This window comes from Nitrospira sp. KM1, from assembly GCF_011405515.1.
GTDB lineage: Bacteria > Nitrospirota > Nitrospiria > Nitrospirales > Nitrospiraceae > Nitrospira_C.
Map to the genome: position 1 here is coordinate 1,382,719 of NZ_AP022671.1, position 230,686 is coordinate 1,613,404.

Annotated in this window: 215 protein-coding genes and 4 pseudogenes (1 of these 219 cut by a window edge); 34 read left to right on the forward strand and 185 right to left on the reverse strand. The window is 56.6% G+C overall.

Annotated features, from left to right (window positions below; all coding sequences use genetic code 11):
• Positions 1 to 83: 83 nt before the first annotated feature.
• From W02_RS06275 to W02_RS06345, 15 genes are all read right to left on the reverse strand, one after another.
• Complete coding sequence (locus tag W02_RS06275; protein WP_173045840.1) at positions 84 to 410, reverse strand: DUF971 domain-containing protein; 327 nt, start codon at positions 408 to 410, stop codon at positions 84 to 86.
• Positions 411 to 473: 63 nt separating this feature from the next.
• Complete coding sequence (gene recO / locus W02_RS06280; protein WP_173045842.1) at positions 474 to 1,226, reverse strand: DNA repair protein RecO; 753 nt, start codon at positions 1,224 to 1,226, stop codon at positions 474 to 476.
• A gap of 49 nt (positions 1,227 to 1,275) precedes the next feature.
• Positions 1,276 to 2,742, reverse strand: coding sequence for a magnesium transporter (mgtE, locus tag W02_RS06285; RefSeq protein WP_232068664.1), 1,467 nt, complete (start codon positions 2,740 to 2,742; stop codon positions 1,276 to 1,278).
• The gene (gene era / locus W02_RS06290; protein ID WP_173045845.1) at positions 2,742 to 3,626 is read right to left on the reverse strand and encodes a GTPase Era; all 885 of its coding nucleotides are present in this window, start codon (positions 3,624 to 3,626) and stop codon (positions 2,742 to 2,744) included. The genes mgtE and era overlap by 1 nt, the downstream gene beginning before the upstream one ends.
• Positions 3,627 to 3,630: 4 nt before the next feature.
• The gene (locus W02_RS06295) at positions 3,631 to 3,981 is read right to left on the reverse strand and encodes a septum formation initiator family protein (protein ID WP_173045847.1); all 351 of its coding nucleotides are present in this window, start codon (positions 3,979 to 3,981) and stop codon (positions 3,631 to 3,633) included.
• Positions 3,982 to 4,045: 64 nt separating this feature from the next.
• Positions 4,046 to 5,332: a phosphopyruvate hydratase gene (gene eno / locus W02_RS06300; protein ID WP_173045849.1), complete on the reverse strand. Its 1,287-nt coding sequence runs from the start codon at positions 5,330 to 5,332 to the stop codon at positions 4,046 to 4,048.
• Positions 5,333 to 5,371: 39 nt separating this feature from the next.
• Entirely contained in the window at positions 5,372 to 6,802 is a 1,431-nt protein-coding gene (gatB, locus tag W02_RS06305; RefSeq protein ID WP_173045851.1) for an Asp-tRNA(Asn)/Glu-tRNA(Gln) amidotransferase subunit GatB, read from the reverse strand.
• A gap of 8 nt (positions 6,803 to 6,810) precedes the next feature.
• The gene (locus W02_RS06310; protein WP_173045853.1) at positions 6,811 to 7,122 is read right to left on the reverse strand and encodes a YtxH domain-containing protein; all 312 of its coding nucleotides are present in this window, start codon (positions 7,120 to 7,122) and stop codon (positions 6,811 to 6,813) included.
• Positions 7,112 to 7,516 carry a DUF948 domain-containing protein gene (locus W02_RS06315; protein WP_173045855.1) on the reverse strand — a complete coding sequence of 135 codons (405 nt, stop codon included), beginning with the start codon at positions 7,514 to 7,516 and terminating at the stop codon, positions 7,112 to 7,114. Before W02_RS06315 ends, W02_RS06310 begins: the two co-directional genes overlap by 11 nt.
• A 32-nt stretch (positions 7,517 to 7,548) precedes the next feature.
• Positions 7,549 to 9,015 carry an Asp-tRNA(Asn)/Glu-tRNA(Gln) amidotransferase subunit GatA gene (gene gatA / locus W02_RS06320; RefSeq protein WP_173045857.1) on the reverse strand — a complete coding sequence of 489 codons (1,467 nt, stop codon included), beginning with the start codon at positions 9,013 to 9,015 and terminating at the stop codon, positions 7,549 to 7,551.
• Positions 9,015 to 9,380 carry an aspartate 1-decarboxylase gene (gene panD, locus W02_RS06325; protein ID WP_173045859.1) on the reverse strand — a complete coding sequence of 122 codons (366 nt, stop codon included), beginning with the start codon at positions 9,378 to 9,380 and terminating at the stop codon, positions 9,015 to 9,017. Before panD ends, gatA begins: the two co-directional genes overlap by 1 nt.
• A gap of 38 nt (positions 9,381 to 9,418) precedes the next feature.
• Positions 9,419 to 9,706, reverse strand: coding sequence for an Asp-tRNA(Asn)/Glu-tRNA(Gln) amidotransferase subunit GatC (gatC, locus tag W02_RS06330; RefSeq protein WP_173045861.1), 288 nt, complete (start codon positions 9,704 to 9,706; stop codon positions 9,419 to 9,421).
• 55 nt (positions 9,707 to 9,761) lie between these two features.
• Positions 9,762 to 11,591: a glutamine--fructose-6-phosphate transaminase (isomerizing) gene (glmS, locus tag W02_RS06335; protein WP_173045863.1), complete on the reverse strand. Its 1,830-nt coding sequence runs from the start codon at positions 11,589 to 11,591 to the stop codon at positions 9,762 to 9,764.
• A 7-nt stretch (positions 11,592 to 11,598) separates the two neighbouring features.
• Entirely contained in the window at positions 11,599 to 13,161 is a 1,563-nt protein-coding gene (gene glmU, locus W02_RS06340; RefSeq protein WP_173045865.1) for a bifunctional UDP-N-acetylglucosamine diphosphorylase/glucosamine-1-phosphate N-acetyltransferase GlmU, read from the reverse strand.
• Positions 13,158 to 13,829: a DUF502 domain-containing protein gene (locus tag W02_RS06345; protein WP_173045867.1), complete on the reverse strand. Its 672-nt coding sequence runs from the start codon at positions 13,827 to 13,829 to the stop codon at positions 13,158 to 13,160. The genes glmU and W02_RS06345 overlap by 4 nt, the downstream gene beginning before the upstream one ends.
• A 132-nt stretch (positions 13,830 to 13,961) precedes the next feature.
• Between W02_RS06345 and tmk the strand changes: the two genes are divergently transcribed.
• From tmk to W02_RS06380, 7 genes are all read left to right on the forward strand, one after another.
• A complete protein-coding gene (gene tmk, locus W02_RS06350; protein WP_173045869.1) occupies positions 13,962 to 14,630 on the forward strand; it encodes a dTMP kinase in 669 nt (222 codons plus the stop codon).
• A gap of 1 nt (position 14,631) precedes the next feature.
• Positions 14,632 to 15,660 (forward strand): DNA polymerase III subunit delta', encoded by a 1,029-nt coding sequence (gene holB / locus W02_RS06355; RefSeq protein ID WP_173045871.1) that lies wholly within the window; start codon positions 14,632 to 14,634, stop codon positions 15,658 to 15,660.
• Between the two features lie 39 nt (positions 15,661 to 15,699).
• On the forward strand, positions 15,700 to 17,763 hold the full coding sequence (metG, locus tag W02_RS06360) for a methionine--tRNA ligase (protein ID WP_173045873.1): 2,064 nt from the start codon (positions 15,700 to 15,702) through the stop codon (positions 17,761 to 17,763).
• The gene (locus tag W02_RS06365; protein WP_173045875.1) at positions 17,760 to 18,617 is read left to right on the forward strand and encodes a hypothetical protein; all 858 of its coding nucleotides are present in this window, start codon (positions 17,760 to 17,762) and stop codon (positions 18,615 to 18,617) included. Before metG ends, W02_RS06365 begins: the two co-directional genes overlap by 4 nt.
• A gap of 334 nt (positions 18,618 to 18,951) precedes the next feature.
• Positions 18,952 to 19,200: a hypothetical protein gene (locus W02_RS06370; protein WP_173045877.1), complete on the forward strand. Its 249-nt coding sequence runs from the start codon at positions 18,952 to 18,954 to the stop codon at positions 19,198 to 19,200.
• 76 nt (positions 19,201 to 19,276) lie between these two features.
• Positions 19,277 to 20,221, forward strand: a complete 945-nt coding sequence (locus W02_RS06375) for a cation diffusion facilitator family transporter (RefSeq protein ID WP_173045879.1) — start codon at positions 19,277 to 19,279, stop codon at positions 20,219 to 20,221.
• Between the two features lie 474 nt (positions 20,222 to 20,695).
• The gene (locus W02_RS06380; protein ID WP_173045881.1) at positions 20,696 to 21,664 is read left to right on the forward strand and encodes a GTP-binding protein; all 969 of its coding nucleotides are present in this window, start codon (positions 20,696 to 20,698) and stop codon (positions 21,662 to 21,664) included.
• Here the strand turns inward: W02_RS06380 and W02_RS06385 are convergent.
• From W02_RS06385 to W02_RS06400, 4 genes are all read right to left on the reverse strand, one after another.
• Positions 21,610 to 22,188, reverse strand: coding sequence for a phosphatase PAP2 family protein (locus tag W02_RS06385; protein ID WP_173045883.1), 579 nt, complete (start codon positions 22,186 to 22,188; stop codon positions 21,610 to 21,612). The genes W02_RS06380 and W02_RS06385 overlap by 55 nt on opposite strands.
• Positions 22,189 to 22,364: 176 nt before the next feature.
• Positions 22,365 to 22,805, reverse strand: a complete 441-nt coding sequence (locus W02_RS06390) for an energy transducer TonB (protein ID WP_197742161.1) — start codon at positions 22,803 to 22,805, stop codon at positions 22,365 to 22,367.
• A 259-nt stretch (positions 22,806 to 23,064) separates the two neighbouring features.
• Positions 23,065 to 25,479: a TonB-dependent receptor gene (locus W02_RS06395; RefSeq protein WP_173045886.1), complete on the reverse strand. Its 2,415-nt coding sequence runs from the start codon at positions 25,477 to 25,479 to the stop codon at positions 23,065 to 23,067.
• A gap of 97 nt (positions 25,480 to 25,576) precedes the next feature.
• Positions 25,577 to 25,903 (reverse strand): hypothetical protein, encoded by a 327-nt coding sequence (locus W02_RS06400; RefSeq protein ID WP_173045888.1) that lies wholly within the window; start codon positions 25,901 to 25,903, stop codon positions 25,577 to 25,579.
• Between the two features lie 148 nt (positions 25,904 to 26,051).
• Between W02_RS06400 and W02_RS06405 the strand changes: the two genes are divergently transcribed.
• Both W02_RS06405 and W02_RS06410 read left to right on the forward strand, forming a co-directional pair.
• Positions 26,052 to 27,110 (forward strand): 3-deoxy-7-phosphoheptulonate synthase, encoded by a 1,059-nt coding sequence (locus tag W02_RS06405; protein WP_173051387.1) that lies wholly within the window; start codon positions 26,052 to 26,054, stop codon positions 27,108 to 27,110.
• Between the two features lie 32 nt (positions 27,111 to 27,142).
• Entirely contained in the window at positions 27,143 to 27,922 is a 780-nt protein-coding gene (locus W02_RS06410) for a TatD family hydrolase (protein ID WP_173045890.1), read from the forward strand.
• Here the strand turns inward: W02_RS06410 and W02_RS06415 are convergent.
• Positions 27,909 to 28,433 (reverse strand): NYN domain-containing protein, encoded by a 525-nt coding sequence (locus W02_RS06415; RefSeq protein ID WP_173045892.1) that lies wholly within the window; start codon positions 28,431 to 28,433, stop codon positions 27,909 to 27,911. The genes W02_RS06410 and W02_RS06415 overlap by 14 nt on opposite strands.
• Positions 28,434 to 28,565: 132 nt before the next feature.
• Here W02_RS06415 and W02_RS06420 point away from each other — a divergent pair, with 132 nt between their 5' ends.
• The 3 genes from W02_RS06420 to W02_RS06430 all read left to right on the forward strand — a co-directional run bounded on the left by W02_RS06420 (position 28,566) and on the right by W02_RS06430 (position 30,990).
• Entirely contained in the window at positions 28,566 to 29,816 is a 1,251-nt protein-coding gene (locus W02_RS06420) for an N-acetylmuramoyl-L-alanine amidase (protein ID WP_173045894.1), read from the forward strand.
• A gap of 28 nt (positions 29,817 to 29,844) precedes the next feature.
• On the forward strand, positions 29,845 to 30,591 hold the full coding sequence (gene truA, locus W02_RS06425) for a tRNA pseudouridine(38-40) synthase TruA (protein ID WP_173045896.1): 747 nt from the start codon (positions 29,845 to 29,847) through the stop codon (positions 30,589 to 30,591).
• An 84-nt stretch (positions 30,592 to 30,675) separates the two neighbouring features.
• Positions 30,676 to 30,990 (forward strand): PsiF family protein, encoded by a 315-nt coding sequence (locus W02_RS06430; RefSeq protein WP_173045898.1) that lies wholly within the window; start codon positions 30,676 to 30,678, stop codon positions 30,988 to 30,990.
• Positions 30,991 to 31,093: 103 nt separating this feature from the next.
• On the opposite strand, the gene cysE is transcribed toward W02_RS06430, so the two are convergent.
• From cysE to W02_RS22045, 29 genes and pseudogenes are all read right to left on the reverse strand, one after another.
• Positions 31,094 to 31,744 (reverse strand): serine O-acetyltransferase, encoded by a 651-nt coding sequence (cysE, locus tag W02_RS06435; RefSeq protein WP_173045900.1) that lies wholly within the window; start codon positions 31,742 to 31,744, stop codon positions 31,094 to 31,096.
• Positions 31,745 to 31,755: 11 nt separating this feature from the next.
• Positions 31,756 to 32,250 carry a 2-C-methyl-D-erythritol 2,4-cyclodiphosphate synthase gene (gene ispF, locus W02_RS06440; RefSeq protein WP_173045902.1) on the reverse strand — a complete coding sequence of 165 codons (495 nt, stop codon included), beginning with the start codon at positions 32,248 to 32,250 and terminating at the stop codon, positions 31,756 to 31,758.
• 13 nt (positions 32,251 to 32,263) lie between these two features.
• Positions 32,264 to 32,992 (reverse strand): 2-C-methyl-D-erythritol 4-phosphate cytidylyltransferase, encoded by a 729-nt coding sequence (gene ispD, locus W02_RS06445; RefSeq protein WP_197742162.1) that lies wholly within the window; start codon positions 32,990 to 32,992, stop codon positions 32,264 to 32,266.
• Between the two features lie 119 nt (positions 32,993 to 33,111).
• Entirely contained in the window at positions 33,112 to 34,134 is a 1,023-nt protein-coding gene (locus W02_RS06450) for a PIN/TRAM domain-containing protein (protein WP_173045904.1), read from the reverse strand.
• A 52-nt stretch (positions 34,135 to 34,186) separates the two neighbouring features.
• The gene (locus W02_RS06455) at positions 34,187 to 35,704 is read right to left on the reverse strand and encodes a DegQ family serine endoprotease (protein WP_232068716.1); all 1,518 of its coding nucleotides are present in this window, start codon (positions 35,702 to 35,704) and stop codon (positions 34,187 to 34,189) included.
• Between the two features lie 8 nt (positions 35,705 to 35,712).
• Positions 35,713 to 36,636, reverse strand: a complete 924-nt coding sequence (locus W02_RS06460; RefSeq protein ID WP_173045908.1) for a class I fructose-bisphosphate aldolase — start codon at positions 36,634 to 36,636, stop codon at positions 35,713 to 35,715.
• A 29-nt stretch (positions 36,637 to 36,665) separates the two neighbouring features.
• Positions 36,666 to 37,676 carry a class 1 fructose-bisphosphatase gene (gene fbp / locus W02_RS06465; RefSeq protein WP_173045910.1) on the reverse strand — a complete coding sequence of 337 codons (1,011 nt, stop codon included), beginning with the start codon at positions 37,674 to 37,676 and terminating at the stop codon, positions 36,666 to 36,668.
• Positions 37,677 to 37,818: 142 nt separating this feature from the next.
• On the reverse strand, positions 37,819 to 38,634 hold the full coding sequence (locus tag W02_RS06470; RefSeq protein WP_173045912.1) for a DUF3108 domain-containing protein: 816 nt from the start codon (positions 38,632 to 38,634) through the stop codon (positions 37,819 to 37,821).
• A gap of 4 nt (positions 38,635 to 38,638) precedes the next feature.
• Complete coding sequence (locus W02_RS06475) at positions 38,639 to 40,039, reverse strand: phosphomannomutase/phosphoglucomutase (protein WP_173045913.1); 1,401 nt, start codon at positions 40,037 to 40,039, stop codon at positions 38,639 to 38,641.
• A gap of 11 nt (positions 40,040 to 40,050) precedes the next feature.
• Positions 40,051 to 41,505, reverse strand: a complete 1,455-nt coding sequence (locus W02_RS06480) for a mannose-1-phosphate guanylyltransferase/mannose-6-phosphate isomerase (protein WP_173045915.1) — start codon at positions 41,503 to 41,505, stop codon at positions 40,051 to 40,053.
• A 2-nt stretch (positions 41,506 to 41,507) separates the two neighbouring features.
• On the reverse strand, positions 41,508 to 42,071 hold the full coding sequence (locus W02_RS06485) for an HAD family hydrolase (protein WP_232068665.1): 564 nt from the start codon (positions 42,069 to 42,071) through the stop codon (positions 41,508 to 41,510).
• Between the two features lie 78 nt (positions 42,072 to 42,149).
• On the reverse strand, positions 42,150 to 43,001 hold the full coding sequence (rfbD, locus tag W02_RS06490; RefSeq protein WP_173045918.1) for a dTDP-4-dehydrorhamnose reductase: 852 nt from the start codon (positions 42,999 to 43,001) through the stop codon (positions 42,150 to 42,152).
• Positions 42,989 to 44,017, reverse strand: coding sequence for a dTDP-glucose 4,6-dehydratase (gene rfbB, locus W02_RS06495; protein ID WP_173045920.1), 1,029 nt, complete (start codon positions 44,015 to 44,017; stop codon positions 42,989 to 42,991). The genes rfbD and rfbB overlap by 13 nt, the downstream gene beginning before the upstream one ends.
• A 3-nt stretch (positions 44,018 to 44,020) precedes the next feature.
• Positions 44,021 to 44,752: a sugar phosphate nucleotidyltransferase gene (locus W02_RS06500; protein WP_173045922.1), complete on the reverse strand. Its 732-nt coding sequence runs from the start codon at positions 44,750 to 44,752 to the stop codon at positions 44,021 to 44,023.
• Between the two features lie 147 nt (positions 44,753 to 44,899).
• Positions 44,900 to 46,795 carry a nucleoside-diphosphate sugar epimerase/dehydratase gene (locus tag W02_RS06505; protein ID WP_173045924.1) on the reverse strand — a complete coding sequence of 632 codons (1,896 nt, stop codon included), beginning with the start codon at positions 46,793 to 46,795 and terminating at the stop codon, positions 44,900 to 44,902.
• A gap of 3 nt (positions 46,796 to 46,798) precedes the next feature.
• Positions 46,799 to 47,998 carry an O-antigen ligase gene (locus W02_RS06510; RefSeq protein ID WP_173045926.1) on the reverse strand — a complete coding sequence of 400 codons (1,200 nt, stop codon included), beginning with the start codon at positions 47,996 to 47,998 and terminating at the stop codon, positions 46,799 to 46,801.
• An 87-nt stretch (positions 47,999 to 48,085) separates the two neighbouring features.
• Positions 48,086 to 49,132 (reverse strand): glycosyltransferase family 4 protein, encoded by a 1,047-nt coding sequence (locus tag W02_RS06515; RefSeq protein WP_173045928.1) that lies wholly within the window; start codon positions 49,130 to 49,132, stop codon positions 48,086 to 48,088.
• Positions 49,132 to 50,118, reverse strand: coding sequence for an NAD-dependent epimerase/dehydratase family protein (locus W02_RS06520; RefSeq protein ID WP_173045930.1), 987 nt, complete (start codon positions 50,116 to 50,118; stop codon positions 49,132 to 49,134). The genes W02_RS06515 and W02_RS06520 overlap by 1 nt, the downstream gene beginning before the upstream one ends.
• Positions 50,115 to 51,281, reverse strand: coding sequence for a glycosyltransferase family 4 protein (locus W02_RS06525; RefSeq protein ID WP_173045932.1), 1,167 nt, complete (start codon positions 51,279 to 51,281; stop codon positions 50,115 to 50,117). The genes W02_RS06520 and W02_RS06525 overlap by 4 nt, the downstream gene beginning before the upstream one ends.
• Positions 51,244 to 53,250: an asparagine synthase (glutamine-hydrolyzing) gene (gene asnB / locus W02_RS06530; RefSeq protein WP_173045934.1), complete on the reverse strand. Its 2,007-nt coding sequence runs from the start codon at positions 53,248 to 53,250 to the stop codon at positions 51,244 to 51,246. Before asnB (W02_RS06530) ends, W02_RS06525 begins: the two co-directional genes overlap by 38 nt.
• 42 nt (positions 53,251 to 53,292) lie before the next feature.
• Entirely contained in the window at positions 53,293 to 54,438 is a 1,146-nt protein-coding gene (locus W02_RS06535) for a glycosyltransferase (RefSeq protein WP_173045936.1), read from the reverse strand.
• Entirely contained in the window at positions 54,435 to 56,399 is a 1,965-nt protein-coding gene (locus W02_RS06540) for a hypothetical protein (protein ID WP_173045938.1), read from the reverse strand. The genes W02_RS06535 and W02_RS06540 overlap by 4 nt, the downstream gene beginning before the upstream one ends.
• Positions 56,396 to 57,121, reverse strand: coding sequence for a class I SAM-dependent methyltransferase (locus tag W02_RS06545; protein WP_173045940.1), 726 nt, complete (start codon positions 57,119 to 57,121; stop codon positions 56,396 to 56,398). Before W02_RS06545 ends, W02_RS06540 begins: the two co-directional genes overlap by 4 nt.
• Positions 57,121 to 58,548, reverse strand: a complete 1,428-nt coding sequence (locus W02_RS06550; protein ID WP_173045942.1) for a glycosyltransferase — start codon at positions 58,546 to 58,548, stop codon at positions 57,121 to 57,123. The genes W02_RS06545 and W02_RS06550 overlap by 1 nt, the downstream gene beginning before the upstream one ends.
• Positions 58,545 to 59,702 (reverse strand): glycosyltransferase, encoded by a 1,158-nt coding sequence (locus W02_RS06555; protein ID WP_173045944.1) that lies wholly within the window; start codon positions 59,700 to 59,702, stop codon positions 58,545 to 58,547. Before W02_RS06555 ends, W02_RS06550 begins: the two co-directional genes overlap by 4 nt.
• Positions 59,703 to 59,808: 106 nt before the next feature.
• Positions 59,809 to 61,104, reverse strand: coding sequence for a glycosyltransferase (locus tag W02_RS06560; protein WP_173045946.1), 1,296 nt, complete (start codon positions 61,102 to 61,104; stop codon positions 59,809 to 59,811).
• Positions 61,089 to 62,408 (reverse strand): oligosaccharide flippase family protein, encoded by a 1,320-nt coding sequence (locus tag W02_RS06565; protein WP_173045948.1) that lies wholly within the window; start codon positions 62,406 to 62,408, stop codon positions 61,089 to 61,091. The genes W02_RS06560 and W02_RS06565 overlap by 16 nt, the downstream gene beginning before the upstream one ends.
• A gap of 1 nt (position 62,409) precedes the next feature.
• Entirely contained in the window at positions 62,410 to 62,973 is a 564-nt protein-coding gene (locus W02_RS06570; RefSeq protein ID WP_173045950.1) for a class I SAM-dependent methyltransferase, read from the reverse strand.
• Positions 62,974 to 63,174: 201 nt separating this feature from the next.
• Positions 63,175 to 63,282 (reverse strand): annotated as a pseudogene (locus W02_RS22045) (Trm112 family protein); the annotation flags it as partial.
• Positions 63,283 to 63,473: 191 nt separating this feature from the next.
• Between W02_RS22045 and W02_RS06575 the strand changes: the two are divergent.
• Complete coding sequence (locus W02_RS06575; RefSeq protein WP_173045953.1) at positions 63,474 to 65,450, forward strand: glycosyltransferase; 1,977 nt, start codon at positions 63,474 to 63,476, stop codon at positions 65,448 to 65,450.
• Between the two features lie 189 nt (positions 65,451 to 65,639).
• On the opposite strand, the pseudogene W02_RS21505 reads toward W02_RS06575, so the two are convergent.
• From W02_RS21505 to bamA, 45 genes and pseudogenes are all read right to left on the reverse strand, one after another.
• Positions 65,640 to 66,095, reverse strand: a pseudogene (locus W02_RS21505) (class I SAM-dependent methyltransferase); the annotation flags it as partial.
• 42 nt (positions 66,096 to 66,137) lie between these two features.
• Positions 66,138 to 68,162 (reverse strand): SPASM domain-containing protein, encoded by a 2,025-nt coding sequence (locus W02_RS06580; protein WP_173045955.1) that lies wholly within the window; start codon positions 68,160 to 68,162, stop codon positions 66,138 to 66,140.
• A 48-nt stretch (positions 68,163 to 68,210) separates the two neighbouring features.
• Positions 68,211 to 69,548, reverse strand: coding sequence for a class I SAM-dependent methyltransferase (locus W02_RS06585; protein ID WP_173045957.1), 1,338 nt, complete (start codon positions 69,546 to 69,548; stop codon positions 68,211 to 68,213).
• Positions 69,549 to 69,637: 89 nt separating this feature from the next.
• Complete coding sequence (locus W02_RS06590) at positions 69,638 to 70,867, reverse strand: glycosyltransferase (protein ID WP_173045959.1); 1,230 nt, start codon at positions 70,865 to 70,867, stop codon at positions 69,638 to 69,640.
• A 69-nt stretch (positions 70,868 to 70,936) separates the two neighbouring features.
• Positions 70,937 to 72,058: a DegT/DnrJ/EryC1/StrS aminotransferase family protein gene (locus W02_RS06595; RefSeq protein WP_173045961.1), complete on the reverse strand. Its 1,122-nt coding sequence runs from the start codon at positions 72,056 to 72,058 to the stop codon at positions 70,937 to 70,939.
• A 1-nt stretch (position 72,059) separates the two neighbouring features.
• On the reverse strand, positions 72,060 to 73,094 hold the full coding sequence (locus W02_RS06600) for a dTDP-glucose 4,6-dehydratase (RefSeq protein ID WP_173045963.1): 1,035 nt from the start codon (positions 73,092 to 73,094) through the stop codon (positions 72,060 to 72,062).
• Positions 73,091 to 73,807, reverse strand: a complete 717-nt coding sequence (locus W02_RS06605; RefSeq protein WP_173045965.1) for a WbqC family protein — start codon at positions 73,805 to 73,807, stop codon at positions 73,091 to 73,093. The genes W02_RS06600 and W02_RS06605 overlap by 4 nt, the downstream gene beginning before the upstream one ends.
• 50 nt (positions 73,808 to 73,857) lie before the next feature.
• Entirely contained in the window at positions 73,858 to 75,714 is a 1,857-nt protein-coding gene (asnB, locus tag W02_RS06610; protein WP_173045967.1) for an asparagine synthase (glutamine-hydrolyzing), read from the reverse strand.
• A 1-nt stretch (position 75,715) separates the two neighbouring features.
• Positions 75,716 to 77,209 carry a hypothetical protein gene (locus W02_RS06615; RefSeq protein WP_173045969.1) on the reverse strand — a complete coding sequence of 498 codons (1,494 nt, stop codon included), beginning with the start codon at positions 77,207 to 77,209 and terminating at the stop codon, positions 75,716 to 75,718.
• An 87-nt stretch (positions 77,210 to 77,296) separates the two neighbouring features.
• Positions 77,297 to 77,701 (reverse strand): thiol-disulfide oxidoreductase DCC family protein, encoded by a 405-nt coding sequence (locus W02_RS06620; protein ID WP_173045971.1) that lies wholly within the window; start codon positions 77,699 to 77,701, stop codon positions 77,297 to 77,299.
• On the reverse strand, positions 77,694 to 78,284 hold the full coding sequence (locus W02_RS06625) for a GNAT family N-acetyltransferase (protein WP_255458569.1): 591 nt from the start codon (positions 78,282 to 78,284) through the stop codon (positions 77,694 to 77,696). Before W02_RS06625 ends, W02_RS06620 begins: the two co-directional genes overlap by 8 nt.
• On the reverse strand, positions 78,250 to 79,359 hold the full coding sequence (locus W02_RS06630) for a radical SAM/SPASM domain-containing protein (protein ID WP_173045975.1): 1,110 nt from the start codon (positions 79,357 to 79,359) through the stop codon (positions 78,250 to 78,252). The genes W02_RS06625 and W02_RS06630 overlap by 35 nt, the downstream gene beginning before the upstream one ends.
• A gap of 125 nt (positions 79,360 to 79,484) precedes the next feature.
• Complete coding sequence (locus W02_RS06635) at positions 79,485 to 80,867, reverse strand: ABC transporter ATP-binding protein (RefSeq protein ID WP_173045983.1); 1,383 nt, start codon at positions 80,865 to 80,867, stop codon at positions 79,485 to 79,487.
• A gap of 34 nt (positions 80,868 to 80,901) precedes the next feature.
• Entirely contained in the window at positions 80,902 to 81,753 is an 852-nt protein-coding gene (locus W02_RS06640; RefSeq protein ID WP_173045985.1) for an ABC transporter permease, read from the reverse strand.
• 1 nt (position 81,754) lies between these two features.
• Positions 81,755 to 82,759: a bifunctional 2-polyprenyl-6-hydroxyphenol methylase/3-demethylubiquinol 3-O-methyltransferase UbiG gene (locus W02_RS06645; RefSeq protein ID WP_173045987.1), complete on the reverse strand. Its 1,005-nt coding sequence runs from the start codon at positions 82,757 to 82,759 to the stop codon at positions 81,755 to 81,757.
• On the reverse strand, positions 82,756 to 84,546 hold the full coding sequence (locus tag W02_RS06650) for a carbamoyltransferase (RefSeq protein ID WP_173045989.1): 1,791 nt from the start codon (positions 84,544 to 84,546) through the stop codon (positions 82,756 to 82,758). Before W02_RS06650 ends, W02_RS06645 begins: the two co-directional genes overlap by 4 nt.
• A 12-nt stretch (positions 84,547 to 84,558) precedes the next feature.
• Positions 84,559 to 84,711, reverse strand: coding sequence for a DUF5989 family protein (locus tag W02_RS06655; protein WP_173045991.1), 153 nt, complete (start codon positions 84,709 to 84,711; stop codon positions 84,559 to 84,561).
• A 21-nt stretch (positions 84,712 to 84,732) separates the two neighbouring features.
• Positions 84,733 to 85,122 carry an SxtJ family membrane protein gene (locus W02_RS06660; protein WP_173045993.1) on the reverse strand — a complete coding sequence of 130 codons (390 nt, stop codon included), beginning with the start codon at positions 85,120 to 85,122 and terminating at the stop codon, positions 84,733 to 84,735.
• Between the two features lie 25 nt (positions 85,123 to 85,147).
• Positions 85,148 to 86,635 (reverse strand): SGNH/GDSL hydrolase family protein, encoded by a 1,488-nt coding sequence (locus W02_RS06665; protein WP_173045995.1) that lies wholly within the window; start codon positions 86,633 to 86,635, stop codon positions 85,148 to 85,150.
• Positions 86,636 to 86,737: 102 nt separating this feature from the next.
• Complete coding sequence (locus W02_RS06670; RefSeq protein ID WP_173045997.1) at positions 86,738 to 87,892, reverse strand: DegT/DnrJ/EryC1/StrS aminotransferase family protein; 1,155 nt, start codon at positions 87,890 to 87,892, stop codon at positions 86,738 to 86,740.
• A gap of 49 nt (positions 87,893 to 87,941) precedes the next feature.
• On the reverse strand, positions 87,942 to 88,451 hold the full coding sequence (locus W02_RS06675; protein ID WP_173045999.1) for a UpxY family transcription antiterminator: 510 nt from the start codon (positions 88,449 to 88,451) through the stop codon (positions 87,942 to 87,944).
• A 49-nt stretch (positions 88,452 to 88,500) separates the two neighbouring features.
• Positions 88,501 to 89,118 carry a winged helix-turn-helix transcriptional regulator gene (locus W02_RS06680; RefSeq protein WP_173046001.1) on the reverse strand — a complete coding sequence of 206 codons (618 nt, stop codon included), beginning with the start codon at positions 89,116 to 89,118 and terminating at the stop codon, positions 88,501 to 88,503.
• A 329-nt stretch (positions 89,119 to 89,447) separates the two neighbouring features.
• On the reverse strand, positions 89,448 to 90,500 hold the full coding sequence (locus W02_RS06685) for a bifunctional 2-polyprenyl-6-hydroxyphenol methylase/3-demethylubiquinol 3-O-methyltransferase UbiG (protein ID WP_173046003.1): 1,053 nt from the start codon (positions 90,498 to 90,500) through the stop codon (positions 89,448 to 89,450).
• Between the two features lie 43 nt (positions 90,501 to 90,543).
• The gene (gene rfaQ / locus W02_RS06690) at positions 90,544 to 91,530 is read right to left on the reverse strand and encodes a putative lipopolysaccharide heptosyltransferase III (protein ID WP_173046005.1); all 987 of its coding nucleotides are present in this window, start codon (positions 91,528 to 91,530) and stop codon (positions 90,544 to 90,546) included.
• A 38-nt stretch (positions 91,531 to 91,568) separates the two neighbouring features.
• Positions 91,569 to 92,672: a glycosyltransferase family 1 protein gene (locus tag W02_RS06695; protein WP_173046007.1), complete on the reverse strand. Its 1,104-nt coding sequence runs from the start codon at positions 92,670 to 92,672 to the stop codon at positions 91,569 to 91,571.
• 13 nt (positions 92,673 to 92,685) lie between these two features.
• On the reverse strand, positions 92,686 to 93,810 hold the full coding sequence (locus tag W02_RS06700) for a glycosyltransferase family 4 protein (RefSeq protein WP_173046009.1): 1,125 nt from the start codon (positions 93,808 to 93,810) through the stop codon (positions 92,686 to 92,688).
• Positions 93,810 to 94,586 carry a glycosyltransferase family 2 protein gene (locus W02_RS06705; protein WP_173046011.1) on the reverse strand — a complete coding sequence of 259 codons (777 nt, stop codon included), beginning with the start codon at positions 94,584 to 94,586 and terminating at the stop codon, positions 93,810 to 93,812. The genes W02_RS06700 and W02_RS06705 overlap by 1 nt, the downstream gene beginning before the upstream one ends.
• 13 nt (positions 94,587 to 94,599) lie before the next feature.
• Positions 94,600 to 95,610 (reverse strand): glycosyltransferase family 2 protein, encoded by a 1,011-nt coding sequence (locus tag W02_RS06710; protein ID WP_173046013.1) that lies wholly within the window; start codon positions 95,608 to 95,610, stop codon positions 94,600 to 94,602.
• A 25-nt stretch (positions 95,611 to 95,635) separates the two neighbouring features.
• A complete protein-coding gene (locus W02_RS06715; protein ID WP_173046015.1) occupies positions 95,636 to 96,481 on the reverse strand; it encodes a glycosyltransferase in 846 nt (281 codons plus the stop codon).
• Positions 96,478 to 97,233 (reverse strand): glycosyltransferase family 2 protein, encoded by a 756-nt coding sequence (locus W02_RS06720; protein ID WP_173046017.1) that lies wholly within the window; start codon positions 97,231 to 97,233, stop codon positions 96,478 to 96,480. The genes W02_RS06715 and W02_RS06720 overlap by 4 nt, the downstream gene beginning before the upstream one ends.
• A complete protein-coding gene (locus W02_RS06725) occupies positions 97,226 to 98,320 on the reverse strand; it encodes a glycosyltransferase family 9 protein (protein ID WP_173046025.1) in 1,095 nt (364 codons plus the stop codon). The genes W02_RS06720 and W02_RS06725 overlap by 8 nt, the downstream gene beginning before the upstream one ends.
• A complete protein-coding gene (waaF, locus tag W02_RS06730; protein WP_173046027.1) occupies positions 98,242 to 99,276 on the reverse strand; it encodes a lipopolysaccharide heptosyltransferase II in 1,035 nt (344 codons plus the stop codon). The genes W02_RS06725 and waaF (W02_RS06730) overlap by 79 nt, the downstream gene beginning before the upstream one ends.
• Positions 99,277 to 99,280: 4 nt before the next feature.
• A complete protein-coding gene (gene waaF, locus W02_RS06735) occupies positions 99,281 to 101,020 on the reverse strand; it encodes a lipopolysaccharide heptosyltransferase II (protein WP_173046029.1) in 1,740 nt (579 codons plus the stop codon).
• Entirely contained in the window at positions 101,013 to 102,095 is a 1,083-nt protein-coding gene (gene lpxK, locus W02_RS06740; RefSeq protein ID WP_173046031.1) for a tetraacyldisaccharide 4'-kinase, read from the reverse strand. The genes waaF (W02_RS06735) and lpxK overlap by 8 nt, the downstream gene beginning before the upstream one ends.
• Positions 102,096 to 102,101: 6 nt before the next feature.
• Complete coding sequence (locus tag W02_RS06745) at positions 102,102 to 103,439, reverse strand: 3-deoxy-D-manno-octulosonic acid transferase (protein WP_173046033.1); 1,338 nt, start codon at positions 103,437 to 103,439, stop codon at positions 102,102 to 102,104.
• Positions 103,440 to 103,483: 44 nt separating this feature from the next.
• The gene (locus W02_RS06750; protein ID WP_232068666.1) at positions 103,484 to 104,116 is read right to left on the reverse strand and encodes a lysophospholipid acyltransferase family protein; all 633 of its coding nucleotides are present in this window, start codon (positions 104,114 to 104,116) and stop codon (positions 103,484 to 103,486) included.
• The gene (msbA, locus tag W02_RS06755) at positions 104,109 to 105,854 is read right to left on the reverse strand and encodes a lipid A export permease/ATP-binding protein MsbA (RefSeq protein ID WP_173046037.1); all 1,746 of its coding nucleotides are present in this window, start codon (positions 105,852 to 105,854) and stop codon (positions 104,109 to 104,111) included. The genes W02_RS06750 and msbA overlap by 8 nt, the downstream gene beginning before the upstream one ends.
• Positions 105,842 to 106,972 (reverse strand): lipid-A-disaccharide synthase, encoded by a 1,131-nt coding sequence (lpxB, locus tag W02_RS06760; protein WP_173046039.1) that lies wholly within the window; start codon positions 106,970 to 106,972, stop codon positions 105,842 to 105,844. The genes msbA and lpxB overlap by 13 nt, the downstream gene beginning before the upstream one ends.
• A 31-nt stretch (positions 106,973 to 107,003) precedes the next feature.
• The gene (locus tag W02_RS06765; RefSeq protein WP_232068717.1) at positions 107,004 to 107,987 is read right to left on the reverse strand and encodes a Gfo/Idh/MocA family protein; all 984 of its coding nucleotides are present in this window, start codon (positions 107,985 to 107,987) and stop codon (positions 107,004 to 107,006) included.
• 5 nt (positions 107,988 to 107,992) lie between these two features.
• Entirely contained in the window at positions 107,993 to 108,856 is an 864-nt protein-coding gene (locus tag W02_RS06770; RefSeq protein WP_197742163.1) for an LpxI family protein, read from the reverse strand.
• 3 nt (positions 108,857 to 108,859) lie between these two features.
• Positions 108,860 to 109,666 (reverse strand): acyl-ACP--UDP-N-acetylglucosamine O-acyltransferase, encoded by an 807-nt coding sequence (gene lpxA / locus W02_RS06775; RefSeq protein WP_173046044.1) that lies wholly within the window; start codon positions 109,664 to 109,666, stop codon positions 108,860 to 108,862.
• Positions 109,667 to 109,751: 85 nt separating this feature from the next.
• Positions 109,752 to 110,195 carry a 3-hydroxyacyl-ACP dehydratase FabZ gene (gene fabZ / locus W02_RS06780; RefSeq protein WP_173046046.1) on the reverse strand — a complete coding sequence of 148 codons (444 nt, stop codon included), beginning with the start codon at positions 110,193 to 110,195 and terminating at the stop codon, positions 109,752 to 109,754.
• Positions 110,196 to 110,355: 160 nt separating this feature from the next.
• Complete coding sequence (locus W02_RS06785; RefSeq protein ID WP_173046048.1) at positions 110,356 to 110,889, reverse strand: OmpH family outer membrane protein; 534 nt, start codon at positions 110,887 to 110,889, stop codon at positions 110,356 to 110,358.
• A gap of 46 nt (positions 110,890 to 110,935) precedes the next feature.
• The gene (locus W02_RS06790; RefSeq protein ID WP_173046050.1) at positions 110,936 to 111,379 is read right to left on the reverse strand and encodes an OmpH family outer membrane protein; all 444 of its coding nucleotides are present in this window, start codon (positions 111,377 to 111,379) and stop codon (positions 110,936 to 110,938) included.
• A 129-nt stretch (positions 111,380 to 111,508) separates the two neighbouring features.
• Positions 111,509 to 113,821, reverse strand: a complete 2,313-nt coding sequence (gene bamA / locus W02_RS06795) for an outer membrane protein assembly factor BamA (protein ID WP_232068667.1) — start codon at positions 113,819 to 113,821, stop codon at positions 111,509 to 111,511.
• 330 nt (positions 113,822 to 114,151) lie between these two features.
• Here bamA and galU point away from each other — a divergent pair, with 330 nt between their 5' ends.
• The 6 genes from galU (at position 114,152) to W02_RS06825 (ending at position 121,171) form a co-directional block, all read left to right on the forward strand.
• Positions 114,152 to 115,063 (forward strand): UTP--glucose-1-phosphate uridylyltransferase GalU, encoded by a 912-nt coding sequence (galU, locus tag W02_RS06800; protein ID WP_173046052.1) that lies wholly within the window; start codon positions 114,152 to 114,154, stop codon positions 115,061 to 115,063.
• A gap of 62 nt (positions 115,064 to 115,125) precedes the next feature.
• The gene (lon, locus tag W02_RS06805; protein ID WP_173046054.1) at positions 115,126 to 117,633 is read left to right on the forward strand and encodes an endopeptidase La; all 2,508 of its coding nucleotides are present in this window, start codon (positions 115,126 to 115,128) and stop codon (positions 117,631 to 117,633) included.
• Between the two features lies 1 nt (position 117,634).
• Complete coding sequence (gene thiL / locus W02_RS06810; protein WP_173046056.1) at positions 117,635 to 118,687, forward strand: thiamine-phosphate kinase; 1,053 nt, start codon at positions 117,635 to 117,637, stop codon at positions 118,685 to 118,687.
• An 18-nt stretch (positions 118,688 to 118,705) separates the two neighbouring features.
• Entirely contained in the window at positions 118,706 to 119,185 is a 480-nt protein-coding gene (locus tag W02_RS06815; RefSeq protein WP_173046058.1) for a DUF2062 domain-containing protein, read from the forward strand.
• Positions 119,186 to 119,199: 14 nt separating this feature from the next.
• Positions 119,200 to 120,627: an HD domain-containing protein gene (locus W02_RS06820; protein WP_173046061.1), complete on the forward strand. Its 1,428-nt coding sequence runs from the start codon at positions 119,200 to 119,202 to the stop codon at positions 120,625 to 120,627.
• Positions 120,628 to 120,808: 181 nt separating this feature from the next.
• Positions 120,809 to 121,171 (forward strand): hypothetical protein, encoded by a 363-nt coding sequence (locus tag W02_RS06825; RefSeq protein WP_173046063.1) that lies wholly within the window; start codon positions 120,809 to 120,811, stop codon positions 121,169 to 121,171.
• A 213-nt stretch (positions 121,172 to 121,384) separates the two neighbouring features.
• Here W02_RS06825 and W02_RS06830 read toward each other — a convergent pair whose 3' ends face one another.
• Positions 121,385 to 121,825 carry a helix-turn-helix domain-containing protein gene (locus W02_RS06830; RefSeq protein ID WP_255458570.1) on the reverse strand — a complete coding sequence of 147 codons (441 nt, stop codon included), beginning with the start codon at positions 121,823 to 121,825 and terminating at the stop codon, positions 121,385 to 121,387.
• Positions 121,826 to 122,324: 499 nt separating this feature from the next.
• Between W02_RS06830 and W02_RS06835 the strand changes: the two genes are divergently transcribed.
• Positions 122,325 to 122,615: a hypothetical protein gene (locus W02_RS06835; protein ID WP_173046067.1), complete on the forward strand. Its 291-nt coding sequence runs from the start codon at positions 122,325 to 122,327 to the stop codon at positions 122,613 to 122,615.
• Positions 122,616 to 122,636: 21 nt separating this feature from the next.
• Here W02_RS06835 and W02_RS06840 read toward each other — a convergent pair whose 3' ends face one another.
• On the reverse strand, positions 122,637 to 123,221 hold the full coding sequence (locus W02_RS06840; protein WP_173046069.1) for an outer membrane beta-barrel protein: 585 nt from the start codon (positions 123,219 to 123,221) through the stop codon (positions 122,637 to 122,639).
• On the opposite strand from W02_RS06840, the gene W02_RS06845 reads away from it, so the two are divergent.
• A complete protein-coding gene (locus W02_RS06845) occupies positions 123,213 to 123,503 on the forward strand; it encodes a hypothetical protein (protein ID WP_173046071.1) in 291 nt (96 codons plus the stop codon). The genes W02_RS06840 and W02_RS06845 overlap by 9 nt on opposite strands.
• Positions 123,504 to 123,811: 308 nt before the next feature.
• On the opposite strand, the pseudogene W02_RS06850 reads toward W02_RS06845, so the two are convergent.
• The 13 genes and pseudogenes from W02_RS06850 to thiS all read right to left on the reverse strand — a co-directional run bounded on the left by W02_RS06850 (position 123,812) and on the right by thiS (position 136,591).
• A pseudogene (locus W02_RS06850) lies at positions 123,812 to 125,333 on the reverse strand (N-6 DNA methylase).
• Positions 125,334 to 125,415: 82 nt separating this feature from the next.
• The gene (locus W02_RS06855) at positions 125,416 to 125,628 is read right to left on the reverse strand and encodes a DUF2283 domain-containing protein (protein ID WP_173046073.1); all 213 of its coding nucleotides are present in this window, start codon (positions 125,626 to 125,628) and stop codon (positions 125,416 to 125,418) included.
• 350 nt (positions 125,629 to 125,978) lie between these two features.
• Positions 125,979 to 126,401 (reverse strand): DUF5615 family PIN-like protein, encoded by a 423-nt coding sequence (locus tag W02_RS06860; protein WP_197742166.1) that lies wholly within the window; start codon positions 126,399 to 126,401, stop codon positions 125,979 to 125,981.
• Positions 126,398 to 126,649, reverse strand: a complete 252-nt coding sequence (locus W02_RS06865; protein ID WP_173046075.1) for a DUF433 domain-containing protein — start codon at positions 126,647 to 126,649, stop codon at positions 126,398 to 126,400. The genes W02_RS06860 and W02_RS06865 overlap by 4 nt, the downstream gene beginning before the upstream one ends.
• Positions 126,650 to 127,475: 826 nt before the next feature.
• Positions 127,476 to 128,486 carry a M23 family metallopeptidase gene (locus tag W02_RS06870; RefSeq protein WP_232068668.1) on the reverse strand — a complete coding sequence of 337 codons (1,011 nt, stop codon included), beginning with the start codon at positions 128,484 to 128,486 and terminating at the stop codon, positions 127,476 to 127,478.
• On the reverse strand, positions 128,483 to 129,859 hold the full coding sequence (gene pafA, locus W02_RS06875; protein ID WP_173046077.1) for a Pup--protein ligase: 1,377 nt from the start codon (positions 129,857 to 129,859) through the stop codon (positions 128,483 to 128,485). Before pafA ends, W02_RS06870 begins: the two co-directional genes overlap by 4 nt.
• Positions 129,860 to 129,987: 128 nt before the next feature.
• A complete protein-coding gene (prcA, locus tag W02_RS06880; protein WP_173046079.1) occupies positions 129,988 to 130,671 on the reverse strand; it encodes a proteasome subunit alpha in 684 nt (227 codons plus the stop codon).
• A 13-nt stretch (positions 130,672 to 130,684) separates the two neighbouring features.
• On the reverse strand, positions 130,685 to 131,500 hold the full coding sequence (gene prcB, locus W02_RS06885; RefSeq protein WP_173046081.1) for a proteasome subunit beta: 816 nt from the start codon (positions 131,498 to 131,500) through the stop codon (positions 130,685 to 130,687).
• A complete protein-coding gene (dop, locus tag W02_RS06890; protein WP_173046083.1) occupies positions 131,500 to 132,999 on the reverse strand; it encodes a depupylase/deamidase Dop in 1,500 nt (499 codons plus the stop codon). The genes prcB and dop overlap by 1 nt, the downstream gene beginning before the upstream one ends.
• 10 nt (positions 133,000 to 133,009) lie before the next feature.
• On the reverse strand, positions 133,010 to 134,779 hold the full coding sequence (gene arc / locus W02_RS06895; RefSeq protein ID WP_173046085.1) for a proteasome ATPase: 1,770 nt from the start codon (positions 134,777 to 134,779) through the stop codon (positions 133,010 to 133,012).
• A gap of 104 nt (positions 134,780 to 134,883) precedes the next feature.
• Positions 134,884 to 135,537: a thiamine phosphate synthase gene (gene thiE, locus W02_RS06900; protein ID WP_173046087.1), complete on the reverse strand. Its 654-nt coding sequence runs from the start codon at positions 135,535 to 135,537 to the stop codon at positions 134,884 to 134,886.
• A 30-nt stretch (positions 135,538 to 135,567) separates the two neighbouring features.
• On the reverse strand, positions 135,568 to 136,341 hold the full coding sequence (locus W02_RS06905; protein WP_173046089.1) for a thiazole synthase: 774 nt from the start codon (positions 136,339 to 136,341) through the stop codon (positions 135,568 to 135,570).
• On the reverse strand, positions 136,334 to 136,591 hold the full coding sequence (gene thiS, locus W02_RS06910) for a sulfur carrier protein ThiS (protein WP_232068669.1): 258 nt from the start codon (positions 136,589 to 136,591) through the stop codon (positions 136,334 to 136,336). The genes W02_RS06905 and thiS overlap by 8 nt, the downstream gene beginning before the upstream one ends.
• An 86-nt stretch (positions 136,592 to 136,677) precedes the next feature.
• Here thiS and W02_RS06915 point away from each other — a divergent pair, with 86 nt between their 5' ends.
• Positions 136,678 to 137,172, forward strand: coding sequence for a histidinol-phosphatase (locus W02_RS06915; RefSeq protein WP_173046091.1), 495 nt, complete (start codon positions 136,678 to 136,680; stop codon positions 137,170 to 137,172).
• Here the strand turns inward: W02_RS06915 and W02_RS06920 are convergent.
• The 11 genes and pseudogenes from W02_RS06920 to ffh form a co-directional block, all read right to left on the reverse strand.
• A complete protein-coding gene (locus W02_RS06920; RefSeq protein ID WP_173046093.1) occupies positions 137,150 to 138,514 on the reverse strand; it encodes a S41 family peptidase in 1,365 nt (454 codons plus the stop codon). The genes W02_RS06915 and W02_RS06920 overlap by 23 nt on opposite strands.
• A 31-nt stretch (positions 138,515 to 138,545) precedes the next feature.
• Positions 138,546 to 139,730: a murein hydrolase activator EnvC gene (locus tag W02_RS06925; protein ID WP_232068718.1), complete on the reverse strand. Its 1,185-nt coding sequence runs from the start codon at positions 139,728 to 139,730 to the stop codon at positions 138,546 to 138,548.
• Positions 139,730 to 140,629 carry a permease-like cell division protein FtsX gene (ftsX, locus tag W02_RS06930; RefSeq protein WP_173046097.1) on the reverse strand — a complete coding sequence of 300 codons (900 nt, stop codon included), beginning with the start codon at positions 140,627 to 140,629 and terminating at the stop codon, positions 139,730 to 139,732. Before ftsX ends, W02_RS06925 begins: the two co-directional genes overlap by 1 nt.
• Complete coding sequence (ftsE, locus tag W02_RS06935; protein ID WP_173046099.1) at positions 140,626 to 141,294, reverse strand: cell division ATP-binding protein FtsE; 669 nt, start codon at positions 141,292 to 141,294, stop codon at positions 140,626 to 140,628. The genes ftsX and ftsE overlap by 4 nt, the downstream gene beginning before the upstream one ends.
• 7 nt (positions 141,295 to 141,301) lie before the next feature.
• Entirely contained in the window at positions 141,302 to 141,694 is a 393-nt protein-coding gene (locus tag W02_RS06940; protein ID WP_232068670.1) for a YraN family protein, read from the reverse strand.
• Complete coding sequence (locus W02_RS06945) at positions 141,691 to 142,362, reverse strand: ribonuclease HII (RefSeq protein WP_173046101.1); 672 nt, start codon at positions 142,360 to 142,362, stop codon at positions 141,691 to 141,693. The genes W02_RS06940 and W02_RS06945 overlap by 4 nt, the downstream gene beginning before the upstream one ends.
• 159 nt (positions 142,363 to 142,521) lie before the next feature.
• Positions 142,522 to 142,854, reverse strand: a pseudogene (gene rplS / locus W02_RS06950) (50S ribosomal protein L19); the annotation flags it as partial.
• Positions 142,855 to 142,856: 2 nt separating this feature from the next.
• Positions 142,857 to 143,639: a tRNA (guanosine(37)-N1)-methyltransferase TrmD gene (trmD, locus tag W02_RS06955; RefSeq protein WP_173046105.1), complete on the reverse strand. Its 783-nt coding sequence runs from the start codon at positions 143,637 to 143,639 to the stop codon at positions 142,857 to 142,859.
• Complete coding sequence (rimM, locus tag W02_RS06960) at positions 143,629 to 144,165, reverse strand: ribosome maturation factor RimM (RefSeq protein ID WP_173046108.1); 537 nt, start codon at positions 144,163 to 144,165, stop codon at positions 143,629 to 143,631. The genes trmD and rimM overlap by 11 nt, the downstream gene beginning before the upstream one ends.
• Positions 144,166 to 144,168: 3 nt before the next feature.
• Complete coding sequence (gene rpsP, locus W02_RS06965) at positions 144,169 to 144,453, reverse strand: 30S ribosomal protein S16 (protein ID WP_173046110.1); 285 nt, start codon at positions 144,451 to 144,453, stop codon at positions 144,169 to 144,171.
• A gap of 40 nt (positions 144,454 to 144,493) precedes the next feature.
• On the reverse strand, positions 144,494 to 145,840 hold the full coding sequence (ffh, locus tag W02_RS06970) for a signal recognition particle protein (RefSeq protein WP_173046111.1): 1,347 nt from the start codon (positions 145,838 to 145,840) through the stop codon (positions 144,494 to 144,496).
• 245 nt (positions 145,841 to 146,085) lie between these two features.
• Between ffh and W02_RS06975 the strand changes: the two genes are divergently transcribed.
• Positions 146,086 to 146,346, forward strand: a complete 261-nt coding sequence (locus tag W02_RS06975) for a DUF4321 domain-containing protein (protein WP_173046114.1) — start codon at positions 146,086 to 146,088, stop codon at positions 146,344 to 146,346.
• On the opposite strand, the gene uvrB is transcribed toward W02_RS06975, so the two are convergent.
• The 6 genes from uvrB to W02_RS07005 form a co-directional block, all read right to left on the reverse strand.
• Complete coding sequence (gene uvrB, locus W02_RS06980; RefSeq protein WP_173046116.1) at positions 146,343 to 148,346, reverse strand: excinuclease ABC subunit UvrB; 2,004 nt, start codon at positions 148,344 to 148,346, stop codon at positions 146,343 to 146,345. The genes W02_RS06975 and uvrB overlap by 4 nt on opposite strands.
• Before the next feature lie 125 nt (positions 148,347 to 148,471).
• On the reverse strand, positions 148,472 to 149,767 hold the full coding sequence (locus tag W02_RS06985) for a DEAD/DEAH box helicase (protein WP_173046118.1): 1,296 nt from the start codon (positions 149,765 to 149,767) through the stop codon (positions 148,472 to 148,474).
• Between the two features lie 149 nt (positions 149,768 to 149,916).
• A complete protein-coding gene (locus W02_RS06990) occupies positions 149,917 to 150,216 on the reverse strand; it encodes an RNA-binding protein (protein ID WP_173046119.1) in 300 nt (99 codons plus the stop codon).
• A 264-nt stretch (positions 150,217 to 150,480) separates the two neighbouring features.
• Complete coding sequence (locus W02_RS06995; protein ID WP_173046120.1) at positions 150,481 to 151,272, reverse strand: hypothetical protein; 792 nt, start codon at positions 151,270 to 151,272, stop codon at positions 150,481 to 150,483.
• Positions 151,272 to 151,517: a hypothetical protein gene (locus tag W02_RS07000; protein WP_173046122.1), complete on the reverse strand. Its 246-nt coding sequence runs from the start codon at positions 151,515 to 151,517 to the stop codon at positions 151,272 to 151,274. Before W02_RS07000 ends, W02_RS06995 begins: the two co-directional genes overlap by 1 nt.
• A 13-nt stretch (positions 151,518 to 151,530) precedes the next feature.
• Positions 151,531 to 153,591, reverse strand: a complete 2,061-nt coding sequence (locus W02_RS07005) for a thioredoxin domain-containing protein (RefSeq protein ID WP_197742167.1) — start codon at positions 153,589 to 153,591, stop codon at positions 151,531 to 151,533.
• A 110-nt stretch (positions 153,592 to 153,701) separates the two neighbouring features.
• Between W02_RS07005 and W02_RS07010 the strand changes: the two genes are divergently transcribed.
• The gene (locus W02_RS07010) at positions 153,702 to 155,213 is read left to right on the forward strand and encodes a M28 family peptidase (protein WP_173046124.1); all 1,512 of its coding nucleotides are present in this window, start codon (positions 153,702 to 153,704) and stop codon (positions 155,211 to 155,213) included.
• A gap of 76 nt (positions 155,214 to 155,289) precedes the next feature.
• Here the strand turns inward: W02_RS07010 and W02_RS07015 are convergent, their stop codons facing one another.
• Positions 155,290 to 155,601, reverse strand: coding sequence for a hypothetical protein (locus W02_RS07015; protein ID WP_173046126.1), 312 nt, complete (start codon positions 155,599 to 155,601; stop codon positions 155,290 to 155,292).
• Between the two features lie 148 nt (positions 155,602 to 155,749).
• On the opposite strand from W02_RS07015, the gene W02_RS07020 reads away from it, so the two are divergent.
• From W02_RS07020 to W02_RS07030, 3 genes are read left to right on the forward strand one after another with little or no spacing between them, the layout of a single operon-like run.
• Positions 155,750 to 157,312 carry a TolC family protein gene (locus tag W02_RS07020; RefSeq protein ID WP_173046128.1) on the forward strand — a complete coding sequence of 521 codons (1,563 nt, stop codon included), beginning with the start codon at positions 155,750 to 155,752 and terminating at the stop codon, positions 157,310 to 157,312.
• Positions 157,313 to 157,318: 6 nt separating this feature from the next.
• Entirely contained in the window at positions 157,319 to 158,035 is a 717-nt protein-coding gene (locus tag W02_RS07025; protein WP_173046130.1) for a hypothetical protein, read from the forward strand.
• Between the two features lie 20 nt (positions 158,036 to 158,055).
• The gene (locus tag W02_RS07030; RefSeq protein ID WP_173046132.1) at positions 158,056 to 158,394 is read left to right on the forward strand and encodes a DUF3147 domain-containing protein; all 339 of its coding nucleotides are present in this window, start codon (positions 158,056 to 158,058) and stop codon (positions 158,392 to 158,394) included.
• 341 nt (positions 158,395 to 158,735) lie between these two features.
• On the opposite strand, the gene W02_RS07035 is transcribed toward W02_RS07030, so the two are convergent.
• On the reverse strand, positions 158,736 to 159,311 hold the full coding sequence (locus W02_RS07035) for a hypothetical protein (protein ID WP_173046134.1): 576 nt from the start codon (positions 159,309 to 159,311) through the stop codon (positions 158,736 to 158,738).
• A gap of 201 nt (positions 159,312 to 159,512) precedes the next feature.
• Here W02_RS07035 and uvrA point away from each other — a divergent pair, with 201 nt between their 5' ends.
• Entirely contained in the window at positions 159,513 to 162,311 is a 2,799-nt protein-coding gene (gene uvrA / locus W02_RS07040) for an excinuclease ABC subunit UvrA (protein ID WP_173046136.1), read from the forward strand.
• Here uvrA and W02_RS07045 read toward each other — a convergent pair.
• The 7 genes from W02_RS07045 to W02_RS07075 all read right to left on the reverse strand — a co-directional run bounded on the left by W02_RS07045 (position 162,308) and on the right by W02_RS07075 (position 169,000).
• Entirely contained in the window at positions 162,308 to 163,687 is a 1,380-nt protein-coding gene (locus tag W02_RS07045; RefSeq protein WP_173046138.1) for a DUF3422 family protein, read from the reverse strand. The genes uvrA and W02_RS07045 overlap by 4 nt on opposite strands.
• Positions 163,688 to 163,715: 28 nt before the next feature.
• Positions 163,716 to 164,969 carry a CsgG/HfaB family protein gene (locus tag W02_RS07050; protein WP_173046141.1) on the reverse strand — a complete coding sequence of 418 codons (1,254 nt, stop codon included), beginning with the start codon at positions 164,967 to 164,969 and terminating at the stop codon, positions 163,716 to 163,718.
• 59 nt (positions 164,970 to 165,028) lie between these two features.
• Complete coding sequence (locus W02_RS07055) at positions 165,029 to 165,589, reverse strand: YqgE/AlgH family protein (RefSeq protein WP_173046143.1); 561 nt, start codon at positions 165,587 to 165,589, stop codon at positions 165,029 to 165,031.
• Between the two features lie 71 nt (positions 165,590 to 165,660).
• On the reverse strand, positions 165,661 to 166,443 hold the full coding sequence (locus W02_RS07060) for a nitrilase-related carbon-nitrogen hydrolase (protein ID WP_232068719.1): 783 nt from the start codon (positions 166,441 to 166,443) through the stop codon (positions 165,661 to 165,663).
• Positions 166,444 to 166,550: 107 nt separating this feature from the next.
• The gene (gene smbP / locus W02_RS07065) at positions 166,551 to 166,880 is read right to left on the reverse strand and encodes a small metal-binding protein SmbP (protein ID WP_173046147.1); all 330 of its coding nucleotides are present in this window, start codon (positions 166,878 to 166,880) and stop codon (positions 166,551 to 166,553) included.
• A gap of 99 nt (positions 166,881 to 166,979) precedes the next feature.
• Positions 166,980 to 167,858: a sulfurtransferase gene (locus tag W02_RS07070; RefSeq protein ID WP_173046149.1), complete on the reverse strand. Its 879-nt coding sequence runs from the start codon at positions 167,856 to 167,858 to the stop codon at positions 166,980 to 166,982.
• Positions 167,859 to 168,055: 197 nt separating this feature from the next.
• Positions 168,056 to 169,000 carry a histone deacetylase gene (locus W02_RS07075; protein WP_173046151.1) on the reverse strand — a complete coding sequence of 315 codons (945 nt, stop codon included), beginning with the start codon at positions 168,998 to 169,000 and terminating at the stop codon, positions 168,056 to 168,058.
• Between the two features lie 124 nt (positions 169,001 to 169,124).
• Here W02_RS07075 and W02_RS07080 point away from each other — a divergent pair, with 124 nt between their 5' ends.
• Positions 169,125 to 169,442: a tetratricopeptide repeat protein gene (locus tag W02_RS07080; RefSeq protein ID WP_173046153.1), complete on the forward strand. Its 318-nt coding sequence runs from the start codon at positions 169,125 to 169,127 to the stop codon at positions 169,440 to 169,442.
• 144 nt (positions 169,443 to 169,586) lie between these two features.
• Here the strand turns inward: W02_RS07080 and W02_RS07085 are convergent, their stop codons facing one another.
• On the reverse strand, positions 169,587 to 169,916 hold the full coding sequence (locus tag W02_RS07085; protein WP_173046155.1) for a hypothetical protein: 330 nt from the start codon (positions 169,914 to 169,916) through the stop codon (positions 169,587 to 169,589).
• Positions 169,917 to 170,080: 164 nt separating this feature from the next.
• Here W02_RS07085 and W02_RS07090 point away from each other — a divergent pair, with 164 nt between their 5' ends.
• Both W02_RS07090 and W02_RS22050 read left to right on the forward strand, forming a co-directional pair.
• On the forward strand, positions 170,081 to 171,880 hold the full coding sequence (locus W02_RS07090) for a M3 family oligoendopeptidase (RefSeq protein ID WP_173046157.1): 1,800 nt from the start codon (positions 170,081 to 170,083) through the stop codon (positions 171,878 to 171,880).
• Between the two features lie 122 nt (positions 171,881 to 172,002).
• On the forward strand, positions 172,003 to 172,209 hold the full coding sequence (locus W02_RS22050; protein WP_173046165.1) for a bacterioferritin-associated ferredoxin: 207 nt from the start codon (positions 172,003 to 172,005) through the stop codon (positions 172,207 to 172,209).
• A 99-nt stretch (positions 172,210 to 172,308) separates the two neighbouring features.
• On the opposite strand, the gene W02_RS07100 is transcribed toward W02_RS22050, so the two are convergent.
• Positions 172,309 to 172,920 (reverse strand): flavodoxin family protein, encoded by a 612-nt coding sequence (locus tag W02_RS07100; protein WP_173046167.1) that lies wholly within the window; start codon positions 172,918 to 172,920, stop codon positions 172,309 to 172,311.
• Between the two features lie 335 nt (positions 172,921 to 173,255).
• On the opposite strand from W02_RS07100, the gene W02_RS07105 reads away from it, so the two are divergent.
• Positions 173,256 to 173,717, forward strand: coding sequence for a DUF192 domain-containing protein (locus W02_RS07105; RefSeq protein WP_173046169.1), 462 nt, complete (start codon positions 173,256 to 173,258; stop codon positions 173,715 to 173,717).
• Between the two features lie 12 nt (positions 173,718 to 173,729).
• Here W02_RS07105 and W02_RS07110 read toward each other — a convergent pair whose 3' ends face one another.
• The 6 genes from W02_RS07110 to W02_RS07135 all read right to left on the reverse strand — a co-directional run bounded on the left by W02_RS07110 (position 173,730) and on the right by W02_RS07135 (position 181,903).
• Complete coding sequence (locus W02_RS07110; RefSeq protein ID WP_173046172.1) at positions 173,730 to 175,910, reverse strand: bifunctional (p)ppGpp synthetase/guanosine-3',5'-bis(diphosphate) 3'-pyrophosphohydrolase; 2,181 nt, start codon at positions 175,908 to 175,910, stop codon at positions 173,730 to 173,732.
• Positions 175,900 to 177,615: a single-stranded-DNA-specific exonuclease RecJ gene (gene recJ / locus W02_RS07115; RefSeq protein WP_232068671.1), complete on the reverse strand. Its 1,716-nt coding sequence runs from the start codon at positions 177,613 to 177,615 to the stop codon at positions 175,900 to 175,902. Before recJ ends, W02_RS07110 begins: the two co-directional genes overlap by 11 nt.
• 166 nt (positions 177,616 to 177,781) lie before the next feature.
• Entirely contained in the window at positions 177,782 to 177,979 is a 198-nt protein-coding gene (locus tag W02_RS07120; RefSeq protein WP_173046174.1) for a ubiquitin-like protein Pup, read from the reverse strand.
• Positions 177,980 to 178,105: 126 nt separating this feature from the next.
• Positions 178,106 to 180,160, reverse strand: a complete 2,055-nt coding sequence (locus W02_RS07125) for a sodium-translocating pyrophosphatase (protein WP_173046176.1) — start codon at positions 180,158 to 180,160, stop codon at positions 178,106 to 178,108.
• Between the two features lie 392 nt (positions 180,161 to 180,552).
• Positions 180,553 to 181,455 carry a hypothetical protein gene (locus W02_RS07130; RefSeq protein WP_173046178.1) on the reverse strand — a complete coding sequence of 301 codons (903 nt, stop codon included), beginning with the start codon at positions 181,453 to 181,455 and terminating at the stop codon, positions 180,553 to 180,555.
• 31 nt (positions 181,456 to 181,486) lie between these two features.
• The gene (locus W02_RS07135; RefSeq protein WP_173046179.1) at positions 181,487 to 181,903 is read right to left on the reverse strand and encodes a hypothetical protein; all 417 of its coding nucleotides are present in this window, start codon (positions 181,901 to 181,903) and stop codon (positions 181,487 to 181,489) included.
• Between the two features lie 102 nt (positions 181,904 to 182,005).
• On the opposite strand from W02_RS07135, the gene W02_RS07140 reads away from it, so the two are divergent.
• Complete coding sequence (locus W02_RS07140) at positions 182,006 to 182,260, forward strand: hypothetical protein (protein WP_173046181.1); 255 nt, start codon at positions 182,006 to 182,008, stop codon at positions 182,258 to 182,260.
• 4 nt (positions 182,261 to 182,264) lie between these two features.
• On the opposite strand, the gene W02_RS07145 is transcribed toward W02_RS07140, so the two are convergent.
• The 14 genes from W02_RS07145 to W02_RS07210 all read right to left on the reverse strand — a co-directional run bounded on the left by W02_RS07145 (position 182,265) and on the right by W02_RS07210 (position 197,281).
• A complete protein-coding gene (locus W02_RS07145; protein WP_173046183.1) occupies positions 182,265 to 183,614 on the reverse strand; it encodes an FAD-dependent oxidoreductase in 1,350 nt (449 codons plus the stop codon).
• 95 nt (positions 183,615 to 183,709) lie between these two features.
• Positions 183,710 to 184,918, reverse strand: coding sequence for a multiheme c-type cytochrome (locus tag W02_RS07150; RefSeq protein ID WP_173046186.1), 1,209 nt, complete (start codon positions 184,916 to 184,918; stop codon positions 183,710 to 183,712).
• A gap of 58 nt (positions 184,919 to 184,976) precedes the next feature.
• Positions 184,977 to 186,275: a multiheme c-type cytochrome gene (locus W02_RS07155; protein WP_173046188.1), complete on the reverse strand. Its 1,299-nt coding sequence runs from the start codon at positions 186,273 to 186,275 to the stop codon at positions 184,977 to 184,979.
• Positions 186,276 to 186,287: 12 nt separating this feature from the next.
• Positions 186,288 to 186,752 (reverse strand): PDZ domain-containing protein, encoded by a 465-nt coding sequence (locus W02_RS07160; protein ID WP_173046190.1) that lies wholly within the window; start codon positions 186,750 to 186,752, stop codon positions 186,288 to 186,290.
• A gap of 54 nt (positions 186,753 to 186,806) precedes the next feature.
• Positions 186,807 to 187,640: an ethylbenzene dehydrogenase-related protein gene (locus W02_RS07165; protein ID WP_173046192.1), complete on the reverse strand. Its 834-nt coding sequence runs from the start codon at positions 187,638 to 187,640 to the stop codon at positions 186,807 to 186,809.
• 85 nt (positions 187,641 to 187,725) lie between these two features.
• A complete protein-coding gene (locus W02_RS07170; protein ID WP_173046194.1) occupies positions 187,726 to 189,006 on the reverse strand; it encodes a hypothetical protein in 1,281 nt (426 codons plus the stop codon).
• On the reverse strand, positions 189,003 to 189,275 hold the full coding sequence (locus W02_RS21755; protein WP_173046196.1) for a twin-arginine translocase TatA/TatE family subunit: 273 nt from the start codon (positions 189,273 to 189,275) through the stop codon (positions 189,003 to 189,005). The genes W02_RS07170 and W02_RS21755 overlap by 4 nt, the downstream gene beginning before the upstream one ends.
• Positions 189,276 to 189,299: 24 nt before the next feature.
• A complete protein-coding gene (locus W02_RS07180) occupies positions 189,300 to 190,106 on the reverse strand; it encodes a lipopolysaccharide assembly protein LapB (protein WP_173046198.1) in 807 nt (268 codons plus the stop codon).
• A gap of 32 nt (positions 190,107 to 190,138) precedes the next feature.
• Positions 190,139 to 191,260, reverse strand: coding sequence for a hypothetical protein (locus W02_RS07185; RefSeq protein ID WP_173046200.1), 1,122 nt, complete (start codon positions 191,258 to 191,260; stop codon positions 190,139 to 190,141).
• Positions 191,261 to 191,325: 65 nt separating this feature from the next.
• A complete protein-coding gene (locus W02_RS07190) occupies positions 191,326 to 193,107 on the reverse strand; it encodes a radical SAM protein (protein WP_173046202.1) in 1,782 nt (593 codons plus the stop codon).
• A gap of 223 nt (positions 193,108 to 193,330) precedes the next feature.
• Positions 193,331 to 194,284, reverse strand: coding sequence for an ethylbenzene dehydrogenase-related protein (locus tag W02_RS07195; RefSeq protein ID WP_173046204.1), 954 nt, complete (start codon positions 194,282 to 194,284; stop codon positions 193,331 to 193,333).
• Positions 194,285 to 194,383: 99 nt separating this feature from the next.
• Positions 194,384 to 195,349, reverse strand: a complete 966-nt coding sequence (locus W02_RS07200; protein WP_173046206.1) for a molecular chaperone — start codon at positions 195,347 to 195,349, stop codon at positions 194,384 to 194,386.
• A gap of 230 nt (positions 195,350 to 195,579) precedes the next feature.
• Positions 195,580 to 196,230, reverse strand: coding sequence for a 4Fe-4S dicluster domain-containing protein (locus tag W02_RS22055; protein WP_370467965.1), 651 nt, complete (start codon positions 196,228 to 196,230; stop codon positions 195,580 to 195,582).
• 52 nt (positions 196,231 to 196,282) lie between these two features.
• Positions 196,283 to 197,281, reverse strand: a complete 999-nt coding sequence (locus W02_RS07210; RefSeq protein ID WP_173046210.1) for a hypothetical protein — start codon at positions 197,279 to 197,281, stop codon at positions 196,283 to 196,285.
• 217 nt (positions 197,282 to 197,498) lie between these two features.
• On the opposite strand from W02_RS07210, the gene W02_RS07215 reads away from it, so the two are divergent.
• A complete protein-coding gene (locus tag W02_RS07215; protein WP_173046212.1) occupies positions 197,499 to 198,596 on the forward strand; it encodes a WD40 repeat domain-containing protein in 1,098 nt (365 codons plus the stop codon).
• Here the strand turns inward: W02_RS07215 and W02_RS07220 are convergent, their stop codons facing one another.
• From W02_RS07220 to W02_RS07350, 28 genes are all read right to left on the reverse strand, one after another.
• On the reverse strand, positions 198,597 to 200,039 hold the full coding sequence (locus W02_RS07220) for a sigma-54 dependent transcriptional regulator (RefSeq protein WP_173046214.1): 1,443 nt from the start codon (positions 200,037 to 200,039) through the stop codon (positions 198,597 to 198,599).
• Entirely contained in the window at positions 200,036 to 203,215 is a 3,180-nt protein-coding gene (locus tag W02_RS07225; RefSeq protein ID WP_173046216.1) for a PAS domain S-box protein, read from the reverse strand. Before W02_RS07225 ends, W02_RS07220 begins: the two co-directional genes overlap by 4 nt.
• A 63-nt stretch (positions 203,216 to 203,278) precedes the next feature.
• Complete coding sequence (gene secF / locus W02_RS07230; protein WP_173046218.1) at positions 203,279 to 204,196, reverse strand: protein translocase subunit SecF; 918 nt, start codon at positions 204,194 to 204,196, stop codon at positions 203,279 to 203,281.
• A 72-nt stretch (positions 204,197 to 204,268) separates the two neighbouring features.
• Complete coding sequence (gene secD / locus W02_RS07235; protein ID WP_173046220.1) at positions 204,269 to 205,912, reverse strand: protein translocase subunit SecD; 1,644 nt, start codon at positions 205,910 to 205,912, stop codon at positions 204,269 to 204,271.
• A gap of 30 nt (positions 205,913 to 205,942) precedes the next feature.
• Positions 205,943 to 206,275: a preprotein translocase subunit YajC gene (gene yajC / locus W02_RS07240; RefSeq protein ID WP_197742168.1), complete on the reverse strand. Its 333-nt coding sequence runs from the start codon at positions 206,273 to 206,275 to the stop codon at positions 205,943 to 205,945.
• Positions 206,276 to 206,290: 15 nt separating this feature from the next.
• Complete coding sequence (gene tgt, locus W02_RS07245; RefSeq protein ID WP_173046222.1) at positions 206,291 to 207,469, reverse strand: tRNA guanosine(34) transglycosylase Tgt; 1,179 nt, start codon at positions 207,467 to 207,469, stop codon at positions 206,291 to 206,293.
• Positions 207,470 to 207,489: 20 nt separating this feature from the next.
• Entirely contained in the window at positions 207,490 to 209,241 is a 1,752-nt protein-coding gene (gene argS, locus W02_RS07250) for an arginine--tRNA ligase (protein ID WP_173046224.1), read from the reverse strand.
• A 99-nt stretch (positions 209,242 to 209,340) separates the two neighbouring features.
• On the reverse strand, positions 209,341 to 210,324 hold the full coding sequence (locus W02_RS07255; RefSeq protein ID WP_173046226.1) for a glycosyltransferase family 9 protein: 984 nt from the start codon (positions 210,322 to 210,324) through the stop codon (positions 209,341 to 209,343).
• Between the two features lie 7 nt (positions 210,325 to 210,331).
• On the reverse strand, positions 210,332 to 210,964 hold the full coding sequence (locus W02_RS07260; RefSeq protein WP_370467966.1) for a molybdenum cofactor guanylyltransferase: 633 nt from the start codon (positions 210,962 to 210,964) through the stop codon (positions 210,332 to 210,334).
• A gap of 76 nt (positions 210,965 to 211,040) precedes the next feature.
• Positions 211,041 to 212,813: a c-type cytochrome gene (locus tag W02_RS07265; RefSeq protein WP_232068673.1), complete on the reverse strand. Its 1,773-nt coding sequence runs from the start codon at positions 212,811 to 212,813 to the stop codon at positions 211,041 to 211,043.
• 48 nt (positions 212,814 to 212,861) lie between these two features.
• Positions 212,862 to 213,899: a cytochrome c gene (locus tag W02_RS07270; RefSeq protein ID WP_173046232.1), complete on the reverse strand. Its 1,038-nt coding sequence runs from the start codon at positions 213,897 to 213,899 to the stop codon at positions 212,862 to 212,864.
• 38 nt (positions 213,900 to 213,937) lie between these two features.
• Entirely contained in the window at positions 213,938 to 215,248 is a 1,311-nt protein-coding gene (locus W02_RS07275) for a c-type cytochrome (RefSeq protein ID WP_173046234.1), read from the reverse strand.
• Positions 215,249 to 215,325: 77 nt separating this feature from the next.
• Positions 215,326 to 217,239, reverse strand: a complete 1,914-nt coding sequence (locus W02_RS07280; RefSeq protein WP_173046236.1) for a cytochrome ubiquinol oxidase subunit I — start codon at positions 217,237 to 217,239, stop codon at positions 215,326 to 215,328.
• 66 nt (positions 217,240 to 217,305) lie between these two features.
• Positions 217,306 to 217,428 carry a hypothetical protein gene (locus W02_RS21760; protein WP_255458572.1) on the reverse strand — a complete coding sequence of 41 codons (123 nt, stop codon included), beginning with the start codon at positions 217,426 to 217,428 and terminating at the stop codon, positions 217,306 to 217,308.
• A gap of 417 nt (positions 217,429 to 217,845) precedes the next feature.
• On the reverse strand, positions 217,846 to 218,742 hold the full coding sequence (locus W02_RS07285) for an SUMF1/EgtB/PvdO family nonheme iron enzyme (protein WP_173046238.1): 897 nt from the start codon (positions 218,740 to 218,742) through the stop codon (positions 217,846 to 217,848).
• A 17-nt stretch (positions 218,743 to 218,759) separates the two neighbouring features.
• On the reverse strand, positions 218,760 to 219,656 hold the full coding sequence (locus W02_RS07290) for an SUMF1/EgtB/PvdO family nonheme iron enzyme (protein WP_173046248.1): 897 nt from the start codon (positions 219,654 to 219,656) through the stop codon (positions 218,760 to 218,762).
• Positions 219,657 to 219,707: 51 nt separating this feature from the next.
• Entirely contained in the window at positions 219,708 to 220,061 is a 354-nt protein-coding gene (locus W02_RS07295; protein WP_173046250.1) for a hypothetical protein, read from the reverse strand.
• 39 nt (positions 220,062 to 220,100) lie between these two features.
• A complete protein-coding gene (locus tag W02_RS07300; RefSeq protein ID WP_173046252.1) occupies positions 220,101 to 220,757 on the reverse strand; it encodes a DUF3047 domain-containing protein in 657 nt (218 codons plus the stop codon).
• Positions 220,758 to 220,782: 25 nt separating this feature from the next.
• A complete protein-coding gene (locus W02_RS07305; RefSeq protein ID WP_232068674.1) occupies positions 220,783 to 222,555 on the reverse strand; it encodes a cytochrome ubiquinol oxidase subunit I in 1,773 nt (590 codons plus the stop codon).
• Positions 222,556 to 222,658: 103 nt separating this feature from the next.
• Positions 222,659 to 223,711, reverse strand: coding sequence for a hypothetical protein (locus W02_RS07310; RefSeq protein WP_173046256.1), 1,053 nt, complete (start codon positions 223,709 to 223,711; stop codon positions 222,659 to 222,661).
• A gap of 17 nt (positions 223,712 to 223,728) precedes the next feature.
• The gene (locus W02_RS07315) at positions 223,729 to 224,193 is read right to left on the reverse strand and encodes a PCP reductase family protein (RefSeq protein WP_173046258.1); all 465 of its coding nucleotides are present in this window, start codon (positions 224,191 to 224,193) and stop codon (positions 223,729 to 223,731) included.
• Between the two features lie 71 nt (positions 224,194 to 224,264).
• Positions 224,265 to 224,978 (reverse strand): DUF420 domain-containing protein, encoded by a 714-nt coding sequence (locus W02_RS07320; protein WP_173046260.1) that lies wholly within the window; start codon positions 224,976 to 224,978, stop codon positions 224,265 to 224,267.
• 6 nt (positions 224,979 to 224,984) lie between these two features.
• Entirely contained in the window at positions 224,985 to 225,971 is a 987-nt protein-coding gene (locus W02_RS07325; RefSeq protein ID WP_173046262.1) for a methyltransferase, read from the reverse strand.
• 154 nt (positions 225,972 to 226,125) lie between these two features.
• Positions 226,126 to 226,920: a hypothetical protein gene (locus W02_RS07330; RefSeq protein WP_173046264.1), complete on the reverse strand. Its 795-nt coding sequence runs from the start codon at positions 226,918 to 226,920 to the stop codon at positions 226,126 to 226,128.
• A 207-nt stretch (positions 226,921 to 227,127) separates the two neighbouring features.
• On the reverse strand, positions 227,128 to 228,498 hold the full coding sequence (locus tag W02_RS07335; protein WP_173046266.1) for a HEAT repeat domain-containing protein: 1,371 nt from the start codon (positions 228,496 to 228,498) through the stop codon (positions 227,128 to 227,130).
• Between the two features lie 13 nt (positions 228,499 to 228,511).
• Entirely contained in the window at positions 228,512 to 229,162 is a 651-nt protein-coding gene (locus tag W02_RS07340) for a hypothetical protein (RefSeq protein ID WP_173046268.1), read from the reverse strand.
• Positions 229,163 to 229,225: 63 nt separating this feature from the next.
• The gene (locus tag W02_RS07345; RefSeq protein ID WP_173046270.1) at positions 229,226 to 230,143 is read right to left on the reverse strand and encodes a carboxypeptidase-like regulatory domain-containing protein; all 918 of its coding nucleotides are present in this window, start codon (positions 230,141 to 230,143) and stop codon (positions 229,226 to 229,228) included.
• Between the two features lie 21 nt (positions 230,144 to 230,164).
• Positions 230,165 to 230,686, reverse strand: partial view of a carboxypeptidase-like regulatory domain-containing protein gene (locus W02_RS07350; RefSeq protein ID WP_173046272.1) — the 3' portion only. The gene runs 393 nt beyond the window's last position; 522 of the gene's 915 nt are visible here — the last part of the coding sequence; its start codon lies off the right edge, out of view; the stop codon is at positions 230,165 to 230,167.

Consider the following 230,686-nt stretch of genomic DNA (forward strand, 5'->3'; position numbering starts at 1 on the left):
TTGCTCACTGAGAGGGGGCATACTTGAGCAACCGGCAAGAAGAGGGCCCATGAGCAACCAAACACCCAAAACAATTCCCGGCTTCACAAGAGTCTCCGGCTTTTCACTTCAGCAGGCTTCACCGGCTGACAGACATTGCATTGGCAGAGACGTCGCAGGAGTTGATAGGAATAGATTCCAGTATCGTGCCCATCGCTCCACTTAAATTGGAGCGCATATCGCCCGACCGGTTCTATATCCTGCAACATAATCAGTAGCGGCACATCGTCGGCATTGATCCTTCGTGCACCAGTCCATTCGTCGACACAGGCTGCGCAAGGACACTGCTGCCGCAAATATCGGACCGGGTAGACGGCACGATGGCCATCGCTCCACTCTATGCCCAACACGCCCTTCTCCACCCAAGACATGTCCCTCGGTTCCAAGACTGCTTCGGATTTGTCCAAGTCTGCCCTCGCTCGTATGATCAATCGTCATGAGAACGGTGAGAGAAAGTTTACAGGAGGAAGCCGCTTGCCGGCCACTATCGTCACATACCCTTCGATCGCCTCTTCGACTTCATATCTCACTTGACCCGCAGCCTTGAGTCTCGTGATCATTCCCGGGGCAAGCTGCAATGCTTGCTGAAGAAACGCCACACTCCCACGGGAGAGTGATACACATCGAGCATGCTGCCCCGCCGCACAGGTCGCACAGACCAGGCCGCCCGAGACGGGAGAGAATTGAATTTCTTGGCTGACTCGGGTCTTTCCACAGACGGCGCAGTGATCCGTTTGTGGACGGAAGCCCGTCAGACCTAACAATCGAATTTGGAATAACAACGCCGTCAGTGACGGATCGGTGCTCTCAACAAGTGAATACAGCCCCCGCTCCAGCGTTTCATACAGTTGGAGATCCGCGTCGCCGTCCGGCGTCACTGCGCCAACGACGTTCGCCATTCGTGAGGCCGCCGCCATGAGATCCAGGTCTTCGCGGAACCGCATGAAAGGCTCCACCAGATCAACCTGCGTGATCCGATAGAGCGAATCTCCTGATTTTTCGAAAAGATTCAATTCACAAATGACCAGGGGTTCGAGCGCAGCGCCCAACCGGCTTTTCAACCGCCGGGCTCCCCTCGCCACCCCGCGAATTTTTCCTATCTCCCTCGTATAACACGTGACAATGCGGTCGGCTTCTCCCCACTTTCGACTTTTGAGGGTAATGGCCCGCGTCTTGATCAATGGCATAGTCGCAACATCGAGGCAGGAAGCAATATACCACGCGCCAGTTAATTGATTATCGGAGGTACTGCATGAACAGTGTCGATAGGCTGAGATAGATGGTGATGCCCGTGATGTCGTTGGCCGTCGTCACAAACGGTCCGGCCGCAACGGCAGGATCGACTCCCATGCGTTTGAGGAAAATGGGCATAAACGTGGCCATACTCGTCGAAACCAGAAATGCGGTAATGAGTGACACTCCCACGACCACCCCGAGAAATCCCTGATGCCAGATCCACCCCACTAACGATAAAATCATGCCGCACGCAATCCCCATCAACAGACCGATTTTCACCTCACGAAGGAACACGGCCCGGACGTCGTTCACCTCGACTAATCCGGTCGCTAACCCTCGAATGATGAGGGTAGAAGACTGCAGACCTACATTTCCACCCATGGCGGCGATGACAGGAATAAAGCTCACGATCGCCACCACTTCTTGAATGGTATAGCGAAACTCCCACAGGATGGCCCCGGACAGAAGACTTCCAACGAGATTGGTAAACAGCCAGGGCAGTCGAACCTTGGCTGCCGCAAGGCTGGAGGACCTCGACGCGGCCTCCTGTTCCACCGCTCCGGCCATCTTCATCATGTCTTCCGTGGCTTCCTCGCGGATGACGTCAACCACGTCATCGACCGTAATGATCCCCACCAGCACCCCTTCCTTATCGACCACCGGGATAGCCAGCAGATTATAGCTCGCCACCTGTCTGGCCACTTCCTCTTGATCCATGTCCACCGACACGCTGATCACGTCCCGTGTGGCAATATTTTTCAGCGGTGTGGCGGGCGGCACGGTCAGAAGTTGCCGCAATGACAAGACTCCGACAAGATGCTCGTCCCGATCGGTGACGTAGATGTAGAACACCATTTCGGCATCCGTGGCCTCTTGAAGGCGTCGGATCGCATCTTGAGCCGTTGCATCCTCCGACAACGAGAAAAACTCCGTTGTCATGATGGCCCCTGCCGTATCCTTTGGATACTTCAGGATGTCGGCAATCTCGGTCGAATCCTCGGTCCGCATGAGCGACAGGATTTCTTTTGCCCGCTCTTCCGGCAATACGCCAAGGATGTACGCGACGTCGTCGGGACCCAGATCTTTGATGAGCCATGCGATATCCGACTGCAGAAGGTCTGCCAGCACCTGGGTGATGCTATCGATGTCGAGTTCGCTCAAAACCTGCCCGCGTTTCGAATCGCCCCGGACCAGCTCAAATACCTCTCGTTTTTCCTTTGGGGACGACAGGTGGTTGATCACTCTGGCGACATCAGCGGGATGCATCCGCCCCAACATCTTGGCCAGGTTGGTAATGGCGCCCCGGCGCAGGAGTCGCTGGACCGAAAGGAGGACGATGTCCGATTTCGTCTGCCCTTTGTCGGCCTGCTCCCGAATCGTCTCACGCAGGAGATCTTTATCTCCGGCACGCGGACGCGGCTCGGCGGCGCGGACCTCTTGCGGCTTTTCAGTGGGCTGCATCACCATCAATATCCCAATTCGATCAAGGCGTGCTCGTCCTCACGCCACGCCTCCCGGACTTTGACCCAGAGCTGGAGAAACACTTTCATTCCGAAGACCCGTTCCATATCGAGGCGAGCTTCCATACCAACGGATTTCAATCGTTCTCCATGCTTACCAATGACGATCGCTTTATGCGACTCCCGTTCGACAAGGATCGATGCACTGATCCGCGCCAGCGACCCCTCTTCCACAAACTGGTCGATCTCTACGGCGATAGAGTAAGGAATTTCCTCATGCGTCTGACGCAGAAGTTTTTCTCGAACCATTTCTGCGGCCAGCGTGCGCATCGACTGATCGGTAATCGTCTCCTCATCATACACCGCATCGCCTTCCGGCAGATGCGACATGGTCACCGTGACCAATCGCGCAATATTATCTCCGGTCTCCGCCGACACCGGAACGACTTCAGTCCATGCATACAGTTTGGCGTAGGTTTCAATCACCGGCAATAGCTTCATCTTGTTCACAAGATCGATCTTGTTCAAGACCAGGATGACCGGGCGAGCATGTTTCTGAATGGCCGCCTTCACATGGTCGAGCACCATGAGATCACCGGGCCCCGGCAAATGTGCGGCTTCCATCAACACAAACAAGAGATCCGCTCCTTCGAGAGTTTCCACGGTCGTCCGGACCATGCGTCGATTGAGCAGGTGTTCCGGCTTATGGATTCCGGGAGTATCCAGTACCGCAATTTGGGCGTCGGGCCCATGGATGACCCCCAGGATCCTGGTCCGAGTCGTCTGAGGCTTTTCAGAAACAATGGCAATCTTTTCCCGAAGGAGCCGATTGAGTAACGTGGACTTTCCCACGTTCGATCGTCCGATCAATGCGACAGTGCCGAATTTCATTGGCTCACGGTCTTGTCCGGTCCGGCCGATCGTCCGGAACCAATTGGTAGACCGTCTCCCCCTTGCGAACGTAACCGAGCTGTTCCCGGGCCAACTGCTCGATCCTTAGCGGATCGCGCTCGAGACGCTCGATATCCGCTTTCAACAAACGCGTGGACCGTTCCAGGTCCAGGATCTCCGATTCCAACTGGCTCGCGTGCTCGCGCATTGAGACAAACCGCGGCACGCCCATTTCCCCGAAGCACAATGCAAGGAGCAGAAGAAGACACACTCCGGCGCCGGCATAGTGTGACCATGTCACAAGACGCCGCTGCCAGTGCAGCCATTCCTTCCCACGATTTTGTTTGATAATCATCTGCCGCCCGCCGTCATGCCATCAGGTCCCGACATAGTGGTATTGCGCCGCGCGCGCCGTTCAGTTACGAACGAGACGGCACGGCGTCACGTCCCCGATATAAGGCCGCCGATCCCAGTTCTTCCTCGATCCTCAGCAGCTGGTTATATTTGGCGACCCGGTCCGTCCGCGAAAGCGATCCCGTTTTGATCAAGCCGCTGTTGGTCGCCACAGCGACATCGGCGATGGTCGTATCTTCGGTCTCCCCTGATCGATGTGAAATGATCGCCGTATAACCCGACCGCTTCGCCAGTTCGATGGCATCCAAGGTCTCGGTCAACGTCCCGATTTGGTTCAGCTTGATGAGAATCGAATTGCCCAGGCCTTCGCGAATCCCCTTGGAGAAAATCTCCACGTTGGTGACAAAAATATCGTCGCCCACGAGCTGAACGCGATCACCCAGCTGTTCGGTGAGCATTTTCCACCCCTTCCAATCGAGTTCGCTGAGACCATCCTCGATCGAGAGTATTGGATAGCGGTCCAGTAACTTGCTGTAATACCCGATCATGTCCTCCGACGATCGCTCGGGCTTTTCTTCCGCTTCCAGCATATATCGGCCCTTTTGATAGAGTTCGCTGGCGGCGCAGTCCAAGGCGAGAGCGATATCGCGACCGGGGCGATACCCGGCTTGCTCGATCGCTTGCACGATCAGGCCCAGCGCCTCTTCGTTGGATTGAAGGTCCGGCGCGAATCCGCCTTCATCGCCCACGGCGGTATTCAAACCCTTCTTTTTCAACTGAGCTTTCAGCGAGTGGAACACCTCTGTCGCCATCCGCAGCGCGTCGCTGAAGCGATCGGCCCCAACCGGCATGATCATGAATTCTTGGAGATCGAGTCTATTGTCGGCATGCGCTCCCCCGTTGATGATATTCATCAACGGCACAGGCAACACCCGTGCATTGGTTCCCCCCAGATAACGATAGAGCGGCTGGCCCGTTTCATCCGCCGAAGCTTTCGCCACCGCCAGCGAGACGCCGAGAATCGCATTTGCGCCCAGCTTCCCTTTTGTCTTGGTGCCGTCGAGGTCGATCATCATTCGATCGATACCGGCTTGATCGAAGGCCTCTTTTCCCATGAGCGCGGGCGCGATGATCTTCCCGATATTGGCCACGGCCTTGCCCACTCCTTTTCCCATCCATCGCTTCTTATCCCCGTCTCGAAGCTCAATCGCTTCTTTCTCGCCGGTGGACGCGCCTGAAGGGACCGCGGCTCTCCCCTTCGCACCGCTTTCAAGTTCCACTTCCACTTCGACGGTCGGATTTCCACGCGAATCGACGATTTGCCTTCCCTTGATTGCCCGGATTGCACTCATGCTCGGATCTCCCCTTTTAGTCTCCTAAGAAGCGATCGATTACACGCTCAGTTTTCTTTTTAACAACTCGTTCACTTTGCCTGGGTTGGCCTTTCCGGCGCTGGCTTTCATGACCTGCCCGACCAGAAACCCCAATACCTGCTGTTTGCCCTCTTTGAACTGAGAGGCTTGCGCCGGGTGGCGCTCGAGGACATCCTCAACGATCTTTTCCAGCGTCTCCTCATCGGAGACCTGGGTCAGACCCCGCTCTTCAACGATCTGTTCGGCGCTCTTCCCGCTCGTGAACAGATCCGGAAATATTTCACGCGCGGCTTTCAAGCTCACCGTTCCGCTCTCGACCATATTCAAGAGGCTCACCAAACGCTCGGGAGAGACCGGCGAGGTCTCAAACGATCCGCCTGATTGGCGCACCTCTCGAGTCAGTTCACCCATGACCCAGTTGCTGACCGTTTTGGGATGATCGAACAGTCTCACCGTCCGTTCGAAATAGTCCGCAATGCCTTTGGATGCCGTCAACATGGCCGCGTCCGATTCGGGAAGACCGTACTCGCTGACAAATCGGTTCGTTCGATTTCCCGGCAGTTCCGGGACCGTCGCCCTGTAGCTCTCGATCCACTCTTTCTCGAGATCAAGCGGGAGGAGGTCCGGATCGGGGAAGTACCGATAATCGTGCGCTTCCTCTTTGCTCCGCATCACCGCCGTCTCCCCGCGGTCCAGATTCCACAACCGGGTTTCCTGCTGGATTTTCCCGCCTTCGTTCAAGACCTTGGTCTGACGCTTCACCTCATACTCGATCGCGTCCTTCACAAATCGGAAAGAATTGATGTTCTTCAGTTCGACCTTGGTTCCGAATTCCTGCCGGCCCTGAGGCCTGAGCGATAAGTTGGGTTCGCATCGAAAACTGCCCTCTTCCATATTGCCGTCGCAGACCTCCAGATACATGAGGATGTCTCGAAGTCCCTTGAGGTAGGACACCGCCTCGTCGGCGGATCGCAGATCCGGTTCGGTCACGATTTCCAACAACGGCGTTCCGGCGCGGTTCAGATCGACCCTGCTGCCTGTCGTTCCTGTGTCATGAACATTCTTTCCGGCATCTTCTTCAAGATGTGCACGCCTGATTCGGACACGTTTCTTGCCGGTCCCGGATACCACTTCAATCCATCCATGTTCACAAATAGGAGACTCGTATTGGGAAATTTGATAGCCCTTGGGGAGATCCGGATAGAAGTAATTTTTTCGCGCGAACCGGTTGCGGGATCCGATCGTGCAGTTCAGGGCGAGACCGGCCCGCACGGCCATCTCAACCGCCGCCCGATTGACGACCGGAAGCGCACCCGGCAAACCGAGACAGACGGGGCAGGTCTGGCTGTTCGGAGGCCGCCCGAACGTCGTGGCACATCCGCAGAACATTTTCGATCGAGTGCGGAGCTGGGCGTGAACTTCAACCCCTATCACAACCTCGTACGTCATGGGATGGGTCATCCATCGTTCCGCATGCGGTCCCGTTCATGCTGCATCGCTTCTCGTCCCGCTTCAAATGCTTCTCGCAAGACTGATTTTTTCGCCTGGACGAATTCTTTGCCCTCATCGATAATTTCCTCGAGCGCTTCCCCGGCGCGTCCGGCCAGATCATGCAGGTCTCCTTCCGCCCTGCGCGCATAGCCGCGCAACTGCTCACGCGACTCACGCCCCGACTGCGGAGCCAAGAGCAATGCAGCGACGGCACCCAGCGCCGCCCCGGTCAAAAACGACAACACTACACCCGTTGACGACCCGCGATCATCCCCCATTGTGTGGTCCTCCTTGTTGATACCGTTCTCGAACAAACTGCGCCGCAGCCCTAAGGCCGGCCACCATGCTCACGACATTTCCCAGCAGCGTGCCGCTGGATCCTCGGACCACGTCATGCACCTGCTGGACGGACTCTCCGACCTCACCAACGGCATGTAGAAGCACCGAGGCGTGTTCGACACCATCACGCGCCTGGCCGGTCAACGCACTCACGTTTTGACTTACGGCACGAAGTTCGCTTATGAGCAGAGGCACTTCGACACCGAGTCGCTTCACCAACTGCTCCGACTCCGCGGCGGTCTTCCGGAGTTGCACCAAGACGGGAATCAGACAACCAACCAACACCGCAAAGGCCAGAGCAGCCAGAAGAGCGGCGATTTCCAGAAAGGTCATGAGGGTTCCCGACTGTCAACCGGATAGACCGGTCAACGGATGACGGCTCTCTTCAGATGCCACTGCGTGGATTGCTCATAGGCATGAGCGGCCCGAAACATGGTTTCCTCTTCGAACGCCCGGCCGATCAACTGCAAACCAATCGGCAGTCCCGTCCTGCTGAACCCGCAGGGCAAGGCGATAGCCGGAAGACCGGCAAGGTTCACCGATATCGTAAAGATGTCCGACAAATACATCTGAAGCGGATCTTCGCTTTTCTCACCCAGCTTGAACGCAGGAGTGGGCGTCACGGGCGTGGCGATAAGATCCACCTCTTGAAATGCGTCCGCGAAATCCTGACAGATCAAGGTCCTGACGGCCTGCGCCTTTCCATAGTAGGCATCGTAATATCCGGAACTCAGTGCATACGTGCCCAGCATGATCCGGCGCTTGACCTCCGGTCCGAAGCCTTCCTGTCTGGTCTTCATGTACAGGTCCAACAGGTCCTTGGTTTCCTTCGCCCGCAGGCCGAACTTGACACCGTCGAATCTGGCGAGATTTGAACTGGCTTCCGCCGTCGCCACCACGTAATACACGGCGACCGCTGCATCGGTTCGCGGCAGCCGGATTTCTTTTATTTCACCGCCCAGTGATTTGAGTTCTTCAATGGCGGTCCGAACAGCAGTTTCCACCTCTGGATCCAAGCCTTCGGAGAAAAATTCTACCGGCACACCCACTTTGAGCTTCTTCAGATCCTTCCGTTTCAAGGCTTTCATATAGTCTGGAACCGGGATGTCTGCGGACGTGGAGTCCATGGGATCATGGCCGGCGATCGCGCCAAGGAGATATGCGGCATCGGATACGTCTTTGGTAATGGGACCGATCTGATCCAGTGAAGAGGCAAATGCGATCAATCCGTAACGGGACACGCGACCATACGTCGGTTTCACTCCGACGACACCGCAGAAGGCGGCAGGCTGTCGGATTGAGCCTCCCGTGTCCGATCCCAAGGCTGCCACGCATTCATCGGCCGCCACCGCAGCAGCCGAACCGCCACTCGAACCACCCGGCACGCACTGCACATTCCATGGATTGCGACTCGGCCCGAATGCGGAATTTTCCGTCGACGATCCCATCGCGAACTCATCCAGGTTCGTTTTACCGAGAAGAAGGTAATCCTGCCCGCGCAGTTTCTTGACCACCGTCGCATCGTATGGCGGAAGGAAATCCCGCAACATACGGGAGGAGCACGTTGTCGGCACTCCCTCGGTGCACATATTGTCTTTAATGGCAATCGGCATCCCTGTCATCGGCTTCGTCCGGCGCCACCCCTTGAGCTTGGCATCCAAGTCCGCCGCATGGCTCGCAATGGAATCCTTCGTCTGCATCACGTACGCCTTTACCTTGGATTCGACTTGGCTGATGCGGAGCATGTAGCTGCGGACGATTTCCGACGCGGTGACTTCACCGGCAGTAAATTTCTTCTGCAACTCGCACAGGGTCAGCTTATGGATGGCCATCAACGCTTTTCCGTCGACTCGACGATGCGGTTTTTCTCGTTCACTCGAACGATCTTTGGGGCATGTCGCTTGATCTCTTCATCGCTATAATACTCGTAACAGAAGATGATGATCTGATCGCCCACTGCAGCCTTGCGAGCCGTCGGACCGTTCAGGACAATATCCCCACTGCCCCTCCGGCCTTCAATCGCATAGGTCATGAAACGCTCCCCGTTGTTCAAGTTGGAGCAAATAATGGCCTCATAAGGCAGAATCGCCGCGGCCTCCATCAGATCCTGATCGATCGTGAGACTACCTTCGTATTCGAGATATGCCCCGGTGACGGTCGCGCGGTGAATTTTGGAGCGCAGCATTTGTCGAAACATTCCCAGTCAGACCTTTCCTTAATAATCGGGGCGTACCGTTATTCAATGATCTTAGGCACACTGAAACCATTGGCCTCACGTCGCGGCGCATTAGCCAGCGCCTGCTCCACCGACAAGGACGGGCGGACTTCGTCCTCTCTGAAGACGTTCACACGCGCTGGAACCGAGGAGGTCTGTTCAACGTTACCGGTATCGTACTGATTGAGTGTTTGGACATGCGAGAGGATCTGACTCAACTGCTTGGCAAACACCTCCTTTTCAGCGTCGGTGACTTCCAAACGGGCGAGTTTCGCCACCTTCTCAACGTCCTGCTTCGTAATATTCATCTATTAGCCATCTCCGCGAGGACATCGCGTCCTGCGCTCGTCCTGCTCGGTTTTATCACTCTACGGTGACGCTCTTGGCCAGGTTTCTAGGCTGATCGACATCCGCGCCTCGCAAAACCGCGATGTGATAGGCCAATAATTGCAATGGGATAGTGAAAAGAATCGGTGAAATCAGCGGATGCGTTTCGGGAATCGTAAAGACCGCATCGGCTATTTTACCCAATTCTCGCTCCCCTTCCGCCACAAGTGCAATGACCGGCGCATGCCGGGCTTTAACTTCCATCAGGTTGCTGACCGTCTTCTCATACAAGCGATCGCGCGGAGCGAGGACGACCACCGGCATGTCCTTGTCGATCAAGGCAATCGGTCCATGCTTCATCTCCCCCGCTGCATACCCCTCGGCATGGATATACGAAACTTCCTTCAATTTGAGCGATCCTTCCAGCGCGATGGGATAATTGATGCCACGGCCCAAAAAGAGAAAATTTCTCTTCTTATAATAACGCTTGGCAATCGCCACGATCTCGGCCTCCCGCCGCAACACGCTTTCGACGAGAACCGGCAGCCGCACCAACCGGTCGAGCCAGGCCTTCCCATCAGCCGCCTTCATGACGTTGCGGACCCGCGCGAGATGCAGCGCCAAGAGATACAACGCTGTCAATTGAGCCGTAAACGCCTTTGTCGAAGCTACGCCGATTTCCGGCCCGCAATGGGTATAGAGCACCCCGTCCGACTCCCGGGCCAACGTGCTTCCAACCACGTTGACGATTGAGACGACCCGGGCGCCTTTCTGCTTGGCCTCGCGTGCCGCGGCCAAGGTGTCCGCCGTCTCACCCGATTGCGAAATGGTAATAAAGAGATCGTTCTTCCCGACCAGGGGGTCCCGATAGCGAAACTCGCTGCCGATATCGACTTGCACCGGCGTGCGGACCATTTCTTCGAACAGGTATTTACCGACTTGGCCGGCATGCCAGGACGTGCCGCAGGCGACGATCCAGATCCGCTCGACAGACGCAAAGTCCTTAGGGGTGAGACCGATGTCGGGAAGATCCGCTTCCCCGCTCTCATACGAATATCGCCCCCGCATGGTGTCCAGAATGGTTTGAGGCTGCTCATGGATTTCCTTGAGCATGAAATGTGGAAAGCCGCTCTTCTCCGCATCCGCGGCGTCCCACGTGATTTTGGACGGCTTTCTCAGCATGACGTGCCCGTCCGCGTCGGTCATGGACACGTCGGAAGCGGTGACGATAGCCACGTCTCCCTCTTCCAGATAGGTCACATCACGCGTATGGGCCAACATGGCCATGACATCGGAGGCGATGAATGACGCCTGTTTTGTCCGCCCGACCACCAGCGGACATCCCAGACGCGCGGCCACAAGCGTGCCGGGTTCGCGCTCAGAGATGACCGCCAGCGCATAGCTGCCCCTGACTTCCTTGGTCGCCGCGCGGACGGCATCGGCCAGCCCCAACCCGTTCTGCATGTGCTTATCGATGAGGTGCGCCACCACTTCGGTGTCCGTATCGGACTGAAATTTGTAGCCTTCCCGCTCCAATTGCTGCTTCAGGGGCTGGTAATTTTCGATGATGCCGTTATGCACGAGGACGCAGCTCTTCGATCGATGAGGATGGGCATTCTGTTCGGACGGCTTCCCGTGCGTGGCCCATCTCGTGTGACCGATGCCCACCAGGCCGTCGATTTCCTTCTCCTTCAAAGATTTTTGGAGATTGGCGAGCTTGCCGACGCTGCGCCGGACTTCGATCTTCTCTCCTTGGAGAATGGCAACCCCTGCCGAGTCGTACCCACGATATTCAAGCTTGGAAAGCCCGCCAATGAGAATGGGCACCGCTGCCTGATTGCCTACGTAGCCGACAATTCCACACATACGCGATCTACCTCCGCCGCTTGGCCCGGCTTGTGGGCACCTGAGGCTTCGATGTTTTAGCCGGTGATTTCGAGCCGGCGTTATGTGGCGACGTCAACATGGCGCGGCGACGCGCCGCCCATCCTTCGCGATTGACTTGCGGCACACGGGCAATCACCAGCGCGCCGGCCGGCACATCTTCGGTCACTGTCGTCCCAGCCGCAATGATGGCGCCCGCCCCGACCTTCACAGGCGCGATCAATTGAGTGTCGCTTCCTACAGCCACATTGTCTTCGATGACCGTTTGATGCTTTCTCACGCCGTCATAATTGACCGTGATCGTTCCGGCCCCGATGTTCACGCCCTTCCCGATCCGGGCGTCTCCCAGGTATGTCAGGTGATTCGCTTTCGATCCTTCGCCCAATTCCGCCTGTTTCATCTCCACGAAATTTCCCACCTTGGCCTTCTTCCGAACGACCGCGCCGGGACGAAGATGCGCAAACGGCCCGAGCACCGCATGGTCATCGATTCGCGCTTCGCGGAAGACGCAGTGTCCGAGAATCTCCACACCGTTGCCAACAGTGCAGTCCGTCACCCGCGTGAAGGAATGGACGATGCAATCCTCTCCGATGACCGTGTCACCCGCGAGCATCACGTTCGGGTGAAGTATGGTGTCCCTGCCGATCATGGCGCCGGCGTCGATCCACACCGAGGACGGATCGATCATCGTCACGCCTTGATCCAGCCAATGCTCCCGGATCTGCCGACGAATCACCTGTTCCGCTTCCGCCAGTTGCCGTCTGGTGTTCACACCCAAACCTTCGTCGGGATTGTCGAGGACGACGGCGGACACGCGTCGTCCCTGTGACACGGCTACCTGAATGATGTCGGTGAGATAATATTCGCCTTGCGCATTGCTCGGGTCCAGTTTCTCCAAAGCCGAGAACAGAAAGTCGCCGTCGACGACGTAGGTTCCGACATTGATTTCCCCGACTTTCTTTTCCTCCGGGCTGGCATCCCGATCTTCGACGATCCGTGAGACGGACCCCCCGGGCGACTGTCTCAGGACACGCCCGTATCCGGTGGCATCGCTCAGCACCGAGGTGAGAATCGTGACGGTTGCACGTTCTTCCCGGTGCACTCGCAGCAGTTCACGAACGGTGAATTCTCGCAGCAACGGGGTATCACCGTTCAAAATGAGATACAAGGAAGGAGCGGGCCCCTTTGCTGAAAAGACTGAGCGCGCTTGCATCACCGCATGCCCGGTTCCGAGTTGCTCGCGCTGTTCAACGATCGATGTCGGGGCCGTGCCCTGAAGGCCGGACGTTGCCGCTTCGATGACCTGCCGCACCTGATCCGCTTGATGACCGACAACGACACCAATCCGATGACCGGCCAGCCGCAATCCCAAATCGATCGAGTAGAGAACCATGGAACGGCCGGCGACCGGATGCAACACCTTCGACTGCTTCGAGCGCATGCGCTTGCCCATACCGGCAGCCATAATCACCACGGCAAGGCCTGGAACTGTTGTCGGGGAAGCACCAACAGAAACCGGCTGAGTCGTTGCGTCAACGGAGGAACGGTTCATCCGATCGGCACTCCTGCTTCCGGCTGTTTGACCGTACTCCATTTGGGTTCTGCGGGAATCGCGGAGGCGAGCGAAGGCATGGGAGAATACAATCCCCCGGATATGATCAGCTTCATCGCCTCTTCGACGGTGATGTCGACCGAAGTCACCTCACGCTCGGGGACAAGAAGAAAGTATCCCGACGTTGGATTCGGCGAGGTCGGCACATAGACATGGACCAGGGGTTCATGAGCAAGTTCCTGTCCCTCACCGCCCTTCGACATTCCTGTCACGAAGGCAAGACAGTAATGGCCGTTCTTGGGAAATTGAATCAACACCACGCGATGATAGGAACCGCGCTCGGAAAATGAGAGAATATCCATCATGGACTTGAGCGTCGAGTAAATCCCGCGCACCAAAGGCACCCGATTGAGCCAACTTTCCCATATCCTGACGATCTGTTTGCCCATAAAATTCGCTGCAAACAATCCCGTCATAAACACCAGCAACACAAGCGCCACAATGCCCAGCCCCGGCACATAGAGGGTCGGCACCATCTCAGCGAGCAGATTTCCCAAAATGCCTTCGACGGTGAGGAAGAGCGTCTTCAAAATGAGCACGGTCCCCCAAATAGGGGTAATGACGAGCAAACCTGTCAAAAAGTACCGTTTCAGGGAGGCTTTCAGCATAAGAATTGTGCAGACGAAACCGGATTTACATCATACAGAGATATACGAAGGTGCTGCAAGCCTTTTATTGCTATTTTCAACGACTTGGAATACTATCGCGCCCGTTTTTCCCATCCTATAAAGGCTCGTACCATGGCTCGACGGATCCGCAAACCAAACGGGTTCTTCATTACGCTCGAAGGTCCGGAGGGCAGTGGAAAAAGTACCCAAGCCGACTTCCTCGCAGTGGCGCTCAAGAAAGCCGGGTTTCAGGTCATCCAAACCAGAGAGCCCGGCGGCACCAAAGTGGCCGAAGCCGTTCGCCATATCCTACTCAACCCGTCCAAAGGCGAATCGATCACTGCAGAAACAGAAGCGCTCCTCATTTTGGCCGCCCGGAGCCAGCATGTGGCACATCTGATCCAGCCAGCGCTCGATCGCGGCGCGATCGTGCTATGCGACCGTTACTTCGATTCAACGTTGGCCTATCAAGGCTTCGGACGCGGGCTGGACCTCAACTGGCTGACGGCAGCCAACAACGGAGCCACGGGGGGATTGATTCCCGACCTGACATTGTTGCTCGATCTACCTGTATCCGTCGGTTTGGCCAGGCGTCGCCACGCCCGTGGAACAACGAACCGTCTCGACCGTGAAACGGAGCGGTTTCATCGTTCGGTGCGCCGAGGATTTTTGTCGCTGGCCAAACAGGATCCTCGGCGAATACGTATCATACGAGCCAGGCGATCGATCCCAGCCGTTCGAGCGGAGATTGAGACGATTGTGCTAAATTGGATAACCACTCGACGGGGTCACAGGAGTTAACGTGCCGTTGCAAGACGTCATCGGACATGCCGCCGTCATTGCCTCGATCCAACGTGCGGAGGCAAGCAATCGTCTGGCTCATGCCTATCTCTTTCATGGCGAAGCCTCGATCGGGAAACGGTTGACCGCCGTCCGCTTGACTCAAGCGTTTCATTGCGAGCAGCGGCAGGACGGGGCAGTGATCGACGCCTGCGGTGTGTGTCGATCCTGCCGACACGTGGAAGCATCGACGCATCCGGATTTCCTCGTAATCGAGCCGGACAGCGAGCAGGCAGTGCCCCAAATCAAAATCGAACAGATCCGCGAGATCGAACAACAGATCATGTACCGACCGTTGATCGCGGAGCGGAAAATCTGCCTCATCGACCAGGCAGACCGCATGACGATCGGTGCGGCCAATGCGCTCTTGAAGACCCTTGAAGAGCCGCCGGATCACAGCCTGTTCTTTCTCATATCGAGCCGCCCGGCTGCGCTCCCTGTCACTATCCGTTCCCGATGCCAGGCTTTGCGGTTTACCACGCCGCCTCGGACTCAGGTCGAGGCGGCCTTGATTCTCAAACGGGAAATACCGCCGTCAGACACGCGGCTTCTGGCCATTATCAGCGAAGGTCGTCTGGGAGACGCCCTGGTTGCTGATCCGGCTGAGATTCGTGCGCGTCAGCGTGAGGTGATGGAGTTGATCCGCCCTCAGACGCTTGGATCGGTGACCGCCATTCTAGCTCAGGCGGAGTCCTCGGCCAAAAGTGATCGTGTGCCGGAACTCTTATCATGGCTCACGAGGTGGATCAGGGACGTCATCATCCTCCAAGTCGGTGGTGATCGGGACCACATTCTATTCGCCGAGGATCTCGAGACATTGGAGATGTATTCCAAGCATGCCGACACCGATGCGTTGCTCGACATCCTCTGCGATATCGAGCAGACGGACAGACAAGCGACCAGACATCTGAATCTTCAAATGGCGTTGGAACAGGTGCTGCTGCGTCTCCGCGATGCGTGCACTGCTCAGCCAGTATCCCAGCGCTCCTAGAATTGACGCTTTGCAACCTGATATCTTTTCTCGATCAGCATGACCAATTCTCAGCCGTTCTACATCACGACCCCGATCTATTATGTGAACGATGTTCCCCACATCGGGCATGCCTATACGACCATCGCCGCAGATGTTCTGGCGCGTTATTGGCGATTGCGCGGGCGCGACGTATTTTTTCTGACCGGCCTTGACGAGCATGGCCAAAAGGTCCAGCAGGCTGCGGCCAAAGCCGGGGTGGCACCTCAGACCTACTGCGACAATCTGGCGCCGAAATTTACGGAGTTGTGGAAACGTCTGGATATCCGTCCGGATGCTTTCATCAGAACCACCGATCGCGAGCACGGACGCATCGTCCAACGGTACCTACAGGAACTCTTTGACACGGGTTTGATCTATAAAGATTCCTACACCGGATGGTACTGCACGTTCGATGAGCGATTCTGGACGGAGAAAGATGTCACGGACGGACTGTGTCCTGACTGCAAACGGCCGGTCGAACAACTCAGCGAATCCAATTATTTCTTTCGAATGGGCCAATATCAAGATCGATTGATCGACCATATCAAGATCCACCCCCGCTTTATCCGCCCGGAATCACGCCGGAATGAAGTACTGGGATTTCTCCAATCGCAAAAGCTCGGAGACCTTTCAATTTCGCGTCCGAAAGCGCGCCTCTCGTGGGGGATCGAACTGCCGTTCGACAAGGACTACGTCACCTATGTCTGGTTCGACGCGCTCGTCAATTACATCTCGGCTCTCGAATACAAACCGCCTTCACCATCAGTGGACACATTCTGGCCGGCCAATGTCCATTTGGTTGGCAAAGACATTCTCACGACTCATGCCGTCTACTGGTCCACGATGCTGATGGCGCTTCATCGGCCACTGCCGGAAACCATTTTTGCTCACGGATGGTGGACGGTGAACGGGGAAAAGATGTCGAAGAGCCGCGGGAATGTCGTCGATCCCAATAAAATGCTGGAAGTCTATGGAGTCGATGCTTTCCGGTATTTCCTGCTGCGAGAAGTTCCATTCGGCCAAGACGGAGACTTTTCGGAACAGGCAATGGCAAGGCGAATCAACAGCGACCTGGCAAATGGGATCGGCAATCTCTTGAGCCGAACATTGACGATGATCGAGCGGAGTTGCTCGGGAACGATTCCGGATATGCCGAGAGATTACCTCGACGGCGAAGATGCGCGGAGGAAATTCCCGCTACTCGTCCAGGCAAAGGAATCGCTCAAAACGCTGGGCAATCACCTGGACGAAATGTTCGATGGGTTCGAGTTCAGTAGTTTTCTTCTCCTTGTCACGAGCCGAGTTTCAGACGTCGATACGTTCATCGACAAATACGAACCGTGGAAGCTGGCGAAGGACCCGAGCAGACGAGAGGAACTCGATACCGTCCTGTATAGTGCCGCGGAGTGCTTGCGCATTTTAAGCCTTTATATTCTTCCAGTGATGCCTGCCACGGCGCACGGTATTGCAGAACAGTTGGGTCTTCATATCAATTGGGACTCTCCATTCTTGAAAGAGTCCGTCAAATGGGGTGAGTTGAAAAGTGGGACGAAGATTCGAAAAGGAAATGCCTTATTTCCCAGGGTTCTTGTGACTGAGTCGGGAGAGTATGATCTTGCAAGTGGAAAAGCCGAACTGTCGAAACTTCAAGGAGCCAAACCCGTGAGCGATTCTCCAATTCCGTCTCGACCAACCGTCGCCCCCTCGGCTGCCGCATCTCCGGCCTCTGCGCCACCTACAGGACCGCCTGCTGCGCCCCTCCAAATCACGATCGACGAGTTCATGAAGGTCCAACTCAAGACGGCTAGGGTACTATCGGCTGAGCGAGTGCCCAAATCGGAAAAGCTTTTGAAACTCCAGGTATCACTGGGTTCCGAGCAGCGGCAAATCGTTGCAGGCATTGGGAAGAAGTACGAACCCGAAAGCCTGATCGGCAAGACGATCGTTATTGTTGCGAACCTCAAACCGGCAAAACTCATGGGTCTTGAATCCCAAGGCATGGTCCTCGCCGCAGGCGACAGTGATGTACGAGGGCTGGTCACGTTTGTGGAAGAAGTCGATCCCGGGACCAAAGTCAAATGATGCGGGCGGTTGTCGTCACACCGTTGCTGCTGTTGTTCTTGTTTCTCCCCTTCCCCTGCCCTGCCCTGACGCCGGAAGAGGAACCTCCTCCCGATCCACACTTGAATGATCCGAAGCCGACAACCATTGTCGTCCGCGTCGTCGCTCACGGGTCGATGGTCTTGGGGCGTGAAGTCGGCGGCGCCCGGATTACGGTGACGGATATTGCGACCCACGAAGTGTTGGCGACCGGGATTCAGCAGGGTGAAGCCGGCGATCAGAATCTCATCATGCGGACCCCGCATTTGATGGAAGAGCCGCTGTATAGCGCGCGCCCCGCGGCTGCATTCACCGCGACTTTGGAGCTGCGTCGTCCCACCGCAGTTGAAATCGCAGCCGAAGGCCCGCTCGCCTATCCCGCTTCCGCCCGGCGGGCGAGCAAAACAGTGCTTCTCATTCCGGGAGAGGATCTGACGAATGACGGAATCGTCCTGCATCTGAATGGCTACCTCGTGCAGATCGAGCATCCAAAGCCGGGGGAGGCATTAATCGCCAAGGACGATGTCAAATTGAGGGCCTCTATCCGCACCCTCTCCGGAGCTCCCGTCCGCCCGCATGGAGATTGGGACTCGAGGAAGATCCGCATCTATGGTGAAGTCTTGGTCGGGGACCGGATCGTGGAGCGACTTCAGATGTTTTACGCGGGGGAGGGCGGAAATTTCGAAGCACCGTTTTTTGTTCCAGGGTCCAAGGAGGTTCCGGACGGACTGACGCTCCGTGTCGTCGCGGCCGATCTCTCCACCGGTAATTCCGGTGTGGGGACTGCCAAATATTCTGTCCTGAGTGAAAGGCTCAAGTCTTCTTCCCGACAATAGGCATCAGCTCCAACGCGGGTTTCTCCCACACCTCTGGCATCGCGCCACCACTAACAAATATCTGATTTGTTTGACATTCCTTCCTCTTCCCGGGAACCTGACGTGGAGCTTTTCCGCATCGGTCATCCGTTCCTCGTCTGTATGAAACTGTCAATCGTCATACCAGCATTCAATGAAATACCCCGGCGGTCCTTCGCAGTCTGAAAGGGATCCGCGTCATCTCCCACCATATCAATGCAGGCAAAGGAGAAGCGCTTTCGACCGGTATCTGAGCTGCCACAGGAGACATTGTGATCTTCCAAGACGCCGATCTTGAATATGCACCGGACCCCTGGTGTCCTCCTCACCCGACCAGGTTATCGAACGATTGAGAAAAGAAGGCATTACCCATATCGTCCTCAATACAAGGGAGTTTAAGCGCCTTCGCGATACGTATCATGTACTGGAGTTTGATGGAGCAGACGGCCCGGTGCTCGATCAACGGCTCAAGCGCCTGCCACATTCAATGACGTTGTTGTTTGCCAAGAACCATGTGTACGTGTTTGAAATCCCACCTTTGCCACAGCCTGCCAAACATTCATGATACTGCCCCACCTGCTTCTCAGAGAGAGACATTCCAAGCACTTGCTGCGAATGGATGCTCGTGCGACACTAAGAACGTGAGTTCACCAACAGCCTATCAGCATCTCCGGTCCCGCCTGCATCTCGCTTTGGGATTGAACGCTGTCATCATCTCTGCTGAGTTTGCCGGCGGATGGATGCTCAATAGCATCGGTCTGATGAGCGATGCCGGTCACAATCTGATCGATCAGGGATCGTTGTTTCTCGCACTCTACGCGCACCTCCTCACAGCAAGGCCGGCTACGGAGACCCGCACATTCGGATACCACCGCGCCGGCATCATTGCAGCGTTTGCAAACTCCTCGGTCCTCTTGTTCACGGCGCTTGGCATTGCGGTGGTGGGCATTCAACGGCTCATGCACCCGGTGCCGGTAGACGGCGGATGGGTCATGGCCATTGCCGGCGTGAGCTTTATTGCCAATTTGGGTATCGCGTCTCTTCTCCAACACGGGGCGAAAGACGATCTCAACATTCGAAGTGCGTTCTGGCACATGATCGGCGATGCCTGGGTATCGCTCGGCGTGATCGTCAGCGGAGCCGGCATTATGATGACCGGCCTCGTCGAACTCGATCCCTTGGTCAGTCTTCTCGTCGTAGGAGCCATTTTTTTCGGGGCCTGGCCGATCTTTAGGGAGTCTCTCGACGTGTTGCTCGAGTCGGCCCCTTCTGCCGTAAAAGCGTCGCAAGTCGCCGCCGCCATCGAGTCGATCCCAGGGGTGGACAATGTGCACGATCTGCACATCTGGGCGATCGAACCACGGCTCATCATGCTAACCTGTCACGTGTTGGTTCGTGGGGACGACGAAGCCTTGACCAACTCACTGTTGGCGGCCATTCGATCGCGCATTACCGGAGATTTTGGCATCAAGCATATGACGATCCAGCTGGAAACCCATTGCACCCATCCGGATGTGAGGCATTGCAACCTGAACGTCCTCACTGAGCACCATCATGATCATGAGTCTCTTCACGTTCATCACTAGCAGGCTGTTGACAAAGTCGCTCATATCACCCACCCGCCCGGACGCGCCGAGACGCGTCTTCACCAAGCTTTGTTCTCGCGGGATACTGCCGCCTCACTATCTCGGCGGCGTTCACAGGCGTGCCGTGCCTTATTCGGCACGGCGTGAACCTCAGAGGCTCAACGTACCGCTCGGGAACACGACTGTTCCCACAGTCGGTGGGTGGGCGGGTGAGAACGGATACGCTTCGCCTCCAAGACACTGGGCGCTCACCGACTCGCGCCCGTCCGCAAACGTGGCGCTCATTATTCTTCGCGCCGCGGACTCGCTGCGGCCTTGGGGGAACCGACGCGTCTTGGTGCGTCGGGGCGGGTGGGTGAGAAAAGACGCCTTTCTGAACAGCCTGCGGGACATGCTGATGGCAGCGGTGTCTCGGACACGACGTCATCGCCGAAGTCATTACAGGGTTTGTCACCACACTGCTAGATGGCATCCGTGACGCAACCCCCTGTCCCTTTCTACATGCTGTGCGGATCACTCGGTGCCGGCAAGACCACATTATTGATGCGGCTGCTCGAATTTTGGAAAGGCCGGGGCCGGCGTGTCGGCGTGTTGATGAACGAGGCCGGCGAGGTCAGCATCGACGGACCGCGTGCGGGAGCCATCGCGGACCAGGTCATGAACCTGGCAGGAGGTTGTGTCTGCTGTGATACGAAAGAGGACCTGTCATGGGGGATTGCGCAACTTGTTCGCGATGCCGGCTCCGATCTCCTGATATTGGAATGTTCTGGGTTGGCCGATCCGGCTGAGGTCATCGACGCAGTTACCGATCTCTATACCGCAAGACTGGCCGCACTGGAGCGGGTGATCGCACTCCTCCATCCCATCGCCCGGGAGCAGAGTCATTCCGCCCAATACGTCACCACGCAGGCAATCCGTTGCGCGGACGAGTTGATCCTGAACAAACGCGACTTATACGTGCCGGGGTATTGGGAGAAATTTAAGACGTCGATCCTGGAGCAGAATCCCCATGCCCGGGTCTGGGAAACCACCCACGCAAGAATTGACGCCGACGCCCTGCTGGAGCCGCAAACGACCCGCCCTGCGCCCTCGACGAACGTCGTGTTTGGTGCGGCGCCGGCAGGCGGCCGCCTGCGCGCGGATTACCATCCGATCGCCGTGACGATCCGACTCACCGGACCGCTGAACCGCCTGCGGCTTCTTGCGTGGGCCAACACCTTGCCGCCGGGACTTGAACGGGCAAAGGGATTTTTCAGGTTCGTCGACGAACCGGGGCTGCAGGAGTTTCAGTACGCACTGCCCGGTCCAGCGACCATTGCTCCGGTCATGCTACTCGATGAGCCTGATCATGCCATTGTACTGATCGGAAGAGGGTACGACGCCGATCGTTACGGAGCCGAACTCTTGGCCTGCGTGGAAGGCGCAACGCCGGGAACCGGCTGACGGAATCTGGGCCACTGCAATAACAGCCAGGCGGCGGTGCCGCCAAACAGCGCCCCGAGGAACCAGCCTCCCAAAATATCCGTCACATAATGCGCGCCGATGAATACTCTGGCCAAACCGATTGCCACGACCAGCGGCCAAGCGATCCATCCCGAACCGGGGTAGAGGACCTGGAGAAACGCAGCCGCCGCGGCCGTGTTGACCGCATGGTTGGACGGGAACCCAAAGGTCTTGCCGCATGCCTCGATCTGATGAAAATCGGCGATGGACATGCACGGACGCGGGCGGGCGACAAGATGTTTGACCTGTGCGCCGATAAAATCGACGAGACCGATCAACCCGCCCAGCACCGGCCCGGCGATGAACGCTTCGCGGGGCGCCAGCCATAACCAGTAGAGTCCGAGCAGAATGCCGGGTGCCCAGAGCAGATCGGGAGACGACAGCGTGAGCGCCAGCCAATCCAGCACGCCCGACCGCCCGGCGAGGCCGTTGACGGCGCGGAAAAGTGATTCATCCCAACTCACGCGCACATCTTAGCATGAGGCAAGACCACAGTGATGCTGGAAGCGCTCTTGCTCCGAGGAGGTTCAAACGGTTCGCCGGCAAAACCGCAGCGAGCGAGAGCCCGAGGCGTACGGTTCCGGGTACGTCGAGGGCTTGAGCGACGTGAGAACGAAGCCAGCGAGACGTTTCAACCTCCTTACCGGGTGTGGAAATGGATACGCACCGTCAGTTCCCCATCGACCGGATCGTCTCCTTTCATTTGCGGATCGAACGTCCATCGCTTGAGAGCAGCCACGCCCGACACGGTGAGTTCACGGTGCTTGCAGGGCTCAAGAACGACCACCGTCACCTTGGCATCTTTGGTGACCAGCACACGTGCTTTCATCCAATCGTCGAGCGCCGTCCCTTCGAGCGACGGGGGAACCGCGGGCCAGGGAGTATTTTTGGCAACAGGCCCGAGCTGTTGATTCTTGTTCAGCGGAACCCCGTGGACATGAACTTCCGGAAGTTCCAACACATCCTCTTGGTGATCGGACTCGTGCGTCGCGTCGTCACCGACCACCGCGAATGCGGGGGCCGGGACGAGCAGCACCGTTAGGCCAATGTATATGACCAGCCGGCGGCGAAAGCGACTCACACGTTCTCCTTTCTGTCAGGCATCGGATGTTCAAGCTGACCGGCATTTGCACCACCCTCCCCAGCGCGCCGGGACGCGCTCCGCTCCGGGCGGCCGCAGGGAGCGAGACCCCGAGGAGGTACATACCAAGCTTCGCTTGAACCGCTCGCTTCGATCACATGCGAGCGGATAGGTACTTGGCCTCCGGTTTCCCTAAACTCCTGACCGTTGATGGACCGAGCGACCGAGAACGAAGTTGATGGCCTGTTTCAGCATCCAATCAAAAGAACCATTGGGCCCGGAAGAAATACGACCTCGGCATACCGGCATGGGCGATGCCCAGACCGATGCTGCCTTCTCCCCGATTATAGAAATACTTCTGATCGAACATGTTGATGAGATCGAATCCCAACAGCATCTTCTGCCCATACCACGGTAACGGAATCGTGTGGGTAATCGAGGCATTGTATACGGTATAGGAATCCTCATGGGAGGAATTCGTCTTCGCGCCTTCTTCCGCCGTGCGCAGACCCGATCCATACAGCATCTGTCCGCTGATGTTGGTCCGGTCCCACAGACGATAGGAGAGAACCGCCGAACTCGTCATGAACTGGGAGTGATCACAGAAGACTCCACCCTTGGAATTGATATCGTCGATCTCGGCCTGTTCGAGCAGATACTGCCCGGATTGCAACCCGTACCCCTTGCATTGGCCCCACGCGACATTTCCACGACCGTATAGATTGTCGGTCAATTGCACTTTCAGCGCTCCATCGATGCCGCGCTGCCAGCCTCGCTCAAAGGCGAAGAAATTGAGCATCGGAGTCGAGCCGAATTGTCCGGCATCCGACAGATAGTGGGCCAGCTTGTAATAGCCGGTCAGCTCGAGCGTCGCATGCTTTCCGATGGCATGGTAGCTGCCGACTTCGAAGTAATGCGAGCGCTCGGCCCTTGGCCTGAAGCCGGTTGGATTTTCAGGTTGCGCCGTGGTGTCCTGTACGTTCAAGCCGAGAAAGGCGATCTGCTCGACGTTGGGAGGAGTAAACAGTCTGCCATAGTAGGCATGAAAGGCATTCGATTGATTGAGTTTGTAGGTTGCTCCTATACGCGGACTGACCTGACCTTCGTTGTAAAAACCTTGAATGGCATCGCCGCGTACGCCCACGTTGAAGGTCCAGTGCTCGTTCAAGCTCCACTGATCCTGAAGCCAAAATTCCTGCCGCGTCTGGATGTTCTGATTGGAGGCTTCCCTAGTGACGACCGGGCCGGCCGGTGCGCCCCCTCCGGTATCGAAGGCAAACACCTGGGCTGTATTGTTCGCTCTGCTGTAGTCAATCTGCATCCCCGATTTCACCACATGCTGATGATTGGGAATCCACGTATGATCGAGACGTATCCCTCCGGTATAGGCGCTCCGTTTCTGATTGGCCGTTTGCGCCCCGCCCACGTCATCCGAATAGGCCAGCGCGTTTAACGCATCCGTGTGAAAGTCGGCAAGGCCGCGCCGAAAATACGCTCCCACGCTAAAAAAACTGGATGCGTTGAGATCGTGTCGCCAGACCAATTGAGTATACTGATTGTTTTCCTTTTGATACTGATCGACCGATTGGGAAGCACTGGGCGCAAAGCCGGCCGGGAGGAGCGCGAGCACATCGGGATTCGCCTCGAGGTTCGGGATGGTTGGAATCTGATATTTCGCAACCGAGTTCAGAAAGATCCAGCTGAAGTTGTTGTGATTGTCATACTGGTAATCACCTCGTAAATAGGTGTTGTTCTTCTCGCTTTGATTGTGCTCGTTCGTCTGGCCCAACGTCGGCGGCTCGATTCCACGGCTCGTGGTCACGTAACTGTTGAGAATATAGAATCTGACCTTCTCACCCACCGTCCCGCCGTATTCAAAGGAGGGATTCACGGTCTGATTGGAGCCGCCGAACATCTGAACCGAGCCAAATCCCGGTTTCGTGCCGCTCTTGCTGGTGATGTCCACGACCAATGCCGTCTTATTGCCGTACTGCGCCTCCATCCCGCCGAGAATAATGTCCGCGCGTTCCCATGCCCGAGGGGGCACGATATCGGCAAACGAACCAGACACCGAATCCGGAATCGGAATCCCATCGATCCGATATTGCTGATTGGCATGATCCTGACGGATGTGGGTCTGCTTGAGTGCTCCGTAGGCTACGCTGGGAACCGTAAGCAGGACCTCATAGGCATCGTTGTTGTTCCCCCTCGGTAACGCCTCGATGTCTTTTCTCGTGACCTGATAAGTTTCGCTCGAGGCCTTGTATTGAATCGGCGGCAAGGCGGAGACTACCTCCAATGCGATCTCATTGGTCTTGGAGAGCGTGAGCAGAACCGGTTTCGGCGGATCGGTCCCCAGGACCAGAACCAGATACTCGCTTCGATAGGCGTCCTGAACCGCGCTGATCGAATAGGTTCCGGTCGCCGGCACCGGTATGGAAAATTCCCCGCTCTCATCCGTGACCGCAGTCTCAACGACCACGCCGTCCTGATCCTTCAGTTCGACAACGGCTTGAGCAACTCGCCTCAGATCCTGATTTTGCACTACTCCCGTGATGCTATTGGCTGATCCTGTCTCCGCGGCATGCAACTCCGGGCACCATCCCGTCTGTAGGGCGACGAACAAGACGACTGACCATACATGGAATATGAACGCACGATTGCCACGCTCCATGACATCCTCCGCGACCGCTGATTGACGTTGGCGTAATGGACATGACGACGGCGCTGAACGATCAGGTCGTCAATCACATCCGGACGATGGTCGGGAACTAGATGCGGGGTGGCGCGCGCGACGGACCGACGGAGACGCATTCAACCGAGAGGAGAATACCGTACGACGGAACACCGGAGTGGCTGATGAGATCCCAGGCCGAGCGGATCGGTCCGCCCGTGTCGATGGATCCGGCCGTGTGGTGTTGGACCCATTGGCACAGGTCGTTGTCCGAATGCTCATGCCCGTCGGTATCGGCAGCCGCCAACTCGTGATGCACGTCCTGTGCAACGGCGAACGGCGCGATGGACAGGAGGAGGGCGATCAACCCGAGGGAGATCAGCCGGCTGATTCGGGCGTCATGGAGGAAATGACGATGTCTCATGAGCAGGGCGCAGTGAGTACCACAATCCAAAGAAACCTGTCAAACGGACGGATATGATCCGCGCATGGCTCAGAGTCTTCGCCTGGAGTTGTGGACATTACGGCCGGATTTCGCTATGCTTCGGCACCAAAAGTACAAAGGCCCCCTGATGAACCGCCCGCTCGACAATCAACACGTCATAGAAATCAAGGCGCTGCCGTCGCCGCGGTCGATCAAGACCAAACTGCCGATTACAGACCAAGCAGCGGCACTGGTCGTGGAGACCCGGGAAGCCATTCGCCGGATCCTCCATGGACAGGACCGCGAACGCTTGCTCGTCATCGTCGGCCCCTGCTCGATCCATGATCCCGACGCGGCCTTCGAATATGCGGCCAGACTCAAGCCGCTTGCCGATAGCCTGCGCGACAGACTCCTGATCGTCATGCGCACATACTTCGAGAAACCGAGGACGACCGTGGGCTGGAAGGGGTTGATCAATGACCCTCATCTGGATGGAACGTGCGATATCGCCACGGGAATGGAGTTGGCGCGTACCCTCCTGTTGAAACTGAACCAGTCCGGCATGCCGTGCGCGACCGAACTTCTCGATCCCATCGCCCCTCAATACATTGCCGATCTCATCAGCTGGACCGCCATCGGAGCGAGGACGACGGAAAGCCAGACCCATCGTGAAATGGCGAGCGGCGTGTCGATGCCGGTCGGTTTCAAGAATGGAACGGAAGGCAGTCTCCAGGTGGCGATCAATGCCATGACTGCTGCGCGCACACCGCACCATTTCGTCGGCATCAATGCGGACGGTCAGACCTCCATCATCAAGACCACGGGCAACCCGGACCGCCACATCGTCCTAAGAGGCGGCGGAGGAAAAACCAACTACGACGCCGACCACGTTGCGCGGGCGGAAGCTGCGGTGGCCGGCGAGCAGATCGCCCGGCCCATCATGATCGACTGTTCACATGACAATTCGAGCAAAGATCACCGGCGGCAGGGCCCGGTGGCCCGCGAAGTGCTTCGCCAGTTCAAGGAAGGACGGCAGTCGATCATGGGCTTGATGTTGGAAAGCAACCTTAACGCTGGGAAACAGACGTGGAGGCAGGGAACGGCCCTCGCCCACGGGGTCTCCATCACCGATGCCTGCCTGGGCTGGGAAGAGACCGAGCTTCTTCTGAACGAACTGGCCGATTCACTCGTTGCCAAACCCGCCTGATTTCCACACCGGCTCCATACGGCACCCGTCCAATGCTGATCGATACCCACACGCATCTCGACGATGCCCGGTACAACGACGATCGAGACCTCATGATGGCCCGGGCGAAGGAGTCTGGCGTGGAGGCCTTCATCACCATCGGCTGTGATCTTGCGACCAGCAGAGCCGCCGTCGATTTGGCCGACCACCATCCTGTTGTCTACGCGTCGATCGGCGTGCATCCGCATGAAGTCATCCGCATCGGCGAAAATTGGTACGATGAATTCCGATGCCTTGCCCGCCATCCCAAGGTCGTGGCCTACGGCGAAATCGGTCTCGATTACCACTACAATCATTCACCTCCCGAGGAACAACGAACACGTTTTCGAGAGCAGCTCCAACTCGCACGGGAGCTGAAACTGCCCGTGATCATTCACACCAGGGAAGCACAAAGCGATACGATCACCATCTTACGGGAAGAAAAGGCTTCGGAAATCGGCGGGGTATTTCACTGTTTTTCCGGCGACGCCTGGCTTGCCAAAGATGCACTCGACCTGGGATTTTACTTGTCCTTTTCGGGTATTCTGACATTTCCCAACGCCAAGATGCTGCGCGAAATTGCAGGGCAGATTCCTTTGGACAGAGTACTGATCGAAACCGACTGTCCCTACCTCACCCCCGTGCCCTACCGCGGGAAGCGCAACGAGCCTGCCTACGTTTCGCTTGTCGCCAAACAATTGGCGGCGATCCATGCCGGCCGCCAAGATCTTTCAATCGAACGCATTGGCGAGTTGACGACCGAGAATGCCAAGAGACTGTTCAAAATCGGTTGAGCCGCCTGTTGCGTCGCCGCTCATTCTTGGGCAGCTTGCGAGGATTTCCTCGTTTGTCGGGGCTACGCCTCGGCCGCTCGTCTTCTCCATCGTCCAGCTCCTTATGCGCGATACCGGGCACGGACCGTCGACCATCGCCCAACCTGCCGGCAAACTCCTGCGCCGAAATCACGAATGCTCCATAGGATTTGGCATGATCGCCTACTTCGCGATCTGAACTCACTATCGCGCAGTCGGCACCGAACTCTTCGGCCATGCGTCGAATGACGATATCGGCCTGTTCTCCACGCCTCGAATACAAGACCTGCACGCCGGAGCGATGTTCTCGCCCCTCCAATGGATATCCATGTTGCCATCCGTCGAATACCACCGTGACCACATGTCCTTTGTGCCGCCGATATGCGGCGAGCCGATCCAATAAGAACTCTCGCGCCGCCTCTGAACCGAACGCAGCACGGCCCCCCCGTGTTATCACAGCAAGGAGGTTGTACCCATCGATGATCAGGTGCATCGCACAAAACCTACGCCTCGTCTACCCCGCCGGTCAATTATTGATGTGCGCGCTGGAATTCCCGTTCATTGACTTGACAAGTCTACAGACATTTGAGAGATAGATATCATCCCCTCATTGTGGCGGATCTTCATGCTGATGGCTATCAGCCGAATCATCTCTTTCCTCACGTTGATTTGTCTGTTCGTTGTTCCCGATCCATCGCAGGCCGCTGGATCGAACGGGCAGGATCAGCAGGGAAAGATGAAACGTTCGAAAGGATCTCAGGTCAGCATCGCTCCAACAACATTGGGGCTGACCACGATCCAGAACCTGAGAACGGCAATATCGCCGGGGTCCATCCGACTGGTTCTCGATCTTGATCGCCGCACCAAAGCCCCGAAAATGCCGAAGCCTCAGGCAGAAGGCGTCGTCATTGAGATTCTCAATGCCACACTCGCCAAGTCTGCACAACTGAAGGTGGCCAACGGCACGATTGAAAAACCCTTTGTTGTGACTCAATCATCCGAGCGATCCGTGGCGATATCCCTGCCCGCCGGTTCATTTCAAACGTATAGGATGATCTCCCTCTCCAACCCGCCCAGGCTGGTGATGGACGTGGTGCCCTCGAATCAGACTATTCCCGCGGCAACGCAGGAGTCCGGGATCCCACCCGTCACTTTCGAGCCGCCGATGCAGCCGATTCCTCCAAAAGCCAAATCCTTCACGACTATCGTCATCGATCCCGGCCACGGCGGAAAAGATCCCGGCGCGCATGGACAGAAGGGCACCGAAGAAAAAGACATCACGCTGAAAGTCGGCCTGAAACTTCGAGACATCCTGAGCAAGCAGCCGGGCATCCGAGTCCTCATGACTCGCGAGCGGGATATCTTCATTGAATTGGAGGACCGGGCAAAATTTGCGAACCGCCACGAGGCGGACCTCTTTGTGTCCATCCATGTCAATTCACATCCGCAGCGCTCGGTCAAAGGGATCGAAATCTACCATTTCGGAGAAGCCAAGGACCAACGGGCACTGGAAGTCGCAGCCCGAGAAAACGGTACGCCGCTGAACAATACCGGTGTCGGATGGGAGTATCTGGTGGCAGACCTTCTGGCGTCGAAAAAAATCGAAGCGTCTCTCGAACTCGCCTGGAGCACCAAAGAAGCGATGGTCACCTATTTGAACGGAACCTATACTCTGATCGACCATGGCGTCAAAACCGCGCCGTTCTATGTGCTTCGCTTCACCAGCATGCCGAGTATCCTCGCCGAGATCGCCTACATCTCGAATGCCCACGAGGAAGATCTTCTGCGGACCAACGCGTTCACCACGCACGTCGCCGAGTCGCTACACGAAGGCGTCAGGGCCTATCTCGCGGCCTCCAAGCAAACGGGGCGATGATCGCCGCTCGGGGTCGGCTCTGATCCCTATGCCTACCGTCAAATTAATCCTGGAATACGACGGTACGAACTATGCCGGGTGGCAGCGGCAGCCTGACCAACCGACCATTCAGGAAGCGGTGGAATCAGCGCTATACCTTCTCACGCAGTCTCATGCTTCCGTGATTGCAGCCGGACGGACCGATGCCGGGGTGCATGCCCTTGGACAAGTGGCCAGCTTTCGCATCAACAAGGCTTGGACAGCAGCCGAATGGATCCGCGGATTCAATGCCAGACTGCCCAAGGACATCGCGGTTCGATCGGCTGCCATCATGCCGGACGAGTTCCATGCGCGCTACGCCGCTCGGGGAAAGTTGTACGAATATCGCATCGTGAACCGGCCTGAACGGCCGGCCGTCGCCAGAACATACTCTTGGCATATCGGACCATTTCTCAAGATCGAGCCCATGATCCAAGCCGGAAACGCGCTGATCGGCTCGCATGATTTTTCATCTTTCGAAGGGACGTTGACGGACAATGAAGACCCGATGTGCAACATTCAACAATTAACCGTGACGAGGCAGGACGATCGCCTGAACATACACATCTACGCCGATCGATTCCTCAAGCACATGGTCCGAAATATCGTAGGAACGCTGGTAGAAATCGGGCATGGCAAGCGATCGGTCATGAATATTTCGGAGATTCTCGCGGCACGGGATAGAAGGAGGGCAGGGCGGACAGCGCCTCCTCAAGGCCTGTTTCTCGTGAAGGTCGATTATGCAACCATTTCATGAGGTTTATAGAGACAACACCTCAACATTTTTGATATAACCTCTCCGCACACACGCCTCTCACCTCTCTCACAAAGGAGATCCACAATGAAGATTGCCGTCTCGGTGGTCCTGTCGTGCGTTGTCGTAATCGCGGGAATGGCGCCCGTGGTCGGAGCGGCCTCTCCCCAGCAGAACAAGATGAAGGCCTGTAATGCGGCAGCCGATGAAAAAGGGTTGATCGGAGAAGGGAAGGGCGAAGAACGGAAGGCGTTCGTGAAGGAATGCCTGTCTGCGAAATCCCCGAAGAGCGGGAAAACCGCTCAACAGGAAAAAATGAAGACGTGCAATAAGGAGGCGGGTTCGAAGAAGCTGACTGGAGACGACCGCAAAGCATTCATGAGTACGTGTCTATCCAGTTGACAGGTTGGATGCCGGCGCGGCCTCCCTCGCCGGCATCCTCACAACTTCAGCCGACCGGACGCGATGTCATGGCACGATAGGAGAGACAGACGACGGGTTTGCATCAGCGAGGAGGGTAAGGGTCGGGGTTTTCAACTTTCTTTCGAAGCTCGATCAATTCGTGTTCAAGTTCCAACAACCGGTCACTGACCGGGTCCGGCAGGTTGATGTGGTCCATAGTGGCATCCGGCAAACGTTCGCCTTGCGCCTTGATGACGCGAGCCGGCACGCCGATGACGGTCGAATTGGCGGACACGTTCTTGAGGACGACGGAGTTCGCGCCAACCTTCACATTGTTGCCGATCTGGATTCCACCTAAAATCTTGGCGCCGGCGCCGACGACGACATGATTGCCGAGCGTCGGATGCCGTTTCCCGCGTTCCTTCCCCGTCCCCCCCAGCGTCACTCCCTGAAACAGGGTCACATAATCGCCGATTTCCGCCGTTTCACCAATGACGACCCCCATGCCGTGATCGATGAAGAACCCTGTCCCGATCTTCGCGGCGGGATGGATTTCAATTCCCGTCATCCAACGGGCCAGCTGTGAGACGGCTCGAGGGAAAAATGGCACCCCTAAATCCCTCAGCCAATGAGCGATGCGATACGCGAGCAGCGCATGGAAGCCGGCATACGTGAGAATGACTTCCACACGGCTGGTCGCCGATGGGTCACGGTCAAAGACGGCTTGAAGGTCCTTGCGTATCGCGTTCAACATGGACAGATATCTTACGACGGGCCGGCCGGATCAATCAAACACACCGCATGGGCCGCCATGCCCTCTTCTTGTCCGACAGCATCCAGACCTTCTCCGCTCTTGACCTTGACATTCACGAGATCGGGATCGATTCCTGCCACTTCTGCGATCTTCTTCTGCATCGCTGCGAGGTGTGAAGCCAAACGGGGCGCCTGGGCCACGATCACCGTATCGATGTTCCCGATCCGATAACCTTTGGTCTTAAGCTTACCCATGACGTCTTCCAATAGTTTCAGACTCGAGATTCCCTTGTACCTGTGATCCGAGCTTGGATAGTGTCTTCCCAAATCGCCCTCCCCCATCGCGCCCAGGAGCGCGTCACAGACGGCATGGACAAGGACGTCCGAATCGGAATGACCCTGAAGGCCCTTCCCGTGCGGAATCTCGATGCCCCCAAGGATCAGCTTTCGTCCTGTCACCATAGGATGGACGTCATACCCGTAGCCGATGCGCGATCCTTTCACCATATGTCCCCCTACCCTACAGAGAAGAACGCCGAGAGGCCATGATAGCCTCTCCAATAATCATGTCTTCCGGTCTCGTAACCTTGATGTTTTCACCGCTTCCCTCAACGACCGAAACAGAATGACCTGCCCATTCGATGAGGTATGCGTCATCGGTGGCCAGTACGCCCTCGAGCTGGGCCCGTCGATGCGCGTCCAGCAACCAGTCCCGCCTGAATGCCTGGGGAGTCTGCGCCAGCCAAAGCGGGCGGCGGTCCAGCGTGCGCTCAATGACACGATCCGCTCCAACCTGTTTGACAGTGTCTCTCATAGGCAATGCCACGATGGCGGCCCCTCGCGATCGGGCGGACAGAATCACGTCATGGATCATCTCGGGTCCGAGAAACGGCCGGACTGCGTCATGCACGACGACGATGTCGATGTCTTCCGGCACGGCCGCCAGAGCATTTCTGACAGAATCCTGACGTTCCTTTCCTCCTGCAATGATCTGGGTCACCTTGGTGAAGCCGTGCGCCTCGACGATTTCATTCCTACAATAGGCAATATCGGTCTGCGGCACAGCGAGAACTATGACATCAATCGCAGCGGAGGCTTGGAGGGCTCTGAGGGAATGTACGACGAGGGGCAGACCGCCGATGGACAGAAACTGCTTGGGCACGGACCCGCCCATCCGCAACCCGCGTCCCGCCGCGGGAACGATCGCCGCAACTTTCATCCGTTCGGAGGAGAGGACTTCACCGCTCACTGGCCCGGCCCTACCCATCACGACGGCAAAGCCGGGGGCCACCTGTGCGCATGCTGTCGGAAAGCACCCAGAGGCACTCGGTACACTCGAAATATTCAAACAGGCTTGCGTCGACGCGGTCAGACACGGGCGACTTGCAGCTCCTCCCGTTCCGTATCTTCCTTGAGACGGGTAAAGATCATGCGTCCGGCCGTCGTTTGGAGAACGCTGGTCACCACCACATCGATATTCTTGCCAATATGTCGTCTGGCATTGTCCACCACGATCATGGTGCCGTCATCGAGATACGCCACGCCTTGTCCAGCCTCTTTTCCTTCCTTCAGCACGAAGACTCGGATGGTCTCTCCGGGAAGGACAACGGGACGCAATGCATTACACAGTTCGTTGATATTCAACACACGGACACCCTGCAGTTCCGCAACCTTGTTCAAGTTCAGGTCATTGGTGATGATTTTGGCATCCATTTTCTTGGCCATGACCACCAGCTTCGCATCGACTTCTTTCACTTGAGGGAAATCTTCGTCGATGATCCGTACATCGACTCCGGGCATTTTTTGAATCTTATTCAAAATATCCAGCCCCCGACGCCCCCTGGCACGCTTCAAAGAATCCGATGAATCGGCAATGTGCTGTAATTCATCAAGAATGAAATGGGGGACGAGAAACGTGCCTTCAAGAAACCCTGTTTCGCATAAATCGGCGACACGGCCGTCGATAATGACGCTGGTATCCAGAACTTTTGAATACACCGCATTGCCGGACGGACCATAGAACTTTTGCTCTACACTGGGAAACCGCTCCTTGCCGAAACGGGCTCCCAATACCAGTCCCAGATACGGCAGTCCGAGCAGAAACACGAGGCCGCCGATGTGGAACAAAAACGTCTGTACGTCGAAAATCTCGCCACCCACCCATTCGATGAGACCTGTCAACAAGAGGCCTACCGCCAACCCGCCTGTCGCCCCTGCAATGATGCCGAATGACAAGTTCCTGAGCGCATATTCGCCGGCAACGATCAATCCTCCGGTTGCGGCCCCTATACCAAATCCGTATATCCAGAACGACGCACTGGCGTCGTCGGCCTGGAACAAGGCCATGCCGGCGAGCGCACTGAGAAGGACAAATATGGCTCGCGATACCATACCTTTACCTCCCCTCGTAGTTAGAATGATCCTCTGAAATGTTCATGCTGTCCTATGGCTTTAACGTCAGGAAGATGGTCTGGCCTTTCCGCTTCAGCAACAGCAGAACGGTCTGATCCTTACCCAGCCCTGCCACTGCCCGCTCGTAGGATTTGAGCGATCCTACCGGCTTTCGGTTGACCTCTAAAATCATATCGCCCTCGCGCACGCCCATTTCTTCCGCAGGACTCCCGGACTTCACGCGCACGACCACGACCCCCCGCTCGGAGGTCTTCATGCCATATCGTCCCGCCAACTCTTCGTTGAGTTCCCGCACGTCGAGATCGGACAAGACCCCGGTTGGAGCCGTCGACTCACTGTTTTCTTCGGATCCAGACTGGGCAAGCGACTTCGGCTGTTCCACGATCGTCACGTCGATGGTCTTCGGCTTCTTCTCCCGGAGGACTTTGACCGGAACCTTGCGCCCGACCGGAGTCTGAGCGACCGCATTGCGCAAATGAGTGGGAGAATCCATCGGCTTCCCGTCATACTCGATGATGACGTCGGCCCGTTCAAAGCCCGCTTTTTTCGCGGGGCTATCGTCCATGACGTCGCTGACCAGCACTCCCTTGGTATCGGGGACTCCAAATTGCGAAGCCAGCTCCGGCGTCAGTTCTTGGATGGCGACTCCGAGCCAGCCCCGTACGACTTTTCCAGTCTTCACCAGCTGATCCATCATCGATCGGGCGAGGTTGCTCGGCACCGCGAATCCGATTCCCATGTTCCCGCCGCTTTGGCTGAAAATGGCCGTATTGATGCCGACGAGTTCCCCGTGAACATTGACGAGTGCGCCTCCGGAATTGCCCGGATTGATGGCGGCATCCGTCTGGATGAAGTCTTCGTATTCCGCAATGCCCATGCTTGCCCGCCCGACGGCGCTGACAATCCCCATGGTGACGCTTTGGGTGAGACCGAAGGGGCTTCCTACGGCCAGCACGAACTCTCCGACTTCCAATTGATCCGAGTCGGCCCACGGAATCGTGGACAGTCCGGACGCCTCGATTTTCACGACCGCAATGTCGGTTTTGGTGTCGGTGCCGATCAATTTTCCTTTGAACTCACGCTTGTCAGAGAGAATGACCCTGATTTCGTCGGCCTTGTTGACGACGTGGTTGTTCGTGATGATCAATCCGTTTGCATCGACAATGACGCCGGACCCCTGCCCGCGCTCCTTCCGGTCGCGGTGCGGAGCATCGCGCTTGAAAAATTCATCACCGAAAAACTTCCGGAAAAACGGATCGTCGAACGGAGAACTCTGCGACCCTTCCCCCGGCTTCCCGTTCCTGGTCGCCGCGATGTTCACGACCGCGGGCTTGGCCATCTTCGCGATGTCGACGAAGCTCTTGGAATCCCCGCCCGGCATCGGCCGCTGCGGCGCCGTGGCCACCGGTCTGACCATGCTCTCGGGAGGAGATTCCGGTCCAGCCGTCCCGGCCGGGAGCCAGCCGAGATCGGACGCCACCACGACGCCGATGACGATCCCCACGATTACGAGAACGAACGGAACCAACCAGGACCGACGGATAGGCATACTCACCGCTACGGCGTCTCCCCTGCGTAAATTTTCATGATCGTTTGCAGAAATTTGACCGCGTCGGCCTTGGGCCGCTGAAAGGAGTTTCGGCCGATGATCGAACCGAATCCATTCCCGTCCCGGATCGCGCGCGCTTCATCGAATACATTCTTGTCGTCGCTCTTCGCGCCTCCGGAGAAAATAACGATCCGGCGGCCGTCGAATGAACTCTGTATGACATGTTTGACTCGCTCTGCAAGCGTCTTGATGGGAACCTGCGCCGATTCATACACCTTCTTGGCCGCGGCCTGTTCCAGATGATCGGTCGGCAGTTTGACCTTGATCACATGGGCGCCCAATTGGGCGGCAATCTGCGCCGCATAGGCCACCACGTCCATCGCCGTTTCACCTTCCTTGCTGAGACCGGACCCGCGGGGATAGGACCACACGACTACGGCCAATCCGCCCTTCTTGGCCTCTTCCGCGATCGCACGGAGCTGCTCATACATGGTGTGACAGTGGGTCGACCCTGGATAAATTGTGAACCCGACCGCCGAACAACCGAGTCGCAGGGCATCGCCCACGCTCCCTGTCACGGAAGGCAACGGATCTTTTTCGTCATTGAGGACGTCGTGGTTGTTCAATTTGAGGATCAGCGGTATCTGACCCGCATAGTGACTGGCCCCCGCCTCCAGAAAGCCGAGAGGCGCCGCATAGGCATTGCACCCGGCCTCGATCGCCAGCTGAAAATGATAGAGCGGGTTGTAGCCGGGCGGATTCGGCGCGAAACTCCTCGCCGGTCCGTGTTCGAAACCTTGATCGACCGGCAGAATAACGAGTTTGCCTGTTCCTCCCAACCTGCCGCTTCGCAAGAGACGAGCGATGTTCGTCTTCGTCCCCGCGTTGTCGCTGCTGTACCAACTCAAAATTTCTTGAATACGATCAGCCATGGATTCCTCCTGCAACAATCCCACTGTGTTCACGCACTAGACTTGCCCTGTAGACACTGCTCGGCCTCCTGGACGTCGCCGCGGCTCCCGATAATCAGGGGAACCCGCTGGTGCAACGCGACCGGCTCGATGTCGAGTATTCGGTTTGTCCCTGTACTTGCAGCGCCGCCGGCCTGCTCAACGATGAGCGCCAGCGGATTGGCTTCGTACAAGAGACGTAATTTACCCTCGGGCTTTTCAGTTTCACCGGGATAGAGATAAATCCCTCCGACCAGAAGGATTCGATGTACGTCGGCCACGAGGCAACCGGAGTATCTTCCGCTGTAGGGTCGCCGCTTGGCTTTGTCAACCAACTTGAGCTGATCGAAGTACTTGCGCATGCCCGGAGGCCACTTATTGTAGTTGCCCTCATTGGCACCATACACCGTTCCCTTGCTGGGAATCTTGATGTTCTGATGCGTCAGAAGGTATTCACCCAGCCAGGGATCGAGGGTAAACCCGTGAACCCCGTTACCGGCCGCAACGACGAGCATGGTGCTGGACCCGAACAACAAATAGCCTGCGGCCACTTGGTCGACCCCGCGACGCATGAGGTCGGCATCTGCGACCCGCCCTTCCCCGTTTCCCGGAAGCACGACTGAAAAAATCGATCCCAGCGGCATATTCACGTCCGTATTGGATGAGCCGTCGAGCGGATCGAACAACACGAGATAGGGACTGCCTTCTCCCGCGGCGGACAAGACGACGGGTTTTTCCATTTCTTCGGATACCAACGCACGGACCACTCCGCTCTGACGAAGAACTCTGACAAAAATCTCGTTCGCGATCTCGTCGAGTTTCTTGACCGTCTCTCCCTGAACGTTCGTCTGTCCCGTGGTACCGAGAACGTCGATCAGCCCGGCAACCCGAAGATCGCGGGCAAGCGACTTGCCGATGATGCCGATATGCGACAGGAGCGATGTGAACGGTCCCAAACCGCCGGGAGGGACCGTACCGCACGACTTCAAAAATTGTTCAACGGTTTGAGGATGGAGAGTCATGAATGGATCTTGTATCAAGGGCTGGGAACATCACAAAGAATGCCCACCCTGAACGCATCAGGTCATTTGCCTTCAAAGTCATCTGAGAATGATCGTGAACAATTATAACCGGTCTCTTTGGAGCGGGCAATGAATCTCGGCCTCAATTATTCGCCGGAGTGACGGAAGCAAATCCATTCACGAGCTCGGCAACGACCGACCCAATCACGACCTTCGCCTTCATCCTCAGCGGGATACGACGATCGTCATTGGTGAGCCAGACCTTGATATTCCCCTGATTGAGAAAAATTCCTTGGAACGGCATGATCACGAGGAGCCGGGCTGCTTGCAATTTTCCCCATGGTCCCTTCAACGTTTCCAATCCCTCGACACGAACTTCGAGTTTGTAATTTTTCTTGTCATGATGCACGTTCAGCGACTGCGATGTCCCGATCGTCAGCGGCATCAGCGCCCGCACATAATACAGGCAGGAAATAGCGTCCAGTGTCCCGGCTGGAATCGACAATGTCTCGGAGACCCCGTCTTTCACTGCGGTGACAGTGCCGTCTTGATGATGGAAGGTATACTCGAAGTCGTTCTTTCGCTTCCCCTCCCTGCGCCGGAATATCATCCGCTCCGACTGGAACGTCGAACGATCGACGGTGGATTCGACACGGTTGTCTATAGGATAGAACCTGGTCACGGTCGGACTCGAGTGCGCGGTTGTGACCAGTTTGAATGACGGGCGTCCGGCGTTCTCATCCGAATCCCGGACCTCCATCACAGCCGTACCCGCAACGAGATTCAGCCAGGAGAGTTCGTATGTGAATCGCTCACCGGAACGAACCGGTCCCCGAGCCTGACTGTCCTCGGCCAGCACATGGAGAGCGGATGGAAGCTCGGCCAGCACCATGAGAAGAATGGCTGCGACGAGCGGGGAAACGGACCGGTTCTGACGTTCGCCGGCGTGCCTGGACAAGAAATTAATGACCCAAGGACCGCTTCGCCTCTGCGAGTTCGCCTTCAACGGTCGACCGGATGATCGCCAGGCGGTCCGGCGAAGTCGCTTCGAACCGCAAAACCAACGCGGGCTGAGTATTGGAGGCGCGTATCAACCCCCAGCCGTCCTCGAAGATCGCCCTCACTCCGTCAATGGTAACGAGGTCCCTCAAGATCAGGCCATTGCGGCCGATGGCTGCACGGGTCCTGAGGAGCTCGGAAAAGCGGTCATGGACGCGCTTCATCAAATCGAATTTGACGGAATCCGGTGTTTCATCGCGCAGTTCGGGCGTCACGGCCGTTTTGGGAAGATCGGCGACCAGTTCTGAAAGCGGACAGGAGGCCTGCGCCAGGATTTCGACCAGTCGGCAGGATGCGTAAATGGCATCGTCGTATCCAAAATACCGGTCGGCAAAAAACATATGTCCCGACATCTCTCCGGCCAGCACGGCCCGCTCACTCTTCATTTTGGACTTGATCAGCGAATGACCGGTCTTCCACATGACGGGCCTGCCGCCATGCTTGGCGATATCGTCATAGAGACACTGGGACGCCTTGACCTCCGAGATAATCGTGCTTCCCGGGCGCGATGCGAGAATATCCCTTGCGAACACCACCATCAGGCGGTCGCCCCACAGCACCTCGCCATGTTCGTCGATCGCTCCGATACGATCGGCATCGCCGTCATACCCGATGCCGATATCGGCCTTCTCTCGTTTCACCGTCTGCATTAAATCCTGAAGATTCTCCAATACGGTCGGATCCGGGTGATGATTGGGAAACCGGCCGTCCAGATCACAATACAATCCCGTCACCCGGCAACCGAGAATTTCCAGCGCCTGTTTGGCAACCAACGCAGCAACGCCGTTGCCGCAGTCGATCACGATATGCAGGCGTTGCGCATTCACATGCGAAAAACTTTTTCTGAGGTACTCAAGGTATTCGGGGATGATCGGATGTGCAGACAGCCGCCCGCTTCCGGAGATAAACTGCCCGGATTCCATGATCCGGCGGAGGTCTTGAATCGATTCCCCGTGAATAGCTTCTTTGCCGACGCAGATCTTGAACCCATTATACTCCGCGGCATTATGACTCCCGGTGATCATGATCCCGCCGTCGACCGAAAGGTGGAACAATGAGAAGTACAGCAGGGGGGACGGACACACACCGATGTCCACGACATGCAGTCCGCCCTCCAGCAGTCCCTTTATGAGAGCCTTGTGAAGACCGGGAGAACTCAATCGGCCGTCCCGTGCGACGGAGATGGTCTTGAAGCCGCGATCACGCACAAACGTGCAATAGGCGCGGCCCACCTGCTCTGCGATCGATTCTGTCAGCTCATGTCCCACAACGCCGCGGAGATCGTATTCCCGAAATAAGCCCATACGGTTATTCTTCACGACCCGGGATTGCCGGGCGTCCTTCCGTAATCGTCCTTGAATCGTACGATATCGTCTTCGCCCAAATAAGACCCGTTCTGGACCTCGATGATATGGAGCGTGTCGCGCCCGGGATTTTCCAGACGGTGCTGCGTCTCAACCGGAATCGCCGTACTCTGTCCAACCGCGAGATCAAAGACGTCATCACCCCTCGTCACTCGTGCCATACCGGAAATCACGACCCAATGTTCACTTCTCTGATGGTGCATCTGGAGCGACAGACGGCCGCCTGATTTCACCGTCACTCGCTTGACCTTGTATCCCGGCCCCTCCTCAAGGACGGTATAAGAACCCCAGGGACGATGGACGGTCAGATGCTCCAGATGCTCCGGCGCTCCCTGTTGCTTGAGGACCTCCACCACTTTTTTGACATCCTGAGCACGGGACTTTGGACAGACGAGCGTAGCATCCGGCGTATCGACCACCACCATATCCGTCAACCCGATCGTGGCCACGACCCGCCGGTCTCCGTAGATGATCGACCGCTCGCTTCCGATATCGATGACGCGACCGCTAATGACATTGTCCGATTTGTCTTTTCGTGCCACCTCGTCCAAACTTCCCCAGCTGCCGACATCCGACCATTCGAACGTGACCGGAACCATGGCGGCTTTCGTCGAACGCTCCATTACGCCTGTATCGATGGATACCGACGGCAGACGTTTGTATATATCCTCGATCTCTGTTCTCAATGATCCCTTTGCGAGCAGTTGCCCGATCCACTGGAGCCCTTTGTGAAGCGCGGGCTGATAGCGCGCGATTTCCCCGAGGACCGTCGCCGCACGCCAGACAAACATGCCGCTGTTCCAATAGTAGTTGCCGTCCTTTACGTAACGCACGGCTTTCGCCATATCAGGTTTTTCCACGAACCGTTCAACCGGATGCCCTTTCAATCCACCGCGTCTCACCAAGACCTTCTCCCGGCGCGGTTTGATATATCCATATCCGGTTTCAGGGCGAATCGGCTTGATGCCGAACGTCACCAAATATCCGTCGCGGGCCAGTTGCGTGGCGGCTGTGACTGCTGTTTCGAACGCGCCTTGTCCATTCACGATGTGATCCGCCGGCACGACCAGCATGATGGCCTCAGGATCTCGTCTCACGAGTTCCAAGGCCACGAGACCGATCGCAGGGGCGGTATTGCGGCCTTCCGGCTCGAGCACGAGATTATCTTTGATGGCATCCTTCCATTCGCTCAATTGATCCCGGATCGAGTCGGCTTGCGCCGAATTCGTGGAAATGATGACCCGCTCGGGAGCAGCCCCCTTGACCACGCGGCGCATGGTCTGCTGAATAAGTGTCTCCTTTCCGATGATCCGAAGCAGCTGCTTTGGAAACAGATGACGGCTCAGCGGCCAGAACCGGGTTCCACTTCCTCCGGCCATGATCACGGGATACACCGACTGACGCATGCTCATATTCCTTCTCTTTGCGAAGAGGGATCGCTTTTCGACTGAGCGTGGAGAATCATGTCGATCACCTCCCGCACAGCCCCCTCGCCGCCTTTCTTTGCGCAGATATAATCGACGGCTTCGAGAGTCTGGGGCATCCCATCCGCGGGAGAGGCAGAAAACCCGACCGCTTTCAAGGTTTCAAGGTCGTTGACGTCGTCTCCGATATACGCGACCTCTTCCAGCCTTAATCCATGCCGTCCGGCCATGTCCTGTACCAGGGCGAGCTTGTCGAAGACCCCCTGGTGCACTTCTGGAATGGCGAGTTTTTCTCCTCGTCTAGCGACGAGTTTCGTCCGCTCCTGGGTCACGATCGCCGTGATCAGACCGGCCCGCTGGAGCAACTTGATGCCCATTCCGTCCCTAGTATTGAACTTCTTCCACTCGTTTCCGTCTTCAGCATAGTACATACCGGCATCCGTCAGCACTCCATCGACATCCGTGGCGAACAATCGTATTTTCCTGAGTGCTGCGGTCGTCTTCCCAGCCCTCTTTGCATTAGTGGCGGCACTTTTTCGTCTGACCATTAAACGAGAACCCTCCTCATAACATATCGATACAAACAAATGAGCCTGTTGTGATTCATGTCATCCATATGTGCGTAATTAAGGGCGGGGCAGACTCATGGAAATCGCCTGCTTCACGAACCGTTCGAGCGCATCGTGCCAATGCGGCAATGCATCGTGCTCGCCCACCCATCGTCGCCGTGCCAACACCGAATAGGCGGGTCGGCGGGCCAACCGCCCGGCCTGCGCCGTAGTAATCGGTCGAACCTCTGTGTCGAAACCGGCCAGGCGAACGATTCGCGTAGCAAACTCATGCCAAGTACAATCTCCGGTATTCGTCACATGACAGATTCCCGTCAAACCCGAGCGAGCAAGGTCACGCAAGGCCGCTGCCAGATCATCCGCCGAAGTCGGACAGCCGCGTTGATCCGCCACGACATCGAGAGCCGGCTTTTCCGCGGCCAGCCGCATAATCGTTTTCACAAAATTGTGTCCGGTCAGTCCGTACAGCCATGCGGTCCTGACAATCAGTGTGTTGCGGCACATCTTCAATGCGACGATCTCTCCTTCGTACTTCGTGCGACCGTAGATGCTAAGGGGATTCGGCTGGTCAGTTTCTTCGTACGGTCGTGACAGCGTTCCATCGAACACATAATCCGTAGACACATACATCAACCTGGCGCGCAATTGTTCAGCCACACGCGCGACCATCGCCGTTCCGTCGCGGTTGATTTGTGTGGCACGAGCAGGCTCGCGCTCGGCACCATCAACATTTGTATAGGCGCCGGCATGGATGATGACTTCTGGATTCGCCTCCAGGATCTGCGCCTCGGACGATGGGTCCGTGAGATCAAACTCCGGCAAATCCTTTGCAACGATATCGTGGTCCGACAAGACCTTCTGGAGCGCGGCCCCGAGTTGGCCCCGCCCCCCCGTGATCAAGATGCGCATGTACGGCCTTCCTTGAGACGCCGGCGATACTGTTCCTCATAATACTGTTTGAATGCTCCGGATTTAATCGGCTGCCACCATGGCTGATGCTGCTGATACCACTCGACCGTACTCCGAAGCCCCCGTTCGAAAGAAATCTCGGGTTTCCAGCCCAGGCGGTTGATCTTTCCGCAGTCAACTGAGTAGCGCCGATCATGGCCGGGACGATCCTGCACAAACCGGATAAGACTTTTTGGCTTGGACAAACAAGCGAGTAATTCCTCCGCGACAACCAAATTTTCCCGTTCGTTGCCGCCTCCCACGTTATACACGCTCCCGGCCTCTCCATACATCAGTACGTGCTCGATTGCTGCGCAATGGTCTTGCACGGCCAACCAATCCCGACGCTGGCGGCCGTCTCCGTACAACGGCAGGGGTTGGTCCTCGATGGCGTTCGTCACGAAGAGAGGTATGAATTTCTCTGGATACTGGTTCGGACCGTAGGTATTGCTCCCTCGTGTCACCATGACGGGGAATCGATATGTCGTCCAGTAGCTCAAGACGAGCAGTTCCCCCCCTGCCTTGCTGGCCGAATACGGACTTCGTGGCGCGAGACGGTCCTCCTCGGTGGAGGATCCTTCTTCCACACTGCCATAAACCTCGTCGGTGCTGACTTGCAAGAACCTCTTGACCCCTGCCCGTCTGGCTTCTTCGAGCAAAATCCCCGTTCCGACGACATCGGTGGACGCAAAGACGCCTGGATCAAGAATTGATCGGTCGACATGTGTTTCAGCAGCGCAATTGATGATTCCCTCGATCTTATGATCACGAATCAACGATTCGATGAGCTGCCGATCACAAATGTCCCCGTGAACAAACCGGTACCGCGAGTCATGTTCGAGGTCTTTGACATTCAACAGATTGCCTGAATACTTGAGGGCATCCACATTCACCACCGAATGACCGCCCCGCGTGACGAGGCGCCTGACCAGATGCGACCCGATGAATCCCGCTCCCCCGGTAACTAGAATATTCATCTTTCACTCTTTCTTATTGGCACCCGTTCGACTGACCAGCTGGTTGGCAAGATGAAGTGACTCGATGGTTCCTGCGTCCGTCCACCATCCCTCAAGCACGTCCCAGGTCAACGTTCCGGATGCGATGTACGCATTGTTGACATCCGTGATCTCAAGCTCGCCTCGTCCGGAGGGCTTGAGGGTCTTGATAATGTCGAATACGCGCGCATCATAGAAATACATGCCCGTCACGGCAAAGGAGGACCGGGGGTTCGCCGGCTTCTCCTCAATCTTGAGGACGCGATCGCCTTCCAGAATCGGCACACCGAATCGCTGCGGGTCCTTGACTTCCTTGAGCAGAATTTTCGCCCCATGGCTCTGCTTGCGAAACGCTTCGGCGGCCGAGGCAATATTGCCTTCGATGATATTGTCTCCGAGTATGACGCAGACGGGCTCACCGTCTGCAAAGTGTTCCGCCAATCGCAGCGCATCGGCGATGCCTCCCTCGCCCTCCTGATAGGTATAGTTCAGCCGTTTGAGCCGGAATTCCTTTCCATTGCCCAGCAGTTTCAGGAAATCCCCTGCGCTGTTGCCTCCGGTGACCAGCATGATTTCCTCGATGCCGGCGTTGGCCAGGGCTTGAATGGGATAGTAAATCATCGGCCGGTCGTAGACCGGAAGAAGATGCTTGTTCGTGACTTTCGTGAGTGGGAGCAGCCTCGTTCCAAGGCCGCCGGCAAGTACGACACCTTTCATGGTTGTCCTCTTTTCTCCGGATGACGCTCATCGGCAACTGCCGCTCGAGTAATTCCTTCATTGTATGATAACGAGTCCGGCATTCGAACGGAATTATGCTTCTCTGCGACGTCCGAGGACGACGGGCGGGCGAGGTGCCTTTGGAAATCAGCCCCCGGTTTGTATCATCGGCGAATAGGTCGGGATCGCCTCCTGAAGGAGGCGAATCACTTCTTCGTCGTCCGTATGTTCGAGCGTGGCTTCCAGACGTGCAATAAGATGATCGAGGGTATCCGCGCCGGTCGTCCGGCGGCTCACCGCACGGCGAATCTTCTCGTGAGACGTCGGTTCGACCGACTCCTCCTCTTCAAAGAGTTCCTCGAACAATTTTTCACCTGGACGCAGGCCGGTATAGACGATCGGGATGTCCGCCTCTGGGACGAGTCCGGAAAGGACGATCATGTTCTTGGCAAGATCCGCAACTTTAATCTGTTCCCCCATATCGAGCACAAAGACGTCTCCGCCCTGGCCGAGAAGACTGGCCTGCAGGACGAGTTGCACGGCTTCGGGGATGGTCATAAAAAATCGCGTGATGTCCGGATGCGTGACGGTCACCGGACCTCCGGTTCTGATCTGTTCGGCGAACAGCGGAACGACGCTGCCATTGCTTCCCAGTACATTGCCGAACCGCACGACGGTACATTTCGTTTTCCCGCGTCGGTTGATCATCTGAATAAACTCTTCGGCAACCCTCTTCGTCGCGCCCATGACGCTCGTCGGGTTCACGGCCTTATCGGTCGAAATAAGGATAAAACGATCGACATGGCCGGCTAATGCGGCTTCAGCCACCGTCCGGGTCCCCATGACATTGTTCCTCACGGCCTCTTTGGGGTTCAGCTCCATCAACGGTACATGTTTGTGGGCCGCGGCATGGAAAACCAGTTCGGGACGAGTATGATCAAAAACCTCGGCGACCCGTTCTGGCACGGTGACATCACCGACGATGGACAAGAGCGGTAGACGGGGAAACCGCTTGCGGAGTTCGAGGTCGAGCGCATGCAGGCTATTCTCGTACCTGTCGAAGAGGATAAGCAGCGCCGGCCTATATTCGGCAATTTGCCGGCACAATTCCGACCCAATCGAACCTCCGGCCCCCGTGACCAAGACCCTCTTGCCGTCGAGCAACGGATGAAGTTCCTGGCGGTCGGTCTGCACGGGCTCACGCTGCAGGAGATCTTCGAGACTCATCGGCCGGACCTGCCTGAGCGCGGCCGGATCGGCTAAGAGCTGTTTGACACTGGGAAGGATCTTGATGGGAACTTTGCACCCCTCGGAAGCTGCGAGAATGCGTCGTTTGAGGGCATTCGATGCGGAAGGGATCGCGACAATGATCTCGTGAACGACCAGCCCTCTCGTCAGATCGGAAATATCTTCGATCCCGCCCGCCACAGGCACTCCATGAATCCTCATGGAGCGCTTCACGGGGTCATCGTCGACCATGCCGACCGGCCGGTAATGGTAGCGGGCGTCACTCAGCATGTCGCGTACCAGCAATTCCCCGGCATTCCCCGCACCAACGACCAGCACACGGCGGACGGAATGACTCAAGACTTGGGCCCATTCACGGAACCATCGGACAGCCAAACGGATTCCGGCCAGATACAAGGCACCCAGCAGACCGGTGAGAATGATGACGGATCTCGGATAGGCCACCAATCCCAGCAGGAGATGCAGCACACCAAACAGGACCACGGCGCTCGCCACCGACGCCCATAAGATTCGACCCAGATCGTGAAGTCCCACGTAGCGCCAGAGACCGTGCTGGATCCCGAATACGAAAAACCCGGAGCCGAAGATGAGCAACACGATCGGAAGCGTATTGACGAGCAGCCGCCCATATCCAGGCGGGATCTCCCCATCGAATCTCAATGCGAACGCGGAAAGATTCGCGGCAGCGATAAGCCCAAGCTGCACGATGAGAATCAGGATAGAGCGATAGCGGACGAGGACCGTTCCGTGACGATCGACGAACTGTCTGAACACTCTGATGATCGTCTGACGCATGCGCTATGCGGACCTCATTGGCCCACACTGCCGGACCGGATAATACATCACGGTCAGTGCAAAAAGAACCCAGAATAGGATGGCCAGGGACCCGACAAACATTTGATCAAATTGGAGTCGAACAAAAAGTCCGATCATTCCGACCAACCCTCCCACCAACACGATTTGGGAGAGCAGATCGGTGGCCGACCTCAATTGCCGCGCCGTCGTGAGAACGGCAGCGGCATACAACCATAGGTACAGGGCGAGGCCGGGAATCCCCACATGCAGCGCATGATACAGAAGGATGTTATGCGTACCCCTCTCCCTGACAGTCGCATGCCCGGCCGGAACAATCTCCTCCTCCTGGCCGTAGCGCATCATGAAACTGTTACCTCCATACCCAATGCCGACGAGCCAATGCTTGGGGATTTCCGAGACCGTGAATGTCCAGATATCGAGCCGGTGTACGATGGTTGCCACCCCGGTCTTCACCGGAATAGTCGAGTCCGTTGGAGCAGCTTGTTCAATAGAAGACGTCTTGACCGCCAGGCCGATTGCCAAAACCCCGACGACGATGATCACGCTCGCCACAATCGTCACTCTACTCATCAGGGAGGGTGCCAGCCACACGAGCACACCCATCTCCGCTACCAGTGCGACCACTCCCGCCCTCGATTGCGTGCTTAACAGGCAGCCGACGGCAAGAATCGATACGAGAGCGGCAATCCCCTTGACCCTCGAAGGGACGCGAAGTACAAGGACGGCCAACGAGTACGGAATCGTCATGATGAGAAATGTCGTGAGCCACACCTCGGAGGTAAAGAACGAGGTCGTGGCCGTCGGATCCATCGCCCTGAATTGCATCAACCCGAACAGTGCGATCAGTGGAATCGGGATGATGATCAACCCCAACAGCCATTTTCGATACGGAGGCTGCCCCAAAAAATAGAGTGTCGCATAGAACACCACCATCCACTGCAGAAGCTTCCCGTATTCCTTGAAGCTGTACGGTGGAAAGGAGGCGAAGGGAATCGTCACACCGACCCACAGCACGAACGCCAGCAGGATATGGTCGAACGGCGTGGGTGAATAGAACAATTTCCGGTTCATCACGCACCATACGCCGAGCAGAGCCAAGAGAGCGATAAATCCGTTTCGTTCCAATACCAGGAGTTTCTTGTACGGCAAGACGGCGATATACACCAGAAGGACTGTGCGCACGACGGTGTCTCCGTGTCTCGCCCACCATGCTGAAGCCGTATTCAAATGAGACCGCTCCTCCATGGTGAAAAGTATACGGCCCAGCCGTCAGGCACGCTGCTCTGCCACCCGTATCGCGAGTGCGGACAGAACGAACAAGGCGGCCCATGCCGCCAATATTGCGACCTGCCAACGCTCGCCGGCACGCTGATACACGAGCGCCAACAGCCCGCACAGCGCCATGAGGCCGTATTCGGCGCACACCGTCCGCCGGTGCCCCCATCCCATCAGAACGAGCCGCTGATAATAGTGCTCCCGATGCGCGTGCCAAACCTTTTCCAGGCGCAGAGCGCGTTTGAACAGCGTCATGGTTGCATCCACGATAAATGGAGAAAACACCATGAGCGGTACCCATATGTCGAACACACGATCCTGACATCCCAAGACTGCCATCGAGCCGGCGAGAAAGCCCGACGGCACGCTCCCCACATCTCCCATGAAAATCTTTGCCGGTGGGAAATTATGAGCGAGGAACCCCCCCGCCGCGGCGGCCTGGACGACACACACCAGGAACATACCCTGATGACCGGCCATCCAACCCAAATACGCCAGCAGCGAAAACCCGAAGACCGTCATACCCCCGGCAAATCCGTCCATGCCGTCCATGAAGTTATACAAATTGGTCATCCAGAGAATAAACAGAACCGTCATGATCGGCGCCATTGCTCCCAATTCGAACATGCCAACACCGGGCACGGTCACCGTGCGAATCGTGACACCGGCCACAAAGACGACGACACAGGCGGCCAAGGATTGGCATCCGAAGCGGATCGACACGGAGAGGCTTTTCCGATCATCGATAAACGAGATCAGGCTCAGGCCGGCCATCCCGGAGAGAATCCATGCGAGCTCGCGCGACAATCCTGCCGGCGACGTGACCTCATGACTTGGCATCAGAAACATGGAAACCAGTGCCGCAACACCGGCCACGGTGCTGACAACCATCGCCACCCCGCCCGTACGGGGCGTGGGTTCCAGGTGGAGTGACCGTTCATTGGGGTGATCGAGGGAGGTGAAGAACGAGGATGGCCGAGCCAACAGACCGGTCATCCAGTACGAAAGCGCTCCCACCCCGGCAGCCAGCAGCATCCACATTATGCCGAACTGTGCCTGTAGAACCGGACGATTTCCGGCACCGCGCTCTCGAACGTATGGTCGGGGCGATATCCGAGGTCCGTGATCATATTTTGGGGACTATACCATGCCTGACCGATGATCTTGTTCAGATTGGCGGATGAAACCGGCAAAGGTCTGTGCAAGAAACTCTGCAGTAGATCGCCGGCCCGCGCGGCGGCGGTGAGGCATGGTAGCGGTATCCGCCAGCGCGCGGGTCGCATGCCCAATCCCTTCCGTAGGAGATCGTATACTTCCGCCGTGGAATAGGGCCGACCATCGGTCATGACATACATCGATCGTGGTACCGCCGGGGCTCGCAAGACTGCCAGTATGCCCCGAACAAAATTCTTGACGTGCAGCATGCTGCGAACCGTCTTCAGCGGAGGAAGGGGCGGGAAACGGCCCGCATCGATCGCTGCGATCATACGGAAGAGGTTTCCCTTCTGCGTTGGACCGTACACCATCGGAAGGCGCAACGATACGGTTGTCATACCCGAGGAACTTCCATAGGAGGAAACGGCTTGCTCGGCCGCCCATTTGGATCGCGCATAGGGTGTGGCCGGGGCAGCCGGCGCTTCTTCGTTTACGCACGTCCCGGTGGTCTCGCCGAAGACTTTCACCGAACTGGCAAATACGAAACGGCGGGCGCCTCCCTCGCGCGCACCTGCAAGCACGCGTTGCGTTCCCTCGACATTGATGGACTGATAGTCCTCCTCAGACACGCCCCGATCGTCGAAGGCATGTGCCTTCCCGGCAAGATGGATCACTGTCTCGCAGCCTTTCGCCGCCATCAACGTGCAGGATGAATCCCGAATATCGCCGGTCATGACCTCGACCGAAGCGGAGAAGCCTGCAGAAGGAGGAGCATGCACCAGGGCCCGAACACGATACCCGGCGCGATGCAACTCATCGGTCAGCGCACGGCCGAGGAAACCTCCCGCCCCCGTCACGAGGGCCGTCGTCATGCCGCACCGGCGGCGGGCGGGGCGCTCGCCTGACTGTCGAGCAACTCACGATAGAGATTCAGCATCGCGCCGGCGGCCTTCTCGACGGAAAAGTTGCGAATCACCGCTTCCCGACCGGCCAGTCCCATGGATACGCGCAAGGACGGGTCGCCGAGCAATGATTCAATCGCCGCAGCAAGTGCTGCTGGATCGCGGGGAGGAACGAGAAATCCGGTTACTCCGTGTTCAACGATCTGCCGAATCCCCGGCACATCCGCCGCGATCACCGCCTTTCCGCTCGCCGACGCTTCCAGTAAAATCTTGGGCAGTCCTTCCCGGTAGGACGGCAGAACGACGATAGCAGCCGCTCCCAGTGTCTCAGGCATATCGTCATGATGCCCCCACCATTCGACAACCCCGTCCTGCACCCACCGCCGAAGTTGATGCGGATCGATCGCAGCGGGATTATGTTCGTCGCACCGTCCGACGAGGACGTATCGGGCCGAGACACCGCGATCCTTCAACCGTCTCGCCGCCTCGACGAACTCTCCGATGCCTTTGTCCCACAACATCCGGGATGCAAGCATGACGATTGCCGCCCCCTGCCCCGGAGCTTGGAGATCAAACGCCTTCGTATCGACGCCGGATCCTGGAATAATCCTGGTACGGTTTCGATTGACGACTCCGTTGTTGACCATCAGATCACGGTCCTCACGGTTTTGAAACACTACGACTGACCGGCTGAGTGAGAGCGCACCCTTGAGCATGAGGCGAAGCCCGTTTCGAAGGATCCGACCACGGCCATGTCGCTCGGTGAATGCATACCCAAGGCCGGCAAACGCGTTCACCACGCATGGCACGCCTGCCCACCAGGCCGCGAATGATCCGTACAACATGGGCTTGAGCGCCACATGATGAACAATCGCAGGCCGTTCCCGTTTGTAGAGGCTGATGAGTTCGACGATCGACGCGAGTTCGGCTCCAAGGTTCCGACTCTTCCTGAGAAGACGGATGGGCAGCAGTGCGAACCCCTCTCGACGGATCCTGTCACCGTGATCCGTCACCCGCGTGGCGATGGAGACATCGAACCCCGATCGTGCCGCCAAGCGCGCCAGATCAAGACGATGCGACCAAAAATACCAATCTTCAGTGATGAGAAACAGCAGGCGAGGGAGTCGATCCATAGGCCTCGAGCCATGCCTGGAACATGAGGACGTTCCAGAGTGGGTACTGCCAGTTGCGCGCTCCGGACAGATGATCCAGCCATCTCATGCGTATCGGTTCAGGACAAAGAAACCCTTCTCGCCGCAACCGTGACTCGGCCAGCAGATCTTCCGCCCATTCGCGTAGCGGACCGCGAAGCCAGTGATCGATCGGCACACCGAATCCCATTTTCGGGCGGTCGATCAATGTTTGGGGAACGTATCGGTACAGCACCTGGCGCAAGAGCCACTTCCCTTCCCCCTCGCGCCTGATCTTGAACGACAGCGGCAACCTCCAGGCGAACTCCAACAGACGGTGATCCAGCAGCGGCACGCGAGCTTCCAGGCTGACCGCCATGCTGGCGCGATCGACCTTCGTGAGAATGTCGTCCGGCAGGTATGTCATCAAGTCCAAAAACATCATGCGGAGAGTAAAGTCGTCCAGTCGCGCCCAACGGTTGCGATCGGTCAGCATCGTAAGAGGTTCCGGCGTATCGACGACTGCCTGCGATGGATTGTCCCACTGGGACACCAGGCGCAGGTACATCGAATCGGGATCTTCCAGAGCAAGGACCTCGGCGAGCTTATGCAGCTTGTCTCCTGGATTTGGAATCGCGGGCAACACCTTCTTCAATCGGCTGAATAGGGCACTCCAGGTATCGGGAGAAAGTGCCCGGATACTCCGGACTGCGGTCTGACGTGCGAGCTGAGGCAGCCAATGCACGTTTTTCCACAATTGTCGCCCGACGAAATATCGACTATATCCTCCGAAGAGTTCGTCGCCACCATCCCCGGACAAGGCCACCGTCACCCGACTCCTCGCAAGCTGCGAGACGAGATAGGTCGGAATTTGCGACGAGTCTCCGAACGGTTCATCATACATGTCGGGAATGCGAGGGATCACGGCCATGGCCTGTTCCGGCGTCACATAGAGTTCCGTGTGGTCCGTTCCGAGATGACGGGCGACTGATTTGGCATGCGCCGCTTCGTTATATTCCTGTTCGTGAAATCCAATCGTGAACGTCTTCACAGGTGTGTCGTGCTGTGCCTGCATGAGGGCAACGACGATCGACGAATCGATTCCTCCGGAGAGAAACGCTCCGAGCGGCACATCCGAGATCATGCGCAGACGCACGGATTGGCGAAGCAAATCCTCCAGCCGCGCAATCGCGTCCTCGTCTGAACCCTCGAAGGGATTGAGCACTCCGGACTCCGCGACTTCACGCGCTGACCAATACCGCACAGGATGCGGCACGGTTCTCCGGCAATCTGGGTCCGGATTGAACGAGACGCGTGAACGAGCCAGATCCGGAGTGACCGTCAACATGCACCCGCCCGGCAATTTGTAAATGTTCTCGAATATGGAAAGTGGAGCGGGCACATAGCCGGTGCGAATAAAGGAGAGGAGCGCGGACCGGTTCACTCGTGATTCAAATCCCCCGACCTGCCTGAGGGCCTTGAGTTCGGAACCGAAGCAGAATACGCCGCCGGCCCAGCCGTAATAGAGAGGTTTGATGCCGACTCTGTCTCGCACCAAGTGCAGAACCCGACTTTCGCGATCCCACAGTGCAAAGGCAAACATCCCGACGAACCGCTGGACAGCCTTCTCGATGCCCCACCGTTCGAACGCCGCGAGCATGACCTCGGTGTCCGAATGCCCGCGGAAGGTCTCTCCCGAGACCTCCAGTTCGCTTCGCAATTCGGAAAAATTGAAAATCTCGCCGTTGAAGACGATGACGAAGCGTCCACCGGCGGACAGCATCGGCTGATGGCCCTCGGGAGAAAGATCGAGGATGGACAGTCTCGCATGGCCAAGCGCCGTGCCGACCGCCCGATCCTCCCATACGCCCGAATCATCGGGCCCCCTGGTCCGCAACGACGCCACCATCCGCCGCACGGTCGCAGCGTGTTCGCCGTCGGCCGGGCCAGCGATTCCAGCTATTCCACACATCGTGTTCGCAAGGACATATTGGGGTATCTGTCGTGGAAGGTCTTATCCCCTCGCACGATACGGCACAGGGACCTGGGCGAGTTCCGAATAGAGATCGCAGTATCGCCGGATGATTTTCGGAAGCGCATAGACGGTTTCAATCCGCTCACGCGCAGCCCGGCCGAGTTGCTCTCGTGCCGAGGCGCCGCGACCGATAAGCTCCATCAGCGCTTCTGCAAGCGCCGATGGATTACTCGGGGGGACGATCAATCCGGTGTCGCCGACGATCTGCCGTGTATCTCCAACATCGGTCGATACACAGGGGATGCCACAGGACATGGCCTCTCCCAATATATTGGGAAACCCCTCTCCGAATGCCGAGCTCAGGCAGAGTACATCCGCACCCGGCAGCAACGACGCCACATCACTTTGATACCCAAGGAGGCGAACCATCCCGTTGAGCTTTCTCGTGGCCACTTCGGACGCAAGTGCTTCGGTATCTTTGCCGATTAACATAAACAGGACATGGCGCGTAACAGACGCGACCTGCCGGGCCGCGTCCAGAAATGTGGCATGGTCCTTCATCGGATCGACGCGCGCCACGAGGGCGATGACCACGGTGTCATCCGGCACATCCCATTGCATCCGGAGCTTGGCTCGGAGAGAGGGATTTGGACGATAGCGCTCGATATCGAATCCATTCGGAATAATCTCCCACCTGCGCGGATGATAGCCCAACTGCTCGTGGTACGATCGTCCCGCCTCACTGTTCACCACGACGGCTACGGGCATGGGGGACAGCCGAGCCAGCATTCGCCTGATCCATCCGGTCAATGGCGAATACTGGGTCAGGTCCATGTCCGAACAGCGCACATTCCAAACCAAAGGTGGAGTGCCGCACAGCCTGACCGTCACCGTGCTCAGGAAATCGGCATGATACAGCCAGCTTTGTACGATGCTCGGCTTGATCGTCTTGAGCAAGGCTCGCAAGCGCGGGACCGTTGAGAAGGATGGCCGCCCTCGCCTCATTCCCAAGCTGTGGACCGGAATTCCCTGAGATTCAATTGTTTCTCCAAGCGTTCCACGGTCGGTCAGCGACACGACCGTGTTGGAAAATTCTCTTGCATTCATGCCTCCAACCAGCTTCATCAACATCATTTCAGCTCCGCCCGCATCGAGATCGGAAATGATGTGAACGATGCGGATCATGCAACGGTATGATCCCCGGACTTGTCTGCGCCGGACGGCCGGTTCAGTATGTCACGCCATAAGAGGGAGCCATGCTTGGAGACCTGCCCTCTCGAAAATCCCTGCAGAGCGGGGGCAATCCGGTGCGCCCCCCATAACAGGCAAAACAAGAGGAGCGGATAGATGTGCGCGGTATGCCGAAACGGCTCAACGAGGCGGACACTATACAGATAGGCGGCATGCCAAGTTCCCAGAAGCGAAAGAACCGGCACCCACCAATAGTCAGGGCGCTTGAGTAAATTTACCCAACCAACGGCCATACAGGCCAGGGACAAGGCGATGATAACAAGCGGCACCATCTCAAGATGACGACTCATGGCCCGGATCCCGCTTGCCTGCTGCAAAAAGATGAGATTCTTCAGACCGGGCGTGTGAGATGCGCTCATGTAGAGGGTCGATTCAATCCAGCCCTTGATCTGGCCGTAGATCAGTTGCGGGACGGTGTGCAGCTTGAACAGATAATCCGAGTATTTGAGCGGCGGTCCGGCATAGGGGCTGATTTCAAACTCCTGTGCGGATGGAAATCCTTCGGTGCCCATGCGATCAGGAAACTCCATGTTGGCGTTCCACCTGGCATATCCGTACGATGGCCACGATGGATCCCCATGGACTTTGTACATACCGTAGAGATGTGGGAGAAACATGCCTATGGCTATTGCCGTTGCCAAGGCTAGACGCGGCCATTTCCAGTGACTCGGCTGCACCGGTCGTAGCCCACGTCGTGTCCGCCAGACATTCAACACCCAGGCGCCCCAGATCAATGGGAGCACAAAACTAAAAGACGTCGACTGTGTCAATCCCATTCCTCCAATGGACAAGCCAAGCCATACAGAAGCCAAGGGTCCGCGTGCCCACAGCCAGATGCCCAGTACGGTGAGCAGAAGTAGTGTCAGACCTTCCAGACGTAACCCCCTCACGGCCTCGTGCACCCAAGCCGGACTCAACGCCAGCGTCCATGCGATGAGGACGCCCCATGCCCATTGACTCGTCAAGACCCAAAAAAAGAACCCGCTTGCCGCAATGAGACAGGTAGATGTCCAAATGGTATAGAGTATGACCGCTGGCGCACTTTGCCCCCAAACTCGAAACCATCCATCCAGAAGGGCCACATGCAGCGGCTCCCGTTCATTGAATGTTGCAGAATAGAACCCATGGTCGGTCGTAAACCACTCAAAGACCTTGGCATATGACCAGTACTTCTGGGCGTCCGGTTCCAGGGGAAGCGCACGAACCATGTCGAAGAGTTCCCATCGGATCGCAAACCCGACCATGGCAGCCAAGAGAATGCCGCCCGTCCCTGCGAGAAGTCGCCAGGCATCGGATGTTCCCTTCTGGCAGATCACCTGCCAACTCCATCCGAAAAATCCAATACCTAGTGCTGCCGCCAGAGGCCACGGTGACGGCAATCCTCGATCTGACGGAAACCAGGCCGCGGCAAACCTGTCCAGTACGAGTTGATCCGCAGTCCACGTGTTGGACGAAGCAACCAGGATTTCGGCCGGGCCATGGGCAGATTTTTCAAGCACACCTCCGTCGAGATCACCTAGACTGATCTCTTCGCGGAAGGGTCCATCGGCATAGGTCACCGAAAGAGCACCGGGTGTGAATGCCCAAACTCGAATTTTGTGCTTGCCTGGACCGGATCCCGGCAAGGCAAGACGAAGTGCACCACTCTGACCGGCGTCAAGATACCATCCATAACGGCCCCAGTGACCGCCTTCCTGATCGAGCAACCAGGACGATTGTTGCGGTTGAACATCCGTCAGGCGCAGATCGACGCCAACGCTTTTGGTCTCTTCAAATGCTTGCCTTGAATCCACCACGAACTTACTTCCGGTCACAGCCAACAAGACCCCTCCGGCCATGAGCAGCACCCAGCTGATCCATGAATACCGTGAATACCGTTTGCGTTCCGTCGTCATGATGATTTCTCCAGAACAACCATCATGCGGAACCCCAGCAAGCGGCCCAGGACTTGAAGCACCCTCTCAACAGCAAGGACCGGCCGTACCAGTGAGACAGGCAAGAGAGACGGATGCTCGAATCCTCCGCTGAGGGGATAAGCGAAAAATGCCAACCGGCGATGGAACAGCTTTTTGTACTGCGGATACAGTCTGGCAAACTGGTCGCCATGCCGTTCGAACAGGAGCGTCGCAATGGCCTGGTTGGCATCGAACGGTCGCCGATCGGCCGACGGAGGATGCATCGCGAAGGGGTCTGCCGACAAATCGACGGGTTCGGAGTGGAGAAAATGATAGACGGGCCAGGACAGCATGGAAATATATGGATCCATGATGACGAGCCGCCCTTCAGGTTCCAGCACCCGAAGTGACTCGTCAAAAAACAGTCTGACGTTTTCGAGATGATGAAGCGTATCGAATAAGACGACGTTGGCGAAACTCTTCGAGGCAAACGGAAGCGATTGTGCATCCGCCACCGCATCGAGCCATGGCAAGGCTACAATATCCGTACACAGCGCGCCGGGAAAGAATTCTTTCAGGTTGCCGGTCCCGCCTCCGACTTCCAGCGTTCGTCCGGTTCGAAGCCACGCGATAATTTCGCGGTACCATTCGGTGTACAAGAGACGAAGAATCGGCTTTTTCTCCCACACCGCGTGATGCTGCCGCAGGATATCGTCTGACATTACACAGCCTTCAGCCTGAAAAACCCATACACTGTCATCTTCAGCAAAAGCCACCCGTGCGCAAACCGGCGGATGTTAGTGGTCCCGTACGTCCGGTCCTGATAGCGAATCGGCACCTCCAGAATTTTCAGATTGAGCTTCGCGGCTCCAAACAATAGATCGAAATCTCCGAAGGGATCGAAGTCGCCGAAATAAGACCGGTTGGCGGCAATGCGCTCGTAGTCCTCCCGAAACAGCACCTTCGTCCCGCACAGGGTATCCTTGATCCGCTGATTGAGCAGCCAAGAGAAAGCCATGCCGAAGAATTTGTTGCCTGCCAGATTTAAGAGCCGCATCGCCTGAGATTCCATTGGATACACGAGCCGGCACCCGTTGATGAACTCACCCTTCCCTCGGACAAGCGGCTCGTAGAATTTCGGAAGATCCTCCGGGGGCATCGTCAAATCCGCGTCGAGAATCATGAGGATCTCGCCGCTCGCGTGGGCAAATCCTTTGCGCACGGCGTCCCCTTTTCCTTTGCCGTCTTGCATAAGCAGCACGATATCCTTGTCGGCATTCGCCCGCATCACGCGCGTGACCTCCTCGACCGTGCCGTCGGAAGAATGTCCATCCACAAAGATGATCTGCTGACGAGAGCCGAACACCGGAGTACGTGTGATCGCCGCTTGGATGTTTCCGCACTCATTCCGGCAGGGAATCACAATAGTCACCGACCGTTCCCTTGAGTCTGCGACGGCTCGTGGGCGCGCGACGACATAGTGGGACAAACAGAGTTTATTGAGGCCGGGAATGAATGCGAGATAGCGATTCAGGATTGTAGCGATGAGCGGAACGTACTTTGGACACAGGAGACGCCGCTCCGTCTTCACGACCTCAAAATCCGACAGGGCGAGCAAGTTTTCGATATCCGACGGTGACAGCCAGCTCTGTGCGAGTTGCGGCATTTTCATGCGAAGGGCTTCCGCAAGGTTCAGCACCGGCTCCCATAGATGGTTGTAGTACGCGACGATGATGCGCGTTCTCGGCGTGCAGCAGGACTTCAATCGCCTGAGCGCTTCCTGGATATCCAGCAGATGTCCCACGACGTCCGACAGAATGATCACATCGAACGTTTCGTCGATATCCAGGCGCTCCGCATCGCCGACGCGAAACTCCAGCTGCGTATACCGACGACTCGCCTCTTTCACCATGGACTCGCTCAGATCGATTCCCAAGCCTCTGGCCGGCTTCACCGCGGCCAGCAGGTCCCCCAATCCCGACCCGATCTCGAGCACGCGAAGCCCTTCGGGAACGAGAAAGCGCAGGAAGCGCTTATGGTCTTCATAGTAGTAATCGGCACGTTCCAGCCAATAGGCGCGGTCCGCGGCTAAGCGATCGAACCATTCTCTGATCGTATCTTTTTTCCCTCCTCCACGAGATTTCGTCATGTGCTGGAGGCTTCCTCTCCGTTTCCTCGACTCAAGGTATTCAGCGCCGTGATCGTCGCAGTGACCAGCCGCTCGACGCTGTAATGCTCGACGATCCGCTTCCGCACCATGACACTCATTTCATGCCGTTGACCATCCTCCCGACTCAGTATAGTGAGCCAGGCATGGACAAGCGCGCCGGCATCGTCTCGGGCGACGACGATCCCGGTATCGCCGACAATCTCCTTCGCATCACCCACATCGGTGACGACACAGGCAACTCCGCATGCCATGGCCTCTCCGATCACATTGGAAAATCCCTCTCCATACGACGAACACGATGCCAACACATCCAGGGCATTATAGACAGCTTCCACGTCGTCCTGTGCGCCGACCCACATCAGCCGTTGCCCGAGATGGGCGTTGTGGCTGAGTTCCATCAACTCGCGCTTGTACTCTTCCGGACCATCGCCGACACACACGAATCTGACATGTGGGCTGCCCTGGGCAAGCAATCCAGCCGCCTTGATGAACACCCGGTGGCCTTTCATGGGATCGAGCCGGCCCACAAGGCCGACGACTCGCTCATGTGAGGCGACTCCCCACTGTGCCCGCATCTTGTCCCGAAGCTCGGGATTCGGACGGAATCGCTGGGAGTCGATCCCGTTCGGAATCACGATCATCTTGTGCCGTGGAAATCCCTTGCGGAGGGCGGTCGTCAAGCCCGCCTGTGAGTTCACAATGATAATGTCTGCAAACCGTGAAAGGAGTGTCTCGATCCAAGACTGAATTTGATCAATTCGCCCATATTGCTCCAACTGCATGTCTGACGCCCGGACCCCCCAGGCAATTTTGACTCGAGGACAAAACGGCTTTATCAGTACGGTCAAAATATTTGCGGTTGACAGGTAGCCATGAAGGATCGCCGGCTCCATCTGCCGGATTGCCTTGACCAGGCGAACAACAAATCCCGCGACATTCCACCGCGAAAGTTTGTCAAGAGATTGGAGTGGCACCCCAACCGACCGCAGGTCTTGTGCGAGTGATCCATCGGGATAGAAGGTCACCACAGACACAGGCGTTTTGCGACTCCAGAGGGCTTTGGCCAGGCCGATCAGCTGGCGCTCGCTGCCGCCGTAATTCAGCGAACGGGTTAGAAAAATAATTCGATCCATGGACCAAGGAGTTGCATCTGGATGAGGAATCTGGAAACCCTTCCCGGATGGATATCAATAGGGCTTTCAGAAAGGATCACAATGATCGGATCGCCGGTGTCGACGCTTAGGCAATGAGCTCTGTTTCTGATTCTTCTTTGAAGAGCCCAGGCGAGCCGGAGAGCCGCGCATAGCGGGAGCAGAATGCTTCAATTGATTGGGAGAGACCGAGATGGGCGCGACAGAACCTGGCGCCAGAACATCCAAGCTCTTTACCTTGCTCGGGCATGGATAGGATCCGACTGACTGCATGAGCAAGGGCCGCAGCATCCTTGTTCGGGACCAACAGTCCATGTCCCACCTTACGAAGCAGTTCCGTTTCGCAACCGGTGTCAAAACCGACCACCGGCAGCCCCATAGCCATGGCCTGATAGCTGCAGAGATTCTCCGCTTCATAGATCGCGGATCGCACATAGACATTGGCTGCGCTATAGAACGGTAATGGGTCAGCGCGAAATCCGATCATATGCACATGCTTCTCCATGCCAAGATCCTTGGAGCGTGCCTCCAAGAGAGGGCGTTGATCCCCCTCTCCAAGCAGCACCCAATGCAGGTTCGGCCATCGCTCGACGAGCGGAGGGAGGGCTTCCAGCGCAAGATCATGACCCTTGGATGGGTGCAGCCGGCCGACAGACAATGCAATCAAAGCCTTTTCATCCAATCCAAGCATACTTCTCACAGCATAATAATCGTGCTCTCGGGTACGGAGTGCGTCGTCGATTGCCCTTTGATCAACCACCCCTCGGATTTCTCCTGTCTTATCAGGCGGAACCTTCACACTTCGAAGTTCCTCAAGACTGGCGCCAGTGAAAAAATAATCCACGCGAGGATGGATTCTTCGGTAAAACCCAGGCATCCAGGAAAATCCGGCGTCCACCATTTGGGAAAACAGACAGGGCACGCTGTGAATGAGCGGTGTGCCGAAAATCCGTTTCACCAGCACACCGGAGGTAAAGCCATAGAAGGTGTGAGTGTGAACGACATCCGGACGGAATTGTCTCATCGAGTGTATGATCCGAGGAATGGACGAGGCTTGACAGCCCAAATGCCAGGTTGCGGAGAGCAGCTTGCGAAGCGGAACCAGTCGATGCCTCACGAAATCGTGATAGATCCCGGTTCGTAATGCCCGGAGCATCACCGACTCGGTGACGTTCTGATACACACCGGCAGCCTCAAGTCTCTCTGCGTACACATAATCTCCCCCATCAGGATTGATGGTCACGATCCGATGAGTAAAATGGCGGGGATCGGAAAGCCGGACAATATCCCACACCCAGCGCTGAGAACCGCCCCAGCTCAACCCATCGATGAGATGCAGCACCCGGACGGGTTCTTCCGAACTCTTCTTTAGGCTCGTTTCCACCGCGCCAACGTTTCGATTTGATTGAACAGCATCACAATATCCTGTTTACTCAGAAGCATGGTGTCATAGAAAGATGTCCCTGCGAGACGGACATAGATGCCCAATACCGTCATTGTTCCGAGCAGTTGCGTGAGGGCCAGCGCCCATGCCGCTCCCAGTTGTGCCCCGATGGGAATGAGCCACAGGCTCAATACTAAGCAAGTGACGGCATTTGCTCCTGCCAGCAGCGAAAGCAGTCCGGGCCGCTCAAGTTGGCCCAGCAAATACGGACTGAGCACCATGGCGAGACCGACGAACGCTGTACCCACCAGTAAGACACAGAACACCTGCGTGGCCTCAGTATAAGCCTTTCCAAACAGTAAGACGATGACCCATGGCGCCAGGAAAATACCGAGCGGTAATACCCCCCCTATACCGGTTGTAACGAAGCGCAAATATCGGTTCATGGATGCTTTCGCTTCCTGTGCCGGCAGCATGGACATTTTCCGATAAATGGCATCCTGGAACGCCTGCATGGGGAGCAAGACTCGCTCTGCGAGCTGCTGAGCAACTGAAAAGATCCCCACTGCGACGGGACCGTGAAAAGCATTCAACAAAAACACTGGGATCCGCATCCACAGCATAGTGGACAAAGAACCTGGATACCCTCTCAATCCGAATGACAGCATTTGGGTTGTCAGGATTCGAAGAGACCCCTTCTCCTGCCCATGCCGCAACTCGAATCGGCCGGCAAGTACAGCCATGACTAGACTTTGCAGCAACATGACGAGGAGATAAATCAGCACGGCTGATCCCACACCCGCCGACAGCCCTACGACAAAAACGATCACCAACAACAGTTGCAGTGGACTCATGACGAGTTGGACGGCGTTTAAGACCTGGATATTCCCCATTCCGATCATCAAGCTGTTCCAGAACCCGGCATACAAGGTGAACGGCAGCACTGCAAATGCGGCAAGCTGCCATTCCCGCGGAAAGTTTGGCATCAGCCTTTCGCCGGCAAAGAATAACACCGACCCTCCGATGCCGGTCAGACATGCCCATAGCAACCAGACACCTCGGATCAATACGGCGTGGACATTTGCCGCACTGTCACGTTGCCTACCGGCAAATACGTTGGCGCTCTGGGAAAGACCCAGATCTCCGAGGACGGTCAGCACCGACACCATGGCCTGAAAAAGAAAATATTCCCCTCTACCTTGGGGCTCGAGATATCGAGCCAAGAGGATCACGGTGACCACATTAACCAGGTTGACGGTGAGTCTCGCTCCAAAACCGATGAGGGAGAGTTTCAGGGTAGACACGTCAATCCTTCACCCCCACGAAATAGAATGCATCGGCGGTGATTCTGAGCCTTGAGTCCCGTCGAATGGGGAAATCGAGATATTTCAAGGGCCATACAAGGACGCTCACGAACGGCCGACACAAGACCTTGAGATATCGCGTGGGCACGAAATAGGAGATGTATTCCACCATGAATGGCCCCAGGAACGACGAAGGGCCGGCACTCACTCCTCCACCGACCTTTCTAAACTTTGAAAAGAGGATCTCCAGTCCGCGATCAGTGAATCTAAAATAGTCATGTTCATCGTGAATGACATTCATAAAAGGGACATTCACGAAGATCTTCCCACCAGGTCGTAGGACACGGAACATTTCTTCTGCGACCTTCCACGGCCGCTGAACATGTTCAAGCACAGCATTGCTATACACGGCATCGAGTGACTGATCTGCAAAGGGCAGTTGATGCCCATCGGCGACGACGTCGATGTGTTTTCTGATTGAGACATCCATATGGATCATTTGAAGCCCAGGAACCAGCGACTCGTCGAACTGCCCGATACCGGAGCCCAGGTTGAGGACCGTCATGTCCCCCGTACATTCGTTCACATATGTGAACAGGGAACGATCGATCCATGTCGTGAGTGGGGGGTTGAATCCCAGGATTGGACGGAGTGCCCGGCGTAACCAGGACAAGGACTGCGGAGCATGGACGTGTGACTGTTTTGGCTCGAACTCACGTCGAAATATGGATTCTGGCGTGAGGAGCACCGGAATCCCATCGCACACTGGGTATTGCTGAGAGCATACCTTGCAGACAACGGATCTCTTCCCAAAATGCAATGCACTGCGGCAATGTGGACAGGCCAGGATGGAATGCAGAATTTCCGGTTTCATACCGTGGCTTCGCGCGTCATCACAAATATAAAGATCATCAATCGGTTGAACACGCGCCACTATATACCTGCTATTCCTGTGACCGAGAACCGCGGGCTCGCATTTCTTAGGCGAGGTGAGCCATTATGGGCTTGACCAAGGCAACCGGCGGATGACAAGAATAGCAACGTCCGTCACTAGGGCCAAATGCTATGAGAACAATCGATCAATTTCCTGCACCCATCTCACCGGACGGGTATCGTAGGGCTGACGAATCTCGATCGCTCAACAACCAACAGATTCAAGACGCCCTCGACTTTTGTCACGATCATGGCATTACGGAGTTTGTCCTGGCCGTTCCGTTTGACGTACCTCTCGCCGACATCTGCACCTTGCGAAAGGATTCAAGAGTTGTTGGACTCATCGTGGCGAAGCCTTCCCAAGAGGTTCGGTCGACCTATAATAACTGGATGGGATGCTACCTCCCCGATAGCTACACATGGACCTTGCCACCGCAGTATGCCAACACCATTGTATTCGTAGGAACACGAAGTCGAATCACATTCCGCATGCTCAAATCGTCGGCGCGGCACGGCATCAGACGAATCGTCTGCTGCACCCCCATGGCGTGGGTCAATCTATCAATCGTATATCTCATCATCTGTCGCATCTGCTCCTATGCCGCGGCAAAGACGGAACGATTTTCTAAGCCGGTAACTCCACTGTTCAATACGTTCTTCAACACGTTCTTCACTACGTTCAAGGTGTTGAACACCTCCAGAGTCCTGTTGCCAAAGCGGCTCTACACGCGGTTTTTGTCCAAAGCGCAAGAGTTCGCGGCCAGTCGCGTTGAGGCAATCCCGGGACGCGTGGTGCTCATCAATTCTGCACTGGCGGCCGGTGGAGCTGAACGGCAGGTCGTCTCGACGCTGCAGGGTCTTCGCGAAAAGCGGCTGGAAGCCACCCTGCTGTGCGAAGATCTCTATAGCCGATCGGGACATGATTTTTTTCTTGGAAAAGTACAAAAGTTGGATATCCCGGTCCGAGAGGTACGCCGCGGAGTCAAACCGATGCAATATGTCGAGAGACTGTCTCGCTTTCCGGATCTGCTTCATCTGTTGAACAAAATGCCCTGCGCCCTTCGAGACGATGTAATTGACCTCTACATGGAGTTTCGAATCCTGAAGCCTGAAGTGGTGCATGCCTGGCAAGACAGTACAAGTATCAAAGTCGGAATGGCGGCAACGTTGGCCGGCGTACCCCACATCGTTCTGTCATCGCGCAATGTGAGCCCGCCGCATTTCGCCTATCATCAGGACTACATGAAGCCGGCGTACCAAGCGCTCTCGGAATTCGATCAGATTGTGTTCATCAACAACAGCCGTGCCGGGGCCGAGGACTATGCCAGATGGCTCGGCATCCCCTCGTCTCGCTTCACCCTGGTGCGCAACGGCCTCGATTTGACCGCCCTGCACAGGGCGAAGCCGGAAGAAATCGCGCGTTTCCGAGCTCATCTGAAGATTCCCCCAGGCGTACACTTGGTCGGATCGGTATTCCGATATTGGCCGGAAAAGCGCCCGCTCTTATGGATTGAAATGGCCGCAAAGATCGCCTCGCAAGCTCCGGACGTCCACTTCCTTATCGTGGGATGGGGGCCTCTTCGCTCCGAGATGGAACGCATGATCGACAAGCTCGGTCTTGGAACGCAATTCCACCTGGTAGAGGAACGGAGCGACATCGCCACGCCGGTCTCGTCAATGGATGTCTTCGTGCTCACCTCGGAGTACGAAGGAACACCCAACGTCGTGATTGAAAGCCAGCAACTTGGCGTGCCGGTGGTGGCAACAAAAGCCGGAGGAACAGGTGAAGCGATGGCGCCTGGGATTACCGGGTGGATCGTTGATCCGCCGACTCCTGCTGCGTTGGCAGCACAGGTCCTCAGCGTATTGAACAATGGGCAGGCATTGGCCATAGCCAGGGCCACGGGTCCGGAATTTGTCAGGTCCACATTTGGTATCGAGCGCATGGTTCGAGAAACGCTAGCGGCCTACCGGGTTCCTGCTTTCACCCAAGATCTCGTTGAACCGAACCTCGTACACAACGCTCGCGCTTCCGAGGAGCGACGAGATCGAGCGACGCGATTCGATCGACCAGCGTTTACCGAGAATCATATAGCCCGTGTAGAATAATCCCATCGGGTCCGCGTTGAGCACTTCCATACCGTGCTCACGAAAGTGCTTCACCCATCGGCGCCGGCTAAACGTCCAGATTTCAGTCAAGGCATTGCCAAATTCGCCATGCCGCGGAGGAATCGCATGCCCGCCGGTCGTCCGGACTATGCTCCAAACCACACCGGCGATTCTCACCAGTTCGTGCACAGACACACTCCGCGGAATCAACCCAGGCGCCAACATGCGCCAGCGCTGCAACAGATCCGCATAATTGGCTACATTCGACCAAAAGCGCCAAACCCCGGTCGGCATCACATGAACGCAATATCCTCCAGGTTTCAACACCCGGCGACTTTCACGGTGAATCTGACCCAAGTCCAGGATATGTTCTAGCGCGTTGGATGAAAATACGATATCGAACGTGTGATCCGCGAATGGGAATACCCTTCCATCGTATTCGGCGACGGGAAAGACGCGGTCAACTTTGTAATGGGATGTGGCAACGTCTATTGAGCTGACATCGAAACCACGTTGGGACAAAAGTTCGGCTTGATACCCAGTGCCGCCTCCGATTTCCAAGATGGAGGCTCCATCTCGAAAGTGTTTGGCAATGACATCGATTTCATAATTTCGTTCGATATGGAGAAACTCCGTCGAAAACATCTATCAAGATTCTATGACACAACGGGATAAGATCGGAGATGGTCAGCCCCTTCGAGCCGTATGCTTGTGTCCCATCCGGAGTAGCGCATGACGGATCCTGTTCAGTTTCGACAATGCGCCCCGCATGGTCGACGTGACGGAGCGTGGAGGCCGAGGACCGACAGCGCCACCTCCTGCCTGCCGTTCAATCTGCACCAGATTCCTGTAGGCATCATAGATGTCCGTTGGACTCTTGACCTGAAGACCAATTGGCGAGCTTTCCCCGTAATTCGCATAGTATTGGTTTTTTGGCCTGGGAACTGGAGTGAACTGCGGTACCGTCACGATGATGGGAGCCGGCTTCTTGTCCGTCGTCAGACCTTTTCCCCAACCTGGATGCCCCGAGACAGGCCCGGTGACGAGCCACCCCTCCGGCTCGAGCAGATCGTGATATAGACCGTAGCACAGGGGAGAAATGCCCGCTGCCGCTTCGCGTGGAAGGCATAATTTATACTCGCCCGCGTGAGACGTAATCGCCAGGTAGGAAATTGGATCGGAATCCCATAAATGAGTGACGATTATTCCCGGATTCCTCATGTTTCGTAATGACTCGTACGGATCCTCCACCCTGACGGATACGGTGATCGCGGACCTGTACCGTTCAGCAGCGCGAGCGTAGAGGGTCTTCAACTCCCGAATCATTCCGAGCGGATTCACCCGCTGTATGGCACGGCTGCCCCACTCCTCCGACTTCAGCACCAGACGCTCGGCATCGTCAAGCACTTCGGGCCACCCCCAAGTCTGTCTCTCGAAATCCTCAAAAATATCCAGTCGCTCGGTCACCGGATAGATGAGGATAGGAGAAAGGTTCAACCCGATCTCATGCTCAATGGCAAACTCCAGGTTGGAAGCCAATTCCACCATGTTCGACTTGCAGATGATCATTCCCACGGAAAACACACGTCTGGGAGCATCGTGCGTGGACATAGCGCGCAGCACATTGCTCAAGACGGAATCATAACTGGCGCCGGCGCGGATTTTCTCAAACGTGTCCTTGGCAAAACTATCGACGGAAATGCTGGCATTGACCCGAGGAAACTTGTCAAGCTTCTCCAATTCGCGCACCGTCAGCATCGTTCCATTGCTGGTAAATCCGAACGTCAGGTTTGGATTGTCCTTGGTCCGAAAATTATCGATAAATTCCCTGAAGCGCTTGATCAAATAGGGCTCTCCGCCATGCCAGATGAACTGGTAGAGAAACGGCACGTGCGCCAAGACATCCGGTACCGTCTCCGGTCGATGCTGAACGCGCATCAGCCGGACTGTGTTCTGGCTGCAGGCTGGACAATCGATATTGCAGTCAGCCGTCGAAATCAGCGAGATCATGCTCGGCTTCGCAGCCATCTGTTCCTCGCCCGCTCGATAATCTTTATAGGCCTGTAGCAAATTACGCCCCGACGCTGAATCGGATACAAGGCCGTGAAGCGTGACGGTAATCTCAGCTGCCCTCAACTCGTAACGCCGACCGTTCATAGCCGGATTGCTGTTGTCCGACGTCGAAAAATAAAGATACCGTCCCCACACGGAATAGCGACCAGCCCCGATATGCCGGATGTCGTCGTGGAGGGCATCCGGAATAGGTAGAGGGTCATCATCCTCGCATAGGATAACTGGAGTCGGGTTGTTCTTGACTGCCTTCTGGAACCATTCCGGAATCAACGTGTAATAGCAGTGACCGCTTTCCGGTAAGAAGTCTGCAGACCACGTGAATTTGGGATACTGGCCATTGCTCCAGCGATACGACATACACTCATGGCATGGATACCCTTGCAAATCACCCGTAGCGTTTCGGTGTCGCAGCTCGCGAAACTGCTTCCCATTCCAGATTTCCTCGATCGTTTGCTCATTCGTGTTACCCAATGGCTTTCCGGTATTGCCGTACCCCGCCCAAAAACAGCAGGGAACGACCTCTCCCGTCAAATCGATAATCATCTGCTGCCAGGGATAGGCGCAAATGTTGTCAGTAGACGAACCCGGAACAGCACCGCTGTTGCCGGCTTGATCGGTTCTGCCGATCTCCGTTGGCATGTTTGCATCACTCATTTGAGCACTCGCAGTCCCTGTAATCCATCTAGTCTATTTTCGGCACGATACGAACAACACCAGTGAACCCAAGTCATCATTGCTCAATGCTTGAAACCGGGGGGCAAATGTCTCACGAATCTCCGGAGTGATCCCCCTGTAAGCATGGTGCTTGGGCAGAAACATCTCATCGTTGAAATACACCACAGGCACATCTTGCTCGGAGAGTGCGTGCGTATCACAAAAACCCTGCTTGTCGAATGCCTTCAGAAAATCGACCTTTCGCCATCGGTTTTGATAATACTTCATGGTACTGGGCGTCCATCGCTTGCGCCACTCCTCATCACTGTACGCTAGAAATGCAAATGGATTGTAGGGACCGTCGGTGTCTTTAAAAGGCTCATGGGACGCAAGATCGACAGAATGCAGCATCAGCCCACCCGGACTGAGGATGCGGTGCATTTCGGCGATTGCTTCCGCGGGCTTCTCGACATGCTCCAGGACTGAAAACGAAAAGATCTGATCCACACTTCCGGTTTGCAGAGGGTAGCTATTGACGCCGGCAACGGCAAACTGCAGCGGGAACTCACGTGCGTTTCGTTCCGAATCAGTAGCATTGATAATTGAGAGGCCGCGCGTCGTATCCATCCAAGGATAAAACTCTCTCGCCATACGCCAGACGCTTCTCAACAGATTCTCATTCCACCATTCCTGCGAGGGAAACGCGTCGAGGCCGATATATGTTCGTGCGCCAGCCATCAACAACAGCAGCCCCAAAGCGGCGCTCCGTCCCGGGCCGATCTCGACAATAATCTTGTCTTTTAAACTCTCCTTCCGCTCCGTCAGCCACCATTGCAGCGTGTTGGAGGTGCGTATGACTCCGACCGATCCACCGTAAATCGACGATTGCTGTTTGAGCAGTTCACAGAGAACGTGTTCTTTCGAGTCAAAGAGGGGATCGTGATAGAAGAAGGTCGTGTCGCGGGTATAATTCAAGAAGAAATCGAGAACCGGTTCCTGTTCGCCGGTCTTGTTCAACTCCACTAACGCTTCGACGGCTATCGGCAGGGCATAGCCGTTCAGCCGTTTGGGATCCGCCAAGGAAATTCCATAGCGTCTGCCGTTCGACCTGGGATCGGAATTGTCGCTGGAAGCGAATATGACGCCGCTTCCCCAGTGAGAATACCGCCCCTTGCCGTCCCCGGCAATATCCGCATGAAGCGCGTGCCGGGGTCCCAATAGCCGATCCTCCTCGAACAGGAGCAGCGGTGAACGATTGGGAGTCTCGGAGGCATCGGCGACATGGGAGAACTTTGGAAAATCGAATGCAAATGCATGTCCATCGACGTGCCGAATCTGCCGGGGTTCAATGATCGAAATCGAATCGGACATCGCTGATGGAGAACTGGTCGTCGAGGCTGCCGGTGGACTTAACCAACTCCGTAATTTCGCAAGTCTCTCGCGCATAGATTGCCAACGATTCAATCCACTGAATCCTGACTCGTCTCGCTCGTATTCCCGTACCCGCACCGTTGCAGGAGCCGTTCGGCGACCTTCTCAGGTGCCAGATATTGTTCGGCATAGTCCCGGCTCTCGCGGGCCATCTGTTCCAGAGACGCACGGTTTTGTTCGACGGCAAGCAGATGCTGAGCGACGTCCTCTTTGGTCACAGCAGTAAATCCGGGAAATGGCTTCGGGTAATATGGCGCGAAAATCTCGTTGCGAAAGTTGCATAGTACGGGCCGGCCCAGTGCGTACGCGTCCGTCGTCACCATGCCGGGAACAGAAGAGCCGAACTGATCGCACACGAGATCCGCGGCCGACATGGCTTCATAAAATTCGTGCATCGGCATTTCCTGCAGCCATCTCGTGCGCGCGCCGATGTTGAGTTCTTTGATCAGGTGCCGGGCAGATCCCACGTCCTGCCCCTTTTCGATCAACGTGAGTTCTCCCTTGCCCCCCCGACGAACGTATTCCGCGAATCCGGACAACAGCACGTCGGTTCCCTTGAAATCGATCTGTCCAAAGCCTTGATGACATTCCGCTCTGAACACGATGCGACTTCCCCCAAGAATGCGCAGCGTCGGCCCTTCTCCCAGCGGGCGAGGTTTCAATCCATGAACGTTTGAAAGGTGCAGCGGCATACGTTGTTCATCGGTGACACCGATCGCGTCGAGCAAACCGTCCCCCTCGGGGACCGCACCTCGGGGTACGGTGCAGACGATTCGGGCGGACGCAATGCCGTTTCGTTGCCTGGATATCAGATCGGTCATTCGGCGAATTTGCCGACGCCCTTGAATCGAACGGGAAAACTGTTTGCTCCAGCTATGAGACATGGACAGGACTGAACAAAAGTTCGAGTAATAGGACAGATCTGATCCGGTGAGAAATACGACATGAGGAGCTTTCAGGTAGGATGATAACGCCGGGCCGACATCGTTGAGCACGACCAGGTCGACATGCTCGGTCAATTGATGCAACACGTCATCCAGAGCGCCTGTGTCGCATGCAATGTCCTCATCCGTCACATGCGAATAGTCAAGAATCCACGACGGATACCCATTGCGCCTGTACTCCGCAAACCGAGTTTCGGGCCTGTGCAGCAGGTCTCGACGATTGACCAGCAAGATGACATTGTGCCCCAAAGTCCTGAGGCCTTCGGCGAGCAGCAATGGTGAATTATTGGTATTACCGAAAATGACGATTTTCAATTTCTCTCCGTAGAATGATGGACTTCACACGTCTTCGCACCGCCAATACAGAATTGAAGCCGACCAGATTCAGAGTGCGGAGCGCAGGGCACTGACCACCCAATCCACATGCTCGTCCGGCATTGTCGGATAGAACGGCAAAGACAGGGTTTGGTCGCCAATGCGCTCCGCGATCGGGAAATCACCGGCACGATGGCTGAACGTCTGTTGAAAATATGTAAGGAGGTGGATTGCTCTGTAGTTTACCACGACACCAACTCCGGATCGTTGGAGACTGGCAATGATGCGGTCCCGACGCCCGCGGTCGATCCAAATGGGGAAAAGATGCCGTGCATGACGGGATCCGGGAATATTTTGAGGCCAGGAGATATCCTTGAGCCCGCTGAGTCGCTCTTCATAGAGTCGGGCTAGCCGATGACGACTCTCTAGCTTCGCGTCGAGGCGATTCAGTTGCGGCAGGAGCAGGGCGGCATGAAGATTATCCATATTGTACTTCCACCCCAACGCCGTCATATCCCAATGCTGATAGCCTTCCTTATGGCGATCTGCGGCCGTCTTTGTCATCCCATGGAGACGCAGCAACTTCATCGAGGCGTACAATGATTCGTTGTTCGTCACCAATGCGCCTCCCTCGCCGCACGTGAGGTTTTTCGTCGCATAGAACGAGAAGCATGCCGTGTCGGCCAACTCACCGGGACGAACGCCGTCGCGTACTCCCTCAATACAATGCGCCGCATCTTCGATGACGAAGAGCCCATGACGGTCTGCGATACGGCGGATGGCCCTCATGTCGCACATCTGACCGTAGAGATGAACGGGAATGATCGCTTTGGTACGCTCAGTAATGGCGGCTTCGATCAGCGAGGCGTCGAGATTGCCTGTCTCCGGCTCGACATCGACAAAGATCGGCCTGGCCCCCGCCTCTAAGATCGCCGTTGACGTTGCGATAAAGGTCATCGGTGTCGTGATGACTTGGTCTCCCGCACCGACACCGAGTCCAAGGAGGGAAAGATGCAACGCACCGGTGCAGCTACTCACCGCGAGGGCGTGACGGCTCCCCAGATAATCGGCAAAGCGTCGTTCGAACGTGACGGCGACCTCCCCGGTTGTCAGGATCGGACCGGCCAGAACCTGTCGTACAGCTTCCAGTTCGGGCTCTCCGAGATCATGCTGATAAAAAGGAACGTCCATTTCAGTGTAACTCCCGCTTCCCAGCAGCTGTCACGATCGGGATGTGTCTCATCCACATCTGCGGTCTCCACCAAGTCTCGTTGTCGCGATACCATCGCACCGTTCGATCCAGGCCCTCCTCGAATGAGATCTTGGGAGCCCATCCCAACAGTTTGCTCGCCCGGGTGTTGTCGCACGTATGGCGGAAGACCTGCCCAGGGCGGTCTCCAATGTACTGGACGGGACTTTTATCCGGCCTCATGAGCCGTCGCACGGTATTGGCGATGGTAATGAGATCGGTATGACAGCCCGTACCGATATTGATGACTTCGCCGACGACTTTTTCGCGGCTGGCGTGCAGAATTAAATCCAACGCTTCGCAATGATCCTGGACGTGTAGAAAATCTCGGGCCGCCGTCCCATCGCCATGCACGGTCAGGGGCTCACCGAGCAGGCAACTGGTGATGAACCGGGGAACGACTTTCTCCAGATGCTGGTACGGGCCGTAATTGTTAAATGGTCTGACGATAATGGCCGGGATCTTATACGTCTCCCAATAGGAATATACCAACCGGTCCGCCCCGCATTTCGCAGATGCATACGGGCTCATTGGCAGCAGCGGATGATCTTCGCTCATCCTTTCCGCCATGGCAGTCCCATAGACTTCCGAGGTGGAAATGTGGACAAACCGCTCGATCCGGTCACGATATTTCAAGACCGCATTGGCAACCGTTTGCGTACCGAGCACATCGGTCTCGAAAAACAGCAGATTGTCATAAATGGATCGCGTCACGTGGGACTCGGCGGCGAAATGTACGACGGCATCGGACTGAGACATGATGGTATCGACCAACTCGCCGTTTCTGACATTGCCGTACCAAAACACCAGGCGCTCGTCGGACCCGCTGTTGATATCGACCGGCAGATTTTTGATGTTGCCCGCATACGTCAAGGCATCGAGCACAATCAATCGATACTCGGGGTACTTGTCATAGAGATAGCGTACGAAATTGCTGCCGATAAAGCCCGCTCCGCCGGTGATCAAAATCGTTTTCATGCGCCCTCCTGTGCACATGTGCGCGCTAAAATGTCGTAACTGGCCGGCCCGCAATTCAACACCAGATCCAGCGCGGACAAACACGGCACGAACGGCCCGTGCTGTTGAACGTACTCGGGATGTTGAAAGCTCTGCCATTCCACGTCGATGTGACTCCGCGCAAACAGATCAAGGTCAAGGTACTCTTTCGCCGAGTCTCCGCTGAGATAGCGAGTGGCCCCAAAATGCCTGCAGAGTCGTTCCAGACGCTCGCTCTGTCCTCCCTCGATGCCCAACGACGATGATCGGACAAGGGGGCGTTCAAGCCCAAGCCAACGGCTCATCAGGGCGATCACTGCCACGTCCAGCTCAATAAGTCGCGCCCAGGGTTGCAGGAGCAGCGCCTCTAACATGGGAAGATATTGCTGTACGAAGGGAGCCCGGGCATAGAACTGACGAATGGTGCCTAGGTGCTTCTTGGCCCACGGCGCCTGGTTGTCGATCTCGATCTCATTGATGCGCGGCCATCCCAAGCCTTTGTGTCTCACGGGGACGGTCAGCCAATGAGGACCCTGCGGCGACTTGATTCGATTTCGGTTGCGCCAGCCATGCTTGTCGTACTGAACGTCGTCGTAAAGGACGAATACGTCGCTCCGCCGCATCTGATCAAAAAATCCCAGCCATGGAAGGTATCCAGGTTGGAGGACGCACAGTGTCACACCGTCACCCTTCATGATGACCTTGAGAACCTGGCACGGCAGAAGGCGCAAGCCATCGCAGCGGCCTATGCCATGTACAAGTCATACCATTCCTGAAAAACGAGGAGGGAATAAACTCGGTTGACGGCCTGATGGTCGGACGGTTGTCGGTACAAATCGTCGACCAGGTTCTGAACCTGTTGAGTCTGGAACAGTCCGTGCTTACCAAGACGCTGCGGAGCCAGAGTATCTCGAACATACGTCTCCAAATCCCGAAGGAGCCATTGCGTAATTGGCATGAGAAATCCTTCTTTTTTTCGGTGCACCATCTCGCTCGGGAAATATCTGAGAGCGAGTTTCTTGAGCAGATATTTGGTTTCTCCGTTCCTGATCTTCCATTCTCCTGGCAGGCCTGCGACGAATGACACAAGTTCCGTGTCGAGGAAGGCCGACCGCACTTCCAGTGAGTGCGCCATCGAAAGCCGATCCACGAACGCCAGCACCTGATCCGGAAAGATCGTGTGAAATTCAGCTTCCAACATCCTGTTCAAGGGATCCTTCGCCGATAGAGATGAGAAGTACCGGTTGAGGAGCGCACGGGTACTGGTTTCTCCCGTGCGCAGCATGGTCTCGGGCGAGTACAACGCGCGTTTCTCTTCGTCGCTGAGCACAAGCAATTTATATCGCCACGCCCAGTCGTCAGGTTCGGCGAGTTTCTCCAGAAACGACAGTTGCGTTTCAAACGGCTTCAACAGCGCCGCATCCCCTGTCTTTTTATACCCTTGATAATTCGCCAATGGACCGGCGAGGCGGTGAGACAGGTAGCTCCCGAACAATTCATCCGCGCCGTCGCCTGACAGCGCCACCTTCACGTGCCGGCTGATCAGTTGGGAAAGAAAATATGTCGAAACGACGCCGGCGTATGGCTCGTCGAAACAGGTGATGATGCGGCGAAGGTTATCCGGGAAGTTGGTAACCTCGATCGTTTCTTCATAATGGTCGGTCTCGTATCGCTCCGCTACCCAGCGCGCCCATCGACGATCTTCTTCTTTGCCCTCCGTGGTCGATTGCTGCGCGTACGTCAGGGTGAACGTCTTGATCCGGGTACCGGACAGCTCGGCCGCCAGGACGGTCGACAAGCTCGAGTCGATGCCCCCGCTCAGAAAAAAACCGATCGGCACATCGGACAGCAATCGCCTCCGCACGCCATCTCTGAGCAGCTCCAGCACGTGGTCCGTCATGTCCTCTTCGGACATGATGACCCCGTTGTCAGCACCGGAAAAGTCGAGATCCCAATAACGACGGAGGACGGGATCATTTCCGGGCCGATACGTCAGCGTGCACGCGGGAGGAAGAATGTAGATACCTTCGAAGATCGAAAGTGGGGCTGGAACATGTTTGAAGCTCAAAAAATGATGCAACGCATCGAAGCAGACTTTTCGTTCAAAGCCAGGCATGCACAATAACGCCTTGATTTCAGATGCAAAGTACAAAGCCCCCCGGTGCCGGCAGTAATATAAGGGCTTCTTTCCCATTCGGTCGCGTGCCAGCAGCCCGACGTGGTGCTCGTCATCCCAGACCGCCACAGCAAACATGCCGTCAATCTTCGTGGAGAGTTGATCTCCATACTCCTCATACAGATGGGGGAGCACTTCAGTGTCGCAATGCGTGTGTAACTGATGCCCCCGTTCGGATAACCCGGCTCTCAATTCGAGAAAATTATAGATCTCTCCATTCTGAGCGGCCCATATGGTTCCGCGTTCGTTGGAAACAGGTTGACGACCTCCCTGTACATCGAGAATGCTGAGTCGCCTGGCCGCGAGCGCAAAGGTTTTCTTCTCCACGATATGCTCGTCATCAGGCCCTCGATGAAGAAGGGTCCGAATCATCTCCCCCAGGATTTTATTGGGACCCGGTCCGAATCGACCCGCAATGCCACACATGCTATCGGCCTCCCGAAGGCGCATATGTTCCCGGGCGCAGACCTTCGTGGACCGGCGAGACGGCATGGGCCGCACGCGGAGAAATGACGGCGTTCAACAATTCCTCTGTCACCGTTGCAGTGTCGAGATTCACGGCATAGAGTGCGACAGGGACAAAAGCAAACCGATCTGGTTCCTTCACAACGCTGACATATTCAAATAAGAGAATTCCGTGCGGTGGCTGTGCAAACGTCTTCGCATAGCGGAGTAACCGCTCTTCAAAGACGGCGTTATTGCTTGGATAGTATTTAAGCGAGGTAAAGATGCAGGCGAGCGTGATGGACTCAACCACGTGATCGAATCTGAATCTTCCCTGCCACCCATAGTTGGAAATGAGTTGCCGGCCGTCCGGATGGTCCTCGGATGGCCGATACACGCGAATAAAGAAATTGACGAGATCCACGGAGAATACTCTCCAGACAATGAGCCCGAAGAAATTCGTATAGGCCTCGAGGACCCGCTGAATAGGCATTGGAAGGGATCGCCGGAGATAGAAATTATATGACAGGCCGGCATGGGCCAGCGGGATGAGGATCAGATAGGCACCCAGGAACACGCGCAAGCCGACATTGAAGATATCCGAGCCGGGAAATGATTGAAGAGGAGGCGTGGGAACCGCTCCAATGACGGAGACAAGAATCTGGTCTACCAGGCTTCCGGGATGAACAAAGATGAGTCCGCTGCATAAAATCACAACCTCACACAGAAGCCCAAGACGAATTTGGCTTCCCACGAACATAAACATGCCCACGATGATCATGCCCCCGATGAAACGCGTCGGCGGGATGAGCATCAGAAACCCGGCAATGATTTGCGAGGACCATGCGAGGTGGTTCAGCGTCCGGAACAAGACATGCGACGGAGGCATACCGACGTAATACCGCCACCAGTATCCCCAGGCGGGATTGGCCATACCGAGCTCCATCCCTTGGTTCTGAGGGTACCCGGCCGAGTATTTGTAAAATCCGGAAGACAAATAGATAAATGCAAAATCCACCTGGAGAACTTGGAGTGCCAGCGGATGCAGCTCAGGAGCGTACCGCGCACAATACTCTAGTAAGACGACGCAAATTCCAGCCCAATAGAGCACATGCCCGGGCGCCCCCATGCCACGTGCCAGTCCCTTCCAGCGCATGGCAATGAAGTAGTACCGGCAAATAAGCAGGTTGACCACGGCCGGCCATGGACTCCACAACCCCGACGCGATGCAGAGTCCGCAACCGGCCCATAGGGTGAGCACCAATGGTGCGACGACCGGATTGTGCACGCGCTCAACCCCTACGTTGGGCTGCGCGTATCCTCCCCAGCGCTCGCTCAGAAAAAAGCGTCGCCAATGAGGGACGGCGAGAGCAATCGTGCCGCACAGCAACAACCCGTAGGCGATCCGGATAAACGCCTGCGCCTGCGCGCTCAACTCTGGATGGAGAAACGGCTGTGGTGCTAGCAGTAGTTCCACACGACACTCACTCGATCACGGGCGGACTCAGGTAGGACTGGAAGAATAGGTCGATGCAGATTGTAACTCACCTGAGAGTGAAGCGACTTATCGGGAGGAGTCTTTCCCCTGAAGCGTAGGCAGAGCGCAGGCATCGGATTGGCAGCCGAATTTCAGACGGTTTTTTGCAACCCACGCATACACCCGAGCTCCAACGTAGGCGGCTCCGGGGAAATAGAACAGCGGGATCAACAGCCATGTCAGCGGCGTGCTCCAAATCATCCTGCGAAACGCGTAAAATCCGCGATACACCAGCCGGCGTCCGGTCACGACGAACATGGCATTATCAAAATCCGCATCCCGCAATTCTGGAAATGTCACGGTGATGTGCTCGGTCTGATGCGCGTCGTGATATCGAAACGCTCCGAAGAAGTCGACGGCGCGGAATAATCTCAAACTGCGGATACAGAAGAGACATTGTCCGTCATAGATCACATGGACGACTTCAAGCATGAGAAATCCTGCTCAACATATGGACGCTGACAAATCGCCCGCGAATGCAGCGATCGTCTCTCAGCAGACCGTCGACCGCGAAACCCGCCTTTTCGAACGCCCGTCGGGCACGCCGGTTCGTGACGTGCACATAGGAGTATACCTTATGCAACTTCATGATGTTGAATGCGTACCGGCACAGCAGCTTGATTGCCGCCGTCCCGATGCCCTGCTCGACACAGTCCTTCTCGCCGATGACGATTCTCAATTCTGCCTTGCGGTTCGACGCGTCAATGGCCCACAGCCAGACATTACCGACATGACGGAGGCTCTTTCCGCTTTCGATGGCGAAGTACCGGCAATCTTGCCGATGCGCCAGCTCAGAAAACCATTGTTGATGTTCTCTCACGCTTATGGTTTTCGTCCTGCCCAGCAATCGCGCCAATCGAGGCTCATTGAACCATGCACGGCTTCGATTGAGATGCTTTCGCCCGAACGCAGACAGGCTAATGTGCCGCTTGTCGGTAAACCGCCCAGAAACGTCTTGAAGAATTGGGACTGAAGTGGACTCAGACCTTCGGCTGGTAGACTTCAACTTCCACACCCAAGTCCCTTTTCATAATTTCTTTCAGGTGCTCCCCTGATTTCTTCAACACCTTTTGCCACCCGTGCTCCCAATCACGGATGCCGGCAAACCACGCGGAACACCCACGGCAAGGCCAGCACTCGGCCCCCCGCCCATCAAGGTGCATCTGCCTGTACCAGTTGAACTGTTCACCCTGCCAAATCTCTTTGATCGATGTGTCATTCACATTAGGAAACAGCGAGGCGGTGTTGAATGAAATATCTTGGCCGCACAATGCCACCCTCCCCAGTGTATCGACGTTCAGGCGTTCAAACGGCCAGACACAGGGCTCCGCCTTCGTCGTCGGAAGATTGGCATAGAGGTGCGGATCGACCGATTTCTTGAGATCGATGGTGGTATTACCGTCCCAAGAGAGAAACTTCCTAGTAATCACTTCGTCCACCCCGACTTCCTTGAGCCAAAAATCCACCGCCGCCTCCAATTTTCCCTCCAAGACCTGTTGACGAATAATCGAGACTACAATGCGGTTGGTCGTGACATACTGCTTTCGCAGAGCAAGTGCGGCTTTGACGTTGCTGACATGTTTCGCCCACCACTGCTCTGAATTTCCGGGCTTTCCACTCCGAGGCGGTCGCAACACGGCATAGGTTTCATGGTCGGACGCATCCATGGAGAACTCGATCAGATCGATGCCGGCCCTGATGATGCGCTCCAGATTACTCCGCAATTTTTCCGTCGGCCCGAACATACTGCCGTTCGTATTGAGCCACACGCGGGCGCCTTTGGACTTCGCATACTCAATCATCTCGACCATTTTGGGGTGCAGCATCGGCTCCCCTCCGCCGGTACAGCGCATCCATGCTCCATATGGACCGCTCTCGTCTGCAATCTTCTTCCACAGCTCCACCGGCATGAGATCTCCATCGTGTTCTTTATAGAACCGTCGGATCTCAGAGTTGGAATCCGTATAGGGGCAATTCGGACAGCCCATGTTACAGGGATAAATAATGGAAAGAATAACCATCAGAGGGAATTCTTCGGCGCCCTGTTTCAACCCATATTTCTTGTTATTAGTCTGTACTTGTTCAGTCATAACCTTCCGATTCCTTTTCCGGTCATCCTCCGAAATCTCACTATCCTAACACCCTACACGTCCCGGTCCAAACCCGCGTGCACAGGATCTCCCTTCGGCCAGGCCTATCGACTCAGCTGAGCTTCTCAATTGCGGAATTCCCGGACATTCAATGAACTCTCCAGCGCCACAAACCCATCGATCATGCCCTCTTTTCTCGGGGTGACTGTAAACGTGAGACAGGTGGGCACGACGTCAAGAAACACCCAATCCGCCCGGCACACACCTGGAGGCTGAGCCAACCCTGTCTCAACCATATAACTCCCATGCATTAATGGAAGCTTCAACTGCCAATCGAAGACATAGATGTGGCCGGCAGTATAGAGTTGCTTGGTGTCAGCATGCAGAGGCGTGCCTCCAAACACCACTCCCACCCCCTGTAACGTCCGAATCTTGTAGCCCACGTTCACATGGTCCAACGTGTTGTTGAAGCGAACGACCAAACGCAGAGTGACGACATCGCCAAAATCGAAGACATCGGATGGCAGACCGTCTTTCAACATGGTAACGTTGAGCACTTCAGCCATTCCGTTTCCGCTTCGGTGCTTTGTAGCTCGTTCGCGGAAGCGCGCCACATCCCCGAGCCATTCTGTCGGCAGGGAGAGCCCATGCCTCTGTTTCGGTGTAGGCTCGAACCCAATCTCTCCGTCCGGCTCATCATGACTGGACCGAACATCCTCGGGAATCGCTTCTGGTGCACGCCGATTATAATCCTCAATGTCGAGACGCTGGTAATGATCCGTCACTTGCTTGACCGGACCGTCATCGAGGACTTTGCCTTCACTCAAAAGAATCGCCCGGTCGCACAGCTGTCGGACCACCCCGACATCGTGACTGACGAACAGGATTGTGACGCCCTGGCTCATGAGATGGCGAAGCCGGGTCATACACTTGGCCTGGAAAAACATATCACCAACGGACAATGCCTCATCTACAATCAATACTTTCGGATCGACTCCCGTCTGAACAGCGAACGCCAGTCGCATCATCATGCCCGAGCTATAGGTTTTCATGGGCTGATCGATGAAGTCGCCGATATCGGCAAACCTGACAATGTCGTGAAAACGAGCTGCGACTTCCTCGTTCGATAGCCCGAGAATCTGGGCATTCAGAAACACGTTCTCACGCCCGGTAAATTCGGGGTTGAATCCGCTTCCCAATTCAAGCAATGCCGTGATCCGCCCGGTAGTGCGAACCTGACCGCCCGTCGGTTCCAGCGTGCCGGCGATGATCTGCAGGAGCGTGCTCTTGCCGGCCCCGTTGCGCCCGATGATCGCGACGACTTCTCCGGGGTCCACCCGCATGTTGACGTCATACAGCGCCCAATGTTCCCGGTAGAGTCTTCGCGACTGACCGCGCGCCCTCAAATGAAATGGGAGCCGGTCAAACAGGGCCTGCCGTAACCGGTCGCGCGGGTTGTCGAAAATCCTATAGCACTTGCTGATGGATTCCAGGGAGATTGAACTCATCGGGTCTTCATCGCGGAGAGCCGGACGAGGCGGGTCATACGACATCAGCAAACGCCGGCCGGAAACGCTGGAAGAGCCACATACCTGCCAGAGCGACGATCGTCGCCGCACCGGCATAGGCAACCCAATGCAGCCAGTTCGGCGGAGTCCCAAGTATCAGGACCTGCCGTAACGCCTCAATTGGATACGTCAGCGGATTCAAGTAGATGAGCGGGCGTGCCATAGACGGTACGGATGAGACCGGGTAGAAAATCGGGCTCAAAAAGAGCAAGACTGACATCGCAACCCCTATCACCTGGTTGATGTCGCGCAGAAACACGCCGACGGCGGCAAGCAGCCAGGCAACACCCGCGGTGAAGATCAAGAGCGGAGTCAGCACGACCGGTATCAGCAATGCGGTGGCTGCAAGATGGTGTTTCTGCACGATCAGAAATAGGCAGAGGAGACCGATGCTGATCAGCGCATGAACGGTCGAAGTTGCCAGGTGAGAGAGGGGCAACAATTCCAGCGGGAATACGATCTTCTTGACATAATTGGGATTGGCAAGGACCGCACCTGGCGCCCGGGAGATGGTATCCGAAAACACACCGTATACGACAAGGCCACAATACAGCATCTGAACGAAATCAACGATGTTCCCCTGTCCGCGCCACCGCACATTGAAGATTCCGCCGAATACAAATGCATAAACAGCAAGCATCAACAGAGGATGTATCACCACCCACGAGAGACCAAGTGCAGTGCCGCGGTATTTACCTTGGATGTCCCTGGCGACGAGCGTTCGAAACAATCCCCGATTGTTCCAGACAGACCGAAAAAAGGAAGGAAGGTCGGATCGCCGTATGTTCAGCGGGTGACGATGTTCAACTGATACGGCGTGCCGCATACTAGGACTTTCTTCGCCCGACGAGGTCGAACAATGCCCCTTCCCGTGCGATGGTTCCCAGCCATGCGAGTTGCGTCAGGAGCCGTTGGGCTTTATTCCCCGGCTCGGTCTTCTCGAACAATGTACGGGATTCTTCACTTGCCGTGCCGAGAATGGGAGGGCTGGCATTTAGGAATTCGACATCGTTCTCCTTAAACCATTGCAGAACGTCGTCGATTGAATGCCATGTTTCATGAGGATTGTAGTACTGGTCCTTGATCCAGATATCCGCTTTCCGGGCATCATGAATGCGCGAACGCACAACGAAATCGATCCTGGGTCCGAAGAGGCCGATCAGCTTGGCGCGGATCCACGTCGGGACTCTTGCCCAATAATTGTACAATCCCACCATGACGATGCCGCCCGGCCTGACCTTCTTCACGATGTGCGCGAACGCCCGGCGGGCATCAAAGGTGTGATGCAACACCCCGTGTGAAATCACCACATCGAACGATGCATCCTTGATCGCCAAGGCGAAAATGTTCATCTGAGCGAAGGCGCTTCGCGAGAGTTGGTTGCGGCGCTTGTGTTCCAGCGCCAGGCCGAGACTGCTCAAGGACAGGTCGATGCCGAGGGTATGATTATTGTTCAACTGCAGAAAGTGAGTCAGCTGACCGGTTCCACACCCGCATTCCAGAATCAACTTGTTGTAGCCGATGGTCTGCAGCAAGCCGCGTGTAAAGGTATTCTCGTAGCCCTTGTTGACCAGTTCCCCGAATTCTTCCAGCCCTTCGTAGCTGGGAAACGGATGTTCCTCATAAAACCCCCGAACCTTGCTGGTGATCTGGCGGTTTTCCGATTCGGCCGGCCTGTACAACGACGGCACGCCATCGACGAGTGGAAACACTTCATTCGTGCTTCTGCACCGTAGTCCCTCATCGCACACTTCCAACCCGGTCTCATCGCCACATCCTGGAGACTTGAGACAGGGCAGGATCTTTTCGCTAAAGAGGGCGGCCGTGCTCACTGCTCGCTCTTCATCAAGACATAGTTGCCGACTACCAGCATATCCATTTCTGTTCCCATGAAACACCTGTAGGCGTCTTCGGGTGAACAGACGATCGGTTCGTCCCTGATATTAAAACTAGTATTGATCAAAACCCCGCAACCGGTACGCGCTCGAAACGCCCCCAAGAGTCTGGCAAACCTGGCATTGGTCCGCGCGTCAACGGTCTGTACACGAGCCGAGAGATCGACGTGCGTCACAGCCGGGATATCGCTTCGCGAGACTTTCAATTTTTCGATGCCGGCGAGCGCCTGCTCCTCCTGTGTCAATTCCCGGCACCGCCCCTTCTGGACGCCGGCCACGAGTAGCATATACGGGCTATCATCATTCAAGTCGAAATACTGATTCACGTCTTCCCGAAGCACCGCCGGCGCAAATGGGCGGAAGCTTTCCCTGTACTTGATCTTCATATTGAGGATCCGTTGCATGTTCGGCGAACGGGGATCGCCCAAGATGGATCGATTCCCTAAGGCACGTGGTCCAAACTCCATGCGTCCCTGAAACCAGCCGACCACCCGTTCTTGCACCAATGCACTGACGACGGTCTCGTACAACTCATCGTCCATCAACCGGCGGTAGACGGCGCCATATCCTTCGAGACATCGCGTGATCCGTTCTTCGTCAAACTCTGGCCCGAGATAGCTCCCGCCCATCGCGTCCCGGGACGGATCCGGCGTTCGGGGAACATTCCCCTGTTTGTAGGTGATGGCCAAGGCGACGCCGATTGCGCTGCCCGCGTCCCCTGAGGCAGGTTGAATCCAGAGCTTATCGAACAGCCCTGCCTGATGGATCTTCCCGTTCGCCACGCAGTTGAGAGCCACGCCTCCGGCCAAACACAGATTACGCTCTCCCGTTTCCCTCCGTATGGTTCGACAGATCTTTAACACCGTCTCTTCGGTGACGACTTGGATCGAACGCGCCAGATCCATATCCCGCTGTGTCAGAGGAGCGCGGGAGGATCGCGCGGGAGCTCCAAACAAGTCGGCAAATCTCGGATTGGTCATTTTCAGCCCGGTGCAATAATCGAAATACTGCATGTCCAGCCGAAATGAGCCGTCCGGTTTGACATCGATCAGATGGTCGTAGATCTGCCGAACGAATTTCGGCTCACCATACGGAGCGAGTCCCATCACTTTGTATTCACCTTCGTTCACCTTGAATCCCAGGTAATAGGTGAACGCGGCATACAGCAACCCCAATGAATGAGGGAAGCGAATCTCTTTGAGCAAATCGAGTTCAGCCCCTGCCCCGCGACCGATCGTGGTGGTCGCCCATTCACCGACTCCATCCATGACCAGGACGGCGGCTCGGTCGAATGGAGATGGATAGAATGCGCTGGCTGCATGGGAATGATGGTGGAATCCAAAAAGGATTTGGTCTTCACGGCACGAACCAAATCCCAGGCCATTGAGTTCCTTGTGAATCAGGTTTTTTTGCAGAAGCTTTTCCTTGACCCACACAGGCAACGCGCGGGCGAACGAACGGAAGCCGGAAGGGGCGAACGAGAAATAGGTTTCCAGAAGACGATCGAATGTCAGGACGGGTTTGTCGTAGAAGCCCACGTATGCGACTTCGTCGAGTGTGACTCCCGCCTCACGCAGACAGTATGCAATGGCATGGCTCGGGAATATGGCATCGTGCTTCACACGGGTGAACCGCTCCTCCTGAGCAGCCGCCAGGATCTGCCCGTCACGGACGATGGCCGCTGCACTATCGTGATAAAAGGCAGAAATGCCCAGGACGATCATGTGATGAAAGGATCAAAACAACGCATAGATGAATGGAGCGACCGCGCTGGTTTGCACAACGACGATCAGACCACCTATGGCCAGTAAAAGAATAATGGCCGGAATCATCCAAAACTTTTGGTAGACCTTTGCATACTTTATCAGTTGACCGAATAGTGAAAGCATTGGCCACTCCGGGCAGGGGGGTTAAAACTGATCGGACAGATTGTCTTTTTCAAGTTGACGACCGACCGATGTCCAATAACTATCGCAGCCGACCTCAATGCGTCGATGCAGCGGATCACGCCCTACGATCCGCATGAGGAATGCAACGGGTGTGACAAACCCATAATAGACGGCTCCCAAAACAACCGTATTATTCACATGGGCAATCTTGGGAGCAATCCAGGAGAACAGACGGTTGAGCGGCATGAGCAACCCGGGCGCAGCAGCCGAAAGCATCGCCAGAAAAGCCGCGATGGACAGGGGCCATGTGAGTGCGCGATCAAACGCCCACCATCCGACAAGAGAGAGGATCGCGATCACCCCTGCGAGGGTATATCCGAAGGCGCGATCAGTTTGTCTCGGATGTTTCATGGAGTTCATGGTCGTGCCGGTTGGATCACGGACGTCGTTCGGCACTCGGCTCCCGCGGCAGTCCTGCCCGGATGCTTTCGATATGGGGTCCGATCGTCTTCCACACTTCGCGAGCAAAAAACCTATTGATCGCAGGGCCAGGATGGGCGTCATCGGGTAATGCCCACAGCTTTTTTTCAGGCACATTCCGGAACTCTGCCAGATAGGACTGGTGCAAATTCGTCGTCTTGAACCCCGCATTCGCAAACACGTCACTCAATATGTCGTACTTGCGGATTTGACTCGAAGCCTCCGGCGCGACTGGACTGATGAGAACGAACGCATACCCCGGTATCCCTCGTGAGGCGAGCGTATCGCCGAGCCTCTGGACTGCCCGTACCCACGGGCCTCTGTATCGTTTGGCTGGGTCGTAGATGTCCTCCTCCCATTGGACATACGTATACTTAAGTCCGTACATATCACCGATGCGGTTGATGTAGTAGTCGAGGAAGCGCCAGAACATCAGTTCAAAAGGCAACCGTTTGAAGACGACCCAGTCCGCTTGCTGCCCGCTGGGTTCGGTCATCGGAGGGCCGGGATCATTGGTGACGACTCCCACGACCACAAGGTCAGGATGAAACGCCAGTCCCTCACGCCGAAGCGCGGCGAGTTGATCGGCAGTACTCCAACCGTTTTTCGCGAGGCTAATGACCTCGACCCGCGAACCGGCCATGTCCGAGATCAGTCTGGGATAGGTCTCGTCGTCAGCAATTCCCCACCCGAAGGTCATCGAGTCACCCAGGATTAGGACTCGGATACGCCCGTCAGTATTTTCCACATGATGATCGACGTCACGATATCCCTTGGAATTCACCGTGGGAGTGATGCGAGGGGGAAACTGGCCGAGCGTCCCCACCACGTGGAGTTTGGCGAATTCGGTCCGCAAGAACAACTCGAACGGAATAATGACGATCGCAAGACCGATGGCCATAAATAACACTGGTGCTCCTGCGCGATGTACGAACGTTCCCGGTCCAAAGATCGAAAGCGCCAGTAATAGCAGCGTTGCGCCAAGTCCGTACCAGGGAACCGAGACCGGATAATGAACGCGATAGACTCGTCCATTGAGAACAGGATTCGAATTGTCGGACGAGGAGAAGAGTAACTGGCTTCCCCAGTGGGAATATAGGCCTTCACCGTGCTGACGAATATTGTCATGAAAACTGTGCGCGGGACCGAGCAACACGTCGTTCTCCGAGAAGGTCAATATCGACATATCCGGACGGTCCGCACGATCTGATGCAGTCCAGACGCTCAACGAAGGCAGATTGTATGCGTACATGAATCCATCGGAATGACCCATCAGTGCATTGCTCAGAGTATAGTTGCGGACCCACGGCTTGACCCACGATAGTCCAGCCATCACATTCACGAGGATCAGCACGATGATGAGAGATACACGAACTTTCTGGTGCCATCCCATGGCCACGGAAGTTCTGGCAAGCACCGGGTCCGACAAACCTTCCATATCCATTGTCACCGGCGATCGTCGAAGCGATTCTCCCGGCACAAAGACAGCATTGTGCGGAGGCGAAGGGCCACGATGCTCTCAGCACTGAACCTGGCGCTTCTGCTGTTAAATCCCACGATCTCGATCTTTGTAAAAATCGCATATGGCGTTGACCACTTCCTGCTGTTGCAGCTGCGTCAACTCCGGATAGATTGGAATGGCAATTGTTTCACTCGCAGCCCGTTCTGACTCGGGAAAATCTCCCGCCTTGTATCCGAGGTACTGAAAGCATTCCTGAAGGTGGAAGGGAACCGGGTAGTAGATCTCGGCGCCGATGCTCTTCCCCTTGAGATGGACGATGAGGCGGTCGCGCTCGCCGGCCCGCAACACAAACTGATTGTAGATGTGATAATGCCTATGCCCGGAGGCTCGATACACCGCCTCAGGGAGGCGGACGTGCCCCTTCTTCACCAAATCACTCTGCTGAAACAGGGTCTCATATCGTTGGGCATTGTCCTGTCTCCGGCGCGTCCAGCCGTCGAGGTGCTTCAATTTGACGTTCAGGACGGCCGCTTGGATGCTGTCCAAGCGGAAATTCCCACCGATGATCTTATGGTAGTACTTGGGTTGGCTGCCGTGGACGCGAAGAATCCTGAGTCGCTCCGCCAGCTGCGGATCATTCGTCGTGACCATACCGGCGTCTCCCAGCGCGCCGAGATTCTTGCTGGGAAAAAATGAAAAACAGCCGACCGTTCCCAAGCTGCCCGCCCGCCGCCCGTCGCGGTATTCGGACCCGATAGCCTGAGCCGCGTCCTCGATGACCGCCAACCCCCTGCGTGTCGCGATATCCATCAACGGATCCATGTCCGCGCACTGACCGTACAGGTGAACTGGAATCAGCGCCTTAGTCCTCGACGTTACCGCCTGTTCGACGCGCCCAGGATCGATATTGTATGAGCGGGGGTCGATATCCACGAAAACTGGCTTCGCTCCTACTCTGGCCACTGCCCCGGCAGTGGCAAAAAACGAATATGGGCTGGTGATGACCTCATCGCCCGGCCCGATGTTCAACGCCATCAATGCGATCAACAGCGCATCGGTTCCAGACGATACACCAATGGCGGCGCCGGTTCCGCAATAGGAGGCAATCCGTTCTTCAAGCGTACCGACGTCAGGTCCCAAAATGAAGGCCTGGGATTGAACCACCTGTTCGATCGCAGCGACCAGTTCTTTATGCAACGGCCGGTGGTGCGCGGCGAGATCGAGTAAAGGCACAGCCATAGGTTGTCCGTCCTTTCGTCACTCAGTTATCGCGAAGGATGATGATCATCTATCCGACGGGTACGACATCCTTGATATCGATCTCAACCGCGGCGGCCTGCTGGATCAGACGCACACCCAGCACGAGGCGATGCCGCTTTTCCTTGCGCAGCAGAATACCCCGGACACCCTGAAGCGGGCCGCGGATGACTTCGACCGACATGCCCTCGTGCAGATAAGGATGCGGATCATAGGGAAGCACGCTGGTCATGAGCCGTTGAAGCGCGATGATTTCCTCTTCCGGGATCGGCTCCGGTCGATTGCCGGCGCCCACGATGTCCACGACTCCCACGGTTTTTAGAACCGGCAGCTTCTGCTGGGACGCAAACTTCACGAAGCAGTACCCGGAAAACAGCGGTGCATCGATTTCCTTTTTCCGGTCCTTCCACTGGCTGAGACGCTTCACCGTTGGAAGGAGGGGCTCGATGCCCTGATTGCTCAGCTGATCGCGGACGAGCTTTTCATGGCGGGATCTCGTCCGCAGTGCATACCACCGGCTCGATGTCTGGGTTCTGGACACAGCTCCGCCCTTTCACTTACAGTCACGAATCCGCTCCCCCGTGAGCGAGTCAGTGTTGTTCGACGCTCTGGGGGATTCCGTTGGGACTCAATCCCAACCTCAACACGCGCTCGATTGGAACACCGCGCCGGGCTAATTGTTCTTCGTGTTCATCGGCTTGCGCAAGGTCCGTCAACAAGATCTTGTCGAACTCCCATGAACCGATGTCCTCAGGTGAGGACACGGGGTATGACAAGAATGTATCCCGGCGCCGGTCGTCGAGAAATCCCACGCACTGCCCTTCCATTTCCTTCAGCGAGAGATAGGCAAGCTCCGCCAATTCTCCTGTGCCATAGATCACAAACCGTTGGCCGCGAAGGCCCCCCGTCGAGGCCAGCATCTCCTTCAGCCTTGTTCGCATGTCGCGATAGTAGGACAGCGAATAATCCATGTACTGGTAGGTGAGCCGGGTCTTCTCCGCCACTCCTTGAGGAGTCAAGAGGTAACGGATGCGGTTGCGAGGAATCGTCGTGATCTTGATGTAGCCTTTCCGGGCAAGGCGCTTGAGGTAGAGGTTCGTAAGTCCGAGAGCGACTCCGAGCCGAATAGACAGAGATCGCTGCGTTAAGTCGGAATTCCGCTCGACTTCAGACAGAACGAGAAGGTCTCTTTGTCCTTGAACATCCATAACTTCTGACGTTCATAATTTGAACGCAGTTGGCTATGCCAAGTCAAGAGCTATTTCTACGGCGTAGGCTTTTGGAATGGATGGCGAGTTGGATTATGGAGCAGAACATAGATCCGTTGACGGTACGTCACGCGATCACCGCCATGGTACGGCCAGAGATCCACCGGAAGAATCTCCCGCCAGATCAATTTCTGGACACGTGGGGATAAGAAAGACGAGTGGCCGAGCTTAGTTTGAAGCACAACGCCCTGATATCATACGCAGTAATCAAACAGTACAACGCGGACGGTTCCAATCGAACTGGAACAGGAGAAGGCCGCTGCTCAGCGTCATCCATCGGGTGACCGCTTGCTTCGTGTGTTACTCGAGAGACTTTTCTCTGCATACACCGTGAGTTCTGTGCCAAATCCCATATGGCCGGCCATGAGACAGAACGGTTTCGCAAGCACGCGTTCGACAACCCTCCGCCACATAATAGCTTTATGAAATCTCTCGTTCCAAAGCCGCTCGAGACTCGCCATAAAAAAAGTGGAGCTGACTCCGGTCCGGATCTTTTCGACTCGAAACCCCGCATGAGCCAATGCATCGCTTAATGTCCGCCTGTTGAAATGATAAAAATGTCTGGGCGGGTCCCAATGAAACCACCAGCGCCCGAACAGCCGTGCTTCGAAGCTTTGCTCATTGGGTACGACCACGATCAGCAGGCCACCATCGGCTAAAAGTCGATGAACGCGACCCAGCGCATCAACCGGACTCGGCAAATGCTCCAGCGAATGACTCATGAGGACAAGATCAAACGATCCCGCAGAAAATGGGGCAGTTTCGAGCGTGCCGGTATGAATCGGGCCGGTCACCAAGGCCCGGGCATGCTCCGCCGCGACCGGACTGATCTCGATGCCGGCCACCCGCCACCCTTGCTCTTCCAGCGTGCGAAGATTGCCGCCGGCGCCGCAGCCGACATCCAAGACTCTTCCCTCACCGCGCCAGGGAAACGGGCGGCGGCCTTTGATCTCTCTCCATGCTTTCTCCGGCCACAGCAGCAATTTCCGAATGGCCCGCCACGCACCATGAGCCCTTGAAGGATATCCGTAATAGCCCTCAAGCACCCACTGTTTGATACGGGAAGATAAGCGCTTGCTCTGCCGTGTACGAGTTGATCCTCCTTTGTCCGTTACGGGCGGATAGTACACCGTAGGATAATAGGTACCGATCGCCGCTTGAGTCGGACGAGGGTTGAGATACGCCAACCCGCACTTCCGGCATCGGACGATCGTAAAGACTTCGTCGGTCACGCGAAGCAGCAGATCCGGCAGCCGAAGGATTACATCGGATTCACTCGAGCGGCAGAGATCGCAGCACATGGTTTCCAGATGAGCCGTCATCTTTTCCCAAATCTTTTCGGCGTCAGACCTGCATGCCTCATGTTCATCTGCCCAACAATCGGCCGACCGCCTCCATCACTTCCTCGACCGAAATGAGTTGCATGCAGTTCTGATCACCCCGGCGGCAGGTAGGATGAAAACACACTCGGCAATCGATCCCTTTATAAATCACTTCAACCGGCCCTCCCCGCGGACCCCACTCTCGAGGATTTGAGGGACCGAACAACGCGACCACCGGAGTCCCGACAGCCGACGCCATGTGCATGGCGCCGGAATCATTGCCAACAAACAGCGATGCCCGTTTGAGCACAGCCGCAAACAATCTCAGACTTGCCCGGCCCGCCAGAACGAGCGGAGCGCGCTTTGCCGTGCGTGCAACCTGGCCCGCGAGTTCGACCTCTTGTGGGCTCCCGCCCACGAGAACCTGGCATTGGTATTGGCGAGTCACCCGGTCGGCCAGCTCCGCAAAGCGTTCGGCCGGCCAGGCCTTGAACCAATACCGTGCCCCCGGTTGAATGACGACCAGGCGTGCGCCCTGAGCTCCTAATCGGCGTAAAAGTTCGTCTGCTTCCGATTCTTCTTCCTGTTTCAACCAGAGCCGTGGAGCACGGTTGCTTGGAGCAACATGCAGCGGCTCCAGCGCCGCCAAATCCCGATCAATCCGGTGAATCGATGGATTGCTGGAAACCACGTCGGTATAACACCACCCTCGCCAACGGGCTTCGTCGTTAAACCCGATCCGAACCGCTGCGCCGGAAATCCACGCAAGAAATGCCGATCGGTCCGCATCGGTCAGGTCGATGGCCGCATCGAACCTTCTGCCACGGAGGCCGGATATCAATTTCCATTGCGCGCCGATCGTTCCTTTTTCCAGCGGAAGCACCTCATGTACGTGCGGATTTCCGGCGAGGACCTCTTGCGTACCTCGATTGACGACCACAGTGATCTGCGCCTGGGGGTATGCCTCCTTGATGGCGTGAATCGCCGGCGTCGCGAGAAGCACGTCGCCGATATACCGCAATTTGATCACCAATATTCGTCGTGGCGTCATGTCTTTGAATAGCGGACTCAACGGCAGAGTGCCGCGTAGAGGTCCAGCGTCTGTCGTGCAGCCGTTTGCCAGGTGAACTTCTGCACGCGCGCCAGACCGTTCGCTCGCAACGACGCCCGCAAAGACTCATCGTTGAGCGCCGTGACCATGGCCTCTCCCATCGCACGCGGGTTGGCCGGATCCACCAGGATCGCGGCATCTCCGGCCACTTCCCTTAACGCGGTCGAGTTGGAAGTGACGACCGGGACTTCGCAGGCCATGGCTTCCAGAACCGGCATGCCGAATCCTTCGTACAGTGATGGAAAGACGAACAGATCGGCATGGCTGTACAGAAGTCTGAGATCGTCTTGCGACAGCCGGCCTGGACAGAGCACCTGATCGCGTAATCCGCAGGCAGCCGCCGTCTCTTCATACGAACCGAAGGGGTGCGTGCGGGAGCCGGCGAGGAGCAGCGTCCTTCCAGACAGTTCCTGGCGAACCATTGCCGCCGCTTCGAGAAACGTGCGGTGGTTCTTCCGGGGATCGGCGCCTCCGACAAAAAGGATATACCCCCGTGGCGGGAGTTGAATTCGCTGCCTCAAGCCACTCATCGCCGAGTCGTCGTGAAGCGCGACGAAATCGTCCGCCACGGCATTTGGAATGACCGCAATCTGCCCGGCCGGCAACCCGTACAACTCCATCAACTCGCGCGCGGAAAACTCCGACACCGTAATCACGCGCCGGGCCCGATGAGCGGTCCGCCTGGTTTTAAAGGAAGACAGTCGCTGCCCGAACGGCTTGGTCGAATAGCGGGGAAACCGTTCGAGCCAGAGGTCGTGGATCGTGACGACCCCTCCGAATCTCCCCCTCGTGTGCATCTTGAAATTCGTGCCATGATAAAGATCCAGGCCGTCGACAGTCCCTCGTCTCCCCATGGCCCATTTTGAGACTTCCACCCAGCGAAGCGACTCTCTTCCCGGCCATGATCGCACTTCGCCGGGGGCCTGCGTCCCGGGTCGCGCGTAGGCGATGAATTCGACATCCCGGTTCTGCGCCAGCATTTCGCGCAGGAGATAGTAGGTATGCCATCCCACCCCCCCGCGGTCGCCGACTATTGGACCCGCATCGATTCCGATTTTCATCCCGGCACTTCCTTCATCCTTGAAGCAGACGCCGGTACAACGTTTCCGTGGCCGCGACAGTTGCGGCCAGATCAAACCGCTCGCGCACGCGTTCGGCTCCCTGCGCACCCATGGCGTTTCGACGTTCTGGATTCTGGAGCACCTGCAAGACGGCATCTCGCAGTTGTGCCGGATCTCCAGGCTGCACCAACAGGCCGGTTCGCCCCTCTTCGACGACCTCCGGAATGCCTCCCGTGCGCGTTGCGATCACGGCTTTTCCCGCGGCCATGGCCTCGACAATCGCAATGCCAAAGCCTTCCATGAGCGCGGGGTGAACATACAGATCAAATGCCTCCAGGAAAGGTCGCACGGGATCCTGGAATCCGACGATGTGAACGCGGCCGGCGATGTGAAGCCCGGCCGCCTGTGCGTAGAGTTCACGCGCATAGTCGGTCCGGTCGTCTCCCACCATGACGTAGCGTGCGGATGGTATGACCTCGAGGATTGCAGGAAGAGCCCGGAGCATGACGTCCTGCCCCTTGCGTGGAAAGAGATTGGCGACGGTGCCCAGTAGCACGTCACTTTCCGGGCATTGAAGCCGTTTGCACAGGGCGGGGCGATAATCCGCGCGCGGTGCGGAGGACGTCAGCTCGAGCCCGCTGTACAGCGTCTGCACCCGTTCCGTCGCAACGCCTCCCGACTTGACCGCCTCCTCCACCTGGTGCGAGATGGCGATCACACGGTCAACGCGTTCGAGGGCATACCGGCGGATTTTTTCCGGCTCGATCTCCTGGCGCACATGCGCCACGATGGGAATCCGACCCGACCTCGCGCGCTCTCTCGCGGCAACGGCGTGAGGGGCCCACCACATGTCGTTGATGTGAACCAGCGCGGGCCGCAGACGTTCGAATAGCCCGCGCAGCCGGGCGATGCTCGACGATCGGACGAACGGTGAATACCATTTTCTCCAAGGCGTGAGAACCAGCGGCTGAACGGAAATTCCGGCTCGCGTCGCTTCGGCATCCAGCGGACTACCGGGCGGACAAGCCAAGTGCGGCTCCCATTCCGTCCGATCGAGTCTGCCGGCGACCGCCAGCAAATCGCGCTCTGCCCCGCCGATATCCCCAATGCCATGGACATACAGAATGCGCCGGCCCACTAGGTGTGATCCCGCGACACGGAGCGGGATCGGAGCGCATCCCACAGCTTGGCGTATTTCACAAATGTATACATGCTCGCAAACACACAAACGAGCAACCCGCGGATTCCATCACGGAATCCCTGTTTGAGGACGTATTGTTTGAAGAACACCACCCAGGGTCTGAACAGAAGATCCCGGCCGCGGACGCGCCGGGCGGTCTTCCCCTTTTCCTGAGCCGCCAGTGTCGTATAGAGGCCGAACTTCTTGAAGTGATCCTGAATAGTGCGCTCGGTGTGATGTTCGAATGCATGTTCCAGTTTGCCGACTGGTCCTTCAACTATAAGATTTTCATGGACGGGCACGTCGTTGTACAAGGCCGCTCCCTTCCGGAAGAGTCGAAGCTGATAGTCTGGATAGACACCGGCATGGCGCACCCATGCACCGTAGAAGAAATTTTTCCTCGGGATCTCGAAGGCCACCGGTTCGCCGGCACGCCAGCCATCGATGCGGCGGCGGATCTCATCTTGGAGCGGAGGAGACACCCGCTCGTCCGCATCGACGATGAGAATCCACTCTGAGGATGCTGTGGAAATACCGAAGTTCTTTTGAGCTCCAAACCCCGGCCATGGCCGCACGATGACCTGAGCACCCGCTGCACGGGCCAGTTCGGGCGTTCGATCCCGGCTTTCCGCGTCAATGACAATCCGTTCGGTTGTCCAGCGCACCGAGGCCAGGCAGTCTGAAATGTTCGACTCCTCATTCTTCGTGATCGTGAGTGCGCTGATGGTCGCCATGAACAGTTTCGTTTTACTGCGCCGGAGAAGCGGCGCGGCCCGGTCGTCCCAAGGTTTGGAACTTCTGCCGATACACATCGACGATTCGAGACGCGGGCACCCATAACCGTCTCGCCGCCGTCATGCGGTCGAGTTCCTGAATGAGTTTCCGTACCGGCTTGGCGACCCGCTCACCAATAGAGCGCATGAACGATGGCCGGCCGGACAGTTCGTCGGGCTTGCACCAGAGCTTTGCCTGCTCCTCCCTGTCCCATTTCCGATCGATCGTCCATCGTTCGTGGGCGCAGGCGAACGGTTCCCGTTTGCTCTTGACCGTTGCGCGGATGAAGTGATGCACAAAGACGCCGCCGACGACCATGCACCGGCGGACATCGCCGTGGGTCAGTTCACGTTTCCGAAGGGTGTAATAGAGATCCCAATCGGCCGCCTGGATCCGCTCATCCAATCGACCGATCTTTTCGTACGTGTCGCGTCGAATGACGACACAAGAGCCCACGATGCCGTCGAAACACATGCCCGTAAACGATTGCCGCACCTCGTTGCAGAACTCTTCCCAGTCTCCGTACATCGCGCGAACCATGGTGTGCAGCGTCTCCTTGCTTTTTCCGGTCGACAGCCGGCCCTGGCCGATCGCTGCCCACCGACCTTGCATCCAGTCGGTCAACGCTCTGGTCGGCATCATCTCAAGCCCGAGGGGAGAGGCCGCGTCCAATCGTTCTCGTTCCATGGCGCCGAGTAGAAGCTGATCCCACCCCGGAGCCACGTACAAATCGTTATTGATGTGGCAGAGATATTTTCCGCGGGCGGCGACGGACCCAAGATTCATCGATTCCGGATAGCAGAGGTTCTTATCGTTGCGAATGACCTTGCACCCGCTCGATTCAAAAAATTCCGCGGATCCGTCAGTCGAATGGTTGTCGATGACGATCACTTCGTAGGGACCGCTGGTATAGCGCGTGATCCCGTCGAGGAACAGGCGGTTGTGGCCCAGTTGGTTATGGATCGCGACGATGATGCTCAGCATGCAGTCACTTCAGGCCGGGTTTACATCACCCGCGGAACCCGCGTGTCAGCACGTTCCGGTAAAACGCCGGGGTCAACCAACGGTTGCGCCGCCGTCCCCAGCGGGAGGCCCGTCGTATCCGGTCCGCCATGACTGCGGGATGACGCCCCCGGAACTCCTTGAGGACCGCGTAATCTTCGAATTGGAATGTCTCATGCGCCAGCTGCCGTGCCTCGGCGGCCGGCACCTGATCGCCATGATAGACGGCGACCTGCTCTCGTTTTTTTTCCAGCATAACCCGTGGATCCTTGACCCAACCGTAGTGGAACATCCGGGCTCCCGAGTGGGCCAGCCACTGCGGTGGGCCGCTTTGCAAATATTGCCTGGCCGTCTTGACGTGAAAGCCGACCGCATCGCCGCAGGATTCTACCTCTCCATTGTTCCGGATCACGCGCACCGCCTTGTGATAGAACCACGGATTGGTCGACCAGTAGTCGGCGACGAAATGCAGATAGCGAAACAGGAGCCCCTTGATGTCAGGATGGCCGACATGGTCCGCCATCGCCTGCCGGAGCGCCGGCAAATCCTCCTCGTGCAAGACTTCGTCGGCCTGGATATAGAGTCCCCAATCACCCGTACAATGGGATAGCGCGATATTGGTTTGCTGCGAGTAGATCAGGCCGTCCTTGCGCAGCGCTTCGTCCCACACCGATTCGACGATTCTGATCCTGGGATCGCGGATCGACCTGATCAAGTCCAGCGTGCCGTCTTCGCACCGGCCGACGTTGACGATGAACTCATCGCAGACGGGCAGCGCGGAGCATATCGATTCCACGATTGGGTAATCGTATTTGACCGCATTGCGGCAAAACGTAAAGCCGCTGACTTTCACGCGCCGTCCCGCTGCCGTTCCCACAGCTTGGCGTATTTCATGACTGTGTAATAGGCATAGAGCCCTGAAAGAATCAACCCGGGCATGCCGTCCAGAAATCCCCTCCGTTGGATGTACATTTTTACGAACGACGCCAGCGGATGCGTCACCAGTTGGTGCCCGCGAAACCGGCGCCCCTGGCCGTCCATGCGCGCGGCCATCAGCGTTGAATAGCGATCCTGCTTCTCGACATAGTGATCGATGTCGCGGAAAGGGAACTGCAGGGCGGGCTGGGCGAGGTACCCCACCGGACCGTCACAGTCGAACCCTTCATGAACCAGTTCCTGCCGATATCGGAACCGGCTTTTACGGAACAGCTGCGGCTGGCGATAGTCGGGATACCAGCCGCAGTGTCTGATCCAGTGCCCCAGAAAATAGTTTTTCCGCGGTACGAAGTACGCGTCCGCAGCGGGGTGTCCTTCCAGCAGCCGCATGATCTCCTCTCGCAGTTCGAGAGTCATGCGTTCATCACTGTCCAGGCTGAATACCCAATCGTGCGAACAATAGGCCAGCGCCCGATTGCGGAGATCGCCGAACCCCTTGAACTCGACCTGATGGATCCGATCCGTAAATTCGCGCGCGATGGCCGCCGTGCGGTCGGTGCTGTGAGAATCCACGACGATCAACTCGTCCGCCCATTTCACCGATTCCAGGCAGGCGCGCATGTTGGGCTCATCGTTATACGCGATCACGTACACGGAGAACTTAGACATGCACGACCTTCAGGGGCGCGCGCTTGGCAATGACCTGCCGGACCTGCTCCGCCACGGTTTCGACGGTCAGCCGGTCCAGACAGTCCCAATACGGACAGGCTTCATAAATACATTTTTCACAGGTGGGCACATCCGGTCTCAGAACCACTCCGAACCCCAACGGCTTCCATCGAGTGGGAAGATTGTTCCGGCGAGGATCAAACAGACTCACGTTCGGGACTTCCAATCCGGCGGCGATATGAGCAGGGCCCGTGGCTCCGGACACCACCGCGTGGCTCTCGGCGATGAGTGCCATCAGTTCGCGCACTGATAAGGTTCCCATCAGATTCACGGTTCCCTCGGGAAGCGGCCGTTGCGAGAGGACATCCTTGGAAAACTGTGCCGCTTCGCCCGGACTTCCGGTCAGCACGACCTGCATTCCTGCCCGCTGCAGATGCTCAGCGAGGTCGCGATATGACTCGATCCGCCAGCGACGCGCGGCAAAACCGCCTGGATGCAACACAACCCGAGGGACTCCCAACCCGGACAGTCGTCGCCGAGCCGCTTCGCGCTCCTCATCGGTCAGAACCAGTCGTGGAGGCGCCGCCGATCCGACAGAGACTCCCAAACCCCGCAACATACCGACGTTGTACTCGATCTCGTGCTTGGAAAAATCCTTGCGGTGTTCGTAGATTCTCCTGTTCGCCAACACACTGTACCATCGGTATCCGGTGGCCACCCGTATCGGAACGCGGGCGAGAAACGCCGCCCACATGAGCCGGCGGAACGGCTTGAGAAATACCACGGCATCGATGCCCCGGCGGAACATGGCGATCAACTCGCGCAACGGTTCCCGCCCTGTCACGGTCCAAATCTCGTCGAGATCGGCGTGGTGATGAAGCACCGGCGCAGCATAGACGCTCGAAAGAAATGTGACCCGGGCCTGCGGCATCGCCCGTTTCAACGCCGTGGCTGACGGCAGGCAGAGAATCTGATCTCCGATGCCGTCGGGACGGGCCAGCAGGACATTCATTTCGATGCCATACGTCCGGCGAATTGGGATTCGACCGCCGCCATGACCTGCTCCGGCGACACCAGATGCAGACATTCAAGCGTCACGGCGTTCCGGCAGGTGCGGCTGAAACACGGTGAACAGGGAATCGACGTCTTCAATACGCGGTGTCCGGACCCGTAGGGGCCCGTGCGGGCCGGACTCGTCGGTCCGAAGACGGCGACCACCGGAGTCCCCACCGCCGCAGCCACGTGCATCGGCCCCGAATCGTTCGTCACGAGAACCGACGCGCGTGACAACAGCGCCGGAAGTACACCGACGCTTGAAGCGCCCGTGATGTCCATCGGTTTCGTACGCATCAACGCCTTCACACGTTCCGCATCTCCACGTTCGGCAGGCCCGCCCGTAAAGACCACCGCCCCCAGCCTCTCCTCTTGTATTCGGTCCGCCACCGCGGCAAACGAGCCGGCCGGCCATCGCTTCGTCGGCCAGCGGGCCGACACGTTCATCGCGATCCACGGCCGGCCTATTTCAAGGCCCGCATCCCGCAGCAGACGGTCTACGGTAATATGATCGCTATCCGGTATCCTGAATGAAAACTCCGGATTTCCTCCCAAAGTCGCTCCGAGTGCCTTCGCGATCAGCAGATAGCGGTCGACGGCATGCATGTCGGGCGTGGGAACCTCGATCCTGTCCGAGTAGAACCATGGACTGCCCTCGCGTGCGCGGGCAAATCCCACTCGTCGACCGGCGCCGCTCCCCCATGCCATGAAGGCGCTTCTCAAAAGCCCCTGAAGATCGACCGCCAGATCGAATTGTTCCTTCCGCAACGCCGGAATTTGAGATAACCATCCCGCAAACCCACGGTCGACAGACCAGGTCCGGTGCACCCCTTCGATTCGCTCGACGATGGCCGACCATTCGCGTTTGACCAGCCAGGTGATGGCAGCAGCAGGATAACGGCGGCGAAGAGCAGCCAACGCCGGCATCGCGTGCACGATATCGCCGAGGGAACTCGGCTTGACAAACAGAATTCTTCGATAGTCTTCCATCGGTTCACGCTTGACGCCCGCTCACCGGCTCCGAAACGGTCTCGGCTTTCTTTGCCTGAGACGCATCACGAAGGATCCACTCCACGGCTTCCGTCATCGTGGCGGCCACGGCATCGGGCATCGCCTGCTCGGCTTTCAGCGCTTCGAGCGCAGGAGCATCGACGACGCCGCCGGTGACGAGCACCGCGCGTGCTCCGATGATGCGGGCCAACTGCATATCGCGCGCATGGTCGCCGATCACGTAGGATTTCTTCAGATCCAACTGCAATTCCGCAACCGCACGGTCGACCATACCGCGGCCGGGTTTTCGGCAGAGACATCCGTCGTCCGGATGGTGCGGACAAAAATAGATGGCATCGAGCGCGGCATCGTGCTGCTCGAGCAGACCCTGCAGTCTGGCGTGAATGGCATCGAGATCTTTCAGCGTCAGAAATCCTCTCGCCACGCCGGATTGATTCGTCACGACGACCAGTCGCGCCCCTGCAGCCTTGAACCGGGCCAGCGCCTCGGGAACGCCGGGCAACAGCTTGAGATCCGCCGCTGATTTCAAATAACCGGGGTCCACATTGAGCGTGCCGTCGCGGTCGAGGAAGATCGTCGTTCCCTCCAATATATTGAACTCGGCTTTGATTTCCTTGAGGCTCGAATCCGCCCCTTGAGGCCCGATGCCGGTGAGGTCTCGCAGTCCAAATGACGCCGGGAGTCGCGGGGTTGCGGCCTCCAGGACGTGTTGAACCGAAACCCCCGTCATGCAGCGATGGTCGATCGGACATTCCCGCAACATGCACGGTGCGCAGTCGACAGGATGGCGTACCAGCGTATGAATCTCGCCGACGGGTGACGTCGTTTTCCAATCGGTAGGGCCGAAGATGGCCACGACGGGAACGTTCATGGCCGCAGCGATATGCATTGGGCCGGTATCGTTCGTCAACAATATGGAGCAGCGGGCGACGGCCGCCATCAGCTGGCGGATAGTCGTAGCTCCGGACAGGACGACGACAGGAACCGTCAATTGCCCGGCTATCTCGGCGCCTATCGCTTCCTCGCCCTTGGCGCCGATGATGACGACCGCGACGCGTTTATTCCCGCCCTCCTGCACTTGCCGGCAAAGTCTTGCGGCTGCTTCAGCAAACCGGGCAGGCAGCCATCGTTTTGCTCCTCCATATGTCGACCCCGGATTGATGCCGACGATCAGATCCGAGGCCCTGATGCCGGATGGTAGCAACCGTTCATCGATGGCCTGCGACTCTTCAGGCAACAGGGACAACTTCGGCGCATCCGGTTCACCGGAAAGACCCAGCGGCCGGAGCAAGTTCCAATAATAATGAACTTGATGAACCGACCCTCGGCGATTGGACACGCTGATCGGATCCGACAACAGGAACGTGCGGCCGTCCGTCGCGTAGCCGTGGCGCGAGGGAATTCCAGCCAGATACGCCAACAGCGCGGCTTCAAAGGCATTTTGGAAAAGCACGGCCACATCAAAACGCCCGTTGCGGAGTTCACGGGCCAATGTCCATTTCCCGATGAGCCCGGCATGGCGTTCCTTCCAGTCATAGACAATGATCTGATCCACCGCCGGATGTCCGGTGAACAGGTCCCCGATCGCCGGTTTCACGAGGAGAGAGAGCGCCGCGCTGGGGTACAGGCGCTTGATGCCGCGAATGGCAGGCTCGCACATGACGGCATCCCCGAGCCAGTTGGGCGCACGAACCAGAATGCGATGTATTGGACCGCTACGCACAAGCCTCCGTCATTCGGGCTGCAGGCAGATGGGTCACCAACTCCCTGAGCCGGTCTTCTCCCGATGTGACCTCCGCACCGATACGGAGAGCCCACCAGATGGCCTCATCTGCTCCGATCAGGCGCGCGAGCTTGCCGGCATCCTTTTCGGTTGTCACGACGAGTTCGGCCCGGACTGCCTTGGCTCTGCCTCGGATATCATTCACGTCTACCGGAGTATACCGATGGTGATCGGCGTACGACGTCTCGTCCAGTATGGAGAGCCCCGTCGCTTCGGCCAGCATTCGGAAGGATGCCGCGTTGCCGATACCGCTGCAGAGAAGCGCTGTCTTGCCACGACCCCACTGAATCGATCGCCGCTCATCGGAAGCCACAGACACCAGCGCCTCGGGCCTGAAGATGATTTGCCCCGGGATAAGGTCGCGCGAGAGGACAGTCCGGAGTCGAGTGAGGGCGGCTGTCACAAGATCAGGATCGTCCGCGCGCGTGATCATCACGCTCGTGGCACGATGCGCGGCCTGGATGGGCTCCCTCAATCTGCCGGCCGGCAGCGAGGCCCCGAGGCCGTCCACGTCCGTGGCATCGATCAGCAATATGTCGACGTCGCGATGCAGACCAAGATGTTGAAACCCGTCGTCGAGCAGAATGCAGTCCACGGAGTGACGGTCCAGTATCCACCGTCCCAGTTCGTACCGGTCGGCTCCGACCGCGACGATCGCCTTCGGACAGCGCCGCGCCATGAGGTGCGGCTCGTCCCCCGCTTCCTCGGGGCCGGCCAGAATATCCTGCCCGTTCGAAACGAGGAGCTTGGAGACGGTGCTGTTCCGTCGATAACCTCGACTCAAGATCGCCACCCGTTTTCCTTCTGCAGACAACCATTCTGCCAGACGGATGACGACAGGCGTCTTTCCTGTGCCCCCCATCGTCAGGTTGCCGACACTGATCACGGGAACCGGAAGCCGCCGCTGTCGGAACCACCCTCGTCCATACAACCAGGCGCGCAGACGCGCCGCCAGGGCATACGGTGCTGCGACCCAGAGCAGCCACCGACGGATGGGCGTTCCCGGATTCAACATGACATGTTACCGTTCTGTCACCAACGACAGCGGAGGAGCGGAGACCGGAGGGGAAGGGCGTGGGGAATCCGCGGTGAGCACTTGTTCGATCGCCTCCAGCGTCGCCTCCAGCGCCCCTTGATTTTGCTTCACCACGCTGAGCGCCGCCTGCCCCATGCGATGGCGTTCTTCGATCTGTTCAAATAGAGCCATCATTCGACCGGTCAGATCTGTTTCGTCTGTTACACGAACGCCACCTCGAGCCTGCAGCAACAGGTTGGCGATTTCGGCGCAATGGTCCGTATGGGGACCAAATACCACCGGCTTTCCCCATACAGCCGGTTCCAGAAGATTGTGTCCTCCAACCGGAACCAAGGTTCCTCCCACAAATGCCACGAGGGCCTCACGATACACCGCCGCCAGTTCGCCGCGCGAATCCAAAACGAGCACCTGCGGCTTATCCGTTCGCCCGCGCCCTTCGATGGCGCTGCGCCGCCGGACAGTGAACCCACGGTCGCGCGCCAGGGATTCCACCTGACCGCTTCGTTCGATATGTCGAGGAGCCACGATCAACCGTGCCGTCGGATAGCGTTCGATGATCGTGTGATAGCATCCCATCAACGCCTCTTCCTCACCCGGATGGGTGCTTCCCGCCACAATCAGGAGATCATCGGGACCGAATCCGAGAGCCTCCCTGAGGTCCCTCTGACCGGCAATGCTCGGAGTCATCTGATCGAATTTGATATTGCCCGTGCGGCGTACGCCGGCTGGGTCGGCCCCGAGAGCGACAATGCGTTCGACGTCACGGTCCGACTGCATGAGGCAAAGCCGGAGCGACCGCAACATGGGCCGGTAAAACGCGCGCACGGGCTTCCACTGCTGTCGCGCGAACGACCGTGTCGACAGCCTCCCGTTCACCATAACTGTCGGAACGCCTGCCAGGGAGAGCGACCTGAGGAGATTCGGCCACAACTCGGTTTCGACGAAGATATAGATGATCGGACGGAGAGAGGCGATCGTGCGGGAAACGGCCCAGGGAAAATCAAGCGGCGCATAACAATGTTCCGCAATTCCGGCCAGGCGCTGCTCTACGGCTTCACGTCCGGTCTCGGTAACGGTGGAAACCATGAACCGGAGTTCAGGATGCCTGTGGTGAAGCGCCAAGACCAACGGAGTCACGGCGACCGCTTCACCCAGCGAGACGGCATGAATCCATACGACCGGCCGGCCGGAAGGATCGGGAGCGGGCGGAGCCATGCCCAGTCGCTGACGCAAGCCGCGCCGACACCGTGGTTTGGATACGAGAACGGCCACAATCACGGGAAAGGCGAGGAGCAAACCCAGGTTATACAGGACATTCCACATGGATCAGGCCCCTGCCGTGTCGTCAGCCTTGGCCGTGAGGCGGTTCAGCGCGGCTTCGAGTTCCAGCCGTTTGGCTTCCTGCAGCGGCGCGTCCGCGTCACGAGGAACCCAGAGCGGCGCCCCCCAGACGTAACAACCGCGGGAGAATGGGTATGGGACCATGAACCGGTCCCAGCTCGCGAAGAGTTTTTTTTTGAGCAGCCGAATGCGAGCGGGACGATCGGAAGACCCGATGCGCGGGCCAGTTGAATCACGCCGAACTTCACCGATTGTCGCGGTCCCTTCGGTCCATCCGGAGTCACGACAAGGTCCATCCCGCTCCGGCCCAGGCGGATCAATTCCCGCAACGCCTCGACGCCCCCTCTTGTACTGGATCCCCGCACGGTTCCGAATCCGAACCGGCCGACGATCCGCGCGATGATTTCCCCGTCTTCGTGCTGACTGATCAGGATATGGGCCTTCTTACCGCGGTAGGTCAGCGGCATCATGAGCTGCTGCGCATGCCAGAACGCGATGATCGCACGCTGTCCCTCACGATAGAGCGCATCGATGTCTTCAGACCCGAGCGTCTCAATCCGCATGGACCGTCCGAGCCCCCGGATGATCGACGCACCAACCGGAGGCAGCACGCTGAGCTTCAGCCAACGTTGCAAACGTTTGTTCAGCCGGCTAGCCATTGGGCATATCCTGGAATTGCATGGCATGCAGGCGTTTGTAGACGCCGCCCCGCAGCAGCAACTCTTCGTGCGTTCCGATCTCGACAATCGAGCCGCGGTCGAACACGATGATTCGGTGGGCCCGTTGAATCGTAGACAGCCGATGCGCGATGACGACCGTGGTACGGTTCTGCATGAGATTGCCCAGCGCCAGCTGGACGACGCGTTCGGACTCCGTATCCAGCGCGGAGGTCGCTTCGTCCAGAATGAGCAGCGGCGGATCGCGCAAAATGGCGCGCGCAATGGCCAGCCGCTGGCGTTCGCCTCCAGACAACTTGACGCCCTTTTCGCCGATCACCGTGTCGTAGCGTTGCGGAAGGCGGTCCACGAAATCATGCGCATAGGCCTGCCGGGCCGCCTGGATAATCTGTTCATCCGTCGCGTTGCGGCGCCCGAACGCGATGTTGTTGCGGATCGAATCGTCGAAGAGCACCACCTCCTGCGAGACGATGCCGATCTGCGACCGAAGCGACTGGAGCGTGTAGGACTGGATGTCGATCCCATCGATGAGAATTCGCCCGGCGGTCGGCTCGTAGAATCGCGGCAACAGATTGACGAGCGTCGTCTTACCGCTCCCGCTGCTGCCGACGATCGCCACCATTTCTCCTGCACGGATGGTCAGGTCGATGTCGGCAAGCGCCGGAACGCTCTGCCCTTCGTAATGAAAGGTGACGTCCTGATATGTCACGGATCGGCTGATCGGCGGCAGCGTCAACTGCCCCCGCTCCTGTTCCTGTTCCGATTTCAGATCGATGACCCCGAAGACCCGTTCCGCCGCGGCGAGCGCCTGCTGGATCGTATTGTTGGATCCGGAGAGCTTCCGGAGCGGGGTGTAGGCCATGAACATGGCGGTCAAAAATGAGAAGAACGCGCCGGGCGTCATGGCGTCCTTGATCACGAGAAATCCGCCGTACCAGATAATGCCGGCGATCCCCAGCACGCCGATGACCTCCATATGCGAGGATCCCAGCGAGGAAACCTGGATGGCCTTCATCGTCGTGTTGAGAAAGGCCTTATTGCTGCGCTTGAACCGTTCCGCTTCCGCCTCTTCCCGGCCATAGGCCTTGACCATGCGGATGCCGGCCAACGTTTCCTGCAGCGTGGAAGCCATATCACCCATGCGTTCTTGACCGCTGGTCGCCAGCGCGCGCAACCGCTTTCCCATCCGTACCATCGTGACGACTGCGAGCGGGATGACGATGATCGACAGCCCCGCCAGCTGCCAGTTTTGATAGACGATCACGCCCAGCATCGCCAAAAACGTGAGTCCCTGCTGGAAAATATCTTTCAGCACCCCTGCAACGGCATTGGCCATCAACGTCACATCGTTGACGACCCGCGACACCAGACGCCCGGACGTATTGGCGTCGTGATAGCCGACCGGCAAGCGGATGAGTTTTCCAAACAACTCCTGTCGAATATCGGCAATCACCTGGTTGCCGACGAAATTCATCAGATAATTCTGACCGTAATTGAACGCGCTCTTGAGTACAGAGACGATGAACAGGGCCAGCGGGAGGATAACCAGAAGACCTTCGTTCTTGTTGATAAAGATCTCGTCGAGCACGGGTTTGACGAGCCAGGCGTACGCGCCTGAGAACACGGCCACGAGCGCCGAACAGACGAACGCAGCTGCGAGTCTGAGCCGATACGGCTTCAGGTAGCGGACGAGACGTATGAAACGATCTAGGCCCGACATTCTGCCAGCACCACCTTGGCTGCGCGATGCGATGCTCCCGGGATCCCAAGAGACTCGCGGACCTCGCGGAGGCCGGCCTTCATCTCACTACATGCGCGTCTATCGGTCAAGAGACGGCGGATCTCGGCGCTCAATCGATCGGGTGTCGCATCGTGCTGGATATATTCCGGCACAATGGTGCGGCCGGCAACGAGGTTGACGAGACCGATCCATTTCACTCGGATGAGCCTGCGGGCCAATTGGTAGGTCACCGGCGTGGTTTTATACAACAGGACCATCGGAGTCCCGACGACGGCGGCCTGCAATGTCGCGGTCCCGGACGCGATCAGGAGGGCATCCGATGCCGCCATGACCTCGCTCGCCTGCTCGCGGACAATACGAACCGGAACGGGGCTGCTGTCAACGAGCGAATGGATGAGCGCGTCGTCAATCGATGAGGCCCTGGCCACGATGAATTGAGTCCGCGGGTCGGCTGCAGCGAGTTTCGCCGCAGCTTGCAACAGGACCGGCATCAACATTTTGACTTCGGCGGCCCGGCTGCCCGGCAACAGGCCTACCACCGGTCCCTCAGGAGCCAATTCGAAGCGCCGCATGAGCTCGGCCCGATCGTAGCTCGGCGCCACGGCGTCGAGAAGCGGATGGCCGACAAAGGTGCACCGCACACCCGCTTGCCGATAGAGTTCTTCCTCGAACGGCAGAATCACCACGACATGGTCCACTCTTCGCTGGATCCACTTCATGCGGCGCGGCCTCCACGCCCACACTTGTGGCGCGATGTAATAGAGCACCCTCAGGCCGGCGGCTTTGGCCACACGCGCAAAATGAAAGTTCAGCCCGGGATTGTCGATGAGAACGACCAGGTCCCAGGATTCGGATTTCAACACCCTCCGGATCGCTCTGATGCGGCGGACCACGCTTCGAACGGCCGATAGTCCGATCAGTCCCATCACATCGAGCTGCGGAATGCCGGGGATCAATTTGACGCCGGCGTCACGCATTCCGGTGCCGCCAATGCCGACTAATTCCGTGGCAGGATCCAATGAGAGAATCGCTCGAGCCAGATTGGCTCCATGAAGATCGCCCGATGCTTCGCCGGTCACAATAAGGATGCGTGGCATGGTTCCGAATGGACCGGTGTGATGCGTCTACTCAACGGGATGTGTCTCCAACGCCGGGCGTGCCGGCGTCGTCGGAGGTGTGATGCCGCCGTGCGAACATTTCAATCGCTCGCAGGACCTGATGCGCCAGATCCAGCGCCGCCAACCCGTCCTCCCCGGACACGACCGGCCTTGTGCCCTCCGACACGGCCTGCAGAAACGCCTCGAGCTGGAGCTTCAGCGGCTCCTCCTCGCCTCCCTGCAGCTGCTCGAAGGTAATGGCCGGTTTCTCACCCTGTTTGGCATCGCGACGGCACACCATGCCCTGTCGCGCTTGAAAATCGATGGACACATAATTGTCGCGCTGGAACAGTCGCAGCCTCCGCATTTTATTGGTCGACACCCGGCTGGCGGTCAAATTCGCCACGCACCCGCTCTTGAACTGGATACGGGCGTTCGCGATATCAATGGTGGAAGACAGCACCGGAACGCCCGCCGCCTGCACGTCTTCCACGGGTCCAGGCTGGAAGGACAACACCATGTCCAGATCATGAATCATCAGATCGAGGACGACGTCTACATCCGTCCCCCGCTCGCTGAAGCTGCTCAGCCGGTGGCACTCGATAAAGACCGGCCGGATGATGTGCGGCCTGATGACCTGCATGACCGGATTGAACTGTTCGCTATGACCTACCTGAAGGCGAAGGTTCTTGCGGCCGGCGAGTTGCACCAGTTCCTGCGCCTCGGCTGAGGTCACGGCAATGGGTTTCTCAACCAAAACGTGGACGCCGGCTTCGAGACAGGTTTTGGCGACGGCGTGATGGGACGAAGTCGGCACGGCGACACTGACGAGGTCAACCTCCCGGACCAGTGCCTCAACCGACGGGAACACGCGGGTTCCATGTCGGCCGGCGATGGCGTTCGCCCGCTCGGGTGATTGATCGGTGACGCCGATCAGTTGCGCGCCGGGCAACGACGCATACAGGCGTGCGTGATGTTGACCGAGGTGACCCACGCCAATCACGCCTGCTTTCATCGGTGTCACTGGTTTGGGGGTCCTCCGGATGGTTCGGGTTTGACGAGTCCGACGATCGCGATTCCTGCCGACCGGGCTGTTTCCAACGTCTGCTCGCGATCAATGAGAACGGTCCGTCCCGCCTCGACCGCCAGCACAGCCGCCTTGACCGACGCCATCACCTCAATGGTACGAGGTCCGATGGCAGGAAGGTCGAAGCGCAAATCCTGTTGAGGTTTGCTCCGTTTCACCACGACCGCGCCGTCCTTCGCCAGCTGGCCGCCACGCCTGATCGCATCATCCGTGCCCTCGACCGCCTCAACGGCAACGACGACCCGATCCTTGATGACGACGCATTGCCCGATGTCGAGGCGGCCGATCTCCTGAGCGACATCCCATCCATAACGGATATCTTCCCACTCCTTCTGACTGGGCTCACGGCGGGACAGGGTTCCTTCCTCTGCGAGGATGCCTTCAAGGCCGAATGTCGATTCACAAATCGTGATCCCGTCGCGCTCCAATTCGCCGGCAATTTCACGGAGAATATCGTCGTCTTTCCACAGCGCGAGTCTGGTGGCCAGGGCGAGGGCACGGAAGTCAGGCCGCACCGTGGTGAACACATGGGTTTTCTTGATACCGCCCAGCATCACCGCCTTCCGGACGCCATCCTCCTTGAAGGCTTTGATGAGCTTGTTCAGCTGCCCGATTTTGATCCAATGGATACGTTCGACGTGATCCGTGAGTTCGGGGTCTGTTTCTCCGTCGTGTGCCACGGCCGAAATCTGATATCCAAGCTTGCGCGCGTTGTCGGCAAAAATGATGGGGAAACGTCCGTTGCCGGCGATCAACCCGAGCCGTTCCCCTCCGGCCACTTGCGGCGCCTGGGACACCGGTTACTCCTCGTGCTCCTGATCCACTTCGACCGACCTGCAGACCCCGCGCTTCGTCCCTTCCAGAAACGCCAACATCGTCATGACGTCCGGTTGATCGCTGAACTCGGCTTTGACCAGTTTTGCCGCTTCCGCCAGCTTATGACCGGACCGAAACAGGACGTCATAGGCCTTTTTCAACACGGCGATGCGATCCGCCGTGAACCCGTGACGGCGAAGCCCGACGGTATTGAGGCCGTACATCCGCGCCCGATACCCCCCGGCAGCGCGCATGAACGGAGGAAGATCTTGTCCGATCGCGCAACATCCGCCGACCATGGAATAGGCGCCGATCCTGACGTATTGATGGATTCCGCTCAACCCTCCGATGATCGCGTGGTCCCCGATCGTGATGTGTCCGGCGAGGCTCGCCGCGTTCGCAAGGATGAGATGGCTCCCCAGATGACAGTCGTGGGCAACGTGCACGTACGCCATGAGAAAATTCCTGGATCCGATGCTCGTGACGCCGCCTCCCTCCACCGTTGCGCGGTTCACCGTCACGTATTCCCTGAAAATATTGTCGTCACCGATGACGACCGTCGTCGGGTCTCCTTTGTATTGCAGGTGCTGAGGAGGTCCGCCGATCGAGACAAACGGGTGGAGTTCGCACCGTTTCCCAATTTGTGTCCAGCCATCGACCGTGACATGAGAAATCAACCTGCTGCCGGCGTCGATCGTCACATGTTCGCCGACCGTGCAAAACGGCCCGACAACGACGTCGTCGGCCAGCTTGGCCTTGGGATGGACGATTGCCTGTGGATGAATCTGCACGCTGAACCTCCAGATCTGTTCGTCAACCGCCGCCTATCGCGCCGTGCGCCTCGACGGGCGCCGGCGGCCTCGCGCACGCGATGGTCTACGCCTTCTCTTCCGTGACCATGGCCGTGACTTCCGCTTCGCACACCAACTCCCCTTCCACGAACGCCTTGCCTTGCATCTTCCAAAACGGCGCGCGCTTTTTCACCACGTCGATTTCGAAACGCAGACGGTCTCCCGGCACGACGGGCTTCCTGAACTTTGCGCCATCGATGCCCGTCAGATACACCACCGGCTTCGCCGCCTGCCCCATGGATTTGAATGCGAGCAATCCTCCGACCTGGGCCATGGCCTCGATGATCAGGACGCCCGGCATGACCGGGCGACCGGGGAAATGCCCCTGAAAAAAAGGCTCGTTGATCGTCACGTTCTTGATCCCGACAATCCGCCGGTCGGGGTCCAATTCGAGCACCCGGTCGACCAAGAGAAATGGGTAGCGATGGGGTAAGAGTGCTTGAATATCGGCCTGCTCCATCACTGACATCGTCAATCCTCCGACATGTTCCGTATTTTACCTGCGCGTCCTGATCGACACGTCGCGGCGCCGTTTCACGCGGTCTCGTCCGCCGAACCCATTTGCTCCGGCCACCCGCCACTCCGTCCGTTCAGACGTGCGCACTGTGCTCGGGGCTATATATAACATCTCACTTGTTCTGACGATCGAATTCCTTCACGACCTGTTCGGTGACATCCAATGCCGGCTGATGGTACAGCACAATCCTGATCACCGACTCGTTTCCTTTGTCGATCACGGCGGTGAAGCCTTCTTTTTGCGCGACCACCTGTGCCGCATCTTGAACCTTTTTCGAATATTCGGCGACCATTTCCCGCTGCTTCTGCTGAATTTCCCGGTTGAAATCCGCCAACCGCCGCTGGTAGGCCTCGAGCTTCACCTGAAACTGGTTTTGCTTTTCCTGCCTGCCCGTATCGCTTAATTTCGTGTCGCGGGTGCCTTGTTCAAGCTCTTTCAACTCCTGATCATCGGAATTGATGATTTTCTGCCTCGTCGCGCTGTAGGCCTTGAGTTCTTCGAGCACCCGTTTTCCTGCCTTGGATTTTTCGATGACGGCCTGTTGATCCATCACGGCGACGCGTAACGCATCCGCCGCTCCGGCCGGCAGCATCATCAGCCATATCGCCGTTCCGGCCAACAGTCCAACTGCTCCGATCTGTCTCATCGCCCGCCCTCCTCATTCGTGTGAATCCATCGTGCGCGGCTGTCCATCATGGATATTCTCGATTGAACTCTTCGATCACTTCCGCGGTCAAATCAAGCGCGCCGTCACTGTACACTGTAGGGCCGCCTTTCCCCTTGTCCAACACCACCTGCAGGTCGTGGCGCTTCGCAACTTTTTCGACCACGACCTCTAACTTTTCCCGAAACGCATCGAGCACGTCCTTCTGTTTCTCCTGCACCTCACGGTTCAATTCGGCGGCCTTCTGCTGATATTCGGCCATGCGGCGGCGAAAGATTTGTTCGCGCTCGCTTTTGGCCGCAGCGCTCAGGACGCTCGCCTGCTTCACGAAGTCTTCTTCCATCCGGCGCAGCTCTTTTTCATCCATCTCGATCAGGGCCTGACGGCTCTTCGAGAACGAACTGAGAGAGTCCTTCGCCTTCTTGCCGGCGTTCGAGTCGTTGAGCAGACGCGTCGGATCGACCAACCCCATCTTCCCCTCGATCTTCGAGCCCGCACAACCGACCATCATCGCGGCGCATAGCGCCGCCACGAACAGCCCGTACAGCAATCTGAACCCGCTTGTCTTGCGTCCGATCACCCGTCCTCCTCGTCCACTCGATTAAAACAGCGACCCGATCGTAAATTCGAATACGCCTTTTCGCTCGCCCTCCCGCGGATCCAGGTTGATGCCGTACGCGGCGCGCAACGGACCAAACGGCGAGATCCATCTCCCTTCGAGACCCGCCGCCGGACGGAGCCGGAACGAGACCGGTTCGTTGTCGTCAAATCCTTTGCCGTAGTCGAAGAAGATGACGCCGTTTAACTTGGCTTCCGATGAGATCGTAAAAATAAAATCGTTGTTGAAGATCAGCTCCTTTGCCGCGCCGATCAGCGAATTGCTTGGCGTCACAGGGCCCGCACGGCCGAAGACGAATCCGCGCATCGTATTGATACCGCCGACGAAATACCGTTCCGTCAGGGGAATCGGCTTGCCATTGAGCCCCTCTGCCGCGCCATACCGGACCCTGAACGAAAAGCGGGTGTCGTACGGGAGCGGCGTATATTTCATGATGTCGATATTATATTTGTAAAAATTGTTCGTGCCTCCGAGATAAGGCGTGCCCAGATCGAATCCCACGCTGGTCCTCCACCCGCTGCGCGGATCGAGGTAATAGTCGCGCGTGTCCCGGGCCAGGGTCGTGCGGAAACCGGTCGTCGTCTGGTTGCCCAACTGTCTCAAAATGATTTCCGGCGCATCGGCGGTCGGATCGCTGAAATTCAATTGTTCGGCCATGAGGCTGAACGACCCCGTGACGTACTCCGACAACCAGCGGCCGAAGGTCAAACTCGCGCCGGATTTTCTTTCGAAGTACGTGATGTAGTTCGTCATGCTGCGGAAGATGTCGAGCTGCATCGACGTCAAGGAATCGTTCAGATACGGGTTTCGGAAGGTGATCAATCCCAACGTGCGCTGTTGTCCGAGTTGTCCGCGGATCCGTCCCATCCACCCGTTGCCGCCCAAATTACCTTCCGTGATGTCGGCGATCGCGACCAGCTTGTCCAAGGTGCTGAATCCGCCGCCGATGCTGAATTGCCCGGTCGGCTTCTCCTTGACGCGGACGTTCAGATCGACTTTGTCGGGTCCGACCTGCTGCGGAAGAATTTCGACCGTTTCGAAAAAGTTGAGATTGTTCAACCGCTGGAAACTGCGCTTCAGCGATGGCGTGTCGATCACGTCCTGCTCGTCGACGCGCAATTCCCGGCGAATGACGTTGTCCTTTGTTTTGTCGTTCCCGTTCACATTGATCTGCCGAATGCGCATCATCTCGCCTTCTTTGATGGTGAGGATGATGGAGGCGGTGCGATCTTCGGCATTGGGATTGACGCTCGGAGAGACATCGGCGAAGGCATACCCCTTGCTGCCGTACAAATCATTCAGCCGGGTCACCTCGTCGCGGATTTTCTGACGCTGGAAAATCTCCCCGACCTTGATTCTCAGATTTTCCCTGAGTTCGGGCTCCTCAAACACGGTATTGCCCCTGAACCCTACCTCCGACACGGTAAACGGCTCCCCTTCAACGACCGGATACACGACGGTAAACCACTTCTTATCTTCGCTCAACTCGACCGCGGGCAGCCCGACCTGCACGTTCAGATAACCTTTGTTGAGCAGGACTTCCTTGATGCGCTCCACATCGTTGTTCATTTCTTCACGCTTCAGCACTCCGGCATCCGAGAGAAAGGACGGGAGCTTCAACTGAGTCACCAGACCATACCAGGGCACCCATTCTCTCGTAGCCATGACTTTGAACATCTCGTCTTTCGAGGCGGCCCGCATGCCGTCGAACGTCACAGTCTTGACCTTGGCCTTCTCTCCTTCCTTGACGAAAAAGGTGAGCCGCTTGCGGTCTTCGTCCAGCGTCTGCACGATCGGGATAACCTGGCAATCGTAGAACCCGTCTTCCTGATACGCGAGCCGGATTTTCTCGGCGCTTTCCTTGGCCTGCTGCTGGTCGAGAAACGCCTGGCTCTTGATCGTAATTTTTTCTTTCAGCTTGTCGTCGCTCAGCTCCTCATTGCCGTCGAACACAATCTCGGTAATGAACGGCTTCTCCCGGACGACGAACACCAGGGACACGCCCTGAGCCGTGGATTCGGTCTCCACGTGTACGTCTTCGAAATACCCCGTGTCGTAAAGGATCTTGATCTGACCCCTCACATTTTCCTGAGTATAGGGATCGCCGGGTTTCAACGTCAGGCGTCCGGCGATGGCCGGCAGTTCGATTTTCTTGTTCCCCTGTATGTTGATCGACGAAACCTTGACGTCGTTCGGCTGCGCCGCGGCCTGTGCGATGAAGAGACCACAGCACGCCAGACTGAGAATCAGAATCAGCAGCCAGTATAAATCGTTTAGATATGTTGCCCCCCTCACAGACTCAGCGCTCCATCCCTACAGAAACACCACGAGAAGGGGGAATCCACCCCTGCACGATGGTTGCACAATACCCTTCATCGGGGCCCCGTGGCGGAGAACGCAGAGCTTTGGACATCGAGAACGCAAAACACCAAAGCCGGCGACAAACGATGCGGTCGTGCCCGGCGCAGCCGCATGAGCTACGGGTACATGTGTGAAAAACTCCCGGATTATATGGGGCAAGTATTTCAATGTAAAGCGCTTCCAAGCGGATCACGCGACGGAATTTTGCGGCGACGACGGCGTCCGTTCCTTGACATCATCGACCCCATCACATAGTATCGCTCGATGCACCGATCGGACGTCCGCAAAGCCGTCATTCCCGCCGCTGGATTGGGCACGCGCTTCCTACCCGCGACCAAGGCATCCCCCAAGGAAATGTTGCCGCTGGTGGACAAACCGCTCATTCAATACGCGGTGGAAGAAGCCGTGGCGTCGGGCATCGAAGACATCATTGTGATCACGGGGCGCGGCAAACGCGCGATTGAAGATCACTTCGACCGCTCGGTCGAACTGGAAGAGAACCTCAAAGGGAACGGCAAAGGCCAGCTCCTCAGCCAGATCAGACATATCTCGAGTCTGGCGAACTTTTGTTACATCCGTCAGTCCGAAGCGCTCGGGCTCGGGCATGCCGTGCTGTGCGCGCAACGGTTGATCGGTGACGAACCGTTTGCCGTTATCCTGGGCGACGAGATCATTGATGCGGACGTGCCGGGACTCGCGCAGCTCATCCATACCTATAAGAAACGAAACGGCGCGGTGCTGGGAGTCCAGACTGTCCCGCATCAAGAGGTGAACCGGTACGGGATCGTTTCTCCGCGCCCTATCATGGAGAGACTGCATGAGGTCGCGGACCTCGTCGAAAAACCGTCTCCGTCCGACGCCCCGTCCAATCTGGCCGTCATCGGCCGGTACGTGCTTCCTCCTGAGATTTTCCCGATTTTGCGCAAGACCCGCCCCGGCAAGAATGGCGAGATTCAACTTACCGATGCTTTGAAGGAGCTGTCCAAGGCATCGCCGATGTACGCGCTCGAAGTACAGGGACAGCGCTACGACGCCGGCGACAAGTTGGGATTTCTCATCGCCACCGTCGAGTTCGCGTTAAAAAATCCCTCCCTCGGATCGGAGTTCGGCGAGTACCTGCGGGAACGCATGGTTCCGGCAAAAGGGGCGCGCCGTACTCGGACCGGCAAGGCCTGATCCTCGTCCGAGGAGAGGCATCAGACCGCTGAAGCAGTGAACCGGAACACGAGACCACGTTCATGAGCGATTCGATCGAACAAGACCTGACGCCGCCGCAAAACGTCGAAATTCCGGAGCAGCTTCCTTTGCTCCCTGTCCGGGACATCGTCGTGTTCCCCTATATGGTCCTGCCGCTGTTCGTGGGACGTGAAATGTCGATCAAGGCCATCGAAGCCGCCTTGGCCGGCAACCGCATGATCTTCCTGGCGACGCAGAAGGCGTTGGATGTCGAAAATCCCACGCCGGACGACATCCATGCGATCGGCACCGTCGGCATCATCATGCGGATGCTCAAGCTTCCGGACGAACGCATCAAGATCCTCGTGCAGGGGCTGTCGAAGGCGAAGATCGCCAACTACATCCAGACCGAACCCTACTATTCCGTCCGGATCGACAAGATCACCGAAGCCAAGGCGGCCGGCTCGCATCTGGAAACCGAAGCCGTCATGCGAACCGTCAAAGAACAGATCGAACGGATCGTGAGTCTCGGCAAGGTCCTCATTCCCGACGTGATGGTGGTCATCGAAAACCTCGAGGACCCGGCCCGCCTGGCCGACATGGTGGCCTCGAATCTCGGCCTCAAGGTGGAAGTGACGCAGTCCGTGCTGGAAATCACCGATCCTGTCAAACGCCTCCGCAACGTCAGTGAGATCCTCGCCAAGGAAATCGACGTCCTGTCCATGCAGCAGAAAATTCAGGCGCAGGCCAAGGGCGAGATGGACAAGACGCAGCGTGAATACTTCCTGCGCGAGCAGCTCAAGGCGATTCAGAAGGAACTGGGGGAGCTGGACGAACGGACCGAAGAAGTCGCCGAATTCCGCAAGCGTGTCAAAGACTCCAAGATGCCGGACAAAGTGTTGAAGGAGACGGAGAAGCAGATCAAACGTCTCGAAAAGATGCACCCGGATACGGCCGAATCCGCGACCGTTCGCACCTATCTGGAATGGATGGTCGAACTGCCCTGGTCCAAAAAATCCAAGGACAACCTCGACCTCAAGGCCGCGGCGAAGGTGTTGAACGAGGATCACTACGATCTGGAAAAAGTCAAGGAGCGGATCCTGGAGTATCTCGCCGTCCGAAAACTCAAAGAAAAAATGAAGGGCCCGATTCTCTGTTTCGTCGGCCCTCCCGGGGTGGGAAAAACATCACTCGGCAAGTCCATCGCACGCGCGCTCGGCCGGGAGTTCGTCCGTATCAGTCTGGGCGGAGTTCGCGACGAAGCGGAGATCCGTGGCCACCGCCGCACGTATGTCGGCGCGCTGCCGGGGCGTATCATTCAGGGCATGAAGCAGGCGGGCACGAACAATCCGGTGTTCATGCTCGATGAGATCGACAAGGTCGGGATGGATTTCCGGGGTGATCCTTCGGCTGCCCTGCTTGAGGTCCTGGATCCTGAGCAGAACAGCACCTTTACCGATCATTATCTCGGAGTGCCGTTCGATCTGACCGAAGTGATGTTCATCACCACGGCCAACCTGATTGATCCCATCCTGCCGGCCCTGCGGGACCGGATGGAGGTGATCGAGATTCCCGGCTATACCGAAGAGGAAAAACTGGGCATCGCGCAAAAATACCTCATTCCGAGACAGCTGCAGGAACACGGGATCACTGAAAAACACATCAAGATCGTCGAACCGGCAATCCGGCAAATTATCATGCACTACACGAGAGAGGCCGGCGTCCGGAACCTCGAGCGCGAGATCGCCAATGTCATGCGCAAGGTGGCCAAGAAAGTCGCCGAGGGCAAGGGGCTGGGGTTCCCCGTCAATCCCGCAAATCTGCACAAATATCTCGGCGTGCCGAAATTCCTGCCTGAATCCGAACTCGAAAAGGACGAAATCGGCGTCGCGACCGGATTGGCCTGGACGGAGGCCGGCGGCGACGTGCTGTACATCGAAGCGACGGTAATGAAGGGAAAGGGCGCACTGACGCTTACCGGCCACCTCGGGGACGTCATGAAGGAATCCGCCCAAGCCGCCCTGAGCTATGTGCGTTCACGCGAGAAAACGCTCGGCATCAATCCCGATATGTTCTCGAAGCAAGATCTCCATATTCACGTTCCCGCAGGTGCGATCCCGAAAGACGGACCATCGGCAGGCATCACCATGGCGACCGCCATCGCGTCCGCCATGGCGCAAGTCCCTGCGAGACGCGATCTGGCGATGACCGGCGAGATCACGCTCAGGGGCCGCGTATTGCCCATCGGAGGCTTGAAGGAAAAGATTCTCGCTGCGAAGCGCGCCAAGTTGACGACCGTGATCCTGCCGAAGCGGAACAAGAAGGACCTCGACGAGATCCCCAAGCATATCCTCAAAGGCATCCATCTCGTGTTCGCCGATACGATGGATGACGTGATGAAAGTCGCCTTGCACCGGAATTCTAAGGGTCGCGCTTCGTCCCAGCGGTCCAACTCGCCGAAGGAACAGGCCCGCAAACATCCCGCGCGTCCCGGCCGGACCGGCAGGGCGGCGAGGCCGGCTGCAGGCCACGTGTCGGTCACCGCACAGACATTGATCCGACCGTTCTAGCATGTCCAAAAACCGGTCCAAGGCCCGGTCGTCCCTTCGTGAATTCGATCTGATCCGCACCATCCGGAATCGGTACGGTCGGGCGACCCGATCCATCGCCCACGGCATCGGCGACGATGCCGCGGTCGTCTCGTGGACCGGCCGGCAAGGCCTGCTCACAACCGACCTGGTCGCCGAAGGCATTCACTTCGATCTCCGAACCGCGACCTTGATCGACGTCGGCTATCGAGCTGCCGCGGCCAATCTCAGCGACATTGCGGCGATGGGAGGCCGGCCCGAATATCTCCTGGTGGCATTGGCTATTCCCCGAAGCGGCAAGAACGTGGACGTCGCTCGACTCTATAGAGGAATCATGGCCGCCTGCCGTCCCTATGATGTCCGCTTGATAGGGGGCGATACATCGGCTTCGGCTTGCGGCTGGTTCATCAGCATCACACTGACGGGATCGGCCACGCACGGGCGGCCGCTGCTCCGAAGCGGGGCCAGAAACGGCGATGGGCTCTACGTGACCGGGACGATCGGCGATTCGCGCGCGGGCCTGAAGCTTCTTCAATCCCGGCGGCCCAAGCGATCCGACGCTCATGTGTCTCTCCCTCATAGGCGTTTCCTGATCCGGAGGCATCTCCGTCCCGACGCGCGCATCGCCATGGGACAGTGGCTTTCACGCGAGAATTTCCCGACGTCGGCGATCGATCTCTCCGACGGCCTCTCGGGCGATCTCCGGCATGTGTGCAGGGAGAGCGGAGTTGGAGCAGAGGTGCAAATGAATTCCTTCCCGCTGTCGCCTGCGCTCCGCGCCTATGCCCGTTCAGCTGGATTGGATGCCGCCTCGATCGCACTGGCAGGGGGTGAGGACTATGAGTTGCTCTTTACCGTTGCCTCTACTGTCCGTTCCCGCTTTGAACGCTCGGCTGCACGTCAAAACATTCCGGTGACGCGGATCGGGGTGATTCGCCCGGCCTCCGCCGGCATCCGAGTGTCATGGCCGGACGGTCGAACAAGCCCATTGCCGCGCATCAGCTACGAACATTTTGAGCCGGCCTCCAAAACCTGAACCCGTACACAGACGCGCATGCCTTCCCTCCGTACATTGCTCAAGCAAGTGTTGCATCTGCAGGAAACCCCGCAGAGGACGGCCCTGGCGTTCTCAGTCGGGGCGGCCATCGCGTTCTGCCCCTTCTATGGATTTCACATGATCCTGGTCGGCTTCTGCACCTGGGCATTCAAGCTGAATTTCGTCGCCTTGATGGCGGGCGCATTGGTCAACAATCCCTGGACACTGGTACCGACTCTCGGCGCCACCTACTGGGTCGGCGCCGTCCTGTTGAACAGACCGGACGTGCCGTCGTTCAGTTGGGACGACCTGAGTTTCACCGGGATCTACCATCAGGTGATGCCCTATGCCGTGCCGTTCTTGGTCGGCGGTCTCGTACTGAGCGCAGTCGCTGCCGTCATCGCCTATCCCATCGCATTGTATGTCATCACGAAATACCGTCGCTCCCACGCGGCCGCCGCCGGCGAGCCATTGCCGCCCCGGGACCGCCTGGGCTAAGATGGCGAAGGCACATGACGCCACCCCGTTTCTTCCGTCCATCCAATGCCCCATACGACGGATCGGCGCTGATCGCCGACCCCATCCATAAATATGTCTCGTTCACCGTGCCGTTCGCCAGCGCCGACCCGCACGAGCGGACCGAAAAGGATCTGATCGACAGTCCCTGGGTGCAGCGGTTGCGCTATATTTACCAACTGCAGAGCGCCCGCTGGGTCTACCCGTCCGCCGAACACACGCGGTTCGTCCATTCGCTCGGCACCATGCATGTGGCCGGCCGTTTCGCCAAACATCTCTACCCGTTTCTTCAGAAAGCGGCCCCTGACGTGCCATCGGCGCACTATGTGGAAGAATTCCTGCGCATCACCGCGCTGGTCCACGACATCGGGCACGGTCCCTTCTGCCACTTCTTCGACGACAACTACCTCCACGACTTCAATGCCAGCCACGAAAAGCTGGGGCAACTCATCATCCGCGACCATCTGGGTTCCATCATCCGGAAGATCCGCCGAAGCCCCACCGGGCCGTTTGCCAGAGGCGAGGAATTGAATCCCGACCAGATCGCCCACGTCATCCTGAAAGAAAAAGGAAAAGACAACTCCCGTCTGCCGCGCTGGCTGAACATGCTCCAGCCCGTGATTTCCGGAAGCTATACCGCAGACAACCTCGACTACGTCCTGCGTGACTCTTACATGTGCGGCGTGGCCGTCGGTCCGGTGGACCTGACCCGGTTGATCCACTATACGATCATCACGGACAAGGGCTATACCATCCACAAGACCGGCCTGCCGGCGCTGCAGATGTTTCTGAATACCCGCATGTACCTCTATTCCAACGTGTACTTTCACCGGACGACGAGAGCGATCGACATTCATCTGCGCGACATCTTCGGAGATACCATGAAGCTCGTCTTCCCGCACGACCCGCGCAAACGGATGGAGGATTATCTTTCGCTCACGGACTGGTCGCTCCTCGAACAAGTCCGGGGCTGGACCAAGTCGCGGCATGCAGCCGAACGCCGCCTGAGCGGGGAATGGGCGCGGATTCTTGGGCGAGACGTGAAGTGGAAAATGGCCTACAGCACGGTGCTCAAGGAAAAGGGACAGGAACGGGGCATGGATTTCCCAAGCCACGAGCACTTTGGGAGACAGATCAGGAAGGAGCTGCCGGCCTCGCTTCAACGGATCGAATTCCGAGTCGATATGGCCCCGCTCGATCCGCGTCCCGACCCCAAGGACCGGAGAGGCAATCCGCTCTACGTTTACGATCCAGGGACCAAACACGTGTCCATCGAACCGCTGGAGGAATTCCTCGACCTGCTGCCGACCAGGCTGGTGCAGTTCCGGATCTATTCCCTCGATCACCGCAATGACTCCGCACTCTCAAAAGCCGCAGCCACCGTCCTGAACAAGACTCCCTCGAGCATGGAGACACAATTCTAGTTTTGCTGTCCGCTTGCCCGTCCTCCTGACATACTCGCGACATACGGGACCGATCACCGGACGCTCTCGCGCGGGACGCAACCGCGTAGAGGAATGCTCGCTCACGTCTTTGCGACAACGCCATATGACGCGATGATCGGCTCACGGCATCTTATTAATCGACAATTCATGGAGGCCAGCGATGAACCAATACGTTCTGTGGTTTCTCATCGGCACGATGCTGTTCACATCTGCACCTGTCGCGGCTCAATCGACCGGTAATCATACCCCCGCCAACGCGGCGGGCATCCTCAATGCTCTGCCTCCGGATCTCTATAAGAAAATGGAACGGTTGGCCCAGTTGATCGATCAATCCATCAAATCAGGCAAGCTCACCGATGCGCAGGTTCAGCAGGAGCTCATGTCGGGCAGACTGGACCAGACCATACGAGGATTGGGGCCTGAAGCCGGCCAACTGATGGATGAAATTCAATCAGACATGCAGAGCGGCAACGGTCCTGGCGAAAATGCACTGATGCCGTTGTTGGGAGGGTTGGGACAATAGAGCCGCGTGAGCTGCTCCGTGTGAACTTGTATTATCAGCGTCGCAGTGATGATCGGCCACCTGCACTATCATGCGAGTTGGGATACACCTGAGGGTGTGCTGAGACTGGAACTCACCGGGAACCGGCACAGCAGGCTGCTTTGGAGTACAAGAACCATCCCCCCGAAGCTCGCACCTAACGCTGCTCCCCCTTACACGCTATCCCGTCCACAATCAGGACGAGGTGCGCCTCGGAGCTTTATTATGATGTGGAGCGGCTCGTATTTCATGGTCGATGAGCCGTTCGATGAGTTTGAGCTGCCCGATAAGATGCTCACGTATTCCCGGCACCGATGAGGCGAATGCTTCGGCGCAGCGCTCGAGCGTCGCAATCTCTTCTTTGTCAAGGGGTTCCACCAGTTGGAGGAGTTTCTTTGCCCGATCCGGATAGTGGCGCTCAGTCTCCGCTGCATGCTGGGCGTCTTTATCATCAAAGAGCTGGCTGACCGACACATTGAAGTAGACGGCAAGCGTCTGAAGGGTCGCAAGATTCTTGGGGCGCACCCCTGCCAGAATGTTGTTGATCGTGCCATGCGAGACGCCAATCCGCTCAGCCAAGGCCCTTTGACTCATGCCTGAGTCGATCCGTTTCTGAATAAGAGCTTTCAATTTCACTTCGCGGAGTGTAGGCGGGTAGAAAAGAGTTCACAATCAACAATCATTTTGGTATACAATCGACACGGGCGAGCCGTTTCGGTCCTGACACTTTTGATTCCTATCTGTCACCGCACAAGATCATGAAGACTCCACATTCATCAAATTCAATAGGTATGACGAATAAACCCATACGAGCCTGACTCTTCAGCAAGCCAAATCGACGATATTCGGCTTCCCAGTAACGGCCGAGCCATATCGGACCGGAGAGAAATATTTTGGCAATATGTATATCAAAATGGTGGTCATCTCGCCCGCCTGACTGGTTGTCACACCAACGTCCGGTGTCTTGAATCGAATATCGGGATCTTCGCGCGGTCCAATAGAGTTTGTGAAATTTAATCGGAAGGGCATGGACCGAGGCGGATCATACGGCGGATCTATTTCACCGTTCACGATGACGCCGATGATGTCGGTCCGGGGCGGCAGCTCTACGGGAGACGTTTAGGGAGGCCATCAGATGACTCCCAGCGAATGGCTGGCGAAGCACACATGGCAAGCTCGCGCGATTCCCATCATCGATGAACAGGGCAATGCCATCGGCGGATGCCTGATCCATGCGATCACGTTTGCGATCCCATCGGTCAATGAACGGGTCGACGCGATCCATGCATTGAATCGGCATTGCCTGAAGAAGTATCCGTACTTGCGAGAGATCGTGCCGAGCAGCTATGTGATTAATTACGTGGACGACAGGATTCTTGCGACAAAAGCGGAGGCCGTCGCTTTCTTGCGCGACGCGGGACTATAATTTTCACTCCGTCCCAATCGTTCAGAAACGAATTCCCAGATAGAATCCCGGCATGACGTTCGTGTGGAGATCGAAATCCCGGCCGCCGGAGCGCACAGTCCCGCCAAGCGAAGTCACGTTGAGCAGAAAGTCAGCGGTAACCGCGAGTCGCTCAGTCACGGCATAGTCCACTCCCACGCCGAGGGGAATCAAGAACGAGCCATAGGTATTGGCCGTTCCGCTGTCGGTATCTTTGATGCCGGCCCGGACGAATCCGACGCCGCCCTGGACGACGAGCTTCGCCAGATTGCCGATGCCGGGAATGTCCCACCAATACTTGGCTTGGGCGGACAGGCCAAAAAGAAAATCATTCCCCGCTCCGGCATACTGCGCCAACGGCCCCACGGAAAGGGTGTGAGTCACGAAATAATCCGCGTGACCGTTGAACGCGAATTCAGCGGCTCCATCAGGCGTGTTTCCTAGAAAGCCCAGACCGCCTCCGCCTGTCCAGCGTCCTGCCTCCAATTGGTCGGCACCTGCAGCAGCGGGGCCAAGAATAACCATACCTGCGATCGAGCAGGAAAAAAGCGCCACCCGGGCAAGGATAAGACCAGGGCAATGAAACATGACGACCCTTCATGGATGAGCCTCCGCTACGATCCCACCGACGGTGCGTGGAGTCAACCGGCAGATTCGCAAGTCGAAGATAGTCACCAGCCGCAACGCCGTGCGGCAACGAATCCTAGCAGGCCGTCGAAAAACTGTTCCGGACCCCGAGCAACCGTGAATCGTGCATGGTCGTTGGTCGAGCCAGAAGAGCTCAGGATGTTCAAAGAGGTCGTATGGCTGAAGCAGAATCGGCTCAGCAAGTACGAATTCACCTGGTACCTCACGGTCAAAGTAGGATAGGAAGTTAAATCAACCTGGCCATTGCCGCGCAGAAAGCACGGAAGCCATCAAGGCGCATCGCAACAACTTCATAGATGTTGCCATAAGCCCGGCCCGGTCCAGAGAACGGGACAGGCGATCAGAACGAAGCACGACTACGCTTTCCGGCTCGCTGATCATGTCGTGATAGATGGGTTGATCCCGGTTAGGACAGAGGCAATCGGGCCGCTCGGTTGGACGAGGTGAGGCCGACGCCAACAGTGACTTCCAACCATTTTGTTTGCTCCCAAACTCGCCGCAGCAATTGGTCAAAACATTTAGGTATTAGCTCAGCCCTTCACCGAGTCATTTCCGAGATCGTTCGTTATCAATCGAAATTGTTCAAGAGCTGATTCGAGGTCGTCGACGATTTCTTGGGCAATCACGTCTGGATTAGGGAGGTTATCGGAAGCCTCGAGGGACTCGTCTTTGAGCCAGAAGATGTCGAGGCTGGCTTTGTCGCGGGCGATGAGGTCGTCGTAGGCATAAGCGCGCCAGCGACCGTCCGGTTTCCTTTCGGACCAGGTAGCTTTACGCTCATGGCGATTCCCTCCGAACCGCTTGTCGGTCCGGTCGTTTAGGCCGTTGTAGCACTTCACGAAATCGTCCAAATCCTCACGCTTCAGCGTATTGGTCTTGAGCGTGAAGTGCTTGTTCGTGCGGAGGTCGTAGATCCAGAGCTTCTTGGTCCAAGGCGTCTCGCTCGCTGGCTTTGTCGAAGAAAAGCACGTTGGCCTTCACGCCTTGGGCGTAGAAGAGGCCTGTCGGTAGACGGAGCAGGGTATGCACGTCGCAGTCATGGAGTAGCTTGCGGCGGACCGTCTCCCCTGCCCCGCCCTCAAAGAGCACATTGTCCGGCACAACGATCGCGGTGCGGCTGTTGACCTTCAACAGCGTCTTCACATGCTGGACGAAGTTCAATTGCTTGTTCGACGTAGTGGCCCAAAAGTCGTCTCGCTCGTAGGTCTCCCGCTCCCTTGACGCCTCGCCGTTCTGCCCCACCACCGTGTAACTGCTCTTCTTGCCGAACGGCGGATTGGTCAGCACGATGTCGTAGCGATCGCCCGGGTCGCCGGCCAATGAGTCAGCCACGACGATGGGCTCATAATCTTGGCTGCCGATCCCGTGCAGCAAGAGATTCATCGCACAAAGCCGCGCGACCGCGTGCACTAATTCACAGCCACGAAGCGTCTGCTCCTTCAGCGTTTTCTTCTGTGCCTTAGTCAGATTGGGATTGTTCTTCACAATATAATCATGTGCGGCAAGGAGAAACCCGCCGGTTCCGCAGGCCGGATCGCAAATCGTGTCACTCGGCTTTGGCGCGACACAGTCCACCATTGCTTGGATCAACGGACGTGGCGTGAAATATTGGCCGGCCCCACCCTTCACGTCTTCGGCGTTTTTTTGGAGTAATCCTTCGTAGGCATCGCCTTTCACATCGGCGCTCATCGCGGACCAGTCTTCCTTGTCGATCAGGTCCACAATCAGCCGGCGGAGCTTGGTTGGGTCTTGAAACTTGTTTTGGGACTTGCTGAAGATCAGCCCGAGCAGGCCTTTCTCATTGCCGAGCTTCTCTAGACTGTGGCGGTAGTGGTCGAAGAGCTCATCGCCGTCCTTCTTGAGTAGGCTTTGCCAACCGCACTTGTCGGGGATCGGACTTGGCTGGTTGTACGGCGCCTTGGTCCGCTCATCGGCCATCTTGAGAAACAGCAAATACGTCAACTGCTCAACGTAATCACCATAGCTCATCCCGTCGTCACGGAGGACGTTGCAATAGTTCCAGAGTTTTTGGACGATGGCGGAAGGGCTCATGAGGTTAGATACCGGGCACTCTCTCCCAGAGGGCAGCGTGGAGGCGGAAGTCCAAATGACGGGCAGCGGCTTAGCTGTCTTCTTATGTTCCGGTCATGAGTTCAGCTTCCAGCGGATGCCCTTTGCGAAATCGGCTGACACCGAGCACACTGAAGCCCAACACATGCCCTTGCTCGTCTACCCGTTCCATGACCGCATCGTGTGCGGTGGCCCTCATGAAACCCGGCGCCTCACGGAACTGCACTTCGAGGTAGTCCGCTTCCGGATCAAACCAGACTTTCACTTTTTCGGCCATACAGTTTCTCCTGCCTTGAGTTGATCAGTCGGAGACCGAAGCACCCGCTCAATCTCTGTGCCATCCCTGCCATTTCCTGATGCTGAAGAACGTGGGCAACCCGCTCATCGGTCATCCTAACGGATCGGCCAAAACAATCACGAATGACCTTCATTGATCTCCCCTAAAGACACAAATACACGAAGTCACCCCTGATTTAACGTATCGTCATAGCTCATCCCGTCGTCACGGAGGACGTTACAGTAGTTCCAGAGCTTTTGGACAATCTGGGTTGTAGGAGACATTCCGCTACTTTCTCATACGAATTGGGCGTGGGGACCGAAACCTTTGTACGTCGGAAACTTGGAACTCTACATCGATGACATCTTCCGTGGAATGAGAGGGCCGAGATCAGACAAATAACAGCTTGAGGAACTCGGCTGGCCACGACGAGAAGATCCGGCTGGCTGGGCTCCGGCAGATCGGCTAGCCGGTACAGATTGGAGTTCGGTTCCATACCGATCCAAAACCATCAGGCAGGTCGGCGCTTGCTGTGATGCAGATAAGACCACCAGCCGGATCATTCCAGCATGCGCCTGTTCACGCACCACGACCAACTCACCAAAGTCTTTGTCGAGGGTGACAAGAATGCGGCCCTCCTTATAGGCCAGGGCTAAGATCTCTTCATCACCGGGATCCTCGAGCCAATCTCCCGCCCAGATGACATCGTGCCCTGCGGCCTTCAGGGGAACCATGGCGGCACCCGACACGCAAGTATCGAGCAGAAGTTTCACGAAGCGGATTCGAGCGGCAAAGGTTCAATCCGCTCATGGCCGACGAGTCGATCTGCGTAGGCAAGGCGGGCTTGAATGTCTTCACGCTCCAACCATGGATACCCTTGCAGGATCATGTCGAACGTGTCGACGGCCGCGAGCATGCCGAGGACGTGTTCAACGGCGAGCCGGCGGCCTCGGACAATCGGCTTCCCACCGAAAATCTTGGGGTTCACTGTGATGCACTTGAGGAGAAGTTGCTCAATCATAGTCCGCCTCGCATGGCCGCATGGTAGCGCACTTGCGAAGAGAAGAACACCTTGCAAAATGCAGGCAGCTCATCCCGCCGGGCCACTGCCAGCAAAGCAGTGCGTCGCTCAAAGGTGGCATGAATAGCTTGACACAATACGGCGAGCACCGATGTCTACCGACGTTCTTCACTGCTTCGCAAAGTGTGCCAAAGCCTCAGCGCGAGCGTGCCGGAAGGAGCGGAGCCCCCAGTTCAACACTCTACAGGGTCGGCAGAGATCTTGTTGCGACTTGCGCCGAGGCGAGGGGTCCGCGACGCGAGGAATAACGAGCGTCACGCCTGCGGACGGCGCCGAGGTGGTGAGGCGCCAGGAATCCGCGCTTGGCGAACAGATGCGGTCGCGAGAACGACGGCGAGCACCGATGTCTACCGACGTTTCTTCACTGCTTCGCAAAGTGTGTCAAGGCTCAGCGCGACCGTTGCCGGAAGGAGCGGGCCCCATCAGTTCAGCACTCTACAGGGTCGACAGAGATCTTGTGGCGACTGGCGCGGAGGCGAGGGCACCGCACTTGGCGAACAGATGCGGTCGCGCGAGCGACGGCGAGCACCGATGTCTACCGACGTTTCTTCACTGCTTCGCAAAGTGTGTCAAGGCTCAGCGCGACCGTTGCCGGAAGGAGCGGGGGACCCAGCCAGACGTGGCGGAGCAGGAAAGCTGGAACTGACTGAGGCGACACGGTCGTAGACTGTGGCCGATGGAATTCCAGAAGGCTTCCAGCTTCGCCATGTCGGCAAGGGTCGCTCCTGCAGGCATGAGAGCGATTGAGGCCTGGCACACTCCCCTTTTATTCTTTGGCGGGAATGTCTTCCGCCACGATCCCCGTTTCCGGCGCGGGAGCGGCGGTTTTGGTGACGGAAGGCGACCCGTTCTTGAACGGCAGATCGAGCAGCGCATAGGGATTGACCCGGGCGCCGTTCAGCTTGACGCCCCAATGGAGATGCGGCCCGGTGGCCCGGCCGGTTGCACCCACCTTGCCGATAACCTGTCCTGCCGTGACCAAATCCCCGTCTTTGACCAGAATGTCCGAGAGGTGAAAATACATGCTGTAGAAGCCGAGGCCGTGATCGACGAAGATGCCCCTGCCTGAGAAAATATGATCGACGGTGAGCCGGACGATGCCGTCGTTGGTGACCGCGACATCCGTTCCCGTCGGCGCGCCGATGTCTTCGCCATTGTGCGGGTTGCGAGGCTTGCCGTTCATGACACGCACGCTGCCGAAAATGCCCGTTCGCTTGCCGGCGACCGGTTCGACGAAATTGCTCCTCCAGAGTCGAAGCGCCGAGTTCTCCGTCAGAGCCAGCTTCACCTGGTCCTGTTCGGCCTTCCAGCGGGCGGTATTCTTGTCGTCGAGATCGACCTTGTCCTTGGGAAGCTTCAGATGTTCGACAGCGAACTTTTCCTTGGCCACCAGCACATTGAAACTCAAGTGTCTGCTCTCGTCCTTCCGCTTAATGTCCACCGCGAGCTCATGGGTGCCCGGTTCGTCCTGCATGTCGATCCCAAGCAGTCCCACATACCCCGGCGCTTCGCCTGCCCGCATCTCACGGAAAAACGGAATCGTGCGGTTCAGGAACCGGCCCGCCACGTCCGCCATGTCTTCCGTCTCCGCCACTTTGATCACCAGGACCTGCCCTTGCTTGCCGCTGTACTGTCCATCGATGCCCTTGGGTGGAGGAGGCTGATTGGGAAAGAGCGCAACGGGGAACACACTGGTAAGCAGGACGACCGTGATGATGAGCGTCCGATCGAGCCGGGACAGCCTGCTTCTCGCCTGTTTGAGCACCGGAATGATCATCGGTAAAACCGGAGTCCGGATACTTGGGCCACGAGCTCGTCCACCCGGCGATTGACGGCACTGAATGGGTCCATGCAGAGGATGGTCTCTTCCCAATAGCCATTAAGTTTGAGGTAGGTCCAATCCACCGTGTAGGACCGATTCTTCGCCCGCGCGAAGCGGATGAAATCTCCGCGGACCTTGGCGCGGGTGGTCTGAGGCGGCGTGGACATCGCGCGCTGCACGGCGTCTTCCTCCACAACGCGTTCGATCAGGCCTCGGGATTCCATCAGATAGTAGAGCCCGCGGGTGCGTTTCACATCGTGAAATTGCAGATCCAACAAGAATACCCTGGGATCGTCCCAGCCGCAGCCTTTTTTCTCGATATAGGATTGGATGAGGTGGCGCTTCGTGACCCAGTCGATCTCGCGGACGAGCTGCATCGGATCATCCTCAAGCTTGTCCAGAATGGCCGCCCAGCGGTTCCACACATCGTCGAGGATGGGGTCATGGTCCTGTTGAGCCAGATATTCCTGCGCGCGGTCCAGATAGACGCGCTGGATTTCCACGGCCGTCATTTGCCGTCCGTCATCGAGCTTCACTTTGCGTTTGACGCTGGGATCGCGGGAGATCTCCCTGATCGCCTTGACGGGATCTTCGAGCTCCATCCCGTGGACCGTATAGCCTTCCTCGATCATCGAGAGGACCAGCGCGGCCGTCCCCACCTTCAGATACGTCACCACCTCGGACATGTTGGAGTCGCCGACGATGATGTGCAAACGCCGGTATCGCTCGGCATCCGAGTGAGGTTCGTCGCGGGTATTGATGATGCTGCGCGAGGATGTCGTCGATGACGAGGTCTTCTCGTGGATATGCTGCGCGCGCTGCGAGACAAAGAATTGCGGCTTCCCTGAGACCTTCAGGACCTTCCCCGCTCCGCTGAACACCTGGCGCGTGACAAAAAACGGGATGAGCTGCTCGGTGACCTTCCAGAAATCGACGTCCCGGCGCATGAGGAAATTCTCGTGGCATCCGTACGTGTTGCCGAGCGAGTCGGTGTTGTTCTTGAAAATATAGATTTCGCCGGACAGTCCTTCCTCCCGCAGACGTTCTTCAGCCGCAGGCAAGCAGGCCTCCAGGAGACGCTCGCCGGCCTTGTCGTGCACGACCAACTCCAAAATGTTGTCGCATTCCGGCGTGGAATATTCGGGATGGCACCCGGTGTCCTGGTAAAAGCGCGCGCCGTTCACGAGAAAGGCGTTCGACGGCCAGCTGTTCGGAATCAGTCCCTCGAAAATATATCCGAGAACCTTTTCCATCGGGAGATAGATCCGGCCGTTCGGCGAAAAGATGAGCCCGTACTCGTTCTCAAGGCCGAAAATCCGCTGTTTCATGGGACCGGGGGGCATCATGGATCGTGGTCACGTTTCCATGTGATGAGCCGTTTCGTGGTGTCGGTGAACAGAATACACGGTGAAACGGCTATCTTCAACCGAAGGGATGGATCTTGCCCGCGTGGCGGTCAGGCGAGGAGCTGCTTCGTTTCGGCGGTGGTGAAGCGGCGGAACTTCCTGCCGTCTCTCGTCCGGTCGAGAACGGCCACTTCCAGGCTTTCCGGCAGCAGTTTCACGTTTCCGGTCTGGTCCAGCGCGGTGATGCAGAGGGTGAGCGCGGTCTTGAGATCGGGCGATTGGGCCGGCAGCTTTTCCTTGAGGACCGTCTGCACGGCTTCGGATTTGCCGCCGATCACCGCGGACTGCTTTTCGTCGATGATGCTGCCGTCGAAGGAGATGCGGTACATCTCATTGGCATGGCCGTTGTGCCCGATCTCCACGACGAGAATCTCGACTTCGAGCGGTTTCATTTCCTGACTGAAGATCGTGCCGAGACTTTGCGAATAGCCGTTGGCCAGCGACCGGCCCGTCACGTCCTCGCGGCTGTACATGAACCCCTTGAGGTCGGCATGCCGAATGCCGGCCTTCCGCAAGTTCTCGAATTCGCTGTACTTGCCCGCGCCTGCGAACGCGATGTTGTCGTAGATCTCGGAAATCTTGTGGAGGGTGGCGCTGGGATTCTCGGCGGCGAGCAGGATGCCGTTCACATATTCCATGGCAATGATGGAACGTCCCTTGGCGATGCCTTTCTTGGCATACTCCGCCTTGTCCTGCATCATCTGTTCGGGGGAGACGTAGTAGGGCATCGCCATGGATGAACACTCCTTACAGGCGGCGGGTCGAAATCATGGTGTCGTAGATACCACGGATCTGCTGTTCCGCCACGTCGGTAATGCCGGCGGCGCTCACGATCTTGGCGGTCGGATAGATCCCTCTCACGAGATCGGGACCGCCCGTGCCGACGTCGTCATCCGCGGCATTGTAGAGGGCCAGGAAGGCCAACTTCAGCGCCTCGGCCTCGGTCAATCCTTTCTTGAAATGCTCGCGCATCGTGCCTCTGGCATCCTTCCCGCCTGAGCCGATCGCATGATAGTCGGACTCTTCATAGCGTCCACCGGCCAAGTCGTACTTGAAGATGCGCCCCTCCGAACGTTTCACGTCGTAGCCGACATACAGCGGCATGACGACCAGCCCTTGAAAGACCATCGGAAGGTTCGCCTTGACCATCTGCCCCAGCTTGTTGGCCTTGCCTTCGCAGGACAGTTGGACGCCTTCAAGCTTTTCATAATGCTCTAATTCAGTCTGGAAGAGTTTCGCCATTTCGACGCAGGGACCCGCCGCCCCGGCAATGGCCATGGCCGAATATTCATCGATCTTGAACACTTTCTCGATCCGCCGTTCGGCGATCTGAAATCCCTCGGTCGCCCGCCGGTCGCCGGCGATCACCACGCCCTGTTGGTACTTGATGCCCAGAACGGTGGTCGCTTGCGGCACGCTCACGACTCCGGAGCCTCTCATGACGTCCGACCCGGCGGTCGCGGGAGCGGCGGCGCGTCCGTGCAGTGTGAGGTCGGGATGATGAACGCTGAGAAAATCGAAAAAGCTGGGGTCGTCGTGGTTGGGCAGAAAGGGAAGTTTCATTACGCCTTCAATTTGGTCAAGAGAGCTTCGGCCGTCTCCGATTGCTCAAAGAGATCACCCGTCAGTGACTCCGTTCCACGAAGCGGGTCCATGAGCGGCACTTTCTTGATCGCCGTATTTCCGACGTCGAAGAGCACGGAGGTCCAGCTTGCGCCATAAATCGACTTGGAAAATTTTCCGACGCAGCGCCCTCGAAAATACGCCCGGGTCCCCGGAGGCGGGACGAACTCCGCCCTGGTCACCTCCACGTCCTGCACGATCCGTTCGATGAGATGCGACCGCTCCAGCGTGTAATACAGACCCTTGTCCGGACGGACGTCGTGATACTGGAGGTCCATCAGCCGGATGCGCGGATCATTCCAGCCGCAGCCTTTCCGTTCCATGTAGGATTCCATCATGTGCCGTTTGGCCACCCAATCCAGCTCCTGCACGAGCGTATGGGGATCGCGCTCCAATTTATCCAACACGTCCTCCCATCGGACCAAAATATCCTTCGTGACCTGATTCAAATCGCGGCACGAGTAAAAGTCCATCGCCGCTCTCAGATACGCCCGCTGAATCTCCACCGCCGTGATCGACCGGCCTCCGGAGAGCCTGAGGGACTCCTTCATCGTCAGATCGCGAGAGACCTGCTTCATGGAACGCACGGGGTCGTCCAGATCGATCTCAGGAACGGGTGCGCCGGCTTCGATGAGGTCCAGTACGATGCCCAGCGTCCCGACTTTGAGATATGTGGACACCTCCGACATATTGGCATCGCCGACGATGACGTGAAGCCGCCGGTACCGACCGTAGTCCGAATGCGGTTCATCGCGCGAATTGACGATGGGCCGCTTGACCATGGTGTTGAGATCGACCAGGCATTCGAAGAAATCCGCGCGCTGGGAGATTTGATAGTCGGCGTGGGCGGTCTGGTTCTCGGCGCCCACTTTGCCCGCGCCCGCATAGATGGCGCGGGTGACGAAGAACGGGGCCAGCAGTTTCACGAGTCGTTCGAACGGCACCGACCGCGACACGAGATAGTTCTCGTGATACCCGTAGCTGTTGCCTTTTCCGTCCGAGTTGTTTTTGTAGAGCACGAACTGTTCACGCCCGCGGTCTTTCGTCATGGCCTCCAGGCACTGGACCAGGATTCGTTCGGCGACGCGCTCGAACGCGACGATCTCCCTCGGGCTGGTGCATTCCGGCGTGGAATATTCCGGGTGCGCGCCGTCGACATAGAGGCGCCCGCCATTGGCGAGCACCTTGTTGAGCTGGCGATTGTAGTCGGGGTTGGGCCGTTCGCGTTCGCCGTCGACTTCGAAGCCGCGCGCATCGAGAAGCGGATTCTCGTTCTCGTAGTCCCACACCGCGTGCGGAACCGAGATCCCGGGGTAGTACGCGATGACGGCGAGCGAGTTGGCGATGGGATCCACCGCCGCGGCATCGCGGGACGCGATGCCGAATTCCGTCTCCGTTCCCAATACGCGAGGAATGGTAGGAGCGTTAGCGTCCGGCATGGAATACTGGCTAGAGATAGTGACCTGTCGTGACGGTTTCGATCTGACGGGAATCGGTCGGGCCGCCGCTGATGGTCCGAAGATGCACGATCTTCTCGCCTTTCTTTCCCGCGACTTTGGCCCAGTCGTCCGGATTCGTCGTGTTCGGCAAGTCCTCGTGTTCCTTGAATTCTTCACGAATGGCCCGGATCAGATCTTCGGATCGCAGACCATGACCTTCATTGGCGATCGCCCGTTTGACCGCGTATTTTTTCGCCCGGGATACAATACCCTCGATCAATGCTCCGCTGGCGAAATCCTTAAAGTAGAGAATCTCCTTTTCGCCGTTGGCATAGGTGACTTCGATGAACTTGTTCTCTTCGGAGGCGGCGTACATCGCCTCGACGGTGCGATCGATGAGATGTTCCACGAACGGTTTCGGGTCATCCCCGTACGGTTTCAGCTCCTCGGCGGCAAACGGCAGATCGATGCCCACGTACTTGGAGAAAATATCCTTGGCGGCGGTGGAATCAGGACGCCCGACCTTGACCTTCACATCCAACCGGCCGGCACGAAGGACGGCGGGATCGATCAAATCCTGCCGGTTGCTCGCGCCGATCACGATGACGTTGCGCAAACTCTCCACTCCGTCGATTTCCGACAGGAATTGCGGCACGATCGTGGATTCGATGTCGGAGGAAATCCCGGTCCCCCGCGTGCGGAAGAGCGCATCCATCTCATCGAAAAATACGATCACGGGGTTGCCTTCGGCCGCCCGCTCCTTCGCCTTCTTGAACACTTCCCTGACCTGACGTTCCGATTCTCCGACATACTTGTTGAGCAGCTCGGGACCCTTCACGTGCAGGAAATAACTGCGCACTTCTTTCCCGGTCAGGTGCCCCAGCTTCTTGGCAATCGAGTTGGCGACCGCTTTCGCGATCAGCGTCTTTCCGCAGCCGGGCGGACCGTACAACAGCACGCCCTTGGGCGCGCTCAGCTGGAACTGCGAAAAGAGTTTGGGATGCAGGAACGGCAACTCCACCGCATCGCGCACCTGCTCGAGCTCGCGCTGGAGGCCGCCGATTCGGGCGTAATCGACATCAGGCACTTCCTCGAGTACGAGCTCTTCGGCCTCGGATTTCGGCAGCTTTTCGATGACACACCCGGATCGCTGGTCGTACAACAAATGATCGCCGACACTGAGGCGCTCGAGCAGCAATGGGTCGCCGAGTTCCGCCACTTTTTCCTCGTCGAACCGCAGTGTGACGAGTACACGGTTGCCTTCCAGGAGGTCCTTCAGGCGGACAACCTCACCCTGCACATCGAATCCCTTGGTCTCGATCACGTTGAGCGCCTCGTTCAGAATCAATTCCTGCCCTTTTCGCAGGTCCTTCCCATTGATGGACGGATGCACGCTGACCTTCATCTTGCGGCCGGAGACGAAGACGTTCCCCGTCCCATCCTGATTCAGGCTGGAGAATATGGCATAGGTAGACGGGGGAGCGGTCAGCTTTTCGACTTCTGCGCGCAGGGCCTCGATCTGCGCCTTGGCTTCCTGCAGAGTCGAGACCAACTTTTCGTTCTGCTTATTGGCCTGGTCGAGCTGGTAGCGTGATTGGTAGAGCCGACGGATTTCTTCTTCCATCGACTGGATCTGCACGCGGAGTTTTTCCGCTTCTCTCACGTGTTCATCGTTTCGAGGTGTCACGTCCGCTTCTCCCTCAGACAGCCGCTTCGTAAGACTCTTCACGGAATCTCGGAGGGACCGGAGTCGGCTTGGACTGCCTTTCTTCTCAGCCATGGTGCTCCACCGGGTGAAGGCGAAAACCCTTGTCAGCGCACAACGTCCAAGTCTTTTCGGATTCTATCATCCGATATTTTCACGGTCAACAGGACGAGACGTTCTCACGCGCGTGCGTCGCGTGACTCATGCGCTCGCGACAATGCGTTCAAGAGTTCGTGAGTCCGACGTTTCACATCGGCCGCCGACAGAATCGCCGAGATGACCGCCACACCGAATGCGCCGGCAGCGCAGACATCGCGAACGCGGTCGACGGTGATTCCACCGATCCCGACGATCGGCCGCTGCACAAGTTTGCAGGCCTCTTCCAACCGGCGCAGACCGAGCGGCGGGCCGAAGGCCGCTTTCGACGGCGTCTCGTAGAGCGGGCCGAATATGATGTAGTCCGCGCCTTCCGCATCGGCCTTCATGGCTTCCTCCACTGAATGAACGGAGATGCCGAGCAGGCGGTCGGGACCGAGCAGGCGGCGTGCGACCGTCAGCGGAAAACTGTCGCTTCTCAGGTGCACGCCGGCCCGTTCGACCGCCAGCGCGACATCGATTCGATCGTTGATGAGAAGCGGATGTGCGTCCCGAGTGGACCACGCGGCCAGCTCGCGCGCAATCGCGAGGAGCGCGCCGCCGGAAAGATCACGCTCCCGCACCTGCACGGCGAAGGGGCCGGCCCGCGCGGCCTGCTCCAACACCATTCCCAACGGCCGCCCCATTGTTTGATGGCGGTCGGTCACGACAAGGAGGCGTGAGGCAAGCTGAGGCATGAAGCGACGCGCGCCGCAGATGCGATGCGATCAGAGCATCCCTTCGATGGGGCTGCTGGCCGTGGCATATAACTTCCGGGGAATTCTCCCCGCCTTATAGGCCAGACGACCCGCGGAAACCGCATACTTCATGGCTTCGGCCATGGCGATGGGATCTTGCGCGCCGGCGATCGCGGTATTCATCAGCACCGCGTCGGCTCCATATTCCATCGCCAACGCGGCATCCGATGCCGTGCCGACACCCGCATCGACGATGATGGGAACCTTCACGGTTTCCATGATGATCTTCAGATTGTAGGGATTGCGAATCCCAAGGCCCGAGCCGATGGGAGCGGCCAGCGGCATCACCGCCGGACAGCCGATGTCCACCAGTTTCTTGGCGACGATGGGATCGTCGTTGGTATAGGGAAGGACCACGAACCCTTCCTTGATCAAAATCTTGGCGGCTTCGATCAGGCCGGCGGTATCCGGAAACAAGGTGCGTTCGTCGCCGAGGACCTCCAGCTTGACCAGGTCGGAAATGCCGGCCGCACGAGCAAGACGGGCATACCGGACGGCGTCTTCCACTGTATAGCATCCGGCCGTATTCGGAAGAATCACGTATTGTTTCGGATCGATGTAATCGAGCAGGTTCTCGCGCGAGCGATCGGTGATGTTGACACGCCGCACGGCGACCGTCACGACATCGGCTCCCGATACCTCGATGGCCTTCTTGGTTTCAGCGAAATCCTTATACTTTCCGGTCCCGACCCAGAGTCGGGATTTGAACTCGCGCCCGGCTATGATCAACCGATCGTCATACATGACTGCCAACCTCCTCCGCGACGTCCGGTCCGGACTGCGCGCCGCCGCCGATAAAGCTCATAATCTCCACACGATCTCCCTCGTGGAGCGCTCGGACGTCGAAGTCGCTTTTTTCCAGAATGTCCAAATTCAGTTCGACCGCGACCCGCTCGGTGGAAATCGCCAACTCCCGGAGCAACTCGCCGACCGTTCCGCCAGGCCGAAAGGTCCGAGGCTCGCCATTGACTTGGATGTGTATCGCCTCGGCCATGGCTTCATCCTAGGGAACCCCAAATCCCATTGTCAACAAAGCCACTCTTGCGTCTCTTCATATGAGAACGTCAGAATGTCGCACACATGTCGGCACCGGAAACCAATCAGGCCGTGGCCTCGCTGTTCCGCTCGATCGCGGAACTCCTGGCCGCTCAACGAGCCAATCCTTATCGGGTCCGCGCCTATCGGCGGGCGGCCGATTCGTTACTGGCCCTGGATGAGGATATCAACACGATCGCCGCGAGACAGGCGCTGCATGAGATCGAAGGCATCGGCACAGATCTGTCGGAAAAAATTCTGGAGTACCTGCGCACCGGAGGGATTCAGATGCACGAGTCGCTGAAAACTCCGCTGCCCGACCATATTCGAGATTGGACTCAGTTGCCGGGGTTGACCATATCCCTGGTGTCTTATCTGTATGCACGCCTGGGGATCACCACCCTGGAAAGCCTTGAACAACTCGTCCGATCGCACATGCTCCGCACCGTGCCCGGATTCACGGGCGGAGAGGAAGAATTACTCCGGGCGATTGCAACGCTGAAGGAACGAGCCTCCGCTAAGCAGGCCGAAGCTCCTTGAAAATTTTCCAGGTTTTCAACAGCTCCACCGCCTTTTGCAATTGAACATCCTGTTCCAACGAAGGATCTCCGGCGGCATCGACCGGCAGGATCGATGGACCGGCTCCGTTTCTCGTGGCATCATCGGAGCCCTTTCCGTTGGCCGGCGCCTGATCCTTCCCCTGCGGGGCGGCTGCCGGCGGCTTTGCCGGCTTTGCTTCCGGTTCCTTTTCTCCAGGCTTCCCTTCCGCTTTCGCGACGACGGCATTCTGCTGCTTCACGACGATGTCGGGTGTGATGCCGGTCGATTGGATGGACCGTCCCTTGGGCGTGTAGTACTTGGCCGTCGTCAGACGCAGCCCGGACCCATCACCCAACGGAAGAATCGTCTGCACCGATCCTTTGCCGAACGACGTGGTACCGACGATCACCGCCCGTCCATAGTCTTGCAGCGCCCCCGCGACAATTTCCGATGCGCTGGCCGATCCCTCATTGACCAGCACGATCATCGGTGAATCGTCCATTTGGTCCTTGCCCTTGGCAAACCATTCATCCTTCTTGCTTTCGCGCCCTTTCGTGTAGACCACGAGCTTGCCGTTCGGCAGGAACTGCTCGGATACTTCCACCGCCGCGGTCAGAAGACCGCCCGGATTGTTTCGGAGATCGAGAATCGTCGACTGCAGCTTTTGTTCCTTGAACTGCTTGAGCACCCGGCTCAGATCTCTCCCCGTGGCCTCCTGGAACTGCGTCAACCGAACGTAGCCGATGTTCTCCAACACCTTCGACTTCACGCTCTCGATCTTGATCGTGTCCCTGACGAGCGTGAACTGCAGCGGGTCGGCGGTTCCTTCGCGCTGAATCGTCAAGTTGACCTTCGTCCCTTTCGGCCCGCGCATTTTTTGCACCGCGTCCATGAGCGTCAGGTCCTTCGTCGTCTCGTCATTGACTTTCGTGATGTAGTCTCCGGCCTTGATGCCCGCTCGATACGCCGGCGTGCCTTCGATCGGCGCAATGACGGCCAGCCTGTTTTCCTTCACGCCGATTTGGATGCCGACCCCGCCAAACTCGCCTTTGGTTTCCACCTGCATTTCCTTATACATTTCAGCAGTCATGTAGGCAGAGTGAGGATCCAGCGTGGACAACATTCCGCGTATCGCGCCCTGAACCAGGTCTTTCACCTTGGTGTCGTCGACATAGTTCTTCTGAACCTGGGTCAAGACTTCAGAGAATGTCTTCAGCTCTTCGTAGCTCTCCGTCGCGTGACCTGTGTGCTCCCATCCCTTCCCGATGAGGACGCCGAATACAAGAGCCAGCACGATGACAGGGCCTACCATCCAGAATCGCCGTCGCGGAGACTGTTCCATTGTATGTTCCTTTCGCCTGCCGTCTCGTTCGCTATCGTCTTGCCAACCATTGCAGGGGGTCTACCGGCTCCGCCCCCTGCCGCAACTCAAAGTATAAAGTATTTTCACCGGTCATGCCCGTATCCCCCGTTTCCCCGATCGGTTGTGTGGCGTCCACGCGGGCGCCGACCGATGCCAGAATCTTCGAGGCATGCGCATAGAGCGAGAAAAACCCATTGGCATGATCCACAATTATAACGAGTCCGTATCCTTTCAACCAGTCTGCATAGACGACCGTGCCGGACATGACCGCCTTGATCGCGCTGCCTTCCGCGGCTTTGATCTCGATGCCTTTCCGCTGGACGTATGTGTTGAACGTCGGATGTTTCTGGCGCCCGAAATAGGAAATGACGGTCCCGTCGGCCGGCCACGGCAGACCGCCTTTGACCCCTTTGGGAATCGATGCGCCACTGGGCGGCTTGGCCATTGCCGCCCGACGCCGATTTTCAAGCTCGCGCAACAATCCGTCGACTCGCGACGCGGACTTCTCCAATTCCTGCAGCGCCCGGTCGCTGGATTCCTTCTCATGCGTGATCTTGGTGAGATAGGTTCGTTTCTCCTTCTTCACTGTCTTGATTTCTTCCAGCTGCTTCTCCGTGCCGCGCTTGTAAGCCAGCATACCGACCCGCGCCACTTCACGCTGGCGCTCGGCCTGCTCCATGTTCCTTACGTCGCTGCGGAACCCCTCCATGAGGTCGTAGTCCCTTTCGGACACGGCAGAGAGATATTGGAGTCGCCGCTGAAAGTCACCATAGGAGTCCGATGCCAGGAGTGTTTTCCAGTAGCCAAAGCGCCCCTCCATGTACTGAACGCGCAGGCGAGCGAGGATGGCATCCTGGCGTTGCCGAATGCTGTCCCGCAACTTCCCCACCTGCAGGTTGATGGACTCGATCTCCTGATCCTTTTTCTTCAACTTCCGGCTAATGTCTTGGTGGGACTGCCGCACCTTGATCATCCGTTCGTCCAGGCTCTGGATGCCCTGGAGCAGAGAGTCCCGTTTCTTTCCCGCTTCATCGGCCTGCTTGCGCTTTTCCTCGATCTGTCCCTTCAGCTGCTCCAGCGCTTTCCGTTCTTTTTCGATTTTGTCGCTGATCGAATCGGCCGCCACAGCCGCCGGGACGGCGGCACAGACCGTTGCCCACAGACAGACCGACACGGCGATTCGACGGTTCGGCATCACGCCTTGACCTCATCGAACCGGCGAAGCGAGACGAAGCTCCCCGCACACCCGAGCGCAATGCCGACGCCCACCAGGCCAAGGCAGGCGGAGGCGGGGAAAAACACGATCAGCTGGTCCAGGCTGCTCAATCGTCCTGTCGTTCGCATCTGCTGACGAAACAATTCAAAGAGAAATTTGAGCATCACGAGCGACAGGGCGCTTCCGAGCCCGCCCAATACGGCCCCTTCGAGAAGGTACGGGATGCGGATGAAGCTCGTGGTGGCTCCGATGAGCCGCAAAATCGCGATCTCATCCCGCCTGGCGAACAGCGTCAACCGAATCGTATTGGCGATGATCGTCACGGCGGCGGCGGAGAGGACGACACCAATGCCAATGGCCACGAGTTCGATCGACCTGATGACGATCGCTAATGCATCGATCCAATCCTGATTGTAATCGACTTTCGCCACCCCTGAAAGCTCCCGGACTCGATCCGCCCAGCGCTTCACCGCTTCGGGAGATCGAAATGGCGGGCCCAAAGTTACCACGAACGAAGCGGGCAATGGATTCTGACCCAGCCCTTCAAGCAGATGAGACTCGGAGGGAAACTGCGCCTTGAACTCGCCCAATGCCTGATCTTTGGAAATGAAATGCATGGCCGAGACCGCATGGTCTCCCCGTAAAGCCTTCTCGATCCCCGCCGTCGCTTCGGCCGAGAGCTGATCGTCGAGATACACCGCGATCTTGATATCGTCCTGTAGAGATCCGGCGGCCGCCCGCAGATTCACGAACAGCAACAGGAAGATGCCGACGCAGGCCAGTGTGAACGCGGACGTCAAGATGGCCACCATCGTCGTCGTGCGGTTCGTCCGCATGTTCGCCCAGGCCTCGTGCAGGACATATCCCACCGTCCTCATGCCGGCACCCGTTGACCAGGCGCCAATACACCCTGAACCAGCGTGATGACCCGCCGGTTCACCTGCGCCATGACGAGCGGATCGTGGGTGGCGACCACCACCGTGGTGCCGCGAATATTGATGAGCTTGAAGAGTTCGATGATTTCCGCCGTCAGCTCAGGATCGAGATTGCCGGTCGGTTCATCCGCCAACAGGACGACCGGGCCGTTGACGATCGCGCGGGCAATACAGACACGCTGCTGCTCGCCCGCGCTGAGTCCTGCCGGGAGGTGATCACGTTTGTGCTCCACGCCGACCGCGCGCAAGGCCTCCGTCACTTTTCGTCTGATGTCTCCGGCAAAGGCCCCCTGGACCAGAAGGGGGAGCGCGACATTGTCGAATACCGTCTTCTTGGGAAGGAGGCGGAAGTCCTGAAACACCGTTCCGACCTTGCGGCGTAGATACGGGATCTCGGATTTTTTGAGCCCGGTGACATGCTTGCCGTGTACGAACACCTGCCCATCGTCCGGCCGCTCGGCCCCGATGAGCATGCGCAGCAAGGTGGATTTGCCGGCTCCGCTGGGCCCCATCAAGAGGACGAATTCCCCCTTTTCAATTTCAAGCGACACATTCGAAAGAGCCGGCCGGCGGTCGAACTGCTTGGATACACGGATCAGCTGGATCATAACCGCCTTACCAGGGGAGGTCGTTTCCCGGTACATCAAAGGCATTTTTCAGGTGCTCGATACGGGTGTCCTTCGCGCCCTGTTCCTGGAGCAGCACCACGTCGAATCGGCAGAGGCGGTCGGTCAGATGGTGCGTCGCCAGATACTGAGCGGCGAGACGCGTCATTTTTTTCTGCTTCCGGCGATCAACCGCTTCGATCGCTCCGCCGTATCCCACGGTCCGGCGGGCCTTGACCTCGACGAATACGAGCACCTGCCCGTCCTCCGCAACGAGATCGAGCTCGCCGAGCGAAGAGCGGAGATTTCTGGCAATAATCCGATACCCCTTCCGTCGAAGGTACGACTCGGCCGTCGCTTCTCCTTCTTGCCCAAAGAGTCGTCTCGGGTCAAGAATTGTCACGCTATTGACCGCGGCGTCTCTTTCGATGGGCTCACGGATGTCGGATACGGCCGCAGCGATCGACAAATGATCTGTGCCACGGGAGCGAAGGTGCGGCGATGAATCGCGCAGGGACCGTGCTCATCGAGCCGCTTGAGATGCTCATCCGTCCCATATCCCTTGTGCGAGAGAAAGTTGTATTGCGGGTACAACCGGTGATACTCGACCATGAGACGATCCCGCGTTACCTTGGCCACGATCGAAGCGGCGGCCACCGAGAAGCACAACGCATCTCCCATGATAATGGACCGGCTCAACACCCCGGGACAACGGAGCGTGACCGCGTCGATCAGCAGACAATCGGCCGCGGGTGAGAGCGCCGCGACCGCCCGGCGCATGGCAAGCCGCGTGGCCTCGAGAATGTTGATCCTGTCGATTTCCTGTTCCGTGGCGGAGCCGACGCCGATGCACACCGCGCGGGCTCTGATGAGCGCATAGAGCCGCTCACGGTCCGCCTTCGTCAGTTGTTTGGAATCATCGACACCCGTCAGCCTGCAACGGGCGGGAAGGATGACGGCGGCAGCCACAACGGGACCGGCGAGCGGGCCCCTGCCCGCCTCGTCGAGCCCGGCTATACGGCGATACCCGCACCGCCGGGCTTCGATTTCGAACTCGTTGGTAGGTCCCACGAAGTCGCCTATGCCGGCTTTGACAGGGTGATTACCCCTCGTGGTCGCGCTCAGAATGGATCAGGATTTTGCAGCGGCCCCGACTTCGACCGGTTCGGCCTTCTGCTCGGCGGTTCGGGAGCCTCCCGCCTGCGATTTTGACTCTCCCACAAATTCGCGGTCCTCCACTCTGGAGAATTTGCCCTTCTTCCCGCGTAGGTAATAGAGCTTGGCGCGCCGGACTTTTCCCTGGCGGACGACGTCGATTTTGGTCACAATCGGGGAATGGATGGGGAAAATTCGCTCCACCCCAACCCCGTAAGACACTTTGCGCACGGTGAACATCTCAGTATTCAATGTCCCCTTGCGCGCAATAACCGCTCCTTCGTAGACCTGAATGCGCTCCTTCTCACCCTCCACCACTTTGACATGAACACGCACCGTGTCCCCGATTTCGAACTTCGGGGTCGATTTCTTGGTCAGCGCACGCTGTACTCTCTCCAACTGATTCATGGCTACTCCTCCCCCCCACAACGAACGGGCATGCCCCGCATGCCCTCCCGAATGATGTCTCCCAACAACCGGTGATCTTCCTCTTTCAACACCGTCCTATCCAACAAGTCGGGCCGGCGCTGGTACGTCGCACGGAGTGCTTCTTTGCGCCGCCACAGACGGATCGCCTCGTGATGCCCGGACAGCAACACGTCCGGCACCGTCATGCCGCGAACCTCCGACGGTCTTGTATAGTGCGGGTACTCCAACAGCGATTCAGAAAACGACTCTTCTACAATCGATTCCGGATCACCTAAGACCCCCGGCACCAACCGCGCCGCGGCGTCGATCACGACCAACGCCGCGAGTTCCCCGCCGGTCAGGATGTAATCCCCGACCGAAATTTCCTCAGGCTGCAATGCCAGCCGAACGCGTTCGTCGATCCCTTCGTAGTGCCCGCAGATGAACATCAATCTCCGCGTCTCACCGGCCAGCTCTCTGGCAACGCTCTGGGTAAATGGTCTCCCTTGGGGTGACGGCAACAACAACCGCACATGGTCTCCCTGCGTGCCGTAGCTTGAACATACGTCATCCACCGCACGGAGAATCGGTTCTGCCTTCATGACCATGCCGGCCCCTCCGCCGTATGGCACGTCATCCGCCACTTTGTGTTTGTCGATCGTATAGTCGCGAAGATTGTGCACCTGGATTTCAAGCAGAGCCTTCTCCCGCGCCCGTTTCAGCATGCTGCTTCCCACGACCGGCAAGATCATCTCGGGAAACAAGGTGAAGACATCACATCTCATGATGATCCTCGATCAGGCCCTCGACCCCTTGCACAACCATTCGCCGCGCCGGCACATCGACGTTCAGGACGAAGTGCTTCGCGGCTGGGATCAACGTCTCCCGCGATCCATCCTTCACTACCAGTACATGATGGCCCGGCAACGCCCATACCGTTTCCACGCGCCCCAATTCGCGGCCGTCCTGATTTACGACCGTCATGCCGATCAGATCACATTCGTAATACGTGTCTTCCTGCGTCCGGGAGAGAGGCTCGCGAGGAACCTGGATTAATCCTCCGCGCAGCGTGCCCGCTTCTTCCGGCGTCGTGACGTCCTGAAACCCGACGATATAGGCGGCACCCGCCCGGCGGACATGTGACACGGTGCGGTCCGTCGTCTGTCCGGTTTCACCCAGCACCGTGACGGCATGCAAATTATCGAACCGTCCCGGCACGTCGCTCAGTGAACGGACTTTAACCTGACCCCGGACTCCAAAGGGCTTTTCGATGCGCCCGATTGTCACGCGATCGTCTTGGCCCACGGGCACGAATCACGCTCCCTTTTTCTTGCTCGCTTTCTCTGATTCGAACTGCTTCCAGAGGCCGGACCGTCGAAGAAGAGTTTTCACCGTCACGGTAGGTTGAGCTCCGTGGCGCAGCCAACTCAGCACGCGCTCCTGTTTCAGCTCCGGCAATCCCGCTTCCTTGAGCGGATCGAAAATGCCCAAAATTTCCAGAAAGCGCCCGTCGCGTGGCATACGTGAATCCGCCGCCACCACCCGATAGACCGGTCGCTTATGTCGTCCTGTTCTCGTCAATCTCAAATGAACGGCCACCGTCGTCCTCCTTAGTTGATCGATAACGTGCTTGTGCCTGTCACATCGTGCGCAGAAGCTGTGCCAGCTGTCTGCGACCTCCCGCTCCGGTCATCGCCTTCGCAATCTTGCGGGCGGACAAGAATTGCTTAATCAGCCGGTTGACTTCGGCGACATTGGTCCCGCTGCCCCGTGCAATCCGCTTTTTCCGGCTCCCATTGATGACGGTGTGATCGCGCCGTTCACGCGATGTCATCGAATCGATCATCGCGGCAACTCGCTTCATCTCGCGCTCGGGCACTTGCCCATCCATGGCGCCCTTCAGTTTCTGCCCGCCGGGCAGCATGCTCAGAATCTGATCCAGGGAGCCGAGCTTGTTCATCTGGCCGATCTGGGCACGAAAATCCTCAAGCGTGAAGGTATTGCTCGTCAGGCGTTTCTGAGTCTCCTCTGCCTGTTCACGCGTAAACGTGACTTGCGCTTTCTCGATCAGCGACAACACGTCGCCCATGCCCAATATTCGGGAAGCCATTCGATCCGGATGAAACGGCTCCAGGGCATCCAACTTCTCTCCCACGCCGAGAAATTTGATCGGCTTGCCCGTCACGGCCCTGATCGACAGCACGGCCCCGCCCCGCGCGTCTCCTTCCGTCTTCGTCAGGATGACGCCGGTCAGTCCGACTTGGCGGTCGAATTGCCCCGCCATGTTGACGGCGTCCTGCCCCGTCATCGCGTCTGCGACGAGCAGAACTTCATGAGGCTGAACGGCCGTCTTCACCGCGACCAATTCCGCCATCAATTCAGTATCCACATGGAGACGGCCGCCGGTATCGAGGACCACGAGATCAAAACCCTGATCCCGGCCCCGCTCCACGCCGGCCCGACAGACACCGACAACGTCGTGCTCCGACGCGACTGCCTGTTCCGCGCGATGCACGTCGATACCGAGATCACGTCCCAGGCTTGCCAATTGATCACCCGCCGCCGGGCGCCGGGGATCCGCTGCCACGAGCAACACACGCTTGCCCTGGTTCTTAAACAGCTTGGCGAGTTTGCCGCACGTCGTCGTCTTACCGGCCCCCTGCAATCCGACCATCATGACGACGGTGGGCGGCGAGGAAACGAGGGCCAGTCCGGCTCGCTCGCTCCCCATCATGTTTTTCAGTTCTTCCCAGACAACCTTGACGACCTGATGTCCAGGGGTCAAACTGCTCAGGACCTCCTGCCCCACGGCCTTTTCGCGAACACGCTCGATAAAGTCCTTGACGACTTTGAGGTTGACGTCGGCTTCCAGGAGTGCAAACCGGACTTCCTTGAGGGCTTCCCCGATGTTCTGTTCGGTGAGCACACCCGTGCCGCGAAGCTTCTTCAGGATGTTTTCAAATTTTTCACTGAGTGAATCGAGCATGGCGCTCACAAAGAAAAAGGCAATCGAAGTGGCACCCCCAGATCTCCGATCGCCTCGAAAAATCTAGCAAAAGAGCATCGGGCAGTCTAGTGGAGCACCCGAAAGATGTCAAGGGTGATGGAGATGGATACTGTGAGAATCGATCCGGGACCTACCGGAGCATTTTGTTGACATGATGCAGTCCTTTCGATATGGTCGATCGAGCCAATCATTCTGTCCGGTCAACGGTTTACGAGGCAATACTGGTGAGAAAATCCCCATGGGTTCTGGTCATGTTCCTCGTAATCGGAGGGTTGCTGGGAGGAGTCCTCGGAGAAATTCTCAGAGTCATGGCTCCCCAAGGAACCATTCAGACGATATTCTCGACCAACTTCACGCCGGGGATCAGTCCTCCCCTCACGATTGATCTGATCCTCGTCAAATTGACTCTGGGATTCAGCTTGAAGATCAGCCTGCTGAGCCTTCTGGGGATGTTCGTCGGCGTCTACCTCTACAAAAACGTCTAACGCTCGGTCTTCAGTTCCAATTCCTGCAGCCGCAAGGCGCGAATGCGGTTTCTTAATGCTGCGGCCTTCTCGAACTCCAGAATTTTGGCCGCAGCTTTCATCTCCTGTTCAAGGCGTTTGATCAATGGATCGATGCCTTCCGCCGAATCGTACACTGCCGGAGTCTCGGCCGCGAGCTCCAACTGTTCGACATTTGTGGATCCATTGGCATATTCCAGCGCGAGAATGTCCTTCTTAATGCTGACCGGCACGATTCCGTGGGCATCATTATAGTCGGTCTGGATTTTCCTCCGGCGCGCCGTCTCACCTATGGCTTCTCGCATGGAGTCGGTGACCGAATCGCCATACAGGATCACGCGGCCACTGGCATTTCTGGCCGCACGGCCGGCCGTCTGAATCAACGACCGGTAGGAGCGGAGATAACCCTCTTTGTCGGCATCGAGAATGGCCACTAAACTCACCTCGGGAAGATCCAACCCCTCGCGCAGCAGATTGATCCCGACGAGAACATCGAAAATTCCCCGTCGCAGGTCACGGATGATTTCAGCCCGTTCCAGCGTTTTGATATCGGAATGGAGGTATCGCACCTTGACCCCGATTTCATGGTAATACTCGCTCAGGTCCTCCGCCATGCGCTTGGTCAGCGTGGTCACGAGGACGCGCCCGCCTTGCCGGACCTCCGCCCGCACTTCTCCGAGCAGGTGATCCACCTGGCCTTTGGCAGGCCGCACCTCAATCACGGGATCGAGCAGGCCGGTCGGCCGAATGATCTGCTCGACGACCTCTCCCTGGGTATGCTTCACCTCATATGGACCCGGCGTCGCCGAGACATGAATGACCTGATTGAGGCACTGTTCAAATTCGGAAAATTTCAACGGACGATTGTCCACGGCTGATGGAAGCCGGAATCCGTAATCGACCAGCGTCCGCTTTCTCGAGTAGTCGCCTTCGAACATGCCGCCGACTTGCGGAATCGTGGCATGCGATTCGTCAACGATCAGCAAAAAGTCTTTGGGGAAATAATCCATGAGCGTGGGCGGCGGTTCTCCGGCCTTCCGTCCGCTCAGATGACGTGAATAATTCTCGATTCCATGACAGTAGCCCATGGCGCGGATCATCTCCAGATCGAATCGCGTCCGCTGGGCGATGCGCTGAGCCTCCACGAGTTGATTCTGAGTCTTGAACAGGGCAACGCGTTCGTCCAATTCATCTTCGATGCCGGTAATCGCCTGCTCGTATCGGTCAGGGGCAATGAGATAGTGGGTATTTGGGTACACGGCCACCTTCGGAAGCCGCGCCAGCGATTTGCCCGTCAACGGATCGATCTCATGGATGGCATCGACGACGTCGCCAAACAATTCGATTCGGACCGATCGAGCCTCGTTCGACGCAGGAAAGATTTCAATGACATCGCCCCGGGCACGGAACGTCCCCCGATGGAAGTCGATGTCATTGCGCTCATATTGGATTTCCACCAGCTTGGCGAGAATTTTTTCCCGCCGAATCTCCATGCCTTCCTCCACATACAGCAGCATTCCGTGATAGATTTCCGGCGACCCCAGCCCGTAGATACAGGAAACCGATGAAACGATCAGCACGTCATTGCGTTGAAGCAGGGATGACGTCGCGGCATGACGCATTTGATCGATGGCATCGTTGATGGAGGAATCCTTCGCGATGTAGGTGTCGGTCTGGGGCAGGTAGGCTTCGGGCTGATAGTAATCGTAATAACTGATGAAATACTCTACTGCATTGTTCGGGAAAAACTGTTTGAACTCCTGATAGAGCTGGCCCGCAAGCGTCTTGTTGTGCACGAGGACAAGCGTGGGTTTCTGGACCTGCTCGATGACGTTGGCCATCGTGAAGGTCTTGCCGGAGCCCGTCACACCGAGCAATGCCTGGTGTTTGCGGCCGGCGCGGATCCCGGCCGTCAGCTTTTCAATGGCCTGCTGTTGATCCCCGCATGGTTTGAAAGGCGCTTCTAGTCGAAACGGTGCCATCGGACGTCCTGTTGATCCGTTACTGTATCACGCCGCAGCGGATGGATTCACAGTTGAACGAAAGACCATGACCGACCGATTGAGTCGGCCATGGCTTCCGGTTGAGCATGAGAGATGCCGGTGGGTTAGCGTCCGATGCGGCGGCTGCCGCCGTATGAATTGTCTTGACGCCGAAATGACTGGTTGTCGTGGTGACGCGCCGAATTGAATTCAACGCGCCGGCGCGACCTAGGCCGCCCCGCCTGTTGCTCATCCGCCGGAGGCGTCGCCGCAGGAGGCATGACGGCGAATTCCGGCAAAGGCAGCTTCTTGGTCTGAATGCGCAGTTGCCGGACCATCCGGAGATACTCGTGCTCTTCTGCTTGAGACAGGATGAGAAACGTCGCCCCTTCCTTTTCCGCACGACCGGTTCGTCCGGCGCGATGAACGTACGAGTTGGGATTCGTCGGCAATTCGTAGTGAATCACCTGGGCCACGTCCGGAATGTCCAGTCCTCTCGCCGCGACATCGGTGGCGATAAGCGACCGAATCCTGCCGGCTCGGAACGCTCCGAGTGTCCGCTCACGTTGGGCCTGACTGTGGTTGCCGGTGATGGCCCCGACGGAAGCCACTTCCCCGCCCAATCGCGCGGCCAGCCGCCTGACTTTGTATTTTTGGTCGCAGAACACCATGGATCGGTCGCCGGCCCTGACGGTTTTCAGCAGTGTGTGAACGAGTTGTGCGCGTGACTGCTCGCCGGGGACGACATAGTAGGCATGCGTGATGGACGTCGGGCTGTTGACGCCTGGATCGACCGAGATACGCACCGGATTTTGCTGCATGCCTTGCGCCAACTGTAGGATGTCCTGTGAAAACGTTGCGGAAAAAAGCAGCGTCTGTCGCTCGCGCGGGAGCAGCTTCAAGATCCGCTGGATATCACGCAGAAATCCTCTGTCCAACATCTGATCTGCCTCGTCCATGACCAGCCACGTGACTGCGCCAAGTTTCAAATGTCCCGAACCGGCCAGGTCGAGCAGCCGGCCGGGAGTGCCGACAACCACCAGCGGGTGCCTTCTCAAGGCGCGATAGTGTCTCTCGATGGGAGTTCCGCCATAGACGGCCAGCGACGTGACTGCCGGAGGAGCGTACTTGCGGAGTTCTGACTCGATTTGGAGAGCGAGCTCGCGCGTGGGTGCCAGTATCAAAAATTTCGCGGTCCCTGCTTCGAGCTGCGGCGGAACGGCGCGCAACGCCAGATCGATCATGGGCAGCAGAAAGGCGAGGGTTTTCCCACTCCCGGTCTTGGCCTGCGCCATGACGTCACGACCGTCCAGTGCCGGCCGAATGGCGGCCTGTTGAATCGGTGTTGGCGTCGTGATACCGGCCTGTGCCAGGCGCTGGGCAAGAAACGGGGGCAGATTCATCTGAGCAAACATAGACATAAAACTCCTTGTTGGATCAACTTCCCGGGACTGCAGTACGGCCGATCACTCGGCCGAGAAACGCATCGTGAGGATGGGCAATTCTAGGAAGGATGTGATTCGGGGCTGTCATGACGACAGCCCCGGTTTGGATACGTAAACGATCCGGCTCAGTGCCGGCCGCCGCCAAATCCGCCGCGGCCTCCACCGCCTGAACGCGGTTCCTGCGGTCGCGCTTCATTGACAGTCAATGTACGTCCGCCCAGTTGGGTGCCATTTAACGACGTGATCGCCGTCTGGGCTTCTGAATCACTGGACATTTCCACGAAGCCGAATCCTCTGGACTGGCCGGTGAATTTATCAGTGATGATACGGGCTGATGCCACCGCCCCGTGTGCAGCAAACAAATCACTCAGCTGCTGCTCGGTTGTGGAATACGGCAAACCCCCAACATAAATCTTCGAACCCATCGGGTTCCTCCTTTGAGAAAATGGTGTTGTCTTGGACTCGAGAAGAGGTGAGGAAGGAGTGGGCCGAAGACGCGAACACGATGGCGACTCAGGTCTGGCTTCCGATCAGATCCCCGGGCAGAACCAAAACAACATCAGTACCGGGCCTGTCACGTTCAACTGTCTCACCGCCAGGCCATTCGCGGTGATACACTGGTACACAATACCTCACAGCAACAGGACAAAGCAAGACCAAATCACATACTGATCAGATTTTTCAGATGGTCAGTACGCGGCTGGATTTGACAATGGACGCTGGGAAAAAAGAGGCGCCGCATACAAGCTATCGAATAACAAGGTGGTTTCCCCATATGCCAGCAGACCCACCTGCCCGGTCCCGAGGCTTTGATCCCGGACTGAGAGCATGAGTAACCCATCGAAGAATACCTCGATCACGTCCTTGCTGATGATGGTGTCGCGTTGAACCCGCAGCGAATGCCAGTCGACGGCTTTCGGAGAAATTGAGGCTTGGCTGAGCACGGTTTCCTTCCCGTTGACCATTCTGACGATCCTCACGGTCTTCTCGTTCATATTGACGATGGCCGCATAAAAATTGTCGGAACCCTTCGCGCTGATGATCAATCCACCAGAAGAGCTTCGTGCATCATCGGGAGCCCTCATTCTCACCGAAATGTCCGGATACTCATACTGCAAGTCATCGACCAGGAGCATCCGATAGCAGGTTGTTGATTGGCACGAAGACGTTGCGCTCAGAATGTTCGGAGACGACGGGGCATTCGAATCTGGTCTGACATCCCAGGTGGAAACGCCACCACCTCCGGCCTGAATCGATGAGAACCCCGACGGCGGCTCTTTCGGCTTCTGTTCATCGAATGTCCAGCGATGGAAGAGCTCTGCAAGAGCCTGCCCTTTGAGATTCGACTCTTTCTCCGTCTGACTTTCGGCCTGGATGGCTTGCGATTCCCGATACACACAGAAGACGGCCACCACACACACGATCAATCCTACGCCGATCTTCAGCTGCCCATTCCACCTCTGTCTGGCTCTGGATTGCACTATGAGCGCCCTTTCATATTGATAATTTCCTGCTGCTGACGGTCGCGCTCCCGAAGGATCTGCTTTCTGCGTTGCCAACGGTCCCACGTCCACCATTTCAATTTGTCACGGAACTTCACGACCGGCGGTTGTACGCTTCCTCCCGGTGCGTGCTGAAAATCATATCCTTCATGCGTGTTGCGCCGTTCATAAAAACGCTGATAGAGATGATCATACAACCCTTTTCGCGAATCGGTTCCCGCCACAATGTCCTCCTAATTAGAGCAGCCGATCCAACTGCTTGGGCTCGGTCGTGGGAAGAGAGCAGCTTTGTCCATGGCAAACATACGCTGCCGGTCCTCCGTTCATCCCAGACTTGCCGACGGCAAGCGGCAAGTCACCATCACCGGAGCGCGCGGTCTCTTCCACGACAAGAATCGTCCGGTTGGGAAGAAAGCGCCGGTGGACGGTGGACAACAGTGCCTCTGTCACCGGATTCCCGCGGTTGCCGACGATGACGATATCCTTTGGATGCGATACATACCAGTCAAGCACGCACAACAGAGATGAATATCCGTAGGCATTGCGCGCCATCTGTCCTTGAAACAGCCGTAGAATATCCCCGGCCACGCCATAATACCGTTCTTCTCTCGTGAAAGAGAAGAGTCTCAGAAACACGTGAGCCGCCACCGCATTTCCGGATGGAACCGCGCTATCGGTCCCAGACTTCATCCGTTGCACGAGCGGTTCATGGTCGTGACGTGTAAAGAAACATCCGCCCTTCTCAGCATCCCAAAAGTGGTTCAAGATGCCGTCGGCGACCGCTCGCGCCTGGTCCAGATACCAACGATGCGAGGTCGCTTCGAAGGCATCGAGCAGTCCCGCGGCCAGCCACGCCGCGTCATCGAGATATCCATTGATCCGGCCCTGCCCCGCCACCACGGTTCGGTAGACGCGTCCCTCCACCACCGCATAATCGACAAGAAAGGTGAGCGCCTTTTCTGCAGCCGCGAGATAGCTCTTCTCTCCGAAGGCGTAGTATGCGTCCACATAGGCAACGGCCATCATGGCATTCCAACCTGTGAGAATGTGCTCGTCGCGTTGTGGTTTTGGGCGTCGTTCCCGCGCGGCGAGGACCTTGGCCCGCATCGGTCGCAGCAATGCTTCCGACTGTTCTTGTTCCTCGGCGGACGAATCCAAGGCGTGTAAGCGATGTAAGACGTTCCTGCCGTCAAAATTTCCTTGCTCGACGACTCCGTAGAGACGACAGAATTCCCGCCCGAGATTGGCGCCGAGGATCGAGGTAATCTCCCCGGGTGTCCAGACGAAGAACTTCCCTTCCTGACCTTCGCTGTCCGCATCCTGAGCGGCATAAAAGGCGCCGTCCGGATGCGTGAGTTCCCTCCGCACATACTCGAGCGTTTCTTCGACGACGCGACGGAACCGCTCATCTTTCGTCAGACGCCAGCCGTCCAAATAGATTCGGACCAGTTGGGCGTTGTCATACAGCATTTTCTCAAAGTGTGGGACCATCCATTGCCCGTCCACGGAATACCGATGGAATCCGCCGCCTAGATGGTCGTACATTCCCCCTGCTGCCATCGTCCGTAGCTGAAGAAAAACTTTTCCTCGAATTTCCTCGTTATGAGTATGCTCGGCATGTCGCAGCATGACAGACAAAGGGGGAACCGTCGGAAATTTCGGACCTTCACCGAATCCGCCATGGACGGGATCAAACAACTGTTCTAATTCTTGCGCCGCACGGGTGAGAAGATCTTCCGAGAGCGCCGTGTCGGAGGGTGATGGATCGCCCACGCGGCGCAGCCCGGATCTGACCCGCTCGACGTTCTTTGTGACCTCGTCTCGATGGTGCCGATACGCTTCAATCACTCCCCGCAATACGTCAGAGAATCCCGGCAGGTTGAAGCGCGGCACGGGGGGAAAATACGTCCCTCCGTAAAACGGCTCCTGATCAGGTGTCAGAAACATCGTCAGCGGCCAACCGCCGCTACGTCCGGTAAACACCTGGACCGCTTTCTGATAAATATCGTCCAAATCGGGACGCTCCTGCCGGTCCACCTTCACATTGATGAACTGTTCGTTCATGATGGCGGCGATTTCGTTGTTCTCGAACGATTCATGGGCCATCACATGGCACCAGTGGCACGCCGAATACCCGATTGATAAGAGAACGGGTTTATCCTCTTCCTTCGCTCTCGCTAAGGCCTCCGCTCCCCAGGGATACCATTGAACCGGGTTGCCGGCATGCTGTCGCAGATAGAAACTGGCTTCCTTGGCAAGGCGATTGGGCGTTTGACTGGAACCTGTCGGCTGCATCATCACTCCTCATGCGTTCGGTGAGCGGGCATAGTAGCGTGACCCTGGCTCTCCTGCAACGGATCAGCCCGCACGTGCTATAGTGCGTTCACGCTCGTCATCCTCGGAGCAACATGCCGATGAAAGGGTTCTGTCTCGTCATCGTCGTCTGCCTCACGGGAGTGCTTTTGGCTACGGCATGCGTAGCCGTACCGCTCGATCACTCCTTGCGCTCTGACGCATGGTTCGCATCGGCGTTTGACGACATTTCACCAGATCGAATGATGGCGGATATCCGCGAACTCAGTGGTGAGCGCCTGCGCGGTCGCCAGACCGGTTCACGACAGGACATGGAATCCGCCGCGTTCGTCAGCGATCGCTTCAGCGCGCTTCGGCTCCATCGTGCTCCGGCGTCACCGCCGGACGATCGCACAAATCCGCTTCCCCAACGGGAGTGGAAACAGATCCGCCAGGTGTCCGTCACGACCATACAAGACGATCCCGTTCTGGGCATCGATCCTCAATCGGGGGATTCAGCCGCCAGGCTGGGGACGGATTTTCTTCCGGTGTTCGATTCCCCTTCTGCTGACGTGGAACAATCAGTTGTGTTTGTCGGCTATGGATTAGCGGCCGATTACGCGGGCATCGACGTCGACGGGAAAATCGTATTCTTTTTGCGGGGAAAGCCGGATACGTTCACCGGATCGGCCAGCCACGGCGATAAAGAACGTGCGGCAAAAGAGCATGGCGCCATCGCCTATCTTACCGCCACCGGGCCAGTCCTGACTCCCTATGAACAGCGGCGGGGTGTAAGCGGAAAGCCCGCCGCCTTCTATTCGATGATCGAAGATGCTCACCGATTGCCCGGCGCGTGGATCAGCACTCATCTCGCAGAGTCTGTCGTGCAAGCGGGAAGCGGCGGAACGAAATCTCTGAGAGGATTGCAGGAAGACCTGAATCGCTCGGGAGCTTCGCTTTCCATAAACCTGCAACTCAAAGCCCGCCTGCACTGGACCAGTCACGTGGCGTCGGGCGACCTCTACAACATCGCAAGCCTCATTCGAGGATCATCGCCGGCCGCGGATGAAACCGTCCTCATCGGCGCCCATCGGGATCATTTCGGCCGGCAGGGCGGACTGCTCTTCCCCGGCGCCGACGACAACGCCTCGGGAACCGCGGTTTTGCTGGAGGTCGCGCGCGTCCTAGCTCTCGCGCCGAGCGCTCCCAAACGGTCCGTTCTATTCGTTTCGTTCAGCGGAGAGGAGCAGGGGCTGCTCGGATCACGGTTGTATGTCTCGCAGCCGATTGTGCCTCTCGGGAAAACGATCGCCATGATCAACGTCGATCATGCAGGGGCGGGAAACGGCAGGTTGACGGTCGGGGTCACCGATCTCGAGAACGCGTTGGCGGTGGAGGCCGGAACACGGTCAGGGCTCTCCGATAAAGTGGACTTGTTCGGATTTTTCCCGGGAGGCGATCACGTCCCATTTAAAGAGGCTGGTGTTCCCACAGTGACAGTGGTCAGCGGAGGCGTCCATCCGAACTTCCATCAATCATCCGACACTGCTGAGAATATCGAGCCGGAAAAACTCCGGGCTGTCGCGCGGTACGTCCTGGCGGTCATCTGGAAATTAGCCTACCAATAAAAAGCTCAACGTTGGCGCAGAAGCATGATCCGCAAATGAGCCGAGAGTCTATCGAGGCGAGCGGATAGCGTTACGGTTAGGGGATATCGTCCAGAATCGTTGACTCGATCGGTGGCAGAGGTGGAAGGCTTCGCGGCGGCGCAGGCAGAACAAGCGGTTGCCCAACCTGATTTGCTCCCTGGACCAATCCGATCGAGAGTTGGGGACCCAGCGTTTGCACCGCCCCGCTCCATGCTTGACCGGTCGTGGGATTGCGGAAATTGTATGTTTGGAAAAAGGCGCTTCCTGGCGTATACAGGAACCCTTGCGTGCCGTGATTGTCGATATACAGACTTCCCGGTCCGGGCAAAGTGAACAACGGGGCAACCCCTCCGTCAAAAGATCGCACACTCGAAATCGTTTGACTCCAAGCCGGTACAGAGAAGAGGCCGAGGCAAAGAACGGCTCCCGCACAAACCAGAACAGGAAGTCGGTGACAGCTTGACATGAATTCATTATAGTATGCCCAGTTTGGCTTGTCGACTACAGGGGGGAACATGACGTATCGATCGACCACTGTGTTCGGATGCGCGCTCTCATTCGCTCTCGGGATCGGCCTCGCCTGGACTGCCGGGACCGCCCAAGGTGCCGGGGAGCTCAAAGGACAACCGGAAGAGCGGAGGGAGCCCATCTCACTGGCTGAGTCGGCGCTCCGGGCGTTGAAAAGCAATTTGGATATCAACATTAGCCGTCAGACAAAGGAAAGCCGTCTGACCGACATCGTGGTCGAACAAGCGAAGTTCGATCCGACACTCAGCGTTAACGGCCAGTATAGCCGTACCGTCAACCCCCTCAACCGTCCGGTCTTCGGGGGAACGATCGGGTCGCTCAATGAAATCACCGTCTTTGACCAGCGAAATCAATCCGTCACCCTGGATGCGACGACCAATCTGATCACCGGAGGCAACGTCGATTTGAACTACAGCCCGTCCCGCACGAACGTCAATCAGGATGTCGCGACCGGGTTTCTATTCAACCCGGCTTGGACGGGGGGTCTTGCGCTGACACTCACACAACCGTTACTCCGCAATGCCGGCATCGAGATCAATAAGACCTTCATCCGTATCGCCCAGAACAATGCCACGGTTGAAGAGCATGTGTTCCGTGACCGGGTACTGACGGTTCTGTCCACGGTGGAACAAACGTATTGGGAACTCGTCTTTGCCAATGAAAATCTCAAAGTGGCGGAAGCCGCATTGAAAGCAGCCCAGGAATTGTTGGCCAGCAATCGCGCCAAGGCCAAAGCCGGCGTGATGTCGATTGTGGATGTCCTGCAGGCCGAAGCCGCGGTCGCGTCGCGAGTCGAACAGATCCTGATCGCGGAAAAGTCGATTCGCGACCAGGAAGATCAGTTGCGGCGTCTCCTGAATCCCGGCGAAGAGGAGCTGCGACTGGATATGCGCTTGACCCCTCAGGATCAACCGGTGGTGGCGCTGGAACCGATCAGCCTACAGGAAGCCATCGATATCGCGATTGATCGGAGGCCGGAGATCGTGCAGGCGAAGAAAAACGTCGAGACCAGCGAGATCAACACCAAATTCGCGAAGAATCAGCTGCTCCCGACACTTTCATTTCAAGGCACGATGGGACTCGCCGGGCTGGGGAAGGATTACCCAGATTCCGCCAACCGAAATCTCAGCGGCGACTTCTATAATTACGGCGCCGGACTTGTTTTGAGTTATCCGCTCGGCAATCGTTCCGCCTTCAGTACGTACAACCGGCGGCAGATGGAAGGGAAGAACGCGGAGTCGTCGCTCGCCAGCATCAGGCAGCAGATCATCGTCGGAGTTCGAGAGGCCGTGCGCCGAGTGCAGACGGATTTTAAACGGATTGAGACCACCCGTTCCGCCCGCATCATGGCGGAGAAGCAGCTTCAAGCGGAACAAGAACGGTTGAAGGTGGGACTGAGCACGACCCGGTTCGTGCTGGATTTTCAGCGTGACCTGGCGACCGCCCAAGGCAATGAACTGCGGGCTATTGTCGACTACAACAAGTCCCTGTCCAACTTAGAACGGCATAAAGCCAGTACCCTGGATCGCTACAACCTCCAATTGCAGTAACCGTTCATGCCAACGTCCGGGCCGGTCTCCCAGACCATGCCGGCACAGACTCCGGAGCGCGGGGCTGCGCTCGCGCTCCTTCCCATCACCGTCACCGTTGCCTATTACGTTCTGCCGGCCGGTCTGCGTGAGAACACGCTGATTCAATTTTCGCCTCAAGCCGTCGCGTATCTGGCATGCGCTATCTGGTCTGCCTATAACCCCGGCTTGATCTCCCGGTTCGGCCTGGAACGACGAAAATTTTCACGAGGCTTGGTGGTTGGCGCGACCGTTGGAGGGCTATTGGGCGGGCTCAATGCATTCATCATGCTCGATCTGTACCCCCGGGCAGGGTTCGACATCACATTCCTGACCACCACGCCCCACGGACGGCTTCCGATGCTCCTCATGGTCCCATGGTTCATCACGGGGATCGCGCTGTTCGTGGAACTGAACTTTCGAGGTTTTCTTCTCGGCCGGCTGCTTGCTCTGGCAGCGACTGTCGCCAGACCCGATCGTCGGCTAGTTGCCTCATCCCTGGCTCTGGGAATCAGCGCCCTGGTTTTTTCGTTCGATCCGTTCATGGTGCACACGTTTCGACATCTTCATTGGATCGCGATATGGGATGGTCTGGTCTGGGGCATCATGTGGTTACGCATGCATAATCTGTATGCGACAATTGCCGCCCATGCGGTCGAGGTGCTCATTCTGTACAATGCGGCGCGCTGGACTCTTTCTCTCTGATCGGACAAGGAGCGTGAATCATGGATGCCTTCGGCAAGTACGTCCTCTATTTTCTCTTGGGCGGTACGATCGTCAGTGTTTCAACCTATTTGGGATCCAGAGGGCATTCGTTCCTGGCGGCGCTCGCCAGCACGTTCCCAGCCATTACCGGAGCCACGTTCATCCTGATCTACTTGAACGGTGGCGTCGATGAACTGGTCGGATATGCCAAGACTCTGTTGTGGTTTGTGCCTCCTTGGATTGCCTATGTCACGGCAATGGTCGTGGGTGTGCCACGGCTGGGCTTCTGGGCGGCCACAGGCTTGGCGCTGGCGTTATACATAGGCTGTGTCGGCATCGTGAAGCTCGTCTTACGCTGAACGCTACACAATATTCATGTTCTACGATTGAGCGCGGCAGTTGAATGAAAACGGATCGAACAAGCGCCTCCTCACGATCTTCCTGGAACTATGCATGGTAATTGTGGCAGGAACGATGCGGGGTGGTGTCTCAGGCGACTACCAGTGCTATCCGCTTCAGCCAATGCATCGCCTCATCCGGGACCGAAACTCGGCATTCGACACGACAACGTACAGACCGCGCGGCCAGGATAGAGGGCGAAACAGGTCCGACACAAGGACTTCTCGCACATTGCCATCTAGTAGATGAACAGAATTGCGACGGAAAGTCGACTGCTTCGGGACGGATCGTTCATGTCCACTCATGCGCCGAAATGCAGGCGGCTCATTTCACTCATCGCCGAGATGAGGCTTCCGATAGCCCGCGTGACCATCATGCTCGCCTCATGAGATGGACCTCTTCCGCCGGCCCAGATATCGGGTGGATGTTCGAGGAGACGAACATTCTGGCAAAACTGCATCAGGGAGCGCTTCCAGTAGATACCGTCATTCTCATCGCTCAAGAAGTGCCGGCGGTCGTCGCCGAATGGCTCGTCGAATTGTTTTGCCCGCACCAGCCACATCTGCTCCATCGCGTCCTGACGGTCTCGACTCAACATCAAGCCGGAAGCCTTTTCATTCAAAACCGCAAATAATCCACCAATGACTTCCTCTACGCGGCATTCCGGAAACGTTCCAACACACGTTTGTACGACCAAGTATTTATGAAACAGGAACGCTTCGGCGCTGATACGACTTTCGTCTGCCGAAGGATCATACGCGCGAGCAAGTTCTTTCAGTGCATGTCCGGAGGGGCCCTCCAGACTCGAAGCCAGCAAACCGGCGAGTTGACGGCCAATACCCAGATAGTCAGGCTGGCTGAACGGTTGTGTCATCACAGATACGTCCCTCTCTCTTCGCTTCGCGGAAGCTCCCCTTTATTGCCAACGGTCCATCCTCCCATTGACCGGGGGATTTCCCAAGCCAAAGCTTAGTTTTACCTGTCAACGATGCGGCCGGCTGCAGTTTGCACGCAAGCCTGTGCCTTGTTAGGATGTCGGGTCCGCTCCAAACAGAAAAAACTACAGTCGCCGCACTCTATGACCTCCACTCCACGTTCGGACGACCTCATAGTCGAAGGGGCGCGTCAGAATAATCTCAAGAACATTTCACTCCGTATTCCTCACAACAAAGTCACGGCGATCACCGGCCTGTCCGGCTCAGGTAAATCTTCGCTGGCCTTCGATACGCTCTATGCGGAAGGACAATGGCGGTACGTGGAATCTCTTTCCTCCTACGCCCGCATGTTTCTCGACAAAGTGGCACGGCCGGATGTGGATCGCATCCTCAATGTGAGGCCGGCCATTGCCATCGAGCAGAAAAATCAAGTGAGAACCTCCCGATCGACGGTGGGAACCTCGACTGAAATCTCCGACTTGCTCCGCCTGCTCTTCGCGAAGATCGGCACACCGCGTTGTGCGGATTGCAATCAAGACGCGCGGGCCTTTCACCCCGATGCCGTGGCTGAAGATTTGTTGAAGCGCTTCCCCGACGAGCGGGCTATGGTCCTGTTTCCGGTCGATGGCCCCCCTCCCGGTCAGGAGCGGGCGTTCATTCAATCATTGCTCGTTCGCGGCTACGCAAGAATCAAGACCGGTGAGGACGTCCTCGACCTGCATGAAGTGGTGGCGGCCTCGGATCTCCGATTGCCACCGCCTCTGTACGTGCTTCTGGATCGGCTCAGCATCCGCCCGCGAGACCGCGGCCGTCTGGTCGAAGCGGTCGAGGCAGGCTTTCGTGAATCAGACGGGCGCTGCTCGATTGACGTCGTCGGTCACGGCTTGCACTCGTACAGTGCGGATTTTTCCTGTCAGGGTTGCGGTCGCCGGTTTGAACCGCTTCGTCCGATCCTGTTCTCGTTCAACCACCCCCTGGGAGCCTGCGCTGAATGCACGGGCTTTGGGAATGTGCTTCGCTACGATCCTGATCTGGTGATACCGGATCGTGCCAAGTCGCTGGCACAGGGGGCTATCGAGCCGTTCAGTAAGCCAGGAACCGACTGGTGGCAAAAACAACTGCTGCTCGGATTGAAACGCAAGGGCGTTGATCTCACTGTTCCGTTCAAAGACTTGCCGAAGACCATCCAGACTCTGGTGTGGACGGGTGATGCATCCTTCGAAGGGGTGAACGATTTCTTCGACTATATGGAGGGCAAACGGTACAAGCTGCACGTCCGAGTTCTGCTGAGCCGGTACCGGACCCCGTTTCGTTGTCCCGGCTGCCAAGGAAGCCGTCTCAAGCCCCACGCCCGTTCCGTAAAGATCCAGTCTCACGACATTCATGACGTCAGTGAGCTCACCATCGACGCCCTCGGGACATGGATCGAACAGCTCACGTTGCGTACGTTCGAGCGGGAAGTGGCTGCCGACATCGTCAGGCAGCTGAAATCCAAGATCGGCTTTCTCCAGCGGGTCGGATTGGGCTATCTCACCTTGTCGCGGCAAACGAAAACGTTGTCCGGAGGTGAGGCGCAGCGGGTCTCTCTGGCCAACCAGCTCGGAGCGCGCCTCGTCGGCACTCTCTATGTGCTCGATGAACCCACCATCGGACTTCATCCGCGGGACACCGATCTGCTCGCCGAGATCCTCAAAGATCTGGCGGAGGTGGGCAATACGGTGGTCGTGGTCGAACACGATCGACGAATGATTGAATCGGCCGACCACATCGTCGAACTGGGTCCCCGCTCGGGAGAGCAAGGCGGCAACATCGTCTGCGCGGCACCGGCAAAAACATTCGTGAAGGACTCACAGGCACTCACCGCGCGATATTTGAGGGATGAAGAGATCATCCCCCCGCCGGACTCCCGTCGGCCGGGCAATGGCCGAACCCTCGTGATCGCCGGCGCCCAGGAACACAATCTCAAAAATCTCGTGCTCCGGATTCCGCTCGCCATGCTGATTTGTGTCACCGGCGTGTCGGGGTCCGGGAAAAGCACCCTGGTGGAAGATACGCTCTATCGGGCACTGGCGCGCGCCTTCCGTGTCGAATCCTTGCCGATGGGGAAATTCACCGCCATCAAGGGCCTGGAACATGTGGACGGAGTGCGACTCATCGACCAGCAGCCGATCGGACGAACTCCACGATCCAATCCGGTCACCTATTTAAAATGTTTCGATGACATTCGCCATCTGTTCGCATCGGAACGCGAGTCGCGTCGCCGTGGATTCCAACCCGGGCATTTTTCGTTCAACGCCCCGGGAGGACGGTGTGAGCGATGTGAGGGCAGCGGCGTCGAAAAACTGGAGATGTACTTTTTTGAAGACATCTATGCTCCCTGTGAGATCTGCGAAGGAAGACGTTTCAAACCGGATGTCTTGGACATTCGCCACCGCGGTAAGACGATCGCCGATGTCCTGAAGATGACCGTCGATGAGGCAAGGATATTTTTCGCAAGCCTGACGAAGCTGCGGGGACGCCTCGAATTGCTCTCCTCGATCGGGCTAGGCTACCTTCGGCTTGGACAGCCGGCCACGACGCTCTCCGGAGGCGAGGCGCAACGACTGAAGATCGCCGCGGAACTGAAAGATCCTTCCGACAGACATCTGCTGTACATCATGGACGAACCGACGACCGGTCTCCACTTCGACGATGTCAAAAAGCTTCTCATCGTGCTGCACAAACTGGTCGACAGGGGCAATACCCTCGTCGTGGTCGAACATAACCTCGACGTCATCAAGTCTGCCGATTGGATCGTCGATTTGGGCCCGGAAGGAGGAGCGGCAGGAGGACATATCGTGGCAGAGGGAAGACCCGAGCAGATCGCCGCCAACCCTGTGTCGCATACTGGACGCTTTCTGGCACGCTCATTCGCCGACGTGTTGGAAGAAAACAGGGCCTAAGGGCGATGCTCGTGATCCTGGGCCTGTTCCTTGGCTAGCTTCTTGTGCAAGTATCGCTTGCTCACGTTCGTGATGACGAACGCCAAGCCGATCGAGATGGGGACGAAAATCGCCGAAGCAATGTTCGGATTCTTCAGCCAGCCGATTTCATACAATCCCTTAAACACATACCCCGCCAGACCTGCCAGGTAATACGCAATGACGATGATCGACAGCCCTTCCACCGTGTGCTGGAGGATGACCTGACTCTTGGTGGTTTTGTCCACGCTTTGAAGAAGCGACAGGTTCTGCCCTTCCAGAATCAGATCCACCCGCGCTCGAATGATCGAAATGATGCCTTCAAATCCACCGCGCAACGTCTCAATGCGCCGTAATAACTGCTGATATCCTTCGGCGGCACCAGTGATTCCTCCAAGGATAAAATCGGATACCGGGCGATACGAATCAAGAGGACGTTCCGCGAGCGAGGCCAGTGTCGTGTGCACGATCTTGTCGTACGGCAGGGAAGCCGATAATTCGAAGTGTAATCGTCCCGCGATCCGATTGGTTTTCAGGAGATCCTGGGTCAGACTGTTGAGCCAACGCTGCAGCGTCGTCGAATCGGCGTGGGCAATGTGTCCCGTGATGATCTCTCGCTGTTTGAGGTGGACCTGCTCGAACTTATACACCTGATCGATTGCGGCAGAGAACAGAGGTTTCTGCATCAGCAGCAGATGGTAATAGGTTTCGATCCTCACAATCGCATCCACGATGTCCTTCAACCGCGAGACGGAAGACGTGTTGCCGAGACTGATCCAATAGCGCTCACGATCATCCTGATCCGGTGTAAAACTGGTCACGAGACTGGTCTGCTCGTCAAAGACCTTGCTTCCGTACAGCACCGGTCCGGGAAGCAGCGTGCGCAATTCCCCGTTTGACGGAAGCGGGTCGTGTGACAGCAGAATGTCCAGCGCACAGACCGCCGTGCCAAGCGGAGTCGCCGGGAACGTGAAATCCGGGAACTGCAATGGTCCGAACGAGACATGGCCTATCGACGGCGGAGGCAGGTGCCAGAGCTGATAGTTATAATACTCGGTGTGAGCCTGCCACACGACGATCACCCGATCGCCTTGCCCACCCTCCCGGACCCCATATCCGAACGTGTCGCGAAGGACCCGATGCTCTGCTGGAAAGAAAAAAGAAGAGAGCAAGGACTGAAATTCGTCCCGGCTCGCTTTGCGTTGAGCTGGAGGATCCGACATGCGAAAGGCCTTATAGTGGACATGAGCCGGGGCACGAAGCCAGTCGGCCAACGGAGCCTGCGGACGATCGTGAAGATGTTTCAGAAACGTCGGCCGCCCGGTCTCTGCCTGCGACGCGGATTCCATCGGGTCCATTCGAAGTCTCCGTTCTATAGTCATTCGTTTACAAGCCAGGCCGTCGCTCGGCCGTCACTGCAACGTTCAACGGCTTCCCCGCGCGACGCACGTTCAAATACAGCACTTGTCCCGCCTCGACCTGACACAGACGCTTGGCGTCATGTTCCACGCCCACATCGGCCAAGGGCTTTTCATTACACGCGACAACATGGTCGCCCACCTTCAGTCCCGCCTTCTCCGCCGGAAGTCCGCTCCGCAACTCCCTAACCTGATAAAAGTACGAACCGCTTTCCTCCATGAGCTCCCAATTGACGCCGATACGCCCCGATCCCAACAGGCCGGTTTGGGAGCCGAACCGGGTAAGGATGCGATGCACAATGAGACGCGCTGAGGCTTCTGGATCATCGCTGGTCAAATCGGTCAGATGCCCTTCTCCGTTGAACAGGAGGAGCCCCGTTTCGACGTCGATCATCCGCAACGATAAGGAGACGTTGTTCGTTCGGCCCTGCTCTTGACGTTCCCATTGCTGGACGCCTCCCACAATGATGGCTTGAGCGCCCACCAATCGTCCGACACGCAGCACATTGGCGTCGTCGGCGTGAGTCAATTGAATGACTTGCTCGTTCAACACCTCATCCAGCTTTGCCCGCTCTACCATATTGATGTCGAGATCGAGCAGAAGCGTCGTAATGATTCCGGCCACGCGAGCCCCAGACCCTGGGGCATCCGGGGCATCCTCCAACATCATGACGGCCATCGTACGGTAGCGATCGATCATGTCACGGTTGATGGGCCCCAGCCCGGTCACAGTCGGCTCGGGTCGTCCGGATGCGCCTTCGAGGCGCCGCGATTGAATTCCGGTCGTCTCACAGGCCTTCCGGCGTTGCAGAATCGCCGCAGGAGTACCCCATGCGCAGAGTTCGTCATTGATCAGCACCACGTGGTGCGGGTACTCCCGCTGCCGTTCCAAGGCGAGATTCGTAAACGGATACACGATACACCCTCCGATCCAGATGGAAACCGGGCAGAGCCCCAACTCATACAACCACTGCCGGCGGGCCGTCAGGGAATATTCCCATACAAGAACCCGGCCGTCATCGCGGAGGACCCGATCGGGATTTCCAATCTCATCCAACACTTGGGCTTTGGTCATCGGAACGGCAAGCGCATCGAGCTTGGATTCGGATTTGACGATCGTATATCCCACCCCACACGCGGGGAGGATGCAGAGAACTGTCAATGCTACGAGCACTGGTGCGAATGTACGGGTCGGGATCGGGAAGGCCAATGACCGCGACATCGCGAGGAGGGTATCACCTCAAACGGACGGGCCGCAACGGAGGGAGCACGAATTCTCGGTCAATTACAGGACGGATCGAATGGCATGTCGGCATAGAGGCGGTAATCTTCACCCAGGGTACTCACAATTTCCGACCATATGCGGACGGGATCGCGCTCGAAGACGATGGTGGGATCGGCAGGAATCGTCAACCACGAGCCGGTCTTCATTTCCAATTCAAGCTGGCCGGGGCCCCAGCCGGAATATCCGACATAGGCACGGAACGCATCCGTACCCTGCTTTTCCGTGAGGATCCTATCGACAAGTTCCATGTCTCCTCCGAGACATACCCCATCAAACACATGGTGCGAATTCTCGGGCAGTTGATCGAGGCGGTAGAGGAGCATGACCTGATTGGGTTGAACCGGCCCTCCTGAAAACAATACATGGCGCTGTCCTTCGAGAATCGGCACGTGCGGCAATGCCTCAGAGACGGACATGGCGGTCGGCCGATTGACGACGACGCCCAACGCGCCTTCTGCCCCATGTTCACAGAGCAGAACGACAGTTTGCCTGAAATTCGGATCACGCAGGTTCGGAGCTGCGATCAGGAAGATACCTTTTCCGAGTGGAACTTTCATAACCATGGATATCCTAACGCGAGGTTCTTCTACGCGCAAGAGATCTGGAGAAGCGGCGTGGAATTCTGCGGTTATTTATAAAGGGATTCTCGCCGGTCTTGAAGGAGATCGTTGTAGGGAGTGACGGCCTTATTCCGTGCATCGGCTGGATTGATGTCCACGACGCACAGATGCTCCTGATCGCCGGGCGCCCGATGAAGAATGTCTCCCATCGGACTCACGATTTCGCTGTTGCCGATGTAGGTCAGCGGAGGTTTTCCTCCCCTGGTCTCACGACCCACGCGATTGCACGTGATCGCAAAAACCCGGTTTTCAAGACAGCGAACAGGCATCGAATCCGGACAATTCGGCAATACGAGGTTGGACGGATGACAGATAATATCCGCCCCTTTGAGAGCCAGCGTGCGGGCCGATTCGGGATAGTACCAATCGAAGCAGATCATGATGCCGACGGTGACGCCGCCGAGGTTCCACACTTGAAACCCCGTATCCCCGGGAGCAAAAAACAACGTTTCTTCAAAAAATAAATGGGTCTTCCGGTAACAACCGAGAAATCCCCGGGGACCGACCAGTACGGCAGAGTTGTAGCAGACGGACCCGCACCGTTCGGGCAGACCAGCCACGATGAACAGATCCTTTCGTTTCGCCAACTCGAGCAGGCGCCGTGTCGTCGGACCATCCGGAACCGGCTCTGCGAGGTCGTATGCTTCTTCGCGTGAGAGGAACTGATAACCGGACGCGCATAACTCGGGAAGCACGAGAAGATCCGCCTCGATGGGTTCAAGGCTCGCCTTGATGCGATCCAGGTTTCCTGAAACATTACCGAACTGGGGGTTCGTCTGGTAGTAACCCACTCGCAACGTTTGCCCATTGCCTCCATACGAGAACGGGCAGGGGGATCTCCCCTGCCCGTTCAGAACAATCGGCCAGAAGCCCTAGCCCCCGGCTCTTCGTCGGGTCGTTACTTGACTTCGGAGAGATGCGTCACCGCACCCTCGGCATGCTTGGTTGCCACATCGGCATGCCCCGCTTTGCCGTGTTCGATCGCCTCCTTGAGATGCTTGACTCCTTCGTCCAGGTGCGGATTTTTCACCCCGGCGGCCTCCGCATGTTTCAAAGATCCTTCGGCATGCTTGACCAGCGCATCTGCGTGACCCTGCTTGCCATGCTCCACCGCTTCCTTAGCGTGCTCAACCGCCTCGGCCACATGCTTGTTGTCCGCATAGGCCGCAAACGGCATTCCGAGCAGGGCGACAGTTGCTGCCATCAATACTGCACGTTGGATCTTCATGGAACCTCCTGTAGGTGATTGAGTTTCATTCGATCAGTGCAGGACACGCGTGCGTGTTCCCCCGTACCTGCTTCACCTTACACAGCCGTTTTGGGGGTGTCAAGAAGGCCGGGACGGAGTTTCATATCCCAGCACTTTTTGAAGTCCTTGGATATCCTTTTCCACAGGACACCCGAAATCTCTGCTCCATTCCCACCATGACCCTGGATAATTGCGCACCTTGTGGAATCCCGCCATCTTGAGTACGACATACAACCACGAGGAACGTACACCTCCGGTACAATAACAAATCACGTCCTGCTCCGATCGTAACCCCTTCTCTTCCAGAATGGATTGAATCGCCGGAAGTTCTTTGACTGTGGCATTCGAATTGAGAAACCCATTCCAGCCAAGATGGATCGCCGTGGGAATATGACCGGCTCGAGGAATACCCGATATCTCTTTGCCCAAATATTCTTCGAGGCTTCTGGCATCGAGGAGCACTGTCTGAGATCCGGGATCTTTTACGACTTTCCTGAGTTCGTCCTTGGCAATCGCAATTCCAAAATTAACCTTGGCAGTGAATGTTCCGGGATTGGGTTTCACCTGCCCGTGCTCGAACGGGCGACGCTCGTCCACCCACTTGACCCATCCGCCGTCGAGAATCTTCAGATCGGTATGACCCAAATATTCCAGCATCCAGAACATTCGGCCTTCATCCCCCCAGTTGTCGAACGGATTGGAATAGATCACCACCGAGCTGTCATTGTTCAGTCCTAATGCCCTCAACTTCTCCTGCAGCCGTCCAACATCCGGGTCGAGCAGTCCCTTGGCTACGGCGTTGGGATCGCTGTAATCGTGCCAGGTCGTGTGGACGGCACCGGGAATGTGGCCTCCGAATTCATAGGCGGATCTGCCTCGGACGTCGATCACGACGAGGCCTGGTTTTCCCAGAGATGCCTGCAAGGTTGCGGTGTCGATCAGGAACGGATGCTTCATGATATGTACCTTTATCAATGTGTGGTTGATCGAGGCCCTGCTCTATCGGGACAGTTTTACGACCGGCTGTCCCAACCCGATGTGACCGTCGATACGGTGTTTCTTCAGGGGAACCAGTTCGCGGTCCCTCGGACAATAATACAATTCCCCAACAGGTATCTGCCAGAGAGACCGCACGCATGCCAAACCCCAATCAGTCACGCGTCAAGAAGGGCGGTCAGATGCGCGTCCACCGATGCACCCAGCGCGCGTAGATTATATCCACCTTCCAATGACGAAAGAATGCGAGCGCCGCAGTGCCGTTTGGCGATGCTGACCACAATCTGCGTCAATGCGGCATAACCGGATTCGGTCAAAGCCATGGAGGCCAGCGGATCCTCATGATGGGCGTCGAACCCCGCTGAAATGATGACAAACTCCGGTTTGAATTCATCGGCGACGGGGACCAAGACAGTTTCAAAAATCATACGATACTCATCATCGCCTCCGCCCGACTCCATCGGCACATTCAGCGTGTATCCCTGTCCTGAGCCGGTGCCTTTCTCGGTCGTTCGCCCTGACCCGGGATAATGAGGAAATTGATGCGTGCTGAAAAAGAATATTGATGGATCATCCTCGAAGCTGTGTTGTGTCCCGTTCCCATGATGAACATCCCAATCGACGATGAGCACACGTTTGAGGCAATATTTCTTTTGGAGGTAGCGTGCGGCAATGGCGACATTGTTGAAGAAGCAGAAGCCCATGGCGCGACCGGCTTCCGCATGGTGGCCCGGAGGGCGCACCGCACAAAAGACGTGATCCAATTGCCCATTCATAATGGCATCAGCCCCTGCCAATACCCCACCCGCAGCCCAGTATGCCGCCTTCAACGATCCCGGGGACATGGATGTGTCAGGATCCAGTGAAATTCGACCGACAGTCGGCGCATGTCGCGCGAGCGCGGCAACATAGTCCGGACTATGAACGTGCGTGATCCATTCATCTTCAGCCTCACGAGCCTCGATCCGCACAAGACGAGACGCAGTTCCCGTCTGTTCCAACTGACGCAGAATCGCCCGTAGCCGTTCAGGAGATTCGGGATGACCCGATCCCATGTCGTGTTCTAGATAGGCAGGATGATAGACTAACCCCGTACGCCCCACACGTCTCTCCGATGAGCATCGCTGCTGCCAGCGCAGCGTATCATGTACGAAACGACATAGACAATTGCCGGACACGCATGTTACGGTCTCGTGCAAATCGCATGTATGGCTGCGGAGGATTCTGATGCCAAATGTCCGTATTGAACCACTAAAGAAGGTCCTCGCGTTGGATCCTAAGGATGACGTCGCGTGGTTCGGTTTGGGGAAAGCCTACATGGAAGACGGAGATTTTGTAGAGGCGGTGAACGCGTTACGAGAGTGTATTGCCGTCAAACCCACCTATTCTGCCGCATACTATGCTCTCGCACAGTCGCTGCACAGGCTCGGGCAGTTCGAAGAATGCGGGAAAGTCACGGCGACCGGTATTGACGTGTCTAAGACAAACGGTGATGCCATGGTCACAAAAAACCTTGAACACCTGAAAAGCACGCTTCCGTCCTAGCCTCCTGATCGACTTGCCATCTAGAGAATACTCTGCAGCACGGCTTGGCGACGTTTCGAGAGAGGAAAGACCGGATCGGGATTGCTGACGAGAAGCCGGTAACGGTTCTACGTCCCACAATGTCCAGGTTCAGTCTCTGTCCACCTAGACCGGTTCCGCCCCTTCGTCCTCTCCGGAGTCGGTTCCGCCGCTGCTACGAGGAGGCGCATGCACTTCCTGATAGACTTCGTCCAGCCAACGGCCCGCGAACCCGAGCACTTCTCTCACGAGCGGTTCGGGTTGTCCCGTCCGCCTGATCGTCCATTGGGACACATACTCCAACAATGCATCCCGTTCAAACTGACGGCTTGATTGAAGGGCAAGCTCCGTGAGTTCCTGTAGTCCCGTCTTCACGATGGATTCTACCGTCTCACGCCCGTAGGAGGTACTGGCGGTGACATATTGCACCGCTCGGCTCAATTCTTGATCATTCATTCTATGCTCCGTTCACCGCATCTCGTTGGGGATTGTCACATCCGCAATGAAGCCTGTCAACGCACGGATTTCTGGAAAGGTCCGAACATTGTATCTCTCACCTTCATGCATGATGATGATATGATCCCGGCGCTGACGATCTTCTCACCGTGAAGGAGATACTTATGGCAGGCACGCATCATGTCAAACGTCGCACAACTCGCTCAGCCGTTCCGGATCGTTGGAATCTGGCCCATCTCGTCGCCAATCCGGTTCAACAACTCGAACAACATCTTGCTGATCTGGAGGGACACATCCAGCAAATTGAAGGAACGAGGCGAACGCTTTCTCCTACGATGTCCAAAGATGCATTTCTCTCTCTTATCAAGCTGAACGAATCCGTGACGCTGGCGTCGTCGCGATTGAGCGCCTATGCATACCTCCGGTTTTCGGAAAATACCATGGACTCCGCCGCCCGCTCATTCAAGTCGCGTGTCGAAGAGCGCCTGACTGCCTTGCACAACCGTCTCATATTTTTCGAACTTTGGTGGCAAGGAGTTGATGAGCATAATGCGAACCGATTGATGACCGGAACCGGGAGCTTTCGCTACTACCTGGAAACAATTCGGCGATACAAGCCTCATACGTTGTCAGAGTCGGAGGAACAGATCATCAACGTCAAGAACATCACCGGCAGAAGCGCAGTCCACACGTTGTATGACGTGGTGACGAATGGGTTCTCCTTCACGCTGAGGGCGGCAGGCAAGAAAAAGACCGTCAACCGCGAAACGTTGATGACATACGTGCGCGGCTCCGTCGCTTCGGTCCGGCAGACTGCGTATCAAGAATTGTATCGGGTGTTCACCGCGAATCGCGATTTGCTTGGAGAAATCTACAAGACCCTTGTGACCGATTGGAAGTCAGAACATATCGGCCTTCGGCATTATGCGTCTGCGATTGCCGCTCGAAACCTGGGGAACGACATTCCCGATTCAGCCGTGGACGTCCTGCTGTCAGTCTGCGCGAACAATGCCGAGATCTTTCAACGATACTTCAAGCTCAAGGCTCGGATCTGCGGCATCAAACCGATGAACCGGTATCACTTGTACGCCCCGCATAGATCCGAGACCAAAAGCTTCGCCTATACGGATGCGGTGGAAATGGTCCTGGCCGCCTATCGTGATTTCTCTCCGCAACTGGGAGACCTCGCTGAACGAGTATTTGCGGAACGCCACATCGACGCTCCCACGAGGCCCGGCAAGATCGGCGGCGCCTATTGCTACAGCGTCGTTCCAGGCCTCACTCCCTACGTCCTGCTGAACTTCACGGGCGATGCTCGTGATATAGCGACTATGGCCCACGAATTGGGTCATGCCGTCCACGGGATGCTCGCGGCACACCATTCTGCGTTTACGTTTCATTCGACGCTGCCGCTGGCAGAAACCGCCTCGGTGTTTGGAGAACGCATTCTTTCGGACAGGCTGATGCAGCAAGAGTCCAACAACAAAGTTCGGCAGGCATTACTCGTGAACCAACTCGACGATATGTATGCCACCATTATGCGGCAGGCATACTTCGTTCGCTTCGAGCAGCACGCCCACCGCATGATTGCGGACGGCGCAACGGGCGATGAACTCGCGGCATCCTATTTACAGGAATTGCGGCAGCAATTCGGAAAAGCTGTCCCCGTTCCAGACGAATTTAGATGGGAATGGCTCACCATCCCACACCTGTTCGCAAGCCCCTTCTACTGCTACGCCTATAGCTTCGGCAATCTTCTCGTGCTGGCGCTGTACCGAAAATATCAGCAAGAAGGGCCGTCTTTCGTCCCCCAATATCTCGAACTCCTCGCCGCCGGTGGCTCGGAGTCACCCCAAAACATTCTACAAAAGGTCGGCGTCGACATGGCTTCGGCGGAATTTTGGCAGTCGGGATTCGATACCATTCACGAAATGGTCTCGCAGCTTGAGAAAACGATGTCGTAACTCTCAATAATTGCCTCTCCATAGCCGGCAGAAGCAGCATATTTTTGATACTTGACAGAATGCCGGACAGGTGGCATAGTGAGAATGCTTCTCATAATCGGCCATAACGAAGAGGCTATGCAATGTACCTCTGTCTCTGCAAAGGAATTACAGATTCGGATGTCCGGGAAGCGGGACGGGCTGGATTGGTGATGCCCTGTCAGCTTAAGGCGAAGTTCGGATTAAAAGATTCCGGTTGCTGCGGCCGCTGTTCAAAGAATATACGTCAGTTCGTGGAACTCGCGGCCAGCGAACACAGTTTGCCCGCCTCAGACGCCGTCCGCTCGTAGTTTTCAAAAATCTCTCATAGCAACACCCCAACGACCTCTGAAGAATCCTGTGGCACTCTAGCTAATGTGTGGAGTCAATCTGTAAAGTGGTTAAACCCACTATTTGGAAGGAACGCATTTTACCGTTGCGGTTACCTCCGCCACCCGTCTTCCAAGTGCTCTTGCCTCAGCTAATTCTTTGGCATCAATACCGGGACTGTCGCCTTCCGTGACAGCCGATGCACCAAATGCTCCGCCTCCGCTGACCACGATCATTTGATTGCCTAGCATCGCGGCAAGGATGGTCAACATCGTAATTTCCTTCCCGCCGGCCGACTGCCCTCCAGTGGCAAACGCAGCACCGACTTTGTCTTTCATCTTGAAATCAGGGAACACACCGAATTTGAACTGCCAATTGTCAAAGAACGCTTTGACCTCTCCTGACATATTCGACCAGTATACCGGTGAACCGACAACCAGTGCGTCGGACGAAAACAAATCATCCGCCGTTACTTGGCCGACCCGCTTGAGAACGGCACGTGCTGTGGGCAGGCTTCGCACACCCTCTGCTACGGCTTCTGCCATGCGTTCCGTATGTCCAGAAAGGGAATGATACGCGATCAGAACCGTGAGATACGGGCTCCCTGCCTCGTCGGCTGACGATGAGAACGGGAAGAACATGCATGAGAAGGTAACCAGGACCGTGACCAGGATCAGATTCGGATGACGCATGGGTGCGACGTTCGGCAAGGGAACTCTACAGCGGGAGAGCAGTCAGTGGCGAATCGTTTCCTCGTCCATATGTTCTTCCACAGACACCTCAGTCAACGTACCCCGATAATCGCAGCGGTGACAGCGGATACGCCATTCTTCTATCCATTTTTCTTGGACATAGGACTGACGACACTTCGGACATACGAATACGCCCTTCTTATACAGGACTCGGCGCTTTTCCTTCATGACAGTGATACTCCTTCTACATCGAGAATGGCACAGGCGATGAGGGGATTTCAAGGCACAGATGGCCGTGTATTGACTGGTTTCCATGCACTCGATAGGATGCCCGCGTGAATATCAGTTCATCCTCGAACCTCTTCTGGTCGCTGTTTCTCATCGCGATATGGTTGCCCGACATGGCGCCGGCCGGGGACACTCTCGTTCAGATTCAGTTACCTGGGGGCAGCGTGATTGAGGCAGAAATCGCAGATACTCCCAAAAAGCGGGCGGAGGGCCTCATGTATCGGGAACGTCTAGCCAAAGATAGGGGCATGCTATTCACATTCGGCCAAGCACAGCCGTGGACCTTCTGGATGAAGAACACGAAAATTCCACTCGACATCATTTGGATGAATGATCAGAAGCAGATCATCCACATTGCGCACAACGTGCCTGTCTGCACGAGGACAGATGATAGCTGCCCCCAGTATCAGCCCAATGATCCGGCCCTGTATGTTTTGGAACTCGGCGGAGGCGAGGCTGACCGTCTCAAACTCGAACGGGGATCGAGACTAAAGTTTCGAGTTCCGTAGACCCCGAGGTGTTCAGGATTTCTCTTGCCAGGCTCTTACCCGTCTGGCGGTAATGACCCCGTCCACTCGTTCAATCGCTTTCATGACCTGATCCAAATGCTGCGTTCCTGAAATTTCCACGATGAAATCGAGAACGGCCTTCCGGTCTTCACGGGTTGCGATTTCTGCCCGGCTGATGTTGGCATGACACTCCGCAATGGCCGAAGACACGTTGGCCAGCACCCCCGTCTTGTCGACTGCCATGACCGACACTTTCACCGCATGCGTGCTGGGCGTTGAGGAATCCCACTCCACCTCAACCAATCGCTCACGATCGTAGTCAAGCGCTTCGAGGTTGGGGCATTCAACCGAGTGAATCGTGAGTCCTCTGCCGCGCGTGATATATCCCAGGATACGGTCCCCTGGAACGGGATTGCAGCACCGAGACAATTGCATGAGCAAATCACGGGCGCCTTTGACCTTGACGCCCTTCTCGTCCGTCCTGGACGATCCAGATTTAGCAGCAACAGGTTTTTCTTGAACTGGCGATTCCGTCACTACCGGTGGGGAGACAAGTTTGCCGATGACTTGCGAGGTGGGCACATGGCCGAACCCGACTGCCGCAGCCAGATCGTCCGTGGTGTCGAACCCTGACCGCTGAGCCACATCGAGTAGATCTGCAGACTTCAGCATCTGCGCGGGTGCCATTCCATGCTTCCGGAATTCAGATTCTAGGAGACGGCGGCCGATTTCGATGCTTCGCTTCTGCTCCTCGTCCTTGATCCAATGTTTGATCTTCGTTTTCGCCCGGGAGGTTCGAACGAACTTTAACCAGTCCTTGTGGGGCGTTTGGGTCGTCGAGGTAAGAATTTCGACAGTGTCTCCGCTCGACAATTGATGCTTCAATGGGACGATCTTGCCGTTGACCTTGGCTCCGACACAATGGTCCCCAACCTCGGTATGAATGGCGAATGCAAAATCGACCGGCGTCGATCCCTTGGGTAACTCCTTGACGATCCCTTTCGGAGTGAAGACATATACGACGTCGTGAAACAGATCCAACCGCACAGAGTCCATGAACTGGCGATTGTCGGTGAGGTCCTGCTGCCATTCGACGAATTGATGCAGCCATCCAAACGCCTTGCTGTCACGGTCGGCCACCCGTCCCTGCTCTTTGTATTTCCAATGGGCCGCAATGCCGTATTCGGCAACCCGGTGCATCTCATCGGTGCGGATCTGGAATTCGACGTGCTCCCCCTTGGGTCCCACCACCGTTGTATGGAGCGACTGATACAGATTGGATTTGGGAATGGCGATGTAGTCCTTAAACCGTCCCGGCACCGGTCGCCACATTGAGTGAATGATGCCAACCATGGCATAGCAGTTCATTTTCGTGTCGGTCACGATCCTGAGTGCTGTGAGATCGTACACCTCCTCAAAGGAGATGGACTGCTTGTTCATCTTTTGATAAATCCCATACAGGTGTTTGGGCCTCCCATAGACCTGCCCGGTCAGACCGCTCTCCCGGAGGGCTTGATTGACGAGCTGAATGACCTCCTGAATGTATTGCTGCCGGTCCTCATCACGCTTTGCCACCCGCACACGAATCATCTCGTAGACGTCCGGCTTGAGATGCTTCAGGCAAAGATCCTCGAGTTCGTTCTTGATCCATCCTATTCCCAGTCGATTGGCAAGCGGCGCATAAATCTCCAAGGTCTCTTGGGCGATCGCCTGCCGTTTGGGCGCGCTCAAATGCTCAAGTGTCCGCATGTTATGAAGTCGATCAGCGAGCTTGATGAGGACAACGCGAATGTCGTCCGCCATCGATAACACCATCTTCCTGAAATTTTCCGCCTGCTTTTCTTCATAGCTTCTAAACGTAATCTTCCCGATTTTGGTGACCCCGTCGACGAGGTGGACCACATCTTTTCCGAATTCTTTTTCCAACTCCTCTGGAGTGGCGACCGTGTCCTCCAATGTGTCGTGGAGGAGACCGGCCACAATGGCCGTGACATCAGTTTTGAGAGAGGTCAAGACGCCGGCCACCGCAATCGGGTGCTGAAGGTACGGTTCCCCGGATCGACGCACTTGTCCCTCGTGCGCCTTTGCGGAAAATTCATAGGCCTTCCGAACTGCGCCAAGATCCGCGTCTGATTGATAACTTTTGACTCGATCCAATAATTGATCGAGGCCGGTTACCGTTTCATGCATCATAGTGTGACTCGTCCGCACTGGGCCGTAGGTCTCGAAGACGCAGCTGAATTCTATCGTATCCGTTCCAATGGTTCAGTTCAGGGATAAACGCCAAGTCGACCGGGACACGGGATGCGATCCCCCGATCCATCAGCGACTTCATGCCGAACCCAATGGTATCGAACGGAACGGAGCCCTGTTGCCTTACAGTCAGTTTCAAATGCTTGTCCCCGACCGTTCGAGCGTCCATGACCTCCAGTCTTTTCACTGCAAAAGTCGGCTCCGGATTACCTGCACCGAACGGGTGCAACGCGCCGATCTCTTTAATCAATTTAGTCGTCACATCGGATAACCGTAGCTCCGCATCGATGTGCAGGGTCGGCACCGATCTGCCGTTGATTGCCCATGTTCGCGCCACATCTTCGAATCGCGCACGAAACTGGTCGAGCCGAAACTCCTGAATGGTGACACCCGCTGCACTTGGGTGCCCGCCGAATGCGTCCAGAAGGTCTCTGCATGCCGCGAGCCCTTGGTAGAGATCAAAATTTCCTGTCGTGCGGGCGGATCCCTTGCCAACTCCTGTTTCATCAATGGCAATGGCAATCGCCGGACAATGGAATCGATCAACCAAGCGGGCGGCGATGATACCCACCACCCCGACGTGCCAACGTCTGGATGCCAGAACCAGGGCGGAAGGGGCCTCCTGTTGCGTCGCCAGTTCGACCGCTTCTGCCATCATGCCCGCCTCGATTTTCTGCCGCTCCCGGTTCAATCGTTCCAGCCGCTCCGCAAGTTCCTGCGCCTCCGCTGCCGACTCCGTCGTCAACAGCTGTATCCCCAACATCGCATGATCCAAGCGGCCTGCGGCGTTCAATCGAGGAGCAAGCTTGAATGCGATCGTCTCGGCTGTGCAGTCGCGCACCACCCCTGCCACCTGCTTGAGTGCGCGAATGCCGCATCGGGCCCCTCGCGAGAGTTGCGCCAGCCCATCGCGGACATACCCGCGATTTTCGTCATGCAGCGGCACGACATCCGCAATCGTTGCCAGCGCGACCAGATCCAACAGGGACTCAAGGGGAATTCCCGCTTCCCCGTACCGCATGACATAGGCTTGCGCAACTTTATAGGCCAATCCCGCAGAGCAGAGACCTTTGAACGGGTACTGCGCATCGGACCGATGCGGATTCATGATCGCTACTGCGGAGGGCATCATGTCTTCCGTCTGATGATGATCGGTCACGATCACGTCCATTCCAAGACTGGCCGCTCGCGCGATTTCACGATGCGAAGTCGTTCCGCAATCGGATGTCACAAGAAGCGTAACGCCCCCGGCATGCAATTGTTCGATGGCATGCACATTGAGCCCATAGCCTTCCCGCTGCCGATGCGGGACATACGCCCGCACCTGCGCGCCAAGCGAGCGAAAGAATGAGAGGTAGAGGCTCGTAGCGGACATACCGTCGACATCGTAATCTCCATAGAAACAAATGGATTCGTACGACCGCACCGCTTGATGGAGCCTTTCAATGGCCCTTCCCATGTCGGGGATCAGAAATGGATCGTGCGACAGGCAGTGCGACATCCACGAAGAGGCCTGGGCCAACGTGGTGACTCCACGCGCCACTAATAACGATGCCGTGACGGTCGAAATCGACAGTCCTTGAGCAAGGTTGGCGCGATGGGTGAGATCAATATCACGGAAGACCCAGAGCCTAGATTTCATCATACCCCGGAATCGAGTCTGAGCCTATGTGTGATGTAACTGACTGAGATTAAAGGGATAGTATAAGGGATACATCCCTTTGTCAAACTCGGTTCATCAAGTCGGCTGGAAACAGTGAACGAGTGCGGTGCGAGTCAGCGGGCGGGCAGGTGAGGAGAACGACACGCGGTCATTCTCCTCCCTTTTGAACATAGTTCTTTACAAATTCTTCGGCATTCTGCTCCAGAACGTCGTCAATTTCGTCGACGAGCTTATCGATATCTTCTTTTAGTTTCTTTCCGGTCTCGACCACTTTGGGGTTGGCCTTGACCTCGTCCTTCCCTTGCGGCTCTCGTCTGGGTTCTTGCTTGCGCTCCTGTTTTTCCATTCGAGCACCTCCCGTACAACTGGGACACTCTCGTGGGTTGGCCGGCAGCGTGATACCGTCGATTCACCTTACTCCAGGGTTGTGAAAGCCGTCAAGTTGAGCGACGATTTGCATTCTGCGCGGCGACTACACAATCAGCGACACAATCAACAACGCCACGATATTGATGACTTTGATCATGGGATTGACGGCCGGCCCCGCAGTATCCTTATACGGATCTCCAACCGTGTCTCCTGTCACTGCCGCCTTATGCGTATCGGTTCCCTTCTTTCCCTGCTCTTCGATATATTTCTTGGCGTTATCCCAGGCCCCCCCGCCGCTGGTCATCGAAATGGCCACGAACAAGCCCGTGACGATACTGCCCACCAGCATTCCGCCGAGTGCCTGAGGGCCGAGGATTATCCCGACTATGATTGGCGAGATGACCGGGATCAGACCTGGGATCATCATTTTTTGAATGGCCGCCTGCGTCACGATGTCGACGCAGGTGCCGTATTCAGGTTTGCCAGTCCCCTCCATGATGCCTTTGATCGTACGGAACTGCCTGCGGACCTCCTCCACGATCAGACCGCCGGCTTCACCCACCGCTTTGAGGCACAGCGCGCCGAAGAGAAATGGGAGCATGCCGCCCAGAAACAATCCGACGAGGACTTTGGGATCAGACAAATCGAATGCCGCCAGCGCAGGGTTATGCGCGGCCACTTCACGTGAATACTCGGCAAACAGGACAACCGCCGCAAGGCCGGCCGATCCGATCGCATAGCCCTTGGTCACCGCCTTCGTCGTGTTCCCGACAGCATCTAGCGGATCGGTAATGTCTCGGACTTCTTTCCCCAAATGAGACATCTCGGCAATCCCCCCGGCGTTGTCGGTGATCGGACCGAACGCGTCGATCGCCACGACGATTCCAGCCATCGACAACATCGACACAGCCGCCACGGCCACTCCGTATAACCCTCCCGAAGCCGCCCCACCGCAAATCCAGAAGCTCCCGAGGATGGCCGCCGCAATCACCAATACCGGTGCAGCCGTTGATTGCATGCCCACGGCCAGACCCGCAATCACATTCGTCGCATGCCCTGTTTCACTGGCCTTTGCGATGTCCTTGACCGGAGCGAAACTCTTGGACGTGTAGTAATCGGTGATGAACACGAGCGCCAGGGTCACGATGAGTCCGATGAGCGCCGCGACGTAGTAACTCATCCCATTGACACCTCCGACGCCGTCCATAATTTGTGAGGTAATCGGATAAAAGGCCACGGCAGCGATGCCACCTGCGACGAATAGGCCCTTGTACAAGGCCGGCATAATTTCCCCGCCAGGACTGACTTTCACAAACAGGATTCCGATGATGGTGGCAAAAATCGTGACGCCACCGAGGGCCAGGGGATAAAGAATTGGCGCGCTTTGCCCCTTGAACATGGTATAGGCCAGCACCATGGCCGCCACCGTCGTCACCGCATACGTTTCGAACAGATCAGCGGCCATCCCGGCACAATCGCCGACGTTGTCACCAACGTTGTCCGCAATGACGGCCGGATTGCGAGGATCGTCCTCAGGAATTCCGGCTTCGACTTTGCCGACGAGGTCGGCCCCGACGTCCGCCGCCTTCGTATAGATTCCCCCGCCGACTCGTGCAAATACGGAGATGAGACTGCCTCCGAATCCAAGGCTCAACAATGCGTGGATGGCTTTCTCCTGTCCTGAGATGGACTGCGCGATCGTGTAGAACCCCGTAATGGCCAATAATCCCAGGCCGATCAGAAGCAGGCCGGTGACGGCGCCACCACGAAAAGCCACGGTCAAGGCGGCATTCATTCCACCATGCGCCGCTTGAGCCGTACGCACGTTGGCCCTGACCGCGATGATCATTCCCACGTAGCCGGCCAGAGCCGACGCACTGGCTCCGACAAGAAACCCGACCGCGGTAATCATGCCGAATTTTTCCGATACCGCCCCGGCCCCTGCGAGCGCCACGAAAAGAACCGCCGCCACCACGCCGACCGTCTTGTATTGCCGGTTCATGTATGCTCCGGCACCTTCTTGAATCGCCTTGGCAATCTCCTGCATCTTCGCGTTGCCGGCGTCCAATTTGAACACCCACATGGCGAGATAAAGTCCATAGACAATGCCGGCTATCGCCGCAATCAATGCAAATGTCACAATCGCTGAGTCGCTCACGGCATATCCTCCTCGTGATTAGTCGAACCGTCTTATGTCACACGCTTTTCTGTGGCTTCAACCCATCCAAAGTACATGAGTGAGAGGGGGAAACCGTAGGGCGTGCGGTGGCGGCGCGGAGCTAACTGCCTGAAAATCCGGGCTATTCTATAGGGATGCCGGTGAAGGATCAAGGGGGAAACGCCTGCTGGGCCGTCCAGGTTGCGGCTGGATCCGGGTTTGTATTCTGTATAGAGATACTTTTGGAATCCCATGAAGACCTGGCCCGGTGTCCTCCAGTAGGCCGAGATCCAGCACAGCGCCGTCGATCACGCCGTGATATCTGAGCTTTAACAGAGGCGGTCAGGTGAATGAGATTACCTCGTCCCCGGATGAATGCAGCGTATGCCATTTCAGCGTCCGCTCTTCTGGACGTCGAAGGCGAACCGCAGCTGGACCGCCCAATACTCCTGAATGAGTGTATGGCGGTCGAGGGGGCGATCCTGCTCCCGGTAGAAGCTGAGTTCCAAATCTCGCCAGCGCATGGCGATGCCAAGTATCCAGTCCAGCTCGGTCGGGCTGACGACGTTCGAGGCGTCCCGGTCAGTAAACATGTTGGCATCGCCGAACAGCACGAACTTTTGCTTGTAGAGATCCAGGTCGAAGTGGGCGACGTAGCGGAAAAGCGCCCGTCCGGTATTGTCCGGTCTCGCAAAGTACGTCTGATTGTAATAAAGCCAACCGGCTCCGGCGTACGCCGTAAGATTGTTGTGAGGAAACATCTTCCGCCACCACGCCCAGTCCTCGATGGTTCGGATGCGATAGTTCACCAATCCGTCGGCATACGCCTGGATGAGTCCGCTTTTGTCGAGCGGTGCGTCCCGTTCATACTGCACCCGCCAACTCCAATGATCGATGGTTCCTGTCAGACCATAGGTCTGATCCCATTCAGTCAAGATGATCCAGCCCTTGTCCCGATCGGAGAAAAAGTTCTGATCGGAATAGAAGGTCACATACTTCTTGTAGAGATCTGTTTCCGCATGAAGCATATAGCGCATTCCCACTCGGCCCGTATTGTCTGGCCGCGCGGCAAACGACGGATTGGAAATGAATGCGCCGGTGAGAAAATAGCCGCCGATCAATGATTCATCAATGGCATTTTCCGTACGCTCATCGCTCGTCTTCTCGAATTCCGGCAGCGGCCTGCCGTACTTCTCAAGCGCGAAGGCCTCACGGTCATGTCCCCACACCCCCAATAGGACGAAGGCAAGGCAGATGAGGTGAGCCAAATTGACATGCGTCGCTGCACGATTCATAGAGGAGGGCACGACACTGCAAGGTGAGCAGCTACGGACCCAAACAGCGAGCGAAGATCTCTTCGCAATGGTCATCGTCCTGGTATGAGCTGGGCTCGCTCGTATACGTCACATTGCTGACACGATCGTCATCAAAGGCGATTATCGCACGACAGCCGTGGTGCACTTTCGCAAAGCTGCTCTTCGACCCAGCGAACGATTCTTCCAATTGCGACGCTTCCTTGTAATAGACCAGCCGCGGTCGTCCCTCGTTCATATCGATACCGGCAGGACTTCCTGCGCAGGCCACCAGTTCCTTTTTGGTCTTTCCGACCAACGCGCGTTGCGCCGGATATCCATCTGAACCGGCAGAACCGGGCGATGCGCCCGTCGCACAGCCTGAGAGCACAACCAAGCCGCCATGCATGACGAGTATCCATGCTGGGACGGCCTTCTTTAACTGATTCATGGAGCCGGAGATTACTCCAGACCAGGCGGAAAGGAAAGTGTCACACAGGAGCGTTTGCGGGGGTTGGACTATTTTGCTATAGTCCGCGCCGGTGCTCTAACGATGGGACTCGAACCGAACTATATCATCGTGGATGGCCAGACCTTTAGCAAGGCAAAGTTGGCGCTGGACAACCATGTCTATAAGAACTGTCACATCGACGACTGCGATCTGTATTACAGCGGGGGGCAATACGAACTCCTCGATACCCATGTGACAAATTCCCGCCTGATTCTGAACCATCCGGCCAAAGGTATGTATGCGGCCTTGCAGATTTTCAAGATGAAGTCGCCCAGCTCCAGAATCATTTCCGAATAATCCGCTATTGCCCGCGGTATGACACGCGGGACATCAATTGTTTGACCTCTGCCGCCGCACGAAATCCTGTTTCCACCGCACCATTCATGTACCCCTGCCAGCGCGTGCTGATGTGTTCCCCCGCGAACAGGATACGTCGATGCCGCCGGCCCAGTTGTTCGCGCAGGGTCGGATCGAACTCCGGCGTAAAGACGGCATACCCGCCGCAGGCCCATGGATCGTTCTCCCAGGTGATCACCCGGCTTCTCATCAATTGCGCATCGGCCGGGTGCAGCCACTCTAGCCTGGCTCTTATGCCCTGAGTCCGGCGATGGGACAGGATACGGCGGAGCGTGCCGCTTCCCCGGCCCCCCGCCATGAGGGTCAGAATCCCTGGCTGACCGGCCGATCCTTCATTTGCGTCCCAGATCGCACCGACCGGACTGTCCGTGCCATACGCGCGCCCTCGCGCGTTGCTGTTCCAGAACCGGCGGTCGAATTGGAGCAGCGCTTTGGTCACTCGCCCGTACTTCAGGCTGGCGATCGCTTTCGCCTGTTCTCTAGGCAACGCGGGCCGGATGCGGATCGCTCGCAGCGTGCTGGCGGGAAGAGCCAGCACCAAATAATCGCCTCTGGCGACAGAGCGGCGCCCTGTGTGATCCTGGATAGACACCCGAACGGATGCGCGATCTTGTTCGACCGCGACGACCTCGGAATCGAGATGCACCGCTTCGCCCAATTCCCCGGCCATCTTGTGCGGCAGCCGGTCATTCCCTCCCTCTATCCGGAACATCGCTTGTCGACCGGGAGAATCGCTTGCGAGTTGATCAATCAGCATGAGGAGAGACAACTCTTCGGGATCTGCGAGAAAGAATCCTCTGAGGCTACGGACGATCGCCCGGAGCGTCTTATCAGCCCGAATGTTGTTCAACCATTGTGCGACAGAGCATGCGGCAATGTCCCTGACAGCCACACAGTTCCAGCGGTACTGCGCTGCCTCGTACTCTCTCACGAGTGGCGCCGCGGCTTCGGCAATCGCTTTCCACGCCCCGTCACCAGATAGAACCCTTGCCGTGCCGCCTGATCTCTCGAAGAGAGCAAAAGAGAATCCCCGACGCACGACTGGAGAGAGCGTCAGACCGAACTCTTTCACCAATTGACGTATCTCTGTATGGGCATCATCGATAAACTCGGCTCCGGCCTCTGCATATTGACCGCTCGCAAACGTGTCTCGAACCGTCCACACCCGCCCACCCACGCGCCCTCGCGCGTCAAAAACTGTCACCCTGAGACCGGACTTGGAGAGACGCACGGCAGCGGACAGCCCGGCCAAGCCGGCACCCACGACAATGACAGAGACTGGTCGCATGCTCATATGCCCAGCCTACACGCACCTACCTCGCTAGGCTACTTGGCAGGTGGAGGAAGGGAGATGAACCCAATGATAATTGAGACTCAGAAGAGAAGACGTTACTTAGAAATGGGAATATTTTCGGTTCGTTTGACGATTTCAATGGGTTGGAAGACGGGATCTTGAGCTCCTTTTGAAGATTCTGCTTCAATCCGCTGCAGAAAGGCGGGGGGACCGGTCACGGGAGCATAGCTCAGCGTCACGTCAACATCGAACGTCTTCGTATCTTTCGGAGTCGGAAAGGAGAATGTTTCGATGCGCAATTCCTCGGGCCTCAAGACAGTGTCCTCGAGCACCTTGACCGCTTCGAAATCGAATGGCGTGTTCTGCCCCTTGGCATCCTGATACGTCCGCCCATATACCCGCTTGTCAGAAAATACAGTTTTCAAGTTCTTGCCCTTGATATCGACATCGAGAATCACGCTAGCCCAAGCCGGATGAGTGGTCGGCAGATTGTGCGGCACGAGACTCTGGACCTTGACCGTCACCGTGGATTTGTCACCGTCGATGCTCGTCTTGACATCGAGCTTGGCGGCTTCCTGGCGAAGCTTCCCGATACGGCCAGGAAAGGTATGGTTGGCCACGGTGCGTTTCTTCTCCCCGTTGGCACTCTCGCCTGTTTGTTCGGGCATGTGGCAGGACTGGCATTCTTTTCCCGCTTTGACGGCCTGACTCTGATCCCAGTTCCCGAGCAGATCATTCGCCTTGCCCAGATTCGCGGCGGAAGGCACCGATTGATGGCAGTTCAGACATAGATCGGATTTATGAAATAAACCGAGTTCCATAGACTGATGGGCCAGGTTTTGAGCGAAATCTTTGTACGGACCGTAGAGAATCTTGCTTCCCGGTGAGTCGTACTTGGGCTCAGGCGGCTGTTTCGTTCGATCGACTTGTTTGATCAAATGGCATTGCGCGCATGCCACCCCGTCCATCTGGGGATCACCGGACTTTGCCTGATCGATGAATACTTGCACCTGTTCGGAAAATTCCCGCACATGCGGGGCGTGGCAACGGAAACACAAGGCCTTGTCCTTCCCTGCAGCGGAAGCCAGAAAGGCGTCGAGCGATGCCCGGAAAGCCGGAGAATGTATCGACTTTGACAGCGGAGACGTTTCCCACTCCTCGAAGACGCGTTCGTGGCAACGCTTGCATTTGCTGGAATTGGGAAACGCTTTCTCCATCGTGACCGGAGATTTACCGTCTTGCGCGAACCCTACGACATCCGCGAGATGGAACACGACCCAGGCGGTCAGAACCAAACCGGCCATGACGGCTGCGTAGACACCCCTGGAGTGGTGGCGACTGATGGGCATCATTGTGCTTGAATCAAATATTCTTGGCGCGGTATGTCAGCATCCGCGGCTGCGTGTATTCGTCCAATATCGTGCGTGCGCTCTCTCGTTCACGGTCATTCCCCAACGTCGCGAGGTATTTATCTTTTAATGCCGGTTCGGGCGCTGGAATCAAGGTATAACTCAACACCGCCTCAACCAATGCTGGCGTACTCCCGGCCGGCATCGAAAATGAGAACGGGACCTTTCGAGTGTTTCCACCCTTGATGAACGGATCAGGAATCGGGCCGCGCAAAATCTTCTCGAATGGCAAGCCGAAATGCTTTGTCTCCGTGGCCAGCACCTTTCCGTTCCCATCCTTGACGGTTATCGCAAGGAAGAATTGTTTCAGCACCGGATCTCCGTCCGGAAAACTATGTGGAAGACTGCCGATCTTTACCAATGCGGTTCCTTCAAGTCCATTTCCGGATTTCGCCGTCTCGATATCGATGCGGGGCATCCATTCGGCCTGAAGATTCCGATTCTTCAATAACGTGCCTGGAATGACCACGCCTCGAAACCAATGGCGCCCGATCGAACGGGTCATGGCGCCGCGTTTCGAGGTGGAACTTCCCGTCGAGGGTTCCATATGACAATCCTGACAGATCGTTCCTTGTAAGATTTCCCCCGGTAACTCCTTCTGTGTGACATCCTTTACTTTGTCAAAATGACAGGAGGCGCAATAGTTGGCTCCTCGAAACAACGAGGACTGCGCGGCCGGATGGACAAGATTCTCTTCGGGATCGGCATATGGTCCCTGCATGGTCTTTCCAGGCTCGATCTTGAATGTCGGTGGAGGCGCACCGGCGCTCTCGACGGATTTAATGAGGTGGCAAGAGGCGCACCCGATGCCTTCGACCTGCGGCTTACCCGCAAGAATCTGCCCGGTGATCTTTTCAGCGTACTGTGGAAATACGGTGGTGGACGGGACGTGGCAGGAAAGGCAGCGTTGTTGTTCGTCAGCTGTGGGAGCGGTCTGCATCCATACGCCGAGCACCGTTTTAAAAACTGGAGATTCGAGGGACGTACCGTGAAGCAGCGCCGCATCGACGCGCCCGAAGGTTTTTAAATCGGGCGTTTGCTCCCGAGCTCCTTTCCATTCTTCGTAGTGGCGGTCGTGGCATTGCTTGCAGTCTTCCGATCGAATGAACACCTTCTCAATGTCGTCCACCCAGGCAGGCGGGGATGACTCCTCGGCTTTCTGCGCGGTAGCCTGATCGTGATACATCACGTGGCCCACCACCGCCGCCGCCACGAGCAGCCCGACGAACATCCACCGGTGTATCTGACGCATGAGCTGAAGTCCCTAGTCCCGCTTGCATCCGACAAAATGAAAATTCACGCCCCATCCCACTGGATCGCCGGGATCTGCCGGTTCGTAAGTCCCGACCGTGAAATTGCATTCTCTCATGGCCTTCTTGATTGCACGACCGAAATCCACCATGGTTCTGATTTCGGTCTTGTCGACTTCTTTAATCACCGATCGGACTTTGATTCCTGCATAATCGGCACGGGAGTTTCCGATTACTTCGAAGACGGCGACACCTTGCGGCCGCTGCAGCTTGAGCTCCTTTTGAATTTCTTCATCGACGTCCCCTACCACCACGCCGAATTCCTCTCCCAATTGCGCGGCCTCATCGAGCGTCATCGGGGTGTCGTCCTGTGCATAGATGGCAACGAAATACCCCTGGATCGCGGCACTGGTCGCTAAAACCATCAGCCATAGAAAAAAGGCCCTTCGAATCTGAAGGGCCTTGTCGAAGATATTCATGTGCGTCGTCTGCGCATATTCCGATGGTGGTCTATCATGATCCCCGTTCGATGGTCACAGTTTTTTGGCGACCGGATCGATCGACAACTGAAACCATGGCGCCACGGCTTTCTGCCCGTTTCGTTCCTTGTTTTCGCCGTTCCAGACTGCAAAGGAAATCGTCTGCACTCTTCCCGGAATCAGCTTTGCCTCATTCTCCTGCTCCTCACCGACCAGGGGACGTCGCATGACCACGCGCCACACCCCATCCTTCCAGGTCGCTTTGCCTTGTACACGCCCCTGTTTCTCCTTCGTGGTCAAGGTGCTGAATCCACCTCCAATCAAGTCCTCCACGGAAGAAATGCGTCGAGGGATTACTTCGAAGGTCCGGACGCCCTCCCGTTGCTTCTCGGAACTTCGGGCCGCGCGGCGATCGATGTCGCTTTGCCAGTCGGCTTTCCAGTGCCAGATATTGATGTAATGATCCAGCTGTCCCATGCAGAAAAACGCGGGAGCGTCGCCAAGCGGAAGCCCGATTGCAACTCCATCCCTAAACGTACCAGGCGTCAGCCGATCGTTTTTCGTGTTGTCCTGCCACTCGAGCAAAAAGGCGATATCGGTTCCGTCGTGGAGCGCACGCACGGTCAACGCACGGGCCGTCGGTTCCGGCCATACAGGCCGGGTAATGATCTGTCCGCTCAGAGGAAGAGTCATTGGAGTCACTTTGATCCATGCGGCGTCATCCGGAGCCGACGGCAGGGAACCGTCCACAAGCTGGGCCCGGATAATCATGCCCTCGGAACTGACCAGAGGAATACCGAGCCCACCAAGGATTCCTGCGGTGACCAAGATAAGGGAGAACAGAACGAGAAGCGGACGGGACGCAGTCTTCGTCGTCTTGCTCGCCATACTGAATCCTTTGCCGACCGACGCGACCGGAACGAATGTCACAATACCATACACCCGCATCGGCCGATTGGACGGAACGAGGCGGTCATGAAAGCTTGACCCGCCGAATTTTATTCTCGCCGCGTTCGCAGATGTACAAATGGCCTTGCGAGTCCAAAGCCAATCCGACTGGCGAATTGACCACGGCATCCACGGCCAGGAGTCCGTCTCCATGCTTGAGAGAACCCGCAGACTCCTTGGCGACGAATCGGGCTGCACCGCACCCGCCCATATTCTTGTCTTCGTAGCCGCTGTCACCGTTGCCGGCAACCGTACTGATCAGGCCGGTCATGGCGTCCACTTTTCGTACACGGTGATTCATTGTATCGGAGATATACAAATTATCCTGCGCGTCGAACACAACAGCTTCGGGGGCATGCAGCATGACGCGCGTGGCAAGCTTGTCGTCGCCGTCATACCCGTACCGACACACCCCTGCAACGGTAGAAATGATGCCGGTGGCGCGGTCGACTCTTCGTACGCGATTGCTACCCTTGTCGACCATGGTGACATTGCCCTTTCCGTCCACGGCAATCCCCACCACATCGTACAATCGAGCTTCAAGGGCCGGTTTTCCGTCATCAAGATACATCGAAAGATCCATGCCGTCCGAACACACGGGCATCAGCCACCCGTGATCGTCACTGAAATCGATTCCGATCGCGTCCCCGGACAGGACCACCAGATTTCTGGCGACCAACGGCTGTTCGCGGGCATCGTCCTCGGCTGTCCAATGCCCTGCGATGGTGGTCACTTGACCCGTGCGCGGGTCGAAGCGACGAATTCGGTGAGCCTGCGTGTCTGCAATGTACATGACATCTTCGCTGTCGAAGGCCATGGCCGCCGGCCACGTCAGATTGACCTCAAGCGCCGGCCCGTCGCCGTTGAATCCATGTTGGCCGGTCCCCACCACCGTCGTGATAATCCCGGTTTGATGATCGATTTTTCGGATCCGGTTGCTGCCTGAATCGCAGATGTAAAGATCGTTGCGCGAATCGAATGCGACATCAAGCGGAAGGTAGAGACCCGCCTCCCCACACGGACCTTCGTCGCCGCTGTAGCATGTCTCACCAATGCCGGCAAAGTTATGGAGGGTTCCTTCCACAAGACTGACGCGCCGGATGCGGTCTGACCCGGATTCGGCAAAATAGAGCCAGCGCTCGTGATTGTCGAGGGCAGCGTGGTGCGGAAGAGGAATGCCGGCCTTGACCGCCCGTTTGCCGTCACCGGTGCTGCGCGCTTTGCCGTTGCCGGCAAACGTCTCAATATAACCGCTCGCGAGTTGTACGTCCGTTTCCATATTATGAAGATCGAGTCGGTTCGTCACGCGTGCGGAACCGGTTGAGCCGCCGGCTGTTCCACCACCGAAGCCGACTGGGACGGCGTGCCGGGAATGGCCTGTGGCGGCGCTGAGGCCTGCTGTTGAGCGGCCTGCGCTTCCGCCTCGATGGCATCGGCTTCATGCACGGACTTTTTAAAACCCTTGATCGCCTTCCCAAGTCCTTCTCCAAGCTGCGGAAGTTTTCCGGCGCCGAAGATGACCAGCACGATAAAGAGGATGAGGATCAACTCTGTAAAACCAAGACTCCCAAACATGGCGTGTTCCTCCGTGTGGGTAAATCAGGATCCGATGTGATCTTTGTTCCGCTTGGCAAACCGCTCCTTGAGACGTTGACGCGCCTGCTCAGCCTGTTCGAACATCTTACATTTGTCGTATACGCTGATCAGGTTGTAATACGCCAACGGTTCGTCGGGATTCTGCTCGACGGCATCTTCCATCACTTTGATCGCCAGATCCGTTTTCTTATGATTGAGCGCAAGTTCCATGAGCTTGAAGCTTGCCTCGAGATGCTTGGAGTCCAACTCCAGCGTCCGGAGGTAGCATTGAATCGCCACGTCGATAGTGTTGTAATCCGACACTTGCGGGTTATCGAGTTCGACGTAGACGCCTGCCAAATTGTACCACGCGATCGGGTCTTCCGGGGTGATCTCCACGAGCCGTTCGTAGTATCCCTTGGCTTCCATGAATTGTTTCTTTTCGGCGTACAGGCGACCGAGATTGAAGAGCGCCAGCACGTCGTACTGGAAGACATCCAAGGCATGCCTGAATTCCGCCTCGGCTTCGTCCGCCATATTCTTCGTGGCATAGATCGTTCCGAGATTGGAATAGTACATCGCAAGCGAGCGGTTCATTTCCGAGCGCAACCCTTCCGCCATTTCGATGGATTTCTTCACCTCGACCAATGCGTCGTCCAACCGACCTTTGCTGAAGTACAGCTCTCCGAGCCGACATCGGGCCTGAAAATCATCAGGCTCGGTCGACAGCAGCTTTTCGATCTCCGCGATCTCTTCATCCGGTGCCAACGGTTGGTCACCCGGATCTACTGCGGCATGGGTCGGTTCTGAAGGAACAGACGATTCATTCATGACAAAACACCTTTGCAAGAAAGTGGTACGCGTTATACATGTCCCCCAACCAATGATTCGGGTGTCCCTACGACCGGAGTCTGCCTCGCGGAAACAGAATTGAGGACATGCCGACGATAGCGATCCATGGTCAGCAACATGACCCCTAACACAACCATGAGCGTCAGATTGGAGTACAGCAGGGCATATCCCGCAATGAACATCAGCCCCAGACCGTACCCTGCCAGTCGCCCCATCGTGAGCAGTTTAATGACCGTGTATGACCAACAGATCAGTCCCGCCATATAGAGCGCAAACGGAAGATAGAATGTGTAGCCCATTCCAAATTGAAAGATCCATCCGATGCCGTCCGCTCCCTTCCGGATATTGGTGGCCAATGCAGGATCATAGCGATTCAGCAAGAAATCCAGGAAGAACAGGGCGGAAAAAATCACTCCGGCGGAACCCCAAAACCAAATGGCCCGTGTGCGTTGTCGCTGATTTCTTGAACGGAATGAGACGCCGCGTCCGTAGGCCCAAAAAACCAGGATGCTCGCCAACACCATCAGCGCTTCTCCGCCTCGATGCGCCTCGTAGACCAGAGGTGGCGCGGCAACGCTTCCCGAAAAACTGTAAAAGGTCGAGACGATCTGATAATACAGCCATCCGGAAATCCCCAGCAGATATGTCACTCCCAACAGCCGCTGAGCCCGATCATGATGCATCGACAGATATTCGCTCATTAATAACACGACCGAGCACAGTGCCACGGTGTTGTAGATCGCGGAGCCCAGCATGGTCGGCGGCACGAAGAGAAATCCGATCGTCAGCAGCAATAGCAGCGAAATGCAGGGAATGATCAATCGGTTGAGTCCGGTCCACCCGCGGCTACCGAGCCTGTTGATCATCCCGACGCCCAGACCTAGAAAAAGAAGAATGGCGACCGCATTCAGCAGCCATTGTCCAATTTCTGTCAACGCCGTAAAGGTCGGAATGATCCATTGGTGGTCGGCCGCCAGCTTGCTCAGGTGCATGCCAAGACGGGACACCAATCGATAGAGAATCAGCTCCAAAAAGGCGACCAAGAGGACGAGCTTGATCGTATATTGGAACAACAGCGGTTGATCGCTCAGCTTGCCGGTCAACCGATCCGCTGTCGCAACCAGTGTGGACACGTTGTATCCTCCGTATGACTCCGGCGTCCGCGGCGCGATGCCTTAGTGCTCGACGATGGTCATGTTCAGGTGCGGGCAGCCGGCAAGACGCGGCCCTCTTCCGCCTTCGCCCGTGCGATGTAGAGCAACCCATCCGCCATCGAGTAATTGAACGGAAGTTCGCACACCACACCGCTGACCTTTTCATAGACGTGCTGATACAGGCGTTCCGCCTGATCCGGCGTCATGCCGTCCTGAACCTCATAAAAAAATCCCAGACTCAGGTCCTCGGCCGACGGCCGCATGATTCGACGGATTCCATAGCCGCCGGGATCGCTCATGATCGGAGCTTCTTTTTCCAGATCAAACAAACACGGCTGACAGGAGAACCCATAGGATTCGTGCAGCTTCTTGTTGTCGACAATGAAATTCATCGTCTCCAGCGCTTCTTCCTCTTTTTCGGTGGGGAAGCCGACGATGATGTAGCAATGGACGGCGATTCCGAGGTCGATGCAGTCATTCGTGATTCGCCGTACCCATTCCTGCTGAATACCCTTCTTCATGAAATCCATGATGCGCTGATTGAAGGATTCGAGACCGAAAACGATCTTGAGACACCCGGCGTCCCGCATTGAGGCCAAGAGTTCCCGGCTCAGATGCTTTTCAAAACGCATCTCGCAGGTCCACTTGATGTCGAGATGTCGGTCGACCATCTGCTGACAGAGTCGCTTGGTTGGCGACAACGCGAAACATTCGTCGGTGAAGAAAAAGCTTCGGACTCCGTACCGCTGCTTCAGCCACTCCAATTCTTCGATGGTACGGCCCGGATCCTTTTGCCTGAAGTTCTGGTGATCGAGTGTAAGGGCGCAAAACGCGCAATCTTTGTAGTAGCAGCCCCGAGAGAACTGGACCGGAAGAACGGGCTCGGGCGAGAGATACCGACCTAGAGGAAATCCGTCATAGTTGGGTGCGGGCAGCTGGTTGATATTTTCCGAATAGAACGGCTGATTGACGTGAATTTTCCCGTTTTGGCGATAAATCAGGTTTGGAACCTTACTGAAGTCTTTCTTTCCGGCCATCTGGTTGACCAGTTCGAGCAGAGCGGTTTCTCCTTCAAAGACCACGATATCGTCTGTCAAATCGAACAAGCTCGGACAACGTCGGATGTTATCAACCAATCGCGTGAAGATACTTCCGCCGATCGTCAGATGGATATCGGGAGCCGTTTCTTTGATCAGCCGGCACAGAGTCAGTCCGGGTATGATCTGAGACGTGGCGGTAATGGAAACGCCGATCAGCTCAGGATGATCCTGAAGGATCGATCCAAGAAACCGTTCGCGAAACAATTTGATATAGGGATTCTGCTGTTCGTCGCGAATGACCTTCATGAGGTCTTTGGACGAATAGATAGAATACGTGCTGAATTGGTTGTCGACGACGGTTAGCCGGGTCGGAAAATAAATCGTGGAAATGACTTCCAGCCATTTATCGATCAGAAACAAACTTTCGCGGTACGCCTCCATGTCGTAGAAGCCCTCACCCCGAAGTGTTTCCTTGGCCGGCTCGATACGATCGATCAGATATGGAAACCGATCCAGAGATTCGCCAACACGTGCCAAGTGTTCAGCGCTGCCCGGACCGGTTTCACCTGCCCGGCTGCGTTCGAGGCGTCTCTGTGCGTCGACCAACTCCTGGAAGAGATCAACCCCATATGACTTGGTGACGACATGGTCCAAGAGTTCGATGCCCAGGTCACGCTGAGCCACATCGGTCACACCCCCCCGAGCAAGAAACCCTGTTAGTGAGGGCAGACTGAGATAGGGTTGAGAAGGGTGCCACGTCGGAGGAAACAGGAGAGACACTTTCATACGGCAACTCTACCGAGTGAATTGAAAAATAAGATGAATTCTCGTAAGATATATCTAGTTTTATACACTCCTAAACGCCACAATTGCAACCCTAGATGCCTCTCAGAAGTTCGTTTCGGATCTTTTCAATCCAAAAAAGAAAAGCCCCAGTTCGATGAACTGGGGCTTCACTTTTGGTAGCCTTCAAACCTTTGGGGGTCGAAAGCAATTCTTCCAGGTTAGCTCACGGAAGCTTGAGCGTAAACCAGGTTGAAAGCGCCTTCATGCCGTTACGTTCGATATTGTTGCCGTCCCACACCGCAAATGCGATGGGCACAGACGCGCCACCTTTGAACTGGGTATCATTCGCATCGCCCGTCTCAAGAGACCGCTTGACAACAACGCGCCAGGTTGGCCCTGAGAACCCACCACCTTTGACTGACCCTGCCGGTTCCCATACACCGTTTCCGATCACATCCTGATGGGCCTGAGTCGTCAAGGTGCTGAACCCGTTGGCATTGAGGTCCTCGACCGAACTCACGCGGAGAGTCGGATCAGACATAATGTTGCCGGACCAGATACCGGGGTTGAAGGGGCCAAGGCTGCGACCAATTCGATCCGGATAGGTTACACCGCCAGCTGGCTCTTCAAAATAATAGTCCCAGAAAATTCCGGGATATTGATCGTCCACGTCCCAAATTCCTGCGCTATCCTTACCGAGATCCTTCTGCCACTCTGCGTTCCACCGCCAAATATTGGTGGTTCCACCTGACTGACCCATGCATTGAAATGGGGGGGCTCCCGACGTATTGACTGGGAACATGACGGCTACCTGATCGCGAAAATCTTGAGGACCGATCGTCGTGTCGTTCTTGGTCTGATCGTTCCATTCCACGCGCAAGCCGAGTTCCTTGCCATTGGTCATGGCCTTCACAAACACCGACTTGACTGAAATGTTCGGGTGCATCGGCGTAGTGATCAACTGACCACTCAGCGGCACGATAACGCCAGGCACACTCTCCCAGATGGGATTTGCCCCATCCATTGGAATAGAACCCTTGACGGCCTTGGCCGGAATCGTCACCGGCTGGCTGACAGCCAACGGTACCTGCCCGATTGTTAGCATGATGCCAACGATCAGGGCAGAGAGAAGAATGCCAAACACCACATGCTTATTGTGTGTCTGCACTACTCTCATGGACTATGCCCTCCTCTCAATTAAGTTATTAAAAAACAATGTGACCCAAAATGACTGCTGAAAACATGAAAGCGAACAGCCCGGATAAATTCGGGTTTGTTAGGCCGTCCCGACCGGCCCTCCATCCTCCTTGTCTTTATCCTTCTGATCCATAAAATTCTGCGCACCGGTTTCATTGAGCAGCAGGCTGAGCTCATTCCCCTGATCCTGCGCTCCGCATTCATATGTCTGGCCTTCCGGAGCATTGAATGTGGCCGGTCGATAATCTGACTCCGAGTAGGGCTGTGGGGTGACGTTCAGGAAGGCGGCTTCAAAATCCATTAGTTCAGCTGTCATATCTGCCACAAGCTTAAAGAGGCCGGAATCGGCTTTCTTCACCAGCATGCGACAGAACAACGGCACCCAACGTCCGATATGATTTTTTACAAATTTCTTTTGCGCCTCGACGACGATCTGCGTCTTGTCCGCTCCATCATGGCAACGGGAATAGGATTCTTTGTAAGCGAGAAAATGCATGAATTCGAACTCGACGCTTAGATGATCGAGTCGCTCATGAATATCCTTTGACAATTCGACGCCGAACGCCTTGTAAAAACCGGCAATATCGCCCATGACATGCGATTGGGCAAACACGTGATCGTTGCCGAATAGCGTTTCGTACGGGGGACAGTCAAGGGTAATGACGTTGCTGAATACTCGGCGATGCTCGGCTTGAAGATCAGTCAGTTGCCAATTAACACATTCAGAAGCCACTAGCTTCTCAATCTGATCGAACAATTTCCGCATCGCGGTAAGCTTCTGCTTCGCCCGTTCTCCACCGGCTCCATCAAGAACCTTTTCTAAACCCTCAACGGCGGCCCGCCCATCCTCTACGAATTCTCCGCATTGAATATAATCGAGAAATTCGTCGTCCTCAGGATAAAGGAGGCTCCATGACACGAGCAGGTAGAGCTTGCTACGATTGAGAGCACGTTCAACCGCTGGAGAGTCTTTGATCGCTGTCGGCGTGGGGATGACTGCAGTGGCACTATTGGAAGTGTTTTGCACCGGCTGTTTACTCGTCATAATGAGAATCAGCTCCTCGGTTTAACCTGTTGCCGCGAATGATTTCTCCGGCATGTGCGGTCAAACCTCTGGCACAAGCTGGAGTATGATAGGTAATGGTTAATGGGATGTCAAGCATGTTCTCGGGTTGCAGAAAATATCGCATTAACTAAAGGTATTTCCAATTTATTTTCATCTCGCCACCTGCTTTTTGAATGCTCATTCAGGATTTGGATCACCTCCATTTGACCTCATCGACCGGTCAATGATCTTTCCGGAGTCACTCGGATAGCAATATGATCATTCACCGTCTTGCAGATTTGCTCGCAGATACCACACCCAACGCACTGATCTTGATCAACAATCATCCGTTGTGTATCGAAATCCATGGACAATGCATCCGTCGGACACTTGGATGCGCACGCATGGCAGCCTTGCCCCGCTGTGCAGAGCCTGAAATTCACGACGGCCATTCCCATTCTGACAGCCTCGCGGCTCACGGGAAGGAGAGCATCCGTGGCGCAGGCTGTAATGCAGGGAAAATCGTCACAGAGATAGCAGGGTATTTCATCCGGGAAGATGACGGGAGTCGCATTCTCGTGATGAAGGACGAGTGATCCGTATGGACAGGCCTTGACGCAATCACTGCATGCCGTGCACCGTTCGAGGAACAGCATTTCCTCAACCGCTCCCGGGGGACGGAGCCAATCCTTCCGAATCGCTGGAACGGGCTTCTCTGGAACGGCTTCCGAATGTTTGGAATATTCCCGAGCAGCTTTCGCAACGGACAGCACAGAGTCTTTGAGAAAATCTCTTCGCCCGTATTTCGGATCAGTGGTCATGCGAAAGGTTGATGAACAGGACGCTTGCACAAAACGACCGGCGTCGTGGGCCATCCACATCGAAACAGGACATGGTCAGCAGAAAAATCCATAAGTCCACAGGGCGACAATATCACATGACCCCATCGGCACGGAGCTTGTAGACCTCAACACAGCGATCACAGGCGCCGAATTCGACATCCCACCCGGGATGATTTTCCCGGATGAAGTCCAGCACATATGTTTCCATTCTCGTTCCGAGATCCTCAACCCATGAGTAGGTGGGGAAACGGCAGAGCGGGCACGGAAATCCGGGCATAAGCATGACCTTATTTTCCGTCTCTGGAACCTCGCCGCCTTCAACGTCGACGGCCCGATCCATGACCCGCAACGTATCCGTCGCCATCTCGATCAATTCAGAGTGGGTGAAAAAGCCCGTTTGCCATAATCCTTCGAACACAGATTTCAGCTGAGGAGCCGGAATTTTTCGGTACCACGACCGGAATTCCTTAAAGCGATCCTCCTTAGTCAGCATCGGCTCCTTGCCTGCTTGCATCAGACGGCTGTCGACACTAAGACTCCAGAGAATGCGATACCGTTGAAGAATGAGGGTTTCTTCACCCGGATTTTGTCCGACTTTCGTGTCGGGATCGTACGCAAAGTGCGGCCCCAGCATATCGGAAATGTGCATCAATTCATGTCGACAATAGCGGGTCAGTGCCGGATCGTAAAACCGGCGCGGAATAAGCTTGATGCCGACTCCCTTGAGACCTTTCTCTTCAAACTCTTTCGCCAGTTCGTGCTCCACCGATCCCCACTTACGGAGAATATCGACGCCTTCCTGATCCTCTTTCAGCACGCCTTTCACCAATACGATGCCGACACGGTCCTTGAGATCGGGATATTCATTGAAGGCATCCCGTATGATTTCCGAAAATCCCCAGGTCCCGAAGAGATACTGATAGAGTCGTTTGAACTCACCCTCACGATCATCAAGGGTGAATTTCTCATAAATGGGATCGGCGAGTTCGTGAAACTCTTTATAGTAGGTGGGATCGCCTTCCCGTTCGGTTTTCTCGACGAAAGAGTCAATGACTTCTTGTAGCAATGCCGGCTGAAATCGTAGTTCCATATTTTAGATCCCCTGCCTCCGCAATCACGGGCTGGAGCGGACATCCTCACCCGAATGATTCGGCAAATCCGCGCTGACTGCGGCTTGACTTGATGACTGCGCTTCTCTTACGATCCTTGAAGCCAAATTATACCGGTCGCAAACAGCCATTTGCAATGAAGCGTGTTGCTTGCACCATACCGAGTAACGACTTATCACCTCAAAATAGGTAACTGTAATGACCGATCAGACAGCTCCCGCACCCTCGATGCCGGTTGCATCGTTGTCTCTCAATCATCCCGCAGAGCCTCAGGTAGACTTTCTGGAATATTGGAAAGCCGGGGCTCGGGAACTCAGAACGTTTCGGGGTCATTCGCACGGAGTGTGGTCTGTGGCCTTTGCTCCAGATGGGTCGACCCTCGCCAGTGGCGGCGTTGACCGGCTCGTCAGGATTTGGGACATTGAGACTGGACGCCTCCTTCGATCCCTTCGGGGCCATACCAATGACATTCGGTCGATCGTGTACACTCCGGATGGCCAGACGCTCGCCAGCGGAAGCGAGGACCGGACAATTAGACTTTGGAACCCGAAAACCGGCGAGCCGACCAAACTGTTGTTCAGTCGGTACGACCATAACGTGTGTAGCCTGTCGCTGTCTCCGGACGGGCTCATGCTCGCGCGCGGCAGTCACAATAAGGACATCAAAATCTGGGAAGTGACGACGGGAACGGAACTGATGACGCTGCTGGGTAAGGACCAGTTCGATCACCACTGGTCCGTATGCGTCGCATTTTCACCCGACGGCATCCATCTCGCCAGCGGGACGGATATCGGTAAAATCAAGGTCTGGGAGGTCCTTCCAAGCGGCGAGGAAAAAGTTCTCCACAACGCCCACTGGAAAGAGGACGAGGAAGATTCCACTGAGAGCCGAGGCTACTTCATTGAAGATGACGGCGGCTTTCAGAAGCCGATGGACTACTGGATTGGCGCCCTGGCCTTCACTCCAGATGGTAAATACCTGCTCACTGGAAGCCGCGACCAGACGATCAAGATGTTCGAAATGCCCCAAGGGGTCGAACATCGCACCCTACGAGGGCACGGCGGCTGGATTCGCACCATGGTCGTTACGCCAGACGGAAAGGTCCTCATCAGCGGCGGCGATGACAACACGATCCGTTTTTGGGAACTGGCCACCGGTCGCGTGTTCCGGACGATCAAGGATCACGCAGGGAGCATTCGCAGCGTAACGCTCTCTCGTGATGGCCTCAGGCTTGCCAGTGCATCGTGGGACCGAACGGTCAAGCTCTGGGGCGGGGGACCTGAACCGACTGACTAATCAACCCTTCAGGTCCTGATCTTCGTCCGAGAACGAAATACCATATCGTTTGCACTTCTCCGATAGCGCCTTGTGCGACAGCTTCAGGATTTTTGAGGCAGCCGCCCTGTTGCCTCCCGCCTGCTCCACCACCGACGCAATGTAGCGCTTTTCAAACTCCTCGCGGGCGTCGGCCAGCGAGTTCATCGACCGGTCCGTCGATGCTACGCTTGAGAGCCCTTCTTTGCAAAACTCACAGGCCTCGTTTGGCGTGCCGCCGGCAAATGGACAGGATTGGTGCCCACAAAGGTCAAATGGCTGAATGGTTTCACCATCACCCACCATCGCGACGCTGCGTTCGACCATACGCTCCAATTCGCGGATATTACCAGGAAACGAATACCGGGTGAGCAGATCCTTTGCACCAAGAGAAAACCCTTCAATCACCTTACCCGCCTTCACAGCGTTCAGCTTCAGCAGGTGATCCGCAATGACCATGATGTCCTCCGCCCGTTTGCGCAGCGGAGGCAGCATCAGCGACACACCGTTCAAGAGGAACAATAGATCCGCGTTGAACCGTTCCTCCGCAACCTCGTGCTGCAAATCTCTCTGCGTCGCGCAGACAAGACGCACGTCAGTCTCAAGGATCTGCTTCCCCCCAAGACGCTCAAATTTGCCGCTCTGTAGGACACGGAGCAGTTTCGCTTGAATGCCAGGACTCGATGCGGCGATTTCGTCGAGAAAAAGCGTCCCACGATTGGCCAGTTCCAATCGACCACGCCGCAGACGCATGGCATCAGGAAATGCCCCCTTTTCATAGCCGAAGAGCTCGGCATCAAGCCGCTTCTCACTCAACGAGGCACAACTCACCTTTACCATCGGGTACTGTCTTCGCGGACTGTTCTGATGGATGGCATTGGCTACAGCATCCTTTCCCGTACCGCTTTCACCTGTGATCAGAACCGGCGAATCCGCTTCCGCGATGGTCTTGACCTTGTCCAGAACGCCCTGCATCCGGCTACCGACGCCGAGCATCCCACCGAAGGTAAACGTATCGTCCGGCTTCTCCTGAAAGTCCCGATCTTCGCACCGAAGCCGAATGACACGGCCGACCCGTTCGACGATCAAGAGCAGTTCTTCCATCTGAAACGGTTTCGTGATGTAGTCGAACGCCCCCAATTTCATCGCCCCAACGGCAGTCTCGACCGAACCGTGAGCGGTGATGACGACGACCTCCACATGTGGAGACTGTTCCTTCGCGGCTTTCATCACGGTAAGGCCGTCGGCACCTGGCAGCCGCAGATCCGTGATGACCAAATCAAACGTCTTCTGCTTTACAACCTCGATGCCTTCAGTTCCGGACGCGGCCGCGCGGACGTCGTGCCCGACGGCTTCCAACGCGTCGACCATGGACATCCTCATCAAGGGCTCGTCATCGACGAGTAGAATCTTCATTCCCTTCATGAAAGGCGCTCCGCCAACGAACGTTCTCTCGACACCGGCAGACAAAGCGTAAATGTCGTGCCTCTCCCGAGTTCACTGGCCACCAAAATTTTACCACCATGCCGCTCCACGATGCCGAGACTGACTGATAGGCCGAGCCCGGTCCCTTCTCCTTCACCCTTGGTCGTAAAGAACGGATCAAAAATTCTGGGAAGCACGGCCGGCGCGATGCCAGAACCGGTATCGGTGACTTCGATACGGCACACGCCCTCCTCAACAGCGGTTCGGATGGTCAGCGTTCCACCCGTCTTCATCGCCTGTACGGCGTTCAAGATGAGATTCATGAGCACCTGCTCGATCATATGGCGGTCGACCAGCAAGCTCGGCAACGCGTGACCGGGGACCGTCACCAGGCCGATCCGGTTCGGAGCAAACAAGTGGGTGGTCAGCACCAGCACTCGGTCAATCACTTCATTGATGTCCGTCAAATTGAACTCCGGTTCATGCTGTTGAGAGAAATCGAGCAGTTGACGGACGATTTTTTGCACGCGACGGACTCCGTCCTCCATCGAGGTCCAATACTCTTCCTGCCGAGTGGCAGAGAGCGTTCCTTTCCTCAGGTTGTAGAGACAATTCAAGATGCCGGCCAGGGGATTGTTGATCTCATGAGCCACGCCGGCGGCGAGCTTACCCACGGACGCTAGTTTCTCCGAGCTGCGAATTTGCTGTTCGAGATTCTTGGTCTCCGTCATGTCACGGGCGATGCCGAGCACCCCCAGAATTTCGCCGTCCATGCCCTGTAGCGGAGAGACGCTGACCATCACCGTGCGCGTGTCGCCCGTGCGGGTCACCACTTCGACCTCATACACCTGTTTGGCACCGATATCCAATGTGTTTTTCAACCGCCTGCCCCGGTGACGCCGTGAGAGCAGCGAGAGATAGGGTCGTCCCAGTAGATCGTCTTTTCGATAGCCCCAGGTTTCCACTTTGCTGTTCACATAGGTGAACCGCTGGTCTATATCCAGCGTGTAAATGACATCGTTGGCATTTTCGAGGAGATTTTCAAGGTACTGCTTTGTTTCCTCGATTTCCCGGGTCCGCTCCTTCACCTTGACCTCGAGTTGTTCTCGATAGGCGTGCAACTGCCGCTCCCATTTTTTCCGATCCGTGATATCGCGCAGTTGAACCATCACGAGCAGCTGGGTGGTTCCACCGACTCGGATGAGATCCATTTCAACCGGCGTCTCCTGCCCCTTGGCATTGAACACGGTGATTTCCTGCGTCGGAACCTGGCGCTGACCGGTGCGGATATCGTCCAGCCACGCGTGCAGGGCATGGCGATGGGTCGCCACCACGACATCGAAGAGGCTCTGTCCGACGACGCTCGTTTCCGCATACCCCAGCGCCTGCTCCTCCCGCTTGTTCACCGCAACAATTTGACCCTGCGGATCCACCATGAACACGGAATCCGCCACCAGGTCGAATAGCGCCTTGTAGCGTGCCTGTGAGGCAACCAGTTGCTGTGTCCGCTCGGAGACGGCTTCTTCGAGCTTCGACGTATATTGCTGCACTTCCTGCTCGAGCCGGTGACGCTCGGTGACATCGCGAACGAATGCGCGTGTGTGGACCAACCCTCCGCGTTCCTGATCGAATAGAGCGGTGGCGTGAATTTCGACATCGATCGATCGCCCGTCCTTGGCCAGAAAGACCGTTTCAGTGGTGTTCTGTCCCTGCGCCACCAGCCGTTCAAGATATTTCAGCACACGTGATACCTGGCCCCGGGGTACCAGTTCCCAAAGCTTCATCTTCAGCATGTCATCGAGCTGATACCCCAGCTTGTCGAGACCCGTTTTATTGACATGGACAAACCGCCCGCTACGGTCGAGCTGATAGATCATCTCGGGGGAATGTTCGATCAGATCCCGGTACTTCTCTTCGAGCCGTCGTACTTCCACCATCCGCTGTTCGAGTTGTGAAAAAGATCTCTGGAGATTCGCCGCCATCTCATTGAAGGCGTCCGCCAATCCTTCGATCTCATCCCCCGTTTTCAATTCGAACCGCCGGTCCAGACGACCGCTGCCGATTTCCTGTACACCATCATGCAACAGCCTGATTGGACGGGCGATCCTCCTGGCAACAATCAACCCCGTGCTCCACAACACCGCGAGAACGGCCAGGCCGTACAGGAGCACCTTCGCCACGAGTTCAGCCAGGGGAGCGAACGTCTCATGAGGATCCTGTCTGACGACGGTGATCCAATGTTTTCCTCCGATACTCCCAGGGGCCAGCCGCTCTGTGAATCGGACTGGCGCGAAGCCGATGAGGGCGTCCTTGCTCCCATGCGAATCGTCATCCGTCACAGCCCAGCCGGACTTCAATGCAGCGAGTGTCTCGATCAACGGCGGCTTGACCGAGTGCTCTTCTGGCGCCAGGATGGGGCAGATCACCGGCGTGCCATCCGAAGTGAACAGCATGGCGTGTCCGGTGGAGCCGATCGCCACTTCGGCGATTGAATGGAAAAGAGTGTCACGACGCAGCAGAATGGCTACCGCACCGATGACGGCATTGGGGGTATCTCCGACGATCGGAGCCGCCACCACCACGACATGCGTGCCAAAAGACGGATCAAAAGAAATATCGCTCACATAGGGTTGATGCGTCCCCCCCCTCACCACCGCTTGCCACCAAGAGCTTTTCCCATAAAAATATTCCACCTGCGGAATGGAACTGACGACCAATGCGCCTTGATTGTCGGTAATCAGAATCCCGACGTAGTCCGATTTCCTGATGTCATGCCACCGGATCAAATAATTCGTTACGATCCGGTTGATGAACAGAGGGAATTCGCTTCGTTTGTCACGCTGTTTCCACCGTTGCTGCCAATCCTTGATGGTATCCTGAATGCTCCGAGGGTCTTTGCCCTCATAAGCCCGGTTGGCTTCCGTCACGGCGGTGCGTAGAAACGGGGTCGTGGCGAGTTGCTGCGCCTCGTTCATTCCCCGGGTAATATGCATTTCAATGCGGCGTGCCGCCTCGACAGCCACTTCCTTGAAATTCGTTCCGGTGGTTTCCCGCAGAGCGCGTCGTTCTTCGACGTATGTGAGGGCTAAAAGAAGTGTTAATGGGAGGAGGCCGACCATCACGATCGCCGTGATGATCTTACGCTGGAGACTGTGGGAACGGCTCCAGAATGTCATGAACGCGCCCTACGGGAGATCGTGCGCCAATCCCCTCTCAAGCTCGGAACAATGCCCGTGCCGCTAGTTCCGTTTCAGCAACCGCCCCCGGCCACCGGCCCATATCAATAATAATGGACTCGCGACAAAAATGGACGAATAGGTCCCGACAATCACTCCCCATAAAAGAGCCAGTGAAAAATCGTGAAGCACTTCACCACCCGCCGCGGCCAGAGGAACGAGGACGATCACGACGGTCAGACTGGTGACGATCGTCCGACTCAATACCTGATTGATGGCGGTGTTGATCATCGCCTCCTCAGTTTCCCTGCGTCTGGTCCGCAGATTTTCCCGTATACGATCGAACACCACGACCGTGTCGGTCAGTGAGTACCCTGCCAACGTCAACAACGCGGTGATGACCAGCAAGGTGATTTCCTTGTCTAAGAGATAAAAGGCTCCGAGCACCGCCAAGACGTCGTGAAAGGTCGCCAGCGCCGCAGCAATTCCGAACCTGAATTCAAAGCGCGCGGCAATATAGAGAATGATCCCCCCGAACGACACCAGGATCGCGATCAACGCATCGCTCTGCAGTTTTCTGCCGATCGTGGGACCGATTTCGGTGCTCGATTCGATGACGAACCGATTGCCGGGAAATTCCTGATTAAAAATCGAGACGACCTTTTCCGCCGTTTTTTCTTCGATCGTCGTCGACGCCTTCACCCGGATCAACAGCTTGTTGTCTTGACCGAACTCCTGCAACTCGGCGTCTGTCACCCCATGGTGTTCCAAGGCTTTGCGCGCATCATCAATCTTGATCGGCTGTTCAAATTTCAGCTGCACGGCGGTTCCGCCGGCAAAGTCGATCCCGAGATTGGCGGCTCCTCTGGCTATCTGCACCAAGGCAACAAGGCCCAACAGGGCCATCACACCGGAAAAGAGGAAGGCGTACGCGCGCTTCCCCATGAAGTCGAAATTCGTCTTTCCCAAGATCTCTAACATGAATGCACTCCTCCGCTGACAACCGGGATGCGTTGGATCGAACGCGTCTCCTGTCGCGATTACCAGACTTACTCAGATACTCAGCCGCTCCACTTTATGACGCTGATTGATGATGTCAAAAATCACTTTGGTTCCCACAAGCGCTGTGAACAGATTAATGGCAATACCGAGGCACAGTGTGACGGCAAAGCCTTTGATCGGGCCGGTCCCGAAGAGAAACAAGGCTACCCCGGTGATCAATGTCGTGACGTGCGAATCGATGATGGTCAAGAGCGCCTTGTCATATCCAGCATCGATCGCCATTCGCACCGCTTTGCCCGACCGCAGCTCCTCCCGGATCCGTTCAAAGATCAGCACGTTCGAATCCACGCCCATGCCAATCGTGAGGACAATGCCCGCAATGCCAGGCAACGTGAGCGTAGCAGTCAATGCCGACAACGCGCCCATCAGGCAGATCAAATTCAGCACCAAGGCAAAATCGGCCACGACACCGGACAGGCGATAGTAGACAACCATGAAGATCACCACCATGGCGCCGGCGACGAGTGTCGCTTTGATTCCCTTGTCGATGGAATCCTGCCCCAAGGAGGGACCGACCGTCAGATCCTGAATAATCCGTAATGGCGCAGGCAAGGCGCCAGCCCTTAGCACGATCGCCAGATCGTTCGCCTCCTGCGTGGTGAAGGTCCCGGTAATTTGTGCGCGTCCACCGGTGATCCGCTCCTGGATGACCGGAGCCGAATAAATTGTGTTGTCGAGCACGACCGCCATCCGCTTCTTCACATGTTCTGCAGTAATGCGTTCGAACTCTCGGCCTCCGTTGGCATCGAAGGTAATGGAGACGTAGGGGTCGTTGAATTGACCGATGGAGACCCGGGCATCGCTCAGCACATCACCCGTGAGCATCACCCGCTTCTTCACGAGAAATGGAATCCGATACTCCCGTCCCGTATCCTTCTCAACGGCCCGCTCGAACAGAATTTGGTCGCCTTCGGGCAACTTGCCTTCCATCTGTTTCAGAACTTCGGCCTCGCGGTCCTTGGGCACTCTCGCTGGAAGATCCAGCCTGACCTGGCTGTCCTCGTCCAGCATCTTGAACTCGAGCAGCGCCGTTTCCTTGATCAGATCCTTGGCGCGTTTCGGCTCTTTCACCCCTGGCAATTGCACGACGATCTGCTTCAACCCTTGTCGCTGGACCACCGGCTCCGCCACACCAAACTGGTCGATGCGATTCCGAATCGTCTCGAGCGCCTGGTTGACGGCTGAATCCTTGATCCGCTTCACCTCCGTATCCCGGAGCTCCCAGACGAGCTGATTCGCGGATGCCGAAGACTCCTTCTCCACATAGTTGGGATACTCGTCGAGCAGTTTTTGAATCTGACTCTTCAGTTCGGCGTTTTGAAATTGAATGGTCATCTGTTCCCGCCCCGTACGCTTGACGGATTCAACGGGCAGTTTCTTGTCGACCAGCAGGTCCTGCAACGAATTTACCGTTCGATCGATCGCGATTTCCACGGCGCGGTCTTCATCGACTTCCATCACCAGGTGAATCCCGCCCTGGAGATCGAGTCCCAACGTGATGCCTTTATTCGGCAGCATCGACTTTGCCCAACCCGGTAAGGCTTGATACAGCGGCTGATACGACGGCAGAAAAAATACGATCGACAATGCCAGCACCGCCACCAACAATGTCAGGCGCCCACCTACCTTTTTCATATGTCTTCAGACCCCTTCATCGCTCCCGCCCTATGTATCCTTGTCATCCTCATCGCCGCGCAAGCGTGAGATAAACTCCCGCTGCATCTTGATCTTCGTGTTATCGGCGATTTGAAGCGTCACGGTCTCTTTTCCCAGGTTCGTGACGGTGCCCCAAATCCCTGAAGCCGTGATGACCTTGTCCCCCTTTTTCAACGATTCCAGCATCGCTTTCTGCTGCTTCTGTTTCTTCTGCTGGGGTAGGATCAGCAGGAAGTAGAAGATGACGAAGATCAGCACGAACGGCACAAGTGACAGGATCGTGCTCGAACCCGCGCCTCCACCATTCGTCCCCTGCGCCCACGCAACTGATTGCATTACCATGGAACAGCCCTTTCGTTACTTAGACATCCCCCGACCCCGACCCGTGCCCGTCTCCGCGTCGGCACAAGCAGTGACGTCCTCTGGCTCCAAGCCTTGGGTGCGGTAGAACGACTCCCGGAACATCGCAAAGCGATCCTCTGCGATCGCGACACGCATTCGTCTCATGAAATCCGCGAAGTACCACAAATTGTGTATGGTGTTCAGCCGGGCAGCGAGCATCTCTTTGACACCATACAAATGGTGGAGATAGGCGCGCGAGTATCGTGCACAGACTGGGCAGCGGCAGTCCGGATCGATCGAGCCTTCGTCGCGGACGTAACGTGCCTGTTTGATCAGGATTCGGCCAGAATGGGTAAAGAGCCAGCCGGTCCTGCCGTGGCGGGAAGGCACGACGCAATCGAACAGATCGATGCCGCGGGCGACGCCTTCTACCAGGTTCTCAGGCATTCCCACGCCCATCAAATATCGGGGCTTGTCGCCGGGCAGGTTCGGCACCGTTACATCGAGCATGTTATACATATCCTTCTTGGACTCGCCCACCGATAGCCCCCCGACCGCATAGCCGTCAAACCCGATGTCCACGATCTCTTTTGCAGAAGCCAACCGGAGCTCACGGTTCAGGCCTCCCTGTACAATGCCAAATAATGCCTGATCGGAGCGCCGACGGCTATCTCGGCAACGTTTGGCCCATAACGTTGTCCTGCGGACCGCTTCGGAGACCGTGGACGGATCGGCCGGCAACGCAACGCATTGGTCAAACGCCATGATGATGTCGGCGCCCAGTGCCTCTTCAATTTCTATCGCCGTTTCGGGTGAAATGAAATGCAACGATCCGTCAATGTGTGACTGAAAAGTCACGCCGTCGTCCGTAATCTTGCACAGCTTGGCCAAACTGAAGACCTGAAAGCCTCCGCTGTCTGTGAGAATGGCCCCCGACCAACCGGTGAAACGATGCAGCCCTCCCATATCTGCGACGACCTTGTGTCCGGGTCGAAGATACAAATGGTAGGCATTGTTCAGCATCAAGCCATAGCCCAGTTGCGCCAACTCCTCCGGATCGATGCCTTTGACAGGCCCAAGCGTCCCGACCGGCATGAACGCCGGAGTTTCAATGCGGCCGTGAGCCGTGTGAAGCCACCCACGCCTCGCACTCGTGGCTGCATCTACGCGGTCAACAGAGAATGTCATGGTCATGTCGATTGAGCCGAAAGATTTCACATCTGATCTGGCGCGGAGATTCCTAGGACCGTCAATCCGTTCTTGATGACCTGCTGCACACTCTGCATCAATGCCAATCGGGCCGCCGTATGTGCAGGGCTAAGACTTTCTCGTTCGGACTCAACACCGCCCGCCATGTTGGCGTCTGATTCATCGGCAACATCGGCCCCTCCAGCCGGAGGAAGAATTCGATGCTTGTTATAAAATGTATGCAGCAGCGCAGCGAGCTGCTGCAAATAGTACGTCATGCGATGAGGCTCATAGGCCAAGGCGCTGGATTCGAGCACAGCGGGAAACATGGATAGTTTTCTGATCAATGCCAGCTCGTCAGGATGGACCAACAATGAAAGGTCGGCCGCACTTGGACGAGGACATGAAATTCCTCTCGATGCGGCCACCCTCCACAAGCTGGCAATTCTCGCGTGTGCGTATTGAACATAATACACAGGGTTGTCGGCAGATCTCTGCTTGGCTAGCTCGAGGTCAAATTCGAGATGGGTATTTGAGTCTCTCATGAGAAAATTAAACTTCGCCGCATCGGCACCGACCTCGTCAATCACGTCTCGCATCGTAATGAATTCACCGGTTCGCTTCGACATCTTCACTTCTTCGCCATGGCGGAGCAATTTCACCAGTTGCACCAGTACAACCCGCAGGCGGTCCTTGGGATGTCCAAAGGCCTCCATGACGGCCTGCATGCGGGGGATATACCCGTGATGATCAGCGCCCCATACGTCGATGAGGACATCATAGCCGCGCTGAAGTTTGTCCCGGTGGTAGGCGATGTCGGACGCCAAATAGGTGTATTCACCGTCTTGTTTCTTGACCACACGATCTTTTTCGTCGCCATAGGCCGAGGAACGGAACCACCAGGCCCCTTCCTGCTGGTACAGCAACTCTCGCGATTTCAATTCTTCGAGCACGCGTTCGACGCCTTTTGATTCCAATAATGAGGCTTCGCTGAACCATGACTGAAATTCAATTCCGAAAAGCTTGAGGTCATCACGAATCTGGGCGAGCAGTTCTTTATAGGCCAATTCCTGGAGCCGCAATTCGACCACGCCGGCGGCTGACCCGCTCAGCGCGTCGAGCTGTGGCTTGAGCCTTTCGACCATAGTGGTGACATATGTACCTCGGTACCCGTCCTCAGGAAACACGACCGGATGACCGGACAGTTCCTGGTAGCGGGCATTGGCCGACGCCCCTAGTAACTTCATCTGCCGGCCGGCGTCGTTGATGTAATACTCGCGGACGACGTCGTATCCCACCGCTTCCAACAAATTGGCGACTGCCTCTCCAACTGCGGCGCCCCGACCGTGCCCTACATGGAGTGGACCTGTTGGATTCGCACTGACGTACTCGACGAGAATTCGTTTCTGCCGCCCCAGCGTGCCCTTGCCGTATGCTGCACCCTGATCATCAATCTCACGCAGCACTTCCTGCCACAAAGACGGCTTAATCGTGAGATTCAGAAACCCTGGGCGGACAATTTCGACGCGGTCGAACAGTTCCTCACGTCCGGTCAGATTGTCCATGATGATTTGCGCGATATCCTGCGGCGCGCGCTGTTCGGATGCCGCGAGGGACATGGCCACGGTCGAAGCAAGGTCTCCCCATTCCGGCCGTTTTGGAGCATCTAAACTTAGCGTAGGCCAAGATTCCGTCTTGAGCTGCCCCTTCCGTTTCGCTCCTTCAAGCGCTCCGAGCAGCGCCGTCGCCACCTTATCCTGCACGATACCTTGCGGCACAAATATCCCCTAAGTCCTTAGTGCTGAAGGAAAATTAGCTCGCCACTCTAACACACGGGTTGTGGAGAGACAAGGCGGCAGCCATTGAATTTCGAGGGTTTATACCAGTGCCAAGCAAACCTCGGAGAGTTGCTCATGGGATCCTGGGAAACACTCCTTCCCTGCGCAGGGCACTGTGAAGTTCGATGAAGTGCATCGGCAGGCGGCACCACCAGTCACAATAGAGACGTGAGAGCCACGCGGAGCCCAGCGAGAAGGGTCGGTTGGACCGAACAGGACGACGGTCGGCACGTGCATCAAGGCTGACAAATGCGAAACCCCGGAGTCGTGGCCGATGAATACGTTTGCGTAGGTCAGCGTCCCCGCAACAGTTAGAAAGTCTGCGCCCCGAATCACCAACGGTGGGACCGGCATGCGTTGCAACACATTTTCAACCTGCTCGCCATCCGCCGGGCCCTCAAGAATAAGCAGTACGAAGCCTTGAGACTTGAGCCGCTCCATCAGTTGCGCGAGAACCTGTGAATCGATGCATTTGTGTCGGCTGCCGCTTCCTGGATGGACCAAGGCAATCCGTTGTTCGACGCCGAGGCCTAGAAGCGTAAGCCACTTCTGCCCTTGCGCCTTCAGATGACGGGGTATCTGAATCCGCACGCCGGACGGTGAAGGATGAGACACCCTTTGCACCGTTTCCAAATAACGATCGGCTTGATGTCTTGCGTTCAGGTCTGGGGAAAATGGCGATTGGACTCGTGTTTCTCGTGCTCCGGCACGCCTCAGAGCCGCAGTAACAGACCCTTCGCCGTCTTTCATCCAGCCTACGGCAAGATCACAATACTTCAACCACGCTGCGAGTCGGGTGTGGGCAGGAATAGATCCGCCGAACAATCCCAGGCACGCGGAATCCTCAATTGAAATCCATTCGTGGATGACTTCACATTCACGTAGCAATTCACCCACGTCAGGCCTGCCGCAGAGCATGAACCGGTGTCGCGGAAACCTTGAACGGAGTGCACAAATCGCCTCGACGGCCAATAAGGTATCGCCGATGGCTCCGGGATGAATAACGCAGATCGTACGGCACATGCGCCAATCACTCCCTGGCGGGACCCCGGCTGGGTTCGATCGTCCTGGCGGACTGCAAGTCCATGGGCGTATTGACGTTAAGAAACGAGCGCCTGGCATCGTCCATATTGGAGAACTCCTTTGCAGCAATGATACGAACGCGCAGCGAGGAGTCTGATATCAGTCGGTGAATTTTTAAATCCCGTGCCTGCATCATTTTATTCATGGCGGGTAGACACTTTCCACCATACAGCGCGTGCATGGGCTGCAACTCATCGAAGATTCGAGGCATGACGATATCCATTCCAAATCTTGATTCGACGACATATCGTATTGCGTCAGGATCGAGAAATGGCATATCACATGCCGTCACAAATACATGGGGCGTGGATGCCAGGGACAGGCCGGTAAAGATACCCCCAAGACTTCCGCAGTCCGAAATGAGATCACGGAGAACGAGAACGTCAGCCGGGACAGAAACGGTATCCTGAGCCACCACGACACATACTTTCTCGAAGACGGTTTGAAGGACGGTAAGACTGCGTTCAAACAGGGACTTATCTCCGACTGTCACAAAACGTTTATCTTCGCCCATGCGCCTGCTCTTTCCTCCTGCGAGCAGGACGCCCGTGACATCATTTATCATCGGCCGTGGAGTCATCAGTTAGAAAAAACAAAGAGGGGGTGAGTTGCCCCACCCCCTCTCTCTCGGTGCAAAACCTGTCTACCCGTACAAACTAAAGAGTTTTCCCCTTCTTCTTGTTCGCACGGCGCGTCATCACCCACCCTTCCAGCAACACGACACCGAACGCGATCACCACTGGATAGATATAGGTTTCTCTGGGAATCGGCGGGTTCAGGAACGTGTAATAGAAAGCCGACACCGCCATCTTGCGGCCGGCATCCCCGTTATGTCCATCCCAGGCAAAAAACACGGTCGGAATATATTGGCCGACCTCGAAGAAGGTATCCTCGTCGTAGTCTTGATCCTTCTTATTCCCTAACGGACGTTGGATCATCACATACCAGCGGCCATTCTTCCATTCAGACTTCAGGACCTTGAGATTCTCTTCATAGGTATCTCGCTCCTCAAAGTCCTTGTCCCAACCAGTTCCCTTGAACGCGCGAATGGATCCGTCAGCTTCCCATTTCACGATATCAACGGGAAACTGATCGTTAGTCCCAAAGAGATATCTGGGCTTAATCGGAGCAGGGAGATCCTTCCACTTCACCGGTGTTTCTATGGCAATTGCGTCGTTGTACACGGCGTAATTGTTCTGGTTCGATGCAATCGAACCCTCTTCACCGGTTTTCGGAGCCTGCTCTTTGACATCGATATTGACCGCAGTCGGGGCCCAAGGCAATTTGCCCTCTGCCACGCTCTTGGTTCGATCGTCCCACTCAAGAAGGTAAACGACAGATTTGTCGTTGTAGAGAGACCTGACCCAAATATCATCGATCCGGTTGACAAAGTTGCGCGGCTTATGGGTGATTTGACCTCCCATCGCCACATAGCGTTTCGGGGCCTTCTGCCAAGCTTCGTTTTCGATATCGGCAGGGATCTCACCTTCTACGGGATCAGACGGCACCACAAAGTTAATCTTCGGCTTGTCCGTCAACGGATCGATAGGAAGCGGATTGCCCTCAGGATCACGCTCACACAGCGAATTGACAAAGTTGGCAATGTCCCACCGCTCGTCGACCGTAGTATTGTCGGCAAACGACGGCATCGGGGTTCCGTTTACCCCAGTCGAAAATGTACGAAAGATATTCTTGACGTTGTACGGATCTTGTCGGCTTCCTCTGAAATTCCAGCACTTATGCCAATTGGCCGGCTGAATGGAAAAACCCCAGTCATCCTTCAGGTTGAAAGCATTTCCATCGCCCCGACCTTCAGTTCCATGACACTCGATACATTTCTTTTCGACAATTAACTCTGAACCGCGCTTCTTGCTTTCCTCGTTGGACGCTTTCGGCTTGAGATCGCCAAGCTGGAGGACAGTCTGTGTTTCTGACTGTTTATCCGTAAACTTTCTGTCCTTCACGAGTTGTGTCGTCACAAATGCCAATACTTGAAGCCGCTGTTCGTCCGTCAAAATGCCTTCCCAGGACGGCATGGCTGATCCCGGCAAACCATGTGTAACGGTCTCAAAGAGATCGTTCTGCCCTGCAGTAGGTTTTTTCGCATCGAAGAGCGGCAGTTCACCGCTGGCCGTATGCCGGATCTTGAATGTTCCCTGGTTGAAGTTGCGGGGCCGTGGCCAAAGACGATCGGCACCAGGGCCATCTCCGGCGCCATCGACTCCATGACACCAGACACATTTCGTAAAATACACGCGCTTTCCCGCCTCAATCATCTCCGCTGCAGGCTCAGGTGCCAGATCTCCCTTCTTGAATCCCTCAGGGAGACCATCCGCAAAAACGGAGTTCCCCACGCTACCCGAGAGCAGGATGGCTCCGAAGGCGCTTGCGGAAATCACTCCTGCCTTCCGACTTAAACTGTTTCTCATATTTACCCTCATCTCATACATCAAGAGTTAGCAACGTATCTTAGGCAATTAATCCCATGTGCGGGGGTAATAGCCAGTATGCCAATATTCAAACAAAATGACCTTCCAGATCTCATCGACCGTCAGGTGTTGCTCCCACGGAGGCATAACGGACGCCCATGGGAAGCCCTCATTGGGCAAACCGATCCCACCTTTTGCCACGCGCCAGAAGATGAATGTTTCTTGAAGCTGGGCGATGGTTCCCGGATCGGTAAAATTGGCTGGAATAGGATTGAATGCAAAAGCATGCAGACCGCGACCGTTGAGATTGTCGCCGTGACAGAAGTGACAATTCTGGAAGAAAATTTCTCCACCTTCCCGGACATACTTCAGATAGCCTTGTGCATTCTGGTCCCAAGGATTGGCATTGGGCTTCATCAAGCGTCCCATGCCCTGCTCAACAATGTTGGCATTCGTATATTCCTGATCGTACTTACCCTCTGGATTAACCCGATAGGGATTCTGTGAAGTCTGAAGGGTGTACGTTTTACCATGCACCTTGGTACTGGCAGGTGGGGCAGGATGCACCGTTCGCAACTCGATCGGCTCTTCGGATTTCGGCTTCATCGCGTTGTACGAAAACCCTCCAATAAGAATGGGCAGAAGGACAAGATAGGCATAGCGCAGGAGCTTATTCGTACCACTTTGCGCATCGAGCACGTTCATAATCGGCTGCTTGAACTTCCTCCAATCATCCTCGTTAGCCGACATCCACATGAAGACGGCCACCAGCGAAACCGTTCCATACATGGCGCGGACGCTGAAGGGAATAGGAGGGTACACGCGGAACTTCAAATAGAGCAGGATGAAGGCCCAAAAGGCGATTGCCTGCCAAAATCGAGGAATGGGCATACCCATGGCGCTCATCATATAACTCAGCCCCGCAAAACCGGCGACGAATACGGCCAGTTCCGAGAGCATCTGCATCGGCATGTAGCCTTCGACCAAGCGCACGGTATTGGATGGGACGATATCAAAGATCATCCCGACCAGCAGTAGGAGCCCAATGACTCCTATCAGCGCGCCAACTGACATCAATGCTTTCATGGCTAAACTCCCTTTTGTCTACAGATAGACGACAAAGATTACGAAATCTTCGGTGGCGGAGATCCCGCCTTCACCTGTGACAGATAGTCAACAATTTTCTTCAAAGCGCCAGCGCTCAACTTTTGTCCAAACACCTTTGGCATCGTGTTGTCCGGGAATGGCTTCACGACGTAGGCGCTGGGATCAATGACTGATTCCATAATGTATTCCGGCGTGCTCTTGGCTGTTCCCTTATACTCTTTGTCTTTGATGCGAAGCGGAGCGTTGGTCCCCTCCTCCAGTTTCGGACCGATGGTTCCGGTAGCACCTGGAATACCTGGAATGGTATGGCATGAGACACACTGTGCCTTGGCAAAAATCTGGTCGACAGGCTCAGAGCCATCGGCCATCAATGCGCTTGCGGCAGCCGGCTTGTCATCTGACATTTTAGGACGGTCAGCCTCTGGAATAAATTTTTCGTATGACTTTGTGATGTCTTCGAAAGACGGAGCATCCCGTCCCTCACGTACATATAGCCAGGTATCCACCGCAGCTAGTTCTGGAAGAGAGAGCGATATCGGTGGTTTGTGGATCTTAGGCATAGGGCTTTCCTTGTCATTGGTGCCCTTCACGCCGTACCCTGCAACGACATAGCAGCTTGGACAGGCATGTGACTCGGCGATATATTCCTGTCCGTTCTCAGCTGTGCCTGCACCAGGAAACGATTCCTTTTCTGCATAATCCCGCTTCGATGCATTTCCTTTCGAATACTTCGGATCTTCTAGACGTTCTTTACCAGCACGCTCAGGAAGCCCGAGCAGGTTTGGAGCACGCTCGCCCAACATACCAGCATGGAATGCGTGACAGAGCGGGCACTGGCCCTTTCCAATGGCTCCCTGCACCTTGTTCTGTCCTATGCCGCCAAAGATGATTTTTTCTCCCTCGTCTGCAAGCTGCTGAGCGCTCATCGAACTGAAATCAAGTTTTTCTTCTTTTGGAGGGAAACCACCTTCGACTTGTGGAAGCCAATTACCGTATCCAGATAAGAAAGCGGCCACGAAAAACATGAAGCCGCCGATCTTGAGCAGTGCACTGAGGTTCGTAAAGTACAATGCCATCATGAAGGTGGTTGCCGTGATCATAACGAGCGAGACAGGCAACAACCGATTCTCTCCATAAAAATTATTGGCATAGTTCGCAATGGCAATAAACATTAGGAACGCTGCAACAATTCCGATCAAGGTCTTGAAGGTCGCCCGCTTCTTAGCGACCGGGTCACTAATGGATACCTGAAAGTAGATAAGTAAGCCCACCAGAATGGCTATGGCCATCCAGCCCATCGATAGGGCTTCGCTGATCAAATTACCCACGGTTTAACCTCCTGCGACTATGCCCGCAGGGAGGCGTTGTCTTGCCTCCCTGCAGTAAGCCTTGGCTCTGAAGATGGTTAGTGGCTGCCTGCCGGCTGCGGCGCGCTGCCCGGAACTCCTGCTTTCGCTTCAACTGGAACCTTCTTCACCGCCAGGCTGCCGAGCCAGAAGACGAAGAGGATGCTGATCCAAAAGAATAAAACATTGAATGAAATCATGTTGGCCGCAAAGCCAACGGTATGGGTGTAGGCCCACGGCGAGTTGTCTCGCATGATCTCATTCACATGCCAGAAGAGACGGACAGATGAGCGGATATATCCCATCAATCCCATCATCCAGGTGAACGCGGTGGCCAACATGATCAGAGCGTATTGCGAGCGGGCGGATATCTTGCCCCACTCGATCGGACCCATCTGCTTTGCTCCCTTCATCATCACGCTATTCAGCGCAAACATGAAGAAAAGACAAGACAGGGTCGTCGCCACCTGAGGAACGGATAGTCCGACACGCACGTTGGCCGGGATGTAATAGCCGTAGACGGCGAGCCAGATAATGTTGATGTACGCAAAGAAGAAAAAGCAGCCCATGAAGATATTGCCAAACTTAGCCCACGATACGGTTGAAACTTTATTGCCTCGCATGTACCAGACGAAGCTCAAAACCGTAGTCGTAATAATCACGTTGATGCCGCCGTTTTTAGCGGACATGACACCGTAGTTACCGAGAACTGGGTGCTGCTGGCCACCCATGGCTTTCAACTCGGCAGGACTCATCACCATTGTGTGCGGGGTAATGAAGACCAGAAATCCGCACGTCAACAAGAACACCAAATACTTGATGTACCGCTGATATTTCTCGGCACCTCGCATCCGGCCCATCGCTTGCCAGAGGTAGTAATTGGTGCTGAGGAACAGAATCCCGATCATGGTCGCCTGAATGATGAAGAGCCATGCCAGAAGTCCACCCATCAGCGTGATACCCATCTGCTGACGATACGCATACACTTCTCGCATCAGCCAATATCCGGCAAACGGCAATGGAATCAAGAACGCCACGCCGAGGGCCATCGCGATGTAACCCATCCAATCGTAATGTGCACGATCCTCTTCGGTCTTTGCAGCGAGAAATTTATAGGCTGCATATGCGGCAACGACGCCGCCGCCGAATGCCATATTCCCGAGAATTCTATGAACGTTGAGTGGATTCCAGAGCGCGGTGTGGATGACGTGCCAGATGTTACCGAGATAACGTCCCTGCTCATCAACACCTGCGGGAGACATCATGAACCCAATCCAGGAATTCGCGAGGAACATGAGCAGGGTTCCGATGACGTTCAGGATGACCGACATGCTCAAGTGAATCCACTTGAGGAATCCCTCCTTCATCTTGTCCCAGCCGTAGTAGTAGATGTACAGCGTTCCGCTCTCGGCCACGAACATCAACGCATAGATGTGCATGACCGGCCGAAAGATGCTGGACAGGTAACCGAAGAAAGCCGGATAAAGAGTCAGGAAGGTAAATATGAGGATTCCACCCAGAATCGCGGTAAGCGAGTATGCTGTCAGACTGATCTTGATAAAGTCATAGGCTAATTGATCATATCGCTTGGCCAGCGCCTTGTCCTTCGTGACCACGCCCATGAACTCGATGACCATACAGAAAATCGGCACGGCGAGCACGAAGCTGCCGTAGTAGAGATGCTGCTGATTGGCAAACCAAAGAAGGACGCGGCTTTCAAAATTGTACCGAGGATAGTCCTTAGGGCCATCGGTCGTCTTCGGGGCTGGCGCACCAGCAACAATACCTTCCGTCTTGTAATAGACGTCCCGCCCTTTCTCAACCTTGTCTCCTTCCTTCTTCGCCGCGTCAGCAGAAGCTTCCTCACCGGCAGCCAGTGAAGGAAGCGACATGACCACGGGAAGCATGAGAAGGCTGATCATCGCGCACAGCGCCATGACCGAGAACACCTTCTTGCCTGTTACAGGACCCATGGGATACCTCCTTGATGCATTTCGAAAATTCGTAAAGATCGCTTCATTCCAACCGGGACAGCCCAACTACTGGCGGAACAGATACCAATAGTCCAAGCCCTGCATGTCCATCAGGAAATGATCGACCATCGTAAAATAAGCTACACAAATCACCGTCGAAATCACGATGTACACAATCGTCTGACCCATTATCAAATCCTCCTCAACTCGCAGCAAAAAGTGTCAGCACTGCGCATGTGGCCCTTGTCAGCAGGGGCACTGAACGCCGGCGAACCAATAAAAGAACCACAATCCAACCGCACAGGTAATGTAGAAAATCATTTTTCCGATTTTTATTTTGAGGGGACTATCTGCCGTCGCCGTTGCCATCATGTCTCCTTTTTTCCGATGAAGATGAAAAATGCCTTATTTACATTGATTTGGCGGCCGTTTTCTTGACACACATAGTTTCGTGTGTTATTCACAAATTGTCGTTGCGCGCGAAAAAACAGGGAAAATCATGACAAAAAACTCAAAAGTGTTCGACATTATAGTTTTGGCAGGTATGGTTGTCAATATCATTTTGGCCGTGTTTTTGATCCTCTACTACTTTGATTTCTTGTAGTTTTAGGTCTTTTCTCTCCTCTGTAAATTTCCATCGTTCGCACCAGATAGGGCACATCGAAAACCGATCGTCTCATCTCGGAAATCCTGCATCATTTTGCTCCGGCTGGTAATTCGCACATCCATACCGGCGGTCGTGTAGGCTCCTCCCCGTAGGACTCGATATGTCCCATATTCAGGACTCGACGGGTTACGTTCGGATGCGTCTTTGTAATAAGACTCTTGGTACCAATCGGCGACCCATTCCATGACATTTCCGGCTCCGTCCATCACCCCGTATGGGCTTTTGTCAGACCCGAACGTCCCGACTGGAGCCGAAACGTCATAACCATCCTGCACCCTGGCCCAATTGGCTCCATTCTGCAATTCATGATTTCCCCAGGGCCACAGGCGACCATCCACCCCCCGCATCGCTTTTTCCCATTCTGCTTCGGTAGGCAGTCGTTTCCCCTTCCACTGACAATACTCCGATGCATCATCCCATGAAACGTAGACCGCTGGCTGGTTCGTCCCACGCATTCGGCCGATGCTCTTCGCGTAACGCGAGGGTGGGCCGGCCTTTCGATGACCGGTTGCAGTCACGAATTGCTGGTATTGATAATTCGTCACCTCATATCGATCGATGGAAAATGTGTCGAGATATATGGTGCGCTGAGGCTGCTCATCAAATCCTCCGTTGGTTGTGCCGCGAACAAACGGTCCAGCCGGTACTGTGATCATCTCTTCAGTGATAGGATTTTCCTCCTGCGGAGGGTCTAGAGTTACGTGAGGAGATTCAGCATTTTCAGCAGATTCTTCAAACGGGGTGAAGGTCGTCCCGCGAAGTATCCCCATAATAGGAAGGGCCGCGAATATCAGGACGACAAGAAGAAACGCAACTTTGAATTTGGTTTCAAGCATGTCGTGACACTGTATAGTTATGAGGCTGGGCCGCTTTCCCCAGAGTCCCCATCGCTCGCACATCGAATGCCTATCGTAATATCCGTGCGCCAATGCTTGGCGGCAAATCGCTTGGACAGTCTCGCATTGTGTTCTGTCTCCCGCCAAGACCCGCCACGAACGACTCGGAGATCCCCAGTATCCGGACCTTTTGGATCACGAAAGGGCGCTTTCTTATAATAGTTCTCATCGTAGGTGTCGTTAACCCATTCAGCCACATTCCCAGTCATGTCAAATAACCCATATGGGCTACGGCCTGCGTCGAATGAGCCGGGCGGCGCAAGATATTTGTAACCATCCTCGCTGCCGTCAACGTTTGCCGCCTTAGAAATGAATTTGTCTCCCCACGGATATTTTCTCCGTCCCTCACCACGTCCGGCTTTTTCCCATTCCGCCTCGCTCGGAAGCCGCTTGCCCGCCCACCGGCAATACGCAAATGCGTCATCCCAGGAGATGCTCATTGCGGCAAATTCGGGTTTCAGCAATTTTGACTGATCATCTTCGAAGACCTCAATTCTGGGCATGGGACGCTTCGTCATCTTGGCGAACCGTTCATATTCCTCCTGGGTCACTTCTTTTCGATCCATGTAGAATCCTTTTACGAATACCTGATGCTCTGGCGATTCGTCAGGATCGCCATCCTGACTGCCCATCGTAAAGGGACCTTCCGGAATCTGCACCATCTCCCGGCCTTCATCCCCCATTCTTGTCTTGTACATGGAATAATCATGCGTCGAGGTCATACTCTCGACCGGCCGGCTTTCAGTTTTGACCGAAAGCGCCAGCTGCTTCATCTGTTTTGCCTTATACGACTCATAGACCAGCATCGCGATCATGAGCACAAATGAGGCGAAGACGAAAATTATCGAACCCACAAGCACGCCTTTGTTTTCCATATTCGCTTACACTCTCCCTTAGTCGTACGACTAGCTCAAGGGATCCAGGGGATTCACCGTAACCCTCTTCGCCGCCCGCATGTCGAGCAACATCGAGATTTGTACGCCCAGAAATCCTCCCATGGCCGCCCCTGCGCCGGCACCGACCCAGATTCGTTCGCTTCCGGCGACAGCCCATGCCAGGAGTCCACCGAGCAGGGTCCCGACAAGAATGCTGATCAAGAATCGCCGTCCGCCGAGAAAGCCGATTATGCCGCCCAGCGCGAGGCCGACACAAATTGCGACGGGCATGAGACCGCCGCCCATGATGACCCCGATCAAGGAGCCTACGGTTCCCATGACCGCGAGTCCGAAGATAATATCGAATATCCTTCGAGGAGGCATTGAACGTGCCTACATACCTTGCAGAAACATGTCGTCGGGTTAGTTCGCCGCGCTGACAACCAGAGGCCCGAAGTCAATTTCGACGCCCGGACCCGCAATGATCGAGATGCCCCACGCTTTAGCAGCGGGGTCGTGCTGGTGAATCCGTTTGAAATCCTCGTAGACGTTGACCCGCTCTTCAAACCATTCCCCGACAGCTTTGGTTCCGCTTTGGACGACGATTTCGGATCCGCTGAACATGCCTCCCTCCGTCAGCGTTCCTTCCGGCTTTGTCGCGCTCCATACATATTTCGTGAACACAGGAATAAACAGGAGGTCGGTGTCGAGGGAGGCGTAAATCGCGGCAAGCGGTTCCGCGCCGGTCGCCGCCTTCTGAAGTCTCCACCGCCAGGTCAAGACCGGGTACGCCTTGGGATCCCAATCGATTTTTTTCTTCTTGATGCGTTGACCCGCATCCTTGGCCGACAAAAAATTGGCCCCGCCCTCCGTCTGGACTTTATAGGCATCCCGGCCCTTTGAGTGGCTACGTTGGCTTTCATGATCCCAGTTCGAAGGGAAGCCATCGGTTTCTTTCGCCTGAAAATCTTCCAGCACGAGCGTCGGCGTCGAGAGGGCGGCCCATGCACCGAACACTCCTGCCAGAGCCGCTACTCCCAGACCGAACACTCCTGCAATGATACGTGTACGAGTCATCATCTGTCCGGTCATCCTTTCGTCTTTGTCAGGCTTCCTGAGTCGGAACAGGGGTCAATGCCCGGCTGCGTTCTTCGATAAATTCTTCGCCAATCTCCGGCTGCTGCCCTCGCTGGCACATCCAGAACACGACAAACACCGAACCCCAGAACACGACCATGTTGAGCGTCACCATCTTTGCGGCAAACGCCAGATCAGGGGTAAAGGCCCATGGGGAAACGTCGGCCATTACCTCATGAACGTGCCATGCGAGCCGTCCCGATGATCGGATATATCCCATCAGCCCCATCACCCACGTAAATGCTCCTGCGAGCCCGAAGAGCACGACCATGCCGCGCACAGAAATCTTCCCCCATTGCACCGGGCCGTGAACAATGGATCCCTTGAGCATCGCGCGATTGATGAGGACGCTGCAGATGATAACCGTGAGCGTGGTGAATGCTTGCGGCGAGGAAAGACCGACCCGCAGATTCGCCGGCAGATAGAAACCATAGACGGACAACCACATCACGTTCAACAGGCCGACTGAAAAGAGCGTTCCAATGACGATATTTCCCGTTCGAACCCATGGAATCGTCATCGTCCGATTGGCACGTCGGTAATAGAGAAAACTCAACGTCGTAATCAAAATCATGATATTGATGGCGCCGTTCTTCGCTGACATGACACCATAATTACCCACCACCGGATGCTGTGCTCCCCCCATCGCCTTGACTTCGCTCCCCGACATGATGACCGTATGGGGCGTTAACCAAATAAAGAGGGCCAACGTCAGTGCGCCGAGCAAGAATTGATAATAGGGTTGATACCGCTCTCCGCCTTTAATGCGGGCCATGCTCTGCCAGATGTAATAGTTCACACCCAAGAGCAGCGCTCCGATCAAGAGGGCCTGCACAACAAAGAGCCACGTGAGCAGTCCGCCCATCATCGTCATACCCAAGCTCTGACGATAAGCATAGACCGATCGCATGAGCCAGTATCCGGCAATCGGCATCGGTAACAATGCACAGACTGTCACAAACAAAAAGATGTATCCCACCCAGTCGAAGTACGCCCGTTCACCTTCTGTCTTACTGGTGAAGAACCGGTAACAGGCATACGCCAATACCACCGCCCCACCCGACATGATGTCCGCGAGGAAGCGGTGAACGTTCAGCGGATTCCAGAGCGCCGAATGGAGTAGGTGCCAGCCATTTCCCAAGAACCTCCCCTGCGCATCGACACCGGCGGGAGCCATCATGAATGCCGCCCAGGAATTCGCCAGCAAGAGAAGCGCAGTGCCGAAGATATTGGTAAGAATTCCAATCGCCGCATGGATCCATTTCAAACCTGGCTCCGCCATGCGGTTCCAACTGTAATAGTAGAGGATGAGGAGAAATGCTTCCCCGTTGAATACGATTGCATAGGCCGGCATGAACGCTTTGAATGTTGCGCCCATATACGTCATGAAACTGGGATACAGCCAGATGAACATACAGAGCATCAGACTTCCCACCACCGCCGTCACCGACAGCGCAAGCAGCGCCACCTTTGCCAAGTCTCTGGCAAGCCCATCGTACCGAAGCGACAAAGCCGGCTTCTTCGTCATGAGTCCCAAAAATTCCAACAGCGCGCAAAACAGCGGCAACGCTAGCACAAATCCGGCAAAATACGTGTGCTGTTGCGTCACGAACCACACGAGGAGACGACTATCGAACAAACTGACACGCGGGTAGACGGTGTCCGAAGGTGAAGGGGCAGCCGGTCCTTGAGGAGAGCCTGGGGTTTTGAAATAGACATCGGTAGCGGGCTCAGCCGACACGACAGTTCCCACTCCAATACTTGCCGTGCCAATACTTATTACAACCGCACAGGCGAGCAGAAACTTCCTCACCCTCGTCCACGAACCAATTGGCGACATAGACTCAACCCTTCGATGCCGGAGCAACGACCGTCGTGCCGGCGTTTGCAGTTTTCCCAAGAATGCCCATGACGAAAGGACACCGGAGCAATGCTTCCGGTACGCTCCGCCCTTGTTCTTCTTCCACCTGACGCCGAAACCCCAGATAATATCCGTATAGAGCCATCAAGGCTCCGACCAAACCTCCGTTGAGTGTTGCGTACGAGGTCGACACACCCGGCTGTCTGAATAGAAATATCACCGTACCGGCTGTGACGATATAGTACGTCGATGCAAACGCAAGCCCGGGCCACCACCAATACTTCAGCAGTTCCTGCGGTTTGGTCTCAAACAGGCTTCGGATCCATGGCCGCTGGGGTCGACGCCCGCCGAAAAACGCGCACAACGCCACGGCCCCGCATAAGACTGTCACCGCAGCCAATTGCATCAGCACCGCCGCGCGATCGCCGTCTAGGAAATACCCCGAGACTGCCCCCGCGGCTCCGACGATGATGCCGGCACTCACCCACCGCCGCAATTCGGATGCTTGATTTCCCAACAGATTTCGTAAGGCCATGCCGTCGGGGAAGGTAGGAAATGGCCTTCCCAGCAGACCGATTCTTCTGACGTGACCGATTTCGAACGCGTCGCGCGCTACGGCGGTACAGGAAATGATGATCGCCATCATGGCGGGACCGTCCGGATGCTGCAGGTAGTCGTACCCCACGAGCCAGAGCAAGCCCAACACGAGCAGCGACAACTGGACGCCATAGACAAACCCGATCCAGCCCGCGATCCATGTCAACAACCTGTTTCCGTCTTCCCGCAATAGCTCGGGCCAAGACGTCCCCCGGCCGACCCGATACGCCGCCAATGCCGTCACACATGCGACCAAGCCACTCACTGCGAGCAATACGGCAGGCTCGTCAAGTGCCACGATGTGCTTGGCTGCGCGGTAGATTCCGAAGGCCACAAGTCCCGGGACGAACATCACCAGCCGCTTCCGTCTACGAACGGACTCTTCCGTGACGGCGAGACTGAGACTCGGGAGCACTCGCAGGGCCATCCGATGCAGCATCAATCTTCCTATGCGGTCTATTTCTTCGCCGCGCCCATGCCGAAGTAACGCGCTTTCACTTCTTCCATCAATGATGCGGTAATTCGAGCATGTCCCCGCTCGGCAGCTGTACGCTCCAACTCGATCTTCGCCATTGCGCGCACTGGCGCCGGCACATTCTCCAATCTGTGCTCGGCTTCGGAATCCCATTCGATTCGGGCGCCGCTGCGTGGTCGAAATAAGGCATCGTAGCTGACCACGCGCTCGTCTCTGGACCGTACATCTTGTTCGACCTCTTCTCGAAACAGCGAGGCGACATATGGTGGCAGCCGGTCGAGCCGGTGTAAGGCTTCATCGGTCCACATCAACCGATCGACCAAGCGATCGGTCTGACTCGGGGTCCTGTCAATGCCAACGCGCAATCCACAGCCGCGACACTCGCTTCGGATAAACCATTGCACAGAGCCTTCGTAGGTCCGCTCTTCAATCCCCTCGGTATGCATCCATCTCCCGCAACCGCACGTCAGCATGACAAGAGAGCTCTGTGAAGTTGGACCATCATGGTCATCTGCGATCAACCGATTTTCCCAGGGTAGAGGATGTAGAGCATCGTATAGGTAAAGCTGCCCGTCACAAAGAGCACGCAGTAGATGATCATCGTAAATGTTCCCAGCGCACGGTGGCGTCGCGCCCCGTTTGGCCAAATGCGCTGGATCGCCATCTCTACGGCAAACACCATCGCAACCAGCACAAGCAGCCCGAGGTAGACTTCCATTTTCCGCATGGAAAATCCCGACGCCGACACTCGCGAGAAAAACAGTGCCAGAACCGCAATGGCGACACACGTAAAGATAAGACTGACCTTCTTCCAGGACGTCTGCAAGCGCGACTCCCTCAAGGATCGCACGCCGTCGATGAACTGCTGCGAACGGAATCCCAGAACGATCATATATACCGCCATGACCAGTCCGATGATGACCAAGATGATATGGAACGTCAGCACAGGGATGAACACATAATCGTAGAGTGCCTGCGAGCCGCCGAATCCTTCTTTGCCTTCGACCGCCAGAACGCCGAGCTGTCGAAACAGGTAGTATGCGACGAAGAAGGCCAGCATGGAGACCATCCCTCCGAACATCAACCAATGATGGGCATCAGCTTGACGTTTGCGGGCTTGTACCCAGCCGATGACGAACAATCCGGTGAACAGCGTGGCCATAAGTTGGCTCAGATCTGCTCCGATGGTGGCATGAGTGCCGAGAAATCCTGGATCGCGTAACCATTCCATTAATCGTTATCCGTTCAGTTTGAGGCCTTGAACTACGGCGGTACGTTCGACTTCTTCGACGGATGCAAATCCTGCGGCCTGCATCCACTGCATCGCGTCGGACGTCTGGTAACATGCGCCCCGCTGTGTATTGATCAGAATATGCACCGCAAATGCTGTCGTCCAAGCCGGACCAGTACTCGATTCATCGAGAAATCGGTCCTTGATGAGCAGACGCCCGTTCGGCAACAGATGGTCGTACACCTTCTTGACAAGTGCCGCATTCGTCGCAAAATCTTGATAATGAAGGATATCCGACATCAACGCGAGATCATATGGCCCGCCCAGCCGATCATGGTTGAAATTTCCTGCCAGCAACGAAATACGGGAATCGAGTCCCGCTTCCTTGACAGTCTTTTCAGTCAACCGCAAAGTCGGCGCGAGATCGAATACGGTCGCCGTGATTGTTGGGTAGACCTGACAAAAGGCGATGGCATTGGTTCCGGCTCCTCCCCCCAAATCCAGCATGCGCAGAGCGCCTTTGAGTTGGAGTCGCCGTGCAAAATCTGGCCCGCTCTGTTGACCAATGCGGTGAAGAACGGCCAGCACATTGCCGCCCAGTTCGGGATCGGTTTCAAAGACATGCCGGTCCACCGATCGTTCGCCGGATCGGATGGTCTCCGCGAGCTTCCCCCAATTATTCCATTCAGCATCATGAAGTTGCAGCAGATGTCCTATAAATTGAGGGGACTGTCGAACGAGGTGTTTCTCGGCCGTTGAGGAATTTTCGTATGCCTCTCCTGTTTTAGTCAGTAACCTCATCGCGACCAGCGCATTGAGTAAGAGACGAAGGGCCTGCTCATCGGCCGTGATTCGAGTCGCGATCTCCGCTGATAGTCGCGGTTTTCCCGCCAGCGAGGAAAAGACGTCGAGTTGAACTGCGGTCAGAAGGATTTTGGTCTCCCAGTAGTAACCAAGCTGGAAGATTTCTGCGAGCGAAAGTTCTCGTGCCACACCCAACCCTTCACTGTAGATAGTTGGTGGAAATTCAAATCTTACCGAGGTTGGAAAGAGAAAGGCAAGGATGCGCGACGCGCGCAGTACGAAACAGAACGGGCAGCGGACGTTCCGCTGCCCGTTGACACACCTCAGGAAGTGACGGGGATGCTTACTTGATTTCGGCCTTTAGATTGGCCGTGGCGCCATCTGCCACTTCTACTTCAAACTCGACCTTCTTGCCCTTCGCAGCGAACGGATGCCAGGCTACCACCTTGTGCTTTCCGGGCGGCACATCCTTGATCTCGAAGGAACCGTCTTCCTTGACCACTGCAAAGTGCGGATTCGAGACCGGAAGGAAGAAGGACTGCATGAACTCGTGCTGATCGCACTGCAAACGGTAGTAGCCGTCCTTCTCGGCTCCGCCACGGAACGTCACGGGCTTGTCCAGCTTGTCTCCCTTTTTGGCCAAACCGATGTTGAAGCCCGTTGCGGACGTTGATCCCTTCACCGTAAAGCTGTGCGGATTGTGCAAGACGCCTTGGACGGACTTGGGATCGTCGGGATCCGCATCCAAATTTTCGACGTGGAAATTCTTGGTGTTGACCACGACGCCGGCGAACGGCAGGAACTCGCAGAACTCCGCGGTGACATCGGTTCCCTTGTATCCGTCGACGAATGCCTTGTCTTCAATGTCAACGACCGCAACGACGGCGTTCTTCAATCCGCCATCCTTGCCGACTTCGATGGTCTTGAGGAACCGCTTGTCTCCGTCGACCAACTCCTTGTGAGGATTCTTCGGACAGAATTTTGGATTTGGAAACTTGGCAAACGAAAATTCCTTCTGCTCGCTCTTCCCGCCATACGTCACTTTCCCTGAAATGGTGCCTCCGGCAAACACCGTGAGAGGTGCCGCAACGAATGCGACAGCTGCCACTCCTAATACGACTGGTAACGCACTCTTCATTGTACTGCCTCCTTGTGATTAACAGACCACCATGATGGCTCGCATATTCCCATTCATCAACCGGCATGTGAGAGGAAAGAAGGGGATAGAATCCCTGTAGTATTCCATCGACGACATGCTTAACGAGGCCGGTGTGGGACCGAGCATATATATAGAATCTTATCGTACTCTGTCAATGTTAAAAAAGTGCAGCCACCTCTAGAATAATTATTTGGATCCGGTCATGGTGTGGTGAAGGAATGCGCCAGCCGCCGTCGCACTCACTGCCTCGTTTGAATCGTGAAGCGCGTCCTTAAGTAGCGGAAGAATATCGCGATTCCCGACGTGGCCCATCGATCGAAGCGCAACAATTTTCGGTCCTGGAAGAGGATCGGAGGCGAGATTAGCCAACACCCCGACCGCCCCGCCTGCATTTTCTCCATTGGCTTTTCCCAGTGCAAAGGCAGCGGATGACCGGGCCGCCGGATCATTAGCTTGGGCTAAATCCCGAACAGAATGAGCGACCGAACCATACGGCTGGCCGAGTTGCAAGAGCGCAGCGACCGCCGCCGCCCTGACACTGAACGCCTTATCGGAAAGCGACCCTGATATCGCGGCGACCGATTCTTTGTCCCCAAGATCGGCGAGCGCGGCAGCTGCTGATTCTCTGACGGCTGGGATAGGATCTTTCAGCAAATGCTCGATAGCCTTTCGATGTTCACTCCGACGTAGGTGTCCGAGTCCTCTGGCTGCCGCGGCACGGACGGATGGTTGTTTGTACGTGAGGAGTTCCGCCATCATGGAAGTCCCGCGCTGATCTCGAAGATCCGCAATCGTGCGGATCGCCTCAGCCTGATCCTCGGGATTCGGCGCCCCCATCGCGTTGCGGAGCGGCTCCCACGCGTTGGGGCGGCCGAGCCTCATCAGAGCTCCATACGCCGCGATGCGCACCGTGGCGAGTTCGTCCTTCGTCGCCGCTTCGATGAGCGGAATGACGGATTGATCGCCGGACTTTCCCAGAACTTTCACCACACGAGCCTTCACCAATCCCGCCTGATCGTCAACGGCAGTTCGGAGTCTCTTTGAGCGGAGACCGGCCTCCAAACGACCGAGACCTTCCACGGCCAGAACCCGAACCGGCCCGGAACCATCGCTCAGGCCGTCTTCGAAATACGGAACCATCTTGTCCGAATTGATTTCCTTGAGGGCAGTATACGCGGCTCCGCGCATTTGATCCCGCATGTCCTTCGTCAAGACGAGGATGAGACTCAGAGCGATTTCGTTCAGAAGAGGCTGCTCTTCACGCCTCTGAGACATTTCAAGCTTGTCATACTCTTCCAACGCTTCTTTGGGCTTCCCAGTTTTCACCAGAAGACGGACCTTCAAACGTTGGGCCTCCGGCATCATCGCGCGGCTGGATTCCAACTTGGAAAGCTCTTCCAGAGCATGTTGATACTCTTGCTTCTCGTACAACCCCTGAATGTCTTTCAAAATCTTGGGCTGATCCGCGGCGATCACGGGTAACGAAAGCACCATTGCTATACAGGAGCACCCCGCAACCAGGCCGATAGCAGGGATATATCGTCTCAGTCTGAGCATGGCGGAAATCCTTTTAGCTCGCATGCTGTACCGGGGCCGTGAGCGTTCGCTTCCGGTATCCGGGAGGCTCATCAAAATAATATGATGGTTGCGGGGAGAATTTGATGCGCTCGTACTCGAAAGACCACGCTCGGCTCTGACTGACCAGCTTCAACACCGTGCCTGTTTCCCGATCCACCCATTCATAGTACCGATCGATCCGGCCGCGATGGTCGGTTTCCACGTCAAAAAGCTGGGCGCTTCGACCGGCGGAGCTTCCTTCCCCAATGAGTGACCGCTGTCGCTCACCAGGCAACGACGCGCGAATTGGAAGAAGATCATCGGGGTCCAACGGAGTAATGAGAAGTTCTTTTTGTTGCGCCAGAAGATACCATGCCTCGCCACGATCGAGACGAATGATTTCGATCGCTGCATAGCCGTGGGCGGTTCTGATCGCATACTTATACTCCAGCCGCAATTGCTCCGGCTTGACGAAGATCTGCGCAACGTACTTCCTTCCATTCACGTGTTTGACGATGGTGCCGGAAAATTGCAGGGCGTCGGCCGCCGGCTCATTTGCGGAAACCGCGCCCGATGCCCATCCACACCAGAGAATGAAGCAGAGACAGGATATCCACCAACCGCCGCTCCACTGGAAACGAGAATGGAGATTCAGACTAGTCATGAGTTCATGATCAGATAAGGCCGTTTCGGGGAGAGAGGAAGGCACCCGATGGTCATCGTCCAGCTATCGCTGGCGTTCGACGAAAGGATCAATCTCGACGGAATACCCCAGCGTATCCGGTCCAAAACGGGGATTTTCCACGACCCGATAAGCCGACCTGTGGCCTTTGGGCGCCGGGAGACTGATTCGCTCGGTAAGCTTTCCGTTATCTTTGACCGTCACTATTTTCGTGACGCCCGGGCCGGTCTGCGGATGCCAGACGACTAGTTGATACGTGCCGGCAGGAATCCGGTCTATCATGAAATGCCCGTTTCCATCGGTCAACGCATAGTAAGGATTGTTGACCGCCATCGCCCAACTTTCCATGTAGGCATGGAAACCGCATTGCATGTAGAAAGTTCGCCGGCCCTTGTTCAAGTAGATCGGCCCGACAAGGGATTTCCCGGGAGCATGGTTGTGAATGGCATGGAGATCGCCTCGATTGTGCTGTTGGTTCATGACAAGTGGGGTGTTGAAGAGGACGCGCGCCCCCGCCTCGGGTGAAGTTTCATAACCCTGGATGTCATGCATGACGGGGTCCATGTTAATGACCTCCACGGCATGCCCGTTTCGCACGACCGTCATGAAGGGTTGGAACATGCAATCGCGGGCCTCGATCAAGGGAACCGAGACTTCAAAAGGCTTACCAGCCTCTACTCCCTCCAACAAGACAATCGCATCCTTAAGGCCGGCTTGCGGGCCAACCACGAAATCATGAAGGAGCCGCCATCCTTGTCCGTTGGAAATTCGTCCACAGTAGGCCGGATCAGGAAAGGTGATGAGGTTGAAGCCCTTTGGTTCCGGGACCATGCCTTCCAGCGAAACCGTGCCTTCAAGCCTCCCCCCTGCTGGCACATCGATGACATCGTAGGACCAGACGAGATTGACCCAGCTTCCGTGACACAACCCTACCAATAGGACGGCCAGAATAGACAAACGCATAAAAAATCACCCGTCAACGGATTATGGTTGTTGGAGTTCCAGGGTCGGTCTGATGTCGACGGTCTTGCCGAGCGACTCCAGTCCGTAATGCGGGTTCTCTTCGATCTCGTGAGCGCTCCGACGCCCTTTCGGCGACTCGAAGAGGAAATCAGCCCGGACGGAACCTTTCGCACCCACGGTTATCTTCTTCTCGATGGTGGTGCCGACACCGGGGTGCCAAGCTACCAGGGTATACTCTCCCGGCGGAACGTCGGTAAGCGAGAAACTCCCGTCGGGACCGGTCAACTGGTAATAGGGATTCTCAACAGCCAACCCCCAACTTTCCATGTACGCATGGAATCCGCACTGCATGACAAAAAACTTCCGTCCCTTCGTCATATGGATGACTTCCTTGACCGGCTGACCGGCCAGATGCTCGTGACTGTCGGCACCAACATTCCTCTTGTGATGGGGATTCATGGGCAGAGGCGTGTTAAACAGCACCCGTGGTCCCAGATTTGATGTTTCATACGCCTGGATATCGTGCATGACCGGATCCATATT

What these genes read in the sequence shown, in the direction of transcription:
- W02_RS06275 (WP_173045840.1), bottom strand. Translation starts at nt 410, where the DNA reads ATGTCTTGGGTGGAGAAGGGCGTGTTGGGCATAGAGTGGAGCGATGGC.
- recO (WP_173045842.1), bottom strand. Translation starts at nt 1,226, where the DNA reads ATGCCATTGATCAAGACGCGGGCCATTACCCTCAAAAGTCGAAAGTGG.
- mgtE (WP_232068664.1), bottom strand. Translation starts at nt 2,742, where the DNA reads ATGGTGATGCAGCCCACTGAAAAGCCGCAAGAGGTCCGCGCCGCCGAG.
- era (WP_173045845.1), bottom strand. Translation starts at nt 3,626, where the DNA reads ATGAAATTCGGCACTGTCGCATTGATCGGACGATCGAACGTGGGAAAG.
- W02_RS06295 (WP_173045847.1), bottom strand. Translation starts at nt 3,981, where the DNA reads ATGATTATCAAACAAAATCGTGGGAAGGAATGGCTGCACTGGCAGCGG.
- eno (WP_173045849.1), bottom strand. Translation starts at nt 5,332, where the DNA reads ATGAGTGCAATCCGGGCAATCAAGGGAAGGCAAATCGTCGATTCGCGT.
- gatB (WP_173045851.1), bottom strand. Translation starts at nt 6,802, where the DNA reads ATGACGTACGAGGTTGTGATAGGGGTTGAAGTTCACGCCCAGCTCCGC.
- W02_RS06310 (WP_173045853.1), bottom strand. Translation starts at nt 7,122, where the DNA reads ATGGGGGATGATCGCGGGTCGTCAACGGGTGTAGTGTTGTCGTTTTTG.
- W02_RS06315 (WP_173045855.1), bottom strand. Translation starts at nt 7,516, where the DNA reads ATGACCTTTCTGGAAATCGCCGCTCTTCTGGCTGCTCTGGCCTTTGCG.
- gatA (WP_173045857.1), bottom strand. Translation starts at nt 9,015, where the DNA reads ATGGCCATCCATAAGCTGACCCTGTGCGAGTTGCAGAAGAAATTTACT.
- panD (WP_173045859.1), bottom strand. Translation starts at nt 9,380, where the DNA reads ATGTTTCGACAAATGCTGCGCTCCAAAATTCACCGCGCGACCGTCACC.
- gatC (WP_173045861.1), bottom strand. Translation starts at nt 9,706, where the DNA reads ATGAATATTACGAAGCAGGACGTTGAGAAGGTGGCGAAACTCGCCCGT.
- glmS (WP_173045863.1), bottom strand. Translation starts at nt 11,591, where the DNA reads ATGTGTGGAATTGTCGGCTACGTAGGCAATCAGGCAGCGGTGCCCATT.
- glmU (WP_173045865.1), bottom strand. Translation starts at nt 13,161, where the DNA reads ATGAACCGTTCCTCCGTTGACGCAACGACTCAGCCGGTTTCTGTTGGT.
- W02_RS06345 (WP_173045867.1), bottom strand. Translation starts at nt 13,829, where the DNA reads ATGCTGAAAGCCTCCCTGAAACGGTACTTTTTGACAGGTTTGCTCGTC.
- tmk (WP_173045869.1), top strand. Translation starts at nt 13,962, where the DNA reads ATGGCTCGACGGATCCGCAAACCAAACGGGTTCTTCATTACGCTCGAA.
- metG (WP_173045873.1), top strand. Translation starts at nt 15,700, where the DNA reads ATGACCAATTCTCAGCCGTTCTACATCACGACCCCGATCTATTATGTG.
- W02_RS06365 (WP_173045875.1), top strand. Translation starts at nt 17,760, where the DNA reads ATGATGCGGGCGGTTGTCGTCACACCGTTGCTGCTGTTGTTCTTGTTT.
- W02_RS06395 (WP_173045886.1), bottom strand. Translation starts at nt 25,479, where the DNA reads ATGGAGCGTGGCAATCGTGCGTTCATATTCCATGTATGGTCAGTCGTC.
- W02_RS06400 (WP_173045888.1), bottom strand. Translation starts at nt 25,903, where the DNA reads ATGAGACATCGTCATTTCCTCCATGACGCCCGAATCAGCCGGCTGATC.
- W02_RS06405 (WP_173051387.1), top strand. Translation starts at nt 26,052, where the DNA reads ATGAACCGCCCGCTCGACAATCAACACGTCATAGAAATCAAGGCGCTG.
- W02_RS06410 (WP_173045890.1), top strand. Translation starts at nt 27,143, where the DNA reads ATGCTGATCGATACCCACACGCATCTCGACGATGCCCGGTACAACGAC.
- W02_RS06415 (WP_173045892.1), bottom strand. Translation starts at nt 28,433, where the DNA reads ATGCACCTGATCATCGATGGGTACAACCTCCTTGCTGTGATAACACGG.
- W02_RS06420 (WP_173045894.1), top strand. Translation starts at nt 28,566, where the DNA reads ATGCTGATGGCTATCAGCCGAATCATCTCTTTCCTCACGTTGATTTGT.
- truA (WP_173045896.1), top strand. Translation starts at nt 29,845, where the DNA reads ATGCCTACCGTCAAATTAATCCTGGAATACGACGGTACGAACTATGCC.
- W02_RS06430 (WP_173045898.1), top strand. Translation starts at nt 30,676, where the DNA reads ATGAAGATTGCCGTCTCGGTGGTCCTGTCGTGCGTTGTCGTAATCGCG.
- cysE (WP_173045900.1), bottom strand. Translation starts at nt 31,744, where the DNA reads ATGTTGAACGCGATACGCAAGGACCTTCAAGCCGTCTTTGACCGTGAC.
- ispF (WP_173045902.1), bottom strand. Translation starts at nt 32,250, where the DNA reads ATGGTGAAAGGATCGCGCATCGGCTACGGGTATGACGTCCATCCTATG.
- W02_RS06450 (WP_173045904.1), bottom strand. Translation starts at nt 34,134, where the DNA reads ATGGTATCGCGAGCCATATTTGTCCTTCTCAGTGCGCTCGCCGGCATG.
- W02_RS06455 (WP_232068716.1), bottom strand. Translation starts at nt 35,704, where the DNA reads ATGCCTATCCGTCGGTCCTGGTTGGTTCCGTTCGTTCTCGTAATCGTG.
- W02_RS06460 (WP_173045908.1), bottom strand. Translation starts at nt 36,636, where the DNA reads ATGGCTGATCGTATTCAAGAAATTTTGAGTTGGTACAGCAGCGACAAC.
- fbp (WP_173045910.1), bottom strand. Translation starts at nt 37,676, where the DNA reads ATGACTCTCCATCCTCAAACCGTTGAACAATTTTTGAAGTCGTGCGGT.
- W02_RS06475 (WP_173045913.1), bottom strand. Translation starts at nt 40,039, where the DNA reads ATGGGCTTATTTCGGGAATACGATCTCCGCGGCGTTGTGGGACATGAG.
- W02_RS06480 (WP_173045915.1), bottom strand. Translation starts at nt 41,505, where the DNA reads ATGCGTCAGTCGGTGTATCCCGTGATCATGGCCGGAGGAAGTGGAACC.
- W02_RS06485 (WP_232068665.1), bottom strand. Translation starts at nt 42,071, where the DNA reads ATGGTCAGACGAAAAAGTGCCGCCACTAATGCAAAGAGGGCTGGGAAG.
- rfbD (WP_173045918.1), bottom strand. Translation starts at nt 43,001, where the DNA reads ATGCGCATCTTGATCACGGGGGGGCGGGGCCAACTCGGGGCCGCGCTC.
- rfbB (WP_173045920.1), bottom strand. Translation starts at nt 44,017, where the DNA reads ATGAATATTCTAGTTACCGGGGGAGCGGGATTCATCGGGTCGCATCTG.
- W02_RS06500 (WP_173045922.1), bottom strand. Translation starts at nt 44,752, where the DNA reads ATGAAAGGTGTCGTACTTGCCGGCGGCCTTGGAACGAGGCTGCTCCCA.
- W02_RS06505 (WP_173045924.1), bottom strand. Translation starts at nt 46,795, where the DNA reads ATGCGTCAGACGATCATCAGAGTGTTCAGACAGTTCGTCGATCGTCAC.
- W02_RS06515 (WP_173045928.1), bottom strand. Translation starts at nt 49,132, where the DNA reads ATGTGGATGCTGCTGGCTGCCGGGGTGGGAGCGCTTTCGTACTGGATG.
- W02_RS06520 (WP_173045930.1), bottom strand. Translation starts at nt 50,118, where the DNA reads ATGACGACGGCCCTCGTGACGGGGGCGGGAGGTTTCCTCGGCCGTGCG.
- W02_RS06525 (WP_173045932.1), bottom strand. Translation starts at nt 51,281, where the DNA reads ATGGATCGACTCCCTCGCCTGCTGTTTCTCATCACTGAAGATTGGTAT.
- asnB (WP_173045934.1), bottom strand. Translation starts at nt 53,250, where the DNA reads ATGTGTGGAATAGCTGGAATCGCTGGCCCGGCCGACGGCGAACACGCT.
- W02_RS06535 (WP_173045936.1), bottom strand. Translation starts at nt 54,438, where the DNA reads ATGATCCGCATCGTTCACATCATTTCCGATCTCGATGCGGGCGGAGCT.
- W02_RS06540 (WP_173045938.1), bottom strand. Translation starts at nt 56,399, where the DNA reads ATGACGACGGAACGCAAACGGTATTCACGGTATTCATGGATCAGCTGG.
- W02_RS06545 (WP_173045940.1), bottom strand. Translation starts at nt 57,121, where the DNA reads ATGTCAGACGATATCCTGCGGCAGCATCACGCGGTGTGGGAGAAAAAG.
- W02_RS06550 (WP_173045942.1), bottom strand. Translation starts at nt 58,548, where the DNA reads ATGACGAAATCTCGTGGAGGAGGGAAAAAAGATACGATCAGAGAATGG.
- W02_RS06555 (WP_173045944.1), bottom strand. Translation starts at nt 59,702, where the DNA reads ATGGATCGAATTATTTTTCTAACCCGTTCGCTGAATTACGGCGGCAGC.
- W02_RS06570 (WP_173045950.1), bottom strand. Translation starts at nt 62,973, where the DNA reads ATGACGGTCCTCAACCTGGGCTCCGGTATCGGGCAGTTCGACGAGTCG.
- W02_RS06575 (WP_173045953.1), top strand. Translation starts at nt 63,474, where the DNA reads ATGAGAACAATCGATCAATTTCCTGCACCCATCTCACCGGACGGGTAT.
- W02_RS06580 (WP_173045955.1), bottom strand. Translation starts at nt 68,162, where the DNA reads ATGCCAACGGAGATCGGCAGAACCGATCAAGCCGGCAACAGCGGTGCT.
- W02_RS06585 (WP_173045957.1), bottom strand. Translation starts at nt 69,548, where the DNA reads ATGTCCGATTCGATTTCGATCATTGAACCCCGGCAGATTCGGCACGTC.
- W02_RS06595 (WP_173045961.1), bottom strand. Translation starts at nt 72,058, where the DNA reads ATGGACGTTCCTTTTTATCAGCATGATCTCGGAGAGCCCGAACTGGAA.
- W02_RS06600 (WP_173045963.1), bottom strand. Translation starts at nt 73,094, where the DNA reads ATGAAAACGATTTTGATCACCGGCGGAGCGGGCTTTATCGGCAGCAAT.
- W02_RS06605 (WP_173045965.1), bottom strand. Translation starts at nt 73,807, where the DNA reads ATGAAGGGTGACGGTGTGACACTGTGCGTCCTCCAACCTGGATACCTT.
- asnB (WP_173045967.1), bottom strand. Translation starts at nt 75,714, where the DNA reads ATGTGTGGCATTGCGGGTCGATTCGGACCGGGTCCCAATAAAATCCTG.
- W02_RS06620 (WP_173045971.1), bottom strand. Translation starts at nt 77,701, where the DNA reads ATGCTTGAAGTCGTCCATGTGATCTATGACGGACAATGTCTCTTCTGT.
- W02_RS06630 (WP_173045975.1), bottom strand. Translation starts at nt 79,359, where the DNA reads ATGACTGAACAAGTACAGACTAATAACAAGAAATATGGGTTGAAACAG.
- W02_RS06635 (WP_173045983.1), bottom strand. Translation starts at nt 80,867, where the DNA reads ATGAGTTCAATCTCCCTGGAATCCATCAGCAAGTGCTATAGGATTTTC.
- W02_RS06640 (WP_173045985.1), bottom strand. Translation starts at nt 81,753, where the DNA reads ATGCGGCACGCCGTATCAGTTGAACATCGTCACCCGCTGAACATACGG.
- W02_RS06650 (WP_173045989.1), bottom strand. Translation starts at nt 84,546, where the DNA reads ATGATCGTCCTGGGCATTTCTGCCTTTTATCACGATAGTGCAGCGGCC.
- W02_RS06655 (WP_173045991.1), bottom strand. Translation starts at nt 84,711, where the DNA reads ATGCTTTCACTATTCGGTCAACTGATAAAGTATGCAAAGGTCTACCAA.
- W02_RS06660 (WP_173045993.1), bottom strand. Translation starts at nt 85,122, where the DNA reads ATGAAACATCCGAGACAAACTGATCGCGCCTTCGGATATACCCTCGCA.
- W02_RS06665 (WP_173045995.1), bottom strand. Translation starts at nt 86,635, where the DNA reads ATGGATATGGAAGGTTTGTCGGACCCGGTGCTTGCCAGAACTTCCGTG.
- W02_RS06670 (WP_173045997.1), bottom strand. Translation starts at nt 87,892, where the DNA reads ATGGCTGTGCCTTTACTCGATCTCGCCGCGCACCACCGGCCGTTGCAT.
- W02_RS06680 (WP_173046001.1), bottom strand. Translation starts at nt 89,118, where the DNA reads ATGGATGTTCAAGGACAAAGAGACCTTCTCGTTCTGTCTGAAGTCGAG.
- W02_RS06685 (WP_173046003.1), bottom strand. Translation starts at nt 90,500, where the DNA reads ATGACGGCTCATCTGGAAACCATGTGCTGCGATCTCTGCCGCTCGAGT.
- W02_RS06695 (WP_173046007.1), bottom strand. Translation starts at nt 92,672, where the DNA reads ATGAAAATCGGAATCGATGCGGGTCCAATAGTCGGCGACCGCGGGGGG.
- W02_RS06705 (WP_173046011.1), bottom strand. Translation starts at nt 94,586, where the DNA reads ATGGCGACCATCAGCGCACTCACGATCACGAAGAATGAGGAGTCGAAC.
- W02_RS06710 (WP_173046013.1), bottom strand. Translation starts at nt 95,610, where the DNA reads ATGCTGAGCATCATCGTCGCGATCCATAACCAACTGGGCCACAACCGC.
- W02_RS06720 (WP_173046017.1), bottom strand. Translation starts at nt 97,233, where the DNA reads ATGTCTAAGTTCTCCGTGTACGTGATCGCGTATAACGATGAGCCCAAC.
- W02_RS06725 (WP_173046025.1), bottom strand. Translation starts at nt 98,320, where the DNA reads ATGTCTGCATCTGGTGTCGCCGGAGCAGGTCATGGCGGCGGTCGAATC.
- waaF (WP_173046027.1), bottom strand. Translation starts at nt 99,276, where the DNA reads ATGGAAGACTATCGAAGAATTCTGTTTGTCAAGCCGAGTTCCCTCGGC.
- lpxK (WP_173046031.1), bottom strand. Translation starts at nt 102,095, where the DNA reads ATGTTGAATCCGGGAACGCCCATCCGTCGGTGGCTGCTCTGGGTCGCA.
- W02_RS06745 (WP_173046033.1), bottom strand. Translation starts at nt 103,439, where the DNA reads ATGTGGAATGTCCTGTATAACCTGGGTTTGCTCCTCGCCTTTCCCGTG.
- W02_RS06750 (WP_232068666.1), bottom strand. Translation starts at nt 104,116, where the DNA reads ATGGCTAGCCGGCTGAACAAACGTTTGCAACGTTGGCTGAAGCTCAGC.
- msbA (WP_173046037.1), bottom strand. Translation starts at nt 105,854, where the DNA reads ATGTCGGGCCTAGATCGTTTCATACGTCTCGTCCGCTACCTGAAGCCG.
- lpxB (WP_173046039.1), bottom strand. Translation starts at nt 106,972, where the DNA reads ATGCCACGCATCCTTATTGTGACCGGCGAAGCATCGGGCGATCTTCAT.
- W02_RS06765 (WP_232068717.1), bottom strand. Translation starts at nt 107,987, where the DNA reads ATGAAAGCAGGCGTGATTGGCGTGGGTCACCTCGGTCAACATCACGCA.
- fabZ (WP_173046046.1), bottom strand. Translation starts at nt 110,195, where the DNA reads ATGTCAGTGATGGAGCAGGCCGATATTCAAGCACTCTTACCCCATCGC.
- W02_RS06785 (WP_173046048.1), bottom strand. Translation starts at nt 110,889, where the DNA reads ATGAGACAGATCGGAGCAGTTGGACTGTTGGCCGGAACGGCGATATGG.
- W02_RS06790 (WP_173046050.1), bottom strand. Translation starts at nt 111,379, where the DNA reads ATGGGGTTGGTCGATCCGACGCGTCTGCTCAACGACTCGAACGCCGGC.
- galU (WP_173046052.1), top strand. Translation starts at nt 114,152, where the DNA reads ATGCACCGATCGGACGTCCGCAAAGCCGTCATTCCCGCCGCTGGATTG.
- lon (WP_173046054.1), top strand. Translation starts at nt 115,126, where the DNA reads ATGAGCGATTCGATCGAACAAGACCTGACGCCGCCGCAAAACGTCGAA.
- thiL (WP_173046056.1), top strand. Translation starts at nt 117,635, where the DNA reads ATGTCCAAAAACCGGTCCAAGGCCCGGTCGTCCCTTCGTGAATTCGAT.
- W02_RS06815 (WP_173046058.1), top strand. Translation starts at nt 118,706, where the DNA reads ATGCCTTCCCTCCGTACATTGCTCAAGCAAGTGTTGCATCTGCAGGAA.
- W02_RS06820 (WP_173046061.1), top strand. Translation starts at nt 119,200, where the DNA reads ATGACGCCACCCCGTTTCTTCCGTCCATCCAATGCCCCATACGACGGA.
- W02_RS06825 (WP_173046063.1), top strand. Translation starts at nt 120,809, where the DNA reads ATGAACCAATACGTTCTGTGGTTTCTCATCGGCACGATGCTGTTCACA.
- W02_RS06835 (WP_173046067.1), top strand. Translation starts at nt 122,325, where the DNA reads ATGACTCCCAGCGAATGGCTGGCGAAGCACACATGGCAAGCTCGCGCG.
- W02_RS06845 (WP_173046071.1), top strand. Translation starts at nt 123,213, where the DNA reads ATGAAACATGACGACCCTTCATGGATGAGCCTCCGCTACGATCCCACC.
- W02_RS06840 (WP_173046069.1), bottom strand. Translation starts at nt 123,221, where the DNA reads ATGTTTCATTGCCCTGGTCTTATCCTTGCCCGGGTGGCGCTTTTTTCC.
- W02_RS06855 (WP_173046073.1), bottom strand. Translation starts at nt 125,628, where the DNA reads ATGGCCGAAAAAGTGAAAGTCTGGTTTGATCCGGAAGCGGACTACCTC.
- W02_RS06865 (WP_173046075.1), bottom strand. Translation starts at nt 126,649, where the DNA reads ATGATTGAGCAACTTCTCCTCAAGTGCATCACAGTGAACCCCAAGATT.
- W02_RS06870 (WP_232068668.1), bottom strand. Translation starts at nt 128,486, where the DNA reads ATGATCATTCCGGTGCTCAAACAGGCGAGAAGCAGGCTGTCCCGGCTC.
- pafA (WP_173046077.1), bottom strand. Translation starts at nt 129,859, where the DNA reads ATGAAACAGCGGATTTTCGGCCTTGAGAACGAGTACGGGCTCATCTTT.
- prcA (WP_173046079.1), bottom strand. Translation starts at nt 130,671, where the DNA reads ATGGCGATGCCCTACTACGTCTCCCCCGAACAGATGATGCAGGACAAG.
- prcB (WP_173046081.1), bottom strand. Translation starts at nt 131,500, where the DNA reads ATGAAACTTCCCTTTCTGCCCAACCACGACGACCCCAGCTTTTTCGAT.
- dop (WP_173046083.1), bottom strand. Translation starts at nt 132,999, where the DNA reads ATGCCGGACGCTAACGCTCCTACCATTCCTCGCGTATTGGGAACGGAG.
- arc (WP_173046085.1), bottom strand. Translation starts at nt 134,779, where the DNA reads ATGGCTGAGAAGAAAGGCAGTCCAAGCCGACTCCGGTCCCTCCGAGAT.
- thiE (WP_173046087.1), bottom strand. Translation starts at nt 135,537, where the DNA reads ATGCCTCAGCTTGCCTCACGCCTCCTTGTCGTGACCGACCGCCATCAA.
- W02_RS06905 (WP_173046089.1), bottom strand. Translation starts at nt 136,341, where the DNA reads ATGTATGACGATCGGTTGATCATAGCCGGGCGCGAGTTCAAATCCCGA.
- thiS (WP_232068669.1), bottom strand. Translation starts at nt 136,591, where the DNA reads ATGGCCGAGGCGATACACATCCAAGTCAATGGCGAGCCTCGGACCTTT.
- W02_RS06915 (WP_173046091.1), top strand. Translation starts at nt 136,678, where the DNA reads ATGTCGGCACCGGAAACCAATCAGGCCGTGGCCTCGCTGTTCCGCTCG.
- W02_RS06920 (WP_173046093.1), bottom strand. Translation starts at nt 138,514, where the DNA reads ATGGAACAGTCTCCGCGACGGCGATTCTGGATGGTAGGCCCTGTCATC.
- W02_RS06925 (WP_232068718.1), bottom strand. Translation starts at nt 139,730, where the DNA reads ATGCCGAACCGTCGAATCGCCGTGTCGGTCTGTCTGTGGGCAACGGTC.
- ftsX (WP_173046097.1), bottom strand. Translation starts at nt 140,629, where the DNA reads ATGAGGACGGTGGGATATGTCCTGCACGAGGCCTGGGCGAACATGCGG.
- ftsE (WP_173046099.1), bottom strand. Translation starts at nt 141,294, where the DNA reads ATGATCCAGCTGATCCGTGTATCCAAGCAGTTCGACCGCCGGCCGGCT.
- trmD (WP_173046105.1), bottom strand. Translation starts at nt 143,639, where the DNA reads ATGAGATGTGATGTCTTCACCTTGTTTCCCGAGATGATCTTGCCGGTC.
- ffh (WP_173046111.1), bottom strand. Translation starts at nt 145,840, where the DNA reads ATGCTCGATTCACTCAGTGAAAAATTTGAAAACATCCTGAAGAAGCTT.
- uvrB (WP_173046116.1), bottom strand. Translation starts at nt 148,346, where the DNA reads ATGGCACCGTTTCGACTAGAAGCGCCTTTCAAACCATGCGGGGATCAA.
- W02_RS06985 (WP_173046118.1), bottom strand. Translation starts at nt 149,767, where the DNA reads ATGTCTATGTTTGCTCAGATGAATCTGCCCCCGTTTCTTGCCCAGCGC.
- W02_RS06990 (WP_173046119.1), bottom strand. Translation starts at nt 150,216, where the DNA reads ATGGGTTCGAAGATTTATGTTGGGGGTTTGCCGTATTCCACAACCGAG.
- W02_RS07005 (WP_197742167.1), bottom strand. Translation starts at nt 153,591, where the DNA reads ATGATGCAGCCGACAGGTTCCAGTCAAACGCCCAATCGCCTTGCCAAG.
- W02_RS07010 (WP_173046124.1), top strand. Translation starts at nt 153,702, where the DNA reads ATGCCGATGAAAGGGTTCTGTCTCGTCATCGTCGTCTGCCTCACGGGA.
- W02_RS07020 (WP_173046128.1), top strand. Translation starts at nt 155,750, where the DNA reads ATGACGTATCGATCGACCACTGTGTTCGGATGCGCGCTCTCATTCGCT.
- W02_RS07025 (WP_173046130.1), top strand. Translation starts at nt 157,319, where the DNA reads ATGCCAACGTCCGGGCCGGTCTCCCAGACCATGCCGGCACAGACTCCG.
- W02_RS07030 (WP_173046132.1), top strand. Translation starts at nt 158,056, where the DNA reads ATGGATGCCTTCGGCAAGTACGTCCTCTATTTTCTCTTGGGCGGTACG.
- uvrA (WP_173046136.1), top strand. Translation starts at nt 159,513, where the DNA reads ATGACCTCCACTCCACGTTCGGACGACCTCATAGTCGAAGGGGCGCGT.
- W02_RS07045 (WP_173046138.1), bottom strand. Translation starts at nt 163,687, where the DNA reads ATGGACCCGATGGAATCCGCGTCGCAGGCAGAGACCGGGCGGCCGACG.
- W02_RS07050 (WP_173046141.1), bottom strand. Translation starts at nt 164,969, where the DNA reads ATGTCGCGGTCATTGGCCTTCCCGATCCCGACCCGTACATTCGCACCA.
- W02_RS07055 (WP_173046143.1), bottom strand. Translation starts at nt 165,589, where the DNA reads ATGAAAGTTCCACTCGGAAAAGGTATCTTCCTGATCGCAGCTCCGAAC.
- smbP (WP_173046147.1), bottom strand. Translation starts at nt 166,880, where the DNA reads ATGAAGATCCAACGTGCAGTATTGATGGCAGCAACTGTCGCCCTGCTC.
- W02_RS07070 (WP_173046149.1), bottom strand. Translation starts at nt 167,858, where the DNA reads ATGAAGCATCCGTTCCTGATCGACACCGCAACCTTGCAGGCATCTCTG.
- W02_RS07080 (WP_173046153.1), top strand. Translation starts at nt 169,125, where the DNA reads ATGCCAAATGTCCGTATTGAACCACTAAAGAAGGTCCTCGCGTTGGAT.
- W02_RS07085 (WP_173046155.1), bottom strand. Translation starts at nt 169,916, where the DNA reads ATGAATGATCAAGAATTGAGCCGAGCGGTGCAATATGTCACCGCCAGT.
- W02_RS07090 (WP_173046157.1), top strand. Translation starts at nt 170,081, where the DNA reads ATGGCAGGCACGCATCATGTCAAACGTCGCACAACTCGCTCAGCCGTT.
- W02_RS22050 (WP_173046165.1), top strand. Translation starts at nt 172,003, where the DNA reads ATGTACCTCTGTCTCTGCAAAGGAATTACAGATTCGGATGTCCGGGAA.
- W02_RS07100 (WP_173046167.1), bottom strand. Translation starts at nt 172,920, where the DNA reads ATGCGTCATCCGAATCTGATCCTGGTCACGGTCCTGGTTACCTTCTCA.
- W02_RS07110 (WP_173046172.1), bottom strand. Translation starts at nt 175,910, where the DNA reads ATGATGCATGAAACGGTAACCGGCCTCGATCAATTATTGGATCGAGTC.
- recJ (WP_232068671.1), bottom strand. Translation starts at nt 177,615, where the DNA reads ATGATGAAATCTAGGCTCTGGGTCTTCCGTGATATTGATCTCACCCAT.
- W02_RS07120 (WP_173046174.1), bottom strand. Translation starts at nt 177,979, where the DNA reads ATGGAAAAACAGGAGCGCAAGCAAGAACCCAGACGAGAGCCGCAAGGG.
- W02_RS07130 (WP_173046178.1), bottom strand. Translation starts at nt 181,455, where the DNA reads ATGAATCGTGCAGCGACGCATGTCAATTTGGCTCACCTCATCTGCCTT.
- W02_RS07135 (WP_173046179.1), bottom strand. Translation starts at nt 181,903, where the DNA reads ATGAATCAGTTAAAGAAGGCCGTCCCAGCATGGATACTCGTCATGCAT.
- W02_RS07140 (WP_173046181.1), top strand. Translation starts at nt 182,006, where the DNA reads ATGGGACTCGAACCGAACTATATCATCGTGGATGGCCAGACCTTTAGC.
- W02_RS07145 (WP_173046183.1), bottom strand. Translation starts at nt 183,614, where the DNA reads ATGAGCATGCGACCAGTCTCTGTCATTGTCGTGGGTGCCGGCTTGGCC.
- W02_RS07150 (WP_173046186.1), bottom strand. Translation starts at nt 184,918, where the DNA reads ATGGCCGGTTTGGTTCTGACCGCCTGGGTCGTGTTCCATCTCGCGGAT.
- W02_RS07155 (WP_173046188.1), bottom strand. Translation starts at nt 186,275, where the DNA reads ATGCGTCAGATACACCGGTGGATGTTCGTCGGGCTGCTCGTGGCGGCG.
- W02_RS07160 (WP_173046190.1), bottom strand. Translation starts at nt 186,752, where the DNA reads ATGAATATCTTCGACAAGGCCCTTCAGATTCGAAGGGCCTTTTTTCTA.
- W02_RS07165 (WP_173046192.1), bottom strand. Translation starts at nt 187,640, where the DNA reads ATGGCGAGCAAGACGACGAAGACTGCGTCCCGTCCGCTTCTCGTTCTG.
- W02_RS21755 (WP_173046196.1), bottom strand. Translation starts at nt 189,275, where the DNA reads ATGTTTGGGAGTCTTGGTTTTACAGAGTTGATCCTCATCCTCTTTATC.
- W02_RS07180 (WP_173046198.1), bottom strand. Translation starts at nt 190,106, where the DNA reads ATGAATGAATCGTCTGTTCCTTCAGAACCGACCCATGCCGCAGTAGAT.
- W02_RS07190 (WP_173046202.1), bottom strand. Translation starts at nt 193,107, where the DNA reads ATGAAAGTGTCTCTCCTGTTTCCTCCGACGTGGCACCCTTCTCAACCC.
- W02_RS07195 (WP_173046204.1), bottom strand. Translation starts at nt 194,284, where the DNA reads ATGAGAGTAGTGCAGACACACAATAAGCATGTGGTGTTTGGCATTCTT.
- W02_RS07200 (WP_173046206.1), bottom strand. Translation starts at nt 195,349, where the DNA reads ATGACGAGTAAACAGCCGGTGCAAAACACTTCCAATAGTGCCACTGCA.
- W02_RS22055 (WP_370467965.1), bottom strand. Translation starts at nt 196,230, where the DNA reads ATGTGGATGGCCCACGACGCCGGTCGTTTTGTGCAAGCGTCCTGTTCA.
- W02_RS07210 (WP_173046210.1), bottom strand. Translation starts at nt 197,281, where the DNA reads ATGGAACTACGATTTCAGCCGGCATTGCTACAAGAAGTCATTGACTCT.
- W02_RS07215 (WP_173046212.1), top strand. Translation starts at nt 197,499, where the DNA reads ATGACCGATCAGACAGCTCCCGCACCCTCGATGCCGGTTGCATCGTTG.
- W02_RS07220 (WP_173046214.1), bottom strand. Translation starts at nt 200,039, where the DNA reads ATGAAGGGAATGAAGATTCTACTCGTCGATGACGAGCCCTTGATGAGG.
- W02_RS07225 (WP_173046216.1), bottom strand. Translation starts at nt 203,215, where the DNA reads ATGACATTCTGGAGCCGTTCCCACAGTCTCCAGCGTAAGATCATCACG.
- secF (WP_173046218.1), bottom strand. Translation starts at nt 204,196, where the DNA reads ATGTTAGAGATCTTGGGAAAGACGAATTTCGACTTCATGGGGAAGCGC.
- secD (WP_173046220.1), bottom strand. Translation starts at nt 205,912, where the DNA reads ATGAAAAAGGTAGGTGGGCGCCTGACATTGTTGGTGGCGGTGCTGGCA.
- yajC (WP_197742168.1), bottom strand. Translation starts at nt 206,275, where the DNA reads ATGGTAATGCAATCAGTTGCGTGGGCGCAGGGGACGAATGGTGGAGGC.
- tgt (WP_173046222.1), bottom strand. Translation starts at nt 207,469, where the DNA reads ATGACCATGACATTCTCTGTTGACCGCGTAGATGCAGCCACGAGTGCG.
- W02_RS07255 (WP_173046226.1), bottom strand. Translation starts at nt 210,324, where the DNA reads ATGTGCCGTACGATCTGCGTTATTCATCCCGGAGCCATCGGCGATACC.
- W02_RS07260 (WP_370467966.1), bottom strand. Translation starts at nt 210,964, where the DNA reads ATGACTCCACGGCCGATGATAAATGATGTCACGGGCGTCCTGCTCGCA.
- W02_RS07265 (WP_232068673.1), bottom strand. Translation starts at nt 212,813, where the DNA reads ATGAGAAACAGTTTAAGTCGGAAGGCAGGAGTGATTTCCGCAAGCGCC.
- W02_RS07270 (WP_173046232.1), bottom strand. Translation starts at nt 213,899, where the DNA reads ATGAAAGCATTGATGTCAGTTGGCGCGCTGATAGGAGTCATTGGGCTC.
- W02_RS07280 (WP_173046236.1), bottom strand. Translation starts at nt 217,239, where the DNA reads ATGGGTCCTGTAACAGGCAAGAAGGTGTTCTCGGTCATGGCGCTGTGC.
- W02_RS21760 (WP_255458572.1), bottom strand. Translation starts at nt 217,428, where the DNA reads ATGGGTCAGACGATTGTGTACATCGTGATTTCGACGGTGATTTGTGTA.
- W02_RS07285 (WP_173046238.1), bottom strand. Translation starts at nt 218,742, where the DNA reads ATGCTTGAAACCAAATTCAAAGTTGCGTTTCTTCTTGTCGTCCTGATA.
- W02_RS07295 (WP_173046250.1), bottom strand. Translation starts at nt 220,061, where the DNA reads ATGCCTCCTCGAAGGATATTCGATATTATCTTCGGACTCGCGGTCATG.
- W02_RS07300 (WP_173046252.1), bottom strand. Translation starts at nt 220,757, where the DNA reads ATGATGACTCGTACACGTATCATTGCAGGAGTGTTCGGTCTGGGAGTA.
- W02_RS07310 (WP_173046256.1), bottom strand. Translation starts at nt 223,711, where the DNA reads ATGCTGCATCGGATGGCCCTGCGAGTGCTCCCGAGTCTCAGTCTCGCC.
- W02_RS07315 (WP_173046258.1), bottom strand. Translation starts at nt 224,193, where the DNA reads ATGCATACCGAGGGGATTGAAGAGCGGACCTACGAAGGCTCTGTGCAA.
- W02_RS07320 (WP_173046260.1), bottom strand. Translation starts at nt 224,978, where the DNA reads ATGGAATGGTTACGCGATCCAGGATTTCTCGGCACTCATGCCACCATC.
- W02_RS07330 (WP_173046264.1), bottom strand. Translation starts at nt 226,920, where the DNA reads ATGAAGAGTGCGTTACCAGTCGTATTAGGAGTGGCAGCTGTCGCATTC.
- W02_RS07335 (WP_173046266.1), bottom strand. Translation starts at nt 228,498, where the DNA reads ATGCTCAGACTGAGACGATATATCCCTGCTATCGGCCTGGTTGCGGGG.
- W02_RS07340 (WP_173046268.1), bottom strand. Translation starts at nt 229,162, where the DNA reads ATGACTAGTCTGAATCTCCATTCTCGTTTCCAGTGGAGCGGCGGTTGG.
- W02_RS07345 (WP_173046270.1), bottom strand. Translation starts at nt 230,143, where the DNA reads ATGCGTTTGTCTATTCTGGCCGTCCTATTGGTAGGGTTGTGTCACGGA.